This window comes from Paraburkholderia sp. RL17-380-BIE-A, from assembly GCF_046028085.1.
In the GTDB taxonomy this organism is placed as follows: domain Bacteria; phylum Pseudomonadota; class Gammaproteobacteria; order Burkholderiales; family Burkholderiaceae; genus Paraburkholderia.
This window is the reverse complement of sequence record NZ_JARESQ010000012.1, coordinates 1-230,686: the sequence shown is the minus strand read 5'-3', so window position 1 is coordinate 230,686 and position 230,686 is coordinate 1. Positions and strand designations below refer to the sequence as shown.

208 protein-coding genes and 1 pseudogene are annotated in these 230,686 nt (G+C 63.3%); 85 read left to right on the top strand and 124 right to left on the bottom strand.

Annotation, left to right across the window (positions count from 1 at the left end; translation table 11 throughout):
- Positions 1-407 precede the first annotated feature (407 nt).
- Complete coding sequence (locus P0D68_RS21665) at positions 408-1,775, top strand: MFS transporter (protein WP_408182245.1); 1,368 nt, start codon at positions 408-410, stop codon at positions 1,773-1,775.
- Between the two features lie 182 nt (positions 1,776-1,957).
- Here P0D68_RS21665 and ltaE read toward each other — a convergent pair whose 3' ends face one another.
- The 3 genes from ltaE to P0D68_RS21650 all read right to left on the bottom strand — a co-directional run bounded on the left by ltaE (position 1,958) and on the right by P0D68_RS21650 (position 4,373).
- On the bottom strand, positions 1,958-2,965 hold the full coding sequence (gene ltaE, locus P0D68_RS21660; RefSeq protein ID WP_408468745.1) for a low-specificity L-threonine aldolase: 1,008 nt from the start codon (positions 2,963-2,965) through the stop codon (positions 1,958-1,960).
- A 150-nt stretch (positions 2,966-3,115) separates the two neighbouring features.
- A complete protein-coding gene (locus P0D68_RS21655) occupies positions 3,116-3,886 on the bottom strand; it encodes a peptidoglycan DD-metalloendopeptidase family protein (protein ID WP_091802828.1) in 771 nt (256 codons plus the stop codon).
- Between the two features lie 175 nt (positions 3,887-4,061).
- The gene (locus tag P0D68_RS21650; RefSeq protein ID WP_408299632.1) at positions 4,062-4,373 is read right to left on the bottom strand and encodes a cupin domain-containing protein; all 312 of its coding nucleotides are present in this window, start codon (positions 4,371-4,373) and stop codon (positions 4,062-4,064) included.
- Positions 4,374-4,619: 246 nt separating this feature from the next.
- On the opposite strand from P0D68_RS21650, the gene P0D68_RS21645 reads away from it, so the two are divergent.
- Positions 4,620-4,940 carry a hypothetical protein gene (locus P0D68_RS21645; protein WP_011491138.1) on the top strand — a complete coding sequence of 107 codons (321 nt, stop codon included), beginning with the start codon at positions 4,620-4,622 and terminating at the stop codon, positions 4,938-4,940.
- A 215-nt stretch (positions 4,941-5,155) separates the two neighbouring features.
- On the opposite strand, the gene P0D68_RS21640 is transcribed toward P0D68_RS21645, so the two are convergent.
- The 7 genes from P0D68_RS21640 to P0D68_RS21610 form a co-directional block, all read right to left on the bottom strand.
- Positions 5,156-5,473, bottom strand: a complete 318-nt coding sequence (locus P0D68_RS21640; RefSeq protein ID WP_091802832.1) for a DUF4148 domain-containing protein — start codon at positions 5,471-5,473, stop codon at positions 5,156-5,158.
- Positions 5,474-5,738: 265 nt separating this feature from the next.
- Positions 5,739-7,148, bottom strand: coding sequence for an NADP-dependent phosphogluconate dehydrogenase (gene gnd, locus P0D68_RS21635; RefSeq protein ID WP_408299629.1), 1,410 nt, complete (start codon positions 7,146-7,148; stop codon positions 5,739-5,741).
- 145 nt (positions 7,149-7,293) lie between these two features.
- Positions 7,294-7,926, bottom strand: a complete 633-nt coding sequence (locus P0D68_RS21630; RefSeq protein WP_408299627.1) for a DUF938 domain-containing protein — start codon at positions 7,924-7,926, stop codon at positions 7,294-7,296.
- A 14-nt stretch (positions 7,927-7,940) separates the two neighbouring features.
- A complete protein-coding gene (locus P0D68_RS21625) occupies positions 7,941-8,546 on the bottom strand; it encodes a pyridoxamine 5'-phosphate oxidase family protein (protein ID WP_091802842.1) in 606 nt (201 codons plus the stop codon).
- Between the two features lie 42 nt (positions 8,547-8,588).
- Positions 8,589-9,458, bottom strand: coding sequence for an NAD-dependent protein deacetylase (locus P0D68_RS21620; RefSeq protein ID WP_091802846.1), 870 nt, complete (start codon positions 9,456-9,458; stop codon positions 8,589-8,591).
- 50 nt (positions 9,459-9,508) lie between these two features.
- Positions 9,509-9,733, bottom strand: coding sequence for an oxidoreductase-like domain-containing protein (locus P0D68_RS21615; protein WP_408299625.1), 225 nt, complete (start codon positions 9,731-9,733; stop codon positions 9,509-9,511).
- Positions 9,734-9,811: 78 nt separating this feature from the next.
- Positions 9,812-10,576, bottom strand: a complete 765-nt coding sequence (locus P0D68_RS21610) for an SDR family oxidoreductase (protein ID WP_408299623.1) — start codon at positions 10,574-10,576, stop codon at positions 9,812-9,814.
- A 412-nt stretch (positions 10,577-10,988) separates the two neighbouring features.
- On the opposite strand from P0D68_RS21610, the gene P0D68_RS21605 reads away from it, so the two are divergent.
- Positions 10,989-11,846 (top strand): polysaccharide deacetylase family protein, encoded by an 858-nt coding sequence (locus P0D68_RS21605; protein WP_408299621.1) that lies wholly within the window; start codon positions 10,989-10,991, stop codon positions 11,844-11,846.
- 84 nt (positions 11,847-11,930) lie between these two features.
- Here P0D68_RS21605 and P0D68_RS21600 read toward each other — a convergent pair whose 3' ends face one another.
- A complete protein-coding gene (locus P0D68_RS21600) occupies positions 11,931-13,343 on the bottom strand; it encodes a DUF2252 domain-containing protein (protein ID WP_408299619.1) in 1,413 nt (470 codons plus the stop codon).
- Between the two features lie 98 nt (positions 13,344-13,441).
- Complete coding sequence (locus tag P0D68_RS21595) at positions 13,442-14,455, bottom strand: hypothetical protein (RefSeq protein WP_408299617.1); 1,014 nt, start codon at positions 14,453-14,455, stop codon at positions 13,442-13,444.
- Between the two features lie 422 nt (positions 14,456-14,877).
- On the opposite strand from P0D68_RS21595, the gene motA reads away from it, so the two are divergent.
- The 4 genes from motA to P0D68_RS21575 all read left to right on the top strand — a co-directional run bounded on the left by motA (position 14,878) and on the right by P0D68_RS21575 (position 17,984).
- The gene (motA, locus tag P0D68_RS21590; protein WP_091802866.1) at positions 14,878-15,747 is read left to right on the top strand and encodes a flagellar motor stator protein MotA; all 870 of its coding nucleotides are present in this window, start codon (positions 14,878-14,880) and stop codon (positions 15,745-15,747) included.
- 14 nt (positions 15,748-15,761) lie between these two features.
- Positions 15,762-16,757: a flagellar motor protein MotB gene (gene motB / locus P0D68_RS21585; protein WP_408299686.1), complete on the top strand. Its 996-nt coding sequence runs from the start codon at positions 15,762-15,764 to the stop codon at positions 16,755-16,757.
- Between the two features lie 90 nt (positions 16,758-16,847).
- A complete protein-coding gene (locus tag P0D68_RS21580) occupies positions 16,848-17,531 on the top strand; it encodes a Pr6Pr family membrane protein (RefSeq protein ID WP_091802869.1) in 684 nt (227 codons plus the stop codon).
- 165 nt (positions 17,532-17,696) lie between these two features.
- A complete protein-coding gene (locus tag P0D68_RS21575; RefSeq protein ID WP_091802872.1) occupies positions 17,697-17,984 on the top strand; it encodes a CsbD family protein in 288 nt (95 codons plus the stop codon).
- 55 nt (positions 17,985-18,039) lie between these two features.
- On the opposite strand, the gene P0D68_RS21570 is transcribed toward P0D68_RS21575, so the two are convergent.
- From P0D68_RS21570 to P0D68_RS21560, 3 genes are all read right to left on the bottom strand, one after another.
- On the bottom strand, positions 18,040-18,852 hold the full coding sequence (locus tag P0D68_RS21570) for an exodeoxyribonuclease III (protein WP_408299614.1): 813 nt from the start codon (positions 18,850-18,852) through the stop codon (positions 18,040-18,042).
- A 24-nt stretch (positions 18,853-18,876) separates the two neighbouring features.
- Positions 18,877-19,095, bottom strand: coding sequence for a hypothetical protein (locus P0D68_RS21565; protein WP_408299612.1), 219 nt, complete (start codon positions 19,093-19,095; stop codon positions 18,877-18,879).
- Positions 19,096-19,237: 142 nt separating this feature from the next.
- Entirely contained in the window at positions 19,238-21,295 is a 2,058-nt protein-coding gene (locus tag P0D68_RS21560; RefSeq protein WP_408299684.1) for a D-(-)-3-hydroxybutyrate oligomer hydrolase, read from the bottom strand.
- A gap of 207 nt (positions 21,296-21,502) precedes the next feature.
- Here P0D68_RS21560 and P0D68_RS21555 point away from each other — a divergent pair, with 207 nt between their 5' ends.
- The 7 genes from P0D68_RS21555 (at position 21,503) to P0D68_RS21525 (ending at position 29,238) form a co-directional block, all read left to right on the top strand.
- A complete protein-coding gene (locus tag P0D68_RS21555) occupies positions 21,503-22,255 on the top strand; it encodes a 2Fe-2S iron-sulfur cluster-binding protein (protein ID WP_408299610.1) in 753 nt (250 codons plus the stop codon).
- Positions 22,256-22,266: 11 nt separating this feature from the next.
- Complete coding sequence (locus P0D68_RS21550) at positions 22,267-23,268, top strand: FAD binding domain-containing protein (RefSeq protein ID WP_408299608.1); 1,002 nt, start codon at positions 22,267-22,269, stop codon at positions 23,266-23,268.
- Positions 23,265-25,487 carry a xanthine dehydrogenase family protein molybdopterin-binding subunit gene (locus P0D68_RS21545; protein WP_408299606.1) on the top strand — a complete coding sequence of 741 codons (2,223 nt, stop codon included), beginning with the start codon at positions 23,265-23,267 and terminating at the stop codon, positions 25,485-25,487. The genes P0D68_RS21550 and P0D68_RS21545 overlap by 4 nt, the downstream gene beginning before the upstream one ends.
- 244 nt (positions 25,488-25,731) lie before the next feature.
- Positions 25,732-26,319, top strand: a complete 588-nt coding sequence (locus P0D68_RS21540; protein WP_408299604.1) for a nucleotidyltransferase family protein — start codon at positions 25,732-25,734, stop codon at positions 26,317-26,319.
- Between the two features lie 138 nt (positions 26,320-26,457).
- Positions 26,458-28,023 carry a UdgX family uracil-DNA binding protein gene (locus tag P0D68_RS21535; protein WP_408299602.1) on the top strand — a complete coding sequence of 522 codons (1,566 nt, stop codon included), beginning with the start codon at positions 26,458-26,460 and terminating at the stop codon, positions 28,021-28,023.
- Between the two features lie 256 nt (positions 28,024-28,279).
- Positions 28,280-28,984 carry a PIG-L deacetylase family protein gene (locus P0D68_RS21530; protein ID WP_408299600.1) on the top strand — a complete coding sequence of 235 codons (705 nt, stop codon included), beginning with the start codon at positions 28,280-28,282 and terminating at the stop codon, positions 28,982-28,984.
- Between the two features lie 101 nt (positions 28,985-29,085).
- On the top strand, positions 29,086-29,238 hold the full coding sequence (locus tag P0D68_RS21525) for a hypothetical protein (protein ID WP_165614491.1): 153 nt from the start codon (positions 29,086-29,088) through the stop codon (positions 29,236-29,238).
- 33 nt (positions 29,239-29,271) lie between these two features.
- Here P0D68_RS21525 and P0D68_RS21520 read toward each other — a convergent pair whose 3' ends face one another.
- The 3 genes from P0D68_RS21520 to aepX are packed head-to-tail and all read right to left on the bottom strand — an operon-like array spanning position 29,272 to position 33,287.
- Positions 29,272-30,339: a 2-aminoethylphosphonate aminotransferase gene (locus tag P0D68_RS21520; RefSeq protein WP_408299598.1), complete on the bottom strand. Its 1,068-nt coding sequence runs from the start codon at positions 30,337-30,339 to the stop codon at positions 29,272-29,274.
- A 15-nt stretch (positions 30,340-30,354) separates the two neighbouring features.
- The gene (aepY, locus tag P0D68_RS21515) at positions 30,355-31,518 is read right to left on the bottom strand and encodes a phosphonopyruvate decarboxylase (RefSeq protein ID WP_408299596.1); all 1,164 of its coding nucleotides are present in this window, start codon (positions 31,516-31,518) and stop codon (positions 30,355-30,357) included.
- Positions 31,515-33,287: a phosphoenolpyruvate mutase gene (aepX, locus tag P0D68_RS21510; protein ID WP_408299594.1), complete on the bottom strand. Its 1,773-nt coding sequence runs from the start codon at positions 33,285-33,287 to the stop codon at positions 31,515-31,517. The genes aepY and aepX overlap by 4 nt, the downstream gene beginning before the upstream one ends.
- 604 nt (positions 33,288-33,891) lie before the next feature.
- On the opposite strand from aepX, the gene P0D68_RS21505 reads away from it, so the two are divergent.
- A complete protein-coding gene (locus tag P0D68_RS21505) occupies positions 33,892-35,433 on the top strand; it encodes a methyl-accepting chemotaxis protein (protein WP_091802911.1) in 1,542 nt (513 codons plus the stop codon).
- A 387-nt stretch (positions 35,434-35,820) separates the two neighbouring features.
- Complete coding sequence (locus tag P0D68_RS21500) at positions 35,821-37,587, top strand: peptidoglycan D,D-transpeptidase FtsI family protein (RefSeq protein WP_408299592.1); 1,767 nt, start codon at positions 35,821-35,823, stop codon at positions 37,585-37,587.
- Between the two features lie 337 nt (positions 37,588-37,924).
- Here the strand turns inward: P0D68_RS21500 and P0D68_RS21495 are convergent, their stop codons facing one another.
- Positions 37,925-39,040 carry a GGDEF domain-containing protein gene (locus P0D68_RS21495; protein WP_408299590.1) on the bottom strand — a complete coding sequence of 372 codons (1,116 nt, stop codon included), beginning with the start codon at positions 39,038-39,040 and terminating at the stop codon, positions 37,925-37,927.
- 257 nt (positions 39,041-39,297) lie between these two features.
- On the opposite strand from P0D68_RS21495, the gene P0D68_RS21490 reads away from it, so the two are divergent.
- Positions 39,298-39,555, top strand: a complete 258-nt coding sequence (locus P0D68_RS21490) for a DUF2866 domain-containing protein (RefSeq protein WP_091802919.1) — start codon at positions 39,298-39,300, stop codon at positions 39,553-39,555.
- A 39-nt stretch (positions 39,556-39,594) separates the two neighbouring features.
- Here P0D68_RS21490 and P0D68_RS21485 read toward each other — a convergent pair whose 3' ends face one another.
- Positions 39,595-40,233 carry a 2-hydroxychromene-2-carboxylate isomerase gene (locus P0D68_RS21485; protein WP_408299588.1) on the bottom strand — a complete coding sequence of 213 codons (639 nt, stop codon included), beginning with the start codon at positions 40,231-40,233 and terminating at the stop codon, positions 39,595-39,597.
- A gap of 325 nt (positions 40,234-40,558) precedes the next feature.
- Between P0D68_RS21485 and P0D68_RS21480 the strand changes: the two genes are divergently transcribed.
- Positions 40,559-40,927 (top strand): hypothetical protein, encoded by a 369-nt coding sequence (locus P0D68_RS21480; RefSeq protein WP_408182318.1) that lies wholly within the window; start codon positions 40,559-40,561, stop codon positions 40,925-40,927.
- A gap of 57 nt (positions 40,928-40,984) precedes the next feature.
- Here P0D68_RS21480 and P0D68_RS21475 read toward each other — a convergent pair whose 3' ends face one another.
- Complete coding sequence (locus tag P0D68_RS21475; RefSeq protein ID WP_408299586.1) at positions 40,985-41,611, bottom strand: LysE family translocator; 627 nt, start codon at positions 41,609-41,611, stop codon at positions 40,985-40,987.
- 186 nt (positions 41,612-41,797) lie between these two features.
- Here P0D68_RS21475 and P0D68_RS21470 point away from each other — a divergent pair, with 186 nt between their 5' ends.
- From P0D68_RS21470 to P0D68_RS21460, 3 genes are all read left to right on the top strand, one after another.
- Complete coding sequence (locus tag P0D68_RS21470) at positions 41,798-42,439, top strand: IMPACT family protein (protein ID WP_408299682.1); 642 nt, start codon at positions 41,798-41,800, stop codon at positions 42,437-42,439.
- Between the two features lie 664 nt (positions 42,440-43,103).
- Positions 43,104-43,643, top strand: coding sequence for a hypothetical protein (locus P0D68_RS21465; RefSeq protein WP_408299680.1), 540 nt, complete (start codon positions 43,104-43,106; stop codon positions 43,641-43,643).
- 116 nt (positions 43,644-43,759) lie between these two features.
- On the top strand, positions 43,760-44,380 hold the full coding sequence (locus P0D68_RS21460; protein ID WP_408299584.1) for a LysE family translocator: 621 nt from the start codon (positions 43,760-43,762) through the stop codon (positions 44,378-44,380).
- Between the two features lie 18 nt (positions 44,381-44,398).
- On the opposite strand, the gene P0D68_RS21455 is transcribed toward P0D68_RS21460, so the two are convergent.
- The 14 genes from P0D68_RS21455 to P0D68_RS21390 form a co-directional block, all read right to left on the bottom strand.
- Positions 44,399-44,818 carry a serine O-acetyltransferase gene (locus tag P0D68_RS21455; protein WP_408299582.1) on the bottom strand — a complete coding sequence of 140 codons (420 nt, stop codon included), beginning with the start codon at positions 44,816-44,818 and terminating at the stop codon, positions 44,399-44,401.
- Between the two features lie 45 nt (positions 44,819-44,863).
- Positions 44,864-45,598 carry a WecB/TagA/CpsF family glycosyltransferase gene (locus P0D68_RS21450; RefSeq protein WP_408299580.1) on the bottom strand — a complete coding sequence of 245 codons (735 nt, stop codon included), beginning with the start codon at positions 45,596-45,598 and terminating at the stop codon, positions 44,864-44,866.
- 61 nt (positions 45,599-45,659) lie between these two features.
- Positions 45,660-46,361 (bottom strand): heparin lyase I family protein, encoded by a 702-nt coding sequence (locus P0D68_RS21445; RefSeq protein ID WP_408468744.1) that lies wholly within the window; start codon positions 46,359-46,361, stop codon positions 45,660-45,662.
- Between the two features lie 86 nt (positions 46,362-46,447).
- A complete protein-coding gene (locus tag P0D68_RS21440) occupies positions 46,448-47,611 on the bottom strand; it encodes a glycosyltransferase family 4 protein (protein WP_408299576.1) in 1,164 nt (387 codons plus the stop codon).
- Positions 47,604-48,914 carry an O-antigen ligase family protein gene (locus P0D68_RS21435; protein WP_408299574.1) on the bottom strand — a complete coding sequence of 437 codons (1,311 nt, stop codon included), beginning with the start codon at positions 48,912-48,914 and terminating at the stop codon, positions 47,604-47,606. Before P0D68_RS21435 ends, P0D68_RS21440 begins: the two co-directional genes overlap by 8 nt.
- On the bottom strand, positions 48,907-49,734 hold the full coding sequence (locus tag P0D68_RS21430; protein WP_408299572.1) for a glycosyltransferase family 25 protein: 828 nt from the start codon (positions 49,732-49,734) through the stop codon (positions 48,907-48,909). Before P0D68_RS21430 ends, P0D68_RS21435 begins: the two co-directional genes overlap by 8 nt.
- Positions 49,731-51,032, bottom strand: a complete 1,302-nt coding sequence (locus P0D68_RS21425) for a flippase (RefSeq protein WP_408299570.1) — start codon at positions 51,030-51,032, stop codon at positions 49,731-49,733. The genes P0D68_RS21430 and P0D68_RS21425 overlap by 4 nt, the downstream gene beginning before the upstream one ends.
- 39 nt (positions 51,033-51,071) lie before the next feature.
- Entirely contained in the window at positions 51,072-52,316 is a 1,245-nt protein-coding gene (gene wecC, locus P0D68_RS21420) for a UDP-N-acetyl-D-mannosamine dehydrogenase (protein WP_408299568.1), read from the bottom strand.
- Between the two features lie 131 nt (positions 52,317-52,447).
- Positions 52,448-53,347 (bottom strand): polysaccharide biosynthesis tyrosine autokinase, encoded by a 900-nt coding sequence (locus P0D68_RS21415; RefSeq protein ID WP_408468747.1) that lies wholly within the window; start codon positions 53,345-53,347, stop codon positions 52,448-52,450.
- Positions 53,348-53,391: 44 nt separating this feature from the next.
- Positions 53,392-54,657 (bottom strand): Wzz/FepE/Etk N-terminal domain-containing protein, encoded by a 1,266-nt coding sequence (locus tag P0D68_RS21410; protein ID WP_408468743.1) that lies wholly within the window; start codon positions 54,655-54,657, stop codon positions 53,392-53,394.
- A gap of 3 nt (positions 54,658-54,660) precedes the next feature.
- The gene (locus tag P0D68_RS21405; protein WP_408299564.1) at positions 54,661-55,098 is read right to left on the bottom strand and encodes a low molecular weight protein-tyrosine-phosphatase; all 438 of its coding nucleotides are present in this window, start codon (positions 55,096-55,098) and stop codon (positions 54,661-54,663) included.
- On the bottom strand, positions 55,095-56,297 hold the full coding sequence (locus P0D68_RS21400) for a polysaccharide biosynthesis/export family protein (RefSeq protein WP_459252017.1): 1,203 nt from the start codon (positions 56,295-56,297) through the stop codon (positions 55,095-55,097). Before P0D68_RS21400 ends, P0D68_RS21405 begins: the two co-directional genes overlap by 4 nt.
- Before the next feature lie 155 nt (positions 56,298-56,452).
- Positions 56,453-57,868, bottom strand: coding sequence for an undecaprenyl-phosphate glucose phosphotransferase (locus P0D68_RS21395; protein ID WP_408299560.1), 1,416 nt, complete (start codon positions 57,866-57,868; stop codon positions 56,453-56,455).
- Positions 57,869-58,037: 169 nt separating this feature from the next.
- The gene (locus tag P0D68_RS21390; protein ID WP_408182346.1) at positions 58,038-58,187 is read right to left on the bottom strand and encodes a hypothetical protein; all 150 of its coding nucleotides are present in this window, start codon (positions 58,185-58,187) and stop codon (positions 58,038-58,040) included.
- 143 nt (positions 58,188-58,330) lie between these two features.
- On the opposite strand from P0D68_RS21390, the gene P0D68_RS21385 reads away from it, so the two are divergent.
- Positions 58,331-59,308: a 2-dehydropantoate 2-reductase gene (locus tag P0D68_RS21385; RefSeq protein WP_408182348.1), complete on the top strand. Its 978-nt coding sequence runs from the start codon at positions 58,331-58,333 to the stop codon at positions 59,306-59,308.
- A gap of 127 nt (positions 59,309-59,435) precedes the next feature.
- On the opposite strand, the gene P0D68_RS21380 is transcribed toward P0D68_RS21385, so the two are convergent.
- The 3 genes from P0D68_RS21380 to oxlT all read right to left on the bottom strand — a co-directional run bounded on the left by P0D68_RS21380 (position 59,436) and on the right by oxlT (position 63,325).
- Positions 59,436-60,887, bottom strand: coding sequence for an aldehyde dehydrogenase family protein (locus P0D68_RS21380; protein WP_408182395.1), 1,452 nt, complete (start codon positions 60,885-60,887; stop codon positions 59,436-59,438).
- 80 nt (positions 60,888-60,967) lie between these two features.
- Positions 60,968-61,951 (bottom strand): LysR family transcriptional regulator, encoded by a 984-nt coding sequence (locus tag P0D68_RS21375; protein WP_408299557.1) that lies wholly within the window; start codon positions 61,949-61,951, stop codon positions 60,968-60,970.
- Positions 61,952-61,981: 30 nt separating this feature from the next.
- A complete protein-coding gene (gene oxlT, locus P0D68_RS21370; RefSeq protein ID WP_091802959.1) occupies positions 61,982-63,325 on the bottom strand; it encodes an oxalate/formate MFS antiporter in 1,344 nt (447 codons plus the stop codon).
- 407 nt (positions 63,326-63,732) lie between these two features.
- On the opposite strand from oxlT, the gene P0D68_RS21365 reads away from it, so the two are divergent.
- Both P0D68_RS21365 and P0D68_RS21360 read left to right on the top strand, forming a co-directional pair.
- Positions 63,733-64,680, top strand: coding sequence for a LysR family transcriptional regulator (locus P0D68_RS21365; protein ID WP_091802961.1), 948 nt, complete (start codon positions 63,733-63,735; stop codon positions 64,678-64,680).
- 96 nt (positions 64,681-64,776) lie between these two features.
- Complete coding sequence (locus P0D68_RS21360; RefSeq protein WP_408299555.1) at positions 64,777-65,082, top strand: hypothetical protein; 306 nt, start codon at positions 64,777-64,779, stop codon at positions 65,080-65,082.
- 62 nt (positions 65,083-65,144) lie between these two features.
- Here P0D68_RS21360 and P0D68_RS21355 read toward each other — a convergent pair whose 3' ends face one another.
- From P0D68_RS21355 to P0D68_RS21330, 6 genes are all read right to left on the bottom strand, one after another.
- Positions 65,145-66,062: an NAD(P)(+) transhydrogenase (Re/Si-specific) subunit beta gene (locus P0D68_RS21355; RefSeq protein WP_408299553.1), complete on the bottom strand. Its 918-nt coding sequence runs from the start codon at positions 66,060-66,062 to the stop codon at positions 65,145-65,147.
- A 63-nt stretch (positions 66,063-66,125) separates the two neighbouring features.
- Complete coding sequence (locus P0D68_RS21350; RefSeq protein WP_408299551.1) at positions 66,126-66,944, bottom strand: fumarylacetoacetate hydrolase family protein; 819 nt, start codon at positions 66,942-66,944, stop codon at positions 66,126-66,128.
- Positions 66,945-66,971: 27 nt separating this feature from the next.
- A complete protein-coding gene (frc, locus tag P0D68_RS21345) occupies positions 66,972-68,219 on the bottom strand; it encodes a formyl-CoA transferase (protein ID WP_408182360.1) in 1,248 nt (415 codons plus the stop codon).
- Positions 68,220-68,243: 24 nt separating this feature from the next.
- Positions 68,244-68,429 (bottom strand): hypothetical protein, encoded by a 186-nt coding sequence (locus P0D68_RS21340; protein WP_408299549.1) that lies wholly within the window; start codon positions 68,427-68,429, stop codon positions 68,244-68,246.
- 352 nt (positions 68,430-68,781) lie between these two features.
- Positions 68,782-69,501 carry a GntR family transcriptional regulator gene (locus P0D68_RS21335; RefSeq protein ID WP_011491078.1) on the bottom strand — a complete coding sequence of 240 codons (720 nt, stop codon included), beginning with the start codon at positions 69,499-69,501 and terminating at the stop codon, positions 68,782-68,784.
- Positions 69,479-69,700 carry a hypothetical protein gene (locus tag P0D68_RS21330; protein ID WP_408299547.1) on the bottom strand — a complete coding sequence of 74 codons (222 nt, stop codon included), beginning with the start codon at positions 69,698-69,700 and terminating at the stop codon, positions 69,479-69,481. Before P0D68_RS21330 ends, P0D68_RS21335 begins: the two co-directional genes overlap by 23 nt.
- 360 nt (positions 69,701-70,060) lie before the next feature.
- Between P0D68_RS21330 and shiA the strand changes: the two genes are divergently transcribed.
- The 3 genes from shiA to P0D68_RS21315 all read left to right on the top strand — a co-directional run bounded on the left by shiA (position 70,061) and on the right by P0D68_RS21315 (position 73,277).
- Entirely contained in the window at positions 70,061-71,383 is a 1,323-nt protein-coding gene (gene shiA / locus P0D68_RS21325; RefSeq protein ID WP_408299545.1) for a shikimate transporter, read from the top strand.
- Between the two features lie 351 nt (positions 71,384-71,734).
- Entirely contained in the window at positions 71,735-73,138 is a 1,404-nt protein-coding gene (locus tag P0D68_RS21320; protein WP_408299543.1) for an L-lactate MFS transporter, read from the top strand.
- A gap of 10 nt (positions 73,139-73,148) precedes the next feature.
- Positions 73,149-73,277 carry an MFS transporter small subunit gene (locus P0D68_RS21315; RefSeq protein WP_408299541.1) on the top strand — a complete coding sequence of 43 codons (129 nt, stop codon included), beginning with the start codon at positions 73,149-73,151 and terminating at the stop codon, positions 73,275-73,277.
- 111 nt (positions 73,278-73,388) lie between these two features.
- On the opposite strand, the gene P0D68_RS21310 is transcribed toward P0D68_RS21315, so the two are convergent.
- From P0D68_RS21310 to P0D68_RS21295, 4 genes are all read right to left on the bottom strand, one after another.
- Positions 73,389-77,123 carry a YadA-like family protein gene (locus P0D68_RS21310; RefSeq protein ID WP_408299539.1) on the bottom strand — a complete coding sequence of 1,245 codons (3,735 nt, stop codon included), beginning with the start codon at positions 77,121-77,123 and terminating at the stop codon, positions 73,389-73,391.
- 429 nt (positions 77,124-77,552) lie between these two features.
- The gene (locus tag P0D68_RS21305; RefSeq protein WP_408186986.1) at positions 77,553-78,773 is read right to left on the bottom strand and encodes a sensor histidine kinase; all 1,221 of its coding nucleotides are present in this window, start codon (positions 78,771-78,773) and stop codon (positions 77,553-77,555) included.
- Between the two features lie 250 nt (positions 78,774-79,023).
- Entirely contained in the window at positions 79,024-79,449 is a 426-nt protein-coding gene (locus P0D68_RS21300; protein WP_408299536.1) for a DUF3830 family protein, read from the bottom strand.
- Positions 79,450-79,935: 486 nt separating this feature from the next.
- Positions 79,936-80,859 (bottom strand): AraC family transcriptional regulator, encoded by a 924-nt coding sequence (locus tag P0D68_RS21295; RefSeq protein ID WP_408299534.1) that lies wholly within the window; start codon positions 80,857-80,859, stop codon positions 79,936-79,938.
- Between the two features lie 181 nt (positions 80,860-81,040).
- Between P0D68_RS21295 and P0D68_RS21290 the strand changes: the two genes are divergently transcribed.
- Positions 81,041-82,042 (top strand): helix-turn-helix transcriptional regulator, encoded by a 1,002-nt coding sequence (locus tag P0D68_RS21290; RefSeq protein WP_408299532.1) that lies wholly within the window; start codon positions 81,041-81,043, stop codon positions 82,040-82,042.
- Between the two features lie 65 nt (positions 82,043-82,107).
- Here the strand turns inward: P0D68_RS21290 and P0D68_RS21285 are convergent, their stop codons facing one another.
- From P0D68_RS21285 to P0D68_RS21275, 3 genes are all read right to left on the bottom strand, one after another.
- Positions 82,108-82,869, bottom strand: coding sequence for an ABC transporter permease (locus tag P0D68_RS21285; protein ID WP_408299530.1), 762 nt, complete (start codon positions 82,867-82,869; stop codon positions 82,108-82,110).
- Entirely contained in the window at positions 82,866-83,792 is a 927-nt protein-coding gene (locus P0D68_RS21280) for an ABC transporter ATP-binding protein (protein ID WP_091802997.1), read from the bottom strand. The genes P0D68_RS21285 and P0D68_RS21280 overlap by 4 nt, the downstream gene beginning before the upstream one ends.
- Positions 83,793-83,944: 152 nt before the next feature.
- Positions 83,945-84,442 carry a response regulator gene (locus P0D68_RS21275; RefSeq protein ID WP_408299528.1) on the bottom strand — a complete coding sequence of 166 codons (498 nt, stop codon included), beginning with the start codon at positions 84,440-84,442 and terminating at the stop codon, positions 83,945-83,947.
- A gap of 416 nt (positions 84,443-84,858) precedes the next feature.
- On the opposite strand from P0D68_RS21275, the gene P0D68_RS21270 reads away from it, so the two are divergent.
- Positions 84,859-85,263 (top strand): hypothetical protein, encoded by a 405-nt coding sequence (locus P0D68_RS21270; protein ID WP_408299526.1) that lies wholly within the window; start codon positions 84,859-84,861, stop codon positions 85,261-85,263.
- Positions 85,264-85,439: 176 nt separating this feature from the next.
- Here P0D68_RS21270 and P0D68_RS21265 read toward each other — a convergent pair whose 3' ends face one another.
- The 4 genes from P0D68_RS21265 to P0D68_RS21250 all read right to left on the bottom strand — a co-directional run bounded on the left by P0D68_RS21265 (position 85,440) and on the right by P0D68_RS21250 (position 88,794).
- Positions 85,440-87,110 carry a tannase/feruloyl esterase family alpha/beta hydrolase gene (locus P0D68_RS21265; RefSeq protein WP_408299524.1) on the bottom strand — a complete coding sequence of 557 codons (1,671 nt, stop codon included), beginning with the start codon at positions 87,108-87,110 and terminating at the stop codon, positions 85,440-85,442.
- The gene (locus P0D68_RS21260; RefSeq protein ID WP_408186980.1) at positions 87,107-88,240 is read right to left on the bottom strand and encodes an OpgC domain-containing protein; all 1,134 of its coding nucleotides are present in this window, start codon (positions 88,238-88,240) and stop codon (positions 87,107-87,109) included. The genes P0D68_RS21265 and P0D68_RS21260 overlap by 4 nt, the downstream gene beginning before the upstream one ends.
- A 119-nt stretch (positions 88,241-88,359) precedes the next feature.
- Positions 88,360-88,560 carry a hypothetical protein gene (locus tag P0D68_RS21255; protein ID WP_408299522.1) on the bottom strand — a complete coding sequence of 67 codons (201 nt, stop codon included), beginning with the start codon at positions 88,558-88,560 and terminating at the stop codon, positions 88,360-88,362.
- Between the two features lie 111 nt (positions 88,561-88,671).
- A complete protein-coding gene (locus tag P0D68_RS21250; protein WP_408186978.1) occupies positions 88,672-88,794 on the bottom strand; it encodes a hypothetical protein in 123 nt (40 codons plus the stop codon).
- On the opposite strand from P0D68_RS21250, the gene P0D68_RS21245 reads away from it, so the two are divergent.
- Together P0D68_RS21245 and P0D68_RS21240 are read left to right on the top strand one after the other, a co-directional pair.
- Entirely contained in the window at positions 88,793-89,968 is a 1,176-nt protein-coding gene (locus P0D68_RS21245; RefSeq protein WP_408299520.1) for an acyltransferase family protein, read from the top strand. The two genes, P0D68_RS21250 and P0D68_RS21245, sit on opposite strands and share 2 nt — an antisense overlap.
- 143 nt (positions 89,969-90,111) lie before the next feature.
- Positions 90,112-90,357: a hypothetical protein gene (locus tag P0D68_RS21240; RefSeq protein WP_408186976.1), complete on the top strand. Its 246-nt coding sequence runs from the start codon at positions 90,112-90,114 to the stop codon at positions 90,355-90,357.
- Between the two features lie 82 nt (positions 90,358-90,439).
- On the opposite strand, the gene P0D68_RS21235 is transcribed toward P0D68_RS21240, so the two are convergent.
- Both P0D68_RS21235 and P0D68_RS21230 read right to left on the bottom strand, forming a co-directional pair.
- On the bottom strand, positions 90,440-92,344 hold the full coding sequence (locus tag P0D68_RS21235; RefSeq protein ID WP_408299518.1) for an AAA family ATPase: 1,905 nt from the start codon (positions 92,342-92,344) through the stop codon (positions 90,440-90,442).
- An 829-nt stretch (positions 92,345-93,173) separates the two neighbouring features.
- On the bottom strand, positions 93,174-93,446 hold the full coding sequence (locus tag P0D68_RS21230) for a hypothetical protein (RefSeq protein WP_408299516.1): 273 nt from the start codon (positions 93,444-93,446) through the stop codon (positions 93,174-93,176).
- A 288-nt stretch (positions 93,447-93,734) separates the two neighbouring features.
- Between P0D68_RS21230 and P0D68_RS21225 the strand changes: the two genes are divergently transcribed.
- Positions 93,735-94,772: a helix-turn-helix transcriptional regulator gene (locus tag P0D68_RS21225; protein ID WP_408299514.1), complete on the top strand. Its 1,038-nt coding sequence runs from the start codon at positions 93,735-93,737 to the stop codon at positions 94,770-94,772.
- A 3-nt stretch (positions 94,773-94,775) separates the two neighbouring features.
- Here the strand turns inward: P0D68_RS21225 and P0D68_RS21220 are convergent, their stop codons facing one another.
- Entirely contained in the window at positions 94,776-96,086 is a 1,311-nt protein-coding gene (locus tag P0D68_RS21220) for an MFS transporter (protein ID WP_408299512.1), read from the bottom strand.
- A gap of 243 nt (positions 96,087-96,329) precedes the next feature.
- On the opposite strand from P0D68_RS21220, the gene P0D68_RS21215 reads away from it, so the two are divergent.
- Positions 96,330-96,953, top strand: coding sequence for an ABC transporter ATP-binding protein (locus P0D68_RS21215; RefSeq protein ID WP_408299510.1), 624 nt, complete (start codon positions 96,330-96,332; stop codon positions 96,951-96,953).
- A gap of 137 nt (positions 96,954-97,090) precedes the next feature.
- Here the strand turns inward: P0D68_RS21215 and P0D68_RS21210 are convergent, their stop codons facing one another.
- The 8 genes and pseudogenes from P0D68_RS21210 to P0D68_RS21175 all read right to left on the bottom strand — a co-directional run bounded on the left by P0D68_RS21210 (position 97,091) and on the right by P0D68_RS21175 (position 103,499).
- Positions 97,091-98,098, bottom strand: coding sequence for a zinc-dependent alcohol dehydrogenase family protein (locus P0D68_RS21210; protein ID WP_408299508.1), 1,008 nt, complete (start codon positions 98,096-98,098; stop codon positions 97,091-97,093).
- Positions 98,099-98,228: 130 nt separating this feature from the next.
- Entirely contained in the window at positions 98,229-98,543 is a 315-nt protein-coding gene (hmuQ, locus tag P0D68_RS21205; RefSeq protein ID WP_091803019.1) for a heme-degrading protein HmuQ, read from the bottom strand.
- Positions 98,544-98,649: 106 nt separating this feature from the next.
- Complete coding sequence (locus P0D68_RS21200; RefSeq protein ID WP_408299506.1) at positions 98,650-99,609, bottom strand: O-fucosyltransferase family protein; 960 nt, start codon at positions 99,607-99,609, stop codon at positions 98,650-98,652.
- A 126-nt stretch (positions 99,610-99,735) separates the two neighbouring features.
- Positions 99,736-99,966: pseudogene (locus tag P0D68_RS21195) on the bottom strand (tetratricopeptide repeat protein); the annotation flags it as partial.
- Positions 99,967-100,078: 112 nt separating this feature from the next.
- Complete coding sequence (locus P0D68_RS21190; protein WP_408299504.1) at positions 100,079-100,435, bottom strand: copper-binding protein; 357 nt, start codon at positions 100,433-100,435, stop codon at positions 100,079-100,081.
- A 37-nt stretch (positions 100,436-100,472) separates the two neighbouring features.
- Positions 100,473-101,768, bottom strand: coding sequence for a multicopper oxidase family protein (locus P0D68_RS21185; protein ID WP_408299502.1), 1,296 nt, complete (start codon positions 101,766-101,768; stop codon positions 100,473-100,475).
- Between the two features lies 1 nt (position 101,769).
- On the bottom strand, positions 101,770-103,200 hold the full coding sequence (locus P0D68_RS21180) for a TolC family protein (RefSeq protein ID WP_408186967.1): 1,431 nt from the start codon (positions 103,198-103,200) through the stop codon (positions 101,770-101,772).
- The gene (locus P0D68_RS21175) at positions 103,197-103,499 is read right to left on the bottom strand and encodes a hypothetical protein (RefSeq protein ID WP_408299500.1); all 303 of its coding nucleotides are present in this window, start codon (positions 103,497-103,499) and stop codon (positions 103,197-103,199) included. The genes P0D68_RS21180 and P0D68_RS21175 overlap by 4 nt, the downstream gene beginning before the upstream one ends.
- A 260-nt stretch (positions 103,500-103,759) precedes the next feature.
- Between P0D68_RS21175 and P0D68_RS21170 the strand changes: the two genes are divergently transcribed.
- From P0D68_RS21170 to copM, 3 genes are all read left to right on the top strand, one after another.
- The gene (locus P0D68_RS21170) at positions 103,760-104,026 is read left to right on the top strand and encodes a hypothetical protein (RefSeq protein ID WP_408299498.1); all 267 of its coding nucleotides are present in this window, start codon (positions 103,760-103,762) and stop codon (positions 104,024-104,026) included.
- 154 nt (positions 104,027-104,180) lie between these two features.
- Positions 104,181-104,378, top strand: coding sequence for a heavy-metal-associated domain-containing protein (locus P0D68_RS21165; protein WP_408299496.1), 198 nt, complete (start codon positions 104,181-104,183; stop codon positions 104,376-104,378).
- Positions 104,379-104,520: 142 nt separating this feature from the next.
- The gene (gene copM, locus P0D68_RS21160) at positions 104,521-104,907 is read left to right on the top strand and encodes a CopM family metallochaperone (RefSeq protein ID WP_408186992.1); all 387 of its coding nucleotides are present in this window, start codon (positions 104,521-104,523) and stop codon (positions 104,905-104,907) included.
- A gap of 21 nt (positions 104,908-104,928) precedes the next feature.
- Here copM and P0D68_RS21155 read toward each other — a convergent pair whose 3' ends face one another.
- Positions 104,929-105,981 carry an AraC family transcriptional regulator gene (locus P0D68_RS21155; RefSeq protein ID WP_091803041.1) on the bottom strand — a complete coding sequence of 351 codons (1,053 nt, stop codon included), beginning with the start codon at positions 105,979-105,981 and terminating at the stop codon, positions 104,929-104,931.
- A gap of 245 nt (positions 105,982-106,226) precedes the next feature.
- On the opposite strand from P0D68_RS21155, the gene P0D68_RS21150 reads away from it, so the two are divergent.
- Together P0D68_RS21150 and P0D68_RS21145 are read left to right on the top strand one after the other, a co-directional pair.
- The gene (locus P0D68_RS21150; RefSeq protein WP_408299494.1) at positions 106,227-107,060 is read left to right on the top strand and encodes a class I SAM-dependent methyltransferase; all 834 of its coding nucleotides are present in this window, start codon (positions 106,227-106,229) and stop codon (positions 107,058-107,060) included.
- Positions 107,057-107,233, top strand: coding sequence for a hypothetical protein (locus P0D68_RS21145; protein WP_177205116.1), 177 nt, complete (start codon positions 107,057-107,059; stop codon positions 107,231-107,233). The genes P0D68_RS21150 and P0D68_RS21145 overlap by 4 nt, the downstream gene beginning before the upstream one ends.
- 111 nt (positions 107,234-107,344) lie before the next feature.
- On the opposite strand, the gene prpF is transcribed toward P0D68_RS21145, so the two are convergent.
- From prpF to prpC, 3 genes are all read right to left on the bottom strand, one after another.
- Positions 107,345-108,532, bottom strand: a complete 1,188-nt coding sequence (gene prpF, locus P0D68_RS21140) for a 2-methylaconitate cis-trans isomerase PrpF (protein ID WP_408299492.1) — start codon at positions 108,530-108,532, stop codon at positions 107,345-107,347.
- A 132-nt stretch (positions 108,533-108,664) separates the two neighbouring features.
- Positions 108,665-111,262: a Fe/S-dependent 2-methylisocitrate dehydratase AcnD gene (acnD, locus tag P0D68_RS21135; protein ID WP_408299490.1), complete on the bottom strand. Its 2,598-nt coding sequence runs from the start codon at positions 111,260-111,262 to the stop codon at positions 108,665-108,667.
- A gap of 310 nt (positions 111,263-111,572) precedes the next feature.
- Entirely contained in the window at positions 111,573-112,742 is a 1,170-nt protein-coding gene (gene prpC, locus P0D68_RS21130) for a bifunctional 2-methylcitrate synthase/citrate synthase (protein WP_095422545.1), read from the bottom strand.
- A 219-nt stretch (positions 112,743-112,961) separates the two neighbouring features.
- Here prpC and prpR point away from each other — a divergent pair, with 219 nt between their 5' ends.
- A complete protein-coding gene (prpR, locus tag P0D68_RS21125) occupies positions 112,962-114,929 on the top strand; it encodes a propionate catabolism operon regulatory protein PrpR (protein ID WP_408299488.1) in 1,968 nt (655 codons plus the stop codon).
- On the opposite strand, the gene P0D68_RS21120 is transcribed toward prpR, so the two are convergent.
- The 11 genes from P0D68_RS21120 to P0D68_RS21070 all read right to left on the bottom strand — a co-directional run bounded on the left by P0D68_RS21120 (position 114,886) and on the right by P0D68_RS21070 (position 127,549).
- Positions 114,886-115,344 carry a helix-turn-helix domain-containing protein gene (locus tag P0D68_RS21120; RefSeq protein ID WP_408299486.1) on the bottom strand — a complete coding sequence of 153 codons (459 nt, stop codon included), beginning with the start codon at positions 115,342-115,344 and terminating at the stop codon, positions 114,886-114,888. The two genes, prpR and P0D68_RS21120, sit on opposite strands and share 44 nt — an antisense overlap.
- Positions 115,341-116,510: an NAD(P)/FAD-dependent oxidoreductase gene (locus tag P0D68_RS21115; protein WP_408184799.1), complete on the bottom strand. Its 1,170-nt coding sequence runs from the start codon at positions 116,508-116,510 to the stop codon at positions 115,341-115,343. Before P0D68_RS21115 ends, P0D68_RS21120 begins: the two co-directional genes overlap by 4 nt.
- Positions 116,507-117,901 carry an FAD/NAD(P)-dependent oxidoreductase gene (locus P0D68_RS21110; protein WP_408299483.1) on the bottom strand — a complete coding sequence of 465 codons (1,395 nt, stop codon included), beginning with the start codon at positions 117,899-117,901 and terminating at the stop codon, positions 116,507-116,509. The genes P0D68_RS21115 and P0D68_RS21110 overlap by 4 nt, the downstream gene beginning before the upstream one ends.
- Positions 117,886-118,200 carry a (2Fe-2S)-binding protein gene (locus P0D68_RS21105; protein WP_091803062.1) on the bottom strand — a complete coding sequence of 105 codons (315 nt, stop codon included), beginning with the start codon at positions 118,198-118,200 and terminating at the stop codon, positions 117,886-117,888. Before P0D68_RS21105 ends, P0D68_RS21110 begins: the two co-directional genes overlap by 16 nt.
- Positions 118,197-120,041: an ABC transporter ATP-binding protein gene (locus P0D68_RS21100; protein ID WP_408299481.1), complete on the bottom strand. Its 1,845-nt coding sequence runs from the start codon at positions 120,039-120,041 to the stop codon at positions 118,197-118,199. Before P0D68_RS21100 ends, P0D68_RS21105 begins: the two co-directional genes overlap by 4 nt.
- Positions 120,041-120,991 carry an ABC transporter permease gene (locus tag P0D68_RS21095; protein WP_091803068.1) on the bottom strand — a complete coding sequence of 317 codons (951 nt, stop codon included), beginning with the start codon at positions 120,989-120,991 and terminating at the stop codon, positions 120,041-120,043. Before P0D68_RS21095 ends, P0D68_RS21100 begins: the two co-directional genes overlap by 1 nt.
- On the bottom strand, positions 120,988-121,941 hold the full coding sequence (locus tag P0D68_RS21090; RefSeq protein WP_408299478.1) for an ABC transporter permease: 954 nt from the start codon (positions 121,939-121,941) through the stop codon (positions 120,988-120,990). The genes P0D68_RS21095 and P0D68_RS21090 overlap by 4 nt, the downstream gene beginning before the upstream one ends.
- A 119-nt stretch (positions 121,942-122,060) precedes the next feature.
- Positions 122,061-123,677 (bottom strand): ABC transporter substrate-binding protein, encoded by a 1,617-nt coding sequence (locus P0D68_RS21085; RefSeq protein ID WP_091803074.1) that lies wholly within the window; start codon positions 123,675-123,677, stop codon positions 122,061-122,063.
- A 79-nt stretch (positions 123,678-123,756) separates the two neighbouring features.
- Positions 123,757-125,031 (bottom strand): NAD(P)/FAD-dependent oxidoreductase, encoded by a 1,275-nt coding sequence (locus P0D68_RS21080; RefSeq protein ID WP_408184802.1) that lies wholly within the window; start codon positions 125,029-125,031, stop codon positions 123,757-123,759.
- A gap of 72 nt (positions 125,032-125,103) precedes the next feature.
- Entirely contained in the window at positions 125,104-125,772 is a 669-nt protein-coding gene (locus P0D68_RS21075) for a haloacid dehalogenase type II (protein WP_091803081.1), read from the bottom strand.
- A 298-nt stretch (positions 125,773-126,070) separates the two neighbouring features.
- A complete protein-coding gene (locus P0D68_RS21070) occupies positions 126,071-127,549 on the bottom strand; it encodes an aldehyde dehydrogenase family protein (protein ID WP_408184803.1) in 1,479 nt (492 codons plus the stop codon).
- Between the two features lie 280 nt (positions 127,550-127,829).
- On the opposite strand from P0D68_RS21070, the gene P0D68_RS21065 reads away from it, so the two are divergent.
- The 4 genes from P0D68_RS21065 (at position 127,830) to P0D68_RS21050 (ending at position 131,764) form a co-directional block, all read left to right on the top strand.
- Positions 127,830-128,702, top strand: a complete 873-nt coding sequence (locus tag P0D68_RS21065; protein WP_408299475.1) for a GNAT family N-acetyltransferase — start codon at positions 127,830-127,832, stop codon at positions 128,700-128,702.
- A 5-nt stretch (positions 128,703-128,707) separates the two neighbouring features.
- On the top strand, positions 128,708-129,634 hold the full coding sequence (locus P0D68_RS21060) for a 2-hydroxyacid dehydrogenase (protein WP_408299473.1): 927 nt from the start codon (positions 128,708-128,710) through the stop codon (positions 129,632-129,634).
- A gap of 183 nt (positions 129,635-129,817) precedes the next feature.
- On the top strand, positions 129,818-131,215 hold the full coding sequence (locus P0D68_RS21055) for an aspartate aminotransferase family protein (RefSeq protein ID WP_091803097.1): 1,398 nt from the start codon (positions 129,818-129,820) through the stop codon (positions 131,213-131,215).
- Between the two features lie 51 nt (positions 131,216-131,266).
- Positions 131,267-131,764 carry an Lrp/AsnC family transcriptional regulator gene (locus P0D68_RS21050; RefSeq protein ID WP_011491802.1) on the top strand — a complete coding sequence of 166 codons (498 nt, stop codon included), beginning with the start codon at positions 131,267-131,269 and terminating at the stop codon, positions 131,762-131,764.
- 46 nt (positions 131,765-131,810) lie between these two features.
- On the opposite strand, the gene P0D68_RS21045 is transcribed toward P0D68_RS21050, so the two are convergent.
- Entirely contained in the window at positions 131,811-132,767 is a 957-nt protein-coding gene (locus P0D68_RS21045) for a LysR substrate-binding domain-containing protein (protein ID WP_408299471.1), read from the bottom strand.
- 167 nt (positions 132,768-132,934) lie between these two features.
- On the opposite strand from P0D68_RS21045, the gene P0D68_RS21040 reads away from it, so the two are divergent.
- The 6 genes from P0D68_RS21040 (at position 132,935) to P0D68_RS21015 (ending at position 138,989) form a co-directional block, all read left to right on the top strand.
- A complete protein-coding gene (locus P0D68_RS21040; protein WP_408184809.1) occupies positions 132,935-134,017 on the top strand; it encodes a tartrate dehydrogenase in 1,083 nt (360 codons plus the stop codon).
- Between the two features lie 43 nt (positions 134,018-134,060).
- Entirely contained in the window at positions 134,061-135,050 is a 990-nt protein-coding gene (locus tag P0D68_RS21035; RefSeq protein ID WP_408299469.1) for a succinylglutamate desuccinylase/aspartoacylase domain-containing protein, read from the top strand.
- A 33-nt stretch (positions 135,051-135,083) separates the two neighbouring features.
- Complete coding sequence (locus P0D68_RS21030) at positions 135,084-135,428, top strand: cupin domain-containing protein (protein WP_408184811.1); 345 nt, start codon at positions 135,084-135,086, stop codon at positions 135,426-135,428.
- 349 nt (positions 135,429-135,777) lie between these two features.
- On the top strand, positions 135,778-136,995 hold the full coding sequence (locus P0D68_RS21025) for a porin (protein WP_286162094.1): 1,218 nt from the start codon (positions 135,778-135,780) through the stop codon (positions 136,993-136,995).
- A gap of 77 nt (positions 136,996-137,072) precedes the next feature.
- The gene (locus P0D68_RS21020; protein ID WP_408184812.1) at positions 137,073-138,431 is read left to right on the top strand and encodes an MFS transporter; all 1,359 of its coding nucleotides are present in this window, start codon (positions 137,073-137,075) and stop codon (positions 138,429-138,431) included.
- A 231-nt stretch (positions 138,432-138,662) separates the two neighbouring features.
- The gene (locus tag P0D68_RS21015) at positions 138,663-138,989 is read left to right on the top strand and encodes a hypothetical protein (RefSeq protein ID WP_408299466.1); all 327 of its coding nucleotides are present in this window, start codon (positions 138,663-138,665) and stop codon (positions 138,987-138,989) included.
- A gap of 22 nt (positions 138,990-139,011) precedes the next feature.
- On the opposite strand, the gene P0D68_RS21010 is transcribed toward P0D68_RS21015, so the two are convergent.
- From P0D68_RS21010 to P0D68_RS20985, 6 genes are all read right to left on the bottom strand, one after another.
- Positions 139,012-140,172, bottom strand: a complete 1,161-nt coding sequence (locus P0D68_RS21010; RefSeq protein WP_408299464.1) for a glycoside hydrolase family 53 protein — start codon at positions 140,170-140,172, stop codon at positions 139,012-139,014.
- 126 nt (positions 140,173-140,298) lie between these two features.
- Positions 140,299-142,263 carry a beta-galactosidase gene (locus tag P0D68_RS21005; RefSeq protein WP_408299462.1) on the bottom strand — a complete coding sequence of 655 codons (1,965 nt, stop codon included), beginning with the start codon at positions 142,261-142,263 and terminating at the stop codon, positions 140,299-140,301.
- A 37-nt stretch (positions 142,264-142,300) separates the two neighbouring features.
- A complete protein-coding gene (locus P0D68_RS21000; RefSeq protein WP_091803125.1) occupies positions 142,301-143,152 on the bottom strand; it encodes a carbohydrate ABC transporter permease in 852 nt (283 codons plus the stop codon).
- A 20-nt stretch (positions 143,153-143,172) separates the two neighbouring features.
- Positions 143,173-144,078 carry a carbohydrate ABC transporter permease gene (locus P0D68_RS20995; RefSeq protein WP_408184816.1) on the bottom strand — a complete coding sequence of 302 codons (906 nt, stop codon included), beginning with the start codon at positions 144,076-144,078 and terminating at the stop codon, positions 143,173-143,175.
- 85 nt (positions 144,079-144,163) lie between these two features.
- Complete coding sequence (locus P0D68_RS20990; protein ID WP_091803132.1) at positions 144,164-145,417, bottom strand: ABC transporter substrate-binding protein; 1,254 nt, start codon at positions 145,415-145,417, stop codon at positions 144,164-144,166.
- 119 nt (positions 145,418-145,536) lie between these two features.
- The gene (locus P0D68_RS20985) at positions 145,537-146,676 is read right to left on the bottom strand and encodes an ABC transporter ATP-binding protein (RefSeq protein WP_408299459.1); all 1,140 of its coding nucleotides are present in this window, start codon (positions 146,674-146,676) and stop codon (positions 145,537-145,539) included.
- A 203-nt stretch (positions 146,677-146,879) separates the two neighbouring features.
- On the opposite strand from P0D68_RS20985, the gene P0D68_RS20980 reads away from it, so the two are divergent.
- Genes P0D68_RS20980 through P0D68_RS20970 form a run of 3 tightly spaced genes read left to right on the top strand, consistent with a single transcriptional unit; the run spans position 146,880 to position 149,558 of the window.
- Positions 146,880-147,896 carry a LacI family DNA-binding transcriptional regulator gene (locus P0D68_RS20980; RefSeq protein ID WP_408468742.1) on the top strand — a complete coding sequence of 339 codons (1,017 nt, stop codon included), beginning with the start codon at positions 146,880-146,882 and terminating at the stop codon, positions 147,894-147,896.
- A complete protein-coding gene (locus P0D68_RS20975) occupies positions 147,893-148,111 on the top strand; it encodes a hypothetical protein (RefSeq protein ID WP_408184819.1) in 219 nt (72 codons plus the stop codon). Before P0D68_RS20980 ends, P0D68_RS20975 begins: the two co-directional genes overlap by 4 nt.
- Positions 148,086-149,558, top strand: coding sequence for an NAD-dependent succinate-semialdehyde dehydrogenase (locus P0D68_RS20970; protein ID WP_408299456.1), 1,473 nt, complete (start codon positions 148,086-148,088; stop codon positions 149,556-149,558). The genes P0D68_RS20975 and P0D68_RS20970 overlap by 26 nt, the downstream gene beginning before the upstream one ends.
- Before the next feature lie 114 nt (positions 149,559-149,672).
- Here P0D68_RS20970 and P0D68_RS20965 read toward each other — a convergent pair whose 3' ends face one another.
- On the bottom strand, positions 149,673-150,398 hold the full coding sequence (locus tag P0D68_RS20965) for a haloacid dehalogenase type II (protein ID WP_408299454.1): 726 nt from the start codon (positions 150,396-150,398) through the stop codon (positions 149,673-149,675).
- 313 nt (positions 150,399-150,711) lie between these two features.
- Between P0D68_RS20965 and P0D68_RS20960 the strand changes: the two genes are divergently transcribed.
- From P0D68_RS20960 to P0D68_RS20915, 10 genes are all read left to right on the top strand, one after another.
- Complete coding sequence (locus P0D68_RS20960) at positions 150,712-152,070, top strand: MFS transporter (protein WP_408299452.1); 1,359 nt, start codon at positions 150,712-150,714, stop codon at positions 152,068-152,070.
- Between the two features lie 57 nt (positions 152,071-152,127).
- Positions 152,128-153,345 (top strand): acyl-CoA dehydrogenase family protein, encoded by a 1,218-nt coding sequence (locus tag P0D68_RS20955; protein WP_408299450.1) that lies wholly within the window; start codon positions 152,128-152,130, stop codon positions 153,343-153,345.
- Positions 153,346-153,368: 23 nt separating this feature from the next.
- Positions 153,369-153,920 (top strand): 4-hydroxyphenylacetate 3-monooxygenase, reductase component, encoded by a 552-nt coding sequence (gene hpaC / locus P0D68_RS20950; protein ID WP_408184822.1) that lies wholly within the window; start codon positions 153,369-153,371, stop codon positions 153,918-153,920.
- A 2-nt stretch (positions 153,921-153,922) separates the two neighbouring features.
- Complete coding sequence (locus P0D68_RS20945) at positions 153,923-154,630, top strand: EthD family reductase (RefSeq protein ID WP_408299447.1); 708 nt, start codon at positions 153,923-153,925, stop codon at positions 154,628-154,630.
- A 29-nt stretch (positions 154,631-154,659) separates the two neighbouring features.
- The gene (locus P0D68_RS20940) at positions 154,660-155,634 is read left to right on the top strand and encodes a LysR family transcriptional regulator (protein ID WP_091803161.1); all 975 of its coding nucleotides are present in this window, start codon (positions 154,660-154,662) and stop codon (positions 155,632-155,634) included.
- Positions 155,631-156,530 (top strand): LysR family transcriptional regulator, encoded by a 900-nt coding sequence (locus P0D68_RS20935; RefSeq protein WP_091803165.1) that lies wholly within the window; start codon positions 155,631-155,633, stop codon positions 156,528-156,530. Before P0D68_RS20940 ends, P0D68_RS20935 begins: the two co-directional genes overlap by 4 nt.
- A gap of 124 nt (positions 156,531-156,654) precedes the next feature.
- Positions 156,655-157,977, top strand: a complete 1,323-nt coding sequence (locus tag P0D68_RS20930) for an MFS transporter (protein WP_408299445.1) — start codon at positions 156,655-156,657, stop codon at positions 157,975-157,977.
- A 99-nt stretch (positions 157,978-158,076) separates the two neighbouring features.
- Positions 158,077-159,138 carry an amidohydrolase family protein gene (locus P0D68_RS20925; protein ID WP_408299443.1) on the top strand — a complete coding sequence of 354 codons (1,062 nt, stop codon included), beginning with the start codon at positions 158,077-158,079 and terminating at the stop codon, positions 159,136-159,138.
- Positions 159,135-159,803 carry an RraA family protein gene (locus tag P0D68_RS20920; protein WP_091803174.1) on the top strand — a complete coding sequence of 223 codons (669 nt, stop codon included), beginning with the start codon at positions 159,135-159,137 and terminating at the stop codon, positions 159,801-159,803. The genes P0D68_RS20925 and P0D68_RS20920 overlap by 4 nt, the downstream gene beginning before the upstream one ends.
- An 11-nt stretch (positions 159,804-159,814) precedes the next feature.
- Positions 159,815-160,213 carry a hypothetical protein gene (locus P0D68_RS20915; RefSeq protein ID WP_408299441.1) on the top strand — a complete coding sequence of 133 codons (399 nt, stop codon included), beginning with the start codon at positions 159,815-159,817 and terminating at the stop codon, positions 160,211-160,213.
- A gap of 41 nt (positions 160,214-160,254) precedes the next feature.
- On the opposite strand, the gene P0D68_RS20910 is transcribed toward P0D68_RS20915, so the two are convergent.
- The 3 genes from P0D68_RS20910 to gcvA form a co-directional block, all read right to left on the bottom strand.
- Positions 160,255-161,109 carry an AraC family transcriptional regulator gene (locus tag P0D68_RS20910; RefSeq protein ID WP_091803181.1) on the bottom strand — a complete coding sequence of 285 codons (855 nt, stop codon included), beginning with the start codon at positions 161,107-161,109 and terminating at the stop codon, positions 160,255-160,257.
- Positions 161,110-161,135: 26 nt separating this feature from the next.
- Positions 161,136-161,849, bottom strand: a complete 714-nt coding sequence (locus P0D68_RS20905) for an alanyl-tRNA editing protein (protein ID WP_091808848.1) — start codon at positions 161,847-161,849, stop codon at positions 161,136-161,138.
- Between the two features lie 105 nt (positions 161,850-161,954).
- A complete protein-coding gene (gcvA, locus tag P0D68_RS20900) occupies positions 161,955-162,845 on the bottom strand; it encodes a transcriptional regulator GcvA (RefSeq protein ID WP_408184830.1) in 891 nt (296 codons plus the stop codon).
- Positions 162,846-162,976: 131 nt separating this feature from the next.
- Here gcvA and P0D68_RS20895 point away from each other — a divergent pair, with 131 nt between their 5' ends.
- From P0D68_RS20895 to P0D68_RS20865, 7 genes are all read left to right on the top strand, one after another.
- Positions 162,977-163,822: a transketolase gene (locus P0D68_RS20895; protein WP_091803187.1), complete on the top strand. Its 846-nt coding sequence runs from the start codon at positions 162,977-162,979 to the stop codon at positions 163,820-163,822.
- Positions 163,819-164,817: a transketolase family protein gene (locus P0D68_RS20890; protein WP_408299438.1), complete on the top strand. Its 999-nt coding sequence runs from the start codon at positions 163,819-163,821 to the stop codon at positions 164,815-164,817. Before P0D68_RS20895 ends, P0D68_RS20890 begins: the two co-directional genes overlap by 4 nt.
- A gap of 88 nt (positions 164,818-164,905) precedes the next feature.
- Positions 164,906-165,670 carry an SDR family NAD(P)-dependent oxidoreductase gene (locus P0D68_RS20885; RefSeq protein WP_091803195.1) on the top strand — a complete coding sequence of 255 codons (765 nt, stop codon included), beginning with the start codon at positions 164,906-164,908 and terminating at the stop codon, positions 165,668-165,670.
- A gap of 157 nt (positions 165,671-165,827) precedes the next feature.
- On the top strand, positions 165,828-166,871 hold the full coding sequence (locus P0D68_RS20880) for a TRAP transporter substrate-binding protein (RefSeq protein WP_408299436.1): 1,044 nt from the start codon (positions 165,828-165,830) through the stop codon (positions 166,869-166,871).
- A 4-nt stretch (positions 166,872-166,875) separates the two neighbouring features.
- A complete protein-coding gene (locus tag P0D68_RS20875) occupies positions 166,876-168,735 on the top strand; it encodes a TRAP transporter large permease (RefSeq protein ID WP_408299434.1) in 1,860 nt (619 codons plus the stop codon).
- 194 nt (positions 168,736-168,929) lie between these two features.
- Positions 168,930-170,990 carry a transketolase gene (tkt, locus tag P0D68_RS20870; RefSeq protein ID WP_408299432.1) on the top strand — a complete coding sequence of 687 codons (2,061 nt, stop codon included), beginning with the start codon at positions 168,930-168,932 and terminating at the stop codon, positions 170,988-170,990.
- An 18-nt stretch (positions 170,991-171,008) separates the two neighbouring features.
- On the top strand, positions 171,009-171,974 hold the full coding sequence (locus P0D68_RS20865; RefSeq protein WP_408299430.1) for a D-2-hydroxyacid dehydrogenase: 966 nt from the start codon (positions 171,009-171,011) through the stop codon (positions 171,972-171,974).
- 90 nt (positions 171,975-172,064) lie between these two features.
- Here the strand turns inward: P0D68_RS20865 and P0D68_RS20860 are convergent, their stop codons facing one another.
- Positions 172,065-172,841 carry an SDR family NAD(P)-dependent oxidoreductase gene (locus tag P0D68_RS20860; RefSeq protein WP_408184874.1) on the bottom strand — a complete coding sequence of 259 codons (777 nt, stop codon included), beginning with the start codon at positions 172,839-172,841 and terminating at the stop codon, positions 172,065-172,067.
- A 195-nt stretch (positions 172,842-173,036) separates the two neighbouring features.
- Here P0D68_RS20860 and P0D68_RS20855 point away from each other — a divergent pair, with 195 nt between their 5' ends.
- The 3 genes from P0D68_RS20855 to P0D68_RS20845 all read left to right on the top strand — a co-directional run bounded on the left by P0D68_RS20855 (position 173,037) and on the right by P0D68_RS20845 (position 175,631).
- Positions 173,037-173,624: a TetR/AcrR family transcriptional regulator gene (locus tag P0D68_RS20855; RefSeq protein ID WP_408184837.1), complete on the top strand. Its 588-nt coding sequence runs from the start codon at positions 173,037-173,039 to the stop codon at positions 173,622-173,624.
- Positions 173,625-173,804: 180 nt separating this feature from the next.
- A complete protein-coding gene (locus P0D68_RS20850; protein WP_091803214.1) occupies positions 173,805-174,809 on the top strand; it encodes an aliphatic sulfonate ABC transporter substrate-binding protein in 1,005 nt (334 codons plus the stop codon).
- A gap of 159 nt (positions 174,810-174,968) precedes the next feature.
- Entirely contained in the window at positions 174,969-175,631 is a 663-nt protein-coding gene (locus tag P0D68_RS20845; RefSeq protein WP_408299428.1) for a hypothetical protein, read from the top strand.
- Positions 175,632-175,695: 64 nt separating this feature from the next.
- Here P0D68_RS20845 and P0D68_RS20840 read toward each other — a convergent pair whose 3' ends face one another.
- The 7 genes from P0D68_RS20840 to P0D68_RS20810 all read right to left on the bottom strand — a co-directional run bounded on the left by P0D68_RS20840 (position 175,696) and on the right by P0D68_RS20810 (position 183,631).
- Positions 175,696-176,565, bottom strand: coding sequence for an alpha/beta fold hydrolase (locus P0D68_RS20840; protein ID WP_408299426.1), 870 nt, complete (start codon positions 176,563-176,565; stop codon positions 175,696-175,698).
- 93 nt (positions 176,566-176,658) lie between these two features.
- Positions 176,659-177,903, bottom strand: a complete 1,245-nt coding sequence (gene mhpT, locus P0D68_RS20835) for a 3-(3-hydroxy-phenyl)propionate transporter MhpT (RefSeq protein ID WP_408299424.1) — start codon at positions 177,901-177,903, stop codon at positions 176,659-176,661.
- Between the two features lie 98 nt (positions 177,904-178,001).
- Positions 178,002-179,018, bottom strand: coding sequence for a 4-hydroxy-2-oxovalerate aldolase (gene mhpE / locus P0D68_RS20830; RefSeq protein ID WP_408299422.1), 1,017 nt, complete (start codon positions 179,016-179,018; stop codon positions 178,002-178,004).
- A 13-nt stretch (positions 179,019-179,031) separates the two neighbouring features.
- A complete protein-coding gene (locus tag P0D68_RS20825) occupies positions 179,032-179,973 on the bottom strand; it encodes an acetaldehyde dehydrogenase (acetylating) (protein ID WP_408299420.1) in 942 nt (313 codons plus the stop codon).
- A gap of 24 nt (positions 179,974-179,997) precedes the next feature.
- Entirely contained in the window at positions 179,998-180,810 is an 813-nt protein-coding gene (locus tag P0D68_RS20820; RefSeq protein ID WP_408299418.1) for a 2-keto-4-pentenoate hydratase, read from the bottom strand.
- An 18-nt stretch (positions 180,811-180,828) separates the two neighbouring features.
- Entirely contained in the window at positions 180,829-181,779 is a 951-nt protein-coding gene (locus P0D68_RS20815; RefSeq protein WP_408299416.1) for a 3-carboxyethylcatechol 2,3-dioxygenase, read from the bottom strand.
- A 1-nt stretch (position 181,780) separates the two neighbouring features.
- On the bottom strand, positions 181,781-183,631 hold the full coding sequence (locus P0D68_RS20810) for a bifunctional 3-(3-hydroxy-phenyl)propionate/3-hydroxycinnamic acid hydroxylase (RefSeq protein WP_408299414.1): 1,851 nt from the start codon (positions 183,629-183,631) through the stop codon (positions 181,781-181,783).
- 248 nt (positions 183,632-183,879) lie between these two features.
- Between P0D68_RS20810 and P0D68_RS20805 the strand changes: the two genes are divergently transcribed.
- Together P0D68_RS20805 and P0D68_RS20800 are read left to right on the top strand one after the other, a co-directional pair.
- Positions 183,880-184,692, top strand: coding sequence for a DNA-binding transcriptional regulator (locus P0D68_RS20805; RefSeq protein WP_408184847.1), 813 nt, complete (start codon positions 183,880-183,882; stop codon positions 184,690-184,692).
- Between the two features lie 185 nt (positions 184,693-184,877).
- Positions 184,878-185,168, top strand: coding sequence for a hypothetical protein (locus tag P0D68_RS20800; RefSeq protein ID WP_091803241.1), 291 nt, complete (start codon positions 184,878-184,880; stop codon positions 185,166-185,168).
- A gap of 234 nt (positions 185,169-185,402) precedes the next feature.
- Here P0D68_RS20800 and norR read toward each other — a convergent pair whose 3' ends face one another.
- On the bottom strand, positions 185,403-186,995 hold the full coding sequence (gene norR, locus P0D68_RS20795; protein ID WP_408299678.1) for a nitric oxide reductase transcriptional regulator NorR: 1,593 nt from the start codon (positions 186,993-186,995) through the stop codon (positions 185,403-185,405).
- 111 nt (positions 186,996-187,106) lie between these two features.
- On the opposite strand from norR, the gene hmpA reads away from it, so the two are divergent.
- Positions 187,107-188,288, top strand: a complete 1,182-nt coding sequence (gene hmpA, locus P0D68_RS20790; protein ID WP_408299412.1) for an NO-inducible flavohemoprotein — start codon at positions 187,107-187,109, stop codon at positions 188,286-188,288.
- A gap of 39 nt (positions 188,289-188,327) precedes the next feature.
- On the opposite strand, the gene P0D68_RS20785 is transcribed toward hmpA, so the two are convergent.
- From P0D68_RS20785 to P0D68_RS20770, 4 genes are all read right to left on the bottom strand, one after another.
- Positions 188,328-188,615 (bottom strand): hypothetical protein, encoded by a 288-nt coding sequence (locus P0D68_RS20785; RefSeq protein ID WP_091803254.1) that lies wholly within the window; start codon positions 188,613-188,615, stop codon positions 188,328-188,330.
- A 74-nt stretch (positions 188,616-188,689) separates the two neighbouring features.
- Positions 188,690-189,001: a hypothetical protein gene (locus P0D68_RS20780; RefSeq protein WP_143048396.1), complete on the bottom strand. Its 312-nt coding sequence runs from the start codon at positions 188,999-189,001 to the stop codon at positions 188,690-188,692.
- Positions 189,002-189,105: 104 nt separating this feature from the next.
- Positions 189,106-189,630, bottom strand: a complete 525-nt coding sequence (locus P0D68_RS20775; RefSeq protein WP_408299409.1) for a phasin family protein — start codon at positions 189,628-189,630, stop codon at positions 189,106-189,108.
- Between the two features lie 373 nt (positions 189,631-190,003).
- Complete coding sequence (locus P0D68_RS20770; RefSeq protein ID WP_091803260.1) at positions 190,004-191,035, bottom strand: alpha/beta fold hydrolase; 1,032 nt, start codon at positions 191,033-191,035, stop codon at positions 190,004-190,006.
- 402 nt (positions 191,036-191,437) lie between these two features.
- On the opposite strand from P0D68_RS20770, the gene P0D68_RS20765 reads away from it, so the two are divergent.
- The 4 genes from P0D68_RS20765 to P0D68_RS20750 are packed head-to-tail and all read left to right on the top strand — an operon-like array spanning position 191,438 to position 197,956.
- Entirely contained in the window at positions 191,438-192,964 is a 1,527-nt protein-coding gene (locus P0D68_RS20765; RefSeq protein ID WP_408299405.1) for an efflux transporter outer membrane subunit, read from the top strand.
- Positions 192,961-194,034 carry an HlyD family secretion protein gene (locus tag P0D68_RS20760; protein WP_091803266.1) on the top strand — a complete coding sequence of 358 codons (1,074 nt, stop codon included), beginning with the start codon at positions 192,961-192,963 and terminating at the stop codon, positions 194,032-194,034. The genes P0D68_RS20765 and P0D68_RS20760 overlap by 4 nt, the downstream gene beginning before the upstream one ends.
- A gap of 20 nt (positions 194,035-194,054) precedes the next feature.
- Positions 194,055-196,829 (top strand): ribosome-associated ATPase/putative transporter RbbA, encoded by a 2,775-nt coding sequence (rbbA, locus tag P0D68_RS20755; protein ID WP_408299403.1) that lies wholly within the window; start codon positions 194,055-194,057, stop codon positions 196,827-196,829.
- Positions 196,830-196,831: 2 nt separating this feature from the next.
- On the top strand, positions 196,832-197,956 hold the full coding sequence (locus P0D68_RS20750) for an ABC transporter permease (protein ID WP_091803269.1): 1,125 nt from the start codon (positions 196,832-196,834) through the stop codon (positions 197,954-197,956).
- Between the two features lie 72 nt (positions 197,957-198,028).
- On the opposite strand, the gene P0D68_RS20745 is transcribed toward P0D68_RS20750, so the two are convergent.
- The 10 genes from P0D68_RS20745 to P0D68_RS20700 form a co-directional block, all read right to left on the bottom strand.
- Positions 198,029-198,481, bottom strand: coding sequence for a CBS domain-containing protein (locus tag P0D68_RS20745; RefSeq protein ID WP_408299401.1), 453 nt, complete (start codon positions 198,479-198,481; stop codon positions 198,029-198,031).
- Between the two features lie 333 nt (positions 198,482-198,814).
- A complete protein-coding gene (locus P0D68_RS20740) occupies positions 198,815-199,144 on the bottom strand; it encodes a chaperone modulator CbpM (protein WP_091803277.1) in 330 nt (109 codons plus the stop codon).
- On the bottom strand, positions 199,141-200,091 hold the full coding sequence (locus P0D68_RS20735) for a DnaJ C-terminal domain-containing protein (RefSeq protein ID WP_408184854.1): 951 nt from the start codon (positions 200,089-200,091) through the stop codon (positions 199,141-199,143). The genes P0D68_RS20740 and P0D68_RS20735 overlap by 4 nt, the downstream gene beginning before the upstream one ends.
- Before the next feature lie 337 nt (positions 200,092-200,428).
- Positions 200,429-200,848, bottom strand: coding sequence for a TIGR01841 family phasin (gene phaP, locus P0D68_RS20730; protein ID WP_091803283.1), 420 nt, complete (start codon positions 200,846-200,848; stop codon positions 200,429-200,431).
- A gap of 285 nt (positions 200,849-201,133) precedes the next feature.
- Positions 201,134-203,443, bottom strand: a complete 2,310-nt coding sequence (locus tag P0D68_RS20725) for a glycoside hydrolase family 65 protein (RefSeq protein ID WP_408299397.1) — start codon at positions 203,441-203,443, stop codon at positions 201,134-201,136.
- Positions 203,430-204,314: an HAD family hydrolase gene (locus P0D68_RS20720; protein WP_408468741.1), complete on the bottom strand. Its 885-nt coding sequence runs from the start codon at positions 204,312-204,314 to the stop codon at positions 203,430-203,432. The genes P0D68_RS20725 and P0D68_RS20720 overlap by 14 nt, the downstream gene beginning before the upstream one ends.
- A 41-nt stretch (positions 204,315-204,355) precedes the next feature.
- The gene (locus P0D68_RS20715; protein WP_408468746.1) at positions 204,356-205,474 is read right to left on the bottom strand and encodes a response regulator; all 1,119 of its coding nucleotides are present in this window, start codon (positions 205,472-205,474) and stop codon (positions 204,356-204,358) included.
- 41 nt (positions 205,475-205,515) lie between these two features.
- A complete protein-coding gene (locus tag P0D68_RS20710; protein ID WP_408299391.1) occupies positions 205,516-208,482 on the bottom strand; it encodes a PAS domain S-box protein in 2,967 nt (988 codons plus the stop codon).
- Positions 208,475-213,484, bottom strand: a complete 5,010-nt coding sequence (locus P0D68_RS20705; RefSeq protein ID WP_408299389.1) for an AAA family ATPase — start codon at positions 213,482-213,484, stop codon at positions 208,475-208,477. The genes P0D68_RS20710 and P0D68_RS20705 overlap by 8 nt, the downstream gene beginning before the upstream one ends.
- A gap of 25 nt (positions 213,485-213,509) precedes the next feature.
- Positions 213,510-214,190, bottom strand: coding sequence for a winged helix-turn-helix domain-containing protein (locus P0D68_RS20700; RefSeq protein WP_408299387.1), 681 nt, complete (start codon positions 214,188-214,190; stop codon positions 213,510-213,512).
- A gap of 359 nt (positions 214,191-214,549) precedes the next feature.
- On the opposite strand from P0D68_RS20700, the gene P0D68_RS20695 reads away from it, so the two are divergent.
- Entirely contained in the window at positions 214,550-216,019 is a 1,470-nt protein-coding gene (locus tag P0D68_RS20695; protein WP_408299385.1) for an ATP-binding protein, read from the top strand.
- 52 nt (positions 216,020-216,071) lie between these two features.
- Here P0D68_RS20695 and P0D68_RS20690 read toward each other — a convergent pair whose 3' ends face one another.
- The 3 genes from P0D68_RS20690 to P0D68_RS20680 all read right to left on the bottom strand — a co-directional run bounded on the left by P0D68_RS20690 (position 216,072) and on the right by P0D68_RS20680 (position 218,743).
- Positions 216,072-216,509, bottom strand: a complete 438-nt coding sequence (locus tag P0D68_RS20690) for a response regulator transcription factor (protein ID WP_286162100.1) — start codon at positions 216,507-216,509, stop codon at positions 216,072-216,074.
- Positions 216,510-216,522: 13 nt separating this feature from the next.
- A complete protein-coding gene (locus P0D68_RS20685) occupies positions 216,523-217,149 on the bottom strand; it encodes a response regulator transcription factor (protein WP_408184863.1) in 627 nt (208 codons plus the stop codon).
- An 88-nt stretch (positions 217,150-217,237) separates the two neighbouring features.
- Positions 217,238-218,743, bottom strand: a complete 1,506-nt coding sequence (locus P0D68_RS20680) for an ATP-binding protein (RefSeq protein WP_408299382.1) — start codon at positions 218,741-218,743, stop codon at positions 217,238-217,240.
- Positions 218,744-219,211: 468 nt separating this feature from the next.
- Here P0D68_RS20680 and P0D68_RS20675 point away from each other — a divergent pair, with 468 nt between their 5' ends.
- Positions 219,212-219,625 carry a hypothetical protein gene (locus tag P0D68_RS20675; RefSeq protein ID WP_408299380.1) on the top strand — a complete coding sequence of 138 codons (414 nt, stop codon included), beginning with the start codon at positions 219,212-219,214 and terminating at the stop codon, positions 219,623-219,625.
- Positions 219,626-219,675: 50 nt separating this feature from the next.
- Positions 219,676-219,933, top strand: coding sequence for a hypothetical protein (locus P0D68_RS20670; RefSeq protein ID WP_408184866.1), 258 nt, complete (start codon positions 219,676-219,678; stop codon positions 219,931-219,933).
- Between the two features lie 95 nt (positions 219,934-220,028).
- On the opposite strand, the gene P0D68_RS20665 is transcribed toward P0D68_RS20670, so the two are convergent.
- Positions 220,029-220,499 carry a hypothetical protein gene (locus P0D68_RS20665; protein ID WP_408299378.1) on the bottom strand — a complete coding sequence of 157 codons (471 nt, stop codon included), beginning with the start codon at positions 220,497-220,499 and terminating at the stop codon, positions 220,029-220,031.
- Between the two features lie 323 nt (positions 220,500-220,822).
- On the opposite strand from P0D68_RS20665, the gene P0D68_RS20660 reads away from it, so the two are divergent.
- Genes P0D68_RS20660 through P0D68_RS20650 form a run of 3 tightly spaced genes read left to right on the top strand, consistent with a single transcriptional unit; the run spans position 220,823 to position 225,573 of the window.
- Positions 220,823-223,174, top strand: coding sequence for an FdhF/YdeP family oxidoreductase (locus tag P0D68_RS20660; RefSeq protein ID WP_408299376.1), 2,352 nt, complete (start codon positions 220,823-220,825; stop codon positions 223,172-223,174).
- A complete protein-coding gene (locus tag P0D68_RS20655; RefSeq protein ID WP_091803327.1) occupies positions 223,161-224,558 on the top strand; it encodes a cytochrome ubiquinol oxidase subunit I in 1,398 nt (465 codons plus the stop codon). The genes P0D68_RS20660 and P0D68_RS20655 overlap by 14 nt, the downstream gene beginning before the upstream one ends.
- 25 nt (positions 224,559-224,583) lie before the next feature.
- A complete protein-coding gene (locus tag P0D68_RS20650; protein WP_408299374.1) occupies positions 224,584-225,573 on the top strand; it encodes a cytochrome d ubiquinol oxidase subunit II in 990 nt (329 codons plus the stop codon).
- 173 nt (positions 225,574-225,746) lie between these two features.
- Here P0D68_RS20650 and P0D68_RS20645 read toward each other — a convergent pair whose 3' ends face one another.
- The 5 genes from P0D68_RS20645 to P0D68_RS20625 form a co-directional block, all read right to left on the bottom strand.
- Positions 225,747-226,160, bottom strand: a complete 414-nt coding sequence (locus tag P0D68_RS20645) for a DUF3331 domain-containing protein (RefSeq protein WP_408299372.1) — start codon at positions 226,158-226,160, stop codon at positions 225,747-225,749.
- Between the two features lie 155 nt (positions 226,161-226,315).
- On the bottom strand, positions 226,316-226,504 hold the full coding sequence (locus P0D68_RS20640; protein WP_408184870.1) for a hypothetical protein: 189 nt from the start codon (positions 226,502-226,504) through the stop codon (positions 226,316-226,318).
- A complete protein-coding gene (locus tag P0D68_RS20635) occupies positions 226,491-227,447 on the bottom strand; it encodes a helix-turn-helix domain-containing protein (RefSeq protein ID WP_091803336.1) in 957 nt (318 codons plus the stop codon). Before P0D68_RS20635 ends, P0D68_RS20640 begins: the two co-directional genes overlap by 14 nt.
- A gap of 342 nt (positions 227,448-227,789) precedes the next feature.
- Positions 227,790-228,488: a response regulator transcription factor gene (locus tag P0D68_RS20630; RefSeq protein ID WP_408184872.1), complete on the bottom strand. Its 699-nt coding sequence runs from the start codon at positions 228,486-228,488 to the stop codon at positions 227,790-227,792.
- Entirely contained in the window at positions 228,478-230,301 is a 1,824-nt protein-coding gene (locus tag P0D68_RS20625; RefSeq protein ID WP_408299369.1) for a PAS domain-containing sensor histidine kinase, read from the bottom strand. Before P0D68_RS20625 ends, P0D68_RS20630 begins: the two co-directional genes overlap by 11 nt.
- Positions 230,302-230,686 lie beyond the last annotated feature (385 nt).

Genomic DNA, 230,686 nt, shown 5'->3' with positions numbered 1-230,686 from the left:
ATGAATGCGGCTATGGACCAGGTGTGTGGTGGAATGAGAGCGCATCGTCTGCCAGGCGGTTGTGCCGGAAGGCGTGTCACAACGTGCGCACCGGCCAGTTCGTGGACGCCGCCCGGGCTTGACCGTTAGTTGCAATATGAACGTGAAATCGATGCGCTCCGCGCCGTCGTCTTCAGCACGATTTCCGCGCCTCTGTAACAATCGCTACATTCGCCGCGCGCCCTGCCCTGATACGCTTCAAAAACGCCGGATTCAGGCTACGCGCGCCTATCGCCAAGCAACCCCTGCCGCTCGCGCACCACGCTTCTCGACTCGTGCTGCGCGTCGGCATGCCTAACCCGACGAGCCAAGCCTTGTCCGACAAACCCAGCGCAACCGCAGCCCAGCCCTTCCCGGCGGACGCACCGATGTCCGCCGCCAACCGCCGCGCGATGGCCGCGATCATGCTCGCCGTCGCGCTCGCCACGCTCGACACCGCCATCGCCAATACCGCGCTGCCCGCCATTGCCGCCGACCTGCATGCGGCGCCCGCGGCGTCGGTGTGGATCATCAACGCGTATCAACTCGCGATGGTCGCGACACTCCTGCCGCTTGCCGCGCTCGGCGATATCGTCGGGCATCGGCGGATCTATATCAGCGGCATTGCGCTGTTCACGCTGGCATCGCTGGCGTGCTCGCTCGCGTCCACGCTGCCGCTGCTCGCCGCCGCGCGCGTCGTGCAAGGCCTCGGCGCGAGCGCGATCATGAGCGTGAATACCGCGTTGATCCGCTATCTGTATCCGCCCCACCGGCTTGGACGCGGCCTCGGCACCAACGCGCTGATCGTCGGCGTGTCGTTCGCGGTCGGGCCGACGGTGGCTTCGCTGATTCTGTCCGTCGCCGCGTGGCCCTGGCTGTTCGCGGTCAACGTGCCGCTCGGCCTGCTGGCTTTGGGCTTCGCCTGGCCGGCCTTGCCGCACACCGAACGCGGCAGGCACAACTTCGATCCGGTTGCCGCGCTCCTGAATGTGGTCACGTTTGCCGCGCTGATCTTCGCGCTAGGCGAGGCGGCCCAGCGGGCCTCGACGCAACTGGTGCTGAGCGCCGCGGCTGTCGCGGTCGTGTTCGGGCTGTTGCTGATTCGCCGCGAAGCCGGCCACCCGGCACCGATGCTGCCGGTCGATCTGTTCCGGCGGCCGGTATTCGCGTTGTCGGCGGTGACCGCGGTTTGCTCGTTTGCCGCGCAAGGGCTGGCGTTCGTCTCGCTGCCGTTCTACTTCGAGGACGTGCTGCATCGCAGTCAGGTCGAAACCGGCTTTCTGATGACGCCGTGGCCGGTGGTGGTCGCGCTTGCCGCGCCGCTGGCGGGCAATCTGTCCGATCGCTATCCGCCGGGGCTGCTCGGTGCGATCGGCCTCGCGGTGATGTCGGCCGGGATGGCTTCGCTCGCGCTGTTGCCGGTTCATCCGCACGTGCTCGACATCGGCATTCGCATGGCAATTTGCGGCGCGGGCTTCGGCTTCTTCCAGTCGCCGAATCTGAAAGCGTTGATGGCGAGCGCGCCGCCCGAGCGCAGCGGCGGCGCCAGCGGGATCGTTGCGACCGCGCGGCTGCTCGGGCAGACCACCGGCGCCGCGCTGGTCGCGTTGAGCTTCGGGATTGCGGGCCGGCATGGCCCGACGCTGGCGCTCAGCACCGGCGCCTTCTTTGCGGGCGCGGCGAGTCTGGCGAGCGGGTTGCGTTTGCTGGCGCCGTCACATCGGTCGGGTGTGCACGCGAAAGCGTCGATGAAATGAACAAAGTGGGGGCACTGGGGTGACAGTGCGTCCGCTTTGTTTTTGGTGCTTTGCTTTTGGTGCTTTGCCTTACCGCGTTGCCTCGCCGCAATGCCGCGTTTTCGCGGCGGGGCGCTGCTCTGCCCCGCTGCGTTCCAGCCTTCCTTGCAGCCTACCCAACCGCGCGCCCCACCGGCAGCCACTCACCGCGCCGCGAAATACGCCTTCACCGCAGCGATGAACGTATCGATATCCCCGCGCGACACGTCCTTATGCGTCACGAATCGCGACGCATACAGCATCTGCGTGAGAATCCCGCGCTCCTTGAGCCACGCTTCGAGCGGCGCGCAATGCTGCTGCGGAAACTGAGCGAACACCATATTGGTCGCGACCGACTGCACCTTGACGTGCTCGATGCCTTCCAGACCCGCTGCCAGATGCGCGGCGTGCGCGTGGTCGTCGGCGAGACGCTCGACGTTGTGATCCAGCGCGTACAGGCAAGCGGCCGCCAGGATGCCGGCCTGACGCATGCCGCCGCCCAGCACCTTGCGCCAGCGGTGCGCCACGTCGATCAGCGCCTGGCTGCCGACCAGCACTGAGCCGACCGGCGCGCCGAGTCCCTTCGAAAAACAGATCGAGATCGAATCGAACGGTTCACACAATGCCGCGACCGGCTTGCCCGACGCGACCGCCGCGTTGTAGACGCGTGCGCCGTCGAGATGAACGGACAGCCCGCGCTGACGCGCAAGCTGCACGGCCTCCGTGACATAAGCCGCCGGCAGCACCTTGCCGCCGATGGTGTTCTCCAACGCCAGCAGCCGCGTGCGTGCGAAGTGGTTGTCGATGGGCTTGATCGCGGCGGCGATCTTCTCCAGCGGGATCGAACCGTCCGCGGCATTCTCGAGCGGCTGCGGCTGAATGCTGCCGAGCACTGCGGCGCCGCCGCCTTCGTACTTGTAGGTGTGAGCCAACTGCCCGACGATGTATTCGTCGCCGCGCGCACAGTGCGCCATCAAGGCAGCGAGGTTGCTTTGCGTGCCGCTCGGGAAGAACAGACCCGCCTCCTTGCCGGCGCGTTCGGCAGCCGTGGCCAGCAGACGCAGCACGGTGGGGTCGTCGCCCCAGACGTCGTCGCCCACTTCGGCGGCCGACATGGCCGCGAGCATCGCCGGACTCGGACGGGTTACGGTATCGCTGCGCAAATCGATCATTGTGTGTCCCTGTGCGTCTATGAATGACAGCCTGCGACGGCCGGTCGCCACACCGCTGCGTCGCTGCCGACGGGCGAGCCCGCCGCAGGCAGTTTAGCCACACAGTATATTCAATTAACGCTGCGCTGAAATCGCGCTAAACAGGAAGCTTCATCCGCCCGGCTTCGGCAGCCAGGCAAGCGGATCGACGGGCTGGCCGTTCTGACGGACCTCGAACTGGATCGACGCGACGCCGCGGCTGTCCACCCCGACTTCGCCGATGGTTTGCCCTTGCGCGACCGCGTCGCCTTCCTTGACCAGCAGCGTGCTGTTCTGCCCGTAGGCGGTAATCAACGAATCGTCGTGTTTGATGATGATGAGCGGGCCGTACGCTTCGATACCCGAGCCCGCGTAGACCACGCGGCCGGTGGCGGCCGCCTTGACCGGATCGCCCGGCCGTCCGCCGATCACGATGCCGTTCGACTTGCCCGGCGCGAACGCTCTGAGCACCGGCCCTCGAACCGGCCATTGCAACACGCCTTGCTGTGGCCCGGCGGACGCCGTGGGCGCGCCGGGCGCCGTAGCGGGACCATTCGGCGCGACAGCGACTGGCGGCGTCACCACACTGCCCGAGGCCATTGGCGGCGACACCCGCAGCACTTGCCCCGGATTGACCGCGGCGTTGGCCGCGAGGCCATTCCACGCCGCGATTTCCTGAGGTTTATGGCCGTAAGCCGACGCAATGGCGCCGATCGTGTCACCCGGATTGACCCGGTAAAAACCGGCGGGAACAGGAACCGTGCTGAGCGTGGTCGGCCGGGACGGCGTGCTGCTGTAAAACGGCGTGCTGTCCCACGGCATCGTCGTGCAGCCGCTGAACATCACGCCGAGCGCGGCGGCTGTCAGCCACCGGGTCCCCGTCAATTGCCATGGTCTTGTCATGTGATTTTCCTCGACTCTTTATTCAATCAATCGGATTCAATCGATGGCCAAGCATTTGCCGTGCCGCGCGTCGCGCGCGATCTCCCACGCCCTCGCGGGCGCCGCGGCGGCTCTCCATTATGCCGCCGCGCGCGACGATCACCGCGCCGGTATGGCACCGCCCTTGCGCCAACCTTCAGACGCTGCCCTCCGACTCGACTACCAGAATGCGCGCCGCGCCGATCGGATGTGCCACATGTTCGGTACCCACCGCGGCGTAAAACACGTCGCCCGTTTCCAGAACGGCCGACTTTTCGACTCCGCCCTCGCGATAGCGCATCTCGACGCGGCCATCGAGCACGGCGAACACTTCCTCGCCGTCGTTTACATGCCACTTATAGGGTTGATCGGTCCAATGCAGCCGCGTCGTAATGCCGCCCATGTTGGCGATATCGAGCGCGCCCCAGGCGCGCGGCGCGGTGAAATCCTTGCTGCGAATGATCTTCATGGTCACCAGACAGTTAAGAAGAAACAACGCCGCCAGTCGCGGCCCGCCGCGCGCGGCGGCTTGGTCTGACGGGCGCGAGCCTCCTAGCGGCTGGCCTCATTATAGGTGTGGCAGGCGGCTTGCTCGCCGCCAACGGGCCGCGCGGCCGATTCGTGTGATCATTGAATCATTGGAGCCCTGGCCTATACTCAGTCTTGCTGTCGGCACGCCACAAGCTAACGTCTGAAATCTGCTAGGGAGTTGAGGATGAACAAAGCCACTTTTCTGGCCGTGCAACTCAACGTCGACGATATTGCGGCGTCGCCGGGTCTGGTCGAGCTTTTGAACACGCACCTGGTTTTCGCCGCCGACGTGGCCGAAGCCGCCGACGCCCTGGTACAACTGGCCAGCGTCGCCGGGTTGTCGAGTGGCGTGGAAGCGAGCGTCGAGATTCCCGCTGTGGCGATCGAGCGCTTGCGCGAGGCGCTCGACAATCTGAGCGGCTACGACGAATCCTGGCTGCTGGCCCTCGAACCCAGCCGCGCCTTATTCGATGAAATAGGCCGCCGGCATCGCTCGCTGCATTAAGACGTACGCCCCCGCCTACACCCGCAATGCCCTGACCCCGGCGCCCATTCCCGGGCGCCGCTGGTCCGCCGCTTATTATTCACCGCCCGGCCTGCCACAGATGCACGCGCCCAAGCCGCGCCGTAAACGACAAACGCCGCCCGGCAATCCGGACGGCATTTCTATTTGCGCGTCGCCTGTCAGTCAGGCGACGTTCCCATCACATTCGGCGCGAATTAGTTGCCGAAGTAGACCGAGTTACGGTCGTTGCTGCTCAGCGGACGGCCGGCTTGCGAACTGCCGGCGATAGGTGCGCCGTAGCCGCTGTTCACGGCTTGGGCAGTACCGTTTTGAGCATCGACGCGAGCCTGAGCGGCCTGCAGGTTAGACGGGTAGTCGGTATGATCGCCCACCGGGTTGTAGCCGGCCTTTTCCAGTTGAACCAGTTCAGCGCGGACTTGAGCGCGCGTCACCGGCTGGTTCGATTGAGCAAACGAAGCAACGGGAGCAACCAGAGCGGCGGCAACGACGACTGCAGAGATAAGGGACTTCATGATGTAAACCTCCAGAACTTGTTTTAATGCGCCTGGGACTTGGTGTCCCGCAGCGGTTAAGTAGAAGTTTAGGAGTGTCGACACCTAGGGGAAACCCCTAAAACGACGAAACTCTATTTCAAAAATAGCAATAGTAGGCGGCGCATCGCCCGTCCAGCCTACCTCTGCGCCGCCCTTCAGCAACAATTTCCTGTCTCGAATTTAAAGCGCCTGCGCAGCCCGGCACGCCTTGATGCAAGGACGCGCCGGGCCGTCATTCAAACGCTCAGCTCCAGTCCGCGTGGAAGCTGCCCGGCTTGTCGGTGCGTTCGAAAGTATGCGCGCCGAAGAAATCGCGCTGTGCCTGCACCAGGTTCGCCGGCAGGCGTTCCGAACGATACGCGTCGAAATACGCGATTGCCGAGGCGAAAGCCGGCACCGGCACGCCCGCGTTGATCGCCGCGATCACCACCTCGCGCAAGGCCGACTGGTAGTTCTTTGCGATGTCGCGGAAATACGGATCGAGCAGCAGATTGGCGATCGCTTTGTCCTTCGTATAAGCGTCCGTGATCTTTTGCAGGAAGCGGGCGCGGATGATACAGCCGGCGCGGAAGATCTTCGCGATCGTGCCGTAATCCAGATCCCACTTGTACTCTTCCGAGGCGGCGCGCAGTTGCGCGAAGCCTTGCGCGTACGAGATCACCTTGCTGAAGTAAAGCGCGCGGCGCACCGACTCGATGAACGCCTGACGCTCGGCGGCGAGCGGCTTGGCCGCCGGGCCCTCCAGCACTTTGCTCGCGGCCACGCGCTGCGTCTTCAGCGACGACAGCACGCGCGCGAAGACGGCTTCCGTAATCAGCGGCAGCGGCGCGCCGAGATCGAGCGCGTTCTGGCTGGTCCACTTGCCGGTGCCCTTCTGCGCGGCGCGATCCAGGATCACGTCGACCAGATCCTTGCCGGTTTCTTCGTCTTTCTTGCTGAAAATCTTCGAGGTGATTTCTATCAGATAGCTGTCGAGCTCGCCCTCGTTCCACTCGGTGTAGACCTTGCCCAGCTCTTCGTTCGAGAGTCCGACCACCTGCTTGAGCACCGCGTAGCTTTCCGCGATCAGCTGCATGTCGCCGTATTCGATGCCGTTGTGCACCATCTTCACGAAGTGGCCCGCGCCGTCCGGTCCCATATAGGCGACGCACGGCTCGCCGTCCGGCGCCTTGGCGGCGATTTCGGTGAGGATCGGGGCCACGAGGTCGTAGGCGTCGCGCTGGCCGCCCGGCATGATCGACGGGCCTTTCAATGCGCCTTCCTCACCGCCCGAGACGCCGGTGCCGATGAAATGCAGGCCGGACTTGGCGAGATCCTGATTGCGACGGATCGTGTCGGTGAAATGCGTGTTGCCGCCGTCGATCAGAATGTCGCCCTTGTCGAGGAGCGGTTTCAACTGGTTGATCGTGGCGTCGGTGCCCTCGCCTGCCTTGACCATCAGCAGAATGCGGCGCGGCTTTTCCAGCGACTCCACGAATTCTTCCAACGTGAAGGCCGGCACCAGCTTCCTGTCCGGATATTCGGCGACGAGTTCGTCGGTTTTCTCGCGGCTACGGTTGTACACCGACACCGCGTGGCCGCGGCTCTCGATGTTGAGCGCCAGATTGCGGCCCATGACCGCCAGCCCCACCACGCCGATTGCCTGTTTGCCCATGTGAATTCTCCAGAGTCCAAAAAATGTCGTGACGCCGCGCCGGAAGGAACGTCGGCGGGCGTCGAGGGTGAAAGAATAAAAGAATTGCCGGCTTGCCGCTCGCCGGCAGGCAGCGGGCGGCGCAATTCATTGCGTCGAACGTTAGTCAGACCCGCGCCGCACCCGCGCGTTTCGTCAACACCAGACTGAAATTGTTGGCCGGCATGGCGACCGGCTCGTCGCACACGAATCCGACCGAAGCGCCCAGCGCCACCACGGCTTCCATGTCGCGCACGCCCCATGCCGGGTCGCGGCCGCGCAACTGCTGATCGAACGCCTCGTTGCTCGGTGAAGTATGCGCGCCGCCGCGTTTGTAAGGACCGTAGAGATACAGCACGCCGCCCTCCACGAGACGGCGGCTCGCCCCCGCGAACAGCGCCTGCGTCGCGCTCCACGGTGAGATGTGAATCATGTTGATGCAGACCACGGCGTCGAGCGTATCCACGCCCCAATCCGGCTGATGCACGTCGAGCGCGAGCGGCGCGCGCACGTTCGCGAGCCCCTCGTGCGCGATCCACGCCGCGATCGACTCGCGCGCTGTGGCATCGGCATCGCTCGGTTGCCAGTCGAGCCCGGGCATGGCGCGCGCAAAGCAGATCGCGTGCTGGCCCGTGCCGCTCGCAATTTCGAGCACGCGGCCGGTGGCCGGCAGCGCTTCGCGCAGCACGGCGAGAATCGGTTCACGGTTGCGTTCGGCGGATGGCGAACGTTGCCGCAACGCCAGATGGGAGTCTGTCATGGTCAGCTTTGGTTTCAGTACAAGGCCGTGCGCACGCGTTCGGCGAGTTCGCGATCGTAGGTCGCCGCGTCGAACTGCGCACCGTTGATACGCCGATGAATCTCGCCGGCGCTCGGCAGGCGCGAGCGCTCGACGTAATGCGCCGGATCCCATAATTTCGAACGCACCAACGCTTTCGAGCAATGAAAGTAGACGCTGTCCACGTCGATCAGCAGCACGGTGCGCGGCAGTTTACCTGCGACAGCGAAACTGTCCAGCCATTGCGGATCGTCGGTAATACGGCCGCGCCCGTTCACGCGCAAGCTCTCGCCCACGCCGGGGATGATGAAGAGCAGCGCCAGACGCGGCTCAACGATGATATTGCGCAGACTGTCGAGGCGATTGTTGCCGATGCGATCCGGCAGCGCGAGCGTGCGTTCGTCGACGATACGCACAAAGCCCGGCGCGTCCCCGCGCGGCGAACAGTCGAGGCCTTCAGGGCCGGCGGTGGCGAGCACAGCGAACGGCGCGACTTCGATGAACGCGCGATAGTCTTCGTTGATAAACGAAATCTCTTTACGCACCGCGCGCTCGTGCGGCTGACCGTAGAGGGCTTCGAGCTGTGCGATCGTCGTCAACATGAATTTTCCTTTCGGGTTGCGTTCTTTTGTCGGGCCGACCGTTCAATCCAGCGCCAGCCGGCCGGCCAGCGCGGTCAACGTCTCGGCGCACGGCGCCGCGATTTTCAGCGAAAGCAAAGGATCCGCGCGCGTGCGCCCCAGGTTGATCGCAACCACCGGCTTGCGCTGCTTTTGCGCCCACACGCAAAAGCGGTAGCCAGAGTAGACCATCAGCGACGAGCCGACCACGAGCACGGCGTCCGCCGCGTCGAGCGCATGCGAGGCCGCCTCCACGCGCTCCTTCGGCACGCTTTCGCCGAAGAACACCACCGCGGGCTTCAGCAGGCCGCCGCAGTTCGGGCAGGCCGGAATGCGAAACCCGCCAAGGTCGTGCCACTCGAGATGCGCGTCGCCATCCGCGGCGGTTTCGGCCGTCACGTTCAGGAGCGCGGGATTGTCCGCTTCGAGGGTCTGCTGGATCGACGCGCGCGAATGCTGCATGCCGCAGTCCAGACACGTCACACCGTTGATACCGCCATGCAGTTCGATCACCTCGCGGCTGCCCGCCCGCTGATGCAGGCCGTCCACGTTCTGCGTGACCAGCGTCGGCACATGGCCGGCCGCTTCGAGCCGCGCGAGCGCGGTATGCGCGGCGTTCGGCTCAGCGTGCGCGACCACCGGCCAGCCGACCATGCTGCGCGCCCAGTAGCGCTGGCGCATGGCCAGCGTGCCGAGAAACTCCTGCAGCGTGATGGGCGGCGAGCGTTTCCATTCGCCGTTGTCGTCGCGGTAGCCGGGAATGCCCGAGTCGGTGCTGATGCCCGCGCCGGTCAGCACGAACAGCCGCGGATAACGCTGCACGAAGCGATGCAGGTCGTCCAGCGTGTGCGATTCATTCAGGGGTTCGAGAGGCGCGGACTGAAGGTCGGTCATGACGGGGCTGGGTGAGATCTGCGGCCTCGAGGCGAAACCTCGAGCGCCGTTCAACGGCGCGTGCGCGGCTTGCTTCGCCGCGCCGCCGTCACGTGCTGCGCTTGCCGCACTTGCTGGCGCGCCTGCCACTCGGCGAGCGCGGCTCGATAACGTTCGAGCGCTTCGTCATAGCGATCGAACACACACGGATTGCAGCCGCTATGACAACAATCGTCGAGATCGGGCGGCACGGGCGGCACCGGTTGCGGGTCGTCCTCAGGTGTGGCTCGGGGCACGGCGAAGCGGGTTCCATCGAGGCGGAAAGCGCCCAGTATAAGTTGATCCGGCGCGGCTTGCTGCTCGCGCTCCGGCCATCACCCCCGGCCGACGAACGGCATCTTGCTCGCCATGATGGTCATGAACTGCACGTTTGCCGTGAGCGGCAGTTCGGCCATGTGCAGCACGGCGTCGGCCACATGCTGAACGTCCATCAGCGGCTCGACGGCGATCTCGCCGTTGGCCTGCGGCACGCCGCGCGCCATGCGTTCGGCCATCTCGGTCGCCGCATTGCCGATGTCGATCTGCCCGCAGACAATGTCGTATTTCCGGCCGTCGAGCGACACGGCTTTCGTGAGGCCGGTGATCGCGTGCTTGGTCGCGGTATAGGCAATGCTATTGGGCCGCGGCGCATGCGCCGAGATCGAGCCATTGTTGATGATGCGGCCGCCGCGCGGGCTCTGCGTTTTCATCAAACCGAAGGCCGCGCGCGTGCACAGGAACACGCCGGTGAGGTTGGTGTCGACCACCGAGCGCCATTCGTCGATCGAGAGTTCGTCGATATCGACGGGCGAACCATTGCGGCCCGCGTTGTTGAACAGCACGTCGAGCCGGCCGCGCCGTTCGCGGATCGTGTCGAACAAGGCAGCGACGCTGTCCGCATCCGTGACGTCGCACGCCACGGCCAGCGCGTCGCCGCCGAGTTGCTGCGCTTCCTGCACGAGCGCGTCGAGCGGCGCCTGCCGGCGGCCGGCCAGCACGACGCTATAGCCGTGCTCCAGCATCTTGAGCGCGCACGCGCGGCCGATTCCGCTGCCCGCGCCCGTCACCAGCGCGACCTTCTTGATTCCCGTTCCCGTCACGGCACGTCTCCTCGTTGTGCAGATCATGCAAACTGGCTGCAAGCTTCATGAACCGCGGGTCATCCTTGCGGAACCTGCAACCCTGTACCTCGGACATCGGCGAGGTGCCGACGATCACATCATCGTCGGCCAGTTGATAGGCGCTCGTCAAACCCACCACGCCTCAAGGAAATCGTTCGCCGCGAGCCTGGCGCATCGCAGTGCGCGCAGTAAAAGAGCAGATGTGCCGCTACATCACCCAGCGGACCCGATTGTCGCGAAGCACAACGTCTTTCAGCGTGCTTTCACATTTTACCGCTCCTGTCGGCGGGCACGTCGCGGCGCGCATCAATGGTATCGTTTGCTGTTGCGCGTCACGCGCGCGATGTAAGGCCTTCGCAGGACGAAGGAAGGAAGACAGGAAGCACGCTTGATGAAAGAACTCTCCACGCCGCCGCATGGCGCCCACCGCACGCCGCCGCGCCGCTGGCCGCGCACCGGTTATCCCGCGATGCTCACGGCCACCGCCGCATGGCACGTTTTCGTGCTGGCCGGATGGCTGCTCGCGCCCGCCGCATGGCCCTGGTGGCTCGCCGCGATCTTTGTGAATCACGCCATTTTCACGGTGGCCGGACTGCTGCCGCGCACCACGCTGCTCGGCCCGAACTGGACGCGCCTGCCCGCTACCCCGCGCAACGCCGACGCGATCGCGCTGACCATCGACGACGGTCCGGACCCGGTCGTCACGCCGCAAGTGCTCGATCTGCTCGACGCCTTCGGCGTGCGCGCCACCTTCTTCTGTATCGGCGCAGAGGCGCAGCGCTACCCGGCGCTCACGCGGGAGATCGTCGCGCGCGGCCATGCGCTCGAAAACCACTCGCAGGTTCACGTACACACGTTTTCCGTGACGTTTCCGGGCGCGCTCACGCGGGAGATCGATGCCGCACAACGCACGCTCGAAACACTGAGCGGCGAGCGGCCGATGTTTTTCCGCGCACCGGCCGGCCTGCGCAACATCTTTCTCGAACCGGTCTTGCGCAAGCTCGACCTGCGCCTCGCGGCGTGGACGCGGCGTGGCTACGACACGCGCGAGCGCGATCCGCACGTGGTCACGCGGCGCCTGCTCGACGGTCTCGCGCCGCGGGACATTCTCCTGCTGCACGATGGCAACGCAGCCCTCACCGCCGACGGCACGCCATTGATCCTCGCCGTGTTGCCGAGTGTGATCGGCGCAGCGCGCCAGCGACAGCTGCGTTTCGTGACATTGCGCGAGGCGCGTGCCGACGGCTGAGTCTGCGTTTCGTGACGTTGCGGAGGCGCCGCACGGCCCGCCCGCCACCTAGCCCGGCGAGCCGCGCGATCGCGAATGCATCCGCTATACGCGGAAATCCGCCGCCATATCCTCGTCCGTGCGCGCTTCCAGCTCGCCGCCGCGGCATGCCTTCAGGAACACGTCGTAATCGCGTTCTACCTGGTCCGCGTAGGCCATCGCGTAGCCGGTGAGCGCTTCCGCGAACTGATCGCCGCGGCCGATATACGCGCTCACTTCGATCGCCTGCCCGCTCGCCTTGGCATGCGCCCGCGCCATGATCCAGCCGCATAAGCGCGCATAACCATCCAGCAGGTCGGAGTCGAACAACTCGATGTTTGCCGACAGCTTCATGTCGCGCAACTGACGAAAGTAGAAATGCCGCCCGAGCGGTCCCGTCGCCCAGCCGAGAAAGATATCGCTAGCGGCCTGCAGCATGCGTTGCCCCCGCACGACGCGTTCGCCCTCGTGCTTGATGGCCGGCGACTTGTAGAACTGCGCGATGACCGAGGGTCGCGCCTCCTTGATTTGCAGGAACAGCGGCTTGCCCATGTGATCGACCAGCAGCATCACCATGCAGCGCGTGCCGACGCTGCCGACGCCGACCACTTTGAACACGAGGTCCTGCATGGTGAAATGGCCCAGCAGTTCGCGCCGGTCGTGCGACAGCGTTTTCTCGTATTCGCCCCACATGCGTTCGACCATCTTGCGCCAGTTCCCGCTTCTAAACGCTTCGGTCTCTTCCGGCGTGAACAGGGTATTAGCGCCGAGCACGTGGAACAGAGCCGGTGGCGCGTCGCGAATGGTCCAGTGATCGCCGTCGTGCTCCGCCATTTTCTCGAGCAGATTTTCGTGCGTCCGACTTGCGGCCTTTTCCATGCCGCGCCGCACGGTGCGGCGGCGTTCAGGCGTCAAGGCGGTTTCCGCCATCAACTCGAAGCTGATGCGGTCGTACCAGAGTTCGAGCGCGCCGCATTGCGCATAATGTGCCATGCGGTCACGATATTCGGTGACCGCCGTCATCACCAGACTTTCCGCCGTGCCCCGGCTCAGACGCATATGACGCGCGGCGACGACGAGGCTCGCGGTCAGTCGTTTCAGGTCCCACTCGAATGGTCCGACCGACACCTCGTCGAAGTCGTTCAGATCGAAGATGAGTTGCCGCTCGGGCGTGGCGAAACCGCCGAAATTCATCAGATGGCCGTCGCCGCAGATCGGCATGGTCAGGCCCGTGTCGCTCACTTTGCTGAGATCGTGCGCCTGCAGGATCGCGGTGCCGCGAAAAAACGCGAAAGGCGAGGCGGCCATGCGCCCGTAGCGCAGCGGCACGAGGTTGTGCACCCTGCCCTCGCTGCTTTGCTTGAGCAACTCGATCGAATTGCGATGCAGTTCGCCTACCGTTTTATGGCTTGAACGTTTCGAGTGCTCACGGGCGGCGCGGCCCCGGGCCTCCCGCTCGGCGATGGTGCTGGCTTTCATGCTGTTCTCCGTTTTTCCGAGTCTTGACTTGCGGTTCGAGAGACTGCTTCTGCTTGCATGACAACACTTGACGCCTGGCGCGTGGGCCTTCACTCAATTCACCAACGATAGCCCAGCCCGCCGAAAATCACATCCGAATCGCGATCATAGCGGGTCACGACGCGGTTCCATTCGAGCCGCGCGTCCCAATGGTCGCTTAGACGATACGAGCCCGCAATCGTGACGAGACCGGAGAACTTGCCCGCGCCCGGCCCAGGCGACGCGCTGTTTTCGTTCTCGTTGATCGCGTAGTAGGCGCCGAGGCCGAGCGCGAGCGCAACCTTGTCGTTGAGAAACGCGCGGGTGGCCCATAACTGGCTGGTGAAACCGTCGCGGCGCGCCACCTTGCTGCTGCCTTCGTGGAGATAGCCGACCGTGACGTCGAGATACTTCGCGAGGCCGCGCCGGTACTCGATTGCGCCGCCGAACGCGCTCGGCGAACTGGTTGAATTGACGATGGTTTTGCCGAGATACACCGCCACTTCGTTATTGGTGACTTTGTGCGTGCTGCCGCTCGCCCAGTCGCGTGGACCGGGCGAGTCCGGGGCGTCGAGCTGATAGCCGACACCGAACATCACGCTGGTCGCATCCGGCCCACGCTGAACGTGCACGCGATTCAACTGGAGCTGCGTGATCCACCGGCTCGACGCGTAGTATGCGGCGCGCACGCTGTACACCACGCCCCAGCCGTGAGTGTCGAAATAACTGCCGCCTTCCGCGGCGGTGGTCGTATCGAAGTAGCGGTACGGGCCGACGCCCGCTTGCAGAACGAATTGCGGGTTGCCCACGGGAATACGCCCCCACAACTGGATCATCTGACCGTCGCGATGGTGGTTCGGAATATGCCCTTCGTTAAGCCACGTGAAACTGCCGGCGAAGTATTGACCCAGGCCTTCCTGATAGTTGAAGGCCCACGTGTAGGTGTTCGTGCTGCCCGCACGCGAGCCGCCACCGAACAGCGAAAACTCCTGGGCATGACCGAGGGTAGAGATGAATAGCAGGCTCACGCCTGTGATACAGGCCGCCGCCTTGGGAATCAGTCGACTTTGAACAGTAGATTCTGGTTTTCGCATGCGGCATTCCCTTCCCGGTTGAGTCATTGGTACTGCCGGTGTCAGTAGCGGACGGAACCGTGACGCGACAGGGCGCCGCCTTAACGGCCGTCGGGACAAATCGATCGTCATGCTACCAGAGCGATCGGTAAAAAGTTACCTATCAGTGAATAGCAGCGGCATCTTGACTCGGTTTGTGGCTGGACCCGGAAAAACACGAATTGCAATCCGAAAATCGCAAAATGCGGACAGATTTACCGGCCCATATCAAGAACTAACCGATTGGTGAATTTATTTCACATTTTAAGCAGCTCAGCACTTCAGCATCACCGGATTCAGCCGTTTACCGGTACATACGGAAGATTTGTGACGCGCGAGAAAAGCCTTTGAAATAAGGGCTTTTCTAATCGAACGCGGGGCAGCGCAAGATAATCGGAGAAAGTATGTTTGTTGCAATCGGCTGGGTTTTAGTGATCGGTTCGGTGATTGGCAGTTTTATCGGCGTGGGCGGCCATCTGCCGGCGCTGATACAACCATTCGAACTACTGTGCATCTTCGGCGCGGCAATCGGCGCGTTTGTCGTGAGCAATCCGACTTCCACACTGAAGAAAACCCTCAAGGCGATTCCCTCATGCTTTAAAAGCGGTGGCTACACCAAGGAGAAATATCTCGAGCTGATCGCGTTGCTTTACGAGTTGCTCCAGAAAGCGCGCAAGGAAGGCATGATGTCGCTCGAAGTCGACGTGGGCGCACCCGAAGAAAGCGTGCTTTTCCAGAAGTATCCGCATGTGCTGGAGGACCATCATCTGCTCGACTTCATCGTCGACTATCTGCGCATGATGTCCGGCGGCAATGTGAACGTGCTCGAAGTGCAGGACCTGATGGACGAGGAACTGGCCACGCATCACGCGGAATCGACCGTTGCGGCCAACGCCATTCAGAAAATGGCGGACGGCCTGCCCGCCTTCGGTATCGTCGCCGCGGTCATGGGCGTGGTTCACACCATGGGTTCGGTTGGCGCGCCGCCCGCCGTGCTCGGAGAAATGATTGCAGGCGCGCTGGTCGGCACGTTCCTCGGCATTCTGCTCGCGTATGGCTTTATCGGCCCGCTGGCCGATCTGCTCAACGCCAAAGGCCGCGCTGAAGCCAAGCCGTATCAGTGCGTGAAGGCCGTGCTGCTCGCGTCGCTGTCCGGCTACGCGCCGCCGATCGCCGTCGAATTCGGCCGCAAGGTGCTGTTCACCGCGGACCGCCCGAGCTTCCAGGAACTCGACGACGCCGTGCGCGCCACCAAGATGCCGAAGTCGGCCTGACGCGGAGCGGCATGATGAGCGAAAGAAAATCGCGGGCGTCACGGGAGGAGCAGGCGCCGGCGCCGGTGATCGTGCGCCGTTCGAGAAGGGGCGAGGATCATGGCGGCCATCACGGCGGCGCATGGAAAATCGCGTACGCCGATTTCGTCACTGCAATGATGGCGTTCTTCCTGCTGATGTGGCTGCTCGGCTCCACGTCGAAGTACGACAAGCAGGGTATCGAGGATTATTTCAACACGCCGCTGTCGAGCCTGCTCGGCGGCAACGAAGGCACGGCTGCGGCGCGTCCGAGCGTGGTGCAGGGCGGTGGCCGCGACATCTCCGATACGCGGCCCGGCGACGGCAGGAAGAGCCAGACCGAGACCCAACCCGCACCGTCCGCGACCGTCGCGCCGGCCGTGGCGCCATCCGACGCGGCGCGCCTCGAACAACTGAAGGCGAAGCTCACCACGCTGATCGAACAGAGCCCCGCGTTGAAGGCGTTCAAGGATCAGATCCGCATCTCGATCACGAATGAAGGGCTGCGTATCGAGATCGTCGATTCGCAGAACCGGCCCATGTTTCCTTCCGGCAGCTCGAAGCTGCAACCGTATGCGGTAACGATCCTCACGCAGATCGGCGCCGCGCTCAACGACGTCGACAACCGCATTTCGATCGCCGGCCATACGGATGCGGTGCCCTACACCGCGGGACCGGAGGGCTACTCGAACTGGGAACTGTCGTCCGAACGCGCCAACGCCGCGCGCCGCTCGCTCGTTGCCGGTGGCATGCATGGCGAAAAGCTGCTGCAGGTGCGCGGACTGGCGGACGTATTGCCGCTGAACAGCAATGTCGCCGATGAGCCGACCAACCGGCGCATCAGCATCCTGGTCCTGAACAAGGCCGCCGAGCTGGCATTTTTCCACGATGGCGGGCGCACCACTATCGACGAAGCCGTTCCGGCGAGTTCAGCCATTCCCGCAGTAGTGGAACGCTTGAAGCCTGTGACCGGTTCGCATAGCACGCCATAGTATTTCTTCTGCCTCGCGCTTGATCGATCCAGCGCGTGCGCTCGGTCACGCACACTGCAAAGCCCATGCAGTGTGTATAAAATCGAACGCATGCGCCCTGCCCCTTCCGAGCACCGGGAGCCCGAGCTTCCGCTGCATACGCCAAGTGTTTCGTCGGTGACGCTGGCGGCGATCATCGCCGTCATTGCGTGGATCTCGATCGTCGCGCAAGCCGACGTCACGATCGACCGCACGCTCGCGCGCGGGTTGACCGTGCTCGACGGCATCTCCCGCATGAGCAGTTACCTCACCAATCTGACGGCGCTCGCCTGCGCGATCTGTTTTACCTGCGTGGCGTTACGCGGGCACAGATCGGCGCCCGCGCGGTTTTTCCGGCAACCTACCGTCGTCACCGCTGTGGTGGTGTACATGGTGTTTGTCGGCATTGCGTACAACCTGCTGCTGCGAGGTTACTGGACGCCCACGGCATTCCGGCTGCTGCTCAACGAATCGCTTCACAGCGTCTTGCCCATGCTGGCCGCGCTTTACTGGGTGCTGTTCGTACCGCGCTTTCATTTGAGGCTGCGGCATTGTCTATTGTGGCTGGTGTATCCGCTGGCCTATCTCGGCGTCACCTTCTGGCGTGGGAGCCTGTCGGATTTCTATCCCTATCCGTTCATCAACGTCGAGCGGCTCGGAATCCGGCACGTCGTGGTGAATTCGGCGCTGCTGTTCGGCGGCTTTCTGATGCTGATGGCCGTCTTCGTGGGCATCAATTCCAGACGGCGGCGCTGATACGTTCCCGCTTCGTCAATTCTGCTCTTTCCCGGGCGCGCTTCTTGCGCCCTGTCTGGTGGACGTAAGCCGCGCCTTTCAGGGCGGCGTGCGCGGATCCTTGGTGTGCGGGTGTTGCGATTCGCAATGGCTCGCACGTAAATATGACAATGGGAGCAAAAACGTATGGACACCAATTCGGCAGCGAACAAAGTGGAAGGCGCAGTCAAGGAAGTCGCGGGAAAGGTTCAGGGCGCGGCCGGCGATGTACTGGGCGATACCGGCACCCAACTGGCCGGCAAGGCCAAAGAACTGAGCGGCAAGGCCCAGCAACTGTGCGCGAGCACCACGAGCCTCGTGCGTGAAACGACGGCGGAAAGTCCGTTCACGGCGATCGCGGTGGTGGCTCTCGCCGGTTTCGTGGCGGGCGCGCTGTGGGCGCACGGCGCCGCTGAGCGCGACTATCGCCGTTGATTGTCGACGCGTTTGATCACCGGGCGATCGGCTTCTGTCGATCGCCCGTTTCGCTTCATACGCCGCTTTTCTTGCGGCGTCCCGCACCCATATCAAGTTCGACCCACGCGGGCGCGTGATCGCTCGCGTGCGGCTCGCCACGCACCCACCGATCGACACCCGCATCGCGCAAGCGCGGCGCGAGGTCGGCGCTCAGCAGCAGATGGTCGATACGCAATCCGGAGTTCGTGTCCCAGTGGCGGCGAAAATAGTCCCAGAAGGTATAGACCCGTTCTTCGCCGAAATGCGTTCGCAATGCGTCGGTCCAGCCTTGCGCGAGCAATCGCTGATAACGCTCGCGGCTCTCGGGTTGCAGCAGCGCGTCTTTCAGCCAGGAGCGCGGGTTGTAGATGTCTTCGTCGGTCGGCACCACGTTGAAGTCGCCCGCCAGCACCACTGGATGACCGCTCTTGTAGAGGTTCGCCGCGTGCTTGATCAGATGATCGAACCACGCCAGCTTGTAGTCGAATTTGGGGCCGGGCTGGGGATTGCCGTTGGGCAAATAGAGGCACGCCACCAGCACGCCGCCAACCGCGGCTTCGAGATACCGGCTATGCGTGTCCGCCTCGAAACCCGGCAGGCCGCGGCGGCTCTCCAGCGGCGCCGCGCCTTTCGACAGGATCGCCACGCCGTTCCATGCGCTCTGCCCTTGCCAGATCGCCCCATAGCCCGCGTCGCGCAGCTGCTCGGCGGGAAACGCGCTGTCCACCGCCTTGAGTTCCTGCAGGCAGACAATGTCGGGCGTCTCGCGTTCGAGCCATTGCAACAGCGCCGGCAGGCGCGAGCGAATTCCGTTGATGTTGAAGGTCGCGATTCGAAGCCTGGGCACGACGAGTCCTCTCTGCAATGCGCGTTATTGCGCCGCCGCGTCGCACCATTCCATTGCGTAGGACTTCGCGCATGAAATGGCGTCGGCTTCACTGGAAAAGGCGTCGATGTCGCCGGAATCGTGCGACCGGACGTGTTCGTTTTTCTGCGGCACGTGAGTGATCTTCGCTCTCGCGTGGTAAAGGCCGTCTTCCGCGTGGCGGGCGCGGCAATCGATATGAAAATGCCTGTAGTCGAACTGCATTCGTTCTCCTTTGAACACGCTTCACTTCACCTGCCATAGCATCGCTTATACCCGGGCGGGCTTGCTCGCGAGCAGCGATTCGCGCAGGCCGGCTCGCGCGCGTGACGGCCGCCGCGAGCCGGTGCATTCAGCTATGCGCGATTCAATTCGGCACGTTCACCGCGCCATTGCTCACCGTAATCGCGTTGACGCCGGGGCTCGCCGCGATCGCTGGCAGATTGGCCGTGGTCAGTTGCGGCGCGGCGCCCGGCGAGCCGCCACGCGGTATGGTGTGAATCACCTGGGACGGCGGCAATGGCGTGCCGTTTTTCAGATGGCTCCACATCAGATTGAGCGCCTGAATGTTGTAGTAATGCAGCGGCACGAAGCGTGAATCGAAACCCGCCACGCCGAGGAATGCATCGAAATGCTGGGCGTTCGTCACTTCATAGAACGATAGCTTGCTCGCGCCGCCTTCGCTCAGCTGGTTCAAGCCGAGATACGGCCGCGACGCGTGGTTGATCGGCACCAGCGCATCCGCGCGACCCTGCACGATGATGGCGGGCTTGCCATGCAGGTTCGCATTCACACGAATGGCTTCGACGCTGCCGGTGAGCGTGCCGTTGGTCCACAGCGTGCGCAGACAGGAGGCCCCCGCAAAGCTGCCGTCGGCGCTCGCCAGCCGATGGTCCGCCGCGCCTGCGCCCGGGTTGAAGACGAGGTTGATGCCGTTGGTCGGAGGCACGCCGTTGCCATTGCCGAACACCGTGAGCATCGGCGACACCGCCGGCGTCACGCCGGCCGCTCCCGCCACGCTCGTCGTGCCGAAGCTGAACGCGCAGAGGTTGGCGGTCACGCTCGCTTTCGCGTACGCATCCGCATAGGTCACGGCAACGGCCGGCACCGCCTGCGAGTCCCACATCGGCGCTTGCAGCACGTCGGAGTCGGTCTGATAGCCGTTTTGATGCAGAAGCGCGAGCGCGTTGATCGCCTGGGTTGTCGTATTCGTGCCCGTGATCACACCCGCGCTCGCCAGCGACGTGCATCGCGCGGTGCGAATCGACGTGGTGGTGGCGAGCGGCAACGCCGTCAGATATGGCGCGCCGGCCGCGGCGGGCGCGAGTGCCGCGCACGGTTGCAGCATATTGGCGAGCGTCATGTAGTCGGCGAGCGGCTTGCCGAATGCGCCGACCGGCACGCCGCCCTGGGCCACCGAGACCTGCGCGGGCAGCCGCAAATTGATCTGCGGCTCGCCCACGACCACCGCGGTGATCCAGCCGGACGTGTCCTGCTCCGCCGCCGCGAGCGACGCGCCGCCGCCGTTGCTCACCGAAGCCGCGATGGTCGTGATGCTGCCGTTCTCGTAGCGCACGTTGCGGGTCGCTCCGTTGAGCGTGCCATACGAGTCGTTGAGCGCCCAATACGCGAACTGGATCGCCTGCAAGGTATTCTTGCCCCAGTCCTTCTCCGGATTCTGCTGCGAGTGCGCGTGCTTGAATGCGTAGCGATTCGGGCACTGGCTGTTGTAAGTCGCGAGATCGGTATTGCCGAGGTTGGCCGTGAAGAAACTGTTCTTGCCCGCCGCAGTGGCATCCTGCAACGTGCCGTCGATCAGCGTAACCCGATTGGAAGACAGCTCATGCGCGCCGTTGCCGCTGCCTTTATCGTTGTAGGCCACCGCGCAACCGCGCTTGAGGCCCCACTCGCCGGCCGCCGAAATCGCGCCGTACACGCCGCGCGAACCGGATGACGTAGCCGTGACAATGCACGGCTGATCCGGATTGAAGCTCGCCGGAATCTGCACCAGCATGGTGACGTTCTGCGTGCCGCTGCCGTCGTCGGCGAAGGCGAGATATTCCTTGCCGGCGATCTTGCCCTCGCCGAGCGTGTCGTTGCCGTTCAGGTCGACATTGGGTCCCCAGAAACGTCCATAGCCCCCGTTCGCGGTCATGTCCACGAGCGCGCGATAGTTCGCCCAGATAGCGAGGCGCCACAGTTCGGCGGCAGTCGGTTGCGCAGCGTTGGCAATGGCTGGCGCCGTGGCCGAAGCGAGGCCGGTCTTGCCGAGACCCGCGGTGAGCAGGTCGTCGGTATTGCCGTCGTAGGACTGGGTTCTTACCGAGGCACTGGCGATAAAGCTCGGCAGCGTGTTCGTTGGCGGCGGCGAATTGACTTCATCGCTGCCGTGGCATGCGCTCAACACGACCGTCACGGCCACCATGGCGGCCAGGGTTCGTACCAGCGGCACGGGTCTCGACGCGGGCTTGAATCGGGGCATTACTGTCATTGGCTGTCTCCGATATTTGCTAATACCGTTGTGTATGCAACGGCACCGAAATTGCTGCGTGATGTCCAATGGATCGCGACGCTTCGGATACCGACGCATCGCTAGCCTGCATCGACCTTTCAACGGAGTCAACAGAACGTCATGTCCACGCATAACGAATGTCCGGATCCGAGTGACGAGTCAGCCGCCACCCCACCCCAACCTTCACGCCGCCGCTTCCTTCAATCGGCTGCCGCTGCCGCCACGATCGGCGCGGCGCCGCATCTGCGCGCACAAACCCAAACCCCTGCCGCACCGCCGGTCCAAGCTCGTCAAGCCATACCGCCGCGCCCGGTCACGTTGACCGTGAACGGCCGCCCGTACACGCTGCAACTCGAGCCGCGCGTGACCCTGCTCGATGCACTGCGCGAATACGCAGGCCTGATGGGCACGAAGAAAGGCTGCGATCGAGGACAATGCGGCGCCTGCACGGTGCTCGCCGATGGCCGCCGCATCAACGCCTGTTTGACGCTTGCCGTGATGCACGAGGGCGAGACCATCACCACGGTCGAAGGGCTGGCCAGCAATGGCGCATTGAGTCCGATGCAGCGCGCGTTCATCGAACACGACGCCTTTCAGTGCGGTTACTGTACGCCCGGGCAGTTGTGCTCAGCGACCGCCCTGCTGAATGAATTTCGTACCGGCACGGCGAGCACCGTCACGGCCGATGTCCGCAGCCGTCCCGCACAACTCTCCGATGATGAAATCCGCGAACGCATGAGCGGCAATATTTGCCGCTGCGGCGCATACGCGAACATTGTGGCCGCCGTGCGCGCGGTGCATGAAGGCGGCGGCCAGAACAGCAATGCTGCGGGCACCGACACGATGGGCAACGGCAACAGCCGCAACGCCTGAGGAGCGACAGCATGGATGCGATCTCTTACGAACGCGCCGGCGACGTCGCCGGTGCAGTGCGGGCGGCTCAGCAACCGGGCGCGGTGTTCATCGGCGGCGGCACCAACCTGCTCGATCTGATGAAGGGCGGCGTAGCGCGGCCGGTGCGGCTGATCGATATCACGCATATCAGCGGTCTCGACACGGTCACGACACTGCCCGATGGCGGCATCCGGATCGGCGCGCTGGTACGCAATAGCGATGCCGCCAACCACGCGCTGGTGCGCGAACAATACCCGTTGCTCACGCAAGCATTTTTGTCGGGCGCGTCGTCGCAGTTGCGCAATATGGCGACCGTCGGCGGCAATCTGCTGCAACGCACCCGTTGCGGCTACTTCTACGACACGGCCTTCACGCAGTGCAACAAGCGCATGCCGGGCAGCGGCTGCGCGGCGCTCGACGGCCACAATCGCACGCATGCGATTCTCGGGGCGAGTCCCCAATGCATCGCGGTGAATCCGTCGGATATGAGCGTGGCGCTGGCCGCGCTCGACGCCGTGGTGCGCGTGAGCGGTCCCGCAGGCGAGCGGATCATTGCGTTCGCTGATTTCCACCGGCTGCCTGGCGAGCGGCCCGATGTCGATACGACCTTGCAGCCGGGCGAACTGATTACCGCCGTCGATCTGCCGCCGCCGCTCTTCAGCGCGAACTCCCATTACCTCAAAGTGCGTGACCGGGCCAGTTACGCATTCGCGCTGGTCTCCGTTGCCGCCGCGTTGCAGATGGACGGCGAGCGCGTGAGGACCGCGCGTATCGCGTTAGGCGGCGTGGCACACAAGCCGTGGCGCGCGAGCGCGGCGGAGCAGATGCTCAACGGTCAGCCGCTCACGCAAGCCACGCTGAAAAACGCCGCCGCGGCCGCGTTACGCGAGGCCCGGCCGCAACACGACAATCGCTTCAAGGTGCAGCTCGCGCAGCGCGCGATCGTGCGCGCCGTGAATCAGGCCGCCGGCCGCGCGGGAGGTGTCGCATGAATCTGATCGGTCAACCGTTCGACCGCACCGACGGTCTGCTCAAAGTCACCGGCGAAGCGCGCTATGCCGCCGAATTTCCCGAGGCGCGTCTTGCGCATGCGGTGCTCGTCACGAGCACGATCGCGCGCGGCACCATTGCCTCGATCGACGCGAGCCGCGCACAGGCGCTGCCCGGCGTGCTGCTCGTCATGACGTATCAGAACGCGCCGCGCTTGCCCAATGGCGGCAAGCCCGCGTTGGCGCCGCCCGCCGGACGCCGCCTGTCGCTGCTTCAGGACAACGAGGTTCATTACAGCAACGAGCCGGTCGCCGTGGTGGTGGCCGACACGCTCGAACATGCCACCGACGCCGCGCGCCAGTTGCGCATCACCTATCAGAGCGGCGCCGCGGTCACGGACTTCGCGCAAGCCAAACCGAACGCGCACGCACCCGACAGGCCGCAAGGCCGGCAAACCGACACGCAACGCGGCAGCTTCGACGACGGCATGCAAAGCGGCACGGTGCACGTCAACGCGACCTACACCACGCCGATCGAACATCACAACCCGATGGAGCCGCACGCCACGATGGCCCGCTGGGACGGTCCGCAGCTCACGCTCTACGATTCAACCCAAGGCGTTAGCAGCGCGGCGCAGGCGATCGCGAAGACGCTCGGCATGTCACCCGCCGACGTGCGCGTGATTTCGCCGTTCGTCGGCGGCGGTTTCGGTTGCAAGGGCTCGTCGTGGTCGCATGTGTCGTTGTGCGCGATGGCGGCGAAACAGACCGGGCGCCCCGTGCGGCTCGTGCTCGAACGGCCGCAGATGTTCGGCCCGGTCGGCGCGCGTCCGCACACCGAGCAGCACTTCGTGCTCGCGGCGCGACGCGACGGCACGCTGACCGCGATGCGTCACGACAGCCTCTCGAACACTTCGGTGATCGAAGACTGGACCGAGACCTGCTGCATGGTCACGCGCATGCTGTACGCGGTACCCAATCAGGTGACCACGCACCGCATCGTGCCGCTCAATCTCGGCACGCCGACCTTCATGCGTGCGCCGGGCGAAACAACCGGGTCGTTCGCGCTCGAGTCCGCGATGGACGAACTCGCCGTCGCCTTGCACATGGACCCGCTCGCGCTGCGCCTGAAGAATTACGCCGAGGCCGATCCGCAGGAAAACAAGCCGTGGTCGGGCAAGTCCTTGCGCGAGTGTTATCAGATCGGCGCCGAGAAATTCGGCTGGTCGCGGCGCACGATGGAGCCTCGCTCGATGCGCAACGGCGGCACGCTGATCGGCATGGGCATGGCCACCGCGACCTATCCGGCCAATCGCAGCGAAGCCAGCGCCATTGCGCGGATCTTGCCCGACGGCACTGCGATGGTCGCCTCTGGCACGCAGGATATCGGCACCGGCACCTACACCGTGATGACCCAGGTGGCCGCCGACGCGCTCGGCTTCGCGCCGGAAAACATCCACTTCGCGCTCGGCGATTCGTCCTTGCCGCGAGCGCCGGTGTCTGGCGGATCGCAATCGGCGGCGAGCGTTTCGCCGGCCGTGCGCGACGCGGCGAGCCAGGCGCGCAGCCAGTTGATCGCGCTGGCGCTCGCCGATCAGGCTTCGCCCGTACACGGCATCGCGCTCGACGACGTCACCGTGGAAAACGGCTGGGTGACGAGCCGCTCGCAACCGGGCAAACGCGATCCGGCGGCGGCGATCATCGCGCGCTCGGGCGGCAAGCCGATCGAGGCGATCGCGACCGTCAAGCCCGGCGACGAAAAACAGAGGTACTCGTTTCACTCGTTCGGCGCGGTATTCGTGGAGGTGCATGTCGATGCCGACCTCGGCACGATCCGGGTGCCGCGCGTGGTGGCCGTGTACGACGTGGGGCGCGTGCTCAACCAGAAGACGGCGCGCAGCCAGTTGATGGGCGGCATCGTGTGGGGTGTCGGGGCGGCGCTGCAGGAAGAGACTTCGGTCGACACGCGCTATGGCCGCTTCACCAATGCGAATCTCGCGGAATATCACGTGCCGGTGAATGCCGATATCGGTTCGCTCGACATTAGCTTTATCGACCGGCCGGATCCGTATATCAACTCGCTCGGGGTACGCGGCATCGGCGAGATCGGCATTACGGGCGTGCCGGCGGCGATTGCGAACGCGGTGTATCACGCCACCGGCGTGCGCGTGCGCGATTTACCCATTACGCTGGACAAGGTGATGGGCACGATGCAGGTGTGATGCGTGGGTCTTTGCGTTCGCGTGGGCATTTCCGTTCACGTTGGCCGGTAGGTTCGCGTCCGCCGTTACGTTCGCATGCGCCGGTGCGTTTCATAGTGACGCCGATCCGTTTCGATCGACGTCGCCAAGTTATGCAAACGCATCGCGATATCGAACAGCAAGCGCCATGCATACGCATTGGCGCTTGCCTACAGCTGCGTTGCATCGCACAATCGATCTCATCTTTTGCTCCCGGTGTCCGTCCATGGCCTACGCCTCGCTCGCCACTGGCGTGTTGCTCGCCGCCGGCTTCGGTTCGCGCTTCGACCCGGACGGCCTGCACAATAAACTGCTTGCACGTATGCCTGACGGCACCCCGGTCGCGCATGAATCCGCGCATCGGCTGCTACGGGTCGTGACGCGGGTGTTAGCCGTGGTGCGGCCGGGTTCGGACGCGCTCGCGCGGCTGCTCAACGACGCCGGTTGCGACGTGGTGTTCGCGCGCGATGCCGAACGCGGCATGGGCGCGAGCCTCGCGGCCGGCATCGAGGCAAGCGAAGGCGCCGAGGGCTGGATCGTCGCGCTCGCCGACATGCCGCGCATCGCCACTTCGACGATCGAAGACGTGGCGCGCGCACTCGACGGCGGTGCTTCGCTGGTCGCGCCGTTTTATCAGGGGCAGCGGGGGCATCCGGTCGGCTTCGGCATCGAGCATCGCGACGCACTGCTGGCGCTCGATGGCGATACCGGCGCAAAGTCGTTATTCATGTCACAACGAGTGACGCGATTGGATGTCGACGATGCGGGCATTTTGCGCGATGTCGATACGCCCGAGGATTTACGCGACGTCTAGGCGTGACGCCCCGGCCGGGGTCGTTGTGACGCGGCAGGCTTGATCCGGACGGGCGTTCAGGCGCATACTGTACATTCATACAGTATTTTGTCCGCAAGGGTTGGCGCGTTACGTTGCGCATGGCCGCGGCGCGCCCGCATGAAACGCATTTCTATCGAACCGACTTTCTCCGCGTGGCGCCGCGCGGCGCGGGAGTTACTGCTGCAAGAGGTCGAGCCGGCGCGGATCGAATGGGTCGAGTGTGATTCGGACGCTTCGAGCCATGCAAGCAATTCGAACCATTCGGGCAATTCGGGCAATTCGGGCAATTCGGGCAATTCGAGCCTTTCGACCAATTCGAGCCTTTCGACCAATGTCGGCACTCATACCGCCAATGTTCCGGATAGCCCCGCCACCACTCCGGCGGTCGCCGCTCCCGCCGTTCCTCGTGAACTGCTCGCCCGGCTGAAAACCGCGGCCTGCTTCCGCTCCCCGGACCGCTGGTCCCTGCTCTACCGCATTCTGTGGCGTTGGACTCGCGGCGAGCGCCACGTCCTCGATCTGCTGGACCACGACGGCGCGCTGCTCGATCAGCGTATCCGCTCCGTGGAGCACGAAACCGACGATCTACTACTGCTCACCCTGTTCAGGCGGCGCGATCCGTCCATGGGGCTGCCGGAATTCGTCGGCTGGTACGAGCCGCATCATGATCTGCTGGAGCGCGCCGCCGCACGCTTCGCCGAGCGGATGGGCGATTCCACGTGGATGCTGGCGACGCCACACGGCGCGGCGTTCTGGAACGGCATGCTGCTGCGAATCGACCGGCCGTCGGCGGATAACGGCGAGCACCCTCTCTCCGCGAGCCGGCAGCACTCGCCAGCCATGCAGATGTTGCCACCGGGCGCCATGGCCGGCGAAGCCACGACCAGCGAACCCACCGAGGCGCTCTGGCTCGCGTATTACACCAGCGTCTTCAACGGCGCGCCGGCGCCCATGCCACTGCGCTACTGGAGAACGCCGCCCGCAGGCCCGCCGCTGCCCGCGCACCTCGCACGCGAGCGCAGCCGTGCCGGCGCGCAGAGCGGCACCGTCACCGTCCCGGACATGCCGCCCATTGAATATTCAGCGATCACGCCACCGTTGCGCGAGCCGACCGGTCCGCTAACCACCTGCCGGCGCTGCGCGTTGTGGCGCAACGCGAAGCAGGCCGTCGCGGGCACCGGTCCCGCTCAGGCGGCGATCATGGTGGTCGGCGAACAACCCGGTGAGCATGAGAACCAGACCGGCGCGCCCTTCACCGGCCCCGCCGGTCAGTTGCTGGACACCGTGCTCGCGCGCGCCGGACTCGCACGCGCGGCGCTGTATCTGACCTATGCCGTCAAACACTACAAGTGGGAAACGCTCGATCAGCAGCGCGTGCACCGCACACCCGCGCTGCGCGAGGTCGAGGCTTGCCAGTATTGGCTGGAGCAAGAGCTTGCGCAGGTCGCGCCGCGAGTGGTCGTTACGCTCGGCGCGACCGCGCTGAAGGCGCTGACCGGTGCGCACGTCAATCTATCGGAATATCTGGGGCAGACCATCGATCACGGCGGGCGGCTGATCGTGCCGACGTGGCACCCATCGTATGCGTTGAAGACGGTTGACGCCCGGTTGCGCGAGGATATCGTCGCGGGGATGGTGGCGGCGTTCAGTCGCGCGGCGGCGCTGGTGGCCGAAGGGGCATAGCGTTCGCGCCTGGCCAGACGATTTTCCAATACAGAAAATCAGCTTAAGCGCTCACATGTGACTCCTTAAGGCGTCTTATCAATCACATGTGCGTGGTCAGGCACGCCACTTGCGCCCCACAAAAGCGCCGCGCAAGCCCCGCCGATTCCGCCTAAGCTGATGTGACGCCGCGTTTTCCCGCGCACCAGCGGGACGCTCGGGGCACAGTCGGCCAACCTCATCACAGCCCGCGCGTCGCGAACCCATCACACGTCCCATGAGCGAAACCAGCCCGCGCCTTTTCATCGTCTCGCCCCATTTCGACGACGCCGTTTTCAGCTGCGGCGCGTTGCTCGCCGCGCATCCCGACGCCGCCGTCTGCACGGTGTTCGCCGCGCCGCCCGAGCAGCCGATGCATACCGAATGGGACGCCCGGTCGGGCTTCAACGACGCCCATCAGGCCATTCACGAGCGCACGCTGGAAGACAACCGCGCACTCGAAGTGCTCGACGCGATTCCGCTGCGCATGCCGTTTCGCGACAGCCAGTATTTGGACTCGCCATCGATCGGCAAACTGGCGGCGGCGCTCGAAGAAACCATCTACCGCACGACCGCGAATACGCTGCTCATGCCGCTCGGCCTGTATCACGACGACCACGTGCGGGTGTTCGAGGCCTGCTGCGAAATCCTGCCGCGCCTGTCGCATCTGACCTGGTTCGGCTACGAGGAAGCGATTCACCGCCGCACGCCCGGCGTGGTGCAGGCGCGGCTCGCCGATCTCGCGCAGCGCGGCATCGTCGCGACACCGGCCCAGCCGAGCGCCAGCTATACGATCGATCCACAACGCCGCGCGCAACTCAAACGCGAAGCCGTCAACGCTTACGAAAGCCAGTTGCGCGCATTCGGCGCGGGCAATTACGACGACATTTTCGCCACTGAGCGTTACTGGCAGCTCAGCGCGGGCCGTCGTGTGAAAAAGTAAGAGACGCGGCGCGCCGGAAACGTCTACGCTTGAAAAGAGCGGCCGGCGTGGGTTCGACCTCGCCGCCCGTACTGTCCTCGTCTCCAGCCAAAGGTGCCGTCATGAGCTACGACATGCATACCAGCCCGATTCCCGATCCCAATGCCGATCCGAACCGCGACCCGGAAGCCGATCCGCTGGTGCCGCCGTCACCCGGCCACCATACCGAAGAACCACAGCGGCCCGATGGGCCGCCGGACAAAGATCCGGTGTGACCGCGTTGCGCGGCCAGCCACCGGAAGCGCGAATCAACGCGTCAGTTCGCTAAAGCCTTGCAACAGACGGTCGATGTCGGCGGCGTGAATGTTGCCCATCGTCGAGATGCGGAACAGCTCCGCCGACAAACCGCCCTGCCCCGCGTAGATGACGAAGCCGCGCGCCTTGAGCGCGTCGTGCAGTTGCGGATAAGCGACGCCGGCCGGCAGACGGTACGCGCGCAGCACCACCGAAGACTGCTCCGGCGGCAACACGCTGCCGATGCCGCGCTCGGCAAGCCCCGCGCGCGCCTGTTCGGCGAGCGCCGCATAGCGCGCGTGACGTGCGCGCCAGCCGCCTTCGTCGGCGAGTTCGCGCAGCGCTTCGACAAGTGCGTAGTACGCATGCACGGAAGGCGTGAACGGCGTGTTGCGCTGATCCTGCAAACGCGCAAGACGTCCGAGATCGAGGTAGTACGTGCGGCTCGCCGCCTGGGCAAGCGCCGCGCGGCGCACCAGCACGAACGACGCGCCCGGCACGCCATGCAGGCACTTGTTCGCCGTGGCCGCCACCGCGTCGAGACTCGTGTCGGTGAAATCGATCGATTCCGCGCCGAAGCTGCTGACGCCGTCCACCAGCAAACGCAGCCCCCGTTCGCGGCACAACGCGCCGAGCGCGGCCAGATCGTTCAGGCGGCCCGTCGTGGTTTCGTGATGGATCACGGCGACGTGTGTGAACGCCTTGTCCGCGTCGAGGCGTTCGGCGATCTTCGCGAGGTCGGGCGCCTGCATCCAGTCGTGCTTCAGCGACTCATGCGCGATCCCGTACTGGGTGGCGATCTGCGAAATACGCTCGCCGTACACGCCGTTTTCCACCACGAGCAGCTTGCCGTTCTGCGGCACCAGCGCCGCGGTCATGCTTTCGACCGCCGCCGTGCCTGAGCCGGTCATCAGGACCGCTTGCCATTCGCCGGCATCGAGGCCGTACAGATCGACCAGACGCGTGCGGGCCTCTTCCTGCAAATCGAAAAACTCGCTTTCGCGATGGCACAGATCCGTCTGCAACAGGCTGTTGCGAACGCGTTCGGTGAGCGTCACCGGACCGGGATTGAGTAGCAGCATGGGCGCTCCTTGACTTCAAGCGGCGCCGATGTGGCGCATGAGACGCGTCTTCACATCCGGCGGAGTAATGGTGGGACGCGGCAGCCCGTCGGGCGTGCCGCGGCGAATGGCCAGACGCACGAAACGCGGACCGTCGAGCGGCGCCGCTTCGAACAGGTCGTCGATCACGGCCGCGTCGTCGCTTTCGAGCGCCGACGCGTAACCGCACGCCGCGGCGACGCCCGCAAACGAAACCTGCGACGACACCGTCGCCTGACCGCCCGTGGAGTCATGCGCGCCGTTATCGAGCAGCACGTGCGTGAGATTCGACGGCCCGTATGCGCCGAGGGTCGCGAACGCGCCCATGCGCATGAGCGCCGCGCCGTCGCCGTCGAGCGCGACCACATGCAGATCGGGACGCGCGAGCGCGAGACCCAGCGCGAACGGCGTCACGCAACCCATCGAGCCGACCATGTACAACTGGTTCGGACGGTCGTCGATCGCGTACAGTTCGCGCCCGCAAAATCCTGTCGAGGCGAGCACCACCGTCGATTCGAGCGGCGTGTGCGCGATCACCTTTTTCAAAGCATCGTGACGCGAAGCGAGTTCGCCCGCCGCGAGATTCGCGAATCGCGACTGCGGCGCAACGGGCACGCGGCGCTCGCTCGCGCCGCTGTCCTTCAACTCGTACGGCGCCACGCTGCCTTTTTGCATCACCAACGCATACGGGCGGCCGGTTTCATCCATATGCGCGATGGCGCGATCGAGAGCCGGGCCGATTGCGTCGGCTTCGGTCGGGAATGTTTCCCAGGGAATCTCCATCGTGTCGAGCATGGCCGGTGTGATCGGACCCATCAGCGCGTGCTGCGGTTCGTCGGCGACACCGGGCTGGCCGCGCCACGTAACGATCAGCAATTGCGGCAGACGGAAGGTCCACGTGAGCGACGTCAACGGGCTCACGGCGTTGCCGAGTCCAGAGTTCTGCATCATGGTGATGCCGCGCCGGCCGTTGCGCGCGCCGAGCGTGACACCCGCGATCAGGGCGACGGCGTCGCCCTCGTTGGCCGCCGATACGTAATGCAGCGACTCGTCCTGCAGCACGTAGTTGATGAACGGCGTCAGATACGAACACGGTACACCCGCGTACCAATCGAAGCCGCGCTCGCGCGCCGCCTCGACGAACTGTGCCGCCTCGATCATTGCGCCGCTCCCCTCGCTGCGCCCGTTGCTGCGCTGCTTGCCGCATGATTTTCCGCACTATGCGCCGCGCTGTTCGCCGAGCCACCGACCGCGGCCGCGAACGGCGCTTGTGCATGCGCGAAGTCGCCCGCACGGCGGAAGTCGTCGAGGTCGTTCACACCGCGCCAGTGGCCGTGCACGTATTGCACTTCGATCGATTCGCCCGCTTCGATCAGCGCGTTCAGCAACGCGGGCATATCGAGCGACGCGAAATCCGGCCGCGCCTGCAACTGGCGCATGACCGCCTGCAAACGCTCACGGCCTTCGCCGCGCACGTTCAGCAGTCCGACCCAGCGGCCATGCGGCGTTTGCGACGCGATCGACGAAGCAGCGTCCTGCCCGCTCGACACGTGACGCAGCACGACCTTGTTGCCGAACAGGCCGCGGTCGTCGGCCGCCGAGCACCATGCGAAATCCCGCACGCTGGCGTTTTCCGCGTCGGTCAGCGACGAATCGACCACCACGCTGAAGGCCGCGTTGCTCTCCACCAGATCGCGCAGGATATAGCTGCGGAACAGCAGATCGCCATACGAGACGACCGTGTCGCCGGCGAGTTTGTCGACCGCGCAGGCGAGCGACGCGAGCTCGCCGGATTGCGCGTGCTGTTCATTCACGACGAGCTTGATACCGGCCGTGTCGATCGCGTCGGCGCGATAACCGCCGACCACGGTGATGTCGTTTACACCCTGCTTCTTGAAGGCATCGACGAGCCAGCGCAGCAGCGGCTTGCCGGCGATCGGCAGCATGACTTTCGGACGGTCTTCGGTAACGGCTTCGAGACCCTTGCCGCGGCTTGCCGCGAGCACGACCGCGGAGCCGGCCGCGCGGCCGCTCGACAGGTAGCGGTCTTCGGCTTCCGAATATTCGTCGGCATCTTGCAGACGGAAGATTTCGTTGACGGCGGCGATGCTGTCTTCGACGTTGACGAGCGTTTCGTTCGCGTGAATTTCCTTGGCGACCGCCTGCATGGCCGAGGTCGCCGCGCGAATCAGATGGTTCGCCCAGATCACCGTGCTGATGCCGGCTTCGCGGAACACTTCGGTCGGCGTGCTGTAGTACTTGGTCGGCACGATCACGAGCGGACCACGGCCCGCCCACTCGCGCGCGAACTCGAGAATTTCGTCGGGGCGCGAGAGCTTGCTGTGAATCAAAATCGCATCCGCGCCGGCCTGCCGGTAGGCTTCCGCTCGACGCAGCGCCTCGTCCATACCCCAGCCGGCGATCAACGCCTCAACACGCGCGACGATCGAAAAGTTTTCATCGGACTGCGAGTCCTTACCGGCTTTGATCTTGCCGCAGAACTCGTCCATATCGGCGAGCGGCTGCGCTTCGCCGTTGATGAAGCTGTTGGTCTTGGGGAATTGCTTGTCTTCGATACACACGCCGGCAATGCCGCGCTGTTCGAGCTTGCGCACGAGTCGGCGCACGTTGTTGAAGTTGCCGTAGCCGGTATCGCCGTCGAGCAGGATCGGCAGGTCGCTCGCGTCGGCCATGAATTCGAGCGTGTCGACGACTTGCGTCCAGCTTGCTTCGTTGTTGTCGCGCACGCCGTATTGCGCCGAGATCGCGAGGCCCGAGCCCCAGATCGCCTTGAAACCGGCTTCGCGGACGATCCGCGCGGACAGGCCGTTATGGGCCTCCATCATGAATTCGAGTTCGTTGCTGACGAGCATCTGGCGCAGGCGCGCACTACGGGAAGCGGAGACGAAAGCAGGTTCGCGAGCGTTCATTTTTTTGTACTCCTGGTGGCGGGCTTATTGGTGCTCTTCTTTTGCCCGACTGGCGACTGGAAAATGGCGACTATAGCGGAATTTTTATTTATTCGTCTTTTCCACGACTGCGACTTTCTCCATTTGCGGATAAGTGGAAAAATGTGTCGTTTTTTGCAACCGAGGTAATGCACCGTTTGCTTGTATTTTATTGGCGTTTTGTGGAATCATGACGCAACCGCTTGCCAGGAAGCAGACAGGCAACGCGCCGGGTCGTTTTTGTCGATAACCCATTGTGGCGATCTTGAGACTTCCGATATTCCGATTTTATTTACCGAACGCCTTAACTATTAATATCGACTCAATAAAATCCGCATTTTTATTTGGCAATACAGGGAAAGCCCGATTGAATCAGTAAAATAAACGGACCACTGCGAATCGCTGCATAAAAATGCCATCCAGCCTGTAAAGACTCTTTTTAGTCAGACAAATAAGGATGCCTGACAGCGGGTTTCCCCTGCCCTGCGCAGTCGCTGCCGCCGCGCCGTAAACACAGTCAGCGACAAGCCACTCGCCGCTAGCGAACCCCAACCTGACCGACCACTGTGCGAAAGCAAAAACCGCTATGACTTTGAACAAGAAACTGGCGTCGATGATCGCCGTCCTCTGGATCGGCCTGATCCTGATCGGCGGCTTCGGCGCATGGCAAAACCGCGCCTCGATGATTTCGGACCGCCGCGATCAGTTGCAAGCGCTGATCGACCAGGCCAACCATATCGTCGGCCGCTACTACACACTCGCACAACAGCACACCCTCAGCGAAGACGAAGCCAGAAAGCAGGCGCTCGCCACACTGGCGGCCATGCGCTACGGCAAGGACGGCTACATCTCCGTCAACGATTCGCAGCCGGTCATGCTGATGCATCCGTTCAAGCCGGAAATGGTCGGCAAGAACCTCGGGCAGTTCGTCGATCCGGCGGGCAACCATCTGTTTACCGATATCGTCACCGCGGGCAATCGCGAGGGCGGCGGCTTCGTCGACTATCTGTGGGCCAAGCCCGGCAACGATAAGCCGGTGGCCAAAACCAGCTACTCGCTGCACTTCGTCCCGTGGGACTGGTATATCGTCACCGGCATGTATATGGACGACGTACAGAGCGCGTTCTATGCCAATCTGCTGCGCTGGCTCGTGATCACCGTCACGCTCGGCGCGATCGCCACCGCTGTCATGCTGCTGGTGCTGCGCAGCATTCGCCGCTCGCTCGGCGGCGATCTCGAAGCCGCCGTGGAGCACGCGCAGCTGATGGCGCGCGGCAACCTCGCCACGCGCGTGCCGGTCCAGCCGGACAGCGCCGGCAGCCTGCTGCACGCGCTCCAGACGATGCAGGCCGGTCTCGTCGAGACCGTGTCGCGCGTGCGCCTCGGCACGGAAAACATCAATATCGGCGCGACCGAAATTGCCGCCGGCAACACGGATCTCTCGCAGCGCACCGAAGAACAGGCCGCCGCGCTCGTCGAAACCGCGTCGAGCATGGACCAGATGACGGTCAACGTGAAGCAGAACGCGGACAGCGCGCAGCAGGCCGCGCACCTCGCCGGCCAGGCCGCGGACGTCGCCACGCGCGGCAGCCGCGTGGTCGACGACGTGGTGCGCACAATGGGCGAAATCACCACCAGCTCGCGGCAGATCGGCGACATTATCGGCGTGATCGACGGCATCGCTTTCCAGACCAACATTCTCGCGCTCAACGCGGCCGTGGAAGCGGCTCGCGCGGGCGAACAGGGACGCGGCTTCGCGGTGGTCGCAGCCGAAGTGCGCAGCCTCGCGCAACGCTCGGCCACGGCGGCAAAGGAAATCAAGGCCTTGATCGAGACCTCGACCGATACGGTCGAAGCCGGCGCATCACTGGTCGCCAACGCCGGTTCGACGATGGGCGAGATCGTGCAGTCGGTGCGTCGCGTGAACGAGATTCTCGAAGAGATCAGCAACGCCTCGCGCGAACAGAGCGCGGGCATCGAGCAGGTCAATCGTGCAGTGGGCGAAATGGACCAGGTCACGCAACAGAATGCGGCGCTGGTCGAACAGGCCGCGGCTGCCGCGCATTCGCTTAAGGACCAGGTGGGGGTGCTGCGCGAAGCGATTTCGAGCTTCTCGCTGCCGGCCTGAGCATTGTCGGACCACCCGGGAACGACAAAAGCAGGCACATAAAAAAGAAGGCGCTCAACAGGCAGGGAGCGCCTCTTTAACACGCCGCGTCGGAGTCGACGCATTAATCGAACGAAACAGCCGCGCGGATTTTCAAGTCCGCGCGGCTTTTTTTATGCCCCTGCCCCTGCCCGTTTGCGGCACTCGGCACGCGGCCCTCGGCGGCGGCGCCCTCCGCGACATCGTACCCAACGAATATCAGCTTGCATGAACCTCGCATACAGATTACGTTCTTATTACAATTGGAGCGACATCGGTTGCCGGGGCGATTGCGCCAGCCACCCAAAGTATTCATTGCCGCCGATCCACGCGGCACAAGTTAATCGAGCTGTTCGATATCCGCACCCAATGATCCACAAGAAGAAATCCCAGTCTCACGATCCCTACGCGCCCGTCGCGAAGAACCAGTTGCTGGCCGCGCGCCTGCCCATGTGGCGTTCGAAATTCATCGTCCTGCTGGTGTTCGGCGCGTTTGCCTCGCTGGCGGGGCGCGCGTTCTGGGTGCAGGTGGTGAACCAGGACTTCTACGTCGATCAGGGCCAGAAACGCTACCAGCGTACCCTCGAACTCGACGCGACACGCGGGCGGATCGTCGATCGCAACGGCTCGATGCTCGCCGTCAGCCTCGCGACCTATGAAATCTGGGCCTCGCCCAAACTGATCGACGAAGCAGCGGTCGCGCCGCTCTCCAAGCTGCTCGATCTGCCACTCGCGGAGCTGCGCAGGCGTCTGAACGGCGACAAGACCTTCGTTCTGCTCAAGCGGCAGGTGGATGCCGAGACCGCCGGACATCTGTCCAAACTGGGCCTTGCCGGCATCACGCAGATCGCGGATTCGAAGCGGTTCTACCCCGAAGGCGAATCGGCGGCGCACGTAGTCGGTTTCACGGATGTCGAGGACAACGGCCAGGAAGGCGTCGAGCTCGCCGCCAACGAGCAGCTGCTCGGCGTGCCCGGCCAGCGTGAAGTGATCCGCGACCGTCTGGGCCGCGTGGTGTCCGAGACCCGGCCGCTCGTGCCCGCGCAGAACGGCGACACCATCCACCTCACGATCGACCGGCGGATTCAGCAGCTCGCTTACGCGCAGTTGAAGGAAGCCATTGCCAAACATCACGCGGAGGCGGGCAGCGTGGTGGTGCTCGATGCGCGCAATGGCGAAATTCTGGCGCTCGCCAATTATCCGAGCTTCGATCCGAACGACCGCGCCCGCCTGACTGGCCGTCAATTGCGCAATCGCGCGGTGGTCGACACCTTCGAGCCCGGCTCGACGATCAAGCCGGTGGTCGTCGCGCTGTCGATCGACGCGGGCAAGGTGCGGCCGCAGAGCATCATCGATACCGCGCCGGGCTGGTACAAGATCGGGCCTGCCGTGATCCACGACACCTCGAATCACGGCGCGATGACGGTCGCCGAAGCGGTGCAGAAGTCAAGCAACATCGCGCTCGCCAAGCTCGCGCTCAATCTGCCGGCCGAGACGATCTGGACCAAGTATCAGGAATACGGGCTCGGCCTGCGCCCTGAGCTGACCTTTCCGGGCGTGGCGTCGGGCAAGGTGCGTCCGTATAAACGCTGGCGTCCGATCGAACAGGCGACCATGGCGTATGGCTATGGGCTCTCCACCTCGCTGCTGCAGATCGCGCAGGTCTACACGGCGTATGCGGGCGACGGCACGATGCATCACGTGAGTCTGTTGCGTAATGGAGCGGGGGCGGGAGCGGAAGCCGGCGCCGCGCAGTCCACGGACAAAAAAGGTCACACGGTCACGACGCCGGCGACCGCGCGCGCCATCCGCTCGATGCTGGAGATGGCGACCGGCGTGGGCGGCACAGGCCGCGCGGCAACGGTGGAAGGCTACCGGGTCGGCGGCAAGACCGGCACGGCGCGCAAGCAGGTCGGCGCGAGCTACGCGAAAAACCGCTACCGCGCGCTGTTCGTCGGCATGGCGCCGATGAGCGATCCACGGCTGATCGTCGCGGTCATGATCGACGACCCGGCGGGCAAGGCGTTCTATGGCGGCACGGTGGCCGGTCCGGTGTTCAGCGGCGTGACGGGCGGAGCGTTGCAATTGCTCGGCGTGCCGCCGGATGCGCCGGTGGGTGTGAACGGCGTTAGCTGAATGGGTTGAGGTAGAAGGGGTGAATTGAGCGGCGTTAGCTGAATGGCGTGAGGTAGACGGGGTGAATTGGGCGGCGTTAGCTGAATGGCCTGAGGAAGACCGTATGAATTGAGCGGCGTGAGTTGAGCGGTGAGGTCAACGGCGTGATCCGCTCGTAGCGCGGCAGGGGCCCAGGAAACGCAGTCCTCGCGCGAAGCTCGCATCGCGCCCCATCCCTTCGCACGGACGGCAAGCCCTGCGGCGCGATCAGGCATAAGCAATGATGGGCCGAAGCGGCGCGCAATCTCTGCAGAATGCGCCGGCGAATCAGCCGCACAATCGCCGCCGGATGCGCCAACTAATCAGCCGCGCAATCTCCATCCGCATTCACCAGCGCTTCGATGCGATTACGGCCGTTGCGTTTGGCCTGGTACATCGCGCGATCCGCTTCTTCCATGATCACGCTGCCCAACGTGGCCGCCTCGGCCTGCGTACCGCTGACCATCCGCGCCGCCACGCCGATCGACACCGTCAAGGCAATGCGTTCGCCGTTATCGTCCTGCAAAGCCAGCCTCTCGACCGCCAGCCGTACACGCTCGGCAACGGTGAGCGCATCGGCCCGGTCACCTTGCAGCAGGGCGGCAAATTCTTCACCGCCATATCGTGCCACGGTATCGCCGAGGCGCACCTGCTGCCGCACACAAGCCGCCACCGCTGCCAGCGCGCGGTCGCCGGTCTGATGACCGTAGGTATCGTTGATCCGCTTGAAGCTGTCGATATCGATGAAAAGACACGCCACCGGCATCCGATAGCGAACGGCGCGCATGACTTCCTCACGCAGCCGCTCGTCGAAGTAGCGGCGATTGGCGAGGCCCGTCAACGAATCGGTCATGCCCAGTTGCTTGAGCCGCTCGCGATGCGCGACATTGTCGAGGCTCGCCGTCACGATGCTCGCGAAGCGCTCCAGAATGTCGGTGGCCATGCCTTGACCGAAACGCGCAGGATCGTCGCTGCCGAGCCAGAGATAGCCGCTGACGGTGTCGCCCGCGGCAAGCGGCAGCAGGATCGCACTGGCCGGCGCTTCGGCGTCGCCGAAGAAAGCGCGCCGCACCGTGTCGTCCAGTTCGCGCAACGTGCCGAGCCACGGCCGGCCATCGTCGCATAGACCTCGAGCGGCAAGACCGCCCTCGCGCGACGTTCGCAGGTTGGGCTGGTCGAGCGCCTGCAAGGCGGTCGGCTCGAGCAGTTCGCGCAGCATCGGCGCGCGGTCGTCGAGCCAGAGCGTCACGCCCGTGAGTGAGAACTCCCGCGGCAAATGACTGATTAGCGTATCGAGAAAGGACGGGAAATCTTGCGCCCCGATCAATCGCAACTCCACGGTCTGGAAGCGGCGCAGCGTGCGCTCATTGTGCTGCACGGTATCGACGAGCGAGCGAAGGCGCTCGGAAAGCGGCGTTTGGGCGAGATTCGTCACGTTATGAGGTGCGAGCCCGAAGGGCGAAGCGGGGTCGGCGGCCCCAACCGCTCTAATAACGGCCGATTTCACGAGGTCTTGAGGGTACGCGCCGACTACGCTTTTACGCGATCTTAAGTCTCGCTTAATTCTTTGCTGTAACCATGAGGCACAACATCCCCTGTTGAAGCCGCCAGAACATCGGCGGCGCTTTTTCTCAAGGGTGTCGACGACGCGCGATAAGACGGGCTGCAGGCCCGCGAAGAAGGAGTCAAACCATGGATGAAAACACGGTATTCGAGCATCTGCGCGCCATGCCCGGCAACGAATGGGTCCACCAGATTCACTCGTGCAAGGTCTCGGACCCGCTGCAGCATCCTTGGGGACGTTCTTACCGGCTCGTCGAATGGACCATGAAGCACACGCCCGAATCATGTCGCCGGGTGGTGCCCGCCGAGAGCACCCCGCTTGAAATCGCTCAGGCTGTCGTCTCGCACGTTCCGGGCCGGCGCTTCTGCCAGCACGGTGACGAATAGCACGCGACAGGGTCGATCACACGCGGCGCATGCATTGCGCTAGCCACGCGCGGCAATCGACTCGCAGTACTCCAATGCATCATCCAGCCGGTCGTTGCCCCAGAACATTTCATCGCCGACAAAAAACGTCGGGGCGCCGAAAATGCCGCGCGCCGCGGCCGCCGAGGTCTGCTCACGCAGGCGCAGTTTGTTCGCGTCGCTTTGCGCTTCGGTGATGATCTGCCGGGAAGGCAATCCCAGTTCCTCGAGCGCCTCGCTCACCACCTCCATCGAGCCGATGTCGCGGTCATGCGCGAAGTTCAGTTGCATGATCTGGCGACAGTACGCCGCGATCCATTCGCGCTCCGCGCCGAGCAGCGCCACGCGCATGGCGAGGAGCGCCGCACGTGGGAACGTGCTGGGACGCTTCAGCGGGATGCCATATTTGCGGCATTGCCGTTCCATGTCCTTCCATACGTACGCGCCCTTCTCCTTCTGCAGCACGAACGGTGAATTGTCGAAACCGAGGTCGCGGAAAACAGGCCCCAGCAAGAATGGGCGCCAGCCGATTCGCAAGCCCCTTGCCGCGGCCAGAGCCTCGATGCGCATCACGCTGAGGTAGCTGTAGTTACTGCCGAAGTCGAACCAGAACTCGATTTCCGGTGCGCGCGTGATCGCGCGAGATGCGACATCGCTCATGTTTACCTCTCCGATCGTATGCAGACGCATGGTGCCCACCCGCGCCCCACGTCTTGCAAAGCTTAACAGTCGCCCGGCGCGCTTATCCCTATGATGGCCCTACAACCCGCCACGTCAGATGGTCATACACCATGCGCTATCCCTACGACATTCTTACTGCCACGTGTCTTTTCATCATCGTGGTCTCCACGTCCATCATGCTCGCGCTGTGTTGAACACGTGAGCCGCCTCGCGCGAAGGAAGTGAACCTGCGAACGCGCTGTACGTGCGTTCGTAAAAAGACGGGATATACTGTACATATATACAGTACTTTTTCGTCTGAGCAATGCGTCTTCCACCCTTCGATCCGCCCACGCTCGCCGAACTGCGCGCCTGGTGGCGCACGCGCGACGAAGAGGCCGTCCAGCGGCTCATCCTCGAAATCCAGCGGCAGCGGCTTACGCTGCTGGAGCTGCGCAACCTGATCGACTGCGGCGTCCAGCAAGCTCGCGCAGCGGACCGCGCGCTGGTAGAACGCGGCGAACCGTTGATGACACTGCGCATCAGGATTGCTCAGGAAGTGCTGCGTGTCGGCGATATCGACGACACGCGGCAGATGAGCCGCGCCGCACAGGAAAGACTTGCGGTTCGTACCGAAGGTCAGATGGAATACGCGCGCGAAGGCCGTCTCAGGCGACAGCGCCGCAACATCTAGTCAGAGCGCGGTGCCCACTCTCCTGTCGTGACGGCGCGAAACTAGCGCGCGGATCGTTCAGCGCGTTTGTGTCGCCACGCGCAGGCCAAGCGAAATGAACAGCACGCCGATAATCTTGTTCTGCCAGCGCGTCAACCAGGTCAGGCGCTTGACGAGTTTGCCCAGCGGACGAATGGTCAATACGATCAGCGTCGTATAAAGCGCACTCATGCCGACAAAGATAAGCCCGAGCGTGGTGAATTGCAGAAACGTGGAGCCGTGTTCGGGATGAACGAACTGCGGCAGGAACGCGAGAAAAAACAGCGCCGTCTTGGGATTCAGCACTTCGGCGGGAATGGCCTGAAAGAACGCTTTCGAGGCCGACACCGGCGCCACCGCCGGCATATGCGCACTCGCCTGCTTCTCGCGCAATGCACGAATGCCCAGATAGACGAGGTAGGCCGCGCCGACGAACTTCACCGCGTTGAACGCGAGCGCGGAGGTCATCAGCAGCGCCGAGAGGCCGACCGATGCACCCAGCGCATGAATGAAATCACCCACCGCGATACCGAGGCCGGTGAGAATGCCGGCCTTGCGACCGCCATGCACGGTGCGCGTCAAAACCAGCAGCACGGCAGGACCCGGAATCAGAAAGAGCCCGAGTACGACGGCAACGAAAGTCCCCAACGTGGATAGGTCAAGCATGCTGTCTCCTTGATGACGCGCTGATTGTCGCGGACGACCGCGTGGCGTTCAGCGAAAGATTGTAGACGAATGCGTGCAATTCGATTGATGCGCGGCGCGGAGGCGGCAGACCACGGCGACAATGACCGTGCTCTACGCGCGAATGCGTGGCAGGCCGAATCCGTTCGCAGCGGCCGATCCGTTACCATGGCGGGCACGGCGCCGCGTGCGGCCCGCATTTTTTCATCCACCGAAGTCTTTGCCTTGCCCACTTATACCTTGCCCGCGGCGCTGAGCGCGGAACTCGAGATTCGCAAGAGTCGATTTATTGCGTATGCGATACCGGTCGCCGACCGCGACGCCGCGATGGCCGAGTTGCGGCGTCTGCGCGACGAGCATCCCGCCGCGACGCACGTCTGCTGGGCGTTGCTGGCAGGCGGCCAGTCCGGCATGTCCGACGACGGCGAGCCCTCCGGCACCGCCGGCCGGCCGATTCTGGAAGTCTTGCGGCATCACGATCTGGACGGCGTGCTGGCCGCCGTCGTGCGCTACTACGGCGGCGTGAAGCTCGGCGCCGGCGGGCTCGTGCGCGCGTACACCGATGCGATTGCTTCGGCTTTACTGGATGCACCGCGCGTTGAGCGGATCGCGCAGGTTTCGCTGACCGTCGAAGTCAGCTACGCCGACGAGGCGAAAGTGCGCCGATGGATCGATGCCGAAGGCTATACGCTTGTGGACAGCGCTTACGCGATGCTCGTGAAGATGACGATCCGTCTGCCTGTCAATGTGATGGAGGACGCTCAGCGAGCGTTGGTGGATATGACTCAGGGGAAAGCCGGGTTCTTCTGACGGCTCGGCGTGACACGCCCTCTGTTGCGTGCGTGTTCGCCAGCAGTCGGTATAGAAGATCGCGTCGTCAAGGCTCAAGACTTCGCCCGGCTGAAATGCGAACGGGTTGATCTGATAGTAGTCGACGCGTTCACCCATTTGTTTTGCCATACTTAGCAATATTGAACCCACGCGTTAAGTACGGGTACGCATCAACCGAACCGCGAATCGACAATGGGCGTGCGCGCCGCAATCTCTGCATTATCGCAAGCTCAAGCGTCGCCATCAGCGATTACGAGCATGCCATGTGCGGGACTGACGCGAAGGGTTGTCACACGCGACTGTTATTGTCGTGAGATAACGATTACCGCATCGATCTGACCGGACCCAGGACGCGCGCGTAACAGTGATCCTCTAATGACACGGTGTTTATCGCAGCGCCTGCTGGTTATGATGAGCACGCCCGCTTGAAACCAGCGTGAATCCGGGTCACGATGTCATTAAGAGATGTACGGGGCCGGGCCGCTGTTACCATGTCGTTTATTCCCCCGGAATGATTCAATTTAAAAGGGTAACTCCTCTGACTTCGACCGCCGCTTTTTCCAGCACAGCGCCTGAGTCGCCACGCCGGAGCGCGTCTGCGCCGCCATCGCTCAGTCACACTCACTCCCCCTTGGCGACGACCGTGCTCAAGGGTTGCGGCACGATCGCGCTGCCGTTGATGCTGTCCGCCTGCTCCTGGTCTTGGTTTGGCCTGAATAGCACGCCGCGCGCGGCGGCGCATCCAACCGGCTGGCTCAGCGTCGCCCCTGCCCGTGACTTCCCCTACATGCCAGCCCGCAATGGAGAGGTCTCGCCGAACCGAATCGAAAACACGGCAATGACGGGCGTCGTGCTCAAAGACGATATCAATGAAACCGTGCGCGACGGCATTGTGAACCGCCTGAAAATCGCCGGTTTTCATCTCGACGAAGGCAAGCGGGTTCTCAGCGGCAGCATCGAGAAATTCTCAGTGGACGACACGCGGTCGCCGGCGTTCTGGACGCTCAAAATGCGCTATGTGGTGACCGATGCCACGACTCAAAAGGTGGTGTTTTCCACCACCAAGACGGTCAAGCAAAAATCGCCCAAGTTCACCAGCAACACCATCGCAATCGAAGACACGGTCAGGCTGAACGTCGACGCGTTGATCGGCGATCCGGGGTTTGTCAAAGCGGTGAATTGAGGGCGCCGGCAGCGTGAGCTGGAACGGGTTTCGCTACAATTGGCCAGAGGGTATCGCGCGGGCTGCCGTTGCGCCGTGCGATGGATCTCCAACGTCCGTTCACCGTGCGAGCCGTCATGTCCATTACCGCCTGGCTGTTTTTTCTACCCGCCTGTTTCGCGATCAATCTGGCGCCCGGCCCCAATAATCTGCTGTCGATCAATGTGGCGGCGCGTCATGGCTTCATGACCGCGTTCGTCGGCGGCACGGGCCGCCTCGTCGCTTTCGCCTTGATGCTCGTGCTTGCCGCAACGGGGCTTGCGGTTGTGTTGCACGCTTCGGAGTGGTTCTTTCTGGCCATCAAACTGGCCGGCGCTGCTTATCTGATCTGGCTCGCCATCCAGCTGTGGCGCAGCGACGCGCCAACCATCGACACGACGCAACAGGACGATGCATCCCTTGCACGGGTCGCGCAGCGGGAGTTCCTCGTGGCCGCCGGGAACCCGAAAGCCATTCTGGTGTTCACCGCGTTTTTGCCGCAGTTCGTCGATATCGCCAAGCCCATGCTGCCGCAGTTCGCGGTGCTGGGCATCAGTTTTCTGGTGCTGGAATGGTTTGCTATCGCGTTGTATTCGTGGGCGGGGATGTATCTCGGGAAATGGTTGGTCCGTGCGACGGTGCGGCGATGGTTCAACCGGTGTTGTGGGGGTTTTCTGGCGGCGATTGGGGTGGGGTTTTTGATGGTGAGGAGGGGGTGAGGGTATCTGGGAAAGCGGTTAACCGCTTTGTCGCGGCTGGACGATTCGAGCCGGGACGCCGACTACCGTGACATGCGGCGGCACGTCGAACGTGACCACGGCGTTCGCGCCGATCTTCGCATTCCGCCCGATCGTCACCGGCCCCAGTATGCATGCACCCGCACCGATTAGAACGTTATCCTCGATAACCGGCGCACCTGGCTGCCCGCGGCCCCCAATCACTACGTTGGGTGCAATGACTATATCGCTACCGAGCACCGCGTGCCGATGCACGACGATGCCAAGTCCCTGATAGCCGAACACCACATTTCGCCCGACTATCACCGAGGGTGGCAAGGATACAGAAAAGACCACGCGGTTAAAGACTTTTAGCGCCCACGGCAAAAAAGGCACATGTAGACGATGAAGTAGATGCGCTACGCGATAGATGTACAACACGAAAGACTTCCTTGATTGACTGTGCGCGCGATTGGCTCGCCCCGGTTACCGCTGGACGATTAGCGCCTTACCTAACATAAGTGCGAACTTGCTGTTCGTGACCAGATAGCGGCGCCACATACGACGCGGCTCCTGCAGGACGCGAAAGAACCATTCCAGCCCCGCCCTTTGCATCCAGCGAGGTGCCCGGTTGACTTTACCGGCCACGACATCGAACGTTCCTCCCACCCCCATCACGAAATCGACACCGAGCGCCGCTTGCCAGCGGTTGATGAAATTCTCCTTGGTAGGCGAGGTAATCGCCACGAACAGCAGTCGCGCGCCTGACTCGCGAATCCGGTCGACAACGGATTGCTGGTCATTGCCGAAATAACCGTGGTGATATCCCGCGATTCGCAGACCGGGATAGCGGGCCGTGCATATCGTGGCCACGCGTGCGACCACCTCGTCGGTCGCGCCGAGCAAATACACCGGAAGCCCTAGCCTCGCCGCCTCCGCTAGCAACCTGTCGAACAGATCGACGCCGGCAACACGTTCAGGCACCTCGTGACCAAGCATCCGCGCCGCCCAGATCACGCCCATCCCGTCGATACTGATCAGGTCACAATACTGGACCGACTTTGCCAGTTCGGTGTCGGCCTGCATATGTACGAGCTTCGCCACATTGACCGCGACGTGCTGGGTGAAGCGTCTAGCAATAATTCGAGTCAAAATCGCGGCGACCGTTTCTTCCATTGTCGCCACATCCATAGGACATCCAAATACTTCAATGCGCTTCATAAAGCCACTCTGCCTGTTCTCTGACATCCCACATATGAATAGCGTGTCGCGGATGTTGCCTTTATTTCTTCGACACCGAAACCGGTCCAAAAAACAACGTAATCTCGCTGACATCGGACGCGGAACCGTTCCACCCAGACTTGTACAGTCCCATTTTCAAATACGCATCCTGCACACCCATGTAGGCATTTGGTACCCCTTGCGATGCAAACACCAACCGTCCGTCCCTCCACAACTGGGTCGAAGCGTGGTGACCGGAATCGTCGCCAACATAGCGCAGCGACCAGTTGACCCACTTGCCCTCGTCAGCGTCCGCGCAGCACAGCCACTTGCCGGCGGAAACAGTCGCGGTATTCGCCCCTCCACGCTCCGAAATGGCGTACTGCTTACCTTGCAAACTCAACGCGATCGTTGGGCCGCCGGTCCATTCACCTTGATGTACCTGGGTGATAATGACCGCCTGCCTGGCGTCGAAAGTGAAACCAACGGGTATGAACGTGCTCCATCTGATCAGATAGTCTGTTCCCTGCGAAAAACTCACCGCTCGCGGAAAGATCAACTCTGCTCGAGGAACGCCGTTCGCGATCTTCGAAAAGTCTTCGGATCGAGTCATATGAATACGCAAGGCCTTGCGTCCGGCGACCATCGGGTCGTCGACCACGGTGATACCGCCGGGATTTGCCTGAACGCCAATGCCTGCATCGATACCATCTTCCCACGCCGTCGAGAACAGCTTGTCGTACGTGCTCGCCCACGCGCTCATTTGCGGATCGGTCCACGCGACTCCGATATCCTGGGCGCGAACAATACTTAAAGTTCCCAGAAGACAAATCAGCAACCATCCATGCCTCATACAAGCTGCTCCCTTTTGGAATCGCCCACTTTCCGATAGCATCGAACGTATTGACCGACAATCGCGTCAACCGAATAACGGCTTAAGGCTCTTGACACCGCTTGCCGCCCCATTGCACGTGCAAGATCGGGGCTTTCGACCACCTGCCGGATTCTTTCCGCCAGTTCGTCAGCGTCGCCGCAACGGACGAGGTAGCCCGTCACCCCCTCCTCGACCAGATCGAGGAACCCACCGACTCGCGTACCGATCACTGGGCGACCGATAAACATCGCCTCCAGTGTCGAGATGCCGAACGCTTCAAAATGACTCGGCATGCAAAACACGGCCGCGTCGCGATAGAACGCGAGCTTTGCATCGCCCTGTAACCATCCGACAAAGCGCACCCGCTCACTCACGCCGCAATCGATCGCTGCACGATTCCATCTATCCATATCGCCGGCGCCCGCCAACCGCAGTTCAACCTCGACGCCCTGTCGTTTCAGCGACGCAATCGCCCTCAGCAACTCGTCGAGCCCCTTGCCCTCCGTGAATCTGCCGGCAAAAGCGACGTATGGCATCGCGTCCGTGCCCGTCGCGCCTGGGGAATCCCGCAAAGCCGCGCCTGCCGCCAATTCAGCGCTATACGCCGAGTTCCCGATTACATGCAGATCATGCGCAGCACCCTGATGAACCTGCAGTTCCGCCGCAATTGCCGATGACACAGCTACCACGGCGTCTGCTCCGCGAATGAAGCACAACACAGCTTTGCGAGTGGCAGATCCACTGCGGGTCCAAAAATATTGGAAATTACCTGCATGCAGATGAAAGATTGTTTTTTTCCCGCACAGTCGCGCAAGCAGATACAGCATGAATTTTCGGTAGAAAGAACCTCGGACCGACACATGGAAATGAATCAGGTCGACACCCTTGAGCAGCGCGAATAGAAAGCATGGAATATCGACTAGCAGAAAGCACAATAGCGATCTCAGGCTTTGGAAACCATGCGTTTCGAAGATGGCCACCCCTACACCGGCATGCAGAAACCTCGCCCGTTGCGCGCCCAGCTCGGCGAGAACAGATGCAATGCCACCTCGCTGACCCTGTCCGGGTCCCACGTGCAGCACGCGCATCGACGCTGATTCATGAAGCGAGTGCGCGTTATTGTCCCGACGCTTATTCATCGTCCAACCTTCTCGTTAGAGGGTGGAGATCTGCCGCACCACGCTCGACGAGCACAGCAATCATGGCCAGATATGGGCTGACGATTGCAGAGACAAGCACATGACCCGCAGTGCAAGCGGTTCCCATCAAGACGATATAAAACCATTTGCCAAAGCCCGGGACGGCCCCGTTTCCGCGATATAAGAACGCCCTTCCAACACGCCACAAATACAGAACACAAACTGGCAGACCCATCGCCAGCACCAGATCAGGCACGTCGATCTCAACCAGATAGCGCACTACCGGATAGCCGCCCGTGAGCAATGGCACAAAACCTTCGCTTGCCACTTCGTCCCATACATTCGAAAACTTGACGTCGCGCCCGGATAAAATCATGGTGAGCATTCCGCCCTCGCCGGCGTGATCATGCTGATACATGAAATATTGCAGACTGAGATCGACGGCGCTTCGCACGCCCGGCAGCGACAGGTAGACGGCCCCCGCCAGGCCAACCAGTACTGCAACGAGGGCCGCCGCGCGCAAGGTCGCTTGCGGCACCCGATGTCGGCAGTACAAATACGAACATGTCATGGCAAGCGCTCCCGCCATCGCCGCCTTGGTGCCAACAAGGCATGAAGCGAGCACAATGCTGCCGACCAAGGCGCCATTCCATGCCGTCCAGCCCGACGTCAAAACTCTGAGCAGGCCATAGCCAAGCGCCACGATCATGAGGGCGGACGCTTCGTTCTGCGCGTACACAATGCCCTTGTAACCAGAGCGGATTTGCGTTTCAGCCCAATAGCTGCGAAACATATCGATCGAGAACACCGCGCCCACCATGATTGCCAACGCGTAGGCAAACAGCGTCAAACGCACGATCGGTTCGAGTTTCTCAAGTTGGCTGTCGCTCATTCCCGAGAGCGCTGCGAGACAGACAAAAAAAGAGAATACTTTGAGAACGAAAACAGCTTGCTGCGTAAACTCGGCGCTTGTCACATCCCCGAATACGACCGCCCCTGCCGACGCGATGATCGCCAGCACGGCCAGTAGCGCCGTACGCCAACTTGAAAGCCTTATCCGGCCGCCTGCGAGCATAAACAGTATCAGTCCGCCCACCATGCTTCCGCGCACGAACAGCGAGAAACGCGCGTCACCGCCCGCGCTCTCGATTCCATGCGCAGCCAGGACTGACAGGTAGTCCGCGAACGGCGATAGCGCGAGTCCGCCCGCGAACACCATCCATATCAATGGCGTTCCAGGCTGGCGAGTCGGCTCATGCGCCGCCAATCGGTTCCCCTGCTGCACGAATACGGCGTCAGTCATGGCGCGCGCTTGCCGCATGGCTCACCGATGACGACCGCTGCAATGCAACCACGCTCCAACGAGCCGCGGTGCGCAAGAGACGCATCGGCCAAAGTGCTACGTCATGCAATGACGCGCGCGATCTTATCCCTGCTCCACGCTCCTCTTCGATACTGCTCGGCAACCGTTCGAAATCCTCCCACACGGCATAGGGACGCAATTCGGCTACGCGAGCCCCGCCCTCGTCGCGATGCCATGGCCAGTCATCGAGCAAAGCGCCGAGTGGGCCTTCCGAATAGGCGAGAGCCTGACTGGCCGCCCGCGCTGATATCCAGTAGCCCACGGATCCCGATGTCCACTGTTTGAACGGAACACCGACACGCAGTCCGCCAATCGCCGTGACTCGTCTGAGCGGCTCATTGAAGTAGGTCCACGATGACTCTGAGCGGCGCAATTTGGATTGTCCAAGCAGAACAATATCGGCGATGGCCGACAACTCGGACTCGTTGATACGCAGCACATCTTCAAAGAATGCCGGTTCGAGGATCGCATCGTCTTCGAGGATTACCGCAGCGCGACCCGTTTCAACAATCTTGCGCCACACCGAGCGATGGCTCATGAAGCACGCCACTTCCGCACGGGTCAATGAGCGTCCGTAACGACGGCGAGCCGCAACATCGTCGTAGGCGGCATCCAGTTCGATCTGAGTAAGGCAACGCCCATCGACAGCGTCCTCGAAACGGAATGGCGCGTCATGGTCACCCAATAATCCGGCAATTGCATCGCGGCGGCCGGAACGAGACAGGGATATGACATGAACAGGGACCAGGCTTGGCATCATCGAATCAACAATTGGGTAAAGTGGTGGCGCAGCACCGGCTTGCTCAAGATCATCGAGACATACACGGCAAGCAACAGCGCCTCAGCGGTAAGAAGCGACACCGCGGCGCCATCGGCGCCGAAACGCGGCGTCAGAACAATTGCCAGGCCAACGTTCAGCGCGCCAGCCGCCAGCATCATCAGCGACCGCACGCGGGCATTCCCGAACGGCACCAGTACTTGCAATCCAAGAAAATAGGCCAGATTGCCGAACACGCTTGCAAGGCAAAGCAACTTGAGCAGCGACGCGCTACCCGCAAAGCCGGCACCCAGAATCAAAGTAGTCAGCGGTGTCGACACATAGGCGATGACCGCCAGTGCGGCCAGCGTCGTCGACACGATGGCAAACGCACCGATCGCCGTGAGCCGGGCAGCCGACCGGGGTTGCGCGAAAAACATCGACGCGATGCGCGGATAGCAAACCGTATTAATTTGAGCCGGCACCATATTGGCCACGGCCTTCAGTTTCTCGGCGGCCGTATAGATGCCCACCTGATACGGCGTCGTCATTGACGCGAGAACAACTGCGTTCGTTATGCCGAAAAGACTCACCGACGCCGACGAGACGAACATGTCGGCGCTTTCCCGAACACGCTGGGAGACCGAACGCAGCGATGCTGATGGAAGGCGCAGAACACCCAGTTGCCGTGCGGCAATCAGAGAAAAGAGTCCCGTTAAAACCGCGGCTCCCCCCTGGATTCCTGCTGCGCAGGCAACATCGTCACTGTGGCGTACGAAGACGAACGTCAGCGGCAAGGCTATAAAGCGGCCCGCCAGTGCGACGGTCGCAATTGCGGAGAACCGCTCGAGTCCCTGCAACAACCAGTTCAGTGTAAAGACATTACCAACCGCCATCGGCCACGCAGCCAGTACCACGGGAAAGACCGAAGCCAGTTTGCGATCAAAGCAGGCAACGACCAGCAGAACTGCGAACGAGAGCGAGCACAGGCATGCTTTGGCGATCATCGTCGACCAGACGAGTTCGTTCAGTGCCTCCGGTTGCCCTCGCCGTTCAACGACCGCCCTCGGACCGCTGAGAAAGAATCCCCACTCCGTCACAAGCATTCCATACGTAGCGATCGCCGTCGCATAGCCAAGCACGCCGAAATGCGCCGCGCCGAGCACACGCGTCAGATAGGGAAACGTCGCCAATGGCACGAGGTAGTTACCGACCTGCCACACCATCATGGCGACGAAGTTCGAACGGATACGTGACGCCTTCATCGCCGAATTTTCGCGCGTTGCAGATTGATCGCTCACGCGATGCCTCGGCATGTGAACGCTGAAGGACGGGGCGCGCTACGCATGCGCCAGCACGCCGCGCGTGTCGATCACGACCTTCGCCTGGAAGCGGACTGGATCCACGCGCCGGAACTGCGCATGGTCGACCAGAATGACGATGATGTCCGCCTCCAACAGCGCTTCGTTCAATTCGCAGAGCCGCACCTTACCGTCGAGCGCCGCGGGCAAGGTTCTGACATTGGGTTCGACGACCACCACCTGCCCCGCGAATCTCTCCGCGAGTTCGTCAGCGATTTCGACTGCCGGGCTCTCACGCAAGTCGTCGATATTCGCTTTGAAGGCCAGCCCGAGACATGCGATCACCGGATCCTTGAACCGTCGCGCAGCGCGCTCGACGCGGTCGATGACATAGCCAGGCTTGGCGTCGTTGACGGTTCTCGCGGTACGAATCAGACGCGCCTGCTCGGGCGCTGAATCGACGATGAACCAGGGGTCGACGGCGATGCAATGGCCTCCCACTCCAGGGCCTGGCTGCAGGATGCTTACACGTGGATGCCGGTTCGCAAGCCGGATCAGCTCCCACACGTTGATATCGAGCTTGTCGCAAATGATCGAGAGTTCATTCGCGAAGGCAATGTTCACGTCGCGGAATGAGTTCTCGGTAAGCTTGCACATCTCGGCTGTTCGAGCATCCGTCAAGATGCAATCGCCGCGCACGAAGCTTTGATAGAGTTCGCGTGCCAATTCGCTGCACCGTGGCGTCATGCCGCCGATTACGCGGTCGTTCTCAACCAGTTCCCGAATCACGTGACCGGGTAGCACGCGCTCCGGACAATGTGCGATACGGATGTCTGATAGCTCGCCGGCCTGTTGCGGAAAAGTGAGATCGGGACGGAGCTCCGACATCCAGGCCGCCATCTGTTCAGTCGTGCCGACCGGCGATGTCGATTCGAGCACCACGAGATCACCCTTCTTGAGCACCGGCGCAATCGCGTGGCTCGCCGCCTCGATGAAACGGAGGTCCGGTTTGTAGCCGTCCGAGAAAGGTGTCGGTACCGCGATAAGGAACGCATCTGCCGGCTCAGGCGTGATGGTCGCACGCAGATAGCCTTGCGTTACCGCCGCGTGCACCAGCATGTCGAGTTCCGGCTCGACAATGTGAATGGCGCCGCGGTTAATGGTGTCGACCGCATGCTGACTAATGTCCACTCCGATAACACGCTTGCGGCGCGCCGCAAATGCGGCTGCAGTCGGCAGACCGATGTAGCCGAGGCCAACTACCGAAACAGTTTCAAAATCCATTTCTTTTCTATATCCGTAGGCAAATTGTGTTCGCTCGGACCGCTGGAGCCGGACCTCGCGAACCCGGACGTGACGCGATACGACCGTCGTGGAAGGCACCGCACCGATCCGCGGCAGTTTGTTGAAATCGATTACCTGGCCTTTTCCGCCCCATACTCGGAGAATGCGCCATACGCGCTGGCGCGATGGGGCACACCGTTCAACAGAACGCCATCGACGGCGCGACCCGCGCTACCCAGTTGTCGCGTGCTTTCCTGGAGCTCGGCGGCCGAGTGGCGTCCGTGACGGACAACGAGCAATGTCAGGCCTGCGTGTTTTGCAACCAGCACCGGGTCGGTCACCGCGAGTACCGGCGGTGAATCGACGATCACCACGTCGTACAGCTTGCTGAAGTGCGCGAGCAATTTTCCGAAGGCATCGCTCATCAGCATTTCAGCCGGACTGGAGGCCACGCTTCCACTCGTCAGTACATCAAGGTTCGGCAGAACCTGACGGTGGACAGCACTGGCCGGTTCGACTCCACCGATCACATCGGACAGACCCGGTTTACTGGGAAGCGAGAAGTACCTGTGCACGTCGCCCCGGCGCATGTCCGAGTCGATCAACAGAACGCGCTTACCGCCTGTCGATAGCACCGCGGACAAGTTCACCGAGAGAAACGACTTGCCGACTCCTGGCCGCGGCCCCGTCAACATCACGATGTTGTTGTGCGATTTGAGCAAGCCGAATTGCAATGCGGTCCTCAGACTGCGGATTCCTTCGACCGCGATATCGTCGGGCTGAACCGCCGCGAGCACGTTCAAGCCCTGCACGCCACCACGCGCCGCCTGTTGTAGCGCCCGCTGCCGCGTGCTCTTCGAGACGATCGCGTATACCGGCACGCCGACAGCGCCTTCGATTCCCGACGGGGTCTCGAGCCCGCGATTCAGCGTGCTGCGCACAAATGCGACGGAGCACCCGAGCAGTAGACCGATGACACCCGACAACGCAATCACCAAGGTTTTCTTCGGCTTCACGGGCCTTTCGGCCACCTCGGCGTAGTCGACTGTGTGAACGTTCCCCAACTGGCCCGCCTTTATACGCGCAATTGCTGCGCGCTATCCAGCAGCTTCGTGTACAGGTCCGTATCGACCCGCACATCGCGCAGGAGACGGAGTTCCTGTTGCTGAACATTCGGCAAAGCAGCGACTTTCTCATTGAAAGCAGCCTGCTGTTTCTGCAGTTCCGCAATCTGGGCGTCGATAGCCTGCACTGAGGGATGTTCGACCGTGTACCGTTGTGCAAGCGCAGAACGTTGTTGCTGTAACTCGATCAACCTGGTTTGACTATCGACGATTGACTGCAACAGGAGTTTGCCTTCGGCCTCCAGATCGACGGTGCCTTTCTCGGTGCGGAACGCGTTATATTTCGACTCGGCTTCGTCGAGGTCCGCGCGTAACTGAGGAAGTTGTTCGCCGAGGAACTGCAACATCTGCTGTGCCTGCGCAGACTTCCTGTCCACATTTCGCTGAACGTAAATGCTCGCAACACGGTTAACGGTCGCAGCGGCGCTCGCCGCGTCCGCGCCTTCAAGCGAGACAGCGACAATGCCCGACTGTTTCGCCTTCTCCCTGATATTGAGCGCGCTTTGCAGATCCGCTGCCGTAAGTTGTGTCGAGGCCCTCGCAAGATTGAATGACGTGCCCGCGCGCGCAACCATGCGGTTCACGCTCAGTTGCACCGGACCATACCGCGTCATACCCTGCGCCGTGGCGCCAACATGGCCGTGCAGCACCGTGCGGCCATCCGGGCCCTGGAGTTCGAATGCCTGGTTCGCCTCCACCATCAATCTGAAAGACTGATCGTAAAGCGCGGCGGGGACGTCGAATTGCATCACATCCAGACTCTCACCGCCCCACGCGAAACGACTCATCCCCAAGACGGGATCCGCCGGAGCGCCTGCGGTCACATACCGCGCGACCAGCGCGCCGATTAAGGAAAACCGGTACGGCGTTGCCTTCACGTCGAGATGCAAACTACGGACGGTTTCTTCCGCCACCCTCCGCGATCGGATCAGTTCAATTTCGGCGTCGGTCGACACCTTGCTCTGGAACAAGGATGCAAGGTCGCCGAGTTTGTCGTTGAGCGTATCGCTGCCAGGGTCGCTGTCGACCTGAATCATCACATCGGCTTTGTACAATGGCGTGGCGAAAAACGCATAGGCCACGCCGAGAAACAGCATTGCCGCAGTGGTCAGCGCAATGAGAAGCCGGTTCTCGCCCAACAAGGCAATGACATCGGACAGCGTGATTTCCTTTTCGCTCAGCGCGTCGGCCGAGCGTTCCCGATCAAGTAATTTCATAATTCAGTGCATCAACCTGGCAATGTCTTCGCACCATTTCAAAACGCTGTGCTCGATTTGCGCGAAAGCCAGTTCAAAAATGACACGATGCCGCTGATACGGATCCACAATATCAAGTTGCTCATGCTCGCCCAACCGGAATACCTTCCCCCTTGCGAACGGGAATCGATCGAGAATCAACGCGCGCTGCGTGTTCGTCATGGTCAGCACGACATCTGCTGCGCGCACGTGTTCGTCGCTCAGTGCCTCTGCCACATGTCCACTAATATCCATCCCATGCTCACGCGCAACCTGGATCGCCATCGGATCCGCATGCCGGCCAACGAGCGCTCGCGTCCCTGCCGAACTCACTGAAACAAGTGGCAGCGCCCGCTCGAGAAGCGCCCGCGCCACCGGACTTCGGCAGACATTCCCCTCACACACCATCAAAATCCGGGTCATTTCGCAATCACCCCCGCAGTCAAGCCCGTGCTGATCAACGGCATCAACAAACTCAGCACACGATTGAAGCGAACGAGACCGCTACCATCCACATACACCACGTCCTTCGGTTGCAGCTCGAAATCCTTGGCGAGCAGCATCGCGACCGGTGAATGGCCGTCGAGGTGAAACACTTGCGGCGTGCCCGCCAGCGAACCGCGGATCACGAACATCTGAGCGGCGTCGGCGGTCGAAGCATTCACGCTGCCGGCCTGCGCAAGAGCGTCGGCCAGCGTCATGCGCCCCGTTCGACGCGGAATCGCAGAGACCGGTTTGTTCACTTCGCCCATCACATACGCGTCGTTTTCGTCACGCGACACGACGCGCAGCAGGTCGCCTGGTTTCAGATAGAGGCGCGACGGGCTCAATCCCTGTGCAAGCATCTGGGTCAGGTTCACGCGATAAGACCGTTCGCCGCGAACCAGAACGAGGTCGCTCTGGTCGGCCGCTTCACTGAATCCACCTGCGCGGCCCACTGCTTCGTAAAGCGACATGGGCACGTCGTTGACCGCCAATGTGCCGGGGCTACGCACTTCTCCATCCACGTACACCTGGTGCGCCCGATACGACGCCATCCGCACGGTCACTTGCGGTTTGACCAGGTACTTGCCGAGCACGCTGCTCAACCGTTGCTGTATCTCTTCGGTGCGCAGGCCGGCCACTTGCAGGGTGCCTGCGTACGGAAATGTCAGGCCGCCGTTCTGATCGACGACGAATCCAGCGAGCGGATCACCCGGCCGCGACGAAGATTGCGTTTGTGCCGACCCAAGTGCCGCCGCGAATTCCGGATGGTCCCAGACGACAATTTGCAGCACATCGCCCGGCCCGACCGTGTAGGCCAACGGCGCTCCAGAGAGCAATTGCGACAGTTCGATCTGCTGCTGTTTCCGGCTTTGAGCCAGTTGCGAGATCAACTCCGCGTCGACTTCCGTGATGGCGATGTCCGGTGTGCCCGCCGTTGCATCGGCCTTTTCGCTTGCCGCGCCTTCACCGGCTTCTCCAACCACGCTCGACGTATTGGACCCACCCGACTTGTCCTGCACGCGAGACGTTTCCATTCGCATACCTGGCGCCACTGCACATCCACCGGTCAGCAGGATTACCGCTGCCATCAAAACCCCAAGCCTGAACGCCGGCCGGGTTGAAAATACCGCTAACATCTTGTTCAACCTATTCAAGAGAACGCGCCGAAGCCGCGTTCTCGCTGCCCGCTATTGGGCAGATTTCATTCATATTCCACTGGGATATGCGACGTCTTCCACAATCGGCACGGCTTCATGGCCAATCTGGTTTCAGATCGCGATGAAGCCGCACGTCAATACGCATTCCGATGCCGCAACCCCTTCACCACCGTCGCAAACACAATCCGCATATCCAACCCAAACGACCAGTTACGCAAGTAGTACAGATCGTGTTCCACCCGTGCCTGCATCTTTTCAACCCGATCCGTCTCTCCGCGAAAACCATTGACTTGAGCCCACCCGGTAATACCCGGCTTGATCCGGTACCGATGGATATAACCGTCGACGATGCCGCGATACTCGTCATCGTGTTCGATCGCGTGGGGCCGCGGCCCCACCACCGACATCTCCCCGCGCAGCACATTCAGAAACTGCGGCAATTCATCGAGACTCGTGCGACGCAAGAACGCGCCCACGCGAGTGACACGCGGATCGCCACGCGTAGCCTGACGAACGACACCGGTGCGCGCCGCGTGCTTGCGCATGGAGCGAAACTTGTAGATGCGAAACACACGTCCGTCCGCGCCCTTGCGCCGCTGGGTGAACAACACCGGCCCCTCCGACGTCGCCTTGACGGCCACTGCAATCGTCACCATCACCGGCGCCAACGCGAGCAACGCCGTGAGCGCGAACAGCCGGTCGAAAACCGCCTTCTGAACCAACGCGTACGGAGTCATCGGCGATGCCATCAGATTGATGGCCGGCGTGCCAATCAGATCGACCACGTTCCGATCGAACATCGCAAGACTGCGTACATCAGGAATGAAGCGCACGTTGACCAGGTCGCCGCTGAATTCGTCGAGGATCCGCAGCACGGTGTCCTCCTCTGACATGGATAGCGCGAGCCACACTTCTTCGACCTGCTCACAGCGTACCCAGTCCGCGAATTCGGGCAGACACCCGAACGACGGCAAGCCCGGAAAATCAGCCTCGTTCCCCTGCCGCGTGTTGAACGTGGCAACCATCCGGAAGCCCGCTTCCGGCGAGCGCACGATATTGGCGATCACACGGTCGCGATGCGCGCCGACGCCCACCACCGCCACCGTGCGCAGGTTGCCTCCCGCCCGCCTCATGCGGCCGAGTACCGCATGCACCAGCAGTCGCGAAACGACCAGCCCAACCGCCGTGATCGCGGTCCAACTCACGCACCAGAGCCGCGACACTGATGCAGCACGGTGAAGCAGGAACAACATGGCAAGTCCGCAAACCTGCACCGCGATCCAGCCGAATACGATGTTGAAACTCAAACGCCATTTCGACCGGCCGCGCCACGAGTCGTACACGCCGAACCATGGCAACAGCACAATGGCAAACGCCATATCGAACGCGACGAACGCACCCTCGAAAATCGACAGACCCGGACGAGGCACGAACGCGAGCGAGGCCAACGACGCGCCCAACGCAATCAACATCACGTCGAGCAGGCGCGCCAACATGCTGTCCACGTCCGCTAAATTCCGGCCGGCGGGTTGACGAATTGCCGTTCGCATGGACCTTGCCCTAACACGCGTGAGGGTCGCGGCGCCGGGCACCAGCTTCCACGCCATGCAGACGGCTCTCCGGTGCCACTTGCGCGAACGTGACGGAATAGTCCAAAGCAGTCCTCGGCCTCATGGCATCACCCTCAATACAGTTCATTTGCAATGCCGACCGAATGCATCACTTTTCAAAGAGATCGCATTCTGCCTCCATCAAGATCGTCCAAAGATGGGAAATTTCCCAACTCGTCACAGCATTCGTCAGCTTGGAAATCCAATCTTTGGGAACGACTCTGAATTCTCCAAAACAGTCCGGCTTCTGGTCGTTCATAACCTATCCCTAATGGACTCGTTGAGAAACTTTAACTATCTGCAATCGTCTCCTCCCCTTATGCTCGAACAGTGACCCGCAAACCGTGTACGGCGAGAAACGGCACCGGGCAGGAGACTATTCATCGTCAGAGGAGCGGCATCATGAAGATCTGTATCTTCGGAGCAGGAGCGATTGGCGGCTTGATGGGTGTGCAGCTGGCACGCGCCGGCGCGGATGTGAGTTTCGTCGCGCGCGGCGCGCATCTCGCGGCCATGCGCGAACACGGAGCGCGTCTGATCATGGACGGCGAGACGTTCAGCGCGCCGGTACGCTGCACGTCCGATCCGCGCGAACTCGGCGTGCAGGACTTCGTGATCATTACGCTGAAAGCGCATTCGCTGCCCGGCGTGGTCGATGCGATGCAGCCGCTGCTCGGCAAACACACGGCGATCGTCACGGGCGTCAACGGCATACCGTACTGGTACTTCTACCAACACGGCGGCCGATTCGCCGGCACGCGGCTCGCGAGTGTCGATCCCGACGGCGGTCAATGGACGAAGCTCGGCCCTGAACGGGCGATCGGCTGCGTGCTGTATCCCGCCGCCGAAATCGTCGAACCCGGCGTCATCAAGCATGTGTACGGCAAGAAGTTCCCGATTGGCGAGCCAAGCGGAGAACGCACGCCGCGCATTCAGCAATTGCACGAGATCATGCAAGCGGCCGGTTTCGAAGCGCCGATTCGCGACAATATCCGCGACGAAATCTGGCTCAAGCTATGGGGCAACCTGTGCTTCAACCCGATCAGCGCATTGACGCACGCCACGCTCGACGTGCTCACCAGCGACCCAGGCACCCGTGCCGTATCGCGCACGATGATGCTGGAAGCCAAGCGCATTGCGGATCAGTTCGGCGTGCACTTTCGCGTCGATGTGGAAAAGCGTATCGACGGCGCGGGCGCGGTCGGCGCGCATAAGACCTCGACGCTGGTCGACCTGGAGAATCGTCGTCCAATGGAGATCGATCCGCTGTTGACGGTGGTGCAGGAAATGGGCCGCCTCGTCGCCGAGCCCACGCCGACTATCGATGTCGTACTGGCGCTCATCAAACTGCGTGAGCGGATGGCATTGCAGGGAGATTGAGGCCTGGAAACACGATTTCGCCGTTGAACGACTGCAAGCAAAAGAGGATCGAACGCCACGCGCGTTCGATCCTCTTTCCTTTAGCGACCACTTGTTACCACTGGTCGCTACTGGTCGCTACTGGTCGCTACTGGTCGATAGCGAGCCACACGGCTTTAGGCTCGGTGAAGTTTTCAATCGCGACGTCGCCGTGTTCGCGGCCGAACCCGGAGTCGCCGGAGCCTCCCCACGGCAGGCGCACATCGGTGTAGCCGTAAGTGTTGATCCACACGGTGCCCGCCTTCAGATCGCGCGCAACCCGATGCACGCGGCCGATATCCGCGCTCCACACGCCCGCGGCGAGGCTATACAGCGTGCCGTTGGCGATCCGTATCGCGTCGGCTTCGTCGTTGAATCGAATTACGCTCGCCACGGGACCGAATATCTCCTCCTGCGAAATGCGCATCTCATGCTCGACGTTGGCGAAGACAGTCGGCTCGACAAAGAAGCCGCGCTCGCCCACTCGCGCGCCGCCGGTCACAAGCGACGCACCTTCGGAGCGCCCTGTTTCGACATAGCCCAACACCGTCTTCATTTGCGCCGCGGAGATGAGCGGCCCCATGGACGTATCTCGCGCCGACGGATCGCCGACCTTGATCGACTTCGCGCGAGCGGCGAGGCGCTCGACCACTTCGTCGTACACATCGCGATGGGCGAGAATGCGCGAGCCCGCCGAGCACACCTGGCCGGTGTTGAAGAAGATCCCCGCCGCCGCGGCGCGCACCGCATTGTCGAGATTGGCATCCGGAAAAATCAGGTTGGCCGATTTACCGCCGAGTTCCAGTGTGACGCGCTTGAAGTTGCCGGCCGCGCCTTGCAGAATGCCGCGCCCCACGGAAGGCGAACCCGTGAACGTCACCTTGTCGACGCCCGGATGCGCGACCAGCGCATCGCCGACCACGCGTCCCTTGCCCGTGACGATATTCAACACACCCGGCGGCACGCCCGCTTCGAGTGCCAGTTCGCCGATGCGCAATGCGCTCAGCGGCGTAATCTCAGCGGGTTTGACGATCAGCGTACAGCCACACGCCAGCGCAGGCGCGATCTTCCACATGCCGATCATCAGCGGGAAATTCCACGGCACGATCGCGGCGACCACGCCGACGGGTTCACGCAACGTGTATGTCAATGCATCGGGGCGCACCGGCACGACCTGGCCGTTGATCTTGTCGCACCAGCCTGCGTAGTATTCGAGCGTATCGATCGCGGCCGGAATGTCCTGGCGCATGACCGCGGCGATCGGCTTGCCGGCGTCGAGGCTCTCGAGCGCGGCCAGTTCTTCGAGATTCGCGCGCATCAGCGCGGCGAACCGCATCAGAATGCGGCCGCGCTCAGCGGTTCGTATCGCGTTCCATACTTTCAATGCGGCACGCGCCGCGTGCACTGCCGTGTCCACGTCGGCGGAACTGCCTTGCGCAACCAGTGCGATCGGCTCTTCGGTGGCGGGGTTGATGTCGACGGAATATTCGCCGGTGCCGGGCGGCAAGCGCTTGCCGTCGATAAGCAGATCATGGCGCCTGAGGTCGGTTTCAGTTTCCATCATGAAGCTCCTTGCTTGAGATGCTGGCTGAGATGTTGCATGGGCTGAATGCTTGCGAACCGGTTTGGGATGAGGGCTGACTAGGGCTCGTGGAGTACGGCGCCGTCGCGCGCAACGGTCATCCCCGTTCGCATTGAAGAAATGGATGGCTGAGCGTCGGCGGCGTCTAAAGGCGCGCCGGCTGGCGCGGAAAACTGTGCCCACGCCGCCGCGACGTTGGGCCTCAGCGAACGGTTGCGGCGATGCACGAGCAGCGTCGTCAGATTCATCCCTGGTTCGAGCGGCCGGCTAACGAGTGACGGGCCCACTGCGGGCCAATGCGCGTCGATGGGTAATATGCCGACGCCGAGCCCCAGTTCGACCATGCGCAACACTGCCGCGACATGCCCGAACTCCTGCACCGGCCGGCGCTTCACGCCGTTCGTATTGAAGGCGAGTTCGAGCGCCGCGCGCACACCCGTATCGGCATTCAGCGTAACGAGCGCCCATTCGTGCAACGCGCTCCACGCAACGGTCGCATGGCGTGCAAGCGGATGCGCGGGCGGCATCACCGCGTGGAGCGGGGTCGTGAAAACGACTTGCGCGTGCAACAGATCGCCGGCGAGCGGCTCGGCGAGCGAGACCACGCCGAAGTCCACTTCGCCTTGCTCGACGCTCGCGAGCACACCGCTTTGCGGCTGATCCCTGACGGAGACGATCAGTTCGGGAAAAGCCGCCGCGCATCGTGCGAGCCCTTGGGCCACCCAGCTCGACGACAACACCGGATTGCTCGCCAGCACCACCACGCCGGTATGCCCGTCGTAAGCGGCTCGCTCTTCACGCAGCGTCAGGTCGATTTCATCGAGCAGCCGGCCAATCCTTCGTTCGAGACTCGCACCCGCATGAGTCAGTTCGACCTGGCGGGTAGTGCGGTCGAATAGTTTAAGTTCGACCGCTTCTTCGAGTTCGCGGATACAACGGCTCACCGCCGATTGCGTCAACTCGAACTCACGCGCCGCGCGCGTGAAACTCCGCTCACGCGCAACGGCGACGAACACCTTGAGTTGCTGCAACGATACATTCATGACGTCACTGCCGGGCGCGGGCCGCTCACCCTATTCTCCTGTCTGCTCAGGCCAGTGACTCAGCCGCGAGGCCTTGCCCGTGCCGGCAACCGCCAGCACACCCTGAGGCTCATTGTGCGTTTCGATCCAGCGTGAGCGCATCGGGGCGAGTATGAACTTCGCGGAGATGCCCGCGGCGATCGTCACGACGGCGGAGACGATGAAGACGAGACTCCAGCCGCCCGTCGCCGACAGCACTGAAGCAATCGGCACCAGCAGCGAAGCCGTGCCCTTCGCGGTGTACAAGGTACCCGCATTGGCCGCCGCATACTTGCTGCCGAAGGTATCGGCACAGATCGCCGGGAAGATCGAGAAGATTTCGCCCCAGAAGAGGAAGATCAACGCGGCGAACGTCATGAACGCATACGGGTTGGTGCCGTACTGCATCAAGCCGAGCAACGCCAAACCCTCGCCGATAAAGATCACGAACATGGTGTTTTCACGGCCGAGCTTGTCGGAGATGAAGCCGCACAACGGACGCGTAAAACCGTTGCAGACGTTGTCGATGGAAAGCGTGGCGGTCAGAAGCGGCAAGGTCATACCGAAGATCGTCATCGGAATGCGTGCGAGGCCCCAGTCTTTCGCGATCGGACCGATCTGCGCGGTGGCCATCAGACCGCCCGCGGCCACCGCCACGAACGAGACGTAAATTACCCAGAACACCGGCGTTTTGATCATCTGACCCGGCGTGAAGTCCACCTTCGAGACGGCGAACTTTTTCTTCGGCGCGGGTTGCTGGCGCAGGTTCGGTTTCTTCAACAGGAGTGCGAGTGCCAGAATGCATCCGCCTTGCAGAATGCCGAAGAAGAAGAACGTGTGCTCATAGCCCGAACGCGTGATCATGTTGGCAATCGGAATCACCGTCACCGCCGCGCCCGCGCCGAAGCCCGCTGCCGTGAGACCCGCGGCAAGACCGCGCCGGTCGGGAAACCATTTCAACGCATTGCCCACGCATGTGCCGTACACGCCGCCCGCGCCGATCCCGGCGATGACCGCGGAGACATACAGCATCGGCAAGGTCGTGGCATATGAGTTCATCACCCATGCAATGCCCGCGCATATCGCTCCGCCCGCGACCACGGGCCGAGGCCCGAACCGGTCGACCAGCCAGCCTTCGAGCGGCACGAGCCACGTCTCAGTCAGAATGAAGATTGCAAACGCAAGTTGAATCGACGCTTCGCCCCAGTGATGCCGCGCGTTCATTGGGGTGACGAACAATGTCCAGGCGTATTGAAGATTGGCGACCAGTGCCATGCACACCATGCCGATGACGAGTTGCCACCAACGGTTCGCCCAAAACACCCGGGCCTTGGTCTGCTGAGTGAATTCGTCCATGAGCCTTGTCTCCACTATTTATTTAGTGCAGCCGACCAACGTCCCGATGGAAGTCCCTTCGATGACGCGCCGGACTGTATACATCCCACCTTATGGTTGCGCCCCGAAAAGCCGTGCTCCCGGGAATATCTGATATTTGCGTCTTTAATCCGTTGCTTTAAAAATCCACCCGCTTAATTCATCGAATTCTGAAAATACTTTATTCCGATCAATTAAAACTTCGCATTGCGACGAGGCTGTCGCCGCCGGTCCATAAGGCCTGAAATCCAAGCGTTAACCCGAGTACTTCACCCACCGCTCTGGCGGCATTTCCGCTTTCTTATACAGAGTCATGCTAGGGTCATTGCTGAATTACTAATAATTAAAGTTTGTTATTATGTTGATTCACGTTTGCTTATACATCGGCCATGACGATGCGAAATGCGACTCTGCGACAACTGAAGGTCTTCGAAACGGTGGCGCGCCACCTGAGCTTCTCGCGCGCCGCCGAGGAATTGCATCTCACGCAGCCGGCCGTCTCCACTCAGGTCCGGCAACTCGAAGAACATGCCGGGCTGCCGCTGTTCGAACAACTCGGCAAAAAAATCTATCTGACGCCGGCGGGCACCGAAATGCTTCACTACAGCCGCGCGATCATCCAGCAATTCCACGAAGTCGACGAGGCGATGAGTCAGCTCAAGGGCGTCTCCGGCGGCAAGCTGAACGTCGCGGTGATCAGCGCGGGCGACTACTTCTTTCCGCGACTGCTGGCCGAATTCACGCGCCGCTATTCGGGTGTCGTGCTCAATCTCGCCGTGCACAACCGTGAGGAACTGCTGCATCAGCTCGCTACCAACCAGACCGATCTCGCGGTGATGGTGCGGCCGCCCCACGAAACCGACGCGACCAACGAGCCGTTCGCGCCGCACCCGTACGTGATCGTGGCGGCGCCCACGCATCCGCTCGCGCATAAGCGCAACATCAAGATCGGCCAGTTGGCGAATGAAGCCTTCATCGTGCGGGAACGCGGCTCGGACACATGGAATTCGATGGAAGAAGGTTTCGCCGGGCGCCTTGCCAACCTCAAGATCGCCATGGAGATCAAGAGCACCGAGACGATCAAGCAGGCCGTGATCGCGGGCATGGGCATCGCCTTTCTGTCCGCGCATACGATCAGCCTCGAACTGCAACTCGGTCATCTGGTCGTGCTCGATGTCGAGAGCTTTCCGGTCATGCTCAACTGGTACGTGGTGCACCGCAAGAACAAGCGCCTGCCGCCGGTAGCGGTCGCCTTCAAGCGCTTCCTCATGGAAGAAGGCGCGAATCTGATCGAGAAGATCACGCGCGTCAGGGAATTGAGCGTGTATAAGCAGTAGGCTATGGAGAAGCAATAAAACTTTAACTATTGAAAATTCATCAGGACTTCTATGCTGCAAGCGAGTTCCCTCACTCGTCAGCCCAGGAGGCCGATCATGAATCACGCTTCGGTTGAATCCCATACCAGCGCGCACCTTGCCCGCGCCGCTGCGATCCATCCCGACGATGCCCACCTGAGCGCGTACAACGCCGCTTTCAGCGACCTCGGCCTGCGTTTTCGCTGGGATCGCGCCACGCTCGACGTGCTCAAGGAATTCAACAGTGAAGCGGCCCGCATCACCGCCTACATCGAGCGGTTTCACGCCCATCTCCATCGTGCCTACGATACCGACTTCCTCGCTCAACTGATTCTGCACAAGAAGTCGCAGTACTTCAGCGAATTCACGGCGACGGGCGACTGAGAGCGTCGGCGGGATTTCGATCCCGCTACGCGTCGCGCTTGTCGCCAGACAGGTGCGTGCGTTCATGAGGCACGCCGCGTGGTGGCGCAAGTCGAACGATGGTGGGCGCACGCGCGCTTTCGCCCATCCCCGTTCACGCTATGCCGTTCGCTTCGACAGCGCGGATATGCTGCCGTGCGCAGGTCGGCTCGCGTTACATCGGGCAGCGTCCACGCCTGCTCTTCGCCGCCGTGCCATTCGATTCGCTCCAGCAGCCCGCGTTTGTGCGTGGTCGCACTATGGCTGTGGCAACGCGCGGCAAATGCGAGCGCGCCTGAATCGTGGCCCTGCTCGCGCGCATTGGAATACTCGCGGCTGGTCATCAGATGCACACCCATTGCACAAGCCACCGCGCTCATCGCGAGTAGCGCGGCCAGTCCGAATGGCTGCGCCTGTTCGGTGACGAAACCGTAGCCGAGCCAGGCGCACAGCAGCAGCGCAAGCAGATTGACGACATCGTGACCAGGACGCGCCACCGCGGCGAAGTCCAATACACCGCGCAGTTTGCAGAACGCAATCGTCGAGGTGGCAAAAATCAGCGCGCCGATGAACACGGCGACACAGAGTCCACCACGCTCCACGCTCGCCTGCGCCGCCGACGACAGATAACGCGCAAAACCACCCGACATGACAGCGAGCCCCATGCCACTGCCCAACAGGGCGACGAGTCGCGGCCGCCGCGTCAAGTTGCGTCCGTGCGCCAGTCGCGCGCCGAGCACCGCGCCCGCCACCGCGGCGCCAACCGTGCCGTCGCTCGCGCCCATGCCCGCAGCGAGAAGCGCCGCGAGTGCGGCGGCCAACGCGCCGACGTGCCAGTCAGGCCGACGCTTCGCTCGCCGTTCGAACTGCAGTTGCCCGACTGCGGCAAGCGCGACGGCCAACACGGAGGCAAATAAACCCGCCAGCGAACACCACACGGTACTGTCATACGCTAGCGGCATGCGTGCTCCTCCGAGTCGGAAAGCATGGGCACGTGCCCATGCATGGCGAAGTCAGCCAACCGTTCAGACGGCGCTCGACGCGACTGGCTCCGTGCCGGCCACAGCAACCGCGCGCGCGGCGCTCAAGGTATTGCTCAGCGTGCCGATCCCGTCGACCGTGATCGACACCGTCGCGCCGTCCTTGATCGACCCCACGCCCACCGAGGTGCCGCACGCAATCACATCGCCCGGTTCGAGCGTGAGATCCTGCGAGATCAGACTCACCTGCTCGGCCGGCGAGAAAACCATGTCGGCGAGCGGATAATTCTGCCGCTCCACGCCGTCGAGTGTCGTGACAAGACGTGCGCGCTGCCAGTCGAAACCGGAGACGATCGCCGGCCCGATACAGCAAAACGTATCGAAGCCCTTCGCACGGCACCATTGCGGAAAGTGCGGATTCTCGTTCAGCAGATCGGCAGCGGTGACGTCGTTCACCAGCGTGTAGCCGAAGATCGCTTCGGCGGCCTCTTCGACGCTCGCGTCCCGGCAGCGCCGTCCGATCACAATGCCGAGCTCGCCCTCATAGACGATCTTGCCCGTGTAGCTGAGCGGCCTGCGGATCGGCTCACCCGCGCCGATTACCGAACCCGCCGGCTTCAGCAGGAAGAGCGGATGCGCGGGCACGGGCTTGTCGAGCTTCGCCGCCAGCGCGTAATAGTTGTTCCACAGCGCGACGATCTTGCCCGGCGCGCACGGCGCGATCGGGGCGAGCGCGCGCGTCGAGAGCACGGCGCCGGTCGGCACCGGCTGATCGAGACTTTCATACTCGTGCAGATAGCCCCCCTCCACACGGCCGAACACGACGCCGCCGTCGCTCGACATGAATCGCATCCACGTATCCATTCGTTGCTCCCTGTTAGCTTGAATCGTCTAGATCGCGCCGGCAGTGCGCAGTGCGCTGACCTGCTCGGGCGAATAGCCGAGTTCGGCCATGACCTCGTCGGTATGCTCGCCGAGCAGCGGAGAACGCGTCACCTCGGTCGGGCTGTCGGACAGTTTGATAGGATTGCCAACCGTCAGATATTTGCCGCGAGTCGGGTGATCCACTTCGACGATCGTGCCGGTTTTGCGCAGCGAAGGCTCTTCGGCGATTTCCTTCATCGACAGAATCGGTCCGCACGGAATGTCGTACTTGTTGAGAATCTGCATGGCCTCGAACTTGGTCTTGGTCATGGTCCAGCGTTCGATCTCCGCGAAGATATCCTTCAAGTGCGGCAGGCGCGCGGCCGGCGTCGCGTAATCGGGATCCGTCGCCCACTCTTCCTTGCCGATCACGTTGCAGATCTTCGCCCACACCGGCGCCTGCGTGATGAAGTAGATATACGCGTTGGGGTCCGTCTCCCAGCCTTTGCACTTCAGGATCCAACCTGGCTGACCGCCGCCCGATGCGTTGCCCGCGCGCGGCACTGCTTCGCCGAACTGTCCATTCGGATATTGCGGGTACTCTTTCATCGTGCCGGTGCGTTCGAGCCGCTGCTGGTCGCGCAGCTTCACGCGGCACAGGTTCAGTACGCCGTCCTGCATCGCGGCGAGGACGCGCTGGCCGCGTCCGGTGTGCGTGCGCTGATAGAGCGCCGTGACGATGCCGAGCGCCAGATGCAAGCCGGTGCCACTGTCGCCGATCTGCGCGCCCGTCACGACCGGCGGACCGTCGTCGAAGCCGGTGGTCGACGCCGCGCCGCCCGCGCATTGCGCGACATTCTCGTAGACCTTGCAGTCTTCGTAGGGCCCGGGGCCGAAGCCCTTCACCGAAGCGACGATCATGCGCGGATTCAATTCCTGAATCCGCTCCCACGTGAAGCCCATGCGATCGAGCGCGCCCGGCGCGAAGTTTTCCACCAGTACGTCGCATTTCTGAATCAATGCTTCGAGCACCTGCTTGCCTTCGGGGTTCTTCGTATCGATCGTGACCGAGCGCTTGTTGTGGTTAAGCATCGTGAAGTAGAGGCTGTCCACGTCCGGAATGTCGCGCAACTGCTCACGCGTGATGTCGCCCGCGCCCGCCCGCTCCACCTTGATCACGTCCGCACCGAACCACGCGAGCAGCTGCGTGCAGGTCGGTCCGGATTGCACATGCGTGAAGTCGAGAATGCGCACGCCGTCGAGTGCTTTGCTCATGTCCTGTCTCCTGAAGGGCGCGTCTTATTTGCACATGGTTTGGTTTTTGGTATCCGGCGCATGGTCGCGCGGGTCGCAATGGGCGGGTGCCACATCGAACGCGGTCATGCCGAACGTGCCCTCGCCGGCCGGGCGCGCCTTCTGTTTGAGCGCCTGTTCGGCCTTTGCGCTGCGCGTCGCTGAAATCAGGGGTGAAACAACTGCGGACATAGTCGCCTCCTAGTCACCTTCGACACATACGGTATGTGATATATCAGATTCAATCAAGCTTGATTTCTAGATGCCGCCTCGGTGCGATTTCTCCTCCTTAGGCTTACTCAGACTGGCGCACCACGGAGAAACGGCAAACTTGCAGGCGCCAAGTCGAGGGAAAACACCAAGGTCTTTGCTTTACTTGACTCGTTTGATATATCACATACCATATTTTTAAGACCGTCAAGCGAGGTTTATCCCGCACCTCGACGGCCTGACGGCATTTCGGTCTGGCGAAAAAAAAAGCCCGCGGTGTTTCCACCGCGGGCTCCCTATCCAGCCTGCCAATCAAACGCCGCCCAAGCAGCCGTTAATCCAGAAAATCGCAATTCGCCTCGACAAACGCGGCGAGATCCAACGAATGCTGCCGCGTGAGGCGCTCGGCCAGTTCGGTATCCCGCTGCTCCAGCGCCTCGATGATGCGCAGATGATCGACGATCGAACGCGATGCGCGGTCGCTCTGCGAAATGGTCATGCGGCGGATCGCCCGCACGTGGATGAAGATGTTCTTGATCGTGTCGAGAATGATCTGCGACTTGGACAACTCGACGATCGCCTGGTGAAACGCGATGTTCGCATCCGAGTACTCAGCGATGTGCTCGGCCGGCGTCGCGTCGCGGAAGTTGTCGAACATGTGGCGCAGCCGGGCAATTTCCTCGTCCGTGGCGTGCAGCGTGGCAAGACGCGCCGCCATGCTTTCGAGCGCCGCCCACATCTGGATCATTTCGACGATTTCACGCTTGCTCTTGCGCACGATGTAGATGCCGCGCCGCGGCACCATGCGCAAAAAACCTTCCTGCTCGAGCAGCGTCATAGCCTCGCGCACCGGCGTGCGGCTGACGCCGAGCGACTCGCTCAGCACGCGCTCGTCGAGCCGGATTTCTTCGCGGTTCTGATAGATGTCCGCGTCGGCAATCGCCTGGCGGAGCATGGCATACGCCTGATCGCGCAAGCTCGCGCTCGCGCCGATCGGCTGCAATGACAACGTGAGCGGTGTGGCCACTGCTTCAGTTTGAAGTTCTGACGACATTCATCGCCTCTTGTTGAACATGCGCACGGTACGGCGCCGGCATTGCTGCGCCGCGTTGCTCGCCCAAACCCACGAAGCGGCCATGTTGCGCTGCAAGCTGCGCAACCGGTTGAGGAACCCAGCGAGTCAACAGTACAGTGGCCGCAGCGCCCAAACCCACGACAGAAACGGAAAGCAGCGAAAGAGGAACAAATTCCATTTGTAACTCCGAATGATTGAGTGAAGGAATGACTCAATCATATGCTGCAATGCCGCAAAAATCAATATTCCGTATGTAGTATATCAGTAACTGTTGTTTTTCGAGACTGAAACCTCAAGGTAGCACGGCCTGCCTTCAGACGCTTCATTGCAGCGGCTGAAGGGGCGGCGCTCGGTGTAAACGCGCAAAACGCGCGCTATTCGCGCACAAGCGTACGATAATCGCGCATTATTGATCAGATGTGGATTGTGGGATCGCCTTCGCATCATTAATCTTCGGGCATCCTGCAATCGATCGCGAACCGCCACGCTACCCTGCGGGCAAGCGATTCCAGCAGCCAGAGAGTTTCGAGGAGACACTATGACGAGCACCACCATCCCGACGGCCGCCATGGCCGACAACCGCAAGGCGCGCAGCCAGGCCCGCAAGGCGGCGCTCGGCAGCTTCGTCGGCGCCGTGGTCGACTGGTATGACTTCCTGTTGTATGGCATCGTCGCCGCGCTCGTTTTCAATGCCGAGTTTTTCCCCAAAGTCAGCCCGGCGATGGGCACCCTCGCCGCGTTCGCCACCTTCGGCGTCGGCTTTCTGTTCCGTCCGCTCGGCGGCTTCGTGTTCGGGCACTTCGGCGATCGGCTCGGACGCAAGCGCATGCTCGTGCTCACGGTCATGATGATGGGCCTGTCGACCGCCGCGATCGGCCTGCTGCCGTCTTTCTCCAGCATCGGCTGGTTGGCGCCGGTGCTCCTCGTGACGTTGCGCGCGATCCAGGGCTTCGCGGTGGGCGGCGAATGGGGCGGCGCGGCGCTGATGGCGGTCGAAAGCGCCCCGGAAAAGAAGAAAGCGTTCTATAGCAGCGGCGTGCAGGTCGGTTATGGTGTGGGCCTCGTGCTCTCGACCGGATTGGTCGCGCTGATCAGCCGTTCGATGGATAACGCGTCGTTCCTGAGCTGGGGCTGGCGCCTGCCCTTCCTGTTCAGCGTGGTGCTGGTGCTGATCGCGCTATGGATCCGCTCGAGCATGGAAGAGTCGAAGGAGTTCGTCGAGAAAGTCGGCAAGCACGGTGAACGTAGCGTGCGCCTGCCGATTGTCGAAGCATTGCTGCGGCATCCGAAGGCGTTCCTGCTGATCATCGCGCTGCGTCTTGCCGAGTTGTTCACGATGTACATCGTGACCGCATTCGCGCTGAACTACTCGACGGCAAATCTGCACATGCCGCGCGAATTCTTCCTGACCATCGGTCTGCTGGTCGGCGCGCTGAGCTGCGTGACGATCCCGTGCTTCGCCGCGCTGGCGGACCGTTTCGGCCGCCGCCGCGTGTATATCGTCGGCGCGGTGATCGGCATGCTGAGCGCGGTGCCGTTCTTCCTCGCGCTCGAAGCGCGCTCGACGCTGTGGATCGTGGTCTTCGCCGTCATGCTCGCCAACGTCGCGCACGACATGGTGGTGAGCGTGCAGCAGCCCATGTTCACCGAACTGTTCGGCACCGAGTATCGCTACAGCGGCGCGGGTGTGGGCTATCAGGTGGCGAGCGTGGTCGGCGGCGGCTTCACGCCGTTCATTGCGGTCGCGCTGGTCAGCTTTGCCGGTGGCTCGTGGCATCCCGTGGCCGCTTATCTGGCTATCGGCTGTCTGATCTCGGTGCTCGTAGCCGCCAAAATGAAAACCGGGCGCACCATCGCCTGAATGCGGTAACTCCGCCAAAGCGGGCCGGCGTGGCGAAAGATGCCACTGCCGGCCCGTTTCGTTTGGAATGACCGGTAGTTTGTCCCGCCCTTTTGCGCCGCGGCGCCGCGATTCGACAGATTACGGTCGTGTTTCACCAGGCAAACACCTTATGTCTTTGCGTCTCATATTGCAAAGGCCATGATCGCCGCCTATCGTTCGACGATGCGATTTTTGTCGCGGACTTCAACACGTCATATGCAAGTCAAATACATATATTGACGGCTCCGAGTTCGTGGACCTTACGCCGCGACGCCTAAAGCAAAGTGTACGAGGCGCCGATAACAACTAATTCGTCACCGGAGACCGACCATGAGCAGCATCACCGAGCCGAGCGGCAATTCAGGCTCTGCCCCGTTCTTTTCCAAACAGGCCACCGTTGCGAAACCCGGCTTTTCGCGTTGGATGGTCCCGCCCGCGGCACTCGCCGTCCATCTCTGTATTGGCCAGGCGTATGCGTTCTCCGTGTTCAATGGTCCGCTGACCAAAGTCATCGGCATCACGCAATCCGGTGCGGATGACTGGTCGCTGACCTCCCTCGGCTGGATCTTTTCGCTGGCGATCGTGTTCCTCGGTTTGTCGGCGGCCTTTGCCGGCAAGTGGCTCGAACGCGTCGGCCCGCGCCGCACGATGTTTACCGCCGCATGCTGCTTCGGCGGCGGCTTCCTCGTCTCCTCGCTCGGCGTGTATCTGCATCAGATCGTCCTGCTCTACCTCGGCTACGGCGTGATCGGCGGAATCGGGCTGGGACTCGGTTATGTGTCGCCGGTGTCCACGCTGATCCGCTGGTTCCCGGACCGCCGCGGGATGGCGACGGGCATGGCGATCATGGGCTTCGGCGGCGGCGCGATGATCGCCGCGCCGTTGTCCGTGGCGCTGATGAACCACTTCCGCAGCGCCACCAGCATCGGTGTGGCCGAGACGTTCGTCGTGCTCGGCATTGCGTACTTCATCTCGATGACGATCGGCGCACTGGCGATCCGCGTGCCGCCGGCGGGCTGGAAACCGGCCGGCTGGACGCCCGCCGCGACGAGTCAGAACAAGATGATCTCGCGTAACCACGTGCATATCGACCAGGCGCTGAAGACGCCGCAGTTCTATCTGATCTGGCTCGTGCTGTTCCTGAACGTGACGGCCGGCATCGGCATTCTCGGCCAGGCTTCGGTGATGATTCAGGAAAGCTTCAAAAACACGGTGACGGCGGCCGCGGCGGCCGGCTTCGTGGGTCTTCTGTCGCTGTTCAATATGGGTGGCCGGTTTGTCTGGGCGTCGGCGTCCGACTGGATCGGCCGCAAGAACACGTACTTCATCTTCTTCGCGCTCGGCGCGGTGCTGTACTACCTCGTGCCGGGTTTCGCCGCATCCGGTCAGATCGCCCTCTTCGTGCTCGCCTACTGCGTGATCCTGACAATGTACGGTGGCGGCTTCGCCACCGTGCCGGCCTATCTCGCCGACATGTTCGGCACGGCGTTCGTCGGCGGCATTCACGGGCGTCTGCTGACGGCGTGGGCTGCGGCGGGTGTCGCCGGTCCGGTGCTGGTGAACTACATTCGCGCCTATGAAGTCGCGCACGGCGTCGCCAAGGCGGACGCCTACACGATGACCGTTCATATCATGGCCGTGCTGCTGGTGGTCGGCTTCGTCTGCAACCTGCTGGTCAAGCGTGTGGACGACAAGCACCACATGACCGACGCTCAACTCGCCAAAGGCGCATAAGGAGATTCCCATGTCGACCGTTCAAGCAGTGAATCAGACCAGCAAGGTCAAACTCGCCGTGTTCTGGCTTTATGTGAGCCTTCCGCTGGCATGGGGCGTGGTCAATACGCTCTCGCAGGCGATGAAGCTGTTCCAGTAACGGCCTGTCGTTCAGCACCCCGCGCGTTCAGACGGCGGGGTGCGCGCCGCGAGCCTGGCTCGCGGCCTGTCTACCGGCGCATTTCGAACGCGCCGATCTCCCGCCTTCGCTCTACCACTGATATGCCGCACCGGCCGTGACTGCGGTCGTGGCGGAACTGATGCCCGCGCCGAGCTTCACCTTCAGACTCTGCGTGACGCGCGCCGACAGCCCCACGGCCACCGCCTGATACCCCTTGTAACCGGCCGTGCCGACTCCGATTGCGAGGTTCTTGCTGGAATCGACTTCAGGAATCGAGGTCAACGCCAGCGCCGAGGCCGTGCCGGAGTAGGCACTGCGCGCCATGTCGCTCAAGCCGCCCTGGAACTGCTGCATATTCACCGCATCCGTGGGCGCCTGGCCCGGTGCGACGTTGGTGATGCGGCGCTCGCTGCCGGATGAGCCCACGGAAACCGTGTTCGTCACGTCGGCCACCGAACCCTCGCCGATCGCCACCGAGTTCGGCGCCGACGCTTTGGCGCCGCCGCCGATCGCCACAGACCCGTTGCCGATCGCCTGCGCCGCGCTGCCGGCGCTGTTCACGGAAACATAGGGAGTGCCGGTAGTCTGATTGTTCCGCACGGACTGGACCAACTGGTTCAGCGTGCTCACATCGTGGTTGGTATTCCAGAGCTGCGCACCGGTCACGGCGTCAGTGCTGGTGGCCGATAGATTGGCGTCCTTCAGATTGGTCAGCTGTACCTTCGGCGCATTGGCCGCCGTGCCGCCGAGCGTGATCCTGTCGTGCGCCGAACCGTCGTACTGCACCGCATTCGCGACCGCCCCGTTGAGGTTGCCAATGGTAGTTTGCAAACCGGCGATATCGCTGCTGTTTTGGGTGACGCGGCCATCCAGGTTGGTAATCGCGCTGCCGACGTTGTTCACTACCTTGCCGCCCACGCTATACGAAGGCGCCGTTACCGAACCGTCCGCGTTGACCGTCGCTCCGCCGCCCAGCGCCACTGCCGTGCTCGCCGCCTGCGCATACAGTTGCGCGCCATTCACCGCGTCGCTGCTCGTCGAACTGACCGATCCTCGCGCCACGCCTGTGACGACCCGATTGCCTGCCGTGCCGGCCATGTTGATCAGATTGCCGTTCGTCGTCGCGCCCACCTTGATATCGCGCGACACCGGATCCTGCGTGACCATGCCGATGCCGCCGTTTTCCATGTTCTGCTGCAACGTGCTGAGACCATTGTCGAGCGAGCCGAGCGCGTCGCCGACCGTGGTTTGCGTGCCGCCTTGCATGTGATAGCTGGGGCCGGTCAGCGAACCGTCGGCGTTGATCTGCGCGCCGCCGCCCAATGCGGCCACCATCGGCTTGAACTGGCCGAGATTGACCGCGGATGCGTCCGTGGTGCCCGCCGCAATCCCCGTCAGCTCGCGCGCGCCGCCGGTGCCGGTGAAATCGACGCGCGCGCCGTCCGTATCTTTCGCCACGGTGAGATTGCGCGACGCCTGATCCTGCTGAACGAGCCCGATCTCGCCGTTCGTGATCTGGTTCGTGATGTTGGTCACGTCGCCTTCGATCGTGGTGGTGCGCTGGTCGAGATGGCTGATGTTCGTCGTGTTCGCGGTGACGCGCTGGTCAAGGCTGCTGATGTTCGTCGTGTTATCCGTCACGCGCTGGTCGAGGTTCGTGATGCTGACGCTGTTCTGCGCGACGGCCTGATTGGTGGCGAACAGTTGCGCGCCGTTGACGGCGTCCGAACTGCCGGCATCGAGATTAGCGGCGCGCACGTTGGTGAGCCGAACCGGCGCGACGCCCTTGCCCAACGTGATGATGTCGTGTGCCGCCGAATCGTACTGAACGGAATCGGCGCCTGCCTGGACACTGGTCGTGACGGCGGCCGCGAGCGCGGCCCCCACGTCGTTGTAGGTGCTTCCGCCGATGCTGTAAGCCGGCCTCTTGAGCGAGCCATCCGGATTGACGGTCGATCCGCCGCCCAGCGCGGCCGCCGTGTTAGCGGTGTTCGCATAAAGTTGCGCGCCATTGACCGTGTCGCTGCTGGCCGCGCCAACCGCACCAGCCGCCACGCCGGTGATCACGCGATTTCCCGCCGAACCCGCCACGCTGACCCGCGTGCCGGTCGTGGACGCGCCGATCAGAATGTCGTGAGATGCGGCATTCTGCGTGACGAGGCCGACCGTGCCGCCGCTGATCTGCGACTGCAACGACGAAAGCCCGGTGTCGAGCGAACTCAGCGCGCTGCCGACCGTGGTCTGCGTGCCCGCTTGCACGTGATACGTGGGACCGGCCACCGAACCGTTCGCGTTCACCGTTGCGCCGCCGCCAAGCGACGCCACGACCGGACTGAGCTGCGCCAGATTCACCGCCGAGCCCGCGGTCGTACCCGCCGCCACGCCGACCAACTCGCGCGCCCCCGTCAATCCGGTGAAGTCGACGTGCTTGCCGTCCGTGCCCTTCGCCACGGACAGATCGCGCGAGACAGCGTCTTGCTGAAGCAGCCCCGCCTTGCCGTTACTAATGTTCGTGACGTTGCTGGAGATGTTGGTGATGTCAGTCGTGTTTTGCGCGACCGCCTGATTGGTGCCGTAGAGTTGCGCGCCGGTCACGGCGTCCGAACTGGCTGCGCTCAAGGTGCCGGCCGCGACATTGGTGAGCTTTACCGGCGTGACTTTGTTGCCGAGCGTCGCAACGTCATGCGCCGGGGTGTCGTAACGCAGCGCGTCGGCACCGCCGGCGGCGCTATTTGTCACCACCGCCGCGAGGGCCGCGCCCACGTCGTGGTAGGTCGTCCCGCCGACGGTGTACGCAGGCGCGACCACCGCGCCGTTCGGATCGACTTGCGCGCCGCCGCCGAGCGCTTCGGCCACGCCTGAGAGCTGACCGACGTTGGCCGCGTCGGTGGGCCGCGTGCCGGCCGCGACATAGGTAATCTGACGGCCTTGCGTAATGCTGCCCACCGAAACGACATTGGCGCGGTCGGCAATCGAATCGGCGCCGAGCGCGACCGAGCCCTTGGCGCTCGCCGACGCGTTCGAGCCGATCACGATCGAACTCGTCGAGGACGGGTTGATGAAGGCGTTGTAGCCAATGGCCACGGACCCGCTCGACACGGCGCTCGCGAAGGAGCCGAGCGCTATCGTATTCATGGCGCCTGCGCGGGAGTTGTAACCCACCGCCACCGAGTTATTGGAAAGAGCGCCCACGATGGCCGACGCACCGACGGCGGTCGAATTCACCGAAGCGACACCCGCCGCCGAGCCGACCGCGGTCGAAGCGTCGGATCCGGCAATCGAGGCCGAACCGACGGCCAATGCGTTGAAGCCGGTTGCAGCGGCCGTTGGGCCGATCGCCATGGCGTTCAGGTCGGTCGACGCACTGGTGCGCGCGCCCAGAACGACGTTCGGACTCACGGCGATATAGTCGGTCACCGGTGTAGGCACGCTCGCCCCGAGCAAGCCGGTCCGGTCCGAACTGGCAAGGGATGCCGCCGACGATGGCGCCGACGCCGTGTCGAGTGCCGGATTGCCGGTGAACACGCTCGCATTCGTGATTGCGGCCACCATGTCCGCGGGCTTCGCCGCGTCGTCTTTGTCCGGCACGGCGACACCGGCCGCCAGCGCCTGCGCGACGCTCAGACAGTGCTGTTCCGATGACTCGCATTCCCCGGCCGCTGCGGGTTGCGAAAACGCCAACGCACTCAGCAGCCCCGCACTCGCGGCCACCAGCGACCCGCGTACCGACACCCCTTTTGCACCACGGCTTTTCGTCACCTCTGACGCGGCTGCGTATGTGCGGGTCGTTGCATTCCAGACGGTCTTATAAGATTTATTCAACATACCTCCCACTCTTCTTATTGAAGAATCAAACAATAGTTTTTTCTTATGTGATCCTAACTATTTAGCCAGAACCAATAGAAACTTAAGATGGCATCGCGCTTCGCCTCGTCGCAAAGCCACGGGACACAAATATACCTTGCAAAGCTATTTTTTAGCTTATATTAGAAAAACGACATAGCCGATTTAAGACGCAAAATGCCAAATGTCTTAAATAGTGCAGACTGTTTTTAGTCTTTTCTAAGACGCAATTCCAAACTGTCTGAAAACAGTGCTCTGGATAAATGCGAATCGCGGCTAGCCGGCTTTCACGCGGGCGAACATCGACCGAATCAGTCTACGCTCGGTGACTGAACGAAAGTCATACAAGAGAACCACATTGGAAGATGCAAGAACTGATACAGCGGAGCACGCCGTATCCAGATAGACCTGTCAGCCGCCCGTCGCCTGCAAGCGCATCGGAAAGGTGATATCGAAGATCGTCCCCTTGCCTTCATGCGAGTCGAAACGAATCTCGCCCTCCAGCACCCGGCACAGTTCCTTGACGATCGCGAGACCCAGACCGGCGCCGGGAATGTCGTCGGCGGCGGCGCGCTCGAATTCCTTGAACACGCGCTCCCGGTCCGATGCCTCGATGCCCACGCCCGTGTCCGACACGCGCAGGCGCCAGCGGTCGTCCTGCGCGGCCGTCATGCTGAATTCGATCAGGCCCGCCTTGGTATATTTGGTCGCGTTGGTCAGCAGGTTCAGCGCAACCTGCTTGAGTTTGAGGCGGTTGGACACGACCACCTGCAGGGCGCCGTCGAAGGCCGTCTGAAGCCGCAGCCCTTTCGCTTCGATCGCGGGTTCGCACGAGATCACCAGTTCGTCGAACAACTCGCGCAGCGCGAAGCTCTCCACCACGAGCGGACTGTTATCGCCGAGCACGACTGAATATTCGACCAGTTCGTCTACCAGCGTTTTCATGTCGGCGGCCTGACGGTTCGCGAGCGCGAGCGCGGTGTCGACGCGGGACGGCGCGCGGCTGATCAGTTGCAGCGCCATCGAAAACACGTTGAGAAAGTTGCGCAGATCGTGCACGACGCTGCGCGTGATCTGCATGCGTGACTCGTACAGATCGCCGACCAGCCGCTGCTTGAGCGTCAACTCGTGATTGGCGCGCTCGAGGCGCCCGGTGTAGTCGTCGATTTTCCGGTCACGCTCGCTGACGACCTCGCGAATCGAGGTCAGCGTGACGAAGCTGACGGCTTCGTCGACGAAATACCGCGCCCGCTCCTCGTGACGCCGCGTGAAATACGGCCGGGATTCGCTGAATTCGACGATCGCGCCGGTCAGCATCTGCCGGAACAGATCGAGCTCGCGCACCAGTTCGTCGATCCGGTAGCCCTGCTTCCAGCGCAATTTGCCGTGCAGGCGCGCGTCGCGCTCGATCGCGCCTTCAGCGTGGTCGAGATCCTGGCGCTCCAGCACGCTGCAGATTTCCTCGAGGATGTTCGGGATGTGATCGGCCAGTTGCTCGTAGGTCAGCCGGTCGGATTCGGTCAATTCGGCGTCGTGAAAGACGGCCTTCATCCAACGTTCGGTCAGATCGACCTGTTGCAGACGCAACTGTGCGGCAAGAGCGGTCAGCGGCAGTACGTGCGAGTCCGTCATGTGGGAGACCTGGCGCCGCGTGGCGGCGAAAATAGGTGTTCCGCGCCACCGCCAGGAGGACTTCCTCGGCATATCCAACGCGACCGCAGGGACTGGGCAACCGCGCTCAGGAGGCACAGGGGGAGCGCTTCGCAAGCCGCCCGGACGCCTCCAGTATGCGCGATTTACGGAACAAAAATTAACCAGGGTTAGGACGCGTCTGCACTAGTGCCCCAACGCAAGTCGCCTTGCGGGACACCGCACCGCCGCGTCAGATCTTTTCGAACAGTACGTCCTGCGCGCCTTCCCACAACACCTTGGTGCCGAGCTCGCGCAGTTTTTCCTTGCCTTCGACAATGGTCAGGAAGTGATTGCCCGCGAGCTGGCCCATCTTGCTCGCGAAGCAGCACGAACCGTACGCGAGAATGATCTCGGTCTCGCTGTAGCCGCCGGGGTAGAACAGAATGTCGCCGACCGACGGATGGCTCGTGTGATTCTCGAAGCCGACCGCCACGCCGTCGTTTTCGAGCTTGAAGTCGCCGAGCGGCACCCAGCAGCCTTCGCCGCTCCAGCGCACGTGGATGATCTTCTGGCGGTACGGCAGAAGCTTCAGGAAGGCGGCCACGGTATGCGGCGCGTCCGGATGGGTTTCAGCGGTAAAGACATGGCCGCAGGAGGTGATTCGGAGTCGGGTCATCGCCAGTTGTCCAGTGTGACGGGTTGAATGGAATGGTCGGTCAGACGCGAGGCACAGGCCAGGCCGCAGGCGCACCATTCTGTCGTCCGGTGCAAGGCTTCGACAGATACAGTTGACATTTTGCCGGTCAGGCCAGTTGGACCAGTGCGACGAGCTTGTTCAATTCGTGGCCGCCACGCCTTGACGGCATAGCCGTGCCAGGTCGAACCGCAAGTCCGCCACGAAAGTTCGTAGTTTGCAAGCCGCGCAATGCGCAGCACACTGCGCAAGGTGCGTGATTCCCCCAAGGCGGCCCGTCGCATTGTCCCTCGCAGCGATCCAAGTCGGTTCGACTTCGGTGACAGTACGACAGACAGTACGACAGCGCGTCTGGCGGCGAAAGCGGCGAGGCTTAGCGAATCCTCGTCCGGCTAGCTTGAACCCTCTGCCGCCGTCTCGCCACTGCCTGCTGACCAGCCGGCCACTTCCGGCCGCGCAATCCGTATTTCAGCCACGCAGCCGGTAAGCGAGCGGCGTCACGCCGTAGTCACGCTTGAACTGCACGGAGAAATGACTGGCATTCTCGAAACCAACCGCAATTGCAATCTGCAGCACGGTGTGATCGGTCGCACGCAACAGCCGCGCCGCTTCTTCGAGCCGCAGTCGCGATACGAACTGATGCGGCGCCTCGCCGGTCTCGCGGCGAAACACGCGCGCAAAATGAAAGCTGCTTAATCCCGCCTGGGCAGCCAGTTCGCTGATCGACAAATCCCCGGCCAGATTGGCGCGGATGTAGTCGGTTACACGGCGAATCCGGCGCGGCACGAGGCGTTCCGGGGGCGCCGGCAATCCGGTTTCCGATCCAGACAACGTTGAGCGGCCGCGTGAATAGTGCTGCAACAGGTGCGCGGCAAGCGCGTGGACCAGCGCATCGACATACAGACGCGAGTCGGCCGGATCCGCCGCGGCGCGATGCAATGCGGCAAGCATCGCGGCAACCAGCGGATCACGAAACTGCATCGCGTCGCCGAGCGACAGCTCGCGGGAGCCGCCAAGCTCCATCTGATCGGCGACGCTGTCGATCAGGCTGCGCTCGATGTGCAAATGGACGGTCGACAGCGGCTCATCGCTGATCGAGCGCCAGCGCCACGAGATCGGCGCGGGCGGCACGAACCAGACGTCGCCCACCCGCAGATCGGCGCTCTCCCAGCGCCCGTTCAGGTTGCGCTCGAGGTGCTCGGCGCCGCTCGCGAGTGTCATCAGCGTGAGGTCTTGCAAGCCGGGCGCTTCCAGCAGTTCCTGCTCGGCCGGTTCGAGATACGAGCGCAGCACGAGGTGGCGCCACGGGCGATCCACGCTCGAGACCAGTTTCTCGCCCGCCATGTAGCGATCGTAGGCAAGCGTCGTAGTCAGCTTTGGAATTCGTGCCATCACGTCCATTCCCAGGGAGGTGCATATGAAGAGTGAACCCTGCCATACCCGTGTTGCCAGTCCGCCATCAGAGCAAGAACTCAAAAATGATAGCAAGGAACCGGCTACCGTAATTTTTGGAAATAGCTAATCATTCAGGTTGTCGTCTTTCACGCGTTTCGAACGCTGGAGCTACCGTTTAATGGAACATGAATGCGATACGCTGCCGCACTGGCTGACCGGCTCGCCGCAAGGTGAAGCCGGGCACGCGTCGGCAGCTTACAACTCGGCGGTTGCCGCACAACCGGCCTACCCGGCCGGCACGCGGCAACCCGAGAAATCAGCCCACGCGGCTGAAGCATCCAGGGCACCTAACCGCACCGCAACAGGCATCGCGCCCACAGGCTTTCTCACGCTCTTCACCGAGGAGGAAATCGGCACGCCCTCACCCGCCGCCCGGCGCGCCGCGCCGGTCATCAGTCCGCTGGTGCGCTTTGGAAGCGCGCAGGACCGCATCGAGTTCGTGCGGCAGCGCATCAGGCAACTCGGATTCGACTCGTTCAGCTATTCGGCCACGCGCACGTCGGCGCATCACAAGACGATGTTCGTGCTGACCAGCTACGAGTCGCAGAGTTGGCTCACGCGCTACTTTCGCGAGCGTTATTTCGAACTCGACCCGCGCGTCGCGCTCGCCTCGCCGACCGGCCTGCCGTTTCTCTGGAATACGGCGGACATGCGCGCCGATCTGCCGCGTGCGCAAATGCGCAGCGAACGGCTCGGCGGCCTGATCGACCTGCTTGAGGCGACCGGGCGCAAAAGCGGGATCCTCACGCAAATGCCGCTGCCCGAGCCGGAGCTGAGCGCTAGCTTGTGCTTCAACTCGGAGATCGGCAATCCGCGCTGGATGACCGAATCGATCGTGGCCGAAACGTTGATGTTCGCGCACACGATCCACGAATTCATCTGGACGCACGCGAAAAGTGTGATCGGCATCGCGCCCGCGCAGCAGCAGCGCGTCATGCTGAGCGAATTGCAGCATGCGGTGCTGCGGGCGGTCGTGCAGGGTCAGCGGGACAAGGAGATCGCCTATTTCCTCGGGCTGTCGCCGCATAACGTCGATTACCACCTGCGCCGTTTACGGCAACTGTTCAACGTGCGCAACCGCGTGCAGTTGATCAATGTCGCGCAGGGTTATGTGACGTAGAAGTCAGGCAGGAAAGCGCGCCGTGGCCGGCATGCCCGCAGGGGTGCCGGCTCGCGTGCGCCCTGCTAGCTCTTGAGCCGATATCCCGTCCTGAAGATCCACGCAACGATCAGCAGAAACACCGCCAGAAACAACGCGGTCATGGCGAGACTCACTTCGACATTCACGTCGGCGAGACCATAGAAGCTCCAGCGGAATCCGCTCACCAGATAGACGATCGGATTGAACAGCGTCACGACCTTCCAGAACGGCGGCAGCATATTGACCGCGTAGAAGCTCCCGCCGAGAAAAGTGAGCGGCGTGATGATCAGGAGCGGCACGAGTTGCAGCTTCTCGAAGCTATCCGCCCAGATGCCGATGATAAAACCGAGCAGGCTGAACGTGACCGCCGTAAGCACGAGAAACAGGATCATCCAGAACGGATGCTGCACCTGCAATGGCACGAACAATCCCGCGGTAGCGAGAATGATCAGCCCGAGCAGAATCGATTTGGTGGCCGCGGCACCCACGTAGCTCACCACGATTTCCAGATACGACACCGGCGCCGACAACAATTCGTAGATCGTGCCGGTAAAGCGCGGAAAGTAAATCCCGAACGACGCATTCGAAATGCTTTGCGACAGCAGCGACAGCATGATCAAACCCGGCACGATGAACGCGCCGTAACTGATCCCGTCCACTTCCTTGATGCGCGAGCCGATCGCCGCGCCGAACACGACAAAGTAAAGCGAAGTCGAAATCACCGGCGCGATGATGCTCTGCATCAGCGTGCGCCAGGTGCGCGCCATCTCGAACTTGTAGATCGCGCGAATGGCGTAGAGATTCATTGGTCACCTCGGAGCAGACTGACGAAAATGTCTTCGAGCGAACTTTGCGTGGTGTGCAGGTCCTTGAAGCGAATGCCGGCGTCGTCGAGCGCCTTGAGCAGCGCGATGATGTCGGTGCGCCCGCCCTCCCCCTCATACGTGTAGATCAGCTCGTTGCCGCCCTTCGCGACGTCGAGCCCATAGCCGGCGAGCGAGTCCGGCACTTGCGCGAGCGGGCTCTCCAGTTGCAGCGTCAACTGCTTTTTGCCGAGCTTGCGCATCAACTCCGTTTTCTCTTCGACCAGCATGATTTCGCCGCCGCTGATCACGCCAATGCGGTCGGCCATTTCCTCGGCCTCGTCGATATAGTGGGTGGTCAGAATGATCGTCACGCCGCTCGCCGCGAGCGAGCGCACCAGCTTCCACATGTCGCGGCGCAACTCCACGTCCACGCCGGCAGTCGGTTCGTCGAGGAACAGCACGCGCGGCTCGTGCGAAAGCGCCTTGGCGATCAGCACCCGGCGTTTCATGCCGCCCGAGAGCGTGATGATCTTGCTATCGCGCTTTTCCCACAACGACAGGTCGCGCAACACCTTTTCGATGTACGCCGGGTTTTTCGGCTTGCCGAACAGTCCACGGCTGAACGAGACGGTCGCCCAGACGGTTTCGAAGGAGTCGGTGGTCAGCTCCTGCGGCACGAGGCCGATCAGCGAGCGCGCGCCCCGATAGTCGGTCGCGATATCGCGGCCGTCCACCGTCACGCTGCCAACGCTCGCGTTGACGATCCCGCAGATGATGCTGATCAGGGTTGTTTTGCCGGCACCGTTCGGGCCGAGCAAAGCGAAGATTTCCCCGCGGTTGATCGCGAGATTGATGTTTTTAAGCGCATGAAAACCGGTCGCATAGGTTTTCGACAGGTTCGTGACCGAGACGATTGGCTGCATGGAATCGACGATGGCAGACACCGTTGTTTAATTAGAGGGAGCGGTGTTAAAGCGCCACCGCACCCGCAATGTAATGGAAAGTGCGAAAGCGTGCAGCGCAGTGCAGCGCCGCACCGGAAATACGTAGGGTCGAGACGGGGAAGGATGTGCGCCTAGCGCTGTCCGCCGGGGAAGCGGCTGGTAATCACACGCTGAATTTCTTCGCACGACACCGGCTTGACCAGATGGTGGTCGAAGCCCGCCTCACGCGAACGCTGGCGGTCGGCTGCCTGCCCATAGCCCGTCACGGCGATCAGCAGCGCATTGGCGGTGGACGCGCGCTTGCGCATCTCCTCGGCGAGCTGAAGCCCGTCCATGCCGGGCAAGCCGAGATCGAGCAGCACGATCTCGGGTTCGAACTGCGCCGCAAGCTCGAGCGCATGATTGGCCTCGTGCGCGACCCGCACGTCGTAGCCGTCCGCCTCGAACAGCATCGACATCGCCGTGGCGGCGTCCACGCTGTCGTCCACCAGCAGCAGACGCAGCGCCGGCCGCTCGCTGGAGACAGGCGAGACGGTAGCCGCGACGATGCCGGCACCGTTGTCGCGCAGCGTGTTCTGCACGTCGTCCTGACCTGGCGGGACGAGAGGCGTTGCGCCTGGCGTTTCCATACGGCGTCCTTAATCGTTTTTGCGCGGACGGCGCGATGTGCCGGCCCGCGTTTTTACTGGTGGTTGTGGTGCTGCCGATCAGGCGCCTCGGACTCTAACACGCGTCATCTGCCTTCACAATCCTGCGATTGCCCTTCGCCGCCAACCTCCGCCGAAGGCGCAAGCATCGGCCGCTTTTACTGGACGCAGCGCCCCTCCCCGTGCGATTCAAGGTAACTATTCCCATTGCTTTGGATACCTACCTTTTCATCATTCGCGGCATCGATCCGGGAACGGCCCATGCTCGAATTTCTGCATGCTGCCGTGTCGTTCGCGTTAATGCGAGCTTCCTCAAGCGAGGCACACCGCTTGCGGCAGTCCATGCATGTGAGCGACAAGCGCTTGCGTGACATCAAACTGACTTTATGGAGGTCAACATGAAACACGTTACCAAGATGGTTTTTGCTTCGGCGCTCGTAATGGCATTGTCTGGCGGAGCTTACGCACAGGCGGGCGGAGCCGGCGGTACGGGCGGTGGAGGCACCGGCGTAGGTGCCGGCGGCGGCACTACGGGTGGCGCGGGCGGGACCGCAACGCCCGGTGTCGGCAATGGATCGATGAAGAGCCCGAGCGATTCGGGCTACGGCACGCCTGGCGTGACGGGCACCGGCGGCGGCGTGGGCACGGGTACTGGCGCGTCACCGAATAGCCCGTCGATGAACCGTTCCAATAGCGGCATGAATAAAGGCGGCATGAACAACGGTATGAGCAACGGCACCCGGAGCGGTACCGGCAATGGCATGAACAATGGGGCGGGCGGCACGATGCAAAACGGCCAGTAATACGATACGGGCCGTGTATGCTTTGAGTTGCTGAGTTCGATGTGGGGCGGCAGCGCCGATGCGAGGCGCCGCCGCCCTTCTCTTTGCGAACGCGGAATCACACGCTCATGCAGCGGGCTCGCTGCGCATGCACCCCGGCCTTTCAATTTCCGCAGCGCTTTTTGCAAGACGTCCGCTCACGGCTCGGCACATGCGAAGCTGCTGGCCAGATTCACATTGCCCTTGCCGACATAACGCGGAAACAGCGGATAGCGGCACAGCGGACGCGAGCGTCCATTGGTCGCCGGAGCGATATCGGTTGCCGTCAGCGTTTCAGGTGATGCCCCGCGCGTCACCCAGTTATCGAGCGCGCCCAGCAGATCGACGGAAGGAATGAATACGCCGCTGCCGTGCTGGAATCCTGGCACCATGTACAAGCGCATAAAATTGTTGACCTGGTCGATGCCGAAACGATCGATCAAAGTGTCGTAGTAGCGAATGGTCTGATTCGGGCTGATGACTTCGTCGGCGAGGCCTTGCAGCGTAATGAGCTTGCCGCCGCGAGCAATATAGCGCGAGAGGTCGGGATTCATCGCGCCGATCGTCTGCGACAACGCGACCAGTTGCGCGCGGTATTTTCCAGGATGTTGCGGGTCGAACCTGAGCGAGTCGAAGCCGGCATCGCGCGCGACGAAATAGCGGATATAGCCGTCGCCCTGCGCGAACAGGTAGCCGTTGGCAAAGAATGTCGGCACCGGCAAGCGCTCCGCCTGATGCGCAAGGCCGAGCAGTCCGCTCAGATGCGTGCCCTGAAAAATGTTGTAGCCGCTATAGCCGTTCACGTCCCAAGCCAGACGGTAGGGCAACGACAGCCCGTCGCGCATGACGAGCAAGGTGGAAAGTTGCGTGTCGGTGAGGCAGTCATCGTGCGACGGCGCACGCCCGGCGCAGCGCAGCGAGTCGATGATTTGCGCTTCGCGCTCCCGGCATGCGGCAACGTCGCTGACAATCCCGTCCGCCGCGCCGTCGAGTGCGTCACACGCGGCGAGCGAGCGTTGATAGACGTGTTCGAGCAGCAACGGCGGAATGAAGCCGCCCGGCGTGCTGTATTCCGCCTGGCCGAGTTTCACGCCGAGCAGACGCACGCCGGAAAAATTGAGCGCGGGCGAATTGGCGATCACGCCGTCGTAATCGTCGGGAAAGCGCTGCATCACGGTGTAGCCTTCGCGGCCGCCGGTCGAGCCGCCGGCGAAATACATCCGTTGCGGCGGCCGGCCATAGGCGCGTGCAATCAGCGCAAGCGCGGCATCGTGCGTCTTCTTCAGATGCGCAAAGCCGAAGTTCGTAACGGCCTCATCGACGAGGCCGAACACCGCAACCGACGAATCGCCCACATGTCCGGAGTCGTCGCCGAAGGTTGCGTAGCCTTGCGCGAGCGGCGCGCGGTTCGGCGAAAACGGCATCACGCCGGTGCCGCTCACCACGACGCCGTTATAACCGCCGCCGCCGATCTGCAGCGCGCGGCCATTCCAGCGGCGCGGAAGATTCAGATCGAAACGGATGTCGGGGGTGGTGGCTTTGACGCCCTTGATACGGCCGGTGATACGACAATACTCGCCGCCCTGCTGATTGCCCGGCGCGGTGGCGCTGACCATCGCCGCGCTTTCGATCTGCACACCGGCGCTCGGCAACGCAATGAGTTCGGGCGGCAGAACCGCGCCCGCGAATTCCGCGCAGCGCATGGCGAGCGGGGCTTCCTTCGGCGCGGCACACGCCTCGTGAGCGGCGAGCCACAGCAGCGCGCCGACAACCTGAATCGCCGCGCGCGAATTCCGCGTGACACGCACGGAGGCCCAGCGCGACCTCATCCGCAACCCGCGCCGTTGGCGGCCGCGCGAGCCTGCTGCCCTTTCCAGCCGCTCCAGCCGCGCGCGATCATCAGCACGGCGCCGATGGCGACGAGATCGCCGCCCAATCCGATCAGCACGCCGCGAAAGCCATGGAATGTATGCGGCGTGGCCGTATCGACGATCAGGGACACCAGTGTGCCCGCAACGAAACACACCAGCCCCGTGCGGCCGACCGTGACCACGGCGGGCAGCCGCCGTGCGAGCCACGCGATGCTGCCCATGCGCACGAACTGCGCGGCGAGCCAGGCAATGACGATAAAGTTGATCACGCGATCGGGAGAAAGATTCTGTTTAAACGTGCCGGGCAAAGGTTGCGTCAGCACGAAGAGTTTGACGATAGCGAATGTCAGCGCCGCCAACACCGCGCCCCGCGTGCACCAACGGGCGGTGCGGGTCGCATGAAAGCGCTCGCTGACGGGCTGCACCCGGCAAAGAATCCCGAGCACGAACATCAGTTGCCACGCAAACGGATTAAAAGCCCAGTCGGCCACGTCGTCAATGCTGAATAACGCGGCCAGCGGCCGCGCGAGCGCCCAGATCGCCACGCTCAAGCCCAGCGCCATGAGCGACGAACGGCGGGCCAGCGGCACCGCGAACGGCACACATATCGCAAAGATCACATACATGGGCAGCACGCTCGACAGATAAGGCTGGCGCCGCAGCAGCATGATATCGAGCGCCTCGCGCAGCGGCTGGAGCGCGAAAGGCGCCCAGCCGGTGAGGTCGACCATGGGACGGTTCAGGTTCAGCGTCGCGAGTACGGCACCGGACAGCAGCGTCAGCACAGCCGTCAACAGATAGGCGCGGTAGATTTCCCAGCAGCGCCGCACAAAGCGCATCTTCGCCGCGCTCTCGCCGCGGCCCGCGAGCACGGCCGTATAAGCTGCCGCCGACGCATAGCCGCCGAGAAACACGAACACTTCCGCCGAATCGCACAGCGCATAAGCGTGCAGCATCAGATGAGAGAGTGTGCTGCCGGGAATGTGGTCCAGCACGATGACGATCAGCACGACGCCGCGGAAGAAATCCACTTCGATCGAACGTCCCCCGGGAGGACTTCCTCCGGAGTGGCCGCGACGGGTTTCCATTCAGGTTCTCGCAAGATGGGCGCACGCAGGCGGTACGCCGTTTTTCGTAGGAACACCATGACAATAAAACGTTCCTGCCGGCGCCGCAGAGTAGATCGGCGCGCGCTGACAAGACGCCTTTAATTTCGAATCGCATAGCGGCAATCTGAAATTCGGCTGTCGGCATGCGGTAATACTGAGTCGTCACGAAATCGGTTTGCGGCAAGATTTGCGGTTTTAAATCGCCGGGCGCGAATGCGATCGGTAATGGACGCAGAAAATAAATCGCTGAATGCGATGCGCGATTTTTTTCGCTTTTTTTCATCGTAGGATGGTTTCATGCACGCCCGTCGGACATCGCGCGCTTTGAGCGATGCCACCATTCGACGGCGGCCACTCATGTGGACCGGACACGCGCTCAGCCGATCCGCGATCGGCAGGCGCGTTGCGCGTCATTGCGACGCCTTCTCTTCGCCACGGCCGACCTTAGCGTCGGTGGAGCGCTCCGGTCCTTCCATTACCGCCCAGAACGGCCGCGCCACGCGCGCCACCTTCGCACTGGAAGACGACCACATGAACACTAGAATTGCCGGCTTCGACGGACTGCGTGCGATCGCGGTCCTGATGGTCTTTTTTCAACACCGACTGTTCGGCGATATCGGCGAAATCGGCCATCTCGGCGTATGGATCTTTTTCGCGCTGAGCGGATTTCTGATCATCGGCATTCTGTCCGCGCAACGCACGCGCATTGAAACCGGCGTTAGTCGATTCGGCGCTGAATTAAAGCGCTTTCTATTTCGCCGGACCCTGCGCATTTTTCCGATTTACTACCTGATGCTGCTGGTAATGTGCGCCCTGATGGCGTTCGGCATGGCGAGTCCCGAACTGGCGAGCGGCATGCCGTTTCATCTCGCTTATCTGTCGAACATCTGGATCGGCTCCGTGCTGCACTATTGGCCGGGACGCTACTCGCATTTGTGGAGCCTCGCGATCGAGGAGCAGTTTTATCTCGTGTTCGCACCGCTATTGCTGCTGCTCGCCGTTAGACGGCATCTCACGGCGTGCCTCGTGATCGTTGCGACCGGGCTTGTTTCGCTCATGGCGATGCGCGCGGCGCATTGGCAGGACATCACCATCTATACGCACCCGCTCACGAACTTCTGGCTGCTGGCCTTGGGTGGAATCGGCGGCCTGATGATCGCGCGAAAGGAGAGCCGGCTGCGGGCATGGCTCGGGCACGGCGCGACGCTCTTCGCATTGAGCTTGGGGCTAGTGGCTTTCTGCGCGACCGAGCCGACGTGGAGCGAGGTGGGCAACCCCGTGCTGTTCACCCTGATCAGCGCCGCGTACGGCCTGTGCATCGCGGCGCTGGTGTGTTCGATTGCGTGCTGCCGCAATGCGGTCGTTATCGGCCTGCTCGAAGCGAACTGGCTGGTGAGCTTCGGGAGAATCAGCTACGGCTTCTACCTCTATCACAACCTGATCCCCGACCTGACTCGCAACCATCACGCCGAAGCGCTCTTCGGCGGCACGGTGCCCTTGTGGGCGCATGTCGCAGGCATCGCAGGGTCGTTTGCAATCTCGCTCGCCATGGCCGTTCTGTCCTGGCGGCTGATCGAAGAACCGATCCTGCGTTTGAAGACACCGCGCGCGCCAGCGTCGTCACACACGCAGCCTGCGCCGCCGTCCCGTCATGAGCGAGTCGAGCGTTCCTTGACGGATGACCGCGCCGCGTCGGATGCGGCCTGAGGCCGCCATGCCTTGCGTTTCGCCGGCCGGCCAAGGCTGTGAGGGTGCCGATAGCAAGCGGCTCGCCCCCCTCAAACTGGCCGTGGTACGCGTATTGCTGCACATGGTGGGTACTCACCAACCGGAGAGCCCTTGCGGCAATCATGGCTAATTCCCCGAACGAGCACGAGCCCGAGCGCCACGCCGAAGAAGACCCAGGCGGCCCGCCCACCGAGGTGTCCAAACCGATCGGCGACGCAATTCCCACACCGGTCGAACCGGGTCTCGATCAACCGCTGCCGAAAAAAGGCGAGGTACTTCCGCCTGCCGAGGAAGCCGAGGACGCAGCGTTGGGCGACACTGATACGCCTCCAGGCGTGCCGCCGCCGGGTCCGTCGGATTTTGCGTAGCGCAGGCCGGTAAACGACAACGGGCGGAGCCAATTGATGGCGCCGCCCGTATGAGTCACGCGCTGCTCAGCGAGTCAACCGTTCACGCAGCCTCCGGTTCGTGAACGATCTTCAGCGTGTTTTTGTGTTCCCTGATCAACCGGTACACGGTTTCTCCGGGAACGGTCTCCTGCTCGAGCAGTTCGTCCGCAATGGCGCGCAGCACTGGCTCGTAGGCATGCAACAGCCCGAAGCACAGTTCATTCAACTCCTTGAGCAGCACGTTCGCGTGTTCGATCGCACTCTTCATCTGCAAGCCTGCATATTGTGACGGCAGTGCCGCCAGACTGAACAGATCGCCGTCGCTGTTGAAGCCGAATTTCGACACCATATCCAGGCTGATGCGCGACGCTTCCTGCAGATCCGAGGCGGCGCCGCTCGATGCTTCGGAGAACGTGAGAATTTCAGCATTGCGGCCACCGAGCAAAACCTGGATTTCATTGCGGATCTCGGTCTCGCGATACAGGTGCTTGTCCTGCGCTTTGGTAATGAGCGCGACACCCAACGCGCCACCGCGCGGCAGAATCGTGACTTCCTCGAGCACGCCCGTACCCAGCAGCGCGGCGACGAGACCGTGCCCTGCTTCGTGCACGGCTATACGCGTGCGCTCGTCTTCGCTCAGCGCGCGCTCGGCGCCGCTCACGTCGCCGATGCGCGCAATCTTGATCGCCTCCATGAAATGCTTCGAGGCAATTTCGGTGTCGCCGCATTTGCGCGCGACGAGCCCCGCCTGATTGACCACCATCGCGACCGTTGCCGGAGACAGGCCGGTAGTCAGGCGCGCCAACTGGTCATAGTCGATGTCGGCGGATTTCGATTTCAGTTTCTGCGCGTAGAAGCGGAAGATCTTCGCGCGATCTTCGCGGTCGGGCAAACGGACCTGCACGGTGCGATCGAAGCGGCCCGGCCGGCGCAACGCCTCGTCCAGATTGTCGGGGTGATTGGTCGCCGCGACGATGATCACCCCTTCGTTCGAAGCAAAACCGTCCATCTCCGCGAGCAACTGATTGATGATGCGGTTGCTCTCGGCTTCGACAGGACCGCTGCCCGTATCCGTGCGTTTGGCGAGGCCGTCCGCTTCGTCGATGAAGATCACCGTGGGCGCATTCTTGCGCGCCAGTTCGAACAGATGCTTGACCTTCTGGATGCCGACGCCGTAGTACTTCGCACTGAAATAGCTGCCGGTGATCGAGATGAAGTTCGCGCCGCACTCGCCCGCCAGCGCCTGAGCAAGCCGCGTCTTGCCGACGCCCGGTCCGCCCACCATCAGAATGCCGCACGGCGCGCGCACGCCCATCGACGTGAACTGCTTCGGATCGGACAGATAGCTGCGAATGTCCGCGAGTGCCGTCTTCGCTTCGGCCGCGCCGATCACGTCGTCGAAACGCAGCGCCGGCGCCGTGTCGAGCAGCCCCGCGCCACCGCGCATTTCGCGCCGCATGAACCATGCCATACCGCCGATCAACAACAGCGGAAGCAGCAAGCTGATGACGTCGCGAGTCTGATCGAAAAGTTGTGCCCAGCGTGAGCCGGCGGAGAGAATATCCGCGTCGGGAAGCCAGACGAGCTGATAGGTGGCGGCCTCGTCGGACTTGGGTTCGCCGAGCAGAAGCGCGTGTGAGAAGGTCGCGTTGTGGTCGGTGACGAAGTATTTCGTGCCGTCGCGCTTCGAGATCAGAATCGCGTTCGGACTCACGCCGACCGCGGCGACTTTGGCGTCGCGAATGTCGCGCAGCATTTGCGAGGCGTCTTTCTCTTCGCGCGTCCATGCCGAAGCATCATGGCGCATCTGGTTTGCGACACCGGTCAGCGCCGGCGCGACTTGCGCCGCGCGCTGCTGGTAACGCCACACGCCGAATGCGAGCAACCCCGCAATGAGTGCCGCGCACACCGAAATGACGATCGTGCGTGTGCGTCTTTTACCAAGCGAGTTCTTTCCCGGCTTCATGAGTCACTTCCAAAAACGGGCCCAAAACGAGCCCCGATACTTGTCAAAGTCAGATGGGCAGAGGTTGGCGGAGGGGAATCGACTAAGGACGACACCGTGCGTGATCAGAGGACAGGACACCCAACCATACGTCCCTTTTAACAGCGTGCATACACTCAAGTATGCGGTGCCGCCGTTTCTTCCAAATCGCGGAAAAAGCCTAGTTCTACCGTCTATCCGGCGATTCGAGCCGCCGGATTGTGGGGAACAGGCACTGCGCGCGCTGCTGGCAAATGCTGTTCCGGCGCACAGTTTATCAGCGCTAAATTCGTTGCGTATTCTGCATACCTACAATTAACCGCTCCCTAATTAAAAGCGGTCAGAATTACAGTAGCGCCCTTTTTTCAGGGTATCCGGAGTGAGCGACGATGGCACGCGTTGTCTGACCGCATCGTCGCGCTTCGATTCGCGATTAAGCGCGGGTGTGCAGAATGGACCGCTCTCCGCTGCAACTGAATAGGTTGGGCGAGCAAGTGAGACCAGCGGGGGTGCTGAAAAAGGGTGTTGTTCGCGAGGGATTGGTTCAGAACACGCGGAACGCTAAGCACGCATGGCGAAACGCGTTCACCGACTCGCGAGCGAAATGGTCGACCTGCCCGCACGGAGCCGCGCCGCAGATGGTCAATCCAGGTAAGGCTGGGCGGATGTGCGAACGGGCCTTTGCAGGCCCGTTCGCATCCTCGCCGCTTTCTCTCAGGTTCTTCGATTTTTATTGCCGACGCTCAAATGCATCGATCTGGTCCTCCTCTGCGCAACCCCGGTCTGCGTGCTTTTTGTTCTTGGCCAGGGCTCAGGCGGCCGTGCGCGGCTTTATCGCAATCCGGGCATCACGCGAGAGTCTTTCCAGCAGTTTCGCCACGCGTTGCCGCTGGGCGGCGATCAGCTCGTAAGTATCTTCCAGCGCGCGAATGCGATTTTCCCAATACTCATGGTCGAGCGAATGCAGCCCGCTGGACGCGTCCCCACGCGTCACATACTGCATCACGTTCTCGAGATGTTGCAGTTGGCTGTCCACCAGACTGGCCGGACGCCGCGCGGTCGGTTGCCTGTTCGTGCCGCTCATCGTCGATATCCCGTGAATTGCCTGCTGGCAAAGCGTGACCTTCGCGCCGCGCTTCGCGGATAGCGGATCGGCGCTCTCTCTTCGTGCGGATGCGATTCCAGCAACGGAGGCGGTGAATCACTGCGTGCCGCGCCGTCTGCGAAAACGTTCCGCATCTAATCACGTAACATTAATGCAGGTTTTTTGTTAGGCTTGACCATCCGTCTCAATTTCGGGCGGCGGCGAACCGTATCTCCATGCATTGCGCCTGCTCGCCGAAACCGCACGCCTCGTCCCAGCAACCGATTCATGAATCAGCGCTCACTGCCGCAACATCTGGCCGCGGCCGCCGCCGACTCGCGCTCCGTCATTTCGACGAGCCGTTTCAGCACGCGCGGATTGGCGCCCGACGAACAGTTTCTGGCGTGGCGCCAGCGTGTGGGTCATGTGGTCGACGCGCCGCCCTCGAAGGCCCAGGTTGCAGGGGGATTTCGCGGTGAAATCGATTTATACGCAACCGGCGGCATGGTGTTCACGGACTGCAGCACCGATTCGATGCTGCTGGAACGCTCGGTGGCCCGCGTGTCCACCGACTCGCGGCGCGATTACGTGTTTCACCTCTTTCTGGAAGGGGAAGTCGGCCATGTGACCGGCATGCACAAAAAGCGCAGCGCGCCGGGTTCGGTGCGGGGCATCGTCGCGTTCGACCTGAACCAGCCGTTTCGCGTGGAACGCCCGGAATGCCGGGTGCTGAGCGTGTTCGTACCGGCCGCGCTCGTGGATGAGCAATTGCGCGACGGCGCGGCTATCCATGGCCGCATCGTTCAGCAAGGCTCGCCGCTCACCGGTGTCGTGTTCGATCACATGGCGGCGCTCGCTCGCGACATTCCAAGGCTCGACGCGGCCGGCGCCATCGGCGCGCTGCACGCAGGCGCGCAGTTACTGGTGGCCGCGTTTCGCAAGGACGCGCACTTGAGCGGCACGGGCCGCGCCGCGCTGCAAGCTGCGGTAATGGGCCGGATACGCCGCTATGTCGAGGTCAATCTGCATCAGGGCGACCTCACACCGACCAGTGTGGTCCAGGCACTGCAATTGAAACGGGCGACGATCTATCGCTGGTTCGAGCACGAGGGCGGCCTTGGCGCGTATATCCGCCATCGCCGTCTGCGGGAGGCGGCAGACGAACTAGTCCGTTATCCGCACCTCCAGGTGGCGGAAATCGCTTTTGGACTCGGTTTTCAGAGCGCCTCCGACTTCACCCGCGCGTTTCGACGCGCCTTCGACATGAGCCCGCAGGACTTGCGCGCCCGCGCGTTCGACCTGCAGCAATTGCGCAACCCGGCCTAGCGCTCAGGCAGGCGGCGGCGAGGCGCAGGCGGCGCAGGCATCCGTCACCGCCTTTTCCGGGAAAGCCTTCAACGCGATGAGCGTGAGCACGGAAGCGCCCATCAGATACCACGCCGGCACCATTGGATCACCGGTCCGGTTGATGAGCCACGTCACCAGGAACGGCGAAAATCCGCCGAACAGGACCACCCCAAAGCTGTAGATCACCGACAGTCCGGCCGCGCGCCGGTGGGCGGGAAACGCCTCCATCATCAGCACCGAGGCGGCGCCGGCGTTGTTCACCGCGAGCGCCACGTAAGCCGTGATGATCACGAGCGACGCGAGGTTGCCCGCGCCGTGGGTTAGCGCCCAGAACGCGGGCCAGGCCACTGCCAGCGACGCCGCGAGCGATACGTATTGCAGCGTCTTGCGGCTCGCAAAACGGTCGGCCGCGAGTGCGATCAGCGGCGTCACCACGAGAATCACGACACCGGACAGACAGGCCGTGAGAAGGCTGATAGTCGGCGGCCTGTGCAATGTGCGGACCAGATAGGCCGGCATGTAGAACACGGTGACGTAAATGCTCACCGAAGGCGCCGCCATCATCAGCAGGCCGCAGACGAGCGGGCGCGTGTGCTCCGCGAACAGACGCCGCGGGCTGAGCCGCGTGCGCTGCTGCGGCGCGGCCGCCGGCATGCGGCGCCGCAGGTACCAGCCGACCGGGCCGATCAGCCCGCCCAGCACGAACGGAATGCGCCAGCCCCATGCCTGCATGGCGGCGGGCGACAGCAGCGCCGTGGTGCTCGCCCCCACCAGCGCGGCGGCGAAAGCGGCCGCGCCCTGGCTCGCGCCGCGCCAGCTCACCATGAAGCAGCGGTGCCGGTAGCCGGCCGACTCCATTAGCGACGCCGACGCCGGGCCGATCTCGCCGCCTGCCGCAAGCCCTTGCATCAGGCGCGCGAGCACCATCAGCACGGGCGCTGCCGGCCCGATCGACGCGTAACCCGGCAGGCATGCGATCAGCCATGTGCCGAGCGTCATCAAGGTGAGTGATACCGTGAGGCCGGCTTTGCGGCCCCGGCTGTCGGCAATGTGGCCGATCATGATCGCGCCGAGCGGGCGCATGACGAAGCCCGCGCCGAAGGTGGCGAGCGAGAGCAACAGCGACGACGCGGGATCGTGCGACGGGAAGAACAGATTGCCGATCGCAACGGCCGAAAAGCTATAGACGGTGAAGTCGTAAGCAACGAAACCATTGCCGATCACGATGGCAGTGACGATACGTCCGAGTTCGGCGCGCGACAGTGGAGCCGCATTGCTGGCAGCGGTGTGCATGAGTTGCAGTTGATAATTCGTCGAGTTATTCGGGAAGCTGGCGAAGAAAATGAAGCGCTTGTTTTATCGGCCCGACAGGACGCAACTTTACGGCATGACGCCAGTTCTTCCAGATCTCCGGTCCTCCACGCACTGACGCGCGGCCTCGCGGCGTGGCTCACGACGCGGTAGCGGCCATGTCTCACGCTGCTACACTTGCGCAACGCCAAGCTGCAAAAGACACCCTATTACACGCTCCAACCCATGCTTCGATTCGAAAACCTCAGCAAGCGCTACAGCGAGCGCCTCATCTTTCAGGAGCTGCATGACGACATTGCGTCCGGATGCGTAGCGTTAAACGATGAATCCGGCAGCGGCAAGTCGACACTCATAGGCATCCTCGCAGGCATGATCGAGCCCGACGCCGGCGAGGTGTGGCTCGGCGGTCATTCGCTGCGCACCGCACCGCTTGCCGCGAAATCCGTGCTCACCTACGTGCCCGAAGACTGCATGACCTATCCGGATCAAACCGGCCGCGAGTACTTGCGCAACGTGGCAGCGGCGAGAAACACCGCGGTGAGCAACACCACCCTGGAACTTGCGGACCGCTTCGGTCTAACGCCGCATCTCGACAAACGGTTCGAACAGATGTCGTTCGGCACGCGCAAGAAGATTTTCCTGACCGCAGCCGTGCTCGGCGAGACCCGGGTCCTGCTTGCGGACGAACCCGTCGGCGGACTCGACGCCGCTGCACGCGCCGTACTGGTCGACCTGTTCAAGACTCTCGCGCAAACGCGCACGGTGTTTTTCTCGAGCTACGACACAGTCTTTACCGACGCGTGCGAAGCGCGCAGCGTGAGTTTCGCCGACCTCGGCGGGCGCGGCTAAGACGCGCCTGCATGCGACCACGCCACCGTGTCGCGCCGCGATCAAAGCGATCGGAGCCGGCAAGCGGGTCTGCATGCGGGTCTGCATGCGCGCTCGCGGATTTCTCTAACGCACGCACAACGCCGCACGCGCAACACTCAAACCGCGACGCAAATCTTCCCGAAGTGCGCCCCGGATGCCTCGTGCGCGAACGCCTCGCCGAGCTTCTCCAGAGCGAACGTGCTATCGATCACCGGTTTGATGCCGGTCGTTTCGAGCGCGCGGATCATATCGCGCTGATCCTGGCGGCTGCCGACGATCAAGCCTTGCAGGCGCTGCTGCCTCGCCATCAACGCCGCGGTGGGCACCGGCCCCGCCCGTCCGGTCAGCACACCGATCAGCGCAATATGACCGCCGATCCGGCAAGCGGTGATCGACTGCGGCAAAGTCCCCGGGCCGCCGACTTCGATCACGTGATCGACACCTCGCCCGCCGGTCAGCGAGCGGACCTGCTTGCCCCATTCCGGATTGTCGCGATAGTTGATCGTATGGTCGGCACCCAGCGCGCGCAGGCGAACCAGCTTCTCATCCGACGAAGACGTGGCAATCACCGAAGCCCCCATCGCTTTGGCTATCTGCAAGGCGAAAATCGACACGCCGCCCGTGCCGAGCACGAGCACCGTGTCGCCGGCCTTCAACTGACCGTCCACGACGAGCGCGCGCCATGCGGTCAGCCCGGCGGTAGTCAACGTGGCGGACTCCGCATGGCTATAGCCGCGCGGCGCATGCGTGAAGTAGCGGCTCGGCAGCACAACGGCTTCGCGCGCATAGCCGTCCACGCCGTCGCCCGGCGTGGTCGTGAAATCAGCAGTGGCGGGCGGCCCGTTTTCCCAGAAAGGGAAGAAGCACGACACCACATGATCGCCCGCCTTGAATTCCGAAACGCCCGCGCCGACTGCTTCGACCACACCCGCGCCGTCCGCCATCGGAATCCGCCCTGCTTCAGCCGGCAAATTGCCGCTCACCACGCCGTAATCGTGAAAGTTCAGGGAGTTCGCGTGAATGCGCACGCGAATCTGGCCCGCCCCGGGTTGACCGGGGTCGGCAATATCGACAACCTGAAGATTGGCTACAGTGGCGGGCGACCCGATTTTGACGGCTTTCATGCGTTCGTTCCTCTGTGAGTTGCGCTGGCGCGTGACGCGCCGGCGCGAGTGACTCGCAAAAGAATACCGCAAGCACGCTGCGCACGTGCTCGCGTGCGCAGGCGCCAGCGCGATAGCCGCGCTCATGCGTTCATTTGACGGTCTGAATGACCTCGAACCCTTCGAACTCCGGATGCCCGAGATAGAGCACACGATTGTCTCCACCGGCATTGCGATGCGCGGCGCGAAACGCCTCGGATTTCGTCCACGCCTCGAAAGACGCGTAGTCCTTCCAGATGGTATGGCTGGAATACAGAACGTGATCTTCCTTCTGCGGTCCCTTCAGCAGATGAAATTCCACGAAACCCGGCACCTCTTTCAGGTGTGTATCGCGCGTGGTCCAGAGATGCTCGAAAGCGGTTTCGGATCCGGGCGTCACTTTGAAACGGTTCATGGCAATGTACATGCTGAAGCCTCTTTGCAATCACGATAGGTCTCGCGGACTTTTGATTATATGCCCGTCATTCTTCCTACTCATGTGACGACTGCGAGACAGCAGAATGCGCCCGCGTTCAGGCCGCTTTGTCCTGCGCGACCTGTTCGAGCCAGAGTCGGCTGTCGGGAAACCAGAATGCATCCGGCCGCGGCGGCGACACGAGTTTCACCGGCAGCGACGGGTTGAATATTCTGGACCACGCCGACAGATACGAAGGCGTCTTCACGAGATACCCGCAACGCGATAGCAGGAGACTGGAGACCAGCGCTTCGCGGCCGATGTCGAGCCCAGGATAGCCGCTGAAATGCACCGGCGTATTTCCGCTCGCGAGCAATTTCGCGGGAGCCACCTTGACCGGCTTGCGAAACGGCCAGGCAACGAAGAAGTCGAGAAACGCCTGTTCGTCGCTTGAAACGAAAACGTTGCTCAGGTGCGGGTTTTCCGCGAGCGTCGTTTCTATGTGGCGGCAGAAATCGCCCCACGAAACCGGGATTGCTTCCAGCGTTTTGTCCGTGCCTCTGAAATGCGCACCGAGCGTCGACGTGCCAATTTCGAGTTGCTGGCAGATCGCGTCGACTTCGTCCTGAATGTGGCCGGCGGGCCGGTAATGCGCGAAGAATAGCTCGCTGGCGCTCGTGAGTTGAAGCCGCGCCTCATAGCGTTGACGAAATCCTAGCTGGACCAGGTCACGAACCGTCGATTTTCTCACCCTGTGCGTCAGCAACGCCGTAGCCTCGCCATGCATGGAATCAAAGAAGGCCGAGAACCAGTCGATCTTTCCTTCAGGGTCGCCGTAGAGCCCACCGCGAGCACTGATGGACGGCGTCAGACATTTTTCGTCGCAGTACATCAGGATAAACAGGACCATCTGCATCACGGAGAAGAAACCAGAGTTCTCCTGAATTTCGATGGCAAAAATGCCCCTGTTCAAACGCTGTGTAGCATGAAGTGAAATGCGACGCGGTGTGGCCACGGAATGCTTGAACCCCTCGCTGCGCCGGATCTTTTTCGCCCGATCGACCACTTTTCTCAGCATGCCCGGCTCCTAATGGAATCTAGGTATTCTTTGAAATCGTCCGCGTCTGTGCACGATGAAAGTCACGACGCCCGAGCATAACATCTCAAAACTTCGGGTCGAGTAAGTTCGGCTCGACTTGGTGAGCTACCGCACAAAGGCTCGGTAAGACTTCCCGCGAGATGAGGCGCTCGCCTGACGCAACGCTTCGGCAACGCGCTCCAGCACGCCGCTCCAGTCACCTCGTCGCGTCTGCGTGAAAAGCCGCACGCTCGCATACCGGGGGCTGTCGTCACGATCGCGCAACCAGCGCCAGCAGCCGGCAAAGCGGTTGAGCAGCCACACCGGCTTGCCCATTGCCGCCGCCAGATGCGCGAGCCGCAATGAGGGCGGACAAATGTAGCCGACACGCGCGAACCGTTCGAGCGCCAACGGCAGGTAGCGCACGAACTGTAGGACCGTTCCGAAACGGCCGATCACGCCTCGCGTTTTATCGCTTCTCCAGTTTCACCACCGTCAGCGCCCCGTCCACCTCTTCAGCGACGAAGTCGATTCTGTCACCAGGCTTGACCTGCGAGAGCATTGCCGAATCCTTCACTTTGAACACCATGGTCATCGCATCCATGCCGAGGTTTTCCAAAGGACCATGTTTGATGGTCAGCTTACCGGCAGCCGCATCCACTTTCCTGATCTCGCCATGCGACATGCCGGCCTTCGCCTGGCCTCCCGCTTGAGCGCCATCCGCGGCCGCTGCCGCGTGGCTCGCCTCATCCGCCGCATATGCCGAAACGGGAACCGTCACCATGCAAGCCATCGCCATCGCCATCGAAACTAATACGTTCTTCATCTCACACTCTCCTTAGTTCATCACAATCTGCACGACATCAATCGTCCGGCAATTCGCCGGTGTATTCGTAAGCCACCGTTCCTTTGGGATGCCTGAACCAGCCCGGATCGCGGTAGTCGTCGCGCCCTAGCCCCTCGCGCACTTTCACGACCGTGAACATGCCACCCATTTCGAGCGCACCGAATGGCCCGGTGCCGGTCATCATCGGCAGCGTGTTGTCGGGCAGCGGCATCTCCATCGCGCCCATCGAGCCGCCTGTGCTGCCCATCGCCATATAGTCGGGCACCAGCCGGTTGATGCGTTTGGCCAGGTCTTTCTGCGGCACGCCGATCATGTTCGGAACCTGATGCCCCATCGCGTTCATCGTGTGATGCGACTTGTGGCAATGGAACGCCCAGTCGCCCGGACGATTCGCCGTGAACTCGATGGCGCGCATCTGCCCGACCGCGACATCGGCCGTCACCTCGGGCCAGCGCGCGGAAGGCGGAATCCAGCCGCCGTCCGTGCCCACCACTTCGAAGTGATAGCCGTGCAGATGAACCGGATGATTGGTCATCGTCAGATTGCCGACGCGAATCCGCACGCGATCGCCCGCGCGCACCGGCAACGAATCGATACCCGGAAACACGCGCGCGTTCCATGTCCACATATTGAAGTCGGTCATCTCGTTCACGCGCGGCGTGAAGCTGCCCGGATCGATATCGTAGGCCGACATGATGAACGCGAAGTCGCGGTCCACCGGCATCGCGCCGGGATCTTTCGGATGAACGATGAACAGGCCCATCATGCCCATCGCCATCTGCACCATCTCGTCGGCGTGCGGGTGATACATGAAGGTGCCGTGCCTCTCGAGACCGAATTCATAGACGAAGGTCTTGCCTGGCGGAATGTGCGGCTGCGTGAGCCCGCCCACGCCATCCATACCGCACGGCAGCAGCATGCCGTGCCAGTGGACCGTGGTGTGCTCCGGCAGCCGGTTGGTCACGAAAATGCGCACCTTGTCGCCTTCAACGGCCTCGATGGTCGGCCCCGGCGCCTGGCCGTTGTAACCCCACAGGTTCGCGTTCATGCCCGGCGCCAACTCGCGCACCACCGGCTCGGCGATCAGATGAAACTCCTTCCAGCCGTTTTTCATGCGCCACGGCAGCGACCATCCGTTGAGTGTGGCGACCGGCGTGTACGGCCGGCCATTCGACGGCGCGCGCGGTGCCTGCATCGCGGCCGAGGCCATGCTGGGCGCTTCGGGCAGCGACGCGGCGCCAGCCTTGCTGACCAGCGCGGCGCCTAACAAAGCGGCTCCCGAGCCGCCGATAAAATGTCGACGTGACACCATGTCATTGACCTTCCAATTCAGTGGACGACGCCGGCTGCGTCGTGGAGGCGAGCGGCGTCGCGCTCGTAGCAACTGGCAGACGGCCGCCGAGCGCCTGTTGCAAATCGGTTTGCGCGAGCCAGAAGTCCTTCAGCGCATCGATTGCGCTATTCACCGCGCCGATCTGCTCGCGCGAATCGGCGAGCAGTTCGAACACGCTGACCAGCATGCCGTTGTAGCGAAGCAGCAGTTCATCGGAGATGGTTTTGCGGACCGGCACGACTTCGTCGCGATAGTGCTTCGCGAGGTCGTAGCCGGACACATAGGCCGAATACGATTCGCGCACTTCGGAGCGCGCGTTGATCGCGGTCTCGGCGACACGATTCGCCGACTGCAGATAGATCGCTTCGGCTCGCGCCACTTTGGCGCTGCCCCAGTCGAACAGCGGGATCTCGACGCTGATCTCATAGCCCTGCTGGCGGCCGTCTGAAGTCGTGAAATTGTTCTGATAGCCGACATCCAGCACGTTGATGAAACGCGTCGCTTTGCTCAAGCCGAGTGCGCTGGCGACACTTTGCGTTTGCAGCTTCGCGGCCTGAATGTCGAGCCGGTTCTGCATCGCGAAGGTTTCCAGATCGTGCAACTCGGGGCGCGTGGCAGGCAGATCGGGCAGGCGCTCAGGCAGCGTGTACTGTGCCTGGGAACCCCAGAGTCCCATCGCGCGAGTGAGCTTTTCTCGCGCGGACACTGACTGCTGTCGCGCTCTTCCTACCTGCGCCATCGCTTCAGCGTAAAAGGCCTGCTCGCGCGCGTAATCGAGCTTGCTGAAATGGCCGGCCTGCTGCATGCGCGAAGCGAGTTCGGCGCCGGCCTCGGCCGCGTCCTTCACCTGCTCCGCGTACATCGCCGATTGCCCTGCGGCGACTGCGAGGATATAGGCGCGCCGGGCGTCGGCTGCGACTTTGAGCATGGCGTCCGCGGTGAGCAGGCGAGTCTGCTCGAAACGGCGGCTCTCGATGCGCGTCACCAGCGGCATGGTCAGTACCCTCAGCATGCCGAGCGTGAAAGTGCGGCTGATACTCAGGTCATCGCCACCGTGCGTGCGGCTGAACGAAAAGCCGGGATTCGGCAGGCGTCCTGCCTGAACGAGGTCCGCTTCGGCAATGCCGAGTTCGCCGTACGACGCCTGCAGGCCACGGTTGTTCAGGAGCGCGATCTGGAGCGCGTCGTCCATGCTGAGCGGTGTGGCGAGCAACGCTTGCGTGCGGCTTGCTACGGTGTTTCGGTCGTCATCCGTTTTTATCAACACGGCGTCTTTGCCGATCCGCGCGGAGGCCACCGTCGACACGGTGTCGAACCCGCCGTCCTTTGAAAACGTCGTGCAGCCGGCGAGCCATGACACGGCAATGGCGATGGAAACAGCGCCGGCGGAAGGAAGCAGGCGCGGCCTCATTTTGCTGCCTCCGCGTGGTGAGCACCGTGGCCGTCGCCTTCGGCATCTGTGACGCCCGAGTGCATCGAAGCGTGGCGCTTTCCAGCGCCATCGGCTGGATCGGTCACTGCGCGATTGAGCGCCTGCCAACCTGGTGACGGCTGGTCGCGGTGCGGCCGATAGCCGGCCAATGCAGATGGCACCTCGAGCGCAGGCACGGATGCCGCGGCATTCGCCGGGTCGGGAAATAGGGGCGCGGCGAACGCGAGCGCCGGCAGACATGCCGCCGCGCCGAGCAGCGCCGCAATGAACATTCGCATGGATAGTCTCGTCGTAGTCCGCCTCGACGGACGACACACGGCCGCCATCGAGACAAAATGGAACACCGCAGCACAGGGCTGCGAAAGATCTAGACGAGAGAGGTTCGGGGAGGCCGTTCGACGCCGTCAGTCAGAAACGACACGACACGCACGGCGGGAGGCAGGGGAACAGCAAAATGAACCGCGTTAGCGGACAGGGACACGACCGGCGTGATGGGCAACGCGCCGCCGAAACAGCAGGACGCGCAGGCGGAGCACGCATGCGCGTGATGCTCGCTGCCCCCGCCGTCGTGATGCTGAAGATGAGTACCGGCGATATTGTCGGCCTGATCGGCCATCATGCCGGCTTGATCGTGATGCTGGGCCATTGGCCCCCTATGCTCGTCGTGCGCAGACATCTCTTCACCCATGAAATGCGAGGGCTCGCATTTCATGGAGACGGCCGCGAACGACTGAACCGGGAGGCTCAGCACGAGCAGCAACACGACGAAGAATTTGCGCCAGCAAGACATGGGAACGGAGTCTAGCATGCGGTTCTGGAAAATCGTAAGGCAGGGACGACGTCGCGCGCACGCTTTTGGTGCAGTGATTTCCCTTCAGCCAGTCACAAAAAAAGAGGCTTGACCTTACCGCCGTGGGAAGGTCCACGCTCGAGCCATGACTTCTTATTGGAGGTAGGACATGGAATTCAACATCCCGGACATGTCGTGCGGCGGATGCGCCAACGCCATCACGCGTGCTGTCACGAGTCTCGACCCGGCTGCCCGGCTCGATGTCGATGTGCCCGTTAAAATCGTCAAGGTCACGTCGACGCTGGCGCCCGAGCAATTCATCGAGGCCATCGAGGCGGCGGGATTTCATCCGTCACTGAAAGCCTGATAGGCTGATCGCCCAATCGCTCGATCGCCGGACCAGATCGACGCCGGATAGCCGCCGGGAACGCGGTGGGAGCACACGCGCCCACTTCCGCTTTCCGGTAGCAGCGTCGATCGGGACAACTTTTTCCCAACGGAAATCTACTATGAAAAACCTTCGCGCCTTTCGTGCTCTCTGCCTGTTAGGCGGCTTTGCGTTTGCCGTTGCGGCCGCGCCCGTCCATGCCCAGCAACCGGCGTCCATGCCCGGCATGGATATGTCCGGTTCAGCCGGCGGCAAGTCGACGCAAGCCTTCAAAGCCGCCGACGACAAAATGATGCAGGACATGAGCGCCGACTACACCGGCGACGCCGATAAGGACTTTGTCGCTCACATGATTCCGCATCATCAGGGCGCGATCGAAATGGCGCAGGTCGAATTGAAATACGGCAAGGATCCGGAACTGAAGCGGCTGGCGAGCAACATCATCAAGGCACAGCACGATGAGATCGCGTTCATGAAAAAATGGCAGGCGAAGCATGGCGTGAAATGAGCGCACGGAGTATTGGCGCCTTCACATCGGGTTGCCGCTAAAGGGTTCGCTGTAGCAATCTACCGCGCTCGCGCCGGCGGCACCCGCCGCGGCACTCGCCATCTCGCCCCGGCTCTTTCTCCACCCCGCTGGCGGCATCCCGAACTCCCGCTTGAAAGCGCGATTGAAGGCCGCCTCCGACTCATACCCCACCTGATCCGCCACCTCCGCCACCGACTTCGTCCCGCCGCGCAACTCCTGCGCGGCGACCTGCAAACGCCAGTGGGCGAGATACTGCATTGGCGGCTGACCGAGCAACTGCGTAAACCGCTGCGCCAGCGCGGAGCGTGACAACCCCGCCATTCGGGCAAGCTCATCCACGGTCCACGCATGCGCCGGCTGCGTATGCATCATGGCCAGCACCCGGCCGACAAACCTGTCCCCCACACCCGCGAGCCAGCCCTTTCGATCGGCCGGCAGCGCGTCGATGCAGCGCCGCACCGCCTCCACGAAGAGCAGCTCCGATAGCCGCGCAAGCACGAGCGCACTGCCTACGCGCCACTCCGCCGCCTCGGCCGTGGCGAACCGCAAAGAAGATTCAAGCCACGCGGACTGCGGATCATTGCGCATGTCGACCTTGAAGAGGCGAGGCAACGCGGACAGCACCGGGTTGCTCAACGTGTCGTCGCAAGCGAGAAAGCCGCACACCAGACGCGTACTGTCGCCGCCGCCGCCATAGTTGAGCGTCATCAACTGCCCCGGCGAATTGCGCAACTGACTCTCGAGCAGTTCGGCAGTCGGTCCGGGCGTGACGTCGAGTGAACTGCCCAGCAGATGCGATTCGCCTTGCGGAACGACGAGCAGTTCGCCGGCATTGACGTAAATGGCGGACTCGGGATCGTCCGCGAGTGCCGCCCAGCAGCTTCCCTCGGTGATCAGATGATAGGAGACGACACGTTCGGCTCGTGGCAGGTAACTGCCGCACAGCGCTGCGTCCGCCTGGCCGAACAGACACCAGGGCGCAGTGAAGTGGCCGTTTAGATACACCGCGCCGCCCAGGCGAACGAGGCGAAGAACGTTGGAGAGAGCATCCATGGATGTGTGCCCATGAACTTCGGCGTCCTGCGCAAAAGATCTGGACGCCTGGTCATTCATCGATTCAACACGCGTAACGATACTAGCACCCATGCGAATTCCTTACAACGATGCTAAGGAATCTTGAATGTATCGAATACTTAAACGCAATTAAGGAGGCGCCCCATGAATTCATAGCGACGCTGAAAGCCTTCGCGCAACGAGATCAACTTGCATTGCACAAAAAAATTTTCAGGAGCATTTCCATGTCACAAGTCCAGTCTTCTTCGCAAACCTCCGCATTTGCCGATGTCAAAGCGCGCCAGCACGTCGCGTGGGAAACGGGCAACTATGCGGTCGTCGGCACGACGCTGCAGATCGTCGGCGAAAACCTGTGCGAGGCGCTCGATCTGCGCGCCGGCACCAGCGTGCTCGATGTCGCGGCGGGCAACGGCAACGCCACGCTTGCCGCTGCACGCCGCTGGTGCGACGTCACCTCGACCGACTATGTCTCCTCGCTGCTCGAAGCGGGGAAGGCTCGGGCGCGAGCGGAAGGTCTCACCGCGGTGCGGTTTCGCGAAGCGGACGCCGAAGCGCTGCCCTACGCCGACGCCTCGTTCGATGCCGTCATCTCGACCTTCGGCGTCATGTTCACGCCGAATCAGGAGAGGGCGGCAAGCGAGTTGGCGCGGGTGTGCAAGCCGGGCGGCAAAATCGGCCTTGCGAACTGGACGCCCGAGAGCTTCATCGGGCAGGTGTTCAAAACGATCGGCAAGTATCTGCCCCCGCCGCCCGGCCTCAAGTCGCCCGCGTTGTGGGGCACCAGGGCGCGGCTCGACGAGCTCTTTCACGGGAGCGCGAAGCCCGTCGCTGCAAAGAGCCGTGAATTCACGTTCCGTTACCGCTCACCGGCGCATTGGATCGAGGTATTCCGGACATATTACGGCCCGGTCAACAAGGCATTCGCCGCGATGGATGCCGAACGGCAGGCCGCCTTCCAGCTCGACCTGATGACGCTGCTGGCAAACGGCAACCGTTCCGGCGACGAGACACTCGTGTTGCCCAGCGAGTATCTCGAGGTCGTCATGGAGCGGCTGTGAACGGGATCAGCCGCGCACTGGCCGGCGCGGCGGTCTACACCCTCAATCGATGGCCAACGCTCAGCGTGGTCGGCCTGCGGTGTGTCACGGTGGCTTTCGGCCTGCCGCTTTTTTCGTCCGTGTGCTTCTTCGGCCTTCGGTTCGTTCTCGCCAGCATCGGGCTGATGTCTTAGGCTTCGCCATTTCATCCAACCCGTTTTTCCGGCTTCGTGCTTTCCAGACGAAGCCGGACTTTCGCACTCTGGACACCTGAGCGGCGAATCGGCGCGCTCGCGCCGGCCGCCTCACCTTTCCTGCGGCACCCGCACCCACCCTTCCATCAACACGCGCGCGCTGCGGCTCATGATCGCCTTCTTGACCGTCCACTCGCCGCCGCTCTCGCTCGCCTCGGCACCCACCCGCAAGGTCCCCGACGGATGCCCGAAGCGTACCGACTGCTTCGCCCCGCCGCCTGCCGCGAGATTCACCAGCGTGCCGGAAATCGCCGCCGCCGTGCCGATCGCGACCGCGGCCGTGCCCATCATTGCGTGATGCAGCTTGCCCATCGACATCGCCCGCACCAGCAGATCGACATCGCCCGCCCCAATGCGCTTGCCGCTCGACGCCACATAGTCGGCCGGCTTCGCGACGAACGCGACCTTCGGCGTATGCTGGCGCGTCGCGATCTCGTCGAGATGCTTGATCAGTCCCATGCGCAGCGCGCCGTGCGCGCGAATGGTCTCGAACATCGCCAGCGCTTTTGCGTCGCTATTGATGGCGTCCTGCAACTCCGTACCCTTGTAGCCGATCGATTCCGCATCCACGAAGATGGTCGGAATGCCCGCGTTGATCATGGTCGCCTTCAACGTGCCGACACCCGGCACTTCGAGGTCGTCCACGAGATTGCCGGTCGGGAACATCGAACCGCCCGCGCCCTCTTCTTCCGCAGCCGGATCCATGAATTCGAGTTGCACTTCGGCAGCCGGAAACGTGACGCCGTCGAGTTCGAAATCGCCGGTTTCCTGCACGGCGCCATCGGTCATCGGCACATGACCGATGATCGTCTTGCCGATATTGGCCTGCCAGATGCGCACGGTCGCCACGCCGTCGCGCGGAATCCGGCTCGGGTCGACAAGACCCGCGCTGATCGCGAACGGTCCCACGGCGGCCGACAGATTGCCGCAATTGCCACTCCAGTCCACGAACGCCTTGTCGATCGACACCTGCCCGAACAGGTAATCCACGTCGTGATCCGGCCGGCTGCTTTTGGCGATGATCACCGTCTTGCTGGTGCTCGAGGTCGCGCCGCCCATGCCGTCGATCTGCTTGCCGTACGGGTCGGGGCTGCCGATCACGCGCATGAGCAGCGCATCACGCGCGGCGCCCGGCACCTGAGCGGCCTCGGGCAGGTCCTGCAAGCGGAAGAACACACCTTTGCTGGTGCCGCCGCGCATGTAGGTGGCGGCAATCTTGATCTGGGGTTGGTGGGCCATGAAAGTCGTGTCCTGATGTAGGCGGACGGTCCCTGGAGGGACTTCGTGCAGGGCGTACGGCATGCCGCACCGTAGCGCCCTGTTCCGCGTTAAAACGTTCGCTGCTTCAAACGATCTGAAAACCGGGCAGCCTCAGGCCGCCGCTTTCGTCGATTCGAGAAAGTCCTGCGCAAAGCGTTGCAGCACGCCGCCGGCCTCGTAGATGGAAACCTCTTCGGCCGTGTCGAGCCGGCACGTGACCGGCACGTCCACACGCTCACCGTTCTTACGATGAATCACCAGCGTGAGGTCCGCGCGCGGCTTGCGCTCGCCGATCACGTCGAAAGTTTCCGTGCCGTCGATACCGAGCGTGAGCCGGTTCACCCCCGGCTTGAATTCCAGCGGCAACACGCCCATGCCCACCAGATTCGTGCGGTGAATGCGCTCGAACCCTTCGGCGACGATCGCTTCCGTGCCGGCAAGACGCACGCCCTTCGCAGCCCAGTCGCGCGACGACCCCTGGCCATAATCGGCCCCGGCGATCACGATCAGCGGCTGCTTGCGCTCCATGTAGGTTTCAATCGCTTCCCACATGCGCGTGATCTTGCCCTCCGGCTCGATGCGCGCCAGCGAACCCGCCTTCACCTTGCCGTCTTCGACCACCATCTCGTTCTTCAACGTGGGGTTCGCAAAGGTGGCGCGCTGTGCCGTCAAATGGTCGCCGCGGTGAGTCGCGTAGGAATTGAAGTCTTCTTCCGGCAGGCCCATCTTCGCCAGATACTCGCCCGAGGCGCTGTTCGGCAAAATCGCGTTGGAAGGCGACAGGTGGTCGGTCGTGATGTTGTCGCCCAGCACGGCGAGCGGGCGCATGCCCTTGAGCGTGCGCTCACCGGCAAGCGCGCCTTCCCAATACGGCGGACGGCGAATGTACGTGCTCATGGGGCGCCAGTCGTACAGCGGGCTGGCCTTCTCGCCCGTGTCGACCGTGACCGCGAACATCGGCTCGTACACCTTGCGGAATTGTTCCGGCTTCACGCTCGACGCCACGATCGCGTCGATCTCCGCATCCGACGGCCAGATGTCCTTCAACGTGACGGCATGACCGTCGGCATCGATACCGAGCACGTCTTTCTCGATGTCGAAGCGGATCGTGCCCGCAATCGCATACGCCACCACCAGCGGCGGCGATGCCAGGAAAGCCTGCTTCGCGTATGGATGAATGCGGCCGTCGAAGTTGCGGTTGCCCGACAGCACGGCAGTCGCATACAGATCGCGCTCGACGATTTCCTTCTGGATCGCCGGATCCAGCGCACCGGACATACCGTTGCACGACGTGCACGCATACGCGACCACGCCGAAGCCGAGCTTCTCCAGATCGTGCAGCAGACCGGCTTCTTCCAGATACAGCGTGACCGCCTTCGAGCCAGGCGCGAGCGAGGTCTTCGCCCACGGCTTGCGCGTCAGTCCACGCCGGTTCGCGTTACGCGCCAGCAGGCCGGCGGCGATCATGTTGCGCGGATTGTTGGTGTTCGTGCAGCTCGTGATCGCGGCGATGATCACCGCGCCGTCCGGCATCAGGCCCGGTTCATTCTCCACCTTGCCGCTGATGCCGCGCGCCGCCAGTTCCGACACCGGCAGACGGCGGTGCGGGTTGGACGGACCGGCCAGCGTGCGCACCACGGTGGACAGATCGAACGTGAGCACGCGTTCGTATTCGGCGTGCTTGAGGCTGTCCGCCCACAGGCCGGTTTCCTTCGCATACGTTTCCACCAGTTTGACGAGTTCGTCGTCGCGGCCGGTGAGCTTGAGATACTTGATGGTCTGTTCGTCGATATAGAACATCGCGGCCGTGGCGCCGAATTCCGGCGCCATGTTGGCGATGGTCGCGCGATCGCCGAGCGTCAGGTTGGCCGTGCCCGCACCGTAGAACTCGAGGTACGCGCCGACCACTTTTTCCTTGCGCAGGAATTCGGTCAACGAGAGCACGATGTCGGTCGCGGTAATGCCTTCAGCCGGCTTGCCGGTGAGTTCCACGCCGACGATATCCGGTAGGCGCATATACGAAGCGCGGCCCAGCATCACGCTTTCCGCTTCGAGTCCGCCCACGCCGACCGCGATCACACCGAGCGCGTCCACCATCGGCGTATGGGAGTCGGTGCCGACCAGCGTATCGGGGAATGCCACGCCGTCTTTCACCTGCACCACCGGGCTCATGCGCTCGAGGTTGATCTGATGCAGGATGCCGTTGCCCGGCGGAATCACGTCGACGTTCTTGAACGCGCGCTTGGTCCAGTTGATGAAGTCGAAGCGGTCTTCATTGCGGCGATCCTCGATCGCGCGATTCTTCGCGAACGCGTCCGGATCGAACCCGCCGCACTCGACGGCGAGCGAATGATCGACCACGAGTTGGGTCGGCACCACCGGATTCACCATGGCAGGGTCGCCGCCTTGCGCGGCGATCGCATCGCGCAGACCAGCGAGATCGACCAGCGCAGTCTGGCCAAGAATGTCATGACAGACCACGCGTGCCGGGAACCACGGGAAATCCAGATCGCGCTTGCGTTCGATGATCTGCTTGAGCGACGCGACGAGCGTGACGGGATCGCAGCGGCGCACGAGGTTCTCCGCCAGCACGCGCGACGTGTACGGCAGCTTGTCGTACGCGCCGGGCGCAATGGCGTCGATGGCGGCACGCGTGTCGAAGAAATCGAGCTGGGTGCCGGGAAGGCGTTTGCGGTTTGCGGTATTCATGGCGTAGGGGACAAAACAGTAATGATCCGGGAACGATGGCGGCGGCCGATCACAGTCAGCTGCCCCTCTTTTAGCGCTTCCCTGGCGGGCCAGTCAGGTACGTGTAGTTTAGCTCGCGGCAGCGTGCGGGCCGGGTTTGCCGGCACTCACACGAATACGCCGCAAAAAACAGCCTTGGCTCGGGGTTCCAGCGAGCCAAGGCCCAATTTCATTGCGCCGCGCTCTCGAGACGCAATGAAGGTCGAACACTTGCCTTGGCGTGTCGACGCTTTCACGCGATCGACAACGCTCGCAAGGTCTTCAGCCGCGCTCAAACACGTTTCGCGAGCGGCACGAACGGCAGGTCATCGGGTCCGGTGTAATTCGCGCTCGGACGGATGATCTTGTTGTCGATGCGCTGCTCGATGATGTGCGCGCTCCAGCCGGCCGTGCGCGCGATCACGAAGAGCGGCGTGAACATCGCCGTCGGCACGCCCATCATGTGATACGAGACCGCGCTGAACCAGTCCAGATTCGGGAACATCTTCTTCGCTTCCCACATCACCGACTCGAGCCGCTCGGCGATGCTGAACAGCTTGGTGTTGCCGGCTTCCTTCGAGAGCTTCTTCGCGACTTCCTTGATGACCTTGTTGCGCGGGTCCGAAATCGTGTACACCGGGTGGCCGAAACCGATCACCACTTCCTTGTTCTCGACGCGGCGGCGGATGTCCGCTTCGGCTTCGTCCGGCGTCTGGTAGCGCGACTGGATCTCGAACGCGACTTCATTGGCGCCGCCGTGCTTCGGCCCGCGCAGCGCGCCGATCGCGCCGGTGATCGCCGAATAGATGTCCGATCCCGTGCCCGCGATCACGCGGCCCGTGAAGGTCGATGCGTTGAATTCATGCTCGGCGTACAGGTTCAGCGACACGTGCATCGCGTCGACCCACGCCTTCGACGGCTCCACGCCGTGCAGCAGGTGCAGGAAGTGGCCGCCGATCGAATCGTCATCGGTTTCCACTTCGATGCGCTTGCCGTTGTGCGAATAGTGATACCAGTAGAGCAGCATCGAACCGAGCGAGGCCATCAGCTTGTCGGCAATGTCGCGCGCGCCCGGCAGGTTGTGATCGTCTTTCTCCGGCAGCACGGTGCCCAGCACCGACACGCCGGTGCGCATCACGTCCATCGGGTGTGCTGCGGCCGGGATCCATTCGAGCGCGGCCTTGACGTTCGCGGGCAGGCCGCGCAGCGCCTTCAGCTTGGTCTTGTACGCGGTGAGTTCGGCCTGGGTCGGCAGCTTTTCGTGGACCAGCAGATATGCGATCTCTTCGAACTCGCAGGCGCCCGCGATATCGAGAATGTCGTAGCCGCGGTAGTGCAGGTCGTTGCCGGTCTTGCCGACCGTGCAGAGGGCGGTATTGCCTGCCGTCACGCCGGACAGGGCGACGGATTTCTTCGGTTTGAACGCGCCTGTGTTCGGCGTACTGTTATCTGCTTCGCTCATGACTTCGTCTCCAGATGCATGGGGAATATGTTGGACCGCATCCCAAAACGCAAAGAACGGGCCAGCCACGCGCACGCGCGCTAAGTACCTGATTTAAAAAAGGACTGCCGTCCGCGCCCGCCTCGATCCGATTTCAGAAATGAAACGTGGATTTCAGATTGGAAATGGATGCGCGCATAATGGGTGGACTTTCCCAGCACCGCCTTGAGCCGCCCCGCCTTGAGCACACCTCTTTTCGAACCCGCCCAGCGCCCCCGCATCTGGGCGCTCAGCATTAGCCGCTTGCGCGATCTGTTTTTCGATATCGCCGGCGAATACGTGGAGCGCGCGGACCTGCGCATCGTCTCGCACGGTTTCGAAGACGCCGTGCGCGAAGTCGAGGCCGCGGGCGCGGGTCGTCCGGATGTCGTGATTGCCGGCGGCTCGAACGGCGCGTATCTGAAGACGCGCGTGTCGGTGCCGGTCGTGCTGATCGGTCCGACCGGTTTCGACGTGATGCACGCGCTCGCGCGCGCACGCCGCGACGGCGCGAAGGTCGCGCTCGTCACGCACGGCGACACACCCGACGAAGTGCGGCGTTTCACGGCCGCTTTCGCACTCGACATCACGTTCGCTTCCTATCAATCGGCGCAGGACGCGGAAAGCCTCGTGCTCGATCTGCGCGATCGCGGCATCGAGGTGGTGGTCGGCCCCGGACTCGTCACGGATCTCGCCGCGAATGCCGGCATGGGTGCGGTGTTTCTCTACTCGCGCGCTTCCGTGCGCGCGGCCTTCGACACCGCGCTCGAAGTCGCCCAGGCCACGCGCCGCGAAACGGTTCGACGTCAGCGGCTCGACAATCTGTTGCAGCATCTGCGCGACGGCGTCGTCGCGCTCGACGCGCAAGGCCGCGTCGAAGCAATGAACCAGCGCCTCGCGAGCGTGCTCGGCCTCGACGCGGCACACGCCGTTGGCCGCGTGCTGCTCGAACTCGCGCCCGATCTCGCGGGCAGTCTGCCGGACGCGGACGGCGACGGGTTCTGCACGGTGCGCGGCGTGAGCTATGTCGTGCATCGCGGGCCGCTGGCGAGCAGCGGCTCGGCGGCGGGCACCGTGCTGACGTTTCAGGAATCGCGCGCGGTCGAACGGCTCGACCGGACGCTGCGCTCGCGCCAGCGCGTGCAGCAGTTCAGCGCGCGTTACCGGCTCGACGATATCGTCGGCGCGTCCGAATCGATGGAACGGGTGCGTACGCTCGTCAAGCGCTATGCGCGCTCGGACGCCACCGTATTGATTCTCGGCGAAAGCGGCACGGGTAAGGAGATGGTCGCGCAGAGCATGCATCAGTTGAGCGCGCGGCGCGACTTCGCGTTCGTCGCAATCAATTGCGGCGCGTTTCCCGAGGCGCTGCTGGAAAGCGAGTTGTTCGGCTACGAAGAAGGCGCATTCACCGGCGCGCGCAAGGGCGGCAAGGCGGGGCTGATCGAAGTGGCGCACCGCGGCACGCTGTTTCTGGATGAAATCGGCGAGATGCCGCTGTCGCTGCAAAGCCGGCTGTTGCGCGTGCTCCAGGAACGCGAAGTCGTGCGGCTCGGCTCGACGGAGCCGACGCGGGTCGATATTCGCGTGGTCGCGGCGACGCATCGCGGCTTGACCGAGGGCATCGAAGCGGGCAGCTTTCGGGCCGACCTCTACTACCGCCTCAACATTCTCAGCATCGCATTGCCGCCGCTGCGCGAGCGGCCGACCGACCTGCTGCCGCTCGCCGCCCAACTGCTGCTGCAAGCCGTGGTGCGTGAACCGAGGCTCGCGGCGCGTGTGCCGGACGCGGCTGCCGCCGAACGCGTGCTCGCCCCACTCGACGAGCCGCTCAAGCGTTACGCGTGGCCCGGCAACGTGCGCGAACTGCAGAACGTGATTGAACGGATCGCCGTGGAACTCGCCGACGCGGTCCCTGAAGACACCAACGCAGACGCCACCGAATCCGCTTTCACCCGCGACATGTTGCGCACGCTCGCGCCGGAAATCGTCGAGCCCCACGCGCGCGCGAGGAAAGCCGCGCTATCGCTACGCGAACGCAGCCGTCACGTGGAAGCCGACGAAATCCGCGCCGCGCTCGCCGCGCACGAAGGCGATCGCGACGCCGTCTGCGAGGCGCTCGGCATCAGCAAGACGACGTTATGGCGGAAGCTGAACGCGGCGCAGTAGGCGTGGTGCCGGCGTTGCCCACGCCGCCATGCCGCGCCGGCCGCACGGCGCTGATCGCCGCAGTGCCGGCGCTCGTGATCGCGTTGCTGCCGGCAGCGGCGCGCGCGATGAACATGCTGGGCGTCATGCCGCAGCATCGCTTGAAATGGCGGCCGAAATGGCTTTGGTCGAAGAAGCCGACTTCCGTCGCGACGACCGATCCCGGCACGCCTTCGAGCAACAGCGTCTGCGCGCGTTGAATCCGCAGGCCGCACAGATAGCGGTATGGCGACGATCCATATTGCTGCCGGAACACCGTGGCGAAGCGCGACACGCTGAGCGCGGAGAGCGCGGCGAGTTGGGCGAGCGTCACCGGTTCGTCGAAATGGGCTTCGATGAACGCGCGGGCCGCGTTGAGGCTGATGGACTGTTTCATGACGTCACGATAGTCGAGCGGGCCGCCGGTTGTTTCGCGAAACGCCGAATGGAAAACGGGTCGAGAGGAATCGCCGTGCTGCCCGTATCGACCAGTTCCGCGAGCGTCTCGCCGACGCCCGGACCGATCTGAAAGCCCGAGCCGCTGAAGCCGAACGCGTAGTAAAGGCCGTCGACCTGGCCGCTCCGACCGATCACCGGCTCGCTGTCGGGCAGATAGCTTTCCACGCCGCTCCAGACACGAATCACATGCAGCGGCGCCAACGCGGGCACGAGCCGGCGCATTTGCGCCAGTTGCCGCACGGTGTTGATGGGCAACACGGAGGCGCGGCGCGTCACGGCGTCGGCCGGACCAGCAGGACCGCCGCCGACGATGATGTTGCCGCGCGGAATCTGGCGGAAGTAGATGCTCTCTTCCTTGATCGACGTGAACACGCCCATCGACGATTTGAATACGTACGGCACCGGCTCGGTCACGCACATTTGCGGCCCCCGCGCGGTCAGCGGCACGGATTCGCCGAACTGTTCGGTCAGGCGGCTCGCCCACGCGCCGGCGCAGATCACGAGCTGCGCTGCCCAGTAGACGTCGCCACGCGCGCTTTCCACGCGAAACCGGCCACCATCCTTTTCCACGCGAACGATCTCCGTGTCCTCGATCACCTGTGCGCCGAGCCGCGCAGCCGCGCGACCGAACGCGGGCGCGGCGAGGCGCGGATTGGCATGGCCGTCGAGCGGCGAGATCGAGGCCGCCAGCACTTCGCGGCCGAGAAACGGAAAGCGCCTGAACATGGCGTCGCCATGCAGCACTTCGAGTTCGAGTCCGTAGGCGCGCGCGTCGATCGCATACTGATCGAAATTCTCGACATCCTTCTGGTGGTAGCACACGCGCGTGTGGCCCGAAGGCAGAAACTCGATGTCCTCGCCGAGCAGTTCCGCCGAGCGTTGCCACGTGCGCAGCGCGCGGTTGGCCATGGCCAGTTGCGGCAGCGCGCGGCCCTGCCGGCGAATGCCGCCGAAGTTCACGCCGCTTGCCTGCTGGCCGGTGAGTCCGCGTTCGAGCAGAATCACCGAGCGATTGCGCTGACGCAGGAAGAACGCCGTCGTCGTCCCCATGATGCCGCCGCCGATCACGATCACATCGGCTTCGTTGCGAGTCGTCGCGCTCATTGGCTCACCTCGCTGCTCGTTTCGTCGATCGCCTCTTCGGTCAGCGCCACGGGCAGCGGTTTGACCGGCGCCTGGCCGCGCAGCCGTCCCACTGACGATAACGGCACGCACGCCGCCGCCGCGATGATCTCCGCGCCGGCGTGGCCGCAATAACGCCCCTGGCAACGGCCCATGCCGACGCGCGAAAACGCCTTCGCGCGATTGGCTTCCTTCGCGCCGCTCGCGCGGACCACGCGGCGCAATTCGCCCGCGGTAATCGCTTCGCATCGGCAGACGATCGTCTCGTCCGGCAGCGACGCGGCGAACTTCGCCGGCCACGGGAAAGCTTCGCGCAAGCCCGCGGCAAACCGCGTGAAGCGCGCGAGTTCGGCGCGCAAGCGCTCCACGCCGTTGACCGGCATGCCGTGATCCTGCATCGCCGCGAGCGCCGCGAGACGGCCCGAGCGTTCCGCCGCGTCGGCGCCGCGCACCCTCGCGCCGTCGCCCGCCAGGTAGACGCCCTTGATGCTGCTGCGGCCGTCGGCATCGATTTGCGGCAGCCACTGCTGGGCGTTGTCGTCGAACACGAAGCGGCAACCCGCGAGGTCCGCGAGTTGCGTCTCGGGGCGCAGGTGGTAGCCGAGCGCAACCGCATCGCATGCCAGTTCGAGGCGCTTGCCATTGGGTAGCGCGACCTCGACCGCGCTCACGCCATCTTGCGGCGTGCCTTTGATTTCGAGCGGTTGCACGCCGCGATGAACCGGCACGCGCGCGTCGGCGAGCACGCGCGTCAACGCAATACCTTTTCTGAGCGCGGCGGGAATCGCCAGCAGACGCGGCAACGCCGCCACGCGCTGCATGAACGTCGAAGTATCGAGCACCGCCGCCACCTGCGCGCCCGCCTTCACGTACTGCGCGGCCACGAGGTACAGCAGCGGCCCGCTGCCCATCATCACGATGCGCGAGCCGATCGCGCAGCCCTGCGACTTCAGCGCGACCTGCGCACCGCCGAGACTATAAGTGCCGGCGTGATGCCAGCCCTTGACGGGCATCAGCCGGTCCGTCGCGCCGCTGCAGACAATCAGCGCATCGAATACGAGCGTGCGGTAACGCGTGCCGCTCACCAGATGCACGGTGTTCGGCGAGATATTCCAGACCAGCGTTTCCGGCAGATAGTCGATCCTGCTTTTCAGCGCGTCGAAGCTCTGATGCAGCGACGCGGCACGCGCGGCCTCCGTGCCATAGAGCGTGTCATAGCTGCGCGAAAAGCCTTCCGGCTGACGCCGATAAATCTGTCCGCCGTCGCGCCGCGATTCGTCGATAACGACAGGCCGCAGCCCCGCTTCGACCAGCGCCTGCGCCGCGCGCACACCCGCCGGCCCGGCCCCGATGATCACTACACGCGGGGCCATACACCCTCCCCGGCATCCGCCAGTTTCGTGACGATCGACATGCCGGGTGTTGCCGGCGTGCTGCAAGCCCGCACGCGCTCGCCTTGCGCGGTCCACACCCAGCAGTCCTGGCATGCGCCCATCAGGCAGAAGCCCGCGCGCCGGCCGTCGCCGAATTCGGAATCGCGCAACGTGCGCGTGCCGGTGAGCAATGCGACCATCAGCGTGTCGCCTTCGGCGGCTTCGCGCACCACGCCGTCCACGGTAATCGGAAAGGTCTTGCGGCCGGCTTCCGCGACGCGCACAAATCGTCCGCTCATGCCGGGGTCGCCTCTACGCTCTGCAAACGGTTCAGTTCGGCGGCCGGATGGTGGCACAGAATCTCCGCGCCCGAGGGCAGCCGCTTCATCGAGGGCGGTGTCACGTTGCACTTGCCGTCGATACGTACAGGACAGCGCGCGCGAAACGAACACAGCTCGGCAATATCGGCGCTTTCGCCCATCGCCGGCAAAGCGGTGGCGACGATCTCGCGGCGCGCGTCGAGCCAGCCGGGTTTGAGCGCCGGCACCGAATCCACCAGCAAGCCCGTGTACGGGTGATACGGCGGCGCGGCGAGCACATCTCGCTGCCCCGCTTCCACGCGATGCCCCGCATACAGCACGATCACTTCATCGCAGATGGCGCGGACCGTTGAAATATCGTGGCTGATGAACATGTACGACACGCCCAGTTCGCGCCGCAATTCGGCGAGCAGATCGAGGATCGCCGCGCCGACCACCGTGTCGAGCGCGGAAGTCACTTCGTCGCACAGAATCAACGCGGGATTGGCGGCGAGCGCGCGCGCCAGATTCACACGCTGCTTCTGGCCGCCCGAGAGCCCCGCCGGCGTGCGCGTGGCGATGGAGGCCGGCAGCTTCACCAGATCGAGCAGTTCCAGCATGCGCTTCTTCGCCGCCGAGCCACGCAGATGGTGATAGAACGCGAGCGGCCGGGCGAGGATGTCAGCGATCGAGTGGCTCGGGTTCAACGCCGTGTCGGCGTTCTGAAACACGATCTGGATCTGCCGGTATTGCTCCGGCGTGCGGCGCGAGAGCTGCGCCGGCAGCGCCTCGCCGTTGAACAGCACCTCGCCGCGCGCCCGGTCGACCAGACCCGCCACCACGCGCGCGAGCGTCGTCTTGCCGGAGCCGGATTCGCCGATCACGCCAAGCGTGCTGCCGCGTGGAATCGACAGACTGACGTCGTCGAGTACGCGCACGGCGGGCGCGCCATACCGGTCGATGCGGCCATAACCCGCGGACAGTCCGCGAATCTCCAGCAGCGGCGGCACGTGCTTGCCCAGGGTCGGCGGCAATTCCAGCACCGCTTCCGGACGGCGCGTGGCGGCCAGCAACTGGCGCGTGTACGCATCCACAGGAGCGTCGAGCACTTGCGCGACCGCGCCGTTTTCCTTCACCGCGCCGCCGTTCAGGACGACGATACGGTCCGCCATTTGCGCGACCACCGCCAGATCGTGCGATACGTAGACCGCCGTGGTGCCGAGTTCGCGAACCACTTTCTTGAAGGCCGCGAGCACTTCGATCTGCGTGGTGACGTCGAGCGCCGTGGTCGGCTCGTCGAACACGACGACGGCCGGATCGGTGATCAACGCCATCGCCGCCATCAAGCGCTGCAACTGACCGCCGGACACCTGGTGCGGATAGCGCTCGCCGATCGTTTCCGGCGCGGGCAACGCGAGCGAGCGGAACAGGCCAATCGCTTTGGCGCACGCCGCCTCTTTGGTCATGAGGTGATGCAGCAGCGCCGGTTCGGTGACCTGATCCATGATCGTGCGCGCCGGATTGAAGCCGGCCGCGGCGCTCTGCGCGACATACGCGACGGTCCGCGCGCGTAACGCGCGGCGGCCTTTCGCGTCGAGAGACAACACGTCGACCTCGCCGATGCGCACCGACCCGCCGCTGATCGCACAGCCGGCTCGCGCATAGCCGAGCAGCGACAGCGCGATGGTGGTCTTGCCCGAGCCGGACTCGCCGATCAGCGCGAGCACTTCGCCCTTCTTCACCGAGAAATCGACACCCTTGACGATCTCCGTCACCGGCCCCGGCGCCGCACCCGCTACGACTCTCAGGCCCCTCACTTCGATCATGTCCCGCTCAGCCATCACGCACCTCCGTGGCTACGGCCGCGACGCCGCAGGTTGTCGATCAGCAGATTCATGCCGATGGTCAGCGTCGCAATCGCGACGGCCGGCATCAGCACGGCGGGCGCGCCTTCCGACAGGCCGCCGATGTTCTCGCGCACGAGCGAACCCCAATCGGCGTTCGGCGGCTGCACGCCAAGGCCGAGGAAAGAGAGCCCGCTCAGCAGCAGCACGATGAACACGAAGCGCAGGCCGAAGTCGGCGAGCATCGGGTGAATCATGTTGGGCAGCACTTCGACCCGTGCGATATAGAAGATGCCTTCGCCGCGCGCTCTCGCCACCTGCACGTATTCGAGGCCCATCAGGTTCACCGCGAGCGAGCGCGAAATCCGGAACGCGCCGGGAATATAGGCCAGCGCGGCGACTGTGGTCAGCATCGGGATCGACGAGCCGAACGCGGCGATCACGACGAGCGCGAGCACCTTGCTCGGAATCGAAATCAGCGCGTCGAACAGACGGCTCAGGATTTCATCGACCCAGCGGCCCGACACCGCCGCGAGCAGGCCGAAGAACGTGCCGATCACGCTCGCGAGCACCGCCGCGGCGAGCGCGAGGCCGACCGTGTAGCGCGCGCCGTAGAGAATCCGGCTGAGCATGTCGCGGCCGAGATAGTCGGTGCCGAGCGGATACGCCGCGCTATAGCGGCCGAAAATTTCCGTCGAGGTCAGCGCGCCGCCTTTGTACGGTGCGACGAGCGGCCCGATGAACGCGACCAGCAGCCAGAACGCTACCATCAGCAGACCGATCAGACCGAGTACCGAGAAGCGGTGGACGAGGCGTTTGAGCACGCCCTGTTTCAGCGCAACCGCTTCCACGGGCGCGGGCTCGACGACCAGTTCGTCGCGGCGCACGTCGTACAGTTCCGTGCCCGCGTGGGGAATGTGGTGGGGATTGGTAGGTTGGCTCATCATCGACGCAGCCTCGGGTTGGATACGATTTGACACAGGTCGGCGATCAGCACGAGCGCCAGATACGCCGCGCAGAACACCATGACGCAGCCCTGCACGAGCGGCATGTCGCGGTTGGTCACGGCGTCCACCATCAGGCTCGCGAGGCCGGGATAGTTGAAGATCGATTCGACGATCACCACGCCGCCGAACAGATACGACAGGCTCAGCGCCACGGCGTTGGCGATCGGGCCGATGGTGTTCGGCAGCACGTGCCGCCACACCACGCGCACCGGCGAGGCGCCCTTGAGCAAGGCCATTTCCACGTACGACGAATTGAGCTGATCGAGCACCGCCGCGCGCGTCATGCGCGCCATCTGCGCGACCAGCACGCAGCACAGCGTCATCACCGGCATTGCATAGATGCGCAGCAGCGCGCCAAACGAATGCACTTCCGACAGATACGACAGCGCCGGCAGCCAGCGCAGTTTGACGGCGAAGATCAGCACGGCGATCGTCGCGATCAGGAATTCCGGCACCGCGACGGTCGACAGTGTGAGCACGTTGAGCGTGCGGTCGAGCAGCGAGCCGCGGAACATCGCCGACGCAATGCCGATCAGGAGCGCCACGGGCACCGCGACCACGGCCGTCAGGCCGGCCAGCGCGAGCGAGTTGGGCAGCCGCGTCGCGATCAGCTGGCTGACCGGCAGATTGTTCGACAGCGAGGTGCCGAAGTTGCCGCTGACCACATGCAGAAGCCACACGCAGTAGCGTTGCAGCGCGGGCTGGTCGAGGCCGAATTGATGCCGCAGGGCGGCAACGGCTTCGGGGGTCGCCGCCTGGCCGAGCGCCTGCTGGGCCGCGTCGCCGGGAAGCAGCCCGGTGACGGCGAACACGACTGCCGACACCAGCAGCAGCGTGAGTAGCGCGAGGCCGAGGCGCGCGGCGATGAGACGTTGCGCATGTGCTTTCATCGAGAGTCGCCTCTTCAGTTGAAGCCGCGCGCCGCTCGAAACGCGGCGCGCGTGTTGCAGGGTGTGACTTTCCAGTTCGTCAGACCGGAAACCCTTCGTAACCGCCCTTCAGATCCGGCTCAGGCCTCGAGCCAGACATTTTCCGCGAACATGAAACCCATCAGGCCGGCGAGCGGAATCGAGCCGAGACCCTTGAGCTTGTCCGTGTACGCGTCGAGCGAACTCTGGAACAGCGGAATGCCGACACCACCCGTTTCATGCACCAGCACCTGCATGTCGCCGTAGATCTTCTTGCGCTTGGCGTCGTCCGGTTCGCCGCGTGCCTGAAGCAGCAGTTGGTCGAACTTCGGGCTTTTCCAGTTCGCTTCGTTCCACGGCGCGTCCGACTTGAAGAACTGCGTGAAGATCACGTCGGCGCTCGGGCGCGCATTCACATTGCCGAAACCCAGCGGATGCTTCATCCAGTGGTTCGACCAGTAGCCGTCGGCCGGCACGCGCGACACTTGCAGATTCAGACCGGCTTGCGGCGCGACCTGCTGCAGGAACATCGCCATTTCAACCGAGCCTTCGGCCGCCGGCGAAGCAAAAATCTGGATCGGCGCGCTGCCGACCTTCGCCTTCTGGAAATGGAACTTCGCCTTGTCCGGATCGAAGGTGCGCTGCGGCAAGCCGGCCAGGTAGTACTTGTTGGTCGGATCGATCGGCTGGTCGTTGCCGATCGTGCCGTAACCCTGGAAAATCGCGCGGCGCATCTGCTCGCGGTCTTGCAAATACATCATGCCACGCCGGAAATCGTCGTTGCCGGTAATGCCGCCTTCGTCGCGCACAACCAGGTCGGTGTACAGGCCGGTTTTCGTCTCCAGCACGGAGAAACCACCCGCGCCCTTGATCTGGGTGGTCGAACGCGGGCTCACCGCGTTGATCAGTTGCACGTCGCCCGAGAGCAGCGCGTTCACGCGCGCCGATTCGTCGCCAATGCCGATCAGTTCGATCTCGTCCAGGTGCGGCATGCCCGGCTTCCAGTACTTCTCGTTTCTCACGCCGACCGTGCGCACGCCCGGCGAAAATTCCTTGACCTTGAACGGACCGGTGCCGATCGCCGTCTTGAAGTCCTTGGTGCCGTCCTTGATGATCTGGAAATGCGAGGTGGCGAGGATCACCGGAAGATCGGCGTTCGGGCCTTCCAGCGTGATCGTCACTTCGTTCGGGCCGGTGGCCTTCACTTCCTTGATCTGATCGGCCAGCGTCTTCGCTTTCGAGGCGGTGGCCGGATCCTTGTGGCGCATGATCGAATACACCACGTCGGCCGGCGCGAGCGCTTTGCCGTCGTGGAACTGCACACCATTGCGCAGCTTGACGACCCACACGGTGGCGTCTTTCGTATCGAGCGAGGTCGCCAGCGACATCTTCGCGCCGAGATGCGCATCGAGTTCGGTCAGACAGTTGTAGAACATGAAGCCGCGGACGTAGTCGGTGCCGAGCGCACCCTTCGCGGGGTCGAGCGTGTCGGCCGCGGAAGCGGATTGCGTCGCCACACGGATCTTGCCGCCCTGCTTCGGCTTGGCCTGCGCGAGCGCCGCGCCGCTGGCGGTCAACAAGCCGGCGCCGGTGACCGACATCATGCCGGCGGCGGCCATTGCGCGCAGCACGCCGCGCCGCGACGCGCCTTTGGCAGTCAATCGCTCCAACTCGCTTCCGAGTCCAAGAGCGCCATGTTGCGAGTTTTCCTTATTCATCGAACTTCTCCGCGAGGTGAGCAACGAGGTTAAGCAGGCGTGGCTGCGTGGTTTTGACTGCCAATCGAACAACAAACGATCAATAAAAAATGTCTTTGATGCGGTAGTACGTCCCCACGAGCGGCAGGAACCAGGGCTTGCCGGTGTGGCCGGGAATCGCGGGCCATTCGGACTCGCGCCACGGATTCTGGTCTTCGTGGCCGTCCATCACATCGGCCATGACCTGGCCCATGTGCGTGGACATCTGCGTGCCGTGGCCGCTGTAGCCCATCGAAAAATAGATGCCGTCGTGCTGGCCGGCATGCGGCAGACGATCGGCGCTCATGTCCACCAGACCGCCCCAGCAATAGTCGATGCGCGCCTGCGCGAGCATCGGGAACATCGCGGCGAGGCCTTCTTGCAGGATGCGACCGCTCTTCGCATCGGACGGCCTCTCGGAAGCCGTGAAACGCGCGCGGCCGCCGAACAGAAGTCGCGAATCCGGCGTCACGCGAAAGTAGTTGTGCATCAAACGCGTGGTGGTGTACGCACGCCGGTTCGGAAACACTTGCGCCAGCAACGCCGGCGCCACAGGCTCCGTCACGACGATGAACGAACCGACCGGCGCGAGACGCCTGCGGTACCAGCCGAACGGACCGTGCCGCGACGGGCCGGTGGCGATCAGCACCTGCTTCGCGCGCACTTCGCCGCGCGCCGAGGTGATACGAAAGCCGCCGCCGTCTTTCGCGATGGCGGTGACCGCCGCGTTCTCGTACAGCTTCGCGCCGCGGCGCACCGCCGCCTCGGCGAGACCCACCGTGAACTTGCCCATGTGCATCTGGCCGCCGTGCCGTTGCAGCAATCCGCCGTAAAAGCTGTCGGATTGAATTTCGCTGCGGATACGGCTACGGTCGATCAGTTCAATATCCGTATCCACTTCGCGGCGAATGGCTTCGGCCGTCTTTTCCAGATGCGCGAGATGATGCGGCTTGGACGCCAGCTTCAGCTTGCCGGTCGCGATGTAATTGCAGTCGATGTTTTCCTCGCGGATCAGACGCTCGACCGTGTCGACCGCGTCCGAAAACGCGCGGTAGCAGGCGCTCGCGCGCTCCACACCGAGTTGCGCGACCAGCGCGACGAAGTCCTGCGCGACTCCGGTATTGACCTGGCCGCCGTTGCGCCCGGACGCGCCGCCGCCAATGCGACCCGCGTCGAGCACGGTCACCGTGGCGCCGCGCTTGCCCAACGCCTGCGCCGCCGACAGTCCGGTGAAGCCGCCGCCGATCACGACCACATCGGTCTGGCCGTCGACCGGACCCTCGCACGCCGATAGCAGTGGCGGCGCGGTGTCGAGCCAATAGGAATCGAGCTTCATCCGTGAGGTCCTTGAGATGGGCAATGAGCGAGGCGGTGGGCAGTGTCTGGCGGGCGCAAATGCAACCGGCGCTTACAGGCCGAGTTCCGAAGCCAGATGCGGAATGTCGTTGACCTCGTAGTACTGGTAGTACGGCGTCGACGGTTCGTGGCCGCGGTTGACGAAGACCTTGTGCTTGATGCCCAGGTCGTGCGCGGTCATCAGGTCGTAGCGCAGGCTCGACGACACGTGCAGCACGTCTTCCGGATTGCAGTTGAGCTGGTCGAACATGTATTCGAAACCTTGCATGCGCGGCTTGTACGACTGCGCCTGCTCTGCCGTGAAGACCTTGTAGAACGGCGCGCCGAGCTTGTCGACGTTGCTCTGGATCTGGTTGTTCGAAGCGTTCGAGAGAATCACCAGCTTGTACTTCTTCGCCAGACGGGCGACGCCTTCCGGCACGTCCGGATGCGGACCCCAGGTCGGCACGGCGTCATAGATGCTTTGCGCGCCCGCTTCGTTGAATTCGACGTTCATGCGCTTGCACGCGCGGCGCAGCGCGTTGACCACCACGTCGCGATAGGGTTTCCATGCGCCGAGCACTTCGTCGCGACGGTAGCCCGAGTAAAACGCGACGAGCTTTTCCAGGTCTTCGCCGTTCAGCAAATGACCGTACTGCTCGCGCGTCATGTCGGCCATATGGAATTTGGTCAGCGTGCCGTAGCAGTCGAAGGTGATGTATTTCGGTTCGAATTCGATCATGGTGCAGTCCTATCGTGATGGTGAACTCGTGGTCGGAGTTCATTGGCGAAAACAGCAACTATCTTGCAGGGGATCTGAGCAAGTGCTTCGCACCCGCTCAGATCGACAAAAGCTAATTCCTGTAAAAGATTTAATCAGCGCAAAAACATAGATGTTCCTGATTAGGGCGCTGCCGGTGACACAAACCATGCGTTTTCGGGCCGCTGACAGCACAGAATGCGGCGATCAGGCTAAACCCTTTCCCCTACTGGGTTTGCGACCGGCGCGCGAAGCGGCCGGCGGGTGCTCAAAGGCGTCTTCAGGCCCGCAGGTCGATCAGTACGCTTTTGAAACGCAGGTTCGCCTCGTAGGCCTGGCGGCCCAGGTCCTTGCCGATGCCGGAGCGCTTGTAGCCACCCGTGGGAATCATGAAGTCCGAGGTGCGGCCATAGCGGTTCACCCACACCGTGCCTGCTTCGAGCCCGCGCACGAAACGCAGCGCCCGGCCGAGGTCGGCGGTATGCACGCCGGCCGCGAGGCCGTACTCCGGATGCTGCGCGAGCGCGAGCGCTTCTTCTTCGGTATCGAAGGTTTGCAGCGTCAGCACCGGCCCGAAGACTTCTTCGCGCACCGCTTCGGAGTGCGCCGTGACGTCTGTGAGCAAGGTCGGGGCGTAGAACGCGCCATCAGCGCCGCCGTCGGCTCTCACGCCGCCGTAGCGCAGCGTCGCACCGGCTTCCAGCGTGCGTCCGACAATGCCTTCTATGCGCGCCGCCTGCGGCGCCGAAATGATCGGCGAGAGCGTCGTGCCCGCGGCCCATGTCGCGCCGGGCTTCAACTCGGCGAAGATCTTGCCGATGCGTTCGGCAAGCGGCTCAGCGAGGCTGCGCTCGACCAGCAGGCGCGAGCCCGCCACGCACACTTGCCCCGCGTTGCCCGTGATCGCGCCGGCAATACGGCGCGCCACATCGTCCAGACGCGGGGCGTCGGCGAATACGATTTGCGGGCTTTTGCCGCCCAGTTCGAGCGTGACCGGCTTGGTGCCGCTGGTAGCGCACGCGGCCATGATCGACGCGCCGGTCCGCGTGGAACCCGTGAAAGTGACCTTGCTGATCTTCGGATGGCGCACCAGTTCGTCGCCGGTCACCCGGCCATCGCCCTGGATCACGTTGAAAATGCCGGCCGGCACGCCCGCCTGCACCGCCAGTTCTGCGAGCCGCAAGACCGAGAACGGCGTCATCTCCGAGGGCTTGAGCACCACCGCATTGCCGGCCGCCAGCGCCGGCGCGATCTTCCACGACGCCATGACCAGCGGGAAATTCCATGGCGCGATCGCGCCGATCACGCCGTAGGGTTCGGCGATCGTCATGCCGAGATGATCGTGATCGGTAGCCGCCACGTCGCCGCCCAGCTTGTCGGCGAACTCGGCGTAAAAGCGGATGCCCTCGGCGGTGAACGGCACGTCCCAGCCGATCGCCTGCGCAATCGGGCGCGTCGAGCCGAGCGCTTCCAGCCGGCCGAGCGTCGGCGCGTCGGCTTCCACCAGCTCGGCGAAACGGCGCAGGATCTTCGCGCGTTCGCGCGGCGCCATGCGCGCCCAGCCACTGTGTTTGAAAGCCTGCCATGCGTTCTCGACGGCGCGGTCCACCATCGCGGCGTCGGCCAGCGGCACCGAGGCATACACCACGCCGTCCGATGGACGCGCCACCTCGATGCGATGCTCGCCCGCCTCGACATATTCACCGCCGATGTAGTGTCCGCTGCGAATCGCGACGTCGTCTGGATTGAAGCTGTCCATGAGAGAGGTGTCCTGTGTGACTGGCTGGTGGTCTCGCGCAGCGCGGTCCCGAGACCGCCGCCGCCATGACAAAATCGTAGAGCCGGCGGCGTGGCATATGTCGCCGACAAAAATCGCCGCGCAGCAGAACTCACCTGTAATGCGTGCCCGGACCTGGCGTTTTGCATCGAATTGCGCTGCGGTCCTTTCCGGGGGCCGCGATAAAAAGATCGTCCTAGTCACACCGCGCACCGGATGACACAGTGACGGCGTAAGCCTTCAGTCAATCAGGGAGCTCGGCGTGTCCGATTCGATTACCTATAGACGCTTCACCCTCGAGGACATCGCCGCTGCGCACGCGTTGACCGTCGAAGTCAAATGGCCGCATCGCGCGGACGACTGGCGATTCGTGGCGCAACTGGGCGTGGGCTTCGTCGCGGAAGACCCGAGCGGTGTGATCGGCACCGCCCTGTGCTGGAAATACGGCGCCGAGCATGGTTCGCTCGGCATGGTGATCGTGTCGCCGGCGCACCAGGGGCGCGGCATCGGCAGAAAGCTGATGGATCTGGTGCTGGAAGAACTGGGCGGGCGCGTCACCTTCCTGCACGCCACCCCCGCGGGCCAGCCACTGTATGAAAAGCTCGGCTTTCGCGCGACCGGCACGCTCGATCAGCATCAGGGCGCGGCGTTCCAGCCGCCGCTCGTGTCCTTGCCGCCTGGCGAACGGTTGCGTCCGCTCGGTTCGAGCGATACCGCGCGGCTGGTCGAACTGGCGTCGCGGGCCAGCGGCCTGGACCGCGGCGAAGTGTTGCCCGCACTGCTGGGCGCCGCCGACGGCATCGCGCTCGACCGCGACGGCGAACTGATCGGCTTCGCACTGTTTCGCCGCTTCGGGCGCGGCTTTGCGATCGGTCCGGTGGTCGCGCCCGCCTCGGAGGAATCGAGCCGTGCGAAGGCGCTCATCAGCCACTGGCTGGCGCTGAACGAAGGCGTGTTCGTGCGTATCGACACGCCGGGCGAAAGCGGTCTGACCGAATGGCTGGAACAGCTGGGGCTGCCGCGCGTGGACACGGTCGTCAAAATGATCCGCCCCGCCACGCCGGGCCAGCCCGCGAGCGGCGGACAGGATGCGCATTACCTGCAATACGGCATCATCAACCAGGCAATCTGCTGACCAACATGGCCTTCCTCTATAAAGCCGACCCGGCGCGCGGCGCCCAGTGGGCGAAACTCTTCGCGCAGAAAGCGCCGGACTTGCCGTTTCATATCTGGCCCGAACTCGGCGATCCGGCCGCGATCCGCTATCTCGCCGCCTGGCAGCCGCCTGAAGACCCGACGCGCACCTTCCCTAATCTGGAAGTCGTGTTCTCGGTCGGCGCGGGTATCGATCAGTTCGATCTGTCCGGCGTGCCGGAGCATGTACCCGTGGTGCGCATGATCGAGCCGGGCATCGTGGAAGGCATGGTCGAATATGTCACACAGGCTGTGCTGACCATTCATCGCGATCTGTTCGACTACAACCTTCAGCAACAGCAGCAGGTCTGGCGCGAGTTGCCGCTCAAGCCCGCCAGCCAGCGCCGCGTCGGTGTGCTCGGGCTCGGCGTGCTCGGCACGGCCGTGCTGGAACGGCTGCGTCTGTTCGGTTTCGACTGTGCGGGATGGAGCCGTTCGGCTCGCGAGATCGAGGGCGTCGACTGTTATGCCGGTGAAGGCGCACTGGATGCGTTTCTCGCTCGCACCGACATCCTCATCTGCCTGCTGCCGCTCACGCCCGCCACGCGCGGGCTGCTCAATGCGGAATTGTTCGCGAAGCTGCCGCGCGGAGCCTCGCTGATTCAAACGGGGCGTGGTCCGCATCTGAATCAGCAGGATTTGCTCGCGGCGCTCGAGAGCGGTCAGTTGCACAACGCCATTCTCGACGTCACCGATCCCGAGCCGCTGCCCGCCAGTCATGTGTTGTGGACGCATCCACGCGTGCGTATCACGCCGCATATCGCGAGTGCGACGCGGCCCGACACCGCCGTCGACGTAGTGCTGGAGAACCTGCGCCGCCATCGCGCGGGCTTGCCTATGGTTGGCCAGATCGACCGCGCGCAAGGCTATTGAGGGCAGAACCGGACGAAACGCCCGCGCGACACGGCTTTTCAGCGTTCGCAGCATAAAATGCTGAGGTCACGCATCAAAACGCGTCGTGCGCGCTTTTCAGGCAATTGTTTAGGTGAGCAGGCGATCGCCGCTGATCAGTAGTATGGGACGGTCAACAGCCCCTTCCCGCGACGAGAAACCATCATGCCGATTCAATCGCTCATCGAAGCCGACCGCAAGCATCTGATTCACCCGGTCATCAACTACCGCGCGCACGAAGCACGCGGCGTCACCGTCCTCGAGTCCGCCAGCGGCGCGTTTCTACGCGACGCGGCCGGCAACGAACTGCTCGACGCGTTTTCCGGACTCTGGTGCGTGAACGTCGGCTACGGCCAACAAAGCATTGTCGACGCCGCTACCGCGCAGATGCAAAAACTGCCCTACGCAACCGGCTATTTCCATTTCGGCTCGGAGCCGGCCATCGAACTCGCGCAAAAGCTGGTCGAGGTGTCGCCCGCTTCGCTGCAGCACGTCTACTTCACGCTCGGCGGTTCGGACGCGGTGGATTCGGCACTGCGCTTCATCACGCATTACTTCAACGCCACGGGGCGCGCGTCGAAGAAACACATCATCGCGCTGCAACGCGGCTACCACGGCTCGTCGACGACCGGCGCCGGCCTCACCGCCCTGCCCGCGTTCCACCGCAACTTCGATCTGCCGCTGCCGAACCAGCATCATCTGCCGTCGCCGTACGCGTACCGCAGCGATTTTGCCGACGACGCCGCGCTGATCGCCGCCTCGGTCGCCGCGCTCGAAGCGAAGGTGGCCGAACTCGGCGCCGACAACGTCGCCGCATTCTTCTGCGAGCCGATTCAGGGCTCGGGCGGCGTGATCGTGCCGCCGGTCGGCTGGCTCACGGCCATGCGTGAAAGCTGCCGTAAGCTGGGCATCCTGTTCGTCGCCGATGAAGTCATCACCGGCTTCGGCCGCACCGGTCCGCTGTTCGCCTGCCAGGGCGAAAACGTCGAGCCGGATCTGATGACGGTGGCCAAAGGCCTAACCGCGGGCTATGCGCCGATGGGCGCCGTGCTGATGTCGGACGAAATCTATCAGGGCATCGCCAACGGCGACGCCGAGGCGGTGGTCGGCCATGGCCATACGTATTCGGCGCATCCGGTGAGCGCGGCGATCGGCCTGGAAGTGCTGCGCCTCTATCACGAAGGCGGGCTGCTGGCGAACGGCGTGGCGCGCGCACCGCGCTTCGCGCGCGGCCTCGACGCGCTGCTCGCGCATCCGCTGGTGGGCGACTCGCGCCACCGTGGCCTGCTCGGCGCGCTCGAACTCGTCGCCGACAAGGACAGCAAGGCGGGCTTCGACCCGGCGCTCAAACTGTCTGAGCGGATCGCCGCCGCCGCGTATGAAAACCGCCTGATTTTCCGGGCCTTCGGCGACAACATTCTCGGCTTCGCACCGGCGCTCTCGTACACCGAGGCCGAGTTCGATCTGATGTTCGAACGACTTGAAAAGACCCTCGACGACGTTCTCGCCCAAGCCGATGTGCGCGCCGCGTTGAAGGTCAAAACCCATGCCAACGCATGCTAGAGTAGAGGGCCATCCCAGCCCCACACCGATCGCCGGAGCGATAACGTTACGATGAGCAGCGACTGCAAGCTAGACCGGATTGACCTGCGCATACTTTCCCAGTTGCAGAAGAAAGGCCGCATAACCAACGTCGAGCTTGCCGACGCGGTCGGCCTTTCGCCCAGTCCTTGCCTGATCCGGGTCAAGCGTCTGGAGAAAGCCGGCTACATCATCGGCTACGGTGCGCAGATCCAGCTCGAAAAGCTCGGCGACGTGCAGATCGTGTTTACCGAAGTCACGCTCGCCGATCACCGGCGGGAAGACTTCATCAAGTTCGTGAATGCGATCCGCGACGTCGACGAGATCGTCGAGTGTCATCTGGCGAGCGGCGGCTACGACTACCTGCTGAAGTTCGTCACGCGCAGCGTGAGCCATTACCAGAGCATCGTGGAAGGGCTGCTGGAACGCGACATCGGGATCGAGAAGTACTTCAGCTACGTGATCATCAAGTCGCCGTTCGTGAAGAGCCACTACCCGCTCGAAACGCTGTTCTCGCAGAATCATCACTAGGCATTGCCTTGTTCCTGATTCGCCGGATCTTGCCGTCGTTCAGCGCTCAACGTTCGGCAAGTCCGGCTGAGTTCACGCCGGCCGCCCCGTCGGCCGGCGGACTCCACTGCGCGAATTCCTCACTCAGAAAGTCGACGCAGACCCGCACCTTCGCCGACTGCGCGAGCCGTGCCGGATACACCGCCCACAGATTCGCCGGTTGCGTGACCTCGGGCAGCACCTGCTGCAACTGACCGCTTTCGAGCAGCGGCCGCACGTCCCACATGGAACGCAGCACGATGCCGCGCCCGGCCAGCGCCCACTCCACCGCCACTTCACCGTGATTGGTCGACAACGGTCCCGTGACCTTGATCGAGACCGTCTCGCCGCGCACCGTCAAACGCCAGAGCCCGAACGGATGGTCGCGCTCCTTGATCGCGAGACACGCATGCGAGGACAACTCGGCAAGCTGGCGCGGCGCGCCATGCCGCGCAAGGTAGCCGGGCGACGCACATAGCACGCGATGATTCGACGCGAGCCGCCGCGCGATCAGATGCGGCGCGATCTCGTCGCCAATGCGCACATCCAGATCGAAGCCTTCGCCGCCTACATCGACGAGACGGTCGAACAGATCGAGCCGCACGCTCAACTGCGGATAGCGCTCGGAAAAGCGCGCGAGCGCGGGCGCGACGAAACGGCGGCCAAAGCCGAAGCTGCTGGAAATGCGCAGCTTGCCGCCGGGTACGCGGCGCGTGGTGGAGACGTCTTCCACCAATTGATCGACGTCGTCGAGAATCTTTTCGGCCCACGTGTAGACGCGCTCGCCCGCCTCGGTGATCGCCACCCGGCGCGTGGAACGGTGCAATAAACGCGTACCGAGCGTAGTCTCGAGCACGTTGATGCGTTTGCTGACGTACGCCGCGGACACCGACAGGGCCTCCGCCGCCGCGCTGAAACTGGACTTGCGCGCCACTTCGCAAAACACGCGCAAGTCGCCGAGATCGGGTGATGGGACGGCGCTCATAGGTCGATGGGTGGCAACGGAGTTTGTACACGAATCGTGCACAGTGGCTTAACTAAAGCGACCATTTTAGTCTCAAACAGCAGGAATAAAATAGCCGTTACCGAATCATCCAGCTGCCCCAAACAGCCCCAAACAGCCCCAAACAATCCCATGCGGAGGAGCGCAACATGTCGAAGAAATATCGGATCGCAGTCATTCCCGGCGACGGCATCGGCGTCGAAGTCATGCCGGAAGCCATTCGCGTGCTGGAGGCGGTGAAAACGCGCTTCGGCATCGAGCTGGAGTATCAGCACATTGAATGGGCGAGCTGCGAGTACTACGCGAAGCACGGCAAGATGATGCCGGACGACTGGAAAGCGCAACTGCAATCGGCGGACGCGATTCTGTTCGGCGCGGTCGGCTGGCCCGACACGGTGCCCGACCATATTTCCCTGTGGGGCTCGCTCTTGAAGTTCCGCCGCGAATTCGACCAGTACATCAACCTGCGCCCCGCGCGCCTCTTTGCCGGCGTGCCTTCGCCGCTCGCGGGCCGCAAGGCGGGCGACATCGATTTCTGGATCGTGCGCGAGAACACCGAGGGCGAATATTCGTCGGTGGGCGGCGTGATGTTCGAAGGCACGGAGCGCGAATTCGTGCTGCAAGAGTCCGTTTTCACGCGGCACGGCAGCGAACGCGTGCTGAAGTTCGCGTTCGATCTCGCGCAACGGCGCAAACGCAAGAAGATCACGGTGGCCACCAAAAGCAACGGCATCGCGATCAGCATGCCGTGGTGGGACAAAGTCGCGGCCGGCATTGCCGCGCAGTATCCGGACGTGACGTGGGACAAGCAGCATATCGACATTCTCTGCGCGCGCTTCGTGCTAAACCCGGATCGCTTCGACGTGGTGGTCGCCACCAATCTGTTCGGCGACATTCTGTCCGATCTCGGCCCCGCCTGCACCGGCACGATCGGTCTCGCGCCGTCGGGCAATCTGAATCCGGACCGCAAGTTTCCGTCGCTGTTCGAACCGGTGCACGGCTCGGCGCCGGACATCGCGGGCAAGAACATCGCCAATCCGATCGCGATGATCTGGTCGGCCGCGATGATGCTCGACTTCCTCGGCAACCACGCCGGCAAGGAGCGCGAGGCGCACGACGCGATTCTCGCCGCAATCGAGGCGACGCTGGTTGAAGGTCCGCATACCGGCGACCTCGGCGGCAAGGCGAACACCACCGAGGTCGGCCGGGCGATCGCGGCAAAGCTCGCCTGAGCTCGCCGGTCAACCCGCACACTCTCTGCAAGGACACACTCGCATGAGCACGGAAGCCTACCCTATCGAAGTCGAATTCCCCGATATTTCGGGCCACGAACAATCGGCATCCGGTATCGCCTATGTCCACACGTTCGACTCGGGTGCACCGGGTCCGCACGTGATGATCAACGCGCTCACACACGGCAACGAAGTGTGCGGCGCGATCGTCGTGGACGAATTATTGCGGTGCGCGCTGCGGCCACGCCGTGGACGCCTCACACTGGCGTTCGCGAACGTCGACGCGTATCAGAGTTTTGATTCCGCGCAGCCGGACGCGGCCCGCTTCGTCGATCAGGATTTCAACCGCGTATGGACTGCCGCGGTGCTCGACGATGCTTCGCGCACGTCCAGCGAACTGGAGCGTGCGCGCGCGATGCGGCCCGTGATCGACAGCGTCGATCTTCTGCTCGATCTGCACTCCATGCACGAGAAGAGCAAGCCGCTGATCGTGGCGGGACCGCTGCAAAAAGGCATTGACCTCGCCGTGCGACTCGGCACGCCCGCCACCGTGATCTGCGACGAAGGCCATCCGGAAGGCCGCCGCATGCGCGATTACGAAGGCTTCGGCGACCCCGCCAGCCCAAAGAACGCGCTGCTGATCGAATGCGGACAGCATTGGGAACGCAATGCGGTTGCGGTCGCGCGCGACACCACCGCGCGCTTTCTGCTGCTGGCCGGCGTGGTCGATGAAGCGGATCTGCCGGCCGGCTGGCTTGCGCCATTGCCGGGCGTGCAGCATATCGTCCGCGTGACGCAGCCGGTGGTGGCCACCAGCATGGATTTCCGTTTCGCGGCGGCGTATACGGGTCTCGAGATCTTTCCCGAGGCCGGTGCCGTGATCGGCTGGTCGAACGGCGAGGCCATCACCACGCCCTACGACGACTGCATGCTCGTCATGCCATCGCTGCGGCAACTGCGGCCGGGCGTGACCGTGGTGCGGCTGGGCAAGATCGAGCAGACCGTGACAAACACCCCAACCCATGGCCAATGAAACGGCCCATCCACACTCAAAGGCAACGTAGCGATGAAGGTACAGCAGCTCAAGCAAAGCGTGAATCTGCAGAATCTGGAGGACTGGGGCACGGCCGGGCTGCCCGGCACGACGCCGATCCAGGTGTCGGGCGTGCAACGCGTCATCAAGGGCAGCGAGGCCATCGACACCGGCATTTTCGAATGCACCGCCGGCACTTATCGCCGCTCGGTCAAGCAGGCCGAAGTGATGCACTTCATTGCCGGACGGGGACGCTTCACGCCCGATAACGAGGAAACCATCCACTTCGAGAGTGGCGACACGCTCTTCTTCGAAGCCAACACCGAAGGGCTGTGGGAAGTCGAGGAAACCATGCGCAAGGTTTACGTCATCTTCTGACCACCGTTTCACGCTGTTCACCGAGCGCCGCGCTGCACCATGCCGGCCCTGCGAGGGCCGCGCGCCCCATTCTGCCAACACCCCGTCTCACCCCGGCGCGCCAAAGCGCGCCGCGGCCTGCCTCGTTCTTCGCGCTGTCCAGCGTCTTTTCCCAGTCGATGTGCATCTGCAACAGAGTGGGGTAATCCCGCGTTGACCCCTCGTCGCCATCTTACTTACAGTTCAGCCTTGTTCGCACAAAGAATCGCTGTTCTACATACGAACAGAACGGCGGAGAAAAATCAAACGACGGCCGGGTCGCCAACCACGCTCAAGTCAGTCGAAGCAGGTCGAATTGGAGAATACCTTTATGAATCGCAATATCACTATGACCCGGATCGCATGCGCGATCGCCGCTCTCGCCAGCGCACCGGTTTTCGCGCAAAGCAGCGTCACGCTGTACGGTATCGTCGATGCCGGTATCGGCTATCAAAGCAGCGCAAGCTCGCTTGGCTCGAACGCCGGCGGCAAGTCCAAAGTGAACATGATCAACGGCGTATGGGCCGGCAGCCGCTTCGGTTTGAAGGGCGGCGAAGATCTCGGCGGCGGCACCAAGGCCATCTTCCAGTTGGAATCCGGCTTCAACTCGAGCACCGGCGCCCAGCAATACACGAATGCGATGTTCGGCCGCCAGGCATGGGTCGGCGTGACGAACCCGACCTACGGTACGCTGCAGGCCGGCCGCCAGTACACGGCTTACTACTCGCTGCTGTCGCCGTATAGCCCGACCACGTGGCTCACCGGCTACTACGGCGCGCACCCGGGCGACGTCGACGCGCTCGACACGATTTACCGCGCGAACAACTCGCTCGTCTATACGTCGCCGAAACTGTACGGCTTCACGTTCAGCGGTTCGTACGCCCTCGGCGGCGTGCCGGGCAGCCTGAACCGCGGCTCGACCTGGAGCGGCGCGGTGCAGTACATCAACGGCCCGGTTGGCGTCGCGGTGGGCTTCATGCGCATCAACAACTCGACGCTGGGCGGCGGTGCCTACGGCGCGGATTCCACCGTGTCGAACAACGGCGCGCAGCCGGGCGTATCGGCCGTGACCAACGGCTATCAAACAGCACAGGCGCAGCAGCGTTTTGCCGTGACCGGCGGCTATAACTTCGGCAATGGCTGGGACGTGTCCGCGGCTTACTCGAATGTGCAGTACATTCCGGGTATCAACTCGAGCTTCCGCGACACGGCGATCTTCAATACGGGCGGTGTCGTGCTGCACTGGAAGCCAACTGTTTCGTGGGACTTCGCGACCGGCTACAGCTACACTCGCGCTACCAAGGCGAACGGCATCACGAGTTCGGCGCAGTACCAGCAGGTCAACCTGTCCGAGTACTATTCGTTGTCGAAGCGCACTGGCCTTTATGCATTGCAGGCGTTCCAGCGCACCAATGGCAATACGCTGGGCACGGCCGGCTCGGGTCACATCATCAGCGCGACGGCAACCATCGGCGACGGCTTCCAGAGCGCGCCGTCGTCGTCGCGTAGCCAGTTCGCCGCAGGCGTGGGCATCGTGCACCGCTTCTAAAATGGGCGCACGGTCGTAAAAAAGAGGAAGGCTCGTTACGGCGGGCCTTTCCGTATTCCGCAGTCAGGAGACACATCATGAGCCGCAGCAACGCTGTGAACGTTCAGACCTTCCTCAACGAACATCCCTTTTCGCCGTTCCAGTGGCTCGTCTTCTTCATGTGCTTCATCATCGTCCTGCTGGACGGTTTTGACACGGCCGCGATCGGCTTCATTGCGCCTTCCCTGATCGCCGAATGGGGCATCACCAAGCCGGCGCTTGCGCCGGTGCTGAGTGCCGCGCTATTCGGCCTCGCCTGCGGCGCACTCGGCTCGGGACCGCTGTCCGACCGGCTCGGGCGACGCTCCATGCTGCTCGGCTCGGTGCTGCTGTTCGGCGTGGCGTGTCTCGCCTCGGCCTTCTCGAACAGCATCGGACAATTGACGACGCTGCGCTTCATCACCGGCGTGGGTCTGGGCGCGGCCATGCCGAACGCCGTCACGATGATGGGCGAATACTGCCCGGATCGCCGCCGCGCGACCGTGATCAATCTGATGTTCTGCGGCTTTCCGCTCGGCGCCGCGTTCGGCGGATTTCTCGCGGCGTGGATGATTCCGCATTTCGGCTGGCGCAGCGTGTTGCTGCTCGGCGGCATCACCCCGCTCCTGCTGCTGATCCTGCTGGCGCTCAAGATGCCGGAGTCGGTGCGCTACATGGTGGCCAATAGCCAGCCGGTCGAACGGATTCGCGCGGCGCTCTCGCGTATTTCCAGCGAAGCGGCGCAAGCGGGCACCTTCATCATGACCGAAACCGCGCCGCAAACCGGCGGCAAGGGCGTGGCGGTGGTGCTGTCGCGCTCGTACATCATCGGCTCGGTGATGCTGTGGATCACCTATTTCATGGGCCTCGTCATCTTCTACGCGTCGATCAACTGGATGCCGATTCTGCTGAAGGACGCCGGCCTCACGCCGCAACGCGCGACGCTGATTTCCGCGCTGTTCCCGCTCGGCGGCGTGGGCGCCGTGCTGTGCGGCGTGCTGATGGACCGCTTCAACGCGAACCGGATCATCGCGGCCTGCTATGCATTGACGGCCGTGAGCGTGTATTTCATCGGCCAGGCGGTGGGCAACGTGGGCGCGCTGGTGTTCGTCGTGTTCGTGGCCGGCGTGCTGATGAATACCGCGCAGTCGTCGATGCCGGCGCTCGCCGCCGCGTTCTACCCGACCGAAGGCCGTGGCACGGGCGTGGCGTGGATGCTCGGCATTGGGCGCTTCGGCGGCATTGCAGGCTCGTTTCTCGTGGCCGAACTGACGCGCCGCCACTTCACGTTCGCGGGCATCTTCGCCATGGTCGCGGTGGCAGGTCTGATTTCGTGCGTGGCGTTGCTGATCAAACAGGCGGCACGGCCGCATGTGTCGAACGTGAGCGCCTCGAAGACGGAGTCGTTCGGGCATTGAGCGTACGAGGCGTGCGCATGCTGCGGATGCCATCCGGCAAGGGATGCGCCGCATGACCCGATGGCTGTTTGAAGCCGCCCTGCGAGGCGGCTTTTTCTATCGCGGCGTCGCGTGAAAAAACGCGGCGCGCCACTTCCCGATAAACTACGTGCCTGTTGGCAAGTTCGGTTGCCGCGTTGGCGCATGCCATCGCGCTGGCAACGTTGCTCATCTCACCACAGGGTTCAAGGAATGAAACGCGTAGTCGTTGCCGCGCTGCTCGCGGCGTGCCTCGCGCAACCGGCCGCTCAGGCCGTCGCGCAAACCGTCAGCGATCAGTGCTTTGCGATCGGCGATATCGCCGGCCAGGTCGCGTCGTGGCGCGCGCATAAAAAGACCAAGGCGCAAGCGCTCGACCAGGCGGCCAAATACTACAAGGACGCGGCTGACCGGCAAGCGGTCAGCACCATCATCGAGAAGATCTACAGCCCGGACGCGCCGCGCATGACGCCGGACCAGGCCAGCATGGCGTTTACGTCGGACTGCGCGAACCGTCAGGCGCAGGCGCCCGCGAAGTAGCGCCCGCGCGCTCAACTAGCCACTAACGTTTGCGAAAGGCATCGAGCGACGTCAGCGCGTTGCCGTGGAAATCGAACAGCGTGTTGTTGTCCCACTGATCGCCGGCGCCGAGCTTCCATCCGACATTCGGCGTCGGAATCCATTCCGGCTCCCACCAGAACACGCCTTTGCCGTGGCCATCCGGTATCGCCTCGACAATGTCCGTCAACGCGCCGAGAAACTGCGCCTGGCCCGCCGGCGTCTGCGGATAGCTCGCCGTCCCGACGTTGGTCATCGCGTTCGGTTCGGAATCGCCGTCGCTGGTGGTCCATGGATAGGCCGTCTCGACCACCATCACGTCCTTGTCGTAGCGCGTTGCGAGATCGTTCGCGTTGTTCTGCAGATCGCTCAGCGAGCCTTGCCACTGCGGGTAGTAGGACAGGCCGATCACATCGAACGTAACGCCGCGCTGGGTCGCGCTGTCGAACCACCAGCGGCTCGTCGCGTTGTTACCGCCGCTGTCGATATGCAACATGACCTTGATGCGATCGTCGACGGATTTGACCGCGTCGTGCCCCGCTTTCAGCAATTGGGCGAGGTTGTCCCACTGATCGTACTTGCCGAGCGGCCACAGCATGCCGCCGGTGATCTCGTTGCCCACTTGCACCCACTCCGGGTGCACGCCGTCGCGCTTGAGCATCTTCAGCACATTCGACGTGTACTCCGACAGCAACGCGCAGGTCTGCGCGATATCCTTGCCGGCCCACGCGTGCGGCGGATACTGCTTGCCTGGATCGGCCCACCAGTCGCTGTAGTGGAAATCGATCAGCACGCGCATGCCGAGCGCGGCCGCGCGGCGCGCAAGCAGGCGCACATGGTCCGCATTGTTGTACCCGGCGGCGGGACTCTGATCGGCCGGAAAGAAGTTCGGGTTGCCCGGATCGTTCCAGACCTTGATACGAATCGAATCGACGCCATGCCTTCTCAGCAGCAACAGACAGTCGTGCGGCACGCCGTGCTCATAGAACTTCGCGCCATTCGCCTCCAGTTCGAGCAGCGTCGATACGTCGGCGCCTTTCGCAAAGCGACTGCCACGCCCCGCAGCCTGCAACTCCGCCGCGAGCGCCGGCGCGCCGAGCGTTGCGCCGACACCGGCTGCGGCAGCCGTCGACGCGAGCCAGCCGAGCATTTCTCTTCTGTTCATCTGTCATCCTCCATCTATTGATGGGCGGCTCTTCCGAAGGCCGCCTGGTCCCAGGTTGAAGCGCTTGAGTGTCACCCTCCAACTACACACACTGTTGGATCCGATTCCGTCGAACAGCCAATCAGATCATTCGCTCTTCCATGCGCACACGTCGCCCGTTTCCAGCAGCGCACTGCCGAGCACGAACGTCGCAGCAACCGGCGCCGGCGCATGCACAGGCTGCGCACCGAAGTTGAACGCGAAGGTCAGATCGCCGCGCCGCCGGATGCGCAAGCCTTCCGCCAGCCGTTGCGTTTCGATGCCGGCATCGCGCGCGGCCTGCTCCAATATCGTGCGATGCAACGCATGCGACAACCAGCCGGCCACGTAGCGAACCTTGCCGTGCGAGAGCACTGCGGGCCACGTGTCGTCGAATTGCGCATCGACCTGCGTATCGAGGTTGGCCCGCACGTGCTCGCGCCAATGCATCGCCACACCGTGCGTGCCGCCAATCGACACCGCCGGTGCCAGCGTGGGCCGCAGCGTCTCGACTTCGAGCACCTGCATCGGCAGAACGCGTTGCAACGCGCCGGGCGGCAGCGTGGAGGGGATCGCGAAGCTGTCGGTTTTCGAGCCGCTGCGCGGGCCGAACACCCATTGCGCTTCGCTTCGCTCGATCTGATGCACGAGCGCCTCGTCGACCACGGCGATGCTCGGCACGACCACCATCGCATAAGCCGACAGATCCGCGCGGCTCGACACGATATCCACGTCGAGCCCGAGTTCGCGCAACGACTCGTAGTAGTCGAACGCCAGCGTCTGATAGTCGAAGGTCTTGCCATGACGCTGAATCTCGAACATCCATTGCGTCTCGTAGTCGAATACGACTGCAACAGCCGCACGCGCCGGTGCATCGAGTTCGGACAGTGCGGCGCTCGCGGCGATTTCCCGCGCCGCCTGCTGCACCTCGAGGCCACCCGGCGACAGTTCGTTGTTCGGCAGATTGAGCCCGGAATGCATCTGCTCCTGCGCATACGGACACTGACGCCAGCGGAAATACGACACCAGTTCCGCGCCGTGCGCGAACGCCTCGTAAGCCCACAGCCTGACCATGCCTTTCGCCGGCACCGGGTTCCACGGCGCCCAGTTGACCGGACCGGCCTGCTGCTCCATCACCCAGAAACGCCCGCTGCCGATTGCCCGATAGCGATCGTGGTCGAACGCGGACACGTCAGGGTGCGCGGAGCGTGCATAGAGCGCTTTCTGTTCGTCGGGCAGCGAGATCGATTCCGTGCGCGCGATCGGGTAGCTGTCCCATGCGGCGACATCGATCGCATTGTCTTTGGCGAAACGATAGTGATCGAAGGTCGTGAAAAATCCCATGAAGTTGTGCAGCAGATCCGCAGCCGGCGCATGCTCGCGCAACACGTCGATCTGCTCGCGATGAAAACCCGCCACCTCGTCCGACATGAAGCGGCGGAAGTCGAGCAGATGAATCGGATTGGCGTCGGTGGGCGTAAGGTTCGGCAAGCCGATCGCCTCGAACGACGGATACTCCATGCTCCAGAATACGTTGCCCCATGCGTCGTTGAGCGCTTCGACGGTTTCGTAGCGCCGCCGCAGCCACGTCTGAAAGCGCACGAGCGCGGCAGGCGAATAGCTGGGCACGGTTTCGTGACAGCCGAGTTCGTTATCGGTCTGCCACGCGACGATCGAGGCATGCCGCCCGTAGCGCTGAGCCATTGCCGTGACGATCCGCAAGCACTCGCGCCGATAGGTTTCGCTGGATATATCGTAGTGCCGGCGTGAACCGAAATTCCAGCGCGTGCCATCGGCGCGCACCGGCAGCACGTCGGGATGCGCGTCGATCAGCCACTTCGGCGGCGAAGCGGTCGGCGTGCCGAGCACCAGTTTCAATCCCGCGGCCGCCAGTGTGTCGACGGCTTCGTCGAGCCATCCCCACACGAATTCGCCGGCGCGCGGCTCCATCCGGCTCCACGCGAATTCAGCGATCCGCACATGGGTGATGCCGAGCTCGGCCATACGTTTCGCGTCGTCGGCCCACATCGTGCGCGGCCATTGTTCCGGGTAATAGCAGACACCAAGTTGCATGAGAGATTCTCGTTGTTAGATAACGTCGGACCGGCGCTCAGCCCTTGCTTGCACCGAAGGTCAAACCGGCTACGAAGTGCTTCTGCATCAGGAAGAACATCAGCACGGAAGGCAACGCGGCCAGCACCGAGCCCGCGGCGACCAGGTTCCACGCGGTCGTCCATTGGCCCTTGAGCGCCGCGACGCCCACCGTGATCGGCGCGGCGTCGTCGCCTTGCGTGAGACATAGCGCCCAGAAATAGTCGTTCCACACGAACGTGAACACCAGAATGCCGAGTGCGGCGAGCGCGGGCCGGATCAGCGGCAACACGATGCGCAGATAGATGGTCCATTCGCTCGCGCCTTCCACGCGCGCGGCCTCGATCATTTCGAATGGCAACTGTTTGATGAAATTGCGCAGAAACAGCGTGCAGAAGCCGGTCTGAAACGACACGTGGAAAATCACCAGCGCCCACACGCTATTGAACAGTCCGACCTTCAGCGCCATGTCGCGCACCGGGATCATCAGGATCTGGATCGGCACGAAATTGCCGGCGACGAACGCGAATAGCACGGCCGTATTGCCCGGGAACCGGTAGGTCGCCAACGCAAAGCCCGCCATCGACGCCAGCACGATCGCGCCGAGCACCGAAGGCACCGTGATCAGCACGCTGTTGGCAAAGTAATGCAGCATCGGCGTTTGCGTGAGCGCCGTGCCGTAGTTTTCTAGCAGCGCAAAGTGCTTCGGCCAGCCCCAGTAGTCGCCTTGCGACAGCTCGTCGGATGAACGGATCGACGTGACGAGCACGGCCAGCATCGGCAGAAGCCATATCAACAGCGCAATGGGCAACGACACTTTGTAGAGCGTGCGATTGAGCGGTTTCCAGCGTTCGACGGGAAGCGGATACATGACGCGCAACTCCTTGGAGATCAGCGTTCTTCGCGCAGCATGCGGCGCAAATGGAACACGATGTAGACGAGCATGATGGCGAACAGCACGACGGCGATCGCCGCGGAATAGCCTTCGCGGTAGTACTTGATGGCCTGGTCGTACATGTAATAGGCAAGCACGGTGGAACTGTCGAACGGACCACCGCCGCTCATCACCGCGATCAGGTCGAAGCTGCGCAGCGCGCCGATCACCGTCAGCACCACGGCCATGAACGTGGCGGGCCGCAGTTGCGGCAGGATCACGTGCCATAGCAGCTTCACGCCTTTGGCGCCTTCCATGCGCGCCGCCTCGACCACTTCCGGATTGATACCCGTCAGGCCCGTCAGGTACAGGACCATGCAGAAGGGTGTTTGCGGCCATAACGCGGCGAACACGATGCCGAAGGTCACCGTATGCGGATCGCCGAGCACGGGAATGCCGTGTCCGACGATCAGGCGCAGCAAGCCGAAGCCCGGATCGTAGAACCAGCTGAACACGAGACCGACCACCACGCCCGAGAGCACGAACGGCGCGAAGAACAGCGACTTCACGACGCGCATGCCGCGGATATGCTGGTTCAGATACAACGCGAACAGCAGCCCGAGCGGCGGCGCCAGCAGAAACAGCGCGAGCCAGATGAGGTTGTTCTTGAGCGCCGTATAAAACGTGTCGGCATGAAACAGCTCGATATAGTTGTCGAAACCGGCGAAGGTCTTCGGCGTCATGCCGTCCCAGTGATAAAAACTGAGCGAAATGCTGCTGATGATCGGATACACCACGCACAGGCAAAACAACGCACAACCCGGCAACAGGAAGAAGAACGCGGCGCGATGCTGATGACGGCGCGTGGTCGAGACGTGACGGTGCGAAGCCGCGGGTAAGCGGCGCGCTGCGGAATGAGACATGGATCGGGCCTCGTCGGAAAGCGAAGGCGATTCGAAGACGAGCGCCGGCCGTTGCTAGGCCGCCGGCGCTCCGTGACTGACTTCTTTACTTCTGATAGATGCGCTTACGGGTCGCTTCGAGGCGCACGAGCACGGCGTCGAGTTGCGACGGATCGCTGTAGAACTGCTGCATCGCTTTCATGCCTTCGTCGGCCATTTCCTTCTGCATGTCGCGATCGTAGAACTGCGCGATACCGCCCTTGGTGTTGGCGAGTGTCTGGAAGCCAACCTTCGAAATCGGATCGTCAGGCTCGGTCGCCAGACTGTTCGACGGCAGCGTTCCCCAGCCCTTCGCGAGATCGGCGTTGATCTGCGGCTGTTCCATGAAGGCGAGCAGCCTGCGCGCGTCGGCCTTGTTTTTCGCCTTTGCGGGAATCAGCAGCACGTTGACCGGACCGTCTTCGGCCATCGGCACGTTCGCGTCGATTACCGGAAAGCGGAAGAAGCCGGTTTGCGGCTTGAGGTTCGCCGGAATGCTCGCGGAGAAGAACGTGCCCATCAGCATCATCGACGCCTTGCCGTTCACGAGAAACGGTGCGATCGAATCGAGGTCGTACGAGAGCGCGTTGTCGATGAAGTAGTGGTCATCGATCAGCGTTTTCCACGCGGCGTAGACCTTTTTCACGCGTGCGTCGGTGTAGGGAATTTCGCCGGCCATCAATTGCTGATGAAATGCGTTGCCGTTGATGCGCAGATCCAGATAGTCGAACCAGGCGGCAAGCGTCCAGCTGTCGCGCGCGGCCACCGCGATCGGCGCGACGCCGCTGGCCTTCAGCTTCTTGCAGGCGTCGAGAAATTCATCCCACGTTTTCGGCTCGCTCTTGATGCCGGCCTTCTCGAACAGATCCTTGCGATAGAAGAAACCGTAGGCGTCGTAGCCGAGCGGCGCCGCGTACTGCTTGCCCTTATACGTCGACGCATCCTTCACCGACGCGTACTGCTGCGACCAGCCATTTTTGCTCCAGTCCGCCGACAGGTCTTCGAGCAGGCCGCGTTGCGCGTAATACGCCATGCGCTCGCCGTCGTGCCATGAAACGACGTCGGGCGGATCGGTGGCAAGCCAGCCGCTCATCTGCACCTTGTACGCTTCTTCGGTGATGTAGGTCACCTTCAGATCGACATCGGGATTGGCCTTCTTGAACTTGTCGAACGCGTCCTGCCATGTCGAGCGCTGATTCCCGCGCGCCGATACGTTGACGTTGAGCGTGGCGGCGTCGACTGCGGCACAGCAGAGCGAACCGGCGACCAGCGCGGCTGCGATCGACACGTGTGCAAGACGGCGAAGGCGAAAAGCAATCATCTTGTGTCTCCTTGATACCTTGTTGGCCGGCAGCGCGGCTGCCGGCAATGTAACCCGCTCTGTGGCGGAATTCGGCTTTGATGAATCAGTTGATGCTTCAAACGCTCACGAACCAAAACTCAAGCGGCGGCGCGTTCGGGCTCGAACGCGCTGCGCCGCAGTGCAATCCCATCCGCGTCGAACAGATGACAGGCAGAAGGCGGAACGTGAATGGCAATACGCTCGCCCGAACCGATCGGCGTATCGCCCGCGGCCTTGGCGATGAGCGTGCCCGCCGCATGATCCGCATGGATATAGCTGTGCTCGCCGAGCCGTTCCGACAGCACCGTCGTGCACTGCACGGACTGCCCGGCGCCGTCGAGGCGCAGATGTTCCGGCCGCACGCCGAGCGTGACCGGCTGGCCGCGCTGCAAACGTTGACCGTCGACCTGTGCGGTCAATCGCTCGCCGCTTTGCGTCAGCGTGACCGTTACGCTCCCCGGCTCGATCGAATCGACCACGGCGTCGATAAAATTCATGCGCGGCGAACCGATGAAACCCGCCACGAAGCGCGACTTTGGATGGTGATACAACTCGAGCGGCGCGCCGCTTTGCGCAATGCTGCCGAAGCGCTCGGCGTCCGCGCCTGCATGGAGCAGCACGATCCGGTCGGCGAGCGTCATCGCTTCGACCTGGTCGTGGGTCACATATACCACGCTCGCGTTGGCAAAGCGCTGATGCAAACGCGCGATTTCGACGCGCGTCTGGCCACGCAACGCGGCGTCGAGATTCGACAGCGGCTCGTCGAACAGGAACACGCCGGGCTCCCGCACGATCGCGCGGCCGATCGCCACGCGCTGTCGCTGCCCGCCCGAAAGCGCTTTCGGATAGCGCTCCAGAAAGCTGTCCAGTTGCAGAATGCGCGCGGCTTCGCGCACCTTGCTGTCGATCACGTTCTTGGGTTGTTTCGCGAGCTTCAGACCGAATGCCATGTTGTCGAACACCGTCATGTGCGGAAACAGCGCGTAGCTCTGGAACACCATGGCGACGCCGCGCGCCGCGGCAGGTACGTCGTTCACCAGACGGCCGCCGATATGCAGTTCGCCTTCACTCAGGTCCTCGAGCCCCGCGATCATTCTCAGCAGAGTCGACTTGCCGCAACCCGAAGGTCCCAGAAAGACGCAGAACTCGTGCTGCGCTATCTCCAGATTCACGCGCCGGATCACCGGCGGATGGTCACCGTACGACTTCTGCACGTTCGTCAAACGAATTGCCGCCATGCTGCCTCCGTGGATTTAACCGCTTAAATTTCTAGGAAAAATAAGTGACCAACCCTTGCACGGCAGGCATTTAATCGCTTAAATTCGAGTTCGAGGGAAAAAGTCATGGCGGGTGTCTCCTGGATGTTTTCCAGCAAGTTATCAACGTCGCCCGCAGCTTGCAACATTTGAATCGCATTCCCTGAATATGGGATAAAGAAGTTATGGTCACTCTGTCCGAAGTTGCGAAGCGCGCTCACGTCACCGCCGCGACTGTCTCCAACGTGCTGCGCAACCGCGAGAAGGTGCGCCCCGAAACGGCTGAACGCGTGCTCAACGCGATCGCCGATCTCGGCTACCGGCCCAACCTGAATGCACGCGCACTGGCCGAGGGCCGCTCGTCGACGCTCGCGTTGATGCTGTCGAATATCTCGAACCCGTTCTACCCCGAGTTCGTGCTGGCCGCCGAGCGTGCCGCGCGCAAAGCCGGCCACTTCCTGATGGTTTGCAATACTGACGATGACGCCGAGATCGGCCGCGCGTATCTGAACCAGATCGCGGGCACGCTGGCCGACGGCGTGCTCGTCATGAACACGGACATCACGATCAACGATCTGTGTGCATCGGCTACGCACAGCGCGCCGATTCTGCTGGCCATGTGGGAACACCCGGAATCGCCGCCCGCGCTGCCTTGCATCGCCGTGGATTTTCATCTCGCGGGCGAGCTGGCCGCGCGGCATCTGCTCGAGCTCGGCCACCGCGAAATCGGCCTTCTGATCGGCGACGGTTGCGGCGGCTTGCAGGATGCGCGCTCCAACGGGTTTCGCGCCGCGATGCGCGCCGCCGGTATCGAGACCGACGCGGCGGCAGTGCTACAAATCCGCGACTCGATCGACGCGGGCTACGCCGCCTGCATGCAACTGATGGCAAACCGGCCGCATCTCACCGCGATTTTCGCGACCAACGACCTGCTCGCGATCGGTGCGGCACAGGCGCTGCTTACGCTGGGCCGAGCGGTGCCGAACGACGTTTCGGTGATCGGCATTACGGACATTCAACTGGCGCACCAGGTGCATCCCGCTTTGACGACGGTCGCGATTCAGACCGCGGCGATCGCGGAGTTGTCGGTCGAGAGTCTGATCCGGCTGATCCAGACGCCGGACCAGCAGCCGTCGATGCTGCTCGCCCCGCCGCCCACGCTGATCGTGCGCGCGTCGACCGGGCCGCGACGGCCGAAATGAATTTGCAAGCCATTCAGCAGAAAATGCTGTCACAGCACGAAAAAAAAGGCGTACAAACCGCCAACGCCCCGATTGGCAAATTGATCGATTGCGGCACAGGCGTAGCATCGATCCATCAATCGGCCCACGGTACGCGGCCGCGCCGCCGCGAGCCTCGCCGAATCAAGGGCAACCTGAAGGAGCAACCCGATGTCTCTCGCATTGACGCGCAGTGAACTGATTCGCCCGCAGAACCTGATCGACGGAAAATGGGCCGGTGCCGCCGACGGCGCCCGCTTTGCCGTCACCAACCCGGCCACCGGCGAAACGATCGTCGAAGTCGCGAACAGCGGCGCCGCGGACGCGCGCGCCGCCACCGACGCCGCAGCCCGCGCGTTCCCCGGCTGGCGCGATAAGCTGCCGCGCGAGCGCGCCGAGATTCTGCGCCGCTGGCACGCGCTGATCGTCGCCAATACCGACGACCTCGCGAAGCTGATGTCGATGGAACAGGGCAAGCCGCTCGCGGAAAGCCGCGGCGAAGTGGCTTACGGCGCGTCGTACGTGGCGTGGTTCGCCGACGAAGCGACCCGCATCTACGGCGATCTGATTCCGCAGCAGCAGCGCGGCAAGCGCATGAGCGCGGTGAAGGAACCGGTCGGCGTGGTCGCGGCCATCACGCCGTGGAATTTCCCGCTGGCCATGATCGCCCGCAAGATCGCGCCCGCGCTCGCGGCCGGTTGCACCGTGGTCGCCAAACCCGCCGAAGACACGCCGCTCACCGCGCTCGCTCTCGCCGCACTCGCGCAGGAAGCCGGTCTGCCGGACGGTGTGTTGAACATGCTGTCGGCCTCGCGTGAACAGGGCATTGCCGCGGTTGCCGATTGGCTCGCCGACGCGCGCGTGCGCAAGATCACGTTCACCGGCTCCACGCCGGTCGGCAAGCATCTCGCGCGTGAATCCGCGGGCACGCTCAAGAAGCTCTCGCTGGAATTGGGCGGCAACGCGCCCTTTATCGTATTCGACGACGCCGATCTCGACGCCGCCGTGACCGGTCTGATGGCGGCGAAATTCCGCAATGGCGGCCAGACCTGCGTGTGTCCGAACCGCGTGTATGTGCAGGCCGGCGTCTATGCGCGCTTTGCCGAGCTGCTCGCGCGACGCGTCGCCGCCTTGAAGGTTGCGCCCGCAACGGACCCGGACGCGCAGATCGGCCCGATGATCAACGAGCGCGCAATCGAGAAGATCGCCCGTCACGTGGAAGACGCCGTCAAACACGGCGCGAAAGTGCTGACCGGCGGCAAGCGCCTGACGGAACTCGGCCCGAACTACTACGCGCCGACCGTGCTGACGGACGCGCGCGACGACATGCTGGTCTGCTGCGAAGAAACCTTCGGCCCGGTTGCCCCGCTCTTCAGTTTCGACGACGAAGCCGAAGCGATCCGCCTCGCCAACGACACGCCGTTCGGCCTCGCCGCCTACTTCTACACGCAGGACGTGCGGCGTATCAACCGCGTGGCCGCACAGCTCGAAGCGGGGGTGATCGGCATCAATGAAGGCGCGGTGTCGAGCGAAGCGGCGCCGTTTGGTGGCGTGAAGGAATCGGGCTATGGCCGCGAAGGCTCGAAGTACGGGCTCGACGATTACATGTCGATCAAGTACTTGTGCCAAGGCGGGCTTGATTGACGAGCCGCTATCCCGCTGGCAACTGAACGCCTGACCTGCACACTCTGCCGCCTCGGCGCAGCGCCTTACATTCCAAAGAGGCGCTGTACCGAGGCGGCAGTTTTCATTCAATCGCTATTTAGCCTGCAAAGCCCGCTCATGCGCTTTCACCAGATCACCCATGCTGTTGAAGCGGAAGTCGATCTTCGGCTGTGAGCCCGGATCCATCGTCGCACCGAAGCCCTGCTTTGCGTGCCGGCGATAAATCCAGCACGACGAGAGGCCGAATTCGTTCGCCGGTTTGTGGTCGTGGAACAGGCTTTCGGCCGTGTGCAAAATCTTTTCCTTCCTGATGCCTCGCTCGCCCAGCTTTTCCAGCATGTACTCGAAATTGCGCGGCGACGGCTTGTATGACCCAATATCCTCGGCCGTGAAAATCGCGTCGAATTCGACCTGCAGTTTCGCGTTGCTATAAGCAAAGCTTTCGTTGTCGACGTTCGACAGAATCACCAGCTTGTAATGCTGCTTCAGGTATTGCAACGACGCAGCGGAATCGTCGAACGCGGGCCAGTTCTGGATCGACTTGCCGTACGCCACGCAGTCGGCGAGCGTGTACGGCACCTGCCACTCTTCCGCGAGACGCTTGTAGACGATCGGCAGTAGCTCCTGATAACGCCGCCCCGGCGTGTATCTCTGCTGCGACGATTCGTGCCGCGCGTGTGCTTCGAGCACCTGGTCGCGCGTGAGTGGCGGTTCCACACGCGCGAGAAGCGTCCGCAAGCCTTCGAAAATGCCGGTTTCCCAGTCGATCAACGTTCCATAGCAGTCGAACGTCAGCGTATCGAAATCGGTCAATTGCATGCCGGTTCTCTCCTTGTTTCGCCGAATGTGAACACAGTGTAGAGCGATGGCCGCGCTTCGCCAAATCTCAGTTCCCCGAACAAACCGCCAGTCCGGTCTCGTTGGAACCCACACGCGCAAGTGCCTGCAACGGCCGCGCGTGCAATAGCGTAACCGTCATGCACACGATTCATGACGGCCATTTTTGGCCCGAATTTGACCGCGCCTTTTCACGGTCCTATCGTTCGACATGCCTGCCGGATTCGTCTCGCCGCTCCTGCCGATCAAAAAGGCGAGAACGCGCGATCCTCCACCTCGTGACCCTCCCACTGCCATGAATTCTGACGCGACAGCTGTTCTGACACCCCTGCCCGCCATCCGGCCCACCAGCAAGGTTCGTCGCGCGGTGACGACCGCCGTGCTCGGTCAGGTTCTCGAATGGTACGACTTCTTCCTCTATGGCACCGCCGCCGCGCTCGTGTTCGGCAAGCTGTTCTTTCCGGTCGGCAGCGATCCGCTGACGGGCACGATCGCGGCGTTCGGCGGTTTTACGGTGGGCTTTATCGCGCGGCCGATCGGCGGCGTGCTGTGCGGCCATATCGGCGACCGCTACGGCCGCAAGACGGTCATGATGCTGACGCTGCTCGTCATGGGCACGGCCACCGTGTGCATGGGTCTTCTGCCGACCTATCAGCAGATCGGCCTCGCGGCGCCCGTCATGCTGGTGCTGTTGCGCATTTTGCAAGGCCTCGCCGCAGGCGGCGAATGGAGCGGCAGCATTCTGCTGATTCACGAAAGCGCGCCCGCCTCCCGGCGCGGCGCGCTCGCGGCCTGGAGCCCGTGCGGCGCAGCGTTCGGCTTCGTGCTGTCCACCGCCGCGTTTCTGCTCGTGCAAACGCTCACGCCCGCCGACTTTCATAGCTGGGGCTGGCGCGTGCCGTTCCTCTGCAGCGCCGTGCTGGTTGCGCTCGGCCTGTGGATGCGCCGCTCCGTCGACGAAAGCGCGGAGTTCGCCGAGGTCAAGGCCACGCGCCGCGATGCCCGCATGCCGGTCGTCGAAGTGCTGCGCCAATGCCCGCGCCAGGTGTTGACCGTGTTCGGCCTGCGCTTCGGCGAAGGCGCGGCGTCGTACATCTTCTTCGCGTTCTCGATTGCGTATGGCCAGTTCATCGGCCTGAAATCGAGCTGGGTGTTAGGCGGCTTGACCGTGTCGATGTTGCTGATGATCCCCGTGTCGCTGTTGATGGGGCGTCTCACGGACCGGGTCGGCCGCAAACCGGTCTATCTCGCCGGCGCCGTAGCGATGGTGTTGGTGGCCTACCCGTATTTCACGCTGCTCGGCTCGGGCGTGCTGTGGAAAGTCATCACCGCGCTCGTGCTCGCCAACAGCATCACGCTCGGCATTCTCGAAGGCGCGCAGCCCGCGTTCATCAGCGAGTTGCTGCCGGTTCATCTGCGGTTTTCGGGGCTCGGTATCGGCCGCGAGATTTCGTCGGTACTCGGCGGCGGACTCTCGCCGATGGTCGCGACCGCGCTGCTCGCGCATTACCGCAGCGCCGCACCGGTGGCGATCTATCTCGTCGTGCTCGGATTGATCACGGTAGCCGCCACCTGCTTCGCACCGGAGACCTTCCCCAAAGCGCTGCGGCTCGAAGCGAAGGCCAAAGAGCATTCAGAGCGCGAAAGCGCTTGACGTCCCCGCCGACGCCAATTCGTCCGAACTCATTTACTCCATTTTCAAGCCGTCATCATGCAAAGCCTTCAGATGAGCAATGTTTCGACCTACGCCTACGAACCCAGGGCGCTCGATCATGCCGAGCAGTATCCCGAGTACGCGGGCCCGATCACACTCGACGCGCTGATCAGCGAGATCGAGCGCCGCCGCGACGAGTTCGATCAACTCTCCCATGTCCCGCGCGACATGATCGCGAAGATGAAGCGCGCGGGCATCTTCCGCGCCAGCACGCCGCAACGCTTCGGCGGCGACGCGCTGCCACCGGCGCAATTCCTGCGGATGCTCGAACGTATCGCGATCGCCGACGGCTCCGCTGCCTGGGTGGCCGCGTTCGGCTCGGCGAATACGTATCTCGCCGCGTTACCGATCGAAACACAGGAGCAGATTTACGCCACCGGCCCCGACCAGGTTTTCTCGGGCGGCCTCTATCCGCTGCAACCCGCTGCCCAGGCGCCGGGTGGCTTCGTGGTGAGCGGGCAGTGGCGCTTCGCGAGCGGCTGCAAGGGCGCGGACTGGATCGGCGTCGGCATCGGCGGCACGCCCGCCAACTCCGGCGCGGCGGCCGCGGGCAAGCCGTTCACCGCGGTGTTTCCCGCGCATGAGGTCGAGATCGTCGAGAACTGGAGCGTGATCGGTATGCAGGGAACCGGCAGCCACGATCTGCGTCTCCAGGATAAATTCGTTGAGACGCCATGGACCTTCGTGCGCGGCGGCGCGGCGCTGATCGACGAACCGCTGTACCGCTACCCCGCCGTCGCCTATCAGGCGCAGGTGCACGCTGCCGTCAACATCGGTCTCGCGCGGGCGGCGCTCGATCTGTTGACAGGCATGTCCGGTTCGACCAAAACCACCACCGGCGCGCCGCGCCTCGCCGACCGCGGCTATTACCGCTCGGGCCTCGCGAAAGCGGAGGCCAACTGGCGCAGCGCCCGCGCGTTCTTCTACGAATCCGCCGAGGCCGCATGGCGGACGATCATCAACGGCGATGCCGTCTCACAGGAGCAGGCGAATCTGTTGCGCCTGAGCGCGACGCACGCCGCGCAGATCGGCGCCGAAGTGGTCATGCAGGCGTATCAGATGGCGGGCGTCGCGGCGATCTATCGCGAGAACCGCTTGCAGCGTCTCGTGCGGGATTCGATCGTGGTGACACAACATGCGTTTCTGGGCGAAGGCACGTATGACGCGTCTGGCGCGCTGTTCGCGGGCGTGCCGCCAGTCACGCCTTTTCCGTAACACGGCGCGCCCTGCCTCCTGCCATGCAAAAGGAAATGAACGTGACGATCGAAGACACCAGAAAGCGTTTCCGCGACGCGATGGCGTGCCTGCCTGCCGCCGTCAACATCATCACCACGGATGGACCCGGCGGCCGCTGCGGCATCACCGCAAGCGCGGTGTGCTCCGTGACGGACGCGCCGCCGACCATGCTCGTCTGTATCAATCAGGCAAGCTACGTGCATGACGTCCTGCATCGCAACCGCAGCGTGTGCATCAATGTGCTTGCCGCGGAGTGCCAGGAACTCGCGCGTGATTTTGCCGGCATGACGGCGTGCTCGATGGACGAGCGCTTCGGCCGTCACGCTTGGACCGTGGGCGAGTCGCCAGCGCCGGTGCTGCAGGATGCGATCGCCAGTCTCGAAGGCGAGATCGTGGACATCAAGACGGTCGGCTCGCACTCGGTCATGTTCGCGCAGATCCGCCACGTTGCGCTGCGCTCGGACGGCGACGGGCTGATTTATTTCGGCCGGCAGTTTCATCGCTTGAGCAGGCCGCCAGCAACCGCGCCGCTTACCGCGCAAGCAACGAGGTGAACGTGGAAGTCTGCTTCTTTCTGATTGGCCACGGTGCGCCTGAGCGAGAAGCGCGGCCCCCCGAGCTGTCACGGCTCGAAGCGGCCTCGCGCGACACGGAGGGATTGCGCCGTCTCGCGATTCACGTGCCCGAGGAATCGGACGACTGCGATCCTTTGTCGACGACCGACACTTCCGCCCGCCCCCGCTGCGTGCTGCAATGGTATTTCGACGATCTCGAACCGCTTGAACACGCGCTGCAACCGGGGGGTGCGTTGCACGACGTGGTCGAAGGCGCTTCGACCACGGGTCTCACTTTTACGCAGCAGGCCATGGCGGTCAGGCACTTCGCCACGCCGAATCCGGGTGACCCCAGCGCTCGCGCCGAGCGCTGCACATACCTCGTCAGCTATGAAGGCGAAGCGCAGGACTTCAACGCGTGGCTCGCGCATTACCTCGCGCATCATCCGCCACTCATGGCGCAATTGCCCGGCATTCGCGAACTGGAAATCTACACGCGTCTGGATTACGGTTCGGGCCTCGACGTGGCGCGCGCCACGTCCATGCAACGCAACAAGGTGGTTTTCGACGATGCCGCGTCGCTGGCCGCGGCCCTCGCGTCACCGGTTCGGGCCAGCATGAAGCAGGACTTCAACGCCTTCCCGCCGTACAGCGGCGCGACGCTGCATTTCCCTATGCGAAGCATTTACGGTAATCTGAAACCCAAATAAATGCCCTCTCTCGCCGCGATCCGAACGTCATGACCAAGTCGCACCCCGGCATTACGGACTTGAACCTGCTGCGCGTGTTTCTCGCCATCTCCGATCTGCGCAGCCTGACCGCCGCCGGGGAACGTCTCGGACTCACGCAGCCTGCCGTCAGCCACGCGTTGCGCCGGCTGCGCGTGCTGTTCGACGACCGGCTCTTCGTTCGCACGCCCACCGGCATGATTCCAACCGACGCCGCCTTGCGCCTGCACGCGCCGCTCACGCAGGCGTTCGGGATCATCAACGACGCGGTCCAGCAAATCGCCAAGTTCGATCCGGCCACGGCGCAGCGCGTTTTTCGCGTGTCGATGTCGGATATGTCGGAGTTCTATTTCCTGCCGCCGCTTCTGTCGATGCTCGATCGCAACGCGCGCGGCATTCGCCTGGAAATTGCGAATGTCTCCGTCGACTCGGTGAGCTCGGCCATGCGCAGCGGCAAGATCGATCTGGCGCTCGGCTATGTGCCCGGCCTCGACCCCGGTTGCATAAGCAGAACGCTCTTCGTCGACGAACATGTGTGCGTGGTGCGCGCCGGTCACCCGCTGCGCAAACAGAAGCCGACCAAGGAAGATCTCGCGAGCCTGCGTTATGTGTATGCCAGCACCAATGCGACCGGCCACCGCATGGTCGAACAATGGCTGGAAGAATTGAATCTGCGCCGCGATATCGTGCTGCGCCTGCCGCATTTCGTGGTGGCGCCGGAGATCGTCCAGCATACCGACCTCGCCGTGATTTTCCCGCGGAGTATCGCGCAGCGTTTCAACCGCAATAAAGCCTTTCGCATCCTGCCTTTGCCGTTCGCGCTGCCGCCCATTGAAATTCAGGTTCACTCGCACTCGCAATTTTCGGCGGATCCGGGCATTGCCTGGCTGCTCGATGAAATCTACGGCATGTTCCATCGACCGGCGAGCAGCGCGCAAACGCCAGCCCTCGCACCGCGACGGGCGCGGAGAAAAGAATCGATATGAACGTCAGAGCCCTGCAGTGCTTCGTGATTCTCGCGGAGGAGCTCAACTTCAGCCGCGCCGCCGAACGCCTGCATATCGCGCAGCCCGCACTGAGCCAGCAGATCCGTTCGCTCGAAGAACGACTCGGCACGCAACTGGTCGATCGCGCGAGGCGTCCGCTGAGCCTGACCGAGGCGGGCCAGTATCTGTGCAGCGAGGCGCGACAAATACTCGGCACGCTGGAACAGATGACCCTCGTCGCGCAGGAAATCGGCGTAGGCCGGCGTGGCTGGCTGAGCATCGGCTTCACCCGCTCGTCGATGTACAGCGTTCTGCCGCCCGCGCTGAAAGCATTTCACGAGGCGTTTCCGCAGGTCGAACTCAAACTCTTCGAGATGCTCACCGAAGAACAGACCGATGCGCTGCGCGACATGCGTATTCACATCGGCATTGGCCGGCAGCCGCTGACGATTGAAGGTTGCACGTCGTATCCGCTGCTGCGCGAGCGCGTCATGGCCGCGCTCGAACCGGGGCATCCGCTTGCCGCGCACAAGAAAGTGCGCATTGCCGAACTCGCCGATACTCCGTTGATTCTGTATCCGAAGCATCAGAACGCCCAATTCAAACGCTCCGTGCAATCGCTCTATCGCGATGCGGGCATCACCCCGGTCGTCGCGCACGAGGCTTATGAAATCCAGACCGCGATTGCACTGGTGGCCGCGGGTCTGGGCGTGACCTTTATCGGCGAATCGGTGGCGCGGCACGGGCGCACTGATGTGGTTTTCCGCCACCTCACCGGACCCGGCTCGTCGTATCGCTCCACACTCGCAGCCACTTTCCGCACCGACGACCCTTCGCCTCATCTGCGAGCGTTTCTGGGCTGCCTTCCCGCGCCGCTGCCGGGCCCAGCACTATAAGCAATCAGTTATAGAAGCATAAGCAAGCGGTCTTGGACTCCCTCCGCGCGCGTTCTTATCATTGGCTCACATATGATTAGAACGCAGCCACGGCTACGGCCGTCGCCGCAAGGTAGGAGACAGGATGGACGCGATCAACGAAGCCGTAACCATGCGAAAAGTCTACGGGCGCCTGATGCCCCTGCTCTTCGCGATGATGTTCTTCAACTATCTCGACCGGATCAATATCGGTTTCGCCGCGCTGGACATGAACAGGCAGCTCGGGTTCAGTCCGGCCGTGTTCGGGTTCGCGGGCAGCATCTTCTTCGTCGGGTACATGTTGCTGGAAGTGCCGAGCAACCTGTTGCTGCATCGCGTGGGCGCACGCCGCTGGATCGCGCGCATTCTCCTGACCTGGGGTGCGGTCGCCGCCGCCACGGCGTTCGTGTTCAACGATTCGAGCTTCTACGTGCTGCGCTTTCTGCTCGGCGTCATGGAAGCGGGTTTTCTGCCGGGCGTCGCCGTCTACCTGACGAAATGGTTTCCCGTGCGCTACCGCGCGCGTGCGGTGGGCGGCTATATCATCGCCGGTTCATTTTCCGCGGTGCTGGGCGGTCCCATTTCCACCGCGTTGATGACCTACGCGAACGGCATTCTCGGCTTGCAGGGCTGGCAATGGATGTTCATTCTCGAAGGCGTGCCGGCCATGCTGCTCGGCCTGCTGACGCTGCGCATCATGACCGAACGCCCCGCCGATGCCGACTGGCTGTCCGTCGACGAAAAGCGCTGGCTCGAATCGACGCTCGCCGCCGAGCGCGAAGCCGTGGGCGGTAACGCGCATTTCCCGCTGCTGCGCGTGGCGGGCGACATCCGCGTATGGAGTCTTGCTTGCCTGTTCGGTTGCGCGCTGGTTGGCATTTACGGCCTGTTTCTGTGGTTGCCGCAGATCGTCAAGAGCCTCGGCCACCTGACCAATCTCGAAGTCGGTTTTTTATCGGCCGCGCCACCTTTGCTCGGCGTGCTGGGCACGTTCCTCGTCAGCCGCAGTTCCGATCGCACCGGCGACCGCAAGAAGCACCTCGCATTCGTGTACGGCATGAGCGCGCTGGCCATTGCCGGCAGCGCCTACGCACCGAACCCCGTGATCGCTTATGGGCTGCTGTGCGTGACCGGTTTGTTCATCTATGCGGGCAACCCGCTGTTCTGGAGCCTCGCATCGTCGTTCAGGACCGGCGCGGCGGGCGCCGCGACGATCGCGCTGATCAACACCATCGCGCAATTCGGCGGCCTGGTCGGGCCGTGGAGCATCGGCCTCGTGCGCAGCGCAACCGGCAATTTCAAGCTGGCCTTGCTGACGATCGCCGCCTTTCTGGTTGTTGCGACGATCATCGCGCTGGTCATGCGGGTCACACCGGCGGAAGACGAAGCAACTTCCCTCGCCGCCGGCGACCCCGCCCCGCGCGCCTGAGAAGCGGCACGGCCGGACAGGCTGATTGAACAGACAGCGGATCGAATCTGCGCGCGCTGCGCATGCACGCGCAGCGACAACTCACAGGATTGGCACACCATGATCATCGATTGTCACGGTCATTACACGACCGCACCGAGCCAGCACGAAACCTGGCGCGCGCAGCAGATCGCCGCGCTCAAGGACGGCGGCACGCCGCCGCCACGGCCATCGATCACCGACGACGAAATTCGCGCGAGCATCGAAACCGGCCAGCTGCGTATCCAGCGGGAGCGCGGAACGGACCTCACGATCTTCTCGCCCCGCGCCGCCGGCATGGGCCATCACCTCGCCACCGCCCAGGCCAACGCCCTCTGGTCGAGCGAATGCAACGACCTTGTGCATCGCGTGTGCGAACTGTTTCCGCGCAACTTCGTCGGCGTGTGCCAATTGCCGCAGGCGCCGGGCGTACCGCCCGCCAACTGCATCGCCGAATTGCGGCGCTGTGTCGAAGAGCTCGGCTTTATCGGCTGCAATCTGAATCCGGATCCGTCCGGCGGACATTGGTCCGGTCTGCCGCTCACGGACCGCTCCTGGTATCCGCTCTACGAGGCGATGGTGGAACTTGACGTGCCGGCGATGATCCACGTCTCGTCGTCGTGCAATCCGAACTTCCATGCAACGGGCGCGCATTACATCAACGGCGACACATCGGCGTTCATGCAATTGCTGCAGGGCGATCTGTTCGCCGACTTTCCCTCGCTGCGCTTCATCATCCCGCACGGCGGCGGCGCCGTGCCGTATCACTGGGGACGCTATCGCGGACTCGCGCAGGACATGAAGCGTCCGCTGCTAAGCGAATACCTGCTGAACAACGTGTTCTTCGACACCTGCGTCTATCACCAGCCCGGCACCGAACTGCTCGCCAAGGTCATTCCGGTCGGCAACATCCTGTTCGCGTCGGAAACCATCGGCGCGGTACAGGGTATCGATCCGGAAACCGGCCACTATTACGACGACACCCGCCGCTATATCGACGCCATCGACTGGCTCAGCGACGCCGACCGCCAGCGTATCTACGAAGACAACGCGCGCGCCGTGTATGCGCGGCTCTCGCGTCAACTCGATCGTCAATTCGATCGACAGCTCGCTACACCAGCAACTCAAGGGGCAACGGTATGAATCCAATCGGATGGCGCGAATACGAGTCCGCGCCGCAGGCGAGGCCGGCCACGCTAGACGCATTGCGTGAACTGGCCGTGTCGCTGCTGAGCGACAACATGGCGCGCGCGAGCGGCATGGTGGGCTTGCGGCCCTATCACCAACCGAGACCCATGGCAGGCACCGCCGTCACGGTCCACACCCGGCCAGGGGACAATCTCGCGATTCATCGCGCGTTCGACTTTTGCCGGCCCGGCGACGTGCTCGTGATCGACGGCGCGGGCGATCTCACCCAGGCGCTGATGGGCGAGATCATGGCCAGCTTCGCGGAAAGTCTCGGCGTTCAGGGTCTCGTGATCGACGGCGCGATCCGTGACGTCGGCGCGCTGCGTCAGCGCGATTTTCCGGTGTACGCGCGGGGCGTCACGCATCGTGGCCCATACAAGAACGGACCGGGCGAAATCAACGTACCGGTCACGGTCGGTGGCATGGTCGTGCATCCTGGGGATATCATTGTTGGCGACGAAGATGGCTTGCTCGCCATCGCGCCCGCCGACGTGGAAGCGGTGATCGAAGGCGCGCGTCGCCAGCATGCGAAAGAAACAGCGGCGCTGAAGTCGATAGCCGACGGCAGATTCGACCGCTCGTGGGTCGTTCCGCACCGGGAACGAATGATGAACAACTGATTGTGGGCCACATGGCGCAATATCTGAACACGGCAACACTCCTCGACCTCGCGCGCGATGCGCAAACGCGCGCTACCGCGCCCTGCTCGTGCACGAAAACCCCGCTCGACGGCTGGCAATCGCAACCTTTGTCGCTCGATGAAACGCAGTTCGAGGAAATCGGCACGCTGTTGCCGGAGGACGATCCGGAGCCGACGTTCAGTGAGTATCTGCCGGGCAAAACCAGTTATTGGGCGGCGGACGCGCCTATCGCGCCGAAATACTTCCCGTATAACCGGTGCGCCGTGTGGCAATGCTCGTTGTGCGGGAGGCTTTATCTGCGCTACGTGGAAGGCGGAGGGTACTTCGTCGACCGCAGGATTCGTGCGGTGCGGGCGGCGCTGATCGAGGATGTGCCTCTGCCCGCGTGATGGTGGCGGCGAAATGCGAAACGCGAGCCGCGAGCCGCGGCTCAATGCCCCGGCTTCAACGCCGCATACGCGCCGGGCGTGATGCCATAGGCGCGCTTGAACAACCGGTTCAGATGGCTCTGATCGTAAAAGCCCACCGCTACCGCGGCCGTCGCCGCATTGTGGCCGGCAGCGAGCATCCGCTTCGCCGCCAGCAACCTCACCTGGGTCGCGTAGGCGTGCGGCGGCAAGCCAAATTCCTTGCAGAAAGCGCGTGTGAGGTAAAAACGGCTCAGCCCGACCAGTTCCGCCAGTTCGTCGACTGAGATATCACGCTCGTAATTGGCGGCGACATACTCGCGCACCTGCTCCATCTTGCGCGCTTCGCGCCGGGGCTCGACCGGCTCCTCACCGGAGCGCCCATAGCGTCCGACCAGCATGCCCATCGCGGCCCACCAGTTCGCCTGACGCTCCATCAGCGAGACAGCGCCCTGTTCATCCATGCTCGCGTGCGCCTTGACCAGCAAACCCGCGAGGTGCGGATCCTGATAAAGTCCCGGCGGAATCAGCAGCGGCTTGTCGGCGCGCGCATCGGGTGAGAACACCGCGCTCAGCGCGCCAAGCCCTTCCATGTCCAGATAGATCGCGCGATAAATCCATTCGCGGCCTTCCCAAACTTCGCCGCTATGATATTCGCCCGGCCCGAACACCAGCACGCTGCCGGGTCCGGCAATCTCGCTGCCCGCGCGCGTATGGCATTGGCCCGCGCCGGCTTCCGTCATAACGATGACCAGTTCGTCGTGCAGATGGCGGTCGAACTTGTGATTGCCATAACGTGCGCTCGCAAGACACGCGCCGTCGAGCGCGCCGTCGCGCCAGCAGACCACTTCCGGCTCGCTCTTATCCGATGTCTCCATAGCACACGCTCCCTTCTGAACACCCATCAAACCAGCTCGATTCTGACACGACGATTGCGACGGCCTTTGTTTTCGATCTTCGCGATGCGAATGGGCCGCGACTGCGCGGTGTTGGTCAGATGCGTGCCGCCGCACGCCTGCCGGTCCAGATCGCCGATCTCGACGATACGCACGTTACCGTCCGGCGTCGGCGGCGGCGCCACCGAGAGGCTGCGGATCAGGCCTTGCGTTGCCTTGGCTTCGTCGGCGCTGACATAGTAGACGCGCACGTCCATCGCATTGCGGATCACTTCGTTGGCGGGCTCTTCCAGCAGACGCAGGGCGTCGTTATCCGCGTCGGGCAGATCGAAGTCCATGCGCGCGGTGCCGTCCGCGTTGATCTGCGCGCCGGTCACGAGCGCGCCGGCAAAACGTTGATACACCAGCGCATTGAGAATATGCGTAGCGGTATGGAGTTGCGCGACCGTGGCGCGGCGCGCCGCGTCGATGGCCACGTGCACGTTGCCGGCCAGCTCCAGCGGCTCGTCGAGCAGATGCCACAGCATATCGCCTTCCGCCGCGACGCCTGTGATGCGCACGGCGCCGTGCGCGTGCGTGAGCATGGCCGCGTCTGAGACCTGCCCGCCGCCGCCCGGATGCAGAGCGGATCGGCCCAGCACGACAGCGCCGGGCCGCGCCGCGATCACGGTCGTTTCAAAGTCCAGCAGGTCCGGCTGCTCATGGCAAAGATAGTGCGCCACCTTGTTGTCCTCGCATGCATTGACTGAATATGGCAAGCATACCCAGTCCCGTGCGAGGCCGTCTTGGTCAAAAATGCCCTGGGAGGCGGCCATGCGAGGAGCACCTTACCTCTCCAATTCGGCAAACAGCCAATCCTGAAAGCTGCGTAGCTTCGGCAAATCCGCACGCGACTTCAGCAGATTCAGCGTATAGCCGCTTACGCTGAGGCCGTCCGCGCCGAATGGCGCGACGAGGCGCCCGGTCTCCAGTTCGCGCTGCGCGAGCAGCAGGCTCTCCAGACACACGCCCAAGCCATCGACCGCGGCGCTCAACGCCATGAACGAGCGGTCGAAGCGCGGCCCGCGTCCAATATCGATCCGTGTCTTTCGATGCAAACGCATCCAGTCCCGCCAGCCGACCAGACAGCCTTCGCTATGGATCAGCGAGTGGTGCTGAAAGTCCTCGATGCTGCGCAGCGGATAGTCGCCGCTCATGAGCGCCGGCGCGCATAGCGGCACGATCGTCTCCGGCGGCAATTCCAGTACCAACGTGCCGGCCGGTTGCAGCTTGCGCGGACCATAGCGGATGTCGATATCGACCGCTTCCGAAATCAGATCCGCCGCTTCGGACGACGCGTTCAAACGCACGTCGATATCCGGATGCGCCGCGCTGAAACGCGCGATGCGCGGCATCAGCCACTGGGTCGCAAAACTCGGCGTGCAATGAATCGTGAGGATGTCGCTCTTCGCCACGCGGCCGATCTCGCGCGTCGCCGCGTCGATACGCGCGAACGCCGAGGTGATTTCCTCTGCGTATTGCCGCCCCGAGTCCGTCAACAGCACCGTGCGATGCAGCCGATGAAACAGACGAATGCTCAATTGCTCTTCGAGCAGCTTGATTTGATGGCTGATCGCCGAAGGCGTCACGAACAGTTCTTCTGCTGCGAGCGCGAACGACGAAAGCCGCGCGGCCGCTTCGAACGCTTGTATCGACTTGAGTGTGACGCGATTGTGCATGGCAGCATCCACGTGAATTCAATTCATCCATCGGCCATTTTAATTCGTTTGAGCGCTTGTGGGCGGACGGTTACGCTTGTTATCACTGGCTGCGGCATCGATACAGCCCACGCAAACAAGGAGACGAGACAATGAACCTCAGAGAAGCCGCGCCCTTTCCCGAGCTCGCGGAGCACGCCTACCAGATCCGCCGCAACGCGCTGCGCATGGGCGAAGTGCAAGGGCAAGGCTATATCGGCCAGGCGCTCGACATCGCCGATGTGCTGGCCGTCGCCTACTTCCGCGCCATGCGATATCGCGCCGACGATCCCGACTGGGAAGGCCGCGACCGCTTCCTGCTCTCCAACGGCCACTACGCGATCGCCCTGTACGCGGCGCTGATCGAAGCCGGCATCATCGCCGACGAAGAACTGGAGACCTACGGCAGCGACGACAGCCGCCTGCCCATGTCCGGCATGGCGAGTTACACACCCGGCATGGAGATGTCCGGCGGCTCGCTCGGCCAGGGCTTGACGATTGCGGTGGGCCGCTGCCTGGGTCTGAAGCGCAAAGGTTCGGACGCCACCGTCTACACGCTGTTCTCGGACGGCGAACTCGACGAAGGCGCAGTGTGGGAAGGCCTGATGTCCGCCGCGCACTGGAAGCTCGACAACCTGATCGCGATGGTCGACGTCAACAACCAGCAGGCCGACGGACCGTCTTCAGCGGTCATGGCGTTCGAGCCGCTGGTCGAGAAACTGCAGGCGTTCGGCTGGTTCGTGCAACGCGTGGACGGCAACGATCTCGCGGCGGTGGTCGCCGCGTTCGATGCGGCGCGCGCGCATTCTGAAGCGCAACCGCGCATCATCGTCTGCGATACGCGTATGGGGTATGGCGTGCCGTTCCTCGAAGCACGCGAGAAGAACCACTTTATCCGCGTCGACGCGCACGAGTGGCAACTCGCGCTGCAGGCGCTCGAAGCCGGGAGAACCGTATGAGCGCCGCCGCACCGAAACCGCGCCTGAAAACCTCGGCGATGATCGCCTCGATCGCCGGTGAAGGCCAGATCACCCGCTCCGCACCATTCGGCCACGCGCTGGTGGAACTTGCGCGCAACCGCCCCGAAGTGGTCGGCATGACCGCCGACCTCGGCAAATACACCGACCTCCATCTGTTCGCGAAGGAATACCCCGAGCGCTTCTATCAGATGGGCATGGCCGAGCAACTGCTGATGGGCGCGGCCGCCGGCATGGCGCACGAAGGCGCGCAGCCGTTCGTCACCACTTATGCGGTGTTCGCCGCGCGCCGCGCTTACGACTTCATCCACCAGGCGATCGCCGAGGACAACCTCGACGTCAAGATGGTGTGCGCGCTGCCCGGCCTCACGACCGGCTACGGTCCGAGCCACCAGGCGGCCGAAGACCTCGCTCTCTTTCGCGCGATGCCGAACCTCACGGTGATCGACCCGTGCGACGCGCTCGAAATCGAACAGATGGTGCCGGCGATCGCCGACCATCGCGGCCCGGTGTACGCACGGCTGTTGCGCGGCAACGTGCCGGCCGTGCTCGACGAATACGATTACCAGTTCCAACTCGGCAAAGCGAAGCTGCTGCGCGACGGCGCCGAAGTGCTGATCATCTCGTCCGGGATCATGACGATGCGCGCACTCGAAACGGCCAAGGCGCTCGCCGCCGATCGCATCGACGTGGGCGTGCTGCACGTGCCGACCATCAAGCCGCTCGACACGGTCACGCTGCTGCGCGAAGCGCGCCGGCCGGGGCGCCTCGTGATCGTGGCGGAGAACCATACGGTGATCGGCGGACTCGGCGAGGCGGTGGCCACCGTGCTGCTGACCAACGGTGTCACGCCGCCCTTCCGCCAGATCGGCCTGCCCGACGCCTTTCTCGATGCCGGCGCGCTGCCGACGCTACACGATCGCTACGGTATTTCGACCGAGGCTATGTGCGACACGATCAAGGGCTGGCTGCGCTAGGCGTCGATTTGATCGGCACAAGCAAGCGTATTAACCGATAGCAAAGAAAGCAGCAAACCATAAGCATCACATTCAGGAGATCCGCATCATGTCAGAGTCACGTCTTCTCGACGGCAAGGTCGCCGTCATTTCCGGCGGCGCGTCGCCGCGCGGCATCGGCATGGCGACCGCCCGCAAATTCGCCGCTCATGGCGCGCGTATCGCCATTTTCGATCTGGACGAAAAGGCCGCAATCGAAGCCGCCGCTTCGATCGGGCCGGAGCATCGCGGCTATGCGTGCAACGTCACCGATCGCGGCGCATGCCAGGCCGCCGTCGAGCGCACCGTCGCCGATTTCGGTTCGATCGATATCCTGATCAATAACGCCGGTATCACCCAGGCGGCCAAGCTGCTCGACATCGACCCGGAGAGCTGGGATCGCATTCTCGACGTCAACCTGCGCGGCGTGCTGTATCTGTCGCAAGCGGTCGTGCCACAAATGAAGAAACAGAAGAGCGGCTCGATTGGCTGCATGTCGTCGGTGTCGGCGCAGCGCGGCGGCGGCATTCTCGGCGGCCCGCATTACTCGGCGGCCAAAGCCGGAGTACTCGGTCTCGCGAAAGCGATGGCGCGCGAACTCGGCAACGACGGCATCCGCGTGAACTGCGTGACCCCGGGCCTGATCCAGACCGACATCAACGCCGGCAAGATCAGCGACGACAAGCGCGTCGAGATTCTCGCGGGCATTCCGTTGAATCGCCTCGGCGTACCCGACGACGTGGCCGGCGCATTCCTGTTCCTCGCGTCGGACCTGTCGTCGTATATCACCGGCGCGGTGATCGACGTGAACGGCGGGATGCTCATTCACGGCTGATCCGTCCCGGCAGGACGGGCCGTCTGGCGGGAAGCCGGCGGCGGCGATGGAGACCTGGCAGTAGACAGCAAACGGGCGCGGCGCGCGACACGTGCAGCCGCCCGCGCTCGAGATTTCAGCATAACCATAACGACACGCCATATTGGAGGAAGACACCATGACTACCCGTTCGAACGCCCCGCAGGGCATCAGCCGCCGCACCTTTCTGAAAGCCGGCGCCACCTTGTCCGCAGCCGTGCCTTTGTGGAGCGTCTCGCGACGCGCCATGGCCGCGCCCGAGTTTTCGTACAAGCTCGCCACCGGCCAGGATCCGACTCATCCGGTGAATATCCGCGCCCAGGAGGCGATCAATCACATTCGTGAAGCGACCAACGGCCGCCTCGATATCAAGCTGTTTCCGCAGAACCAGCTCGGCTCCGACACCGACCTGCTTTCTCAAGTGCGCAATGGCGGCGTGGAGTTCTTCAACCAGGCGTCGTCGATTCTCGCGACCCTCACGCCGGCTGCGGGCATCGTCAACACCGGTTTCGCGTTCAAGGACTACGACGCGGTGTGGAAAGCGATGGACGGCGATCTCGGCAATTACATTCGCGCGCAGATCGCCAAGTCCGGCATCGTGTCGGTCAGCAAGGTGTGGGACAACGGCTTCCGGCAGATCAGTTCGTCCACCCGTGCGCTGCGTGCGCCCGCCGATCTGAAGGGCTTCAAGATCCGCGTGCCTCAGGCGCCGATGCTGACGTCGCTCTTCAAGGCACTCGATGCGGGCCCGGCGCCGATCAACTTCAACGAACTGTATTCGGCCCTGCAGACCGGCGTGGTGGAAGGCCAGGAGAATCCACTGCCGATCATCGCCACGGCCAAGCTCTACGAAGTACAGAAGTACATCAGCCTCACGTCGCATGTGTGGGACGGTTACTGGATTCTCGGCAACCGTGCCGCGTGGGAACGGCTGCCGGCGGATATCCGCACTATCGTCACGCGCGAATTCGAAAAGGCCGCGATGCTGCAACGCGCGGACATCGCGAAACTGAGCAGTTCGCTGCGCGACGATCTGAAAACCAAGGGCATTACTTTCATCGACGTGGATCGCGAGTCATTCCGCGGCGCGCTGGCCAGGACGAGCTTCTACCACGACTGGAAGAGCAAATACGGCGACGAAGCCTGGAGCCTGCTGGAGAAGTCCGTCGGAAAACTGGGGTGATGCGATGATCTCGATCTCTTATTCGCACGAGCGGCAGCACCGTTTCGCCTGTGCGCTCGATTCCGCGCTCGGGCATCTGGTGGAGATACCCGCTGCCCTGCTGGTGCTCGCGGAAATCGCCGTGCTGCTCGCGGGGGTGACGAGCCGCTATCTGCTGCACTCGCCGCTCGTGTGGTCCGACGAACTCGCCTCGATGCTGTTCCTCTGGCTCGCCATGCTCGGCGCCGTGATCGCCTTGCGGCGCGGCGAGCATATGCGGATGACGGCGCTGGTCGGCATGGCGCCGCCGGGCGTGCGCGCATTTCTCGACGTGGTGGCGATCGCCGCGCCGATCGCGTTTCTCGCGATGGTGATCGGCCCGGCGATCAGCTTCGCGCAGGACGAGTCGTTCATCACCACACCCGCGCTCGAACTGTCGAACTCGTGGCGCGCCGCCGCGTTGCCGGTCGGCTCGGCGCTGATGCTGCTGGTCGCGGTGGTGCGGCTCGCGCGGCTCGGCAACTGGCGTCTCGTGCTGGGCGCGCTCGCGACGGTCGGCGCGCTGGTCGGCATCTTCATCGCGCTCGGGCCGGTGTTGCGCGACCTCGGCAATGTGAACCTGCTGATCTTCTTCGTCGGCCTCGTGGCGCTCGGCGTGCTGAGCGGCGTGCCGATCGCGTTTTCGTTCGGACTCGCCACCTTCGGCTATCTCGCGCTGACCACCAACACGCCGATGCCGGTCGTCGTGGGCCGGATGGACGAAGGCATGTCGCATCTGATCCTGCTCTCCGTGCCGCTCTTCGTGTTCCTCGGCCAGTTGATCGAGATGACCGGCATGGCCGCGGCGATGATCGCGTTTCTCGCGAGCCTGCTGGGTCACGTGCGCGGCGGTCTCTCTTACGTGCTGGTCGGCGCCATGTATCTGGTGTCCGGCATCTCGGGATCGAAAGCCGCCGATATGGCGGCGGTCGCGCCGGTGCTGTTTCCGGAGATGAAAGCGCGCGGCGCGAAACCGGGCGATCTGGTGGCGCTGCTCGCCGCGACCGGTGCGCAGACCGAGACGATTCCACCGAGCCTCGTGCTGATCACGCTCGGCTCGGTGACCGGCGTGTCGATCTCGGCGCTCTTCACGGGCGGCATGCTGCCGGGCATCGTGCTGGCGATTACGTTGTGCATCGTCGTGCAGTGGCGTTATCGGCGCGAGGACATGTCGAACGTCAAACGTGCAACGCGCGGCGAGATTCTGCGCAAACTGGTGATCGCGTTTCCGGCGCTCGCGCTGCCGTTCGTGATTCGCGCGGCGGTGGTCGAAGGCATCGCGACGGCGACCGAAGTTTCCACTATCGGCATTGCTTATGCGGTGCTGGCCGGCTTGCTGATCTATCGCCGTTTCGAGTGGCAGCGGCTCAAGCCCATGCTAATCGATACCGCCACGCTGTCCGGCGCGATCCTGCTGATCATCGGCTCGGCCACCGCAATGGCATGGGCGTTGACGCAATCCGGCTTCTCGGGCCAACTCGCGCAGACCCTAGGCGCGTTGCCGGGCGGCGCGGCGATGTTCATGGCGGCCTCGATCTGCGTGTTCGTGATCCTCGGCAGCGTGCTCGAAGGCATTCCGGCCATCGTGCTGTTCGGCCCGCTGATGTTCCCGATCGCGCGCGCCATGCATATCCACGACGTGCATTACGCCATGGTCGTGATTCTCTCGATGGGCGTGGGCCTGTTCGCGCCACCGTTCGGCGTGGGCTACTACTCTGCTTGCGCGGTGAGCCGCATCCATCCCGACGAAGGTATGAAACCGATTCTCGGTTACATCGCCGCGTTGATGGTCGGCCTGATCATCGTGGCCGCCGTGCCGTGGATTTCGACGGGGTTCCTGCATTGATTCTGTGAGTCGCAGAAGCGCGAGGCACGCGCCGCGCCGGCCTCGCGCGATGTTCTTCAGCACGCTTTTTTCGCCTGCTTCTTCGGGCCGCTCATTTGGGCTGCCTGATCAGGCCGCTCATTTGGGTCGCTTCGTCCAAGTTATCTATTGCCGCCCGCTGCACGTAACGCAGCGGCGTAGAGGAGCCTTTTGCCATGTCCACCACCGAAGCCACGTCTGCCGCACCGAACACTGCGCTTCCATCACTCACGCCGCTGTCGCGCGCCGCTCCCGCTGCCGCTCAGCCCGCGCCCTTGCCGTTGGCCGACGCGATCCGCTTCCTTTCCATCGACGCGATTCTGCGCGCCAGCGAAGGTCATCAGGGCGTGCCGCTCGGCATGGCCGAAATCGCGACCGCGCTGTTCACCCGCCACCTGAAATTCAATCCCGCCGATCCGACCTGGCCCGATCGCGACCGCTTCGTGCTGTCGAACGGTCACGGCTCGCTGCTGCTCTACTCGCTGCTGTATCTCACCGGCTATGACGCCATCGGTCTCGAGCAGATCAAGACCTTCCGCGAACTCGGCTCGCATTGCGCGGGCCACCCCGAGTACGAACCGGCGCACGGTATCGAGGCCACCACTGGCCCGCTCGGCCAGGGCATTGCCAACGCGTTCGGCATGGCCATTGCCGAAGCGTATCTCGCGGCGAAGTTCGGCAGCGAGCTCGTCGACCATTACACGTATGCATTCGTCGGTGACGGCTGTCTGCAGGAAGGCATCGGCCAGGAAATGATTTCGCTCGCCGGGCATCTGCAACTGGGCAAGCTGATTCTCTGCTGGGACGACAACCAGATCACCGACGACGGCAGCACTTCCCTTTCCATCAGCGAGGACGTCTGCGCGCGCTTTCGCGTGGGCGGCTGGCAGGTCATCGAAGTCGACGGGCACGATCTCGAAGCCGTGTCGGCGGCGCTGACGATCGCCCGCTCGGACCCGCGACCTTCGATGATCGCGTGCAAAACCGTGATCGGCCGCGGCATTGCGCGTTTGCAAGGACAGCGTGGCGGCCACAGCGGCAAGCTGTTCCAGACAGACGCGGACGCGGCGCGCGACACCCTTGGCTGGCCGCACGCGCCGTTCGAGATACCCGCGGAGATCCTCGCAGCATGGCGAGCGGCAGGACGGCGTAGCGACCCGCAGTATTACGCATGGCACGAACGTCTCGCCGCGCTGCCCGCCGCAGAGCAGGACGAGTTCGAACGGGTCCTGTCGGGCCACCTGCCGCAAGGCTGGCGCGACGTGCTCGACGACTACCGCAAACGCGCCGTGGAGCGCGGAGAACCGCAACCCGGCATCACCGTCTCGGGCGAAATCAGCGATCTGCTCGCGCCGCTGTTGCCGGAACGCATGGTCGGCTGCGCCGATCTCGAAGCGCCCACGGGCCACAAGCGTCAGTTGCATGCGTTTACCGCCGAGGACCATAGCGGCGCCTACATTCACTGCGGCGTGCGCGAACACGTGATGGGCGCGATGGCCAACGGCATGGCGGCGCACGGCGGCGTGATCGCGACGAGCGTGACATATCTAGCGTTCGCCGACTATCAGCGGCCGGCCATGCGCATGGCGGCGCTGATGGGCCTGCCGGTGCACTTCGTGTTCAGCCATGATTCGATTGGCGTCGGCAAGAATGGGCCGACGCATCAGCCCGTCGAAATTCTCGCCTCGCTGCGCGCGATGCCGAACATGCGCGTGTTGCGTCCCGCCGATGCCGTCGAGGCCGCCGAATGCTGGGCGCTCGCGCTCGAACATCGGCGCGGGCCGAGCACACTGGTGTTCGCGCGCCAGGCGCTGCCGCTGGTGCGCACGGCACATAGCGCCGCGCCGTTGTCGCAACGCGGCGCTTACGTGCTGGCCGAGGCCGAAGGCGGAGCGCGCGCCGTGACGCTGCTCGCAACCGGCTCCGAAGTCGCGTTGGCCTTGCAGGCGCGTGGTCAATTGCAGCACGAAGGCATCGCGACCGCCGTGGTGTCCATGCCGTGCTGGGAGATTTTCGACGAACAGGACGACGCCTATCGTGCCGCCGTGCTCGGTCCGGGCACCGTGCGGATCGGCGTGGAAGCGGCATTGCGTTTCGGCTGGGACCGTTATCTCGGCGAGCGTGGCGGCTTTGTCGGCATGACGGGCTTCGGTGCGTCCGCCTCGGCCGAGACGCTGTACGAGCATTTCGGCATCACAGCGCAGCATATCGTCGCTGAAGCGAAGCGGCATCTGTAAATCATCGGATACCTAATCATGCATAAGATCGTTTTTCTGGACCGCACGACCCTCGCGCCGCAGATCGTGCTGCGAGAGCCGCGCTTCGAGCATCAGTTGATCGAGCACGATCGCACTACGCCGGATCAATTGCTCAAGCGGCTCGCCGGCGCGTCGATTGTGATCACCAACAAGGTCGCGCTGACGAGTGAAGTGCTGGAGCAATTGCCGGAGCTGAAACTCATCGCGGTGGCGGCGACCGGCACGGACTGCGTCGACAAGGCCGCCGCTCAGCGGCTCGGCATTGCAGTGAGCAATATTCGCGGCTACGCGATCAACACTGTGCCAGAGCACACGTTCGCGCTGATCCTCGCGCTGCGGCGCAATCTGGTCGCCTATCGCGACGACGTGCTCGCCGGCGAGTGGCAAAAATCCGGGCAGTTCTGTTTCTTCACGCACGCGATTCACGATCTGGCCGGCGCGCGGCTAGGCATCATCGGCGAAGGGGTGCTGGGGCAGCGCGTGGCGGAGTTGGGCAAGGCATTCGGCATGCAGCCGATGTTCGCCGCGCACAAAGGACGCGAAGGGCTCGGTCCGCTTTACACGCCATGGGACGAAGTGCTCGCGACCAGCGACATCATCACCTTGCACAGCCCGCTCACGCCGCACACGCGCAACATGCTCGCCATGCCCGAGTTTCGCGCGATGAAGCGCCGGCCATTGATCATCAACACGGCGCGCGGCGGCCTCGTGGATGAAGCCGCGCTCGTGCAGGCGCTCGACGAAGGTCTGATCAGCGGCGCGGGTTTCGACGTGACCGCGGGCGAGCCGCCCGCCGACGATAATCCGTTGTTGCGCGCGGCCAACCGGCCCAACGTGATTCTCACGCCGCACGTGGCATGGGCGTCGGACGAGGCGCAGCAGAGCCTCGCCAATCAGTTGATGGACAACATCGAGAACTTTGTCAGCGGTGCGCCGACGAATCTGGTGAGTGGCGCGTATTGAGCCACGGCCCAGCCATTGCCAAGTCACTGCCACGCCACAGCCACACCGCCGACTCATCGCGCGGCGCGGCTAATGACATCAGACGCCGCCTCAACCCTGGCGGAAAATCGGCGCGCCCCACGGTGCGCCGGTCGTGCCGCCATCCACGACGATCTCCGCACCCGTCATTCCCGACGCATCGTCGGAAGCGAGGAACAGCACCGCCGCCGCGACTTCTTCCGGCGCGGCGAGACGCGCCATCGGCACGCGCGGCGCAAGGGCCTGTTCGGTTCCGTCGAGCGTCGCGCCCGCGCGTGCGCCACGCGTCCAGATCGGCGTGCGCGTGCCGCCTGGGATCACGGTATTCACGCGAATACCGCGCTGCACCAACTCCGACGCGAACACCTTCGCCATGCCCGTGATGCCGGCCTTGGTGGCCGAATAAGCCGCCGAGCCCGGTGAGCCTAGTTCGCGCATTACCGAGCCGTTCAACACGACCGCGCCACCCTCGCTCATCAACGGCAGTGCGGCTTGCACCGTCAGGAAGACCGCCGTCAGATTGGTGCGAAGAATGGCCTCGAACGCCGCGGCCGTGGTGCCGCCGAGCGGCGTGGGCCCGGAGATGCCGGCATTCGCGAACACGATATCCAGCGACCCGAATTTGCTCTTGATCTGTTCGAACAACGCGCCGATTTCCGCTTCGTCGTCCAGGTTGGCCTTTACGCCCAGCGCGTTTTCGCCGAGTTCGGACACGGCCTGATCCAGCTTCGCGCTATCGCGGCCGGTGATCACCACGCGGGCGCCTTCGGCAATCAGCCGCTTCGCCGTGACGAAACCAATGCCGCTGTTGCCACCGGTCACCAACGCTGTTTTTCCGTTGAATCGCATCATCTCTCTCCTTGATTGCGCCGCCGAAGCGCCGGAAAGCCCGGTCGCGCGACGCCTGTAACAGTCGAGCGGCCAAAAAGCCGCCGCATACGGACATCCGCGAAAGACGCCCTCGCCCAACAATCTGCATGTTGATCATCATGCACATTTTCAGTATTATGCTCGTCATGCAGATTGTCAAGAGGGGTGACGGAGATGGGCTACTCGCAGGCGCAAAAAGCAGAAAGCCGGCAGCGTGTGCTGGAAACAGCGGCACAGCAGATCCGGGAAGACGGGATCGAGGCGCTCGGGGTGGCAGACTGCATGCGGCGCGCGGGGCTCACCCATGGCGCGTTCTACGGCCACTTCGAGTCGCGTGACGCGCTGATCGTCGAGGCGCTGGAATATGCGGTCGCACAGAGCGAGAAGCGCATCGCCGCTACACTCGCGGCGGCGAACGGCAACGGGTCCGCAAAGAAAGAACCGCTGCAGACGATCGCCGAGATGTTCCTCAGTGAGAAGCACATCAGGAATCCGGGTAACGGCTGCGCGCTGTGCGCGCTTGCCGGCGAAGCGCGGCATGCGGCACCGGAAGTTCGCGAGAGTCTGACGCAATACGTGCACAAGCTGGCAGCACGCATCGCGCAGACGTTGGCGGGCCATAGCGAGAGCCTCGCGCTCGGCATTGTCGCGACCATCGTCGGCGCGGTGACGCTCGCGCGTGCCGTCGACGACCCCGAACTCGCCAGATCGATTCTCGCCGGCTCGCTCGATCTGATCGTCGCGCAAGGCGGAGACGCTTAGTCGAGCACCTTGGCGGCTCCGGCCAGCACGCGCCACGCCGAAGCCGCTTTCTCAACGTATGGGCGTGCTTATGCGCTGGCGTTCGATGTTTAGCTGAAACAGTCAGTTCGCACAGCGCGGGGTCGTTGCTAGGATGGTCGATTAGCCTTCCCTTCAGACTCGACTCAAGGACTATGAATCATGGCGCTGCTCAACAGACGGGCTTTCATTCGCGTCGCGCTGGCTTCCTCGCTGACCACGCTCGCGGCGCGCGGCTACGCGCAAACATCGGCCACGAATGGCGAGCCGGTCGCGCTGCGGATCGGCTATCAGAAGTCGTCGACGTTGATCACGCTGCTCAAGGCGCGTGGGTCGCTCGACAAAGCGCTTGCGCCGTTGGGGGTGCGCGTTTCCTGGAATGAGTTTTCGAGCGGCCTGCCCTTGACCGAAGCACTCAATGTCGAGGCCGTCGATTTCAGCGCGGACGTTGCCGACACGGTCCCGATCTTCGCTCAAGCCGCGCATGCGCGCTTCGTCTATGTCGCGCAGGAAGCGCCTTCACCGGCGGCCCAGGCGATCATCGTCAAACAGGACAGCGCGCTGCGCACGCTCGCCGATCTCAAGGGCAAGCGCATTGCCGTGACCAAAGCCGCCGGCAGCCACTACCTGTTGCTTGCGGCGCTTATCAAGGCGGGCCTCGCGCCCGCCGATGTTCGAATCAGCTACCTCACGCCGGCCGACGGCCGCGCGGCCTTCGAGCGCGGCAGCGTCGATGCGTGGGTCACGTGGGATCCGTACGTGGCATCCGTCGACCGCGACGCCGGCGTACGCATTCTCGCGGACGGCAAGGGACTCGCGTCGTACCAGCGCTACTACCTCGCGTCGAACCGGTTCGCGGCGGCCCATCCCGAAGTCATCCAGATCGTATTCGATCAGTTGACCCAGGCAGGCGATTGGCTGCGCGCACATCCTCAGGAAGCAGCGCAAACACTCGCGCCGATCTGGGGGCTCGACGCCGCCACGATCGAACGCGCGAATGGCCGCCGCAGTTATCTGGTGCGCCCCGTTCTTGCACAGAATTTCGGTGAGCAGCAAAAGATCGCGGATACGTTCTTCCAGGCCGGCTTGTTGCCCGCCAAAGTCGAGACCGCACAGGCGCAACGTTGGGACTTCGGCGCGAAACGCGGAGAGCCGGCGGGCAGTTGATGAACCAGTTGATGGCCCAACTGACGGGGGGTGTCAAAACAGTGTCAATACGTGTGGAGAAAACCGAATAAATCGCATTGCAAAACGCCCGCGCAGAATGTTTTTTGGCGGTCGATTATCATGGTTCGATCATCTCACTCGAACGACTCGGTGTTGGATATGACGAATACAGGCAAGGCGTTGATAATCGCGCTGGTTCTGGTGGACGTGGGATTCATCTCTTACCAGCTTCTCCCTAAAGGCAATCACTCCGAAGCCGCGCCAGACACGGTGACGGCCAATTCCGTCACGGCGTCGGCAGCCGGTTCGCGAGTGGACGGCACGCACGTGAGCGCGGGCAATGTGGTGTCCACTTCGCCATCTGCGAATAGCACGGGCGAGATCATGGCCGCGCCGCAGCCAGTCAAACCGGCTCCCATCGCCAATGACGCGCAAGCGCGGCCTCAAACATCGCGGCATAAACAGCCAGGCCGCGCGTTGGCACCGGCGGATGCGCGCGAGTCCGTCGCCGCGAAAGCAGATACCGCGCAGCCGGTTGCCCATGCGCGCGCCGATCTGACCCGGCACGGCTCGAATGCCGTCGCGGCGGCCATGACGGAGCAGCTTGTCAAGGAATCGTCCAAACCCGACCCGTCGTTGCCGATGCCGCCGCAAACGCAGGCGCAGACGCAAACGCAGACTCAATCCGCGCCGGTCGGCCAGGATCACCACGGCTCGAACCCCGTCGGCGCCGCGATGACGCAGGCACTGGTGCGGGAATCCGCCCGGGTCAATCCAGCTTCTTCGCAAACGCCGTCGACAACACCGAGTGGTACGCAGTAAGACTGCAGTCCGAAACACTTTTGACGCTCGCGTGCCTCCACGCGGCGTCCCCGGCTGCCACGGCTCAATGCGCGAGAAAGTCCACCACCATGCGGTTGAATTTTTCCGCATGCTCCCACTGCGCCCAGTGGCCGCAGCGGCTGAAAATATGCATCTCGGCGTTCTGCATGCCGGCAACCAGACGCAAACCCACATCCATCGGCACGAAACGATCGTCGCGCCCCCAGATCACGAGCGTCGGCGCCGCAATCTCGCCAAGACGCGGTCCGAAGTCGTTGAACTGCTTCGGATTGGCCGCGAGACTCTTCACAAAGTTTTCCAGATGATCGCGGCGCGCCAGCATATTGTCGAGCCGCGCCTGCATGAGATCGTCGGTCAACGCTTTGGTGTCGAACACGAAGACGTTCATCATCCGTTTCAGGTTTTCGATCGTCGGTTCGCGATAGAGGCCTTGCAGCAGCTTGATGCCTTCCGTCGGCATCGGCACGAACTGACTGGGGCCACCGGTTCCGCCACCCATCAACACCAGTTTGCCGACACGCTGTGGATTGGCGAGCGCGAACGCGACGGCGCTATGGCCGCCCATCGAATTACCGATGATGTGCGCGCGTTCAATGTCGAGCGAATCCAGCAAACCCTTCAGCGAACGCGCGTTGAGTTCGGAGCGCGAGCCGTCGCACACAACCGGGTCGCTTTTGCTCCAGCCCAGGCAGTCCATCAGGATGACCCGATAACCCGCGGCGACGAGCGGTTCGACATTCCGGTTGAAGTTCGCCCAGCCGCTCGCACCCGGGCCCGAGCCATGCAGCATCACCACCGTTTCGGCGCCCTGCCCGGCGTCGTTGTAGTGCAACTGCACTTCCCGCTCGCCTTCCTTGATACGCACGAATTGGCTGGTCGATGCTTCGGTGATTGCCGATACATTCGAGGTCATGTTGCTTTCCTTGATCTGAAGAGAGTTGATTGACCGCGCACGTCGCACAGTCGCGCGCGGATTGCATTGGCGGCGCTATTGAAGCGATGAGCGTTATTGCGCGGTAGCCGGCGCATAAACCGGCGCGGACTTGCCGACGACGAGCCACGCCGCGACCGCCGCAACGGCGATCAGCGGAATGCTCGCGCTCAGCAACACGGAGGCGCTCTGGCCGATCGCGAGCAGTTGCCCGGCGATCAAAGGCCCGAGAATCGAGCCCATGCGCCCCACCGCGACCGCGGCGCCCACGCCGGTGCCGCGCACCTGTGTCGGATAGATGCTGCTCGCGAGCGCATACAACACCGACTGTCCACCGACCAGAAACAGGCCCGCGAGCAAGCCGCCGCACGCCATCGATACGCCACCGCTTGCCGCCACGAGCGCGGCCAGCGCCGCGGCGATGCCCAGATACATGCCGGTCACGGTGCGGCGCTTGCCGATGCGATCCATCAGGCTTGCGATCACGATGGCCCCAATGCCGCCGCCGATGTTGAACATCATCTGCACGACGCTCGATTGCACGCGCGAGAGTCCGCGGCTCAGCACGAGCGACGGCAGCCAGTTGATCAGGAAGTACAGCACGATCAACGTGCCCAGGTAGCTGATCCACAATGCGACTGTCGTGCCGGCCCGCCCTTCCTTCCACAATGCCTGCGCGATGCCGGACGGTGCCTCGCCCACTCCACGCGCGCCGGCCACTCCCGAGCGCGCGGCGACGAAATGCGCCGACTCGCGCATGAAGATCGCCAGCAACGGCAACACGAGCAGCGGCCCAACCCCGCCGACATAGAAGATATGCCGCCAGCTCTCATCGCCCGGACTCACGATGCCGATCACCGCCGCGAGCGCCGCACCGAACGGCATGCCGCAATACATCGCGCCGACTGCGGTGTTGCGTTGATCCGGCGACGCCGCTTCGGCGCACAACGCGATCAGGTTCGGCATCGCGGCGCCAAGCCCGAGCCCGGTGAGAAAACGCGCGGCCAACAGGCTGTTCAAGTCCCACACCTGCGTAGTGGCAATCGAAAACAGGCCGAACAGCGCGACCGACAGCATCAGCACGCGCTTGCGGCCGAGCTTGTCGGCGAGCCTGCCGCCGATCACCGCGCCGGGCAGCAGGCCGAGCGCGCCGATGCTGAATGCCCAGCCCATCTGCGCGACCGCGAGATGGAACTCGCGAGCCATGCGTGGCGCCGCAACGCCGGTCGATTGCAGATCCAGCCCTTCCAGCAATGCGACGATCAGGCATAAGCCGATCGTGACGGCGCCGGTGGCGCGAGTGTTGTTTGATCGCTGCATGAAAAGTCTCCAATGTGTTGTCAGCATCGCTCTTGGCGGCGATAACGCTGGGTTGAGGTCGGCGGCGCAGACGGCCGCCATGCTTCCAGACAAATGCGCTAGACGCCGGCTGCGCGCTTCAGGTCCAGCGCCACGTCGACGATCATGTCTTCCTGGCCGCCGACCATGCGCCGCTTGCCCAGTTCGACCAGAATGTCGACGGCTTTCAGGCCGTACTTCTTCGCGGCCACTTCGGAGTGCCGCAGAAAGCTCGAATACACGCCCGCGTAACCGAGCGCCAGGGTTTCCCGGTCCACGCGCACCGGACGGTCCTGCAACGGCCGCACGATATCGTCGGCGGCATCCATCAACGTGTAGAGATCGGTGCCGTGGTGCCAGCCGGCGCGTTCGGCCGCGGCAATGAACACCTCCAGCGGCGCATTGCCCGCTCCCGCCCCCATGCCCGCCAGACTCGCATCGATGCGGTCGCAACCTTCTTCCACTGCGACCAGCGAGTTCGCGACGCCGAGGCTCAGGTTGTGGTGCGCGTGCATGCCGGTCTTCGTCTCCGGCTTGAGCACGGCCTTCAATGCGCGAAAGCGCGCGCGCACGTCGTTCATGTTCATCGCGCCGCCGGAGTCGACCACGTAGATGCATGTCGCACCGTATTGCTCCATCTTCTTCGCTTCGACGGCGAGGTTTTCCGGCGTGGTCATGTGGCTCATCATCAGGAAGCCAACCGTATCCATGCCGAGTTCGCGCGCGTATTCGATGTGCTGCTTCGAGATGTCCGCCTCGGTGCAGTGCGTGGCGACCCGCACGATGCGCGCGCCGGCCTGGTACGCCGCCTTCAGATCGTGAATCGTGCCGATGCCGGGCAACAGCAGCGTCGCGATCTGCGCGTGTCCGACCACGTCCGCCACCGCTTCGATCCATTCGAGGTCGCTATGCGCGCCGAAGCCGTAGTTGAAACTCGATCCTTGCAGGCCATCGCCATGCGCGACCTCGATGCTGTCCACTTTCGCCTCGTCGAGCGCGCGGGCAATCTGCCGCACGTTGTCGATCGAATACTGATGACGGATCGCGTGGCTGCCGTCGCGCAGCGTCACGTCGGAGATATAGAGTTTTCTGTCCATGAGATGCGTCTCCTTAAGCCTGAACCAGGGATTGCGCCATGCGCTCAGCGGTCGCGAGCGCAGCCGAGGTCATGATGTCGAGATTGCCCGCATACGCCGGCAGATAATGTGCGGCGCCTTCCACCTCGATGAACACCGAGGTCTTCAACCCGCTGAAACGGCCGAGGCCCGGAATGTTCAACGGCGCGTCCACGGCGATCTCGTCGAACTGCACTTTCTGCTTCAGGCGGTAGCCCGGCACATAGGCATTCACGGCAGCGGCCATGGCTTCGATCGAGGCTTCCACTTGTGCGCGGTCGGCGAGATCGGACAGCACATAGACCGTATCGCGCATCATCACAGGCGGCTCGGCCGGATTGAGCACGATGATCGCTTTGCCTCTGGCGGCGCCGCCCACCGCTTCGATCGCCTTCGAGGTGGTTTCGGTGAACTCGTCGATATTCGCGCGCGTGCCTGGACCGGCCGACTTGCTGCTGATCGACGCGACGATTTCCGCGTAGTGCACCTTCGCCACGCGCGAAACCGCGGCCACCATCGGAATCGTGGCCTGACCGCCGCACGTCACCATGTTGACGTTGCGGCTGTCGAGATGCGCGTCGAGATTCACCACCGGCACGCAGTACGGACCGATCGCGGCAGGCGTCAGGTCGATCAGGCGGATGCCCGGTTTCAGCGCGCGCAGGTACGCGTCGTTTTTCACATGCGCGCCGGCCGAGGTGGCGTCGAACACGAAGTCGATGTCGTTGAACACAGGAAGGCGCGTCAGTCCTTCCACGCCTTCATGCGTGGTCGAGACGCCCAGCCGCGCTGCGCGCGCGAGACCGTCGGATGCCGCGTCGATGCCGACCATCGCCGCCATTTCCAGATGCTCGCTGTGCCGCATGATCTTGATCATCAGATCGGTGCCGATGTTGCCGGAGCCGATGATCGCGGCCTTGAGTTTTTCGCTTGCCATGTCAGTCCTCAATCGGGTGATTGCTTATGCGGAGAAAATCGCGCGAACGCTGCCGAGGCCTTCGATCTGCGCACTGAAAGTGCCGGACCGCGTCACCGCGACCATCGGACCGAGCGCGCCGGTCATCAGAACGTCGCCGGCTCGCAGCGGCGTGCCGAGCTGCTGCATGCGGTCCGCGAGCCACACGGCGGCGTTCAGCGGATTGCCCAGACACGCCGCGCCGTTGCCGCGCGAGAGCGTTTCGGCGTCGTTCGAGAGGGTCATCGCGCAGGCCGCCAGATCGACGTCGCGCAGCAATACCGGCCGGCTGCCGAGCACGAAACGCGCGCTCGATGCGTTGTCTGCGACGGTATCGACGAAGCGGATATTCCATCCTTCGATGCGGCTGTCCACGACTTCAATGGCGGCGACCGCGTAGGCCGTCGCGCGAATCAGGTCGGCGTAGGTGTGTTTCTCATGCGTGAGGTCGTGTTCGAGTACGAGTGCGATTTCCGCTTCGACCTTCGGCTGGATCAGTTCGCCGAGCGCGATCGGCTGGTTGTCGCCGTAGGCCATCGACGCAAACAGCGCGCCGAAGTCCGGTTGATCGACGCCGAGTTGGCGCTGCACCGCGGGCGAGGTCAGACCGATCTTGCGGCCAACGATGCGCTCGCCCGCCGCCACTCGCGCCTCGACGTTGATCTGTTGCACCATGTAGGCGAATCCGGCGGCGGTGGCCGGATTCAAATGGGTGAAGCGCTCGTCGGCGCGCAACGGCGCGATGGTCTGACGTGTGCGTTCGGATTCGCGCAGCCGCAGGGCCAGCGCTTCAGCATTGCTTCGTTGGTTCAGGGTCATGGCGGGTTCCGTGATTCGTCATGCGGTTTCGGCAATGGGCCGCGCGTGCATCGCGCCAAAGCCCGCGATCCATTCGGGGATCGGCCGGTAGTAATCGAGCGTCGCGCGATAAGGTCCGTACGCCTGCAGCGCGCCGAATGCGGCGATCCACGTGCGAACCTCATGCGCGGATTTGCCCGCGTCGCGCGTGATCGCGGTGTCGGTCAAGCCGTCGAGCGCGCACAGCTCCCCTTCTTCGAGCACTTTTAGGAACGCGCGGTCCCATTCGGGATTGAGCGGATGCAGCCGGCTATCTCCCGAGGCGAATTCACGGGCCGCCGCGACGGTGCGAGCCTGGCGCGCCGCGCGCGCTTCGGGCGACGGATTGCGGCCGGCGATCAGCCGCTCGGCGACTTCATCCGTTGCGCCCGCGAGTTCCGGCACTGGCGGCTCGTGCGAAATGCCGCCGGAGCCGATCACCAGCACACGTTGGTCCGAACGCGCGAGGCGGCGGCCCAGTGCGTCGCCGAGCAGTCGCGCCCTGCGGCACGACGCCATGGGCGGCGCGACCGAATTGATGAACACCGGCACAACCGGATAACGGTCCAGTGCGCCCGTGAGAATCTCCAGCGCCTGCGCACAACCGTGGTCGACCTGCATCCGGTACGACACGGCGACGTCGACATCCGCGGCGAGCGTGGCTTCGGCGAGATCGAGCGCGGTGGCGGCGGGTACGGCAAGCTGCCCCGCCAGACTGCCGAAGTCACCGATCGCGCTCGCCGACGCGCCGATGCAGAACGGCGGCATCACGTCGTAGAAGAAACCGTTGTAGTGGTCCGGTGCGAACACGACGACGAGTTGCGGATCGAAAGCGGCCACACGTGCGCGCGCCGCCGCGTGAATCCGCGCGACTTCCGCGACAATGTCCGGCGCCGGGTCGCAATAGCCGCGGAGCGGCGTGTGCGAAAGACATTCGAGCAACATCGGCATATCAGGCTCCCGCCGCGATGGCGACATCGCTTTCGGACGCCTTCGCCGGCGTGCTCACCGCCGCCGTGGCGACGGCCCGCTCGCCGGTCTTCAATGTCAGCTTGACGGCAAGCTCGCCGATGCACGCCGACACCTGTTGCGGCGTGCACATACCCGCGACAAAACGATCGGGCCGCAGCAACACCACGGATTCCGGCACGCGCGAGAACCACTCTTTCAGACGGCCCTGCTCATCGCCGACGGCGATCACGCCGTCAGACACGTCGTCATGAAAAGCGAGCTGGGTGTCGGGTTTCGCGAGCACGAAGCAGCCGCCAAGGCGCTGCCAGGTTTCACGCGCGAGCGGCGACAAGCCGAACGTGGGATCCGAACCCCAGCCGATAATCGCGAAGCGATTGCCGAGCACGTCGTCGAGACGCGCGACGCTGCCGTCCAGCGTGCGCACGCGCGGCTGAATGAACATGCGCCCGACCGGCGAATGACACGACGGATCACGGCCATACACGAGGCGGCCGAGCAGCGACTCGCGCTTCTCGCTCATCAGCCCGAGCAGCCGGCCGGGCGCGGAATGACCGGAACGCTCCAGCATGCGAGCCAGAATGCCATGCTTGCGTTTGTGCTCCGCCAGCAGGACGACGCCCGTTTCATAGCGCGGCATCGGCTTGAAACGCATCTCCACGAAATAGCGCTTCATGGCGGGGACCACGTTGAAGGTCCGCACGAAGGCGTCGCGAAACTTGATGCCGAAGCGGCTCGTCGGCGCGAAAATGTCGCCGGCCACTTCGGACAGATGGATCATGGAGCGGGCGTGCGCGCGCCGCTCCGCCGTATAGGTGTCCAGCAACGCGTCGCCGGCGAGCTTTCTGACCACCATCGCCAGCTTCCAGCCGAGATTGCTCGCGTCGCGGATCCCGCTGTTGTAACCCTGCCCCTGCCAGACCGGCATGATGTGCGCGGCGTCGCCGGCCAGCAGCACGCGATCCACACGAAAGCGGCTCGCGAGGCGCGCATTGTGCGTATAGACGCGCTTGCGGATGTAGTCCACCTTTTGCGGATCGGCGACCACCTTGCGGATCAGCGCGGCCATGTTCTCCGGCTTCGACAGTTCCTCTTCGGTTTCGCCGGGCATCACCATGAATTCGAAGCGGCGAATGCCATGTGGCAGTGCGGCCGACACGTACGGCCGTTTCGGATCGCAATGCATGTAGACATGCGGCGAGCCGATCGGATCGTTGCGCACATCCACCACGATCCATTGATTCGGCTTGGTGCGTCCTTCGAACGGCACGTCGAGCATGCGGCGCACGAAGCTATTGCCGCCGTCCGCGCCGACCATGTACGACGCGCGTACTGTGCGGCGGCCGCCTTTCTCGTCCTCAGCTTCGATCGTCACGCCGGTCTGATCCTGCGTGAAACCGCTCACGCTAGTGCCAAATAGCACCTGCACATGCGGGAAGCGGCGCAGTCCTTCGTACAACACACGATCCGCGAGCGGCTGAATGAATGCATTGCGGCGTGACCAGCCGAACTCGTCGGTGCGCGGTTCGATCGACGCAAAGCAGTGACCGGTGTGCGTGACAAAGCGCATCCAGTGATCAGGCGTGGTGTGCGGCAACAGCACGTCGGCGAGGCCGACTGACTGGAACACCCGCAGCGCTTCATCGTCGAGGCCGATGGCGCGCGGGTAGTCGATGATCTGGTCGAGCTTTTCCAGCAGCACCACGCGCACGCCCTGCAAGCCCAGATAATTGGCAATCATCAAGCCGACAGGGCCGGCGCCGATAATCGCCACATCGGCGGACACGGTTTCGCTGCGGCCGCTCGCGGCCGCCAGATCAGTGGGTGGGAACATTCTGTCTCCTTTCTCGCGAACGGCACACGGCGCCGTCGCTTCAGATAGCGGACTTGTTTGGAATATTCAGGGAGGGCACGGCGTGACGATTGCGTATCGCCATGGCGAAAAGTCGCGCATGGGATGCGGCATCTCGCGTCTCCTTGAATCGTTGATTTGATCGCAGTCTAGGACTCGCACCGGATCGCCTCAACAATTTGTGAAAAATGTGCATACAATGCACATAGTTGATTTATTGAGGTTTTTCGGTGACGAAATATACGAGTGTGCGAGGTCTCGCGCGCGGCCTGCAAGTGTTGCAGGCGCTCAATTCCATGGACAGCGGCCGCGCCACCAGCCAGCAGATCAGCGACCTCACCGGCCTGCATCGCACCACGGCGCGGCGGCTGCTGGAAACGTTGATGGAGGAAGGATTCGTGCGTCGCAGCGCGTCGGACGACAGTTTTCGCTTGACGCTCCAGGTGCGTTCGTTAAGCGAAGGTTTTACGGACAACGAACGGATTGCGACGATTGCGCCGCCGATCATGGGGCAGCTATTGCAGCGCGTTGCGTGGCCTTCGGATCTGACCACGCCGGACGGCGACGCGATGATCATCCGCGAGACGACGCACCGTTTCAGTCCGCTCTCGTTTCACCGTTCGATGGTCGGGCGCCGCTTGCCGATTCTGCTGACCGCCGCGGGGCGCGCCTACTTTGCGATGTGTCCCGACGGCGAGCGCGAGGACATTCTCGACTTGCTGCGCTCAGGCGCGGGCGGTGAAGAACAGAAAGCCCTCGCCTCGAACGACAAATTGATAAAAAGCCTGGTCAAGCGGGTGCGCGCGGACGGCTTCGGCTCCAATCACGGCGACTGGTCCGCGCAAAGCAAGATCGGGGCGGTCGCGGTTGCGATCGTCTCGCGCGAACGTGTGCTGGGAAGTCTGAATGTGGTGTTTCTCTCGCGAGCAGTGACGCTCGCGGAGGCAAAACGGCGCTACGTGCCGGAGCTCCAGATCGCGGTGCGCGAAATGGTGGCGGAACTGGAGTCGCAGGACGAGCCAGAGGGAAAGAAGCCTGAGTGAGAAGATGCAGCGCCGCCGGGGGTTTCTTAGGGTTTACTACAGCCCGCAGAGCGTCTATTCTTCAGCGGAATACTTCGCCCACCCAACTACCGCAGATTGACCAAAAAACAGGCTTCTGTTCGACGGATTGAAACCCGCCCTGCCGGAGCACACTGTCATCATGCCAATCCCGCCAGGAGCCTGCGATGTCTTCCCGCCACGACAAAGATAACGAATTCGAAATCGGCTTGCCGGCTGTTTCGAGCACTGAATGGACCAGCCCGGTGCCGGGCGCCGACGCCGGAACGATGCGCGGATTGCACCTCGCGTCGGAAAGCGTGTTGTGCCTCGCGACGCAGACCTACGAAGCGGTGGCACGCGGCGACGCGGCAGGCGCGGAATCAGCGCGCGCATCGCTCGAACAGCAACTGGCGGTCGCCACGCGTTTGATCGACGAACTCCTGTTCGACGGCGCCGGTCCGCATACGACACATTGACCGGCGGCAGGCCGGGCAACACCAATCGCAGTCTCAACTTCTGATAACTGAAATGAGCGCTCTGACGGTAATTCTCTGCATCTGGTCGATGGTGGCCATTTGCGCCATTCTCTTCATTCGCGGCGCCAACCGGCGCATTGAGCGGCCCCGCAAAGCACCGCAAAAGCGGCCGGCGCGTTTTTCAATCGCGGAGTAACAGCCGGCCGGCGGCGTGGATCCGTTCTCGACGCCGGCTCATTTGAGTCCAAGCCGTTTGGCCAGGCGGTTCAGATTCGCCCGATCAAGGCCGAGTTCACGCGCGACGGCCGCCCAATTCTGGTTGTGACGCGCCAACGCGTCGAGCACGGTGGCTCGCTCGAACTCGGTCACCGCGCTGCGGAAGTCCCTGGTTTCGCTGCCTGCTGTATCGGCGGGTGTCTCACTTCTGGCTTCGTCTGGCGTGGACGACAGCGCCAGGTCGGCGGCGGTCAACGTCAGGATCCGACGGCGCTCCCGATTCGCGGCCAGTGCCTTGAGCGCGCTTCGCCCGATCAGATGCTCGAGTTCACGCACGTTGCCCGGCCACGGATAGCGCAACAGCATGGCTTGCGCATCCGCCGCGAGACGCAGGCTCAGCAGGCCGAGCCGCGAGCGATTCTCCTCAAGAAAAAAACCGGCAAGGAGCAGCACATCGCGGCCGCGCTCGCGCAACGGCGGCACGCGTAACGGATAGACGCTCAAACGATGGTAGAGATCGGCGCGGAACCGCCCCGCGCGCACCTCTTCGGCGAGATCGCGATTGGTTGCCGCGATGAGCCGCACGTCGACCTTGTGTTCGTGGTCCGAGCCGATTCGTTGCAGCTGGCCGTTTTGCAGGACCCGCAAAAGCTTGGCCTGCACCATAAGCGGCAACTCTCCCACCTCGTCGAGAAAAATCGTTCCGCCGTCCGCCAGCTCGAACTTGCCACGCCGGTCCGACGACGCGCCGGAGAACGCTCCGCGCACATGCCCGAACAGTTCACTCTCGACCAGCGTATCGGGTAGCGCAGCACAGTTCAGACTGATGAGCGGCTTGTTCGCCCGCGACGAAAGCGCATGGATCGCGTTGGCCACGAGTTCCTTGCCAACTCCGGTCTCACCGGTGATCAGCACGGTCAGATCACTGCCCGCCACGACTTCGATTTCCCGCACCAGTTGCGTGTGGGCTTCACTGCTGCCGATCATCTCGCGCCGGCTCTGGCTGCTCGCCTGCCGGTAGGCTTCGGCGCGGCGCCGCTCTTCCTCGCTGCTGCGCGCCAGCGTATCGATTCGCTCGACGACACTCACCGTGGCGGCAGCCAGGCTCAGAAACGCCTGCAACGACGCCATGTCGATGCTGTCGAAGCGCGCCGGATCCAGCGCATCGAGCGTGAGCAGACCCCATGGCCGGCCACGAACGAACAGCGGACATCCGAGGCAATCGTGAACTTCGAGATGCCCGGACGCGCCTTGCACGAGGCCGTCATAAGGATCCGGCAAATCGGAATCGGCGGCGAAACGCGTCGGCTCGGGCCGCGATAGAAGTTGCTCGAAGCGCGGGTGGTCACTGACACGAAAACGCCGCCCAAGCGTATCGCTGCTCAATCCGTCGATCGCGAGCGGCACGAGCGTGTCGCCCTCCAGACGCAACAAAGCGGCGGCATCGCCGGGAAACAGCGCCCGCAAGCTGCTGAGCAGGCGCCGGTAGCGCTCGCGGTCGGTCAGGTCGCGCGAAAGATCGAGGATCAGGGGCGTCAGGACGTCGAGTAAGTCTTGTGCAGTCAGATTGACTCCGGCAGGAGTCTTTCCGACCAAGGTCGAATTGACCATCATGGAATTCACATCATTGATTTAATTGCATTTTATACCTGGCACGAAACATGGATAGAAAAGCACGACAGTCGAAGCTGACTGACTATCCACCACCAACCAGGACTTCCTATGCTTTCCGCCGAACACCGCGCCATCGTCAAAGCCACCGTTCCTCTTTTGGAAAGCGGCGGCGAAGCGTTGACCACGCACTTCTACAACATGCTCATCAGCGAGCATCCGGAAGTGCGTCCCATGTTCAACCTCGCGAACCAGGCAAGCGGCGCGCAGCAACGCGCGCTGGCCAACGGCGTGCTGATGTACGCGCGCCACATCGATCAACTCGAACAACTCGGCGGACTGGTCTCGCAGATCATTAACAAGCACGTCGCGTTGAATATCCTGCCGGAGCACTATCCGATTGTCGGACAGTGCCTGCTCAGATCCATCCGCGAAGTGCTCGGCGCCGAAATCGCAACGGATGCGGTCATCGCAGCGTGGGCCGCCGCCTATCAGCAACTCGCCGATCTGCTGATCGGGCTCGAAGAAAAAATCTACGCCGAGCGGGAAGCGGCGCCGGGCGGCTGGCGCGGCACGCGGCTCTTTCGCGTCGCCCGTAAAGTGCGGGAGAGCGACGAGATCACGTCGTTCTATCTGCGCCCCGACGATAACGGCGAGTTACTCGCGTTTCATCCGGGACAATATATCGGCGTGCGGCTCACGGTCGACGGTGAAGAAGTGCGCCGCAATTACTCGCTCTCGGCCATGTCGAATGGCCGCGAATACCGTATCAGCGTGAAGCGCGAACCGAACGGAAAGGTATCGAACCATCTGCACACGCGCGTCAACGAGAACGACACGTTGGAACTGTTTGCGCCGGCCGGCGACTTCAAGCTCGAACACAGCGACAAGCCGCTGGTCCTGATCAGCGGCGGCGTGGGCATTACACCGACGCTGGCCATGCTGCAAGCCGCGCTGAATACCGATCGCACCGTCCACTTCATTCACTCCGCGCGTCATGGCGGCGTGCATGCGTTCCGCGACGCGATCGAGCAACTGGCCGCGCGTCATCCGAAATTGAAGCGTTTCTATTGCTACGAACAACGCCGCGCGAATGATGCCGACGCGCACGGCATCGGCTATCTCGACGAAACGCGTCTCGATGCGTGGCTGCCGGAAGCGCGCGACGTCGACGTCTATTTTCTCGGACCGATCGCGTTCATGAAGGCCGTCAAGAAGCACCTGAAAGCGATCGGCGTGCCGGAGTCGCAAAGCCGATATGAATTCTTCGGCCCGGCCGCGGCGCTGGAATAACCGCTAGTGAATGGGTCACGGTTGTGCCGGACATGCCGCTCAGCAAAGCGTCGCGCTTGTCACCCACGGCATGCTCCTGAAGCGCGCGATCATGGCATCCACCCATTCGCATTGCGCTTGCGCGAGTGCAATCGTGACCTCCTCGAAACCGCTGGCGGGCAGCGTCGTCACGTCGACCTTTTCGACGTTGCGGGAAAATGGCAGTAGCACCTGCCAGATGGCGGCAATGCGCGTACCGTGAAGTGCCGCGCGCACCACAAGTCGATAACGGCCTGAAGCGTGGGCCGTCAGCACTTTCAAACCGCTCTCAGAACCTTCTTGGGTCATGTCTTGCCCCTGCTGTGGACTTGGCTATTTCCGCGTTTGCCGCGGTATTCGGATGTCCGCTCGATTCTTACGCTTTACGATGACGTTTTGACGATGCCGCGCAGTCGCCTGAGCAAAGCGTCCGCATGCTCGCGATCAACTTTGGATATTTCGCGCTGATTCAGTATCGCCTCGATGCGCCGACGCCAATAACCCGGCTCGTTCACTAACGACGTGCAAGCCACCGAATCACCTTTTGAAGTCAATCTCTCAAGCGTTGTGACTATCGTTTCGATATGCAAAAGATCGTTCTTAAAAGACGCGTGACTTCCCATTACATTCCCGGCTAACTTAAAAGCGCCTTCGGATCGACCTTCGAACGAGTTGGCAAGCAATGCGATACCCATTTCGTCTCCGAATCGGCTGATCCGTCCTGCTTACAGGAAAGCGAAACAACAGGCCTGAAACGTTTCCGCCAGGCTGCATGAGCATTGCTGTTGGCTGATTGTCTTTATTTGGCGCGCGTCGGCACAGGGCTTGTCGGCTGACCTGCCTGCGCCATGGCAATGGCTTGCGCGGTGGCTTTGCGCATTGCGTCGTAGGCGGCGCCCGCGCTGGAAACCGCCGATTTGAAGACCGTGACCGCGACCTCGGAACCGGCCGGGGCATTGCGCGCAAAGTCGTCTACGACCGTCTGCATTCTTGCGTTGGACTGGGCGCAGCGATCTTCGAATACCTTCAGAAACTCGGCCTGCGCGTGATTCGCAATGCCAAGTACGTGACTGTTATAAGACAGCATTTTCTCCGCTGCCGGTCTCGCGTTACCGGCTTGCTGAACGAATAATTCGACGGGTGTCTTACCGGAGAATGCCAGTTGCCAGGCCTGTTCGCTCTCGGCGAGCGTGGCCTTGGCGGCCTGCAGGTTCAATCTGGTCAGGTCTTCAACATACTGGAATGTTTGCTGTACCAACGAAAACGCGACAGCAACATTGGCACTTTGCATCGAGATAAATTGATCTGGCGTCGAAAAAACCACTCTGCACTCCTTCGTTAAGCCCACAAATCGCTCGATACGAGGTGGGCGAAAACAGCTCGCAAGCATGCAGATGCTGACCCAACAGCCCCGGCCCCCTCGAATCGCTTCTGCCGTGCAGAATTAGATGAAACATTCTAACTTTGTTAAACCGGCGTCTGGCGTACTGTTTTGTAGGTAAATACCCCTGGTCGATCAGGGTGATTTGACTGAAGAATCGAGCGGTTTGGGACGGTGGTGAGTGCGGCTGTTTGGCAGCAGCGGCAGGTCGGTCAATGGGCAAATCACACTGGTCGGCGCGATGCGCACGAGCGCGTCATGCAGCGCGGCCGCGTCGAATAGATCGACGCGGCCGGCGTGGGGCGGTCAATCGCCCTCAGAACCGGGCGACGTCGATGATCGCATCGGCGAATGCTTTGGGCGCCTCTTGCGGCAGGTTGTGCCCGATACCGCCGCCGATGTTCCGGTGCGCATACTTGCCGGTGAACTTCTTCGCGTACGCGGCCGGTTCGGGATGCGGCGCGCCGTTCGCGTCGCCCTCCATCGTGATGGTCGGCACCGTAATGACCGGTGCCTGGGCGAGGCGCTTCTCCAGCGCGTCGTATTGCGCTTCGCCCTTGACCAGCCCCAGACGCCAGCGATAGTTGTGGATCACCACCGCGACGTGGTCCGGATTATTGAACGATTCCGCCGAACGCTCGAAGGTTGCATCGTCGAAATCCCATTTCGGCGATGCCGTATGCCAGATCAGCTTGTTGAAGTCGTGGCGGTTCGCTTCGTAGCCCGCATAGCCGCGCTCCGTGGCGAAGTAGAACTGATACCACCATGCCAGTTCCGCCTTCGGCGGCAACGGCGTCCGGTTGGCTTCCTGACTGCCGATCAGATAGCCGCTCACCGACACCATCGCCTTGCATCGCTCCGGCCACAGCGCCGCGATGATGTTCACCGTGCGCGCGCCCCAGTCGAAGCCGCCGAGAATCGCCTTGTCGATCTTCAGCGCATCCATCAACGCGATGATGTCCACGGCGACGACCGCCTGCTGGCCATTGCGGGGCGTGTCAGCCGACAGGAACCGCGTCGAGCCGTAGCCGCGCAGATACGGCACGATGACCCGGTAGCCGGCGGCGGCGAGCAACGGTGCGACTTCGACGAAACTGTAGATGTCGTAGGGCCAGCCGTGCAGCAGGATCACCACGGGTCCATTCTGCGGGCCCGCTTCCGCATATCCCATGCTGAGCGTCCCGGCGTTGATCTGCTTCAGGTTATCGAAGGACGTGACGCGCGATCCCGCCTTCGTGCCGCTGGACTGCGCGTGGGCGAGTCCGCTCAGCCCGAGTTCCATCAGGCTGAGGCCCGCAACGGCCGTCCCCAGCAAACGACGACGCCGATCATTGATCTGTTCAGACATGGCTATTCCCCTTATGTGCGAGTGCGTTGAGCCAGATGAACCGGCCTGGAAGCATTAAACCTTCCGTACGTATCTGGCTTGTGTCGCCAATGTCCGCGAATGAAACGTCATGTATCGGGCCGCGGAGTGGATACATTGCGATACACAGAAAACGGGCCCGACCAGTCCGTAACGGGATGATCCAGATCAAGTTGTCCCATCGGTAGCGTCGGTTATAAGTATTTGCAGGATAAGCGCTTCAGGATCCGGTCGCGGGTCCGGTCTTGACGCATGCAACGCGTCGACTCGAACGTCATCGCTCGCCTGCCCGGCGAGCGCGATGCGCATTGCGTAGTCGACGCCAGCACAGGCCATTGCCTCGATCGAAGCATCCCACCGAATTCACCAGACTCAGACGCTCTCATGTTCTCATCGTCGCACTCACGACCGCCGCCAGCAACACGCCGCTCGCCTCACTGCGGCACAGGGTTCGCATCGACGCTCGTACTGGCGGCGGCGCTCAACCTGGGCGGATGCATGTCGCTCGCGCCGTCCTATGTGCGTCCCGCGCTGCCGGTTCCGGATACGTGGGCCACCGCTCCGTCCGCCGACGCTCCAGCACCCGCCGACGGCACATCGCCAACGGTTCAGATCGACTGGCGCAGCTACTTTCCCGACGCCCAACTGCAGGCCTTGATCGAGCAGGCGCTCAGTGGAAACCGCGATCTGCGCATTGCCGTGAGGCGTGTCGAAGAAGCGCGTGCAACCTACGGCATCCGCCGCGCCGATACTTTTCCGACGATCGCCGCCGGCGGCTCCTATGTCCGTTTCCGCGCGCCCGGCGTGTTGCTGCCAGGCGGAAGTATCGACGCCGAGGCGTATCAGGTCGGACTAACCGAAAGCAATTGGGAACTCGACTTCTGGGGCCGCGTGCGCAGCCTGAAAGACGCAGCCCTCGAAGAATTTCTGGCGAGCGACGCCGCGCGCCGTGCGGCCACCCTCAGCGTGATCGCGAACGTCGCGGACAATTACCTGCTGCTGCGCGAACTCGATGAGCGCATTGCCGCGGCGAGGGAGACGATCGCGAGCCGTTCGGAATCGCTGCGCATCTTCCGCCGACGCTTCGAAGTCGGCGCGATCTCGAAGCTGGATCTCAGGCAGTCGGAAATTCTGTTGCAGCAGGCGCAGACGCTGGTTGCGCAGCTCGAACAGTCGCGCGCCACTCAGGCCCACGCGCTCGCCGTACTGGTCGGCGCACCCGCCCCGTTGCAGCCTGCCCCGCTGGACGACGCGAGCGTGTACGCGGACCTGCAGGCAGGACTGCCGTCATCGTTGCTGGAAAGGCGTCCGGACATCGTCGCGGCGGAACACCGGCTGCGCGCCGCCAATGCGAATATCGGCGCAGCGCGCGCGGCGTTCTTTCCACGCGTCACGCTCACCGGTGCCGTCGGCTCGACGAGCACCGATCTGCATAGCCTGTTCGCGTCGGGTAGCGGCGCGTGGATCTTCATGCCCAACATCTCGCTGCCCATCTTCGACGCCGGGCGCAATCGCAACAATCTGGAACTCGCCAAGGCCCGCGAAGGCGAAGCGGTGGCGCAATACGAAAAGACCATTCAGGAAGCGTTTCGCGACGTAGCCGACGCGCTCTCGGCGAGAGAGTGGCTTGCCGCGCAGGTTCAGGCGGAAACCGACACGCTGGTCGCGCAGTCCGAGCGGGCGCGCCTTGCCAGGCTCCGGTACGACAACGGCGCGACGCCCTTTCTTGAAGTGCTCGACGCACAGCGCGACCTGCTCAACGCTCGACAGCAGCTGATCCAGACGCGCCGCGCCTTGCTCGCGAGCCGCGTCGCGCTGTATGCCGCGCTCGGTGGAGGCGTGCAGGACGCGGAAACGATGCCCTCGCCTTCAGCCGCTGACATCACACTCAAACAAGGCCCATTGCCATGAGCCCCAGCAGAAAGAAACAGATAGCCGCCGTTGCCCTACTGGCCGTGATCGTTGCGGCCTCCTACTACGCGTGGACGATGGTGCACGACTCGGGTCCCGCGGCAGGTTTCGTGAGCGGCAATGGCCGCATCGAGGCGACCGAAATCGACGTGGCGACCAAACTGCCTGGCCGTGTCGAAACCATTACCGTCGACGAAGGCGACTTCGTCAAGGCGGGACAGCCGCTTGCGACGATGCAGGTGACCGTGCTCGACGCGCAACTCGCCGAAGCCCGCGCGCAGCATCAGCAGGCGATCAACACCGCGCTCAGCATCGAAGCGCAGGTCGTGCAGCGGCAGAGCGACAAGGTGGCAGCCGAAGCCGTGGTCTCCCAGCGCGAAAGCGAACTCGACGCCGCGCGCCGCAAACTGGCGCGCTCGGAAACCCTGTCGCGCGACGGCGCGTCCTCCATGCAGGAACTCGACGACGATCGCGCCCGCGAGCGCGGCGCGCAAGCCACGGTGCGCGCCGCGAGCGCTCAGGTCACCGCAGCCCAGGCCGCCGTCGATGCAACGCGCGCGCAACTCGTCGCCGCGCATTCCGCGGAGCATGCGGCGCTCGCGACCGTGGCGCGTGTGGAAGCCGACATCAGCGACAGCCAGTTGACGGCGCCACGTGACGGCCGCGTGCAATATCGGATCGCCGAGGCCGGCGAAGTGCTCCCAGCGGGTGGCAAGGTCCTGAATATCGCCGATCTTTCCGATGTCTACATGACGTTCTTCCTGCCGGAGACGGTAGTCGGCAAGGTCGCGCTCGGCGCCGAAGTGCGCGTGATACTCGATGCGGCGCCCAACTATGTGATTCCCGCGACCGTTTCGTTCGTGGCCAGCACCGCGCAGTTCACGCCGAAGACCGTGGAAACCACCAGTGAGCGCCAAAAACTGATGTTCCGCGTCAAGGCGAGGATCAACCGCGAACTGCTGCTCCAGCATCTGAAGCTCGTCAAGACAGGCCTGCCGGGTGTCGCCTGGATCAGGATCGATCAGCATGCCGCGTGGCCCGCTTCGCTCGCGATCAAGGTGCCGCAGTGAAAGGCGCAGTGAGTGGCGCGATGACGGCAGACACCCCGCCGGTCGTCCGGCTGCGCAACGTCGCGCTGCGTTACGCGAAGACCGTTGCGCTCGACAACCTCACGCTGGATTTTCCCGCAGGCCGCATGACCGGGCTGATCGGCCCGGACGGCGTCGGCAAGTCCAGCCTGCTGGCGCTCGCCGCGGGCGCCCGCGCCATTCAGCAAGGCGCCGTCGAAGTGCTGAATGGCGACATGCGCTCGCGCCGGCACCGCGCGCTCGTCTGCCCTCGTATCGCCTACATGCCGCAGGGTTTGGGCAAGAATCTGTACCCGACGCTGACGGTCGAGGAGAACCTGCAATTCTTCGCGCGGCTCTTCGGCCACGATGCCGCCGAGCGCCGCCAGCGCATCGACTCGCTGACTCGCAGCACCGGCCTTCAGGCGTTTCTCGCGCGGCCGGCGGGCAAACTGTCCGGCGGCATGAAACAGAAGCTGGCGCTCTGTTGCGCGCTGATCCACGACCCCGATCTGCTGATTCTCGATGAGCCGACCACCGGCGTCGATCCGCTCGCTCGCGCGCAATTCTGGAATCTGATCGCGCGTATTCGCGCGGGCCGCCCCGGCATGAGCGTGATCGTCGCGACGGCCTACATGGACGAAGCTCAACGCTTCGATTCGCTCGTCGCGATGGACGCGGGCCGGATCCTCGCGACCGGCGAGCCGCGCGCCCTGCTCGCGCGCACGAACAGCGACACACTGGAAGCGGCGTTCATCGCGTTGCTGCCCGAGGAACGGCGCCGCGGTCACCAGCCGGTCGTCGTTGAACCACTGCCCGCCGATGCCGCGGGCGAGCTCGCCATCGAAGCCCGCGATCTGACCATGCGCTTCGGCGATTTCGTCGCGGTCGACCACGTCAGCTTTCGCATTCGCAGCGGCGAGATCTTCGGCTTTCTCGGCTCCAACGGTTGCGGCAAGTCGACCACGATGAAAATGCTAACCGGCCTGCTGCCCGCGAGCGAAGGCACGGCCAGGCTGTTCGGACGCGAAGTCGATCCCAACGACATCGACACGCGCGCCCGCGTCGGCTACATGTCGCAGGCATTCTCGCTGTATGGCGAACTGACGGTTCAGCAGAACCTGATATTGCATGCACAGCTCTTTCATGTGCCGCCAGAGGCGATCGCCGCCAGAGTCGACGAGATGGTGAGCCGCTTCGGCCTCGACGAAGTACGCGACGCGTTGCCCGACAGCCTGCCGCTCGGCATGCGGCAACGCCTCTCGCTGGCCGTCGCCATGGTGCACAAGCCCGAGCTGCTGATACTCGACGAACCGACTTCAGGCGTCGACCCCGTCGCTCGCGACAATTTCTGGCAGTTGATGATCCAGCTCGCCCGCCGCGACAAGGTCACGATCTTCATCTCGACGCATTTCATGAACGAAGCGGAGCGCTGCGACCGCATCTCGCTGATGCATGCCGGCCGCGTGCTCGCGACCGGGTCGCCGGCCGAACTCGTACGCTTGCGCGGCGCGGCGACGCTCGAAGAGGCCTTCATCGGCTACCTGGTCGAAGCGGGTGCCGACAAGGCGGAAGAAGGCGGCAGCGTCGAAGCCACGATCGAAGTGCCGGCAAGCGCGAGCGAATCCGGCACGGGCGCGCTGCCCGAGTCGCCGAACCGCTCACGCCCGCGCGCCTTCAGCCTGAGCCGCGCGCTCACCTATATGTGGCGAGAGGCGCTCGAACTGCGCCGCGACCCTGTGCGCGCCACGCTCGCCCTGCTCGGTTCGCTGGTGTTGATGCTCGTGATGGGCTATGGCGTGAGTCTCGATGTCGAAAGTCTCACCTACGCCGTCCTCGACCGCGACCAGACTGAACTGAGTCACGACTATGCGCTGAACATGTCGGGCTCACGCTACTTCGTGGAACAGGCCCCGCTCAGCGACTACGACGAGTTGGACAAGCGCATGCGCGGCGGCAAGCTGTCGCTCGCGATCGAAATTCCGCCGCACTTCGCACGTGACCTGGAGCGCGGCACGCCCGTGCAACTCGGCGTGTGGATCGACGGCGCCATGCCGCAGCGCGCGGAAACCATCCGTGGCTATGTGCTCGGGCTCCATCAAGCCTGGCTGATGGAGCAGAGCATTCACCGGCTCGGCATGACGCCCGCGCCGCAGGTCAACATCGAGACGCGCTTTCGCTATAACCCCGACGTGAGGAGCGCGCCCGCGATGGTGCCCGCGATCATCCCGCTGCTGCTCCTCATGCTGCCGGCCATGCTGACCGCGCTGGCGGTCGTGCGGGAGCGTGAGCTCGGCTCGATCATCAATCTGTATGTCACACCGGTCACGCGCAGCGAGTTCCTGATGGGCAAGCAGGTGCCCTACGTGTTACTAGCCGTGCTCAATTTCCTGCTGATGACGCTGCTGGCGCGGATCGCTTTCGGCGTGCCGGTCAAAGGCAACTTCCTGACGCTGCTCGCCGCCGTGCTGGTGTACAGCATCGTCGCGACCGGCATCGGCATGCTGGCATCCACGTTCACCCGCAGCCAGATCGCCGCCATCTTCCTGACGATGATCGGCACGCTCATTCCCGCGATCCAGTTCTCCGGCCTGATCAATCCGCTGTCGTCGATGGAAGGCAGCGGGCGGATTATCGGCTCCATCTATCCGGCGACCTACATGTTCACAATCAGCCGCGGTGTCATCAACAAGGCGCTGGGATTCGCCGATCTTCAGGCGCAATTCTGGCCGCTCCTTGCCGCCATACCGGTGGTTCTCGGCTTGACCACGGCGTTGCTCAAGAAGCAGGAGACCTGACTGTGCGCCGCCTCTCGAACATCTACCGCCTCGGCGTCAAGGAACTGTGGAGCCTGTGGCGCGACCCGACCATGCTCGTGCTGATCGCCTACACCTTCACGGTGGCGATCTATTCCGCCGCTACCGCACAACCCGACACGCTGCATATGGCGCCGATCGCGATCGTCGACGAAGACGCCTCGCCGTTGTCCGCCCGCATCGCCTCGGCGTTTTTCCCTCCGCAGTTCGGCATTGCGCGCCTGATCACCCCCGCGCAGGTCGACCGCGGGCTCGATACGGGCGAATACACGTTCGCGCTCGACATTCCGCCGAACTTCCAGCGCGACGTGCTGGCCGGAAGATCCGCATCGATCCAGTTGAATGTCGACGCGACCCGCATGAGTCAGGCGTTCACGGGCAGCAGCTACGTGCAGCAGATCGTGACCGACGAGATTGCCGGATTTGCGGCGCGCTACCGCGACACCGCCGCGCCGCCCGTCGATCTCGCCGTGCATATGCGCTTCAATCCGAACCTCGATCAGACCTGGTTCGGCGCGCTGATGGAAATCATCAACAATGTCACGATGCTGTCGATCATCCTCACCGGCGCCGCGCTGATCCGCGAGCGCGAACACGGCACGATCGAACATCTGCTCGTCATGCCGGTCACGCCGGCAGAGATCATGCTGGCGAAAATCTGGTCGATGGGGCTCGTGGTCATGGTGGTGGCCACGGCCTCGTTGACGTTCGTGGTGCGCGGCGCGCTGCATGTGCCGATTGAAGGCTCGGTGGCCCTGTTCATGGTCGGCACCGCGCTGCATCTGTTCGCCACGACCTCGATGGGCATTTACATGGCGACGCTCGCGCGCAGCATGCCGCAGTTCGGCATGCTGGTGGTCCTCGTGCTGCTGCCTTTGCAAATGCTGTCCGGAAGCATCACCCCGCGGGAAAGCATGCCGAAGATCGTGCAGGACGTTATGCTTTTCGCACCCACGACTCACTTCGTCGAGCTTGGGCAGGCCATCCTGTATCGCGGCGCCGGCCTCGATGTCGCGTGGCGGCCGTTCCTGATTCTGATCGCGATCGGGTCGGTTCTGTTTGCAATGGCATTGCAGCGTTTTCGCAGAACCATCGGTCAGATGGCCTGACTTGCATGCTTGGGCCGACGCACGCCAGACGACCCTCGTGCCCCGCACACATGCCTGATGCGGCAGAAAAGCTCAGGCGCGATTTTTCTCCTCGAAATGCGGCTGCCGCGCTGTCACAAGGGATAGTTCGGCGAGGAATGCGCATGCCGCGTCGAGGAGATCGTCGAACGAAAGCAGCCCGACCAGTTCACCCGACTCGCTGACCACCGGCATGCGCCGTATGGCATGCAATCGCATCCGCTTGACGAGTTGCCACACGTCTTCCCCCTCGTACGCGACGATGAGCGGTGAGGACATGACATCGCCGACGAAAAGCCCGAACGCATCGACTTCACGTGCTACGACCGCCAGCACGATATCGCGGTCGGTCAGCACGCCACGGGCATGAAGCTTTCCATCCGCGCTCGTCTCCACGGCCACGACATCGCCCACGTGACGATCGCGCATGATCCGGCATGCTTCCAGCACGGTCGTGTTCAGTCCGCACGTCACAACGTTTCTTGTACAGATATCGCCCGCATTCATTTTCCGTATCCTCCCGAGAAGAGAGTCCATGACTCGCCGGGACTCAATCCAATTCAGATTAGCCGGATGAACGAACCAACCATTGACTACAGTCAACTGAGAGAGTGTCCGAATGGCCGATACGCGAACGCACGCGCGATACCGCGTTGCACCACGCGGCACGCCGCTCGACAACTGCAACTACGAATGGGTTGATTTGCATCAATCGCCCTTCGAACATGGCGCCTGAGATGGGTTCAACCGACGCAATACTGCGTCGCCCTCGAAGCGCCGTGTCGCGGCGATATCAAACAGTGCCTTGCGTGTCTAACGCCGAATGACGCGCAGGCTCGCCTAACTCCCGCGAGCGCGTTTTACATGCGAGCGCAACAAGTCGATCTCGTCGAGCAGATCGAGCGCCAGCGCGACACCCGGAGGATTGATCTGGAAGTCGTGCGCCAGCCGCTGCGCAGTCTGCACGCGCCGCAGCGCGGCGCCGCTGAAGCGCCATTCCTGCGGCCGCTCGCCCGTGGGCTCGAACACGCCTTCAGCCACCCAGAGCGTCAACTCCTCCTCCGATGCCCCGCTCACCCGGCTCAATTCGACCAGCGTGAACTCCACGTTCTCATCGACAATCTGGCCTTGCAAATAGGTCGTCGTAGTCGTCTCTTTCACGATGATCACCGATAGAAGTGTGCGCGCGGATCGAAATTGAACGCCTGCCGCATCGCATCGTAAGCGGCCTTCGCTGCGTCGCTATCCGCCGGCGGCAGGACGATGTTCAGAATCACATACAGATCGCCAGGCGGGTTGGCCGGAATGCCCTTGCCTTTGAGCCGCAAGCGCCTGCCGCCGGCAGAACCCGCCGGCACCGTCATCTCGACGGAACCATCGGGCGTGGGCACGGTAACCTGCGCGCCGAGCGCGGCCTCCCACGGAGCCACCGGCAAGTCGAGCGAGACGTCGCGGCCGTCCACGTGAAAGCGCGGGTGTTCCCGAAAGGCGATTTCCAGGTAGAGGTCGCCGGCCGTTTCGGGCGTGGCGCCCGCGGCGCCCTGGCCGCTCAGCCGCAGATGCTGGCCCGCGCGAATCCCCTTCGGAATGGTGACATTGAGCGTTCGCGTTTCCAGCGAAACATGGCCTTGCGGATCGACTACCGGCATTTGCAAAGAAATCGCGCGCTGCGCGCCGCGATACGCGTCTTCGAGATCGATCAGCACCTTGGCGTGATGGTCTTCGCCGCGCGCGTCGAAAGGCCGCTGCCGAGGATGCGCGCCACGCGCACCGCGCGCGCCGCCGAACATCTTCTCGAAGATATCGTGGAAATCGGCCTGCTCGCCGGCCTCGTTGCCCGCGCCACTGAATTCGAAACCCTCGTCCCAGTTCGGCGGCGGCTGGAATTCCTGGCCGTTGCGCCATTCGCTGCCCATGCGGTCATAGGCCGCGCGCTTCTCCGGGTCCTTGAGCACCTCGTAGGCTTCGCCCAGCTCCTTGAAACGATCTTCGGCGTCGGCATGCTTGCTGACGTCCGGGTGATACTTGCGCGCGAGCTTCCGATACGAACGTTTGACGTCATCCTGAGACGCGCTTCGCTCGAGACCCAGGACTTCGTAATAGTCTTTGTATTTCATACTGGCGGCAGACCCATGAGGGATGGGAGCGGCAATGGGTATCCATCGCGTGACGATTACGGACTGACTTTATACCAATCCGGCCGGGCCAGCAAAATTGCGCGTTCGCTACACCGCTTCGGGTCAAAGCGGGAAAGGCGGTCTGCAAGAAGTCGTCGCCGCTATCCGCCGGGGAGCGCTTTAAAGGCGAAGAAAAACATCTGTTCGTGAACCGCCGTAGCGACGTTTCGCACACGCTCAAGCACGCGTCCGTGCATTCCGAGTTAGCGACGTATCAGCGATTCGGCCCGGATACGCAGCGGCCTGCGCACCCGAAGCGTACCCCCTACCCGTGCCGTTATCCGGCCTGCATCAGCTTTCTCGTTTCCGCGAGACTTTCGGTGCCCCGCTTCGTGATGATGGCCATTGCGTCCACCTGCGACTTGCGCGCCATCTCGGCAAGCTCCTTCATATCGGCAAGCGACTTCTGATAAGCGTCGTTCAACAATGCTGCCTGCCGGCCAGGATCCGACGCGTGAGCGCCGCCGGCCCCCAAGGCTTTGGCCGATTCCTGGATGCCCGCCATTGCCTCGGTCACGATCTCGGTCTGCCTGCGCACGAGCGCCTGCATGGCCAATTGCGCCGCTTCGCTCGCCTCGACGAGAGCCGCCATGTCCTTGCGCCGCGACTCGATGATCGGCGCCATATCGAACCCTGGGATCTTGAATTCCTGCATCATTCTCGTCATGTCGGCGATGGGGTTGGTTTCAGTTGCCATGCTTGTCTCCAGTGAAATGGGGGGATCGACGCGTGAGCGTCGATCGTTATCCCGTGGGTCATGCTTCAGGCCGCGATCGCCGTCAGTTGGTCGACGGCCTCACGCTAGCCAATGGTGATTCGCTTAGAACAGGGACTCATCCTGCGCGAGTTTCGCGAGAGTGAAGATGACGGTGCACGCAATGGCGAGGAAAATCGGTACGGTGCCGTACCGGGACGTTGCCCGGGACGTGGGGTAGATCAACCTCTGCCGATATCGAACGGCTCGATCCCGAGGCATCGCCTGTTATGCGGCCGGCACAATGTGCGTTTTGCGATTCACGAGCAGCGGCGCCGCGCGGCTCAGCATGAACATCTCACCACCGATTGCAAGCTTCATCGCTTCGCCCATTTCCAGCGTTACACGAATGCCGTCACTCGCCTCACCCATGCTGATCCGCAGATGACGACCTCGCCATTGCATCGCGAAGGCAACGTTCTTCCACGACGCGGGCAATGCCGGGGTCAGACATAGATGGTCATCGGCAAGCGACACGCCCGCGAAACCCAGTATCGCCATCATCCACATGCCACCGAGGCTGGCAATGTGCACGCCCCCCTCCATGGCGGCATGCGTGTCGTCGAGATCGATGGCTGAGGTTCTGCGAAAACAGTCGAGCGCCGCTTCGCACTGACCCAGTCTGGCAGCGACTAAGCCATGCATGGCGCGACTCAACGAACTGCCATGACCGCAGCGCGGCGCATAGTAGTTGAAGTTCGCCACAGCGGCGTCGCCAGGAAACTCTTCAGGCAGCAGCGCCAGCAGGGCGACGACATCGGCCTGTTTGGCAAGCTGGGATCGCTGGATGCGCTCGCGGCCCAGCACGACGTCGATCGGCACTGAACGCGCCGCATAGGCGGCGATGTCGATGTCTTCGAGCGCGAAGAATCCCGCGAACTGCTCGAACAAACCGGTGTTCGAATCAAAGCCCGTGACTATCGCCTCGGCAACCGTGCTCCAACGTTGCAGTTCGGCTTCGTCGAGATTGAGTTGCTCCGACAGACGTTGCCAACTCTCCGGCCAGCGTGCACGCAGTAATGCCGCAGTCTCGACGGCACGCCGGATATTCCAGCGCGCCATCACGTTCGTAAAGGCATTGTCATCAATCGATTCGTGATATTCATCCGGACCGATCACGCCGCGAATATGACAATGGCCGTCCGCTTCCCTCTTCGCGCGGCTCGCCCAGAAGCGTGCCGTCTCCAGAAGAATCTCGGCACCGGCCTCTCGGAGGAACGCGTCATCTCCGGTGGCCCGCCAATATTGCCAGACGGCGTACGCAACGTCCGCGCTGATGTGCTGTTCCTGCTTACCGCATTTGACATCCACCAGCTTCCGATCAGGGCCGACAACTTGAGCAGGGCACGCCTCCGCGCCGGTATCGGCGGACTCCCACGCATACAACGCACCCTGCCAGCCCATTACCGCGGCTTTCCCCCGCGCCCCGGCGAGCGTGTGAAAGCGATACATCAACAGCGCCCTTGCTGCCTCGGGCCACGTCAGCGTGTAAAACGGCAACAGATGGATTTCCGTGTCCCAGAAGACATGTCCGTGATAGTCGTCGCCCGTCAGCGCCCGCGCGGCGATCGAAACGTCGTCGTCGGCTGGATTGGCCGCGCCGTTCAGATGGTAGAGCGCGAATCTAAGAGCGCGTTGCGCGCGCGAATCGCCGTCGATCTCGACGTCGCTGCATGCCCAGCGCTCTTCCCAGGCCGTCTCGTGCGCCGCTATCACGGCCGGCCAGCCGAGGGTCTGCGCGGAGTTCAAAGCGGCCTGCGCGCTGCGAGCGGGATCGATAGCTTCTTTGCCTGCGCGTGCCATGGCGACCGTCCGCGCGAGACAGACGACCTGCCCCGGGGTCGAGGTCCACTTCCACGACCATTGCGACGGGCCGCATACGGTAGGAGAAACGAGCTGGTGGTCGATCTGCAGCGATACCGCGGTGGCCATTGCGAGGCGTGTGCCGGAGGAGGCCGCGCGCCACACGCTAAGGCCCTGCTCCGCGCGTTCGGACACGAGACCGATATCCACTGCATCGATCGACGCTTCGAGCGTCACCTCGATCCCGCCCTGCTCCATTTCCAGCAGGATGATCTGCATTCCAATCGCGCGCTGGCTGAGAGACGTCATATGGAAACTGCGCAACTTGACGCCAAAAGCGGACGCGTTCGACAGGCGCGCCTTGCTGATCAACGCACCGCGGCGCATGTCGAGAATCCTCTCCTGCCGCGCTTCGTCATGATCGTGATGAATCAGAGGCTGCCCTTGCAGCAGAAGCCGGACTTTCAGCCAATCGGGCGCGACGGCGAGCTTGGGAATGCCAGGTTCTTCACTGGCCGTATCGAAGAGTCCCGCGACGAGGGTCCGCGAGGTGGCCACCCAGCGGCCGCCACGGTGTATCGCGCGCGCGCCGCGCACACCGAAAAAGCCGTTACTGATCGCGAAGCGCGCGGCGCGGCTGCGCTCAAGCAACGAGTCGTAGCCACCTTCGGCCACGATCCAGCTCGAATCGGCGGTTGGGCGCATCACTTCATCCAACTGTTCAGGACTTTTCATGAATCCGCCGGCAAAGCCTTCCACGAGACAGTTGATCGAGATCAACTTCGTCCAGACTGGTCACGACGAGATCGGCGCCTGCCGCCCGCAGCGAGGTCGCGTCGTGCAGGCGCGCGACGCCAAGTGCCGCCATGCCAGCGGCGCGGGCGGCCTCGATACCAGCCGGCGCGTCTTCGACCACGAAGCAGTGCTCAGGCACGGCGGGCAGCTCCGCGGCAGCGAGCAGGAATATCGCCGGATCCGGCTTGCCGGCAGGCAAATCGCGGCCGCACACATTGGCGCCGAATACATCGAACAGGCTGTGGTGATCGTCGAGCGGGATGCGCTGTATCATGTCGTTCGCGTTTTTCGAGGACGACGCAACGGCAATCGGAAAACCCAGCGTCCTCACCGCATTGACGAAGCGAAGCGCGTCCGCGAAGGCGGACACGGCTCCTGCGCCGATCAGCGCCTCCAGCCGCCTCTGCTTGCTCTCTGCGTAGGCTTCGGCACGTTGTGCGGCATTCGGGACCCCCAGCGCTTGCAGCGCGGCAAGCGCGCCGCTGAACCGTGGCTTGCCGGCCACCTGGGATTGATAGATCGCCGTGGTGAAGCGTGCTGGGTCGGCGAAGCCTGTGAGCGCTTCGCGCCAGGCTCGTTCATGGGGCGACGCGAGCAGCACGCCGTCGACATCGAAAATGGCGGCGGAGAGTATGCGATGGGGATCTGGCGGCGGGGCTCGGGATTGGCGGACTGTCATGCGTGGCATTTGTCCAGAGTGATGGCGGGCGGTCGCAATCTGCCGCGCCTGGCTACGTTTGACGCAACGAATCGCGTCGTGTCTGGATGCACAATAGCCGACAAACGCTCGACGGGTCAGGAAAACATTCAAGCCCGCAAAATCCTGCTCGATGAATCGAGGCGCTTCAAACCTCAAAGACGACAACTGACCCTTAGCGTCGCAATCAGGCCAGGGGTATTGTCAGCAAACTCCAGCGATCCGCGGTGCAGCGTCGCCACCGCCTTCACAAGCGCCAGGCCAAGCCCCACGCCGGGGGTTCCGCGACTTGCGTCGCCGCGATAAAAACGCTCGGTCACCTTGGGCTTTTGCGCGTCCGGAATGCCAGGACCGTCGTCCGCCACCGAGATCGAGATCATGTCGCCGTGGCGAATCGCAACCACTTTGGTTTCACCACAGTCCGGCGCAAACTTCAGCGCGTTGTCAATCAGATTGCCGATCGCTTGCGCCAGCAAAAGCTGATCGGCCACGGCCGTGAGATCGTCCCCGCATTCCAGCGACAACGCGACCCCGCGCAATTCAGCTACAGGTTGATAAAATTCAACGGCATCCGAAACAATCGTCTTCAGATCGCACGGCGCAAAACCCGAGCGCCTGACACCCGCGTCGATTTCGGCAAGACGCAATAGCGCGTTGAAGATACTGATCACCCGGTCGACATCCGACAGCGCCACCTCCAACTCCGGCAGTATCTCCTCATTGCCCAGCCGTTTCGACGTGCGAGTCAGCACTTCGAGCCGCGCACGCAATTCGGTCAACGGCGTGCGCAAATCATGAGCAATGGCATTCGACACGTTGCGCACACCATGAATCACTTCGATCAGCGCCTCTTCGGCCTGCTTGCGGGTCTTCACTTCCTGTTGCAACTGGACATTGTGCTTTTCCTGCAATTGCTGCAACGCCCGCAGTTTCAGGTGCGTATCCACTCGCGCGGCCAATTCTTCCATCTGCAACGGCTTGGTAATGTAGTCCACCGCGCCTGCACGAAAGCCCGTGATCTTATCCTCGGTACGCGTCAGGGAAGTCATGAAGATCACCGGAATGTCGCGGGTTTTCTCCATCGCCTTGAGTCGCCGGCAAGTTTCGAAACCGTCGAGTCCCGGCATCATCACGTCGAGCAGGATCAAATCGGGTTGCGCCAGTTCCGCACGCCGCAATGCCTCCATGCCATCGCGGGCGATCGCCACCCTCAGGTTATTGCTCTCCAGACATTCGACCACCAGCCCGAGATTGGCGGGCGTGTCGTCAACCACGAGCACAACGGGCGTATCGGTATCGAATGGTTCGGCTAAGCTCACGAGTTGATATCCAGATGTTGTTCTATCAGCGATAGCAAGGCTTGCGACTCGTAGCCTGCTGCCAGACGGCGCACCAGCGCCGCAAAGGGTTCATAACGGCTGTCGAGGCTGACGAGACGATCCGCATGACGCACGATGTCGCGCATCGACCCCAGCAACGCAAAGCGATGCAGCACGGCCAGCTCATCGCGCGGCGGCGCGATCGGCGCTGCGTCCGCTCCGACGGGCGTTGGACGAATCGTACATTTCAAGCAGAGTAGCGCGGCGATCTCCTTCAACAGCCGGTCGAGATCGAGTGGCTTCTCGAGAAAGACGTCCGCGCCCGCACCGAGGTTCGCCTGCGCATTGCGTTGCGATGCGTCCGCGGACACGGCGATCACCGGCACATGACGCAACTCCTCCGAGGCGCGAATATGCCCGAGCATTTCGATGCCGCCCATCACCGGCATGATGGTGTCGAGCAGGATCAGGTCGGGCGGCGATGCCATTGCTTTGGCCAACGCATCGCGGCCATCGGCACTCTCCGAGACGCGAAAGCCGCAGCGTTGCAGCGCGTCGACGATCAGCGCGCGATTCGCGGCAACGTCGTCGATCACCAGCACATGGCGCTCATTGCCGTCACAGCCCAGGATCTCCAGCGCCGGAGCGCAATCCGAGGCCTGCGCATACGAAACCGGCGCATCGAGCTGGAACCAGAACATGCTGCCCTGACCGACGACGCTCACCACCTTGATTTCGCCGCCCATCATGCGCACCAACTGACGGCTGATCGCGAGCCCGAGACCCACGCCGCCGGTGCGCCGGGTGAAATCGCCGGCCTGCTCGAACGGCTGAAAGATCGTCTCGAGCCTGTCCGGACTCACGCCGACGCCGGTATCGCGCACCTCGAACCGCAGCCGTGCGTCGCTAATCACGCGTACGGCCAGCGTCACTTCACCGTGGTCCGTGAATTTGACCGCATTGGCAAGCAGATTCAACAACACCTGGCGAAGGCGCTTCTCGTCGACGCGAATCACCTTCGACAGATTTGGCGGCACCTCGTAGTTGAGGATGAGTTGCTTCTGGTCGGCGCGAACGCTCACTATCTCGGCGATTACGCGCAAGAACGGCCCGAGCGGCACGTCCGTCACATTCAGTTCGAGTTTGCCCGCCTCGATACGCGCGAAGTCGAGCAGGTCGTTGATGAGCATGAGCAGATGCTCGCCGCTCTGTTCGATGACACTCAGGCTCGCCAATTGCCGTTCGGTCATCGCCGCATCGCGCCGCAAGATCTGCGCGTAACCAAGAATGCCGTTCAACGGCGTGCGCAATTCGTGGCTGATGTTGGCAAGGAACTGATCTTTCGCGCGGTTCGCCGATTCCGCCGCGTCTTTCGCAACCCGCACGGTATCTTCGAGCGCCTTTCGCGCCGAGATATCCTGGAGAATCGCAATGGTGTGGATCGCCTGTCCGCTCGAATCACGCTGAAGCGCGACTGACACGCTCACCCAAACCCGCGAGCCGTCGCGCCTGAAAAGCGGCATTTCCTCCGAATAGTGCGAGAGCGCGCCTTGGCTCAACTGGCGCAATTTCTCCGCGCTCGCGGCAAGGAATTCCGGGGCGGCGATGTCCTGGAAGCGCCTTTCCAGCAAACTCTCGCGCTCATAACCGACGATATCGCACGAGCGCTGATTCACGCGCAGGAACCGCCCGTCGAGATCGCAGTGCACGATCCCGACCGCGGCATTTTCGAAGGTGCCGCGAAAGCGCGCCTCGCTCGAACGCAGTGCCTGTTCCGTGAATTTCAGCTGGGTAATATCTACCAGACTGCCGACGAAGCGAATCGGTTTGCCGTCGGCGTCCCACGTTGCCATGCCGCGCACGAGCACCCACCGCACGGTTCCGTCGCTATGGCACAGGCGGTTCTCCACCTCGAACACATCGACCTCTTTGCCCAGGTAGCGGAGCATCGCGGCTTCGGTGCCGGCGCGGTCCTCCGGAAGCAGGATGCTCATATACGCGTCGTAGTCCAGCAAGGTCTGCGGACGCGTATAGCCCAGCCACTCCCAGATGTTCGAGAAGCGCGCGAAGCCCCGGCGATGATCGCCCTCGGGCATGTCGATTTCCCACACGCCAACGTTGGACCCGTACATCGCCGATTCGAGGCGTGCATTGGTCTCGCGGAGTATTTCGGCCTCTTCGGCGCGACGCCGCTGCGTCACGTCGCGAAACACCAGCACTACGCCGAGGATGTCGCCGCGCTCGTCGACGATCGGCGAACCACTGTCGTCGATCGCGATCTCGCGGCCGTCGCGCGCCAGCAGGACCGTGTGATTCGCGAGCCCGACGATCGTCCCGGCCGCCAGCACGGCTGCCACCGGGTCTTCGGCCGGCGCGCGGGTGGTCTCGTTGATCACGCGGAATACTTCCGCGAGCGGCCGCCCCATTGCCGCCTCGCGCGGCCAGCCGGTCAGCGCTTCGGCGACCGGGTTGATGAAGTTGATGCGCGACTCGCGATCGGTCGCGATCACCGCGTCGCCGATACTGGAGAGCGTGACGGCATAGCGTTGTTCGCTTTCGCGCAGCCGCCGTTCCGCGCCGTGCTTGTAGAGCGCCATTTCGACGACAGTCTTCAGTTGCGTGTCGTCGAACGGCTTCAGAACGTAGCCGAACGGTTCGGTGACCGTGGCGCGCCGGACGGTGTCCTCGTCGGCATATGCGGTCAGGAAAACCACGGGCAGATTCATATTCTCGCGAAGCAGCCGCGCGGTGTCGATGCCGTCGAGCTTGCCTTCCAGCCGTACGTCCATCAGGATCAGATCAGGCTCGGTCTCGGCGGCAAGAGGCAATGCGTCTTCGCCACGCGCCGTGATGCCGACCACGGTGTGGCCCGCGCGGCTCATCTGCTGCGCAATGTCTCGGGCGACAACGCGATCGTCCTCGACTATAAGAATGCGGGCGGGCGCCATAGTGTGCTTATCCACGTCCGGTTGCGTTGAAAAGAATGCTGCAGGTCGTGCCGCCGCCGCGGCTCAGCTCCACGGTGCCGTGCAACTGGTGGGTCAGGTCGTGAACCAGTTGCAGGCCCAGCGAGTCCGCCTCTTCCAGTGAGAATTCCGGCGCGATGCCGACGCCGTCGTCCGCGACAGTCAACCTGCACCGCTCCTTGTCGAGCGCGCCGAGTTCGACGCGCACGCAACCGCCGCGCCCGTGCGGAAACGCGTGCTTCAAGGCGTTGGACACGAGCTCGTTGATAATCAGCCCGCACGATACGGCGCGGTTCATATCGAGCTGCACATCGTCGACCTCGACCGACAACTCCACTTCCATCTGGCGCATGTCGTAGGCGCGCGCCAGATGGCCGCACAAATTCTTCACATGGGTCGCCATCTCGATCCGCGCAAAATTGCCGGCGCGATACAGGTTCTCGTGCACCAGCGCCATCGAACGCACCCGGTTGCGGCTGTCGGCGAAGAGTTCAGCCACGGCCTTGTCGGTCACACGCGCCGCCTGCAAGTTGAGCAGGCTGCTGATCAGTTGCAGATTGTTTTTCACCCGGTGATGCACTTCGTGAAGCAAGGCTTCCTTCTCTTCGAGCAGCGCCTCTTTCTCTTCCAGCGAAGCGTTTTCCAGCGAAATGGCGGCCTGCGACGCGAGAAGCTCCAGCACTGCGAGGCGCGCCGGCGTGAACACGCCCGGCGCGAGATCGTTTTCCAGGTACAGCACGCCGATCAGTTTCGCCTGCTTCACGAGCGGCAAACAGAGCACCGCGCGAGCACGCGTCGTGCGGAAGTATTCGTCCGTCGAGAACGGATTGGGCAGCGACGCGTCGTCGAGCAGAACGCGCTCCTGCGTGCGAATGCTGGCATGCAGAATCGAGGCCGGCACATCGCGCGGCGTTACAACGGCGCTGTGAAGCTGGACCTCGATACCCTCGCGATTCGCGAGTGCCTGCGCCTCGACCCACAATTTCTCGTCACGCGGCAGAACGAGCAGCGCACGTCCGGCGCCGGCATGTTCGAGCACGATGGTCATCAACGTGCGGATCAGTTTGTCGAAGGCGATTTCGCCCGAAATGGCTTGCGATGCCTTGACGACCGTTTCGACATCGAGTTGCTCCGCCACGATGCTGCGCGTCGGCGCAATGGCGGCGGGTTCGTGGACCAGGTTCGGATAGCGCCGGTCGAGCGCCTCGACCTTTCCTAACGCGCCCCACCGGAGGTAAGCGAGCCGCGCGTTGCCCAGATAGACGAATGCGATGGTCGTGAAGCCACGCGCCAGATAGAACGTGCCGGCCACTTCATGCGCCAGCCCTTCGATCAACGGAAACTCGTGCTCGTGGGCGAGACGGATTGCATTTTCGTATTCGCGCATCGCCTCGAATTCGTTGCCGTTGATACGCGCGATCTCGCCGGCCACGAGCGCTGAACGGCAGGCGAAATTGCCCGGACAATGTTCGGCCCAGGTGACGAGTCTGGCTTGATGCTCGACCAGCGCCCGGTATTGCGCCTCATGCTGATAAGACGGCGCCTCGTCGTACTGGCGCGCGCATGCCAAGGCAGCGTAGAAATGATATTCGGCGATTTCGAAGTGACCGGACGAGGTCCACAAGAGCGGCGCCGCTTTCGCGGCGGCCGCCGTCGCCGCCGTTATATCTCCCGCGAAATAGCGCCCTTGCAGCTTGCGGATCCAGTACCAGCACGTCGCGATCGAGAGACAGGGATCGGCTTCGAGATGCGCCTCAAAGGCTGCTTCTTCGAATGCCTCATCGTTGAAGGAGCCGAATGAGGGTGTCAGTCCGCGCAGGGTTCGAATCAGTTGCAACTGCGACCCGATAATGTCGACGATCAGCCCGAATTTCGCGGCCTGCACCACGCCCAAACGCTGCTGCGCCACGCGTTCGACATCGGCGAGCGGATCGCCCGCAGCCAGCAGGCTCGTGACGAGGCAGCAACTGCTGAAGCCGGTGTACGTGAGGTCGCCGCTCTCGCTGGCGACGTCGAACGCGCGCCGCAACAGCGGCAAAGCGGTGCGAATGTGTTTCGTCCACGGCATCACGTGATACGCGAAGCACATGTAGACGCGCGGCCTGAAACGTTGCAGCCCGCGTTCGTCGACGAGCGCGAGGCCGAGCCGGCCGAACTGGAACGCCGCCTCGTAATCGCCGAACACCGGGCCGGCCACCATGCCGAGGTAGGCATATCCGATCGACGACGCGTCGCTATTGCCGTGTTCGAGGCTCAGGTTCGCCATGCGGCACAGTACGAGGCAGACGAGATTCTCGTCGCTGAAAAAGGCCGGCGGCAGCACCGCGGTCAGCACATCGAGCGTGGCACGCCGGTCGCGATGAGTGAGAAGCGGCAGATCGATCAACGACTCGATCGGAGAATCGCCGATCTGTGCGAGAAGCCGGTCGTATTCGCCGCGCGCCTCCTCGCGGCTGGGATGAGGCTGCCAGTCGATGCCGACCTCGCGCAGATAATCGAGGCAGATCTGCACCGCCAGATCGCTCTGATCGAGCGCGGTGAACAGCGTGACACGCAACCACGCCACCGTTGCCCGATCCGGCAGATCGACGGCTCGCCGCGCGAGGTCCGCGAGCCGCTCCTTGGCCAAGCCGGTGTCGCCGGTAAGGAACTCGCACTCCGCGAGGCCGCTCTCCAGCGCGAACTTGAGCGCGTAGCAGGTCTCCCATCCCGCGTCGCCGAGCATGGCGCTGCCGATCGACAGGTACGTCGCCGCCGACGCGTAGGCGGACGACGTCTTGGCGCGCCGCCCGGCAATCAGATTGAATTCCACCACCTGCAGGCGCTCGGCGGGGTCGTCGACAATTTCGATCGCGCGGTTGTACTGGTTGACGATCTCGAAGATGTTCTGCTCGATGTCCCCGGCGCTCGCGTTGGTCGCGAACATCCGGCCGATCCCCAGATGAGCGGCCGCGCGCTCGTTTTCGGGAATCAGCGCGTAGGCCGCTTCCTGGACCCGGTCGTGCAAAAACGCATAGCCCTGCTCGCGCCGGAACACGAGGCCCGCTTCCACCGCATCGGCCAGCGCACGGTGTACGCCCGCGTCCGAATTGCCACTGACTCGCGCGAGCATCGCGGTCGCCGCGCTGTTGCCGAAGCACGCAAACTGTTTGAGCGCGGCCTGCGCGGCATCCGCCACACGTTCGATCTTGCCGACCATCAGGTCGACGACGCTGTCGGAAAAGCGCGCCTCGCGCAGCGCCGCCATGTCCCATACCCACACGCGGCTCACCGGATCGAACGCGAGGTGCCGGTGCTCGGCGAGCATCTTGAGAAATTGCACCGTGAAGAAAGGGTTGCCGCCGGTTTTCTCGACAATGAATTGCGCGAGCGGCGCGACCTCGGCCGGCGCGGCATGCAGCGCTTCGCCGATCAGACGCGCCACGTCTTCGAGCTGCAGCGGCGCGAGCACGATATCGTGGACGGGCACACCCAACTCTCGGATCGCCACGAGCGCGCGCGCGAGCGGATGGGCGGGCCCCACCTCGTTGTCGCGATAGGCGCCGACGAGCAGCAGATTACGCAGGTTCGGTGCGGCAAGCAGGCTTTCGAGCAGACTGAGCGTGCCGGCGTCGAGCCATTGCAAATCGTCGAGAAAGAGCACGAGCGGATGTTCCGGGTCCGCAAATGCGCCGATGAAGCGCCCGAACACGCCTTGGAAGCGAACCTGCGCTTCCTGCGCCGAAAGCTCGGGCACCGGCGGCTGCGGGCCGAGAATCTGTTCGACTTCCGGAATCAGGTTGACGATCAGTTGACCGTTCGCACCGACTGCCTCGGCGAGCCGCCCGCGCCAACGCGCCAGGTGCTCCGCGTCCTGGGCGAGGACATGCTGCGTCAGGCTCTGAAACGCCTGCCCGAGCGTCGCATAAGGGATATCGCGCTTGTACTGTTCGAATTTGCCCGCGGCGAAGTGCCCGCCGGACGGTCCGAGGCTGGCCCGCAGTTCATGCACGAGCGACGATTTGCCGATCCCGGAATAGCCCGACACGAGCACGAGTTCCGTCGCCCCTTGCCGCACCACGCGATCGAACGCGGCGCTCAGTGCCTGCGTTTCCGTTTCGCGGCCATACAGGCGCTCGGCAATAACAAGGCGTTCGGGCAAGTCGTGAGCGCCGAGTGCGAACGGTTCGATGCGCCCGTTTTGTTCCCAGGCATTCAGGCAGCGGCGCAGATCGTCTTCAAGACCCTGCGCGGTCTGATAGCGATCCTCGGCGGTTTTCGCAAGCAGCCGCATGACGATCGCGGCGACCTGTTGCGGCACGTTGCCGGCCAGTTCGTTCAACGGAATGGGGGTTCTGGCGATATGGCAGTGGATCCACTCGATCGGCGAGTTCGCGCGATACGGCGACTCGCCGCTCAACATCTCATACAACGTGATGCCGAGCGAATAGAGGTCGGCGCGCGAGTCGATCGCGCGATTCATGCGGCCGGTCTGTTCCGGTGCGAGATAGGCGAGCGCGCTCGCCGTGAAGTCAGGCAGCGCGCCGGCCAGCGCCTCGCCGCTCGCGCGCGAGGCAATGCCGAAACCAGTCAACGCCGCGTCGCCCGTTTCCGGATTCACCAGAATATTGGCTGGCCGGATGTCCTTGTGGATCAGACCGCGCCCATGCAGCGCCCCGAGCGCTGCCGCGAGATTGGCGGCAACGAGCAGAAAGCGGCCAGGCGGCAAAGACTCTTTCGGCAGCGCGGCCAGCGACACACCGCCCGGGTCTTCGAGCACCAGCGCCGTACTGCCGCGGTGTTCGATCAGCGCGTGCGGCCGGGTGGCGAACCGGCCGTCGAGCAGGCCACGCAACTCATACGCATGCTCGAGACGTGCCTGACTCGTGGCGCTGGGTTGCTGCGCCGGCAAGGTGACGGTGAGCCACGTTGGCGTGCCGTCGCGCCGGTCGATACGGGACAGCAGGAACTCACCGTCATCACAGAGTGTTTCAAACCCGAAGCCTGCCAACTCGATCATGCTGCCCCCGCCTGCCCCTGTCGCGCTATTCGTTCGCCGTCAGCATGTAGCCGGCGCTGCGAACCGTCCTCAGCAAGGACCGCTCGAAGCCCGCGTCGATCTTGTGGCGTAATTTGCTTACGTGAACGTCGATGACGTTCGTTTGCGGATCGAAGTGATAATCCCAGATATTTTCGAGCAGCATGGTGCGCGTGACGACCTGGTCGGCGTGGCGCATCAGGTACTCCAGCAGCTTGAACTCGCGCGGCTTCAGCAAGATCGGCTTGCCGGCGCGCGCCACCTTGCGCGAGAGCAGATCGATCGAGAGATCGCCGACCTTCAGGGTCGTCTCCGCGTAGCTTTCATGCGCGCGACGGGTCAGCGCGTCGAGCCGCGCCAGCACTTCGCCGAATGCAAACGGCTTGACCACATAATCGTCACCGCCCGCCTTCAGGCCGCGAATCCTTTCGTCGACGTCGTCCAGCGCGCTCACGATCAGGATAGGCACCCGGTTGCCGCTCGCGCGCAAGGCCGTGATGATCCCCAGGCCGTCGATCCCGCCTGGCAACATGCGATCCATGATGATGGCGTCATAGGTTTCGCTGGCGGCGAGGAACATGCCGTCCCGGCCGTTGTCGGCCGAATCGATCACGTGGCCTTCCTCGACGAGGCCTTTTTTCAGAAATCCCGCAACCTGTTCGTTGTCTTCGACGAGCAAGATTTTCATTTAACGCTCGCGCCTTCCCATCGTCATTTGATGCACCGCCGGGGCAACAGCATGCCCTCGGGCGAATTACCCGCCAATCGGCCGATTATCCGCGAAAAGCGCGACATCCGATTTACGGATGCCATTAAATTTTTTTAATCTTTCCGCAAACTGGCGCCGGTAAAGTCACGGTTGGAAAAATCATCTGCGAATCACCTTCGAATCACCTGCGCATCACCCGCGTCTTGCGCGCCTTCAGGCTTTCCGAACTGCCGCGTTAACTATCGTTAATGATTTCCCCATCCTGAGGAGATCGCGCTGCTCATAAGATCGTCTCCATTGCCTGGATGTGCAATCACGAAACCCCAAGCGGAATGGTCATGATAAAGATCGGACGAGTCGACGTTTCGCCAGAGCTTCGGCAGCTTTATCTGGAAGGCCGGCCATTGCGCGTCGGCGCGCGCGCGTTCGATATTCTCGAAGTGCTGATCAACGCGAGCGGGCGGCTGGTCAGCAAAGAGGCGCTGTTCCAGCAGGTGTGGCCGGAAACGGTGGTGGAGGAAAGCAATCTGCAGGTGCATATTTCCGCGCTGCGGAAGTTGCTCGGCGAAGACAAGGACCTCATCAAGACCATACCGGGCCGCGGCTATCGCCTGATCCGTACACACGACGCAGGCACCTCGACGGACGAAGCGCCTGCCGACCCGCCGCGCCTCGACGAGCGCCCCGCCGCGAATAACGTGCCGCACTGCTGCACCCCGCTGATCGGGCGCGAGCAGGCACTCGCGGACGTGATCGCCGCGCTCGATTCCGCGCCGCTCGTGACGCTGGTCGGCACCGGCGGCATCGGTAAAACACAGTTGGGGCTGGAAGTGGCGCGCTGCCAGATAGCGTCGTTCGAGGCGGTCCGCTTCGTCAATCTTTCGGTCGTCGAACACCCGGAGGCGACCTTGAGCGCAATCGCCGAAGCACTGGGATTGCATGCCACACGGGCCGAGGTCACGCCTGAGCACCTGATTCAAGCCATCGGCGCACGCGAGCTGCTGCTCGTACTGGACAATTGCGAGCATGTGATTCAGGAGGCGGCGACCATCTGCGAGCAACTCATCGAGGTCAATCCCAATCTCAGGATCCTCGCAACGAGCCGCGAGCCCTTGCGAACCCGCATCGAACAGATTTACTGGGTGGCGCCGCTCGAGGTGCCCCGCGAAGACGTCGCGCCTGAAGACATTCTCAACTACAGCGCGGTCCACATGTTCATTGCGCGAACCCGCGCGCGTGATCCGCACTTTCGCCCCGACAGCGAAAGCCTCAACCTGATCGGCACGATCTGCCGGCGGCTGGACGGCGTGCCGCTCGCGCTGGAACTGGCCGCGGCCCGAGTCACCGCGCTGGGTATCGGCGAACTGGTCGCGCAACTCGACAATCGCTTTCGCGTGCTCACCGGCGGACTGCGCACCGCGCCGGCACGCCAGCAAACCTTGAAGGCGGCGCTCGACTGGAGCAGTCAGTTTCTGTGCAAGCGCGAGCGCACCGTGTTGCGCCGACTCGGCGTGTTTCGCGGCAGCTTCCATCTCGGTGAGGCGTGTGCGATTGCCGCATGCGAAGACCTCTCCGTCGACGACGTGACCGAAGCGATCGCCGGTCTCGTCTCGAAGTCGCTGCTCATGTTCGGGCCGCGCGGTTCGGCCATGAGCTATCACCTGCTCGAAACGACCCGGGCCTACGCGCTGCAGATGCTGGCCGAGGCCGGCGAGAGCGAAACCGTCGAGCGCTGGCACGAACACTATGCCCGCACGCGCGGCGCCGCGGGGGACGCGATGGATGCACCCGCCGCGCGCTACGGCTGATCGCGTCTCGCGATCCCGGACCGTTGAACGAACGCGATGCGCACGCTTGCGCTCAGGCCGCGCCGTTCCTGCGTCCAATGGCCAGCTCGATCGAATCGAGCAGCACTTCTTCCGCGAACGGTTTGCGCAGGAAGCTGATGGCGCCGTGCCGCAGCGCGCGCGCCACGGTCACGTCGTCGCCATGCGCGGACATGAATACCACCGGGATATTTCTGCCCTCCGCGTTCAGTTGGCGTTGCACTTCGAGGCCTGGCATGCCCTGCATCCTGACATCGAGCAGGACACACAGCGCATCGTCAACCTCCGGAGAAGCAAGGAATTCCTCTCCCGACGAAAACGTCACAGCCGTATAACCCACCGCTTTCAGCAGGTTTCCGACACCACTTCGTACCGATGCGTCATCGTCGACGATGCAAACAAAGCTCATAGCTGCCAATACTCCAATTGCGCCGACGTAATCACAGAAAAAAATATCCGGCGCGATATTCACTGCTTCAGGAGGCTCAGCGCGTGCGGCGTATCACTTCCCACATTCTGGCGAGTTCGATGAGCGTCTTTGCCTGCATCTTGCTCATCACTCGCCGTTTGTGCACTTTCACCGTCACTTCCTGCGTGCCGAGTTCATGTGCCATCTGCTTGATCATCCTGCCTTCCACCGCCAGTTCGAATACGTCCATTTCGCGCGGCGTCAACGCGGCGGCACGTTGCAGCACATCCGCATGGAACGCGCGCTCCGCGAGGTTGGCCTCGTCTTCCGCCAACGCTCGCCGCACTGCTTCGAGCAGTTCCTCGTCGTCGATCGGCTTGGTGAGGAATTCATGCGCACCCGCCTTGATCGCGCGCACCGACATTGGAATCGATCCGTAGCCGGTCAGGAAAATAACGGGCACCTGTACGCCCTGTTGCGCGAGTTGGCTTTGCACGTCGAAGCCATTCGTGCTTTTCAGGTTCATGTCCAGCAGAATGCACATCGGCACGTGCGGAAATGCTTGCGACAACACCTCGGCGGGCGACGCAAAACCTTGCGCATTGAAGCCTGCCGAACGCAACAGGCGCACTAGCGCGTCACGCACCGTTTCCTCATCGTCAATCACATACACCATCGGTTCGAGTTCCGAAGGAACAGGCATTGCAGAGTCCACAAAAAATTCGAGCGCCGTCATCGTACATGAGGCCCGACGCGACCAACGGCTCTGCGAAACGCGGTCAATACCGATCTCATCGCGAGGCAACGGCTTCCATCGCCAGCTTGCCGCCGAGCGCCGCCGCGCCGAACACGCGACCATATGGCTGCTCGTAAGCGGGCGCGAGGTAGGCCGCCCGTCTGCTTAACACTGCGTCTGTCTCGTCCGATTCATGCAGCTTGCGCAACGCATATTCACGGGTCGTCTCCAGCAGGAAATACTCTTTGGTCTTGCTGTCGAAAGTCGTCATGAGAAAGCACTTCGAAGCAAGGCCGACAATCGCCTCCGTCACTTCGTTGCACGGCAGTCGTGCGCAGGCGGCGACGGCACACGCGGCTTCGAGCGAAAAGCGGGCCGGGAACACGCCTAGCCGGTGCAGCACCAGGCGCTCCGTCGTGCTGAGCAGCTGATAGCTCCAGTCGAGCGCGGCCTCCAGCGTCTGCTGGCGCGGCGGCGCGGTTCGGCGGCCACCCGTGAGCGACTGGAAACGGTCGTCGAGTTCGGCAACCAGCTTGCGGATGCCGAACACCGCGGCGCGGGCCGCCGCCAGTTCGAGCGCGAGCGGCACACCGTCGAGCCGGCGGCAGATCGTCGCGACCATCTCGAGGCTGCTGCGGTCGCTATCGACCGCCGCGTTGAGCGCGTTCATCTGCGTGAGGAACATGCGCACCGACGCGCAGCAGAGAATCGCCTGGGAACTTGCGCCCGCTTCGGGCGTGTCGAGCGGCGCGACCCAGTAGAACTTCTCGTCGCGCGTGCGCAGCGGCTCACGGCTCGTGGCCAGAATGCGCAGATCCGCGCTGGCCTGCACCAGCAGTTCGCAAATGGTGGCCGCCGACTCGATCACATGTTCGCAGTTATCCAGCAGCACCAGCAGCTTGCGGCCGCGAATCGCGGCGACCAGCGACTGAAGCGGCAAGTCGGCGTCCGCGCGCACCACACCGAGCGCGTCGGCGACGGTGTTGATCGCGGCCTGGGCGTTCTGCACCGAGGCGAGCGTGATGAAACACACGTCCATGTCCGAGATATCCGCGATCGACTTCGCCACCGCAATGCCGAGCTGCGTTTTGCCGATGCCGCCCGAGCCGAGCAACGTGACGATCGGCGTTCCCTTCAGCGCGCGGGCGATGTCGACAATGGCCGCGTCACGGCCGATCAGGGGCGTGTGGCAGACCGGCAAGCTGCTCCAGCGCGCCGCTTCTGCCTGCCTCGCCGCAACGGCGCCGTGCAGGTCGGCCGGCCCGGACGGTTCGGCCGGAATGGTCAGGCGGTAGCCGCGGCCGGAGATCGTGCGAATCACCTGGCTATCGGCGCCGAAAATCTTCCTGAGCGACGACAACTGCACGTGGATATTGTTTTCCTCCACCACCGAGTCCGGCCAGACATGCCGAAGAATTTCGTCTTTCGTCACCGTTTTGCCTGCCGCGCGGATCAGCAATTCGAGAATATCGAATGCGCGCGAGCCGACCTGAAGCAATCGATTCTCCAGGTACACCTCACGCATTTCCAGCGACACTATGACTCGACCGATCTTGATCATGCTGCACTCACGCCTGGTTGATTAGCGGGACAGGCACGCTATGGCGATTTCGCCTGTTGCACCAACGCACTCAGTGCAAAGCTTGCGTCGTCGAACCCATACTAAATGGGAAAGTCATCTGAAACTATTATCCATAGGGATATGAGGCGGGCCGCCAGTGCCTGCCACCAGCGGGCCCAGTCCCGGCTGGTGGCGGTCTGCGGCGCAATTGCCGGGTCCGCGGAGCGCGTCCCGTATCACACCAACGTATGACTGCGTCATGCGCCGGGCCGGGCCGGCCTATCCGGCCGGCTTTGCCCGCCAGGCAAGGCATGACGCGCCTACGCCGCCTCCTGCGTGCGAATCGGCAAGCAACCGTGCTGCGGCGAAAGATCGAGGCCGCCCGGACCACGATACTGGGCCCCGTCAGTCTTCCCTCACCCGATTCAGTTGCGCAGCCCTTCGCGGCCGGCGCCCGGAGAACACGTCATGCGCACCGAGAAAGCCTTCCGGTTTCGCCCCGCTTACGGCTATGCAGCCGCCGTCGTGTGTGTCGCGCTCGCGGCCTGGGGCGCGGTGAATCCGCCGCCCACGCTCGGCATCGTGCAGACGCTCGACCAGACCGACCTCGACACCCAGTTGCCGCTCGAACGGTTTGCCGTCGCGGCGGGCAACGCGGCCGCCTCGTCATCGCGAGCGCTGCGGCAGACCGAGCAGTCGTTACCGCTTCCATTGCCGCGGCATGCCGAGCGGACCGTGCCGCAAGACCGACGCATCAGTGGCGATACGCGCGATGGGAAGGCTGAGGCCGGCAACGGCTTTGCGAGGCTGAGCACGCCACGCCGGAAGAGCAACGCGCACGATGACTACCGGACGATCGAAAACTGGAAGAACTGGACGTGACCGAAACGTTCCCGCTCGTCCGACCACTCGCCAATCATCGGAGGTACTCCATGATCAACCCATCGCAGCGACCCGCCGTGCCCTCCAGTGTCAAACCGGCGGCCACCATCGCGGACCCGAAAATCTGGCGCTGGTATGCGGATCTGATGGCCGATCGGCGCCTGGTGTGCGAGCACGACGGCGCACGGTGGGTCGTCGCGGTCGACGGAAGGCGCCTCGCCGACGAGCGCGCATTCGAAACCGCGGTGCACAGCGCCTATGCGATGACGCGCGCGCTCTCGGCATTGAATAGCGCGCGCGTGGCCTGAGCCGCCGCAACACGCGCTACGCGGGAAGCACGAAAAAAAACGAAAGAAAGAAGCGAAGGAAACGCAAGCAAGCGCCGCAAGCGGCGCCTGCCCGATCATTCCTCGTCGGGATACACCCCGGCCGACACGATGCATACAAAGGCGGTCGCTTTCAGCAGGCACTCCACCGAAGACAGCACGAATCCCAGCGGAAACACGCGATATTCGACCGGCAGCCCGAAGGCCACCGCCATCAGGCCGATCGTGCAAAGGAACGCGTAGACGATCCGCGCCATCCGGCTGCCGGACAGAACAAAGCCCACCAGCGCGACCCACAGCAATTTGGCGATGACGCACGCAGCCGCATCGCGCGTGGACAGGCTGACCCAGATCTCGAACGGTAATTCGAAAACCGACCAGACCGCGGTCGCGACAACGACCCGGCGCGTCCAGCGCCCGAGCGCGGCAGGTTCGACCGGCGCCAAAACCTGAGCGCGCCAGTCCATCGCGTCGGCGCGCTCGGCGGCCGGCACAAACATCAGATCGGTGCCGCTCGTGTCGCGGTGTGATTCGTCCAGATAGCGCATCTCGATGCTCCGGTGGTGCCCAGGTATCGGCGTGGAATGAGTCGCAGCGAATGAGTCGCAAGGAATGCGGCGCCGCTGCGCAGACTTCGCGTGGCCTCGCCGGGTGGAAACCATTATTCGCCGCGCCACTGCGCCGATCTTTTCAGAACGCCTGCGAGCTTTCGAAAATGCACGGCGCGTGCCGCCATGCCGCCCTGGCGCCGCCGGCCCACACCGTATCCGGCGTGCGAATCCGAAACAGACGGGCATTTAAACAAGATCCCAGTGCGGGCGCGGCCCATCCTTCCACTTCATGTCCCTCAACGAAACACCTGGAAACGGCCATGTCCAAACGAAAGACAATCCGCATCTACAGCGAGCCTGCGGGCGGCTGGGGTGCGCTGAAGGCAACCGGCGAAGCGCTCGCGCTGCAAGGCGTAGCGGTGTCCGGCGCGAAGACGCTGTTGCGGATGAACCAGCCGGAAGGCTTCGACTGCCCGGGCTGCGCGTGGCCGGATCCGAAGCACACTTCGTCGTTCGAGTTCTGCGAAAACGGCGCCAAGGCGGTGGCGTGGGAAGCCACCGCGAATCGCTGCACACCCGGCTTTTTTGCCGCGCACAGCGTCTCAGAGCTGGCCGCGTGGGACGACTACGACCTCGAAATGGCCGGCCGCCTGACCCACCCCATGGCCTACGACGCAGCCTCCGATCGTTATCTGCCGATCGAATGGGACGATGCCTTCGCTCTGATCGCGCGGCATCTGAACGGCCTCGATAGCCCCGATCAGGCCGACTTCTACACGTCGGGACGAGCGTCCAACGAAGCCGCGTTTCTGTACCAGATCTTCGTGCGCGAGTTCGGCACGAACAACTTCCCCGACTGCTCGAACATGTGCCACGAGGCGACCAGTGTCGGCCTTCCGGAATCGATCGGCGTCGGCAAGGGCACGGTGCTGCTCGAGGATTTCGAGGAAGCCGACGCGATTTTCATCTTCGGTCAGAATCCCGGCACCAACAGCCCGCGCATGATGAGCGATCTGCACAGCGCCTCGCGGCGCGGCGCGAAAATCGTCTCGTTCAATCCGTTCCGCGAGCGCGCGCTGGAACGCTTCGCGTCGCCGCAGAATCCGCTGGAAATGGCCACGCTGGGCTTCACGCAGATCAGCTCGTTTCTGTATCAGGTGCGCGTGGGCGGCGACGTCGCCGTGCTCAAAGGCATGATGAAAGCCGTGATCGAGGCGGACGACGCGGCGCTCGCCGCCGATGCGCCGCGCGTGCTCGATATCGAGTTCATCGAAGGACATACGCACGGTCTGGCGGACCTGGTCGCCGATCTGCGCGCCACCCGCTGGGAGGCGATCACGCAGCAAAGCGGGTTGTCTCGCGACGACATCCAGAACGCCGCCGACATTTACATGAAGGCCAAAAACGTGATCCTCGTGTACGGCATGGGGCTCACGCAGCATCACCGCGGCACCGAAAACGTCCAGCAGATCGCCAACCTGGCGCTGTTGCGCGGCAATGTCGGCCGGCCCGGCGCGGGCGTGTGCCCGGTGCGCGGACACTCGAACGTGCAGGGCAACCGCACCGTCGGCATCACGGAGAAGCCTTCGCCGGCATTGATCGACGGGATCGAACGGGCCTTCGGCTTCCGGCCGCCCGCGGCGCACGGCCATGACGTGATCGCCGCGATCGAGTCGATGATGCGCGGCGACGCCAAAGTGTTCATGGCGCTAGGCGGCAATTTCGCCGCCGCCGTGCCCGACTGGATCCGCGTGCAGGCGGCGATGCGCAAGCTGGACCTGACGGTGCACATCGCCACCAAACTCAATCGCAGCCACCTCGTGCACGGCAAGGACGCGTTGATTCTGCCGTGCCTCGGCCGCACCGAGATCGACATCCAGGCGGACGGTCCGCAGTCGATCACCGTCGAAGATTCGATGTCGATGGTGCATGCTTCCGGCGGCCGCAACGAGCCGGCCTCCCCGCATCTGAAGAGCGAACCGGCGATCGTCGCGGGCATTGCGCGTGCAACGCTAGGCGCACACTCCCACGTGGATTGGGAACACCTCGTGGCGAGCTACGACCGCATTCGCGACAAGATCGAAATCGTCTACCCGATCTTCCAGGCGTACAACGAACGGATTCGCGTGCCAGGTGGCTTCCATCTCGCTTCGAGCGCGCGCGAACGCGTCTGGGCCACGCCGACTGGCCGCGCGAATTTCCTCGTCTTCAAGGGACTCGACGAAAACCCGGTTCACAACGATCCCGACGCGCTGTGGCTCACCACCATGCGCAGCCACGACCAGTACAACACCACGCTCTACTCGCACTCGGACCGTTACCGCGGCGTGTTCGGCCAACGCGACGTGATCTTCATGAACACGCGTGAATTGCAGAAACGCAACCTGCATCCGGGCGACCGGGTGGATGTGTACGCGCTGTCCACCGATGGAATCGAGCGCGTGATCCGCAGCTTCAAGGTGATCGACTATTCGCTGCCCGACGGCTGCTGCGGCGCGTATTACCCGGAGGCCAATCCGCTCGTGCCGCTGTACGCGTTCGATCCGAAAAGCCGCACCCCGTCGTACAAATCCGTCCCGGTGAAGATCGCGCGCGCCGCGGCGGTCGGTCCCGACTCCACTCATCAGGCGGCGATTATCGGCGCTGCGGGAGCCCATCATGCATCTCAGTGACGTCCTCGATCTGTCTCGCGCCCAGTTCGCGATGACAGCCATTTTTCACATTCTGTGGCCGATTCTGACCATCAGTCTGTCGGCCTTCCTCGTTCTGATCGAAGTGCTGTGGCTGCGCACCGGCAACGTCGGCTATTACCGGCACGCGCGCTTCTGGAGCAAGCTGCTGGTGCTGAATTTCGCGGTGGGCGTGGTCAGCGGCATTCCGATGGAGTTTCAGTTCGGCACCAACTGGGCCGGCTTTTCGCGTTATAGCGGACAGTTCTTCGGCAATATTCTCGGCTTTGAAGGCGCGATGGCCTTCATGCTCGAAGCCGGTTTCATCGGCGTGATGCTGCTCGGCTGGGGCCGCGTGCCGCGCGCGGTGCATCTGTTCGCCACCTCGATGGTCGCGCTCGGCTCCAGCATTTCGGCCTTCTGGATCATGGTCGCCAATTCGTGGATGCAGACGCCGGCGGGCGTGACGGTAGAGAACGGCAAGATCATCGTCACCGACTATGCCGCGGCGATCTTCAATCCGGATATGGTGTGGGGCGTCACGCACATGTGGGTCGCGGCGATCGAAACGGGCATGTTCGTGATCGCCGGCATTTCCGCGTGGAACCTGTTCAAGCGCCGCAATCCGGAGTTCTTCGCGCGCTCGTTCAGGATCGCTTTGCTCGTGCTCGTCGTCGCCGCCCCGCTGCAGATCTGGCTCGGCGATTCGAGCGGCGGCAGCGTGTTCGAGACGCAACCGGCCAAAGGCGCCGCGATCGAAGGACACTGGACCACCAACCAGCCCGGCACCGCCGCCTCGTGGTCGTTGCTCGCCTGGCCGGACCAGAAAGCGCAACGCAATGACTGGTCGATCGAAGTGCCCGGCATGTTGAGCATTCTCGCCACCCATACGCTGCACGGCGAGGTCAAAGGCCTCAGCGACTTCGCGCCGGCCGACCAGCCGCCAATGCTGCCGCTGCTGTATTACGCGTTCCGCGTGATGGCGGGTATCGGTTTCGCTTTCATGGTGCTGGCCTTCTGGACCGCGTACGTGTTGCGCAAAACACGCGGCAATCTCGAACGGCTGCTCGAACAACGCAAGCTGCTGTTCGCCTGGGTGCTGTGCATTCCGCTGCCCTATGTCGCGGTCGAAGCCGGCTGGATCGTGCGCGAAGTGGGACGGCAGCCGTGGGTCGTGTACGGCTTGCTGCGCACGAAAGATGCCGTGTCGACCGTGGCGGCGTCGTCGGTGACGCTCAGCATGGTGATGTTTTTCTGCTTCTACGTCGTGTTGCTCGGCACCTTCTTCGTGCTCGCGCGCAACTGGCTGCGCGCCGGCCCCGACCTCACGCTGAACCCGCCCGCGGCCATCAAGGCCGAAGCGGCGGCGACCGTCACCGAGTACTAAACCATTCCCGTTGCAAGGACATCTCATGGACAGCTCCACTCACACGATGCTCGCCATCACCTGGTTCGGCCTGATCGGCCTGATGCTGGTGTTCTATGTCGTCACCGACGGCTTCGATCTCGGCGTGGGCATACTCAGCCTGCTGCGCAAGCGCCGCGAAGATCACGACGTGATGGTGCAGAGCATCGGCCACGTCTGGGACGCCAACGAAACATGGCTCGTCGTGCTCGGCGGCGCCCTGTTCGGCGCCTTCCCCGCCGCGTATGCGCTGCTTCTGCAGGACTTGTATTTACCGGTAATGCTGTTGATTGCCGGCTTGATCATGCGCGGCGCCGCGATCGAATTCCGTCACAGCGTGTCGCACGGTCCGGCCTGGGACAAGGTGTTCGGCATCGGCAGCCTGGTCGCCGCGATCGCCCAGGGCGTGATACTCGGCAAGGTGATCACCGGCCTGATTCCGGGTGACATGAGCGGCGTGTTCATCGCCGTGACCGCTATCGGCGTGGTGGCGGGTTACACGCTGCTCGGGTCCACCTACCTCGTGAAGAAGACCGTAGGTTCGATCGAGCAATGGTCGCGCCGCCTCGCCTTGCTGAGCGCGTTTGTCACGGTGGCCGCGGCCGTCGTGCTCACGGCGGCGACGTGGTTCATCAGCGAGGTCGGACAGGATCGGTGGACGCAGCACGGCGTGTTTCATCTGCTGGCTGCGCTGGGGCTCGCCTCGGCTCTTGCCTTCGCCTACATCATGGGGTCGCTCTATCTCGGCAGTGCGCGTGGGCCGTTTCGCGCCTCGGTTGCGTTGTTCGTGTTGTCGTTCGTCGGGCTGGCTGTCAGCCTGTTCCCGGACTTCGTTCCGGGCAAGCTGGGGATTGTCGAGGCTGCCTCCGATACCTCCACGCTGGTGTTCATGCTGATCGGCATCGGGCTGATCTTTCCGGTGATGATTGGCTACAACCTGTACCAGTACTACATCTTCCGCGGAAAGGTGATTGGCGAGGTACATTCCGGCGAATAATGGGCGGGCCTCCGCGAGGGCGGCGGAGGTTGTCGTAGCGGGTTGTTGTAGCGGGTTGTTGTAGCGGGTTGTTGTAAATCTCCCGGACACTCTCCTGCGCTGCTGAGCCAACAAAAAGGCGCGAATCCGATTCGCGCCTTTTTCTTTCCCTTCCTGCCGCATACATTCCCCGATCAATCCAGAACCGCCTCATTGACCACTCGCTCCAGAATCATCGCCCCGACATTGAGCGGTGCCGGCCTGCAAGGCCTGGGCTTATAGATCGCATCGCCCGGACGAATCGCCCGCCCGCTCACCGCACAAATGCCGGCCACCCGTGCACGGCTGGCGTGCCAGACCTGGTCGCCATACGAGCAATGCGTCGGGTCGCGCCACACCACCGTGGCGGTGGATTGCGACGGGCGGTCGATCACTTGCACCTGAACCTCGAAGCGCTCGCCCATCACCGGCAAATGCGCCTCTTTGCGCCCATCGTGAGCCGCCACCGTGGCTACGTCGACGGCCGCAGCGTCCGTATTGCCGGACAGGACAGACAACAACCCAATGGTCTGCAGCCACGGATCGGTGAAACTCGCTTTCATCAGCATGATTGCACTCCTGTTTCAGATAAACCCATTGATCATCGGGACGGTCCGGCCGGAATTGCCGGCGCTGTGGGCCGATCAACGCATCCGCATGCGCTCGGGCACCACCCGGTCGATATGCCGGCATGACGCCGCGGCCTCGACCACCATTTCCGCCATTACCCTTGTTGCCTGTTGCCCGTTTCCTGCTGAACGAGCAATGCGCCAACCCGCAACACGCTGTCGTCATGCGAGGCACGCGCGCCGCTCGGCGGCGACCCTGCGTCGCTCATCATCGCGACCGCGGGCTGCCGCAGGAATGTCTCGCTCACTTCCAGAAACGCGTGAATCTGTTTACCGATCGACATTCGCTTTCATCCTCCAGCAGTAAGGCGTTTCTCCAACAATGCGTTTGAACACGGTCGTGAAGTGAGCCTGCGAACGGAAGCCGCAACTCAATGCGACGTCGAGCACGTTGTATTTCGTCTCGCGCAAAAGCGTCTGTGCATGTTCGATCCGGCGACGCAACAGGTAGTCGTGCGGACGCATGCCGGTCGCGCGACGAAACTGCGAGGCGAAGTGCATCCGCGTGAGCCCCGTGCTGTTGGCGATATCGGCGAGACCGATCGGTTCGGCAAGATGCGCTTCGACGAATTCGATCGCGCGGCTAAGCCGCCATGCCGGCAAGGCGCTTGCCTCGCGCGTCTGCCGCCCGGTCACGGTGAAGTGCCGTGCGATCACGCGCGACACGATCGCGAGGCTCACGCTGTCGGTGAAGACCTTGCCGAGCGCGGCGTCTTCGGATTGCGAAACGGCGAGCGCCTGTCCAAGACGTTCGAGCGCGGGATCGCGCACGAGCCTGGGATCGTCGATACGGATGTCGCCCGCGTGCGGCCGGCCGAACGTGTCTTCGAAACATTCACCCAGCACCTGCTGCGACACGAACAGATGCAGCACATCGGCGGGCGACTCGAACACGGCGCGGCACGCCACCTGCGGTGCGGTGATCTGCACGGCGCCCGCGGTCACTCTGCCGCGCACGAGCGTACGCTCGGCATGGGAGAACGTCAGCGACGTGCATTTGAGATTCATCGCCACGCAATGGTGCGCGACGCTGCCAGGATTGACGACCGCGATCGGCTGCGTGTCGTGACGGGTCCAACGCGACACGAGGATGTTGCCGCGCTGACGCGCGCCGGTATCCTCGTCGGTGGGACAGCGCCATTGATGCTCCGTGCCGACCCGGCTCACCAGCGTCCTGCGCACGACATCCGTTGCGGTTTCGGGATACGACATCGACGAACTGATCATGATCGGGTCATCCGAGTAAGTGATGTGACAGTGCCCGGTGAGAGCGGCGCTGCATGGACTCCAAGGTATCGCACGGCGGTGGGCCCAACCAGCCCTACATACGGTTGCCTGAAATGACCAATGGTTGGGTCGTTTCATATTCAGGTTTAGTCGCGCTGCGAACCGCGCAGGCAGCGCTACACCGCGCCTCGCGGGCGCAAGCGCCGGGCGCGTGTGAGAATGGGTTGGAACGGCCGTGCTTCCCTGAACAGAAGCGGTGAACTACCTATACCTGCGTATGAGTCCGCTAGCCCGAGGGTCGCGGACTCTACGCACAAACTGCGCCGTCGCGCACGGCGGCGCTCAACTGCGCGAACTGCGCGCCGGCGTGGCCATGCCTTGCGGCGGCTTGATGCCGAGCGCCTCCGCCTTCAGCACGAAATCGGCGAGCGAGCGCGCGCCCATCTTGCGCATGGCCTGACCGCGATGAATCTTGACGGTGATCTCGCTCAGATTCAGCTCGCCCGCAATCTGCTTGTTCATCAGACCGGCGGCGACGAATGCCATGACTTCGCGTTCGCGCGACGTCAACGATTCGTAGCAGCGGCGCAGGTCCGCCACGGAGCGCCTCGCCGCGCGGCGTTCCTCGTCGCTCGCCAATGCATGCGCGACGGCGTCCAGCATGTCCTGATCGCGAAACGGTTTGGCCAGAAAATCCTTGGCGCCGGCCTTCATCGCCTTGACCGTCATGGCAATGTCGCCGTGCGCGGTCATGAAGACGATCGGCAGACCCAACTCGCTCGCCGCGATCTGCTCCTGCACCGCGAGCCCGCTTTGTCCTTTCAGACGCACGTCGAGGATCAGGCAGCTCGGCACGTCCGGCATGTCGAAAGCGAGAAACTCCTGCGCGGAGCCAAAGGTTTCGACACTCAGCCCGACCGAGCGCAACAGATTCCTGACGGCGTCGCGCATCGACTCGTCATCGTCGACCACGTACACCATCGAGCTGATTGCGTGAGTGCCGCTATCGGCGCTCACATCGCTGTGCGGATCACTGCTCATGACTTCTCCCTTCATCGACGGGCAGAACGAACTTCAGCACCGCGCCGCCCGCTTGCGGCGATTCGGCCCAGATGAGGCCGCCGTGCGCCTCGACGATCGAACGGCAGATCGACAGTCCCATACCCATGCCATCGTCCTTGGTCGTAAAGAACGTATTGAACAAACGCCCGGCGTTTTCTTCGCTGATGCCCGTGCCCGAGTCCTGCACCATCACCTCGGCCCGCTCGTCGTCGAAGCGGCGCGTGGCGATCAGCAGCTTGCGCGGCCCGGCCACCTCCGCCATGGCCTGTACGGCGTTCATGATGAGATTGATGAGGATCTGCTGCAGTTGCACGCGATCGCAGTAGGCGGTCAGCGGCGGCACCGCGAGGTCGACGTGCAACTCGATGCGATGACGATCGAGTTCGCGCCGCACCAGTTCGATCGACTCGCCGACGATCCCGTCCAGATCCACCGTCGCCGGCAGACGGTCGCGCTTTCTCGCCATCGCGCGGATGCGCTGGATCACCTCGTCCGCGCGTTTCGCGTCGCGGATCATCTGCGCGATGGACTGCGCCGTTTCGTTGATTTCCGGCGCCGGACGGTTCAGCCAGCGCAGCGCCGCGCCGCCGGATGTCATGATCGCCGCGATGGGCTGAGTGACCTCATGCGCGATGGAAGCGGCCAGCTCGCCGAGCATGGTGATCCGCGTCGCGTGAGCGAGTTCGTCGTTGGAACGTGCGAGCGCTTCCTGGGCGCGCCGGGCCCCGGTGATATCCATCAGCGCGCCGACATACTCGCTGTAGCCCGGCTGCCGGGTCGCGAGACGAGCAACGTAGTGGACATGCTTGACGCTGCCGTCCGGCATGACCAGCCGGTGCTCGATATCGACCCGCGTTTCGCCGCCAGCGGCCTGTTCGAATCCGCCACGCACCAGCGCGAGATCGTCGGGATGCGTGCGCGCGAGCATCGCGTCGATCGACGGCACGGTATCGCGCGGGTAGTCGAAGATGCGGTAGGCCTCGTCGGACCACCAGGTCTCGCCGTCCGGAAAGCGCACGGCGATGCTGCCGGTGTTGCTCAGCCGTTGCGCGTCGCGCAAAAAGGCCTCGCTGCGCTCGAGCGCCTGCTCCGCCCGCTTGCGCCCGGTAATATCGTTGTTGGTCGCCAGCACCGCGCGCGGGTTGCCCTTCTCGTCGCGCCACAGCGCGGCGCGGCTCGAAATCACGACGACACTGCCGTCGTGCCGCACGCGCGTGAGTTCGCCCACCCAGCGGTTCGAGCGCAGCAACTCGGCGCGAATCTCGTCATAGGGGACGGGAAAGACCGTCTGCGTCATTTCCTGCAGCGATTGCCCGATCGCCTGCTGCGCGGTCCAGCCGTACAGCGCCTGGGCGCCGTGATTCCAGAAGGTGATGCGGTCGTTCATGTCGTGCACGACGATCGCGTCGTGCGCGAGGTTGAGCAGTTCCACCTGCTCCCGCAACGTGGTGGTCGCGGCCTGGTTCCTCAACGCCAGCATCGACGTGGTGGCGATCGCCAGCAGGCTTACCGCGCAGCGCGCGACCGCGCCGCTCGAGTAGGCCTCGTCGTGCGACATGACGAAGCCCAGCAGCGTCAGCACGACGCAACCCCAGGCGGTCGTGACCGTGAACGAGCGGTTGCCGGTCGAAGCGATCAGCAGTACGACCACGACGTACAAGACGGCGATTGCGATATCGAGCGGCGTCAGCGCGTCGATCACGAACACGGCGAGCGCGATGGCGGCGGCCAGCATCGTCGCGACATGGGCGTCGAGCGGCACCGTGGGGAGAGCGCGGCGGCAAGCCTTCATGACGGCCGGGTCAGCGGGCCGCCGCACGGCAACGGCGCGCAACAGAAGAGGTAGGCGTGTACATGGTGTTCGAAACGGGCATGCGTGGACGAATACCGGCAGCCTGCCCGTCAGTTTGACAGCCAGCTGGGCTGTCAACGCACATGACTGTCAGACCTACCGGCGAGCGGTAGCTTTCTATCTGAAATAGATCATGCGCGAGCCCGCGTCAATGGCGGTACTTATTTTTCCTTAAACCTTCCAAAAACGTGGTCGTGACAGATCCGTGCGTTCGGGCTGAAAGCCCCGTCGCACGGGTGTTGAGGCGGGGGGGGGGGGGGGGGGGGGGGGGGCGCGGCGGGGGGGCGCGGGGGGGGGGGGGGGGGGGGGGGCCGGGGGGGGGGGG

Bases quoted from the DNA above. Each gene is read 5' to 3' on its own strand.
- P0D68_RS21665 (WP_408182245.1), top strand. From the start codon at position 408: ATGTCCGCCGCCAACCGCCGCGCGATGGCCGCGATCATGCTCGCCGTC.
- ltaE (WP_408468745.1), bottom strand. From the start codon at position 2,965: ATGATCGATTTGCGCAGCGATACCGTAACCCGTCCGAGTCCGGCGATG.
- P0D68_RS21655 (WP_091802828.1), bottom strand. From the start codon at position 3,886: ATGACAAGACCATGGCAATTGACGGGGACCCGGTGGCTGACAGCCGCC.
- P0D68_RS21650 (WP_408299632.1), bottom strand. From the start codon at position 4,373: ATGAAGATCATTCGCAGCAAGGATTTCACCGCGCCGCGCGCCTGGGGC.
- P0D68_RS21645 (WP_011491138.1), top strand. From the start codon at position 4,620: ATGAACAAAGCCACTTTTCTGGCCGTGCAACTCAACGTCGACGATATT.
- P0D68_RS21640 (WP_091802832.1), bottom strand. From the start codon at position 5,473: ATGAAGTCCCTTATCTCTGCAGTCGTCGTTGCCGCCGCTCTGGTTGCT.
- gnd (WP_408299629.1), bottom strand. From the start codon at position 7,148: ATGGGCAAACAGGCAATCGGCGTGGTGGGGCTGGCGGTCATGGGCCGC.
- P0D68_RS21630 (WP_408299627.1), bottom strand. From the start codon at position 7,926: ATGACAGACTCCCATCTGGCGTTGCGGCAACGTTCGCCATCCGCCGAA.
- P0D68_RS21625 (WP_091802842.1), bottom strand. From the start codon at position 8,546: ATGTTGACGACGATCGCACAGCTCGAAGCCCTCTACGGTCAGCCGCAC.
- P0D68_RS21620 (WP_091802846.1), bottom strand. From the start codon at position 9,458: ATGACCGACCTTCAGTCCGCGCCTCTCGAACCCCTGAATGAATCGCAC.
- P0D68_RS21605 (WP_408299621.1), top strand. From the start codon at position 10,989: ATGAAAGAACTCTCCACGCCGCCGCATGGCGCCCACCGCACGCCGCCG.
- P0D68_RS21600 (WP_408299619.1), bottom strand. From the start codon at position 13,343: ATGAAAGCCAGCACCATCGCCGAGCGGGAGGCCCGGGGCCGCGCCGCC.
- P0D68_RS21595 (WP_408299617.1), bottom strand. From the start codon at position 14,455: ATGCGAAAACCAGAATCTACTGTTCAAAGTCGACTGATTCCCAAGGCG.
- motA (WP_091802866.1), top strand. From the start codon at position 14,878: ATGTTTGTTGCAATCGGCTGGGTTTTAGTGATCGGTTCGGTGATTGGC.
- motB (WP_408299686.1), top strand. From the start codon at position 15,762: ATGAGCGAAAGAAAATCGCGGGCGTCACGGGAGGAGCAGGCGCCGGCG.
- P0D68_RS21580 (WP_091802869.1), top strand. From the start codon at position 16,848: ATGCGCCCTGCCCCTTCCGAGCACCGGGAGCCCGAGCTTCCGCTGCAT.
- P0D68_RS21575 (WP_091802872.1), top strand. From the start codon at position 17,697: ATGGACACCAATTCGGCAGCGAACAAAGTGGAAGGCGCAGTCAAGGAA.
- P0D68_RS21565 (WP_408299612.1), bottom strand. From the start codon at position 19,095: ATGCAGTTCGACTACAGGCATTTTCATATCGATTGCCGCGCCCGCCAC.
- P0D68_RS21560 (WP_408299684.1), bottom strand. From the start codon at position 21,295: ATGGTGGCCGTGACGGTCGTGTTGAGCGCATGCCACGGCAGCGATGAA.
- P0D68_RS21555 (WP_408299610.1), top strand. From the start codon at position 21,503: ATGTCCACGCATAACGAATGTCCGGATCCGAGTGACGAGTCAGCCGCC.
- P0D68_RS21550 (WP_408299608.1), top strand. From the start codon at position 22,267: ATGGATGCGATCTCTTACGAACGCGCCGGCGACGTCGCCGGTGCAGTG.
- P0D68_RS21545 (WP_408299606.1), top strand. From the start codon at position 23,265: ATGAATCTGATCGGTCAACCGTTCGACCGCACCGACGGTCTGCTCAAA.
- P0D68_RS21540 (WP_408299604.1), top strand. From the start codon at position 25,732: ATGGCCTACGCCTCGCTCGCCACTGGCGTGTTGCTCGCCGCCGGCTTC.
- P0D68_RS21535 (WP_408299602.1), top strand. From the start codon at position 26,458: ATGAAACGCATTTCTATCGAACCGACTTTCTCCGCGTGGCGCCGCGCG.
- P0D68_RS21530 (WP_408299600.1), top strand. From the start codon at position 28,280: ATGAGCGAAACCAGCCCGCGCCTTTTCATCGTCTCGCCCCATTTCGAC.
- P0D68_RS21525 (WP_165614491.1), top strand. From the start codon at position 29,086: ATGAGCTACGACATGCATACCAGCCCGATTCCCGATCCCAATGCCGAT.
- P0D68_RS21520 (WP_408299598.1), bottom strand. From the start codon at position 30,339: ATGCTGCTACTCAATCCCGGTCCGGTGACGCTCACCGAACGCGTTCGC.
- aepY (WP_408299596.1), bottom strand. From the start codon at position 31,518: ATGATCGAGGCGGCACAGTTCGTCGAGGCGGCGCGCGAGCGCGGCTTC.
- aepX (WP_408299594.1), bottom strand. From the start codon at position 33,287: ATGAACGCTCGCGAACCTGCTTTCGTCTCCGCTTCCCGTAGTGCGCGC.
- P0D68_RS21505 (WP_091802911.1), top strand. From the start codon at position 33,892: ATGACTTTGAACAAGAAACTGGCGTCGATGATCGCCGTCCTCTGGATC.
- P0D68_RS21500 (WP_408299592.1), top strand. From the start codon at position 35,821: ATGATCCACAAGAAGAAATCCCAGTCTCACGATCCCTACGCGCCCGTC.
- P0D68_RS21490 (WP_091802919.1), top strand. From the start codon at position 39,298: ATGGATGAAAACACGGTATTCGAGCATCTGCGCGCCATGCCCGGCAAC.
- P0D68_RS21485 (WP_408299588.1), bottom strand. From the start codon at position 40,233: ATGAGCGATGTCGCATCTCGCGCGATCACGCGCGCACCGGAAATCGAG.
- P0D68_RS21480 (WP_408182318.1), top strand. From the start codon at position 40,559: ATGCGTCTTCCACCCTTCGATCCGCCCACGCTCGCCGAACTGCGCGCC.
- P0D68_RS21475 (WP_408299586.1), bottom strand. From the start codon at position 41,611: ATGCTTGACCTATCCACGTTGGGGACTTTCGTTGCCGTCGTACTCGGG.
- P0D68_RS21470 (WP_408299682.1), top strand. From the start codon at position 41,798: ATGGCGGGCACGGCGCCGCGTGCGGCCCGCATTTTTTCATCCACCGAA.
- P0D68_RS21460 (WP_408299584.1), top strand. From the start codon at position 43,760: ATGTCCATTACCGCCTGGCTGTTTTTTCTACCCGCCTGTTTCGCGATC.
- P0D68_RS21450 (WP_408299580.1), bottom strand. From the start codon at position 45,598: ATGAAGCGCATTGAAGTATTTGGATGTCCTATGGATGTGGCGACAATG.
- P0D68_RS21445 (WP_408468744.1), bottom strand. From the start codon at position 46,361: ATGAGCGCGTGGGCGAGCACGTACGACAAGCTGTTCTCGACGGCGTGG.
- P0D68_RS21440 (WP_408299576.1), bottom strand. From the start codon at position 47,611: ATGAATAAGCGTCGGGACAATAACGCGCACTCGCTTCATGAATCAGCG.
- P0D68_RS21435 (WP_408299574.1), bottom strand. From the start codon at position 48,914: ATGACTGACGCCGTATTCGTGCAGCAGGGGAACCGATTGGCGGCGCAT.
- P0D68_RS21430 (WP_408299572.1), bottom strand. From the start codon at position 49,734: ATGATGCCAAGCCTGGTCCCTGTTCATGTCATATCCCTGTCTCGTTCC.
- wecC (WP_408299568.1), bottom strand. From the start codon at position 52,316: ATGGATTTTGAAACTGTTTCGGTAGTTGGCCTCGGCTACATCGGTCTG.
- P0D68_RS21410 (WP_408468743.1), bottom strand. From the start codon at position 54,657: ATGAAATTACTTGATCGGGAACGCTCGGCCGACGCGCTGAGCGAAAAG.
- P0D68_RS21405 (WP_408299564.1), bottom strand. From the start codon at position 55,098: ATGACCCGGATTTTGATGGTGTGTGAGGGGAATGTCTGCCGAAGTCCG.
- P0D68_RS21400 (WP_459252017.1), bottom strand. From the start codon at position 56,297: ATGTTAGCGGTATTTTCAACCCGGCCGGCGTTCAGGCTTGGGGTTTTG.
- P0D68_RS21395 (WP_408299560.1), bottom strand. From the start codon at position 57,868: ATGCGAACGGCAATTCGTCAACCCGCCGGCCGGAATTTAGCGGACGTG.
- P0D68_RS21390 (WP_408182346.1), bottom strand. From the start codon at position 58,187: ATGAACGACCAGAAGCCGGACTGTTTTGGAGAATTCAGAGTCGTTCCC.
- P0D68_RS21385 (WP_408182348.1), top strand. From the start codon at position 58,331: ATGAAGATCTGTATCTTCGGAGCAGGAGCGATTGGCGGCTTGATGGGT.
- P0D68_RS21380 (WP_408182395.1), bottom strand. From the start codon at position 60,887: ATGGAAACTGAAACCGACCTCAGGCGCCATGATCTGCTTATCGACGGC.
- P0D68_RS21375 (WP_408299557.1), bottom strand. From the start codon at position 61,951: ATGAATGTATCGTTGCAGCAACTCAAGGTGTTCGTCGCCGTTGCGCGT.
- oxlT (WP_091802959.1), bottom strand. From the start codon at position 63,325: ATGGACGAATTCACTCAGCAGACCAAGGCCCGGGTGTTTTGGGCGAAC.
- P0D68_RS21365 (WP_091802961.1), top strand. From the start codon at position 63,733: ATGACGATGCGAAATGCGACTCTGCGACAACTGAAGGTCTTCGAAACG.
- P0D68_RS21360 (WP_408299555.1), top strand. From the start codon at position 64,777: ATGAATCACGCTTCGGTTGAATCCCATACCAGCGCGCACCTTGCCCGC.
- P0D68_RS21355 (WP_408299553.1), bottom strand. From the start codon at position 66,062: ATGCCGCTAGCGTATGACAGTACCGTGTGGTGTTCGCTGGCGGGTTTA.
- P0D68_RS21350 (WP_408299551.1), bottom strand. From the start codon at position 66,944: ATGGATACGTGGATGCGATTCATGTCGAGCGACGGCGGCGTCGTGTTC.
- frc (WP_408182360.1), bottom strand. From the start codon at position 68,219: ATGAGCAAAGCACTCGACGGCGTGCGCATTCTCGACTTCACGCATGTG.
- P0D68_RS21340 (WP_408299549.1), bottom strand. From the start codon at position 68,429: ATGTCCGCAGTTGTTTCACCCCTGATTTCAGCGACGCGCAGCGCAAAG.
- P0D68_RS21335 (WP_011491078.1), bottom strand. From the start codon at position 69,501: ATGTCGTCAGAACTTCAAACTGAAGCAGTGGCCACACCGCTCACGTTG.
- P0D68_RS21330 (WP_408299547.1), bottom strand. From the start codon at position 69,700: ATGGAATTTGTTCCTCTTTCGCTGCTTTCCGTTTCTGTCGTGGGTTTG.
- shiA (WP_408299545.1), top strand. From the start codon at position 70,061: ATGACGAGCACCACCATCCCGACGGCCGCCATGGCCGACAACCGCAAG.
- P0D68_RS21320 (WP_408299543.1), top strand. From the start codon at position 71,735: ATGAGCAGCATCACCGAGCCGAGCGGCAATTCAGGCTCTGCCCCGTTC.
- P0D68_RS21315 (WP_408299541.1), top strand. From the start codon at position 73,149: ATGTCGACCGTTCAAGCAGTGAATCAGACCAGCAAGGTCAAACTCGCC.
- P0D68_RS21310 (WP_408299539.1), bottom strand. From the start codon at position 77,123: ATGTTGAATAAATCTTATAAGACCGTCTGGAATGCAACGACCCGCACA.
- P0D68_RS21305 (WP_408186986.1), bottom strand. From the start codon at position 78,773: ATGACGGACTCGCACGTACTGCCGCTGACCGCTCTTGCCGCACAGTTG.
- P0D68_RS21300 (WP_408299536.1), bottom strand. From the start codon at position 79,449: ATGACCCGACTCCGAATCACCTCCTGCGGCCATGTCTTTACCGCTGAA.
- P0D68_RS21295 (WP_408299534.1), bottom strand. From the start codon at position 80,859: ATGGCACGAATTCCAAAGCTGACTACGACGCTTGCCTACGATCGCTAC.
- P0D68_RS21290 (WP_408299532.1), top strand. From the start codon at position 81,041: ATGGAACATGAATGCGATACGCTGCCGCACTGGCTGACCGGCTCGCCG.
- P0D68_RS21285 (WP_408299530.1), bottom strand. From the start codon at position 82,869: ATGAATCTCTACGCCATTCGCGCGATCTACAAGTTCGAGATGGCGCGC.
- P0D68_RS21280 (WP_091802997.1), bottom strand. From the start codon at position 83,792: ATGCAGCCAATCGTCTCGGTCACGAACCTGTCGAAAACCTATGCGACC.
- P0D68_RS21275 (WP_408299528.1), bottom strand. From the start codon at position 84,442: ATGGAAACGCCAGGCGCAACGCCTCTCGTCCCGCCAGGTCAGGACGAC.
- P0D68_RS21270 (WP_408299526.1), top strand. From the start codon at position 84,859: ATGAAACACGTTACCAAGATGGTTTTTGCTTCGGCGCTCGTAATGGCA.
- P0D68_RS21265 (WP_408299524.1), bottom strand. From the start codon at position 87,110: ATGAGGTCGCGCTGGGCCTCCGTGCGTGTCACGCGGAATTCGCGCGCG.
- P0D68_RS21260 (WP_408186980.1), bottom strand. From the start codon at position 88,240: ATGGAAACCCGTCGCGGCCACTCCGGAGGAAGTCCTCCCGGGGGACGT.
- P0D68_RS21255 (WP_408299522.1), bottom strand. From the start codon at position 88,560: ATGAAACCATCCTACGATGAAAAAAAGCGAAAAAAATCGCGCATCGCA.
- P0D68_RS21245 (WP_408299520.1), top strand. From the start codon at position 88,793: ATGAACACTAGAATTGCCGGCTTCGACGGACTGCGTGCGATCGCGGTC.
- P0D68_RS21250 (WP_408186978.1), bottom strand. From the start codon at position 88,794: ATGTGGTCGTCTTCCAGTGCGAAGGTGGCGCGCGTGGCGCGGCCGTTC.
- P0D68_RS21240 (WP_408186976.1), top strand. From the start codon at position 90,112: ATGGCTAATTCCCCGAACGAGCACGAGCCCGAGCGCCACGCCGAAGAA.
- P0D68_RS21235 (WP_408299518.1), bottom strand. From the start codon at position 92,344: ATGAAGCCGGGAAAGAACTCGCTTGGTAAAAGACGCACACGCACGATC.
- P0D68_RS21230 (WP_408299516.1), bottom strand. From the start codon at position 93,446: ATGAGCGGCACGAACAGGCAACCGACCGCGCGGCGTCCGGCCAGTCTG.
- P0D68_RS21225 (WP_408299514.1), top strand. From the start codon at position 93,735: ATGAATCAGCGCTCACTGCCGCAACATCTGGCCGCGGCCGCCGCCGAC.
- P0D68_RS21220 (WP_408299512.1), bottom strand. From the start codon at position 96,086: ATGCACACCGCTGCCAGCAATGCGGCTCCACTGTCGCGCGCCGAACTC.
- P0D68_RS21215 (WP_408299510.1), top strand. From the start codon at position 96,330: ATGCTTCGATTCGAAAACCTCAGCAAGCGCTACAGCGAGCGCCTCATC.
- P0D68_RS21210 (WP_408299508.1), bottom strand. From the start codon at position 98,098: ATGAAAGCCGTCAAAATCGGGTCGCCCGCCACTGTAGCCAATCTTCAG.
- hmuQ (WP_091803019.1), bottom strand. From the start codon at position 98,543: ATGTACATTGCCATGAACCGTTTCAAAGTGACGCCCGGATCCGAAACC.
- P0D68_RS21200 (WP_408299506.1), bottom strand. From the start codon at position 99,609: ATGCTGAGAAAAGTGGTCGATCGGGCGAAAAAGATCCGGCGCAGCGAG.
- P0D68_RS21190 (WP_408299504.1), bottom strand. From the start codon at position 100,435: ATGAAGAACGTATTAGTTTCGATGGCGATGGCGATGGCTTGCATGGTG.
- P0D68_RS21185 (WP_408299502.1), bottom strand. From the start codon at position 101,768: ATGGTGTCACGTCGACATTTTATCGGCGGCTCGGGAGCCGCTTTGTTA.
- P0D68_RS21180 (WP_408186967.1), bottom strand. From the start codon at position 103,200: ATGAGGCCGCGCCTGCTTCCTTCCGCCGGCGCTGTTTCCATCGCCATT.
- P0D68_RS21175 (WP_408299500.1), bottom strand. From the start codon at position 103,499: ATGCGAATGTTCATTGCGGCGCTGCTCGGCGCGGCGGCATGTCTGCCG.
- P0D68_RS21170 (WP_408299498.1), top strand. From the start codon at position 103,760: ATGCGCGTGATGCTCGCTGCCCCCGCCGTCGTGATGCTGAAGATGAGT.
- P0D68_RS21165 (WP_408299496.1), top strand. From the start codon at position 104,181: ATGGAATTCAACATCCCGGACATGTCGTGCGGCGGATGCGCCAACGCC.
- copM (WP_408186992.1), top strand. From the start codon at position 104,521: ATGAAAAACCTTCGCGCCTTTCGTGCTCTCTGCCTGTTAGGCGGCTTT.
- P0D68_RS21155 (WP_091803041.1), bottom strand. From the start codon at position 105,981: ATGGATGCTCTCTCCAACGTTCTTCGCCTCGTTCGCCTGGGCGGCGCG.
- P0D68_RS21150 (WP_408299494.1), top strand. From the start codon at position 106,227: ATGTCACAAGTCCAGTCTTCTTCGCAAACCTCCGCATTTGCCGATGTC.
- prpF (WP_408299492.1), bottom strand. From the start codon at position 108,532: ATGGCCCACCAACCCCAGATCAAGATTGCCGCCACCTACATGCGCGGC.
- acnD (WP_408299490.1), bottom strand. From the start codon at position 111,262: ATGAATACCGCAAACCGCAAACGCCTTCCCGGCACCCAGCTCGATTTC.
- prpC (WP_095422545.1), bottom strand. From the start codon at position 112,742: ATGAGCGAAGCAGATAACAGTACGCCGAACACAGGCGCGTTCAAACCG.
- P0D68_RS21120 (WP_408299486.1), bottom strand. From the start codon at position 115,344: ATGAAACAGTCCATCAGCCTCAACGCGGCCCGCGCGTTCATCGAAGCC.
- P0D68_RS21115 (WP_408184799.1), bottom strand. From the start codon at position 116,510: ATGAGCGCGACGACTCGCAACGAAGCCGATGTGATCGTGATCGGCGGC.
- P0D68_RS21110 (WP_408299483.1), bottom strand. From the start codon at position 117,901: ATGGCCCCGCGTGTAGTGATCATCGGGGCCGGGCCGGCGGGTGTGCGC.
- P0D68_RS21105 (WP_091803062.1), bottom strand. From the start codon at position 118,200: ATGAGCGGACGATTTGTGCGCGTCGCGGAAGCCGGCCGCAAGACCTTT.
- P0D68_RS21100 (WP_408299481.1), bottom strand. From the start codon at position 120,041: ATGGCTGAGCGGGACATGATCGAAGTGAGGGGCCTGAGAGTCGTAGCG.
- P0D68_RS21095 (WP_091803068.1), bottom strand. From the start codon at position 120,991: ATGATGAGCCAACCTACCAATCCCCACCACATTCCCCACGCGGGCACG.
- P0D68_RS21090 (WP_408299478.1), bottom strand. From the start codon at position 121,941: ATGAAAGCACATGCGCAACGTCTCATCGCCGCGCGCCTCGGCCTCGCG.
- P0D68_RS21085 (WP_091803074.1), bottom strand. From the start codon at position 123,677: ATGAATAAGGAAAACTCGCAACATGGCGCTCTTGGACTCGGAAGCGAG.
- P0D68_RS21080 (WP_408184802.1), bottom strand. From the start codon at position 125,031: ATGAAGCTCGATTCCTATTGGCTCGACACCGCGCCGCCACTGCTATCG.
- P0D68_RS21075 (WP_091803081.1), bottom strand. From the start codon at position 125,772: ATGATCGAATTCGAACCGAAATACATCACCTTCGACTGCTACGGCACG.
- P0D68_RS21070 (WP_408184803.1), bottom strand. From the start codon at position 127,549: ATGGACAGCTTCAATCCAGACGACGTCGCGATTCGCAGCGGACACTAC.
- P0D68_RS21060 (WP_408299473.1), top strand. From the start codon at position 128,708: ATGGCCTTCCTCTATAAAGCCGACCCGGCGCGCGGCGCCCAGTGGGCG.
- P0D68_RS21055 (WP_091803097.1), top strand. From the start codon at position 129,818: ATGCCGATTCAATCGCTCATCGAAGCCGACCGCAAGCATCTGATTCAC.
- P0D68_RS21050 (WP_011491802.1), top strand. From the start codon at position 131,267: ATGAGCAGCGACTGCAAGCTAGACCGGATTGACCTGCGCATACTTTCC.
- P0D68_RS21045 (WP_408299471.1), bottom strand. From the start codon at position 132,767: ATGAGCGCCGTCCCATCACCCGATCTCGGCGACTTGCGCGTGTTTTGC.
- P0D68_RS21040 (WP_408184809.1), top strand. From the start codon at position 132,935: ATGTCGAAGAAATATCGGATCGCAGTCATTCCCGGCGACGGCATCGGC.
- P0D68_RS21035 (WP_408299469.1), top strand. From the start codon at position 134,061: ATGAGCACGGAAGCCTACCCTATCGAAGTCGAATTCCCCGATATTTCG.
- P0D68_RS21030 (WP_408184811.1), top strand. From the start codon at position 135,084: ATGAAGGTACAGCAGCTCAAGCAAAGCGTGAATCTGCAGAATCTGGAG.
- P0D68_RS21025 (WP_286162094.1), top strand. From the start codon at position 135,778: ATGAATCGCAATATCACTATGACCCGGATCGCATGCGCGATCGCCGCT.
- P0D68_RS21020 (WP_408184812.1), top strand. From the start codon at position 137,073: ATGAGCCGCAGCAACGCTGTGAACGTTCAGACCTTCCTCAACGAACAT.
- P0D68_RS21015 (WP_408299466.1), top strand. From the start codon at position 138,663: ATGAAACGCGTAGTCGTTGCCGCGCTGCTCGCGGCGTGCCTCGCGCAA.
- P0D68_RS21010 (WP_408299464.1), bottom strand. From the start codon at position 140,172: ATGAACAGAAGAGAAATGCTCGGCTGGCTCGCGTCGACGGCTGCCGCA.
- P0D68_RS21005 (WP_408299462.1), bottom strand. From the start codon at position 142,263: ATGCAACTTGGTGTCTGCTATTACCCGGAACAATGGCCGCGCACGATG.
- P0D68_RS21000 (WP_091803125.1), bottom strand. From the start codon at position 143,152: ATGTATCCGCTTCCCGTCGAACGCTGGAAACCGCTCAATCGCACGCTC.
- P0D68_RS20995 (WP_408184816.1), bottom strand. From the start codon at position 144,078: ATGTCTCATTCCGCAGCGCGCCGCTTACCCGCGGCTTCGCACCGTCAC.
- P0D68_RS20990 (WP_091803132.1), bottom strand. From the start codon at position 145,417: ATGATTGCTTTTCGCCTTCGCCGTCTTGCACACGTGTCGATCGCAGCC.
- P0D68_RS20985 (WP_408299459.1), bottom strand. From the start codon at position 146,676: ATGGCGGCAATTCGTTTGACGAACGTGCAGAAGTCGTACGGTGACCAT.
- P0D68_RS20980 (WP_408468742.1), top strand. From the start codon at position 146,880: ATGGTCACTCTGTCCGAAGTTGCGAAGCGCGCTCACGTCACCGCCGCG.
- P0D68_RS20975 (WP_408184819.1), top strand. From the start codon at position 147,893: ATGAATTTGCAAGCCATTCAGCAGAAAATGCTGTCACAGCACGAAAAA.
- P0D68_RS20970 (WP_408299456.1), top strand. From the start codon at position 148,086: ATGTCTCTCGCATTGACGCGCAGTGAACTGATTCGCCCGCAGAACCTG.
- P0D68_RS20965 (WP_408299454.1), bottom strand. From the start codon at position 150,398: ATGCAATTGACCGATTTCGATACGCTGACGTTCGACTGCTATGGAACG.
- P0D68_RS20960 (WP_408299452.1), top strand. From the start codon at position 150,712: ATGAATTCTGACGCGACAGCTGTTCTGACACCCCTGCCCGCCATCCGG.
- P0D68_RS20955 (WP_408299450.1), top strand. From the start codon at position 152,128: ATGCAAAGCCTTCAGATGAGCAATGTTTCGACCTACGCCTACGAACCC.
- hpaC (WP_408184822.1), top strand. From the start codon at position 153,369: ATGCAAAAGGAAATGAACGTGACGATCGAAGACACCAGAAAGCGTTTC.
- P0D68_RS20940 (WP_091803161.1), top strand. From the start codon at position 154,660: ATGACCAAGTCGCACCCCGGCATTACGGACTTGAACCTGCTGCGCGTG.
- P0D68_RS20935 (WP_091803165.1), top strand. From the start codon at position 155,631: ATGAACGTCAGAGCCCTGCAGTGCTTCGTGATTCTCGCGGAGGAGCTC.
- P0D68_RS20930 (WP_408299445.1), top strand. From the start codon at position 156,655: ATGGACGCGATCAACGAAGCCGTAACCATGCGAAAAGTCTACGGGCGC.
- P0D68_RS20925 (WP_408299443.1), top strand. From the start codon at position 158,077: ATGATCATCGATTGTCACGGTCATTACACGACCGCACCGAGCCAGCAC.
- P0D68_RS20920 (WP_091803174.1), top strand. From the start codon at position 159,135: ATGAATCCAATCGGATGGCGCGAATACGAGTCCGCGCCGCAGGCGAGG.
- P0D68_RS20915 (WP_408299441.1), top strand. From the start codon at position 159,815: ATGGCGCAATATCTGAACACGGCAACACTCCTCGACCTCGCGCGCGAT.
- P0D68_RS20910 (WP_091803181.1), bottom strand. From the start codon at position 161,109: ATGGAGACATCGGATAAGAGCGAGCCGGAAGTGGTCTGCTGGCGCGAC.
- gcvA (WP_408184830.1), bottom strand. From the start codon at position 162,845: ATGCACAATCGCGTCACACTCAAGTCGATACAAGCGTTCGAAGCGGCC.
- P0D68_RS20895 (WP_091803187.1), top strand. From the start codon at position 162,977: ATGAACCTCAGAGAAGCCGCGCCCTTTCCCGAGCTCGCGGAGCACGCC.
- P0D68_RS20890 (WP_408299438.1), top strand. From the start codon at position 163,819: ATGAGCGCCGCCGCACCGAAACCGCGCCTGAAAACCTCGGCGATGATC.
- P0D68_RS20885 (WP_091803195.1), top strand. From the start codon at position 164,906: ATGTCAGAGTCACGTCTTCTCGACGGCAAGGTCGCCGTCATTTCCGGC.
- P0D68_RS20880 (WP_408299436.1), top strand. From the start codon at position 165,828: ATGACTACCCGTTCGAACGCCCCGCAGGGCATCAGCCGCCGCACCTTT.
- P0D68_RS20875 (WP_408299434.1), top strand. From the start codon at position 166,876: ATGATCTCGATCTCTTATTCGCACGAGCGGCAGCACCGTTTCGCCTGT.
- tkt (WP_408299432.1), top strand. From the start codon at position 168,930: ATGTCCACCACCGAAGCCACGTCTGCCGCACCGAACACTGCGCTTCCA.
- P0D68_RS20865 (WP_408299430.1), top strand. From the start codon at position 171,009: ATGCATAAGATCGTTTTTCTGGACCGCACGACCCTCGCGCCGCAGATC.
- P0D68_RS20860 (WP_408184874.1), bottom strand. From the start codon at position 172,841: ATGCGATTCAACGGAAAAACAGCGTTGGTGACCGGTGGCAACAGCGGC.
- P0D68_RS20855 (WP_408184837.1), top strand. From the start codon at position 173,037: ATGGGCTACTCGCAGGCGCAAAAAGCAGAAAGCCGGCAGCGTGTGCTG.
- P0D68_RS20850 (WP_091803214.1), top strand. From the start codon at position 173,805: ATGGCGCTGCTCAACAGACGGGCTTTCATTCGCGTCGCGCTGGCTTCC.
- P0D68_RS20845 (WP_408299428.1), top strand. From the start codon at position 174,969: ATGACGAATACAGGCAAGGCGTTGATAATCGCGCTGGTTCTGGTGGAC.
- P0D68_RS20840 (WP_408299426.1), bottom strand. From the start codon at position 176,565: ATGACCTCGAATGTATCGGCAATCACCGAAGCATCGACCAGCCAATTC.
- mhpT (WP_408299424.1), bottom strand. From the start codon at position 177,903: ATGCAGCGATCAAACAACACTCGCGCCACCGGCGCCGTCACGATCGGC.
- mhpE (WP_408299422.1), bottom strand. From the start codon at position 179,018: ATGGACAGAAAACTCTATATCTCCGACGTGACGCTGCGCGACGGCAGC.
- P0D68_RS20825 (WP_408299420.1), bottom strand. From the start codon at position 179,973: ATGGCAAGCGAAAAACTCAAGGCCGCGATCATCGGCTCCGGCAACATC.
- P0D68_RS20820 (WP_408299418.1), bottom strand. From the start codon at position 180,810: ATGACCCTGAACCAACGAAGCAATGCTGAAGCGCTGGCCCTGCGGCTG.
- P0D68_RS20815 (WP_408299416.1), bottom strand. From the start codon at position 181,779: ATGCCGATGTTGCTCGAATGTCTTTCGCACACGCCGCTCCGCGGCTAT.
- P0D68_RS20810 (WP_408299414.1), bottom strand. From the start codon at position 183,631: ATGTTCCCACCCACTGATCTGGCGGCCGCGAGCGGCCGCAGCGAAACC.
- P0D68_RS20800 (WP_091803241.1), top strand. From the start codon at position 184,878: ATGTCTTCCCGCCACGACAAAGATAACGAATTCGAAATCGGCTTGCCG.
- norR (WP_408299678.1), bottom strand. From the start codon at position 186,995: ATGGTCAATTCGACCTTGGTCGGAAAGACTCCTGCCGGAGTCAATCTG.
- hmpA (WP_408299412.1), top strand. From the start codon at position 187,107: ATGCTTTCCGCCGAACACCGCGCCATCGTCAAAGCCACCGTTCCTCTT.
- P0D68_RS20785 (WP_091803254.1), bottom strand. From the start codon at position 188,615: ATGACCCAAGAAGGTTCTGAGAGCGGTTTGAAAGTGCTGACGGCCCAC.
- P0D68_RS20780 (WP_143048396.1), bottom strand. From the start codon at position 189,001: ATGGGTATCGCATTGCTTGCCAACTCGTTCGAAGGTCGATCCGAAGGC.
- P0D68_RS20770 (WP_091803260.1), bottom strand. From the start codon at position 191,035: ATGTCTGAACAGATCAATGATCGGCGTCGTCGTTTGCTGGGGACGGCC.
- P0D68_RS20765 (WP_408299405.1), top strand. From the start codon at position 191,438: ATGTTCTCATCGTCGCACTCACGACCGCCGCCAGCAACACGCCGCTCG.
- P0D68_RS20760 (WP_091803266.1), top strand. From the start codon at position 192,961: ATGAGCCCCAGCAGAAAGAAACAGATAGCCGCCGTTGCCCTACTGGCC.
- rbbA (WP_408299403.1), top strand. From the start codon at position 194,055: ATGACGGCAGACACCCCGCCGGTCGTCCGGCTGCGCAACGTCGCGCTG.
- P0D68_RS20745 (WP_408299401.1), bottom strand. From the start codon at position 198,481: ATGAATGCGGGCGATATCTGTACAAGAAACGTTGTGACGTGCGGACTG.
- P0D68_RS20735 (WP_408184854.1), bottom strand. From the start codon at position 200,091: ATGAAATACAAAGACTATTACGAAGTCCTGGGTCTCGAGCGAAGCGCG.
- phaP (WP_091803283.1), bottom strand. From the start codon at position 200,848: ATGGCAACTGAAACCAACCCCATCGCCGACATGACGAGAATGATGCAG.
- P0D68_RS20725 (WP_408299397.1), bottom strand. From the start codon at position 203,443: ATGAAAAGTCCTGAACAGTTGGATGAAGTGATGCGCCCAACCGCCGAT.
- P0D68_RS20705 (WP_408299389.1), bottom strand. From the start codon at position 213,484: ATGATCGAGTTGGCAGGCTTCGGGTTTGAAACACTCTGTGATGACGGT.
- P0D68_RS20700 (WP_408299387.1), bottom strand. From the start codon at position 214,190: ATGAAAATCTTGCTCGTCGAAGACAACGAACAGGTTGCGGGATTTCTG.
- P0D68_RS20695 (WP_408299385.1), top strand. From the start codon at position 214,550: ATGATAAAGATCGGACGAGTCGACGTTTCGCCAGAGCTTCGGCAGCTT.
- P0D68_RS20685 (WP_408184863.1), bottom strand. From the start codon at position 217,149: ATGCCTGTTCCTTCGGAACTCGAACCGATGGTGTATGTGATTGACGAT.
- P0D68_RS20680 (WP_408299382.1), bottom strand. From the start codon at position 218,743: ATGATCAAGATCGGTCGAGTCATAGTGTCGCTGGAAATGCGTGAGGTG.
- P0D68_RS20675 (WP_408299380.1), top strand. From the start codon at position 219,212: ATGCGCACCGAGAAAGCCTTCCGGTTTCGCCCCGCTTACGGCTATGCA.
- P0D68_RS20670 (WP_408184866.1), top strand. From the start codon at position 219,676: ATGATCAACCCATCGCAGCGACCCGCCGTGCCCTCCAGTGTCAAACCG.
- P0D68_RS20665 (WP_408299378.1), bottom strand. From the start codon at position 220,499: ATGCGCTATCTGGACGAATCACACCGCGACACGAGCGGCACCGATCTG.
- P0D68_RS20660 (WP_408299376.1), top strand. From the start codon at position 220,823: ATGTCCAAACGAAAGACAATCCGCATCTACAGCGAGCCTGCGGGCGGC.
- P0D68_RS20655 (WP_091803327.1), top strand. From the start codon at position 223,161: ATGCATCTCAGTGACGTCCTCGATCTGTCTCGCGCCCAGTTCGCGATG.
- P0D68_RS20650 (WP_408299374.1), top strand. From the start codon at position 224,584: ATGGACAGCTCCACTCACACGATGCTCGCCATCACCTGGTTCGGCCTG.
- P0D68_RS20645 (WP_408299372.1), bottom strand. From the start codon at position 226,160: ATGCTGATGAAAGCGAGTTTCACCGATCCGTGGCTGCAGACCATTGGG.
- P0D68_RS20640 (WP_408184870.1), bottom strand. From the start codon at position 226,504: ATGTCGATCGGTAAACAGATTCACGCGTTTCTGGAAGTGAGCGAGACA.
- P0D68_RS20635 (WP_091803336.1), bottom strand. From the start codon at position 227,447: ATGATCAGTTCGTCGATGTCGTATCCCGAAACCGCAACGGATGTCGTG.
- P0D68_RS20630 (WP_408184872.1), bottom strand. From the start codon at position 228,488: ATGAGCAGTGATCCGCACAGCGATGTGAGCGCCGATAGCGGCACTCAC.
- P0D68_RS20625 (WP_408299369.1), bottom strand. From the start codon at position 230,301: ATGAAGGCTTGCCGCCGCGCTCTCCCCACGGTGCCGCTCGACGCCCAT.